The organism is Rhodopseudomonas palustris (genome assembly GCF_007005445.1).
Taxonomy (GTDB): Bacteria; Pseudomonadota; Alphaproteobacteria; order Rhizobiales; family Xanthobacteraceae; genus Rhodopseudomonas; species Rhodopseudomonas palustris_G.
The window spans coordinates 2,109,538-2,338,711 of the sequence record NZ_CP041387.1 but is presented as its reverse complement, the minus strand read 5'-3'; the positions used below and the strand labels follow the sequence as shown (position 1 = coordinate 2,338,711).

Annotated in this window: 198 protein-coding genes, 3 tRNA genes and 2 pseudogenes (2 of these 203 running past the window's edge); 134 read left to right on the top strand and 69 right to left on the bottom strand. The window is 65.9% G+C overall.

The genetic code is table 11. The features are described from left to right. From FLL57_RS10650 to FLL57_RS10640, 3 genes are all read right to left on the bottom strand, one after another. Positions 1 to 24, bottom strand: partial view of a bestrophin family protein gene (locus tag FLL57_RS10650; protein WP_142882878.1) — the 5' portion only. The gene continues 900 nt to the left of window position 1, outside the view; the window shows 24 of its 924 coding nt (coding positions 1-24); it begins with the start codon at positions 22 to 24; the stop codon falls past the left edge of the window. Next, positions 21 to 1,199 carry a ribonuclease D gene (gene rnd, locus FLL57_RS10645; protein ID WP_142882877.1) on the bottom strand — a complete coding sequence of 393 codons (1,179 nt, stop codon included), beginning with the start codon at positions 1,197 to 1,199 and terminating at the stop codon, positions 21 to 23. The genes FLL57_RS10650 and rnd overlap by 4 nt, the downstream gene beginning before the upstream one ends. A 102-nt stretch (positions 1,200 to 1,301) precedes the next feature. Beyond that, on the bottom strand, positions 1,302 to 2,780 hold the full coding sequence (locus FLL57_RS10640) for a protein adenylyltransferase SelO (RefSeq protein ID WP_142882876.1): 1,479 nt from the start codon (positions 2,778 to 2,780) through the stop codon (positions 1,302 to 1,304). Between the two features lie 258 nt (positions 2,781 to 3,038). On the opposite strand from FLL57_RS10640, the gene aspS reads away from it, so the two are divergent. The 3 genes from aspS (at position 3,039) to FLL57_RS10625 (ending at position 7,722) form a co-directional block, all read left to right on the top strand. Continuing rightward, the gene (gene aspS / locus FLL57_RS10635; protein ID WP_142882875.1) at positions 3,039 to 4,814 is read left to right on the top strand and encodes an aspartate--tRNA ligase; all 1,776 of its coding nucleotides are present in this window, start codon (positions 3,039 to 3,041) and stop codon (positions 4,812 to 4,814) included. A 45-nt stretch (positions 4,815 to 4,859) separates the two neighbouring features. Beyond that, positions 4,860 to 7,169, top strand: coding sequence for an NADP-dependent malic enzyme (locus tag FLL57_RS10630; protein WP_013502104.1), 2,310 nt, complete (start codon positions 4,860 to 4,862; stop codon positions 7,167 to 7,169). A gap of 112 nt (positions 7,170 to 7,281) precedes the next feature. Then, a complete protein-coding gene (locus FLL57_RS10625) occupies positions 7,282 to 7,722 on the top strand; it encodes a DoxX family protein (protein WP_142882874.1) in 441 nt (146 codons plus the stop codon). A gap of 7 nt (positions 7,723 to 7,729) precedes the next feature. On the opposite strand, the gene FLL57_RS10620 is transcribed toward FLL57_RS10625, so the two are convergent. From FLL57_RS10620 to FLL57_RS10610, 3 genes are all read right to left on the bottom strand, one after another. Then, positions 7,730 to 8,293 (bottom strand): dihydrofolate reductase, encoded by a 564-nt coding sequence (locus tag FLL57_RS10620; protein ID WP_142882873.1) that lies wholly within the window; start codon positions 8,291 to 8,293, stop codon positions 7,730 to 7,732. Between the two features lie 37 nt (positions 8,294 to 8,330). Beyond that, on the bottom strand, positions 8,331 to 9,290 hold the full coding sequence (locus FLL57_RS10615; protein ID WP_013502107.1) for a polysaccharide deacetylase family protein: 960 nt from the start codon (positions 9,288 to 9,290) through the stop codon (positions 8,331 to 8,333). Positions 9,291 to 9,446: 156 nt separating this feature from the next. Further along, on the bottom strand, positions 9,447 to 10,955 hold the full coding sequence (locus FLL57_RS10610) for a L,D-transpeptidase (RefSeq protein WP_142882872.1): 1,509 nt from the start codon (positions 10,953 to 10,955) through the stop codon (positions 9,447 to 9,449). A 210-nt stretch (positions 10,956 to 11,165) separates the two neighbouring features. On the opposite strand from FLL57_RS10610, the gene FLL57_RS10605 reads away from it, so the two are divergent. Continuing rightward, positions 11,166 to 11,711 carry a CreA family protein gene (locus FLL57_RS10605; protein WP_013502109.1) on the top strand — a complete coding sequence of 182 codons (546 nt, stop codon included), beginning with the start codon at positions 11,166 to 11,168 and terminating at the stop codon, positions 11,709 to 11,711. Positions 11,712 to 11,820: 109 nt separating this feature from the next. Here FLL57_RS10605 and FLL57_RS10600 read toward each other — a convergent pair whose 3' ends face one another. Then, positions 11,821 to 12,087, bottom strand: a complete 267-nt coding sequence (locus tag FLL57_RS10600) for a hypothetical protein (RefSeq protein ID WP_235677255.1) — start codon at positions 12,085 to 12,087, stop codon at positions 11,821 to 11,823. A 792-nt stretch (positions 12,088 to 12,879) separates the two neighbouring features. Here FLL57_RS10600 and FLL57_RS10595 point away from each other — a divergent pair. Then, complete coding sequence (locus FLL57_RS10595; protein ID WP_235677254.1) at positions 12,880 to 13,233, top strand: hypothetical protein; 354 nt, start codon at positions 12,880 to 12,882, stop codon at positions 13,231 to 13,233. A gap of 27 nt (positions 13,234 to 13,260) precedes the next feature. On the opposite strand, the gene FLL57_RS10590 is transcribed toward FLL57_RS10595, so the two are convergent. Continuing rightward, on the bottom strand, positions 13,261 to 13,521 hold the full coding sequence (locus FLL57_RS10590; RefSeq protein WP_013502112.1) for a DUF6719 family protein: 261 nt from the start codon (positions 13,519 to 13,521) through the stop codon (positions 13,261 to 13,263). Positions 13,522 to 13,654: 133 nt separating this feature from the next. On the opposite strand from FLL57_RS10590, the gene FLL57_RS10585 reads away from it, so the two are divergent. From FLL57_RS10585 to FLL57_RS10575, 3 genes are all read left to right on the top strand, one after another. Further along, on the top strand, positions 13,655 to 14,935 hold the full coding sequence (locus FLL57_RS10585; RefSeq protein ID WP_142882870.1) for an ArgE/DapE family deacylase: 1,281 nt from the start codon (positions 13,655 to 13,657) through the stop codon (positions 14,933 to 14,935). Between the two features lie 139 nt (positions 14,936 to 15,074). Next, positions 15,075 to 15,473 carry a PaaI family thioesterase gene (locus tag FLL57_RS10580; RefSeq protein WP_142882869.1) on the top strand — a complete coding sequence of 133 codons (399 nt, stop codon included), beginning with the start codon at positions 15,075 to 15,077 and terminating at the stop codon, positions 15,471 to 15,473. 254 nt (positions 15,474 to 15,727) lie between these two features. Then, positions 15,728 to 16,351 carry a GNAT family N-acetyltransferase gene (locus FLL57_RS10575; protein WP_013502115.1) on the top strand — a complete coding sequence of 208 codons (624 nt, stop codon included), beginning with the start codon at positions 15,728 to 15,730 and terminating at the stop codon, positions 16,349 to 16,351. Between the two features lie 80 nt (positions 16,352 to 16,431). Here FLL57_RS10575 and FLL57_RS10570 read toward each other — a convergent pair whose 3' ends face one another. Together FLL57_RS10570 and FLL57_RS10565 are read right to left on the bottom strand one after the other, a co-directional pair. Beyond that, positions 16,432 to 16,746: a hypothetical protein gene (locus tag FLL57_RS10570; RefSeq protein ID WP_013502116.1), complete on the bottom strand. Its 315-nt coding sequence runs from the start codon at positions 16,744 to 16,746 to the stop codon at positions 16,432 to 16,434. Positions 16,747 to 16,934: 188 nt separating this feature from the next. Next, positions 16,935 to 17,108: a DUF1328 domain-containing protein gene (locus FLL57_RS10565; protein ID WP_013502117.1), complete on the bottom strand. Its 174-nt coding sequence runs from the start codon at positions 17,106 to 17,108 to the stop codon at positions 16,935 to 16,937. Between the two features lie 307 nt (positions 17,109 to 17,415). Here FLL57_RS10565 and FLL57_RS10560 point away from each other — a divergent pair, with 307 nt between their 5' ends. Both FLL57_RS10560 and FLL57_RS10555 read left to right on the top strand, forming a co-directional pair. Then, entirely contained in the window at positions 17,416 to 18,252 is an 837-nt protein-coding gene (locus FLL57_RS10560; RefSeq protein WP_013502118.1) for a tetratricopeptide repeat protein, read from the top strand. A 251-nt stretch (positions 18,253 to 18,503) separates the two neighbouring features. After that, positions 18,504 to 20,366, top strand: a complete 1,863-nt coding sequence (locus FLL57_RS10555; RefSeq protein ID WP_013502119.1) for a potassium transporter Kup — start codon at positions 18,504 to 18,506, stop codon at positions 20,364 to 20,366. A gap of 9 nt (positions 20,367 to 20,375) precedes the next feature. Here FLL57_RS10555 and FLL57_RS10550 read toward each other — a convergent pair whose 3' ends face one another. After that, complete coding sequence (locus FLL57_RS10550) at positions 20,376 to 21,026, bottom strand: CPBP family intramembrane glutamic endopeptidase (RefSeq protein WP_433962615.1); 651 nt, start codon at positions 21,024 to 21,026, stop codon at positions 20,376 to 20,378. Positions 21,027 to 21,071: 45 nt separating this feature from the next. Beyond that, positions 21,072 to 21,308, bottom strand: coding sequence for a hypothetical protein (locus FLL57_RS10545; RefSeq protein WP_142882867.1), 237 nt, complete (start codon positions 21,306 to 21,308; stop codon positions 21,072 to 21,074). A 222-nt stretch (positions 21,309 to 21,530) separates the two neighbouring features. On the opposite strand from FLL57_RS10545, the gene FLL57_RS10540 reads away from it, so the two are divergent. After that, positions 21,531 to 21,947: a hypothetical protein gene (locus FLL57_RS10540; RefSeq protein ID WP_142882866.1), complete on the top strand. Its 417-nt coding sequence runs from the start codon at positions 21,531 to 21,533 to the stop codon at positions 21,945 to 21,947. Between the two features lie 183 nt (positions 21,948 to 22,130). Here FLL57_RS10540 and FLL57_RS10535 read toward each other — a convergent pair whose 3' ends face one another. Further along, on the bottom strand, positions 22,131 to 23,294 hold the full coding sequence (locus FLL57_RS10535) for a GGDEF domain-containing protein (protein ID WP_142882865.1): 1,164 nt from the start codon (positions 23,292 to 23,294) through the stop codon (positions 22,131 to 22,133). 118 nt (positions 23,295 to 23,412) lie between these two features. Beyond that, entirely contained in the window at positions 23,413 to 24,000 is a 588-nt protein-coding gene (locus tag FLL57_RS10530) for a TetR/AcrR family transcriptional regulator (protein ID WP_142882864.1), read from the bottom strand. A gap of 198 nt (positions 24,001 to 24,198) precedes the next feature. Between FLL57_RS10530 and FLL57_RS10525 the strand changes: the two genes are divergently transcribed. Continuing rightward, the gene (locus FLL57_RS10525; protein WP_142882863.1) at positions 24,199 to 25,395 is read left to right on the top strand and encodes an efflux RND transporter periplasmic adaptor subunit; all 1,197 of its coding nucleotides are present in this window, start codon (positions 24,199 to 24,201) and stop codon (positions 25,393 to 25,395) included. Between the two features lie 129 nt (positions 25,396 to 25,524). Beyond that, positions 25,525 to 28,758, top strand: coding sequence for an efflux RND transporter permease subunit (locus tag FLL57_RS10520; protein WP_142882862.1), 3,234 nt, complete (start codon positions 25,525 to 25,527; stop codon positions 28,756 to 28,758). 34 nt (positions 28,759 to 28,792) lie between these two features. Here FLL57_RS10520 and FLL57_RS10515 read toward each other — a convergent pair whose 3' ends face one another. The 3 genes from FLL57_RS10515 to FLL57_RS10505 are packed head-to-tail and all read right to left on the bottom strand — an operon-like array spanning position 28,793 to position 32,629. Continuing rightward, entirely contained in the window at positions 28,793 to 30,025 is a 1,233-nt protein-coding gene (locus FLL57_RS10515) for a carboxylate-amine ligase (protein WP_142882861.1), read from the bottom strand. Further along, entirely contained in the window at positions 30,015 to 31,781 is a 1,767-nt protein-coding gene (locus tag FLL57_RS10510; protein WP_142882860.1) for an N-acetylglutaminylglutamine amidotransferase, read from the bottom strand. Before FLL57_RS10510 ends, FLL57_RS10515 begins: the two co-directional genes overlap by 11 nt. Before the next feature lie 29 nt (positions 31,782 to 31,810). Beyond that, positions 31,811 to 32,629, bottom strand: coding sequence for a class II glutamine amidotransferase (locus tag FLL57_RS10505; RefSeq protein WP_013502129.1), 819 nt, complete (start codon positions 32,627 to 32,629; stop codon positions 31,811 to 31,813). A gap of 212 nt (positions 32,630 to 32,841) precedes the next feature. On the opposite strand from FLL57_RS10505, the gene FLL57_RS10500 reads away from it, so the two are divergent. From FLL57_RS10500 to FLL57_RS10470, 7 genes are all read left to right on the top strand, one after another. Continuing rightward, positions 32,842 to 33,681 carry a universal stress protein gene (locus tag FLL57_RS10500; protein WP_013502130.1) on the top strand — a complete coding sequence of 280 codons (840 nt, stop codon included), beginning with the start codon at positions 32,842 to 32,844 and terminating at the stop codon, positions 33,679 to 33,681. Positions 33,682 to 33,940: 259 nt separating this feature from the next. Next, entirely contained in the window at positions 33,941 to 36,817 is a 2,877-nt protein-coding gene (locus FLL57_RS10495) for a monovalent cation/H+ antiporter subunit A (RefSeq protein WP_142882859.1), read from the top strand. 1 nt (position 36,818) lies between these two features. Then, a complete protein-coding gene (locus tag FLL57_RS10490) occupies positions 36,819 to 37,187 on the top strand; it encodes a Na(+)/H(+) antiporter subunit C (RefSeq protein WP_013502132.1) in 369 nt (122 codons plus the stop codon). Beyond that, positions 37,184 to 38,725, top strand: a complete 1,542-nt coding sequence (locus tag FLL57_RS10485) for a monovalent cation/H+ antiporter subunit D (RefSeq protein WP_142882858.1) — start codon at positions 37,184 to 37,186, stop codon at positions 38,723 to 38,725. The genes FLL57_RS10490 and FLL57_RS10485 overlap by 4 nt, the downstream gene beginning before the upstream one ends. Further along, positions 38,722 to 39,210: a Na+/H+ antiporter subunit E gene (locus FLL57_RS10480; RefSeq protein ID WP_013502134.1), complete on the top strand. Its 489-nt coding sequence runs from the start codon at positions 38,722 to 38,724 to the stop codon at positions 39,208 to 39,210. The genes FLL57_RS10485 and FLL57_RS10480 overlap by 4 nt, the downstream gene beginning before the upstream one ends. Beyond that, positions 39,207 to 39,476: a K+/H+ antiporter subunit F gene (locus tag FLL57_RS10475; protein ID WP_013502135.1), complete on the top strand. Its 270-nt coding sequence runs from the start codon at positions 39,207 to 39,209 to the stop codon at positions 39,474 to 39,476. Before FLL57_RS10480 ends, FLL57_RS10475 begins: the two co-directional genes overlap by 4 nt. Before the next feature lie 6 nt (positions 39,477 to 39,482). Beyond that, on the top strand, positions 39,483 to 39,908 hold the full coding sequence (locus FLL57_RS10470) for a Na+/H+ antiporter subunit G (protein WP_142882857.1): 426 nt from the start codon (positions 39,483 to 39,485) through the stop codon (positions 39,906 to 39,908). Between the two features lie 192 nt (positions 39,909 to 40,100). On the opposite strand, the gene FLL57_RS10460 is transcribed toward FLL57_RS10470, so the two are convergent. From FLL57_RS10460 to FLL57_RS10445, 4 genes are all read right to left on the bottom strand, one after another. Beyond that, entirely contained in the window at positions 40,101 to 41,315 is a 1,215-nt protein-coding gene (locus tag FLL57_RS10460; protein ID WP_142882856.1) for a nitrogenase component 1, read from the bottom strand. Between the two features lie 9 nt (positions 41,316 to 41,324). Continuing rightward, on the bottom strand, positions 41,325 to 42,650 hold the full coding sequence (locus FLL57_RS10455) for a nitrogenase component 1 (protein WP_142882855.1): 1,326 nt from the start codon (positions 42,648 to 42,650) through the stop codon (positions 41,325 to 41,327). Beyond that, on the bottom strand, positions 42,647 to 43,438 hold the full coding sequence (locus tag FLL57_RS10450; RefSeq protein ID WP_142882854.1) for an AAA family ATPase: 792 nt from the start codon (positions 43,436 to 43,438) through the stop codon (positions 42,647 to 42,649). Before FLL57_RS10450 ends, FLL57_RS10455 begins: the two co-directional genes overlap by 4 nt. 83 nt (positions 43,439 to 43,521) lie before the next feature. Further along, entirely contained in the window at positions 43,522 to 45,531 is a 2,010-nt protein-coding gene (locus FLL57_RS10445) for a TonB-dependent receptor (RefSeq protein ID WP_235677253.1), read from the bottom strand. Between FLL57_RS10445 and FLL57_RS23540 the strand changes: the two genes are divergently transcribed. From FLL57_RS23540 to FLL57_RS10430, 4 genes are all read left to right on the top strand, one after another. Then, positions 45,521 to 45,856 (top strand): hypothetical protein, encoded by a 336-nt coding sequence (locus tag FLL57_RS23540; RefSeq protein ID WP_235677252.1) that lies wholly within the window; start codon positions 45,521 to 45,523, stop codon positions 45,854 to 45,856. The genes FLL57_RS10445 and FLL57_RS23540 overlap by 11 nt on opposite strands. A gap of 386 nt (positions 45,857 to 46,242) precedes the next feature. After that, entirely contained in the window at positions 46,243 to 47,292 is a 1,050-nt protein-coding gene (locus FLL57_RS10440; RefSeq protein ID WP_235677251.1) for an ABC transporter substrate-binding protein, read from the top strand. Then, positions 47,289 to 48,380, top strand: coding sequence for a FecCD family ABC transporter permease (locus FLL57_RS10435; RefSeq protein ID WP_142882851.1), 1,092 nt, complete (start codon positions 47,289 to 47,291; stop codon positions 48,378 to 48,380). The genes FLL57_RS10440 and FLL57_RS10435 overlap by 4 nt, the downstream gene beginning before the upstream one ends. Further along, positions 48,377 to 49,147, top strand: coding sequence for an ABC transporter ATP-binding protein (locus tag FLL57_RS10430; protein ID WP_142882850.1), 771 nt, complete (start codon positions 48,377 to 48,379; stop codon positions 49,145 to 49,147). Before FLL57_RS10435 ends, FLL57_RS10430 begins: the two co-directional genes overlap by 4 nt. On the opposite strand, the gene FLL57_RS10425 is transcribed toward FLL57_RS10430, so the two are convergent. From FLL57_RS10425 to FLL57_RS10415, 3 genes are read right to left on the bottom strand one after another with little or no spacing between them, the layout of a single operon-like run. Continuing rightward, positions 49,142 to 49,771 (bottom strand): hypothetical protein, encoded by a 630-nt coding sequence (locus tag FLL57_RS10425; RefSeq protein ID WP_142882849.1) that lies wholly within the window; start codon positions 49,769 to 49,771, stop codon positions 49,142 to 49,144. The two genes, FLL57_RS10430 and FLL57_RS10425, sit on opposite strands and share 6 nt — an antisense overlap. Then, complete coding sequence (locus FLL57_RS10420) at positions 49,768 to 50,370, bottom strand: hypothetical protein (RefSeq protein ID WP_013502145.1); 603 nt, start codon at positions 50,368 to 50,370, stop codon at positions 49,768 to 49,770. Before FLL57_RS10420 ends, FLL57_RS10425 begins: the two co-directional genes overlap by 4 nt. 16 nt (positions 50,371 to 50,386) lie before the next feature. After that, the gene (locus FLL57_RS10415) at positions 50,387 to 50,914 is read right to left on the bottom strand and encodes a hypothetical protein (RefSeq protein WP_013502146.1); all 528 of its coding nucleotides are present in this window, start codon (positions 50,912 to 50,914) and stop codon (positions 50,387 to 50,389) included. Between the two features lie 627 nt (positions 50,915 to 51,541). Here FLL57_RS10415 and FLL57_RS10410 point away from each other — a divergent pair. Together FLL57_RS10410 and FLL57_RS10405 are read left to right on the top strand one after the other, a co-directional pair. Beyond that, positions 51,542 to 51,982, top strand: coding sequence for a c-type cytochrome (locus FLL57_RS10410; RefSeq protein ID WP_013502148.1), 441 nt, complete (start codon positions 51,542 to 51,544; stop codon positions 51,980 to 51,982). A 3-nt stretch (positions 51,983 to 51,985) separates the two neighbouring features. Beyond that, on the top strand, positions 51,986 to 52,660 hold the full coding sequence (locus tag FLL57_RS10405) for a cytochrome b/b6 domain-containing protein (protein WP_013502149.1): 675 nt from the start codon (positions 51,986 to 51,988) through the stop codon (positions 52,658 to 52,660). An 83-nt stretch (positions 52,661 to 52,743) separates the two neighbouring features. Here the strand turns inward: FLL57_RS10405 and FLL57_RS10400 are convergent, their stop codons facing one another. The 3 genes from FLL57_RS10400 to FLL57_RS10390 form a co-directional block, all read right to left on the bottom strand. Further along, positions 52,744 to 53,202 (bottom strand): PaaI family thioesterase, encoded by a 459-nt coding sequence (locus FLL57_RS10400; RefSeq protein WP_142882848.1) that lies wholly within the window; start codon positions 53,200 to 53,202, stop codon positions 52,744 to 52,746. A gap of 148 nt (positions 53,203 to 53,350) precedes the next feature. Then, positions 53,351 to 53,725 (bottom strand): DUF5368 domain-containing protein, encoded by a 375-nt coding sequence (locus tag FLL57_RS10395; protein ID WP_013502151.1) that lies wholly within the window; start codon positions 53,723 to 53,725, stop codon positions 53,351 to 53,353. A gap of 11 nt (positions 53,726 to 53,736) precedes the next feature. Next, the gene (locus FLL57_RS10390; protein ID WP_142882847.1) at positions 53,737 to 55,044 is read right to left on the bottom strand and encodes an NAD(P)/FAD-dependent oxidoreductase; all 1,308 of its coding nucleotides are present in this window, start codon (positions 55,042 to 55,044) and stop codon (positions 53,737 to 53,739) included. Positions 55,045 to 55,645: 601 nt separating this feature from the next. Here FLL57_RS10390 and FLL57_RS10385 point away from each other — a divergent pair. The 16 genes from FLL57_RS10385 to FLL57_RS10310 all read left to right on the top strand — a co-directional run bounded on the left by FLL57_RS10385 (position 55,646) and on the right by FLL57_RS10310 (position 76,883). Beyond that, positions 55,646 to 57,232 carry a cytochrome ubiquinol oxidase subunit I gene (locus FLL57_RS10385; RefSeq protein ID WP_047307021.1) on the top strand — a complete coding sequence of 529 codons (1,587 nt, stop codon included), beginning with the start codon at positions 55,646 to 55,648 and terminating at the stop codon, positions 57,230 to 57,232. Positions 57,233 to 57,248: 16 nt separating this feature from the next. Then, positions 57,249 to 58,400 (top strand): cytochrome d ubiquinol oxidase subunit II, encoded by a 1,152-nt coding sequence (gene cydB, locus FLL57_RS10380; protein ID WP_080964115.1) that lies wholly within the window; start codon positions 57,249 to 57,251, stop codon positions 58,398 to 58,400. 12 nt (positions 58,401 to 58,412) lie between these two features. Further along, entirely contained in the window at positions 58,413 to 58,565 is a 153-nt protein-coding gene (gene cydX / locus FLL57_RS10375; RefSeq protein WP_013502155.1) for a cytochrome bd-I oxidase subunit CydX, read from the top strand. A 122-nt stretch (positions 58,566 to 58,687) separates the two neighbouring features. Next, entirely contained in the window at positions 58,688 to 60,412 is a 1,725-nt protein-coding gene (gene cydD / locus FLL57_RS10370; protein ID WP_142882846.1) for a thiol reductant ABC exporter subunit CydD, read from the top strand. Beyond that, positions 60,405 to 62,054 carry a thiol reductant ABC exporter subunit CydC gene (gene cydC, locus FLL57_RS10365; protein WP_047307015.1) on the top strand — a complete coding sequence of 550 codons (1,650 nt, stop codon included), beginning with the start codon at positions 60,405 to 60,407 and terminating at the stop codon, positions 62,052 to 62,054. The genes cydD and cydC overlap by 8 nt, the downstream gene beginning before the upstream one ends. Positions 62,055 to 62,511: 457 nt before the next feature. Beyond that, positions 62,512 to 63,402 carry a LysR substrate-binding domain-containing protein gene (locus FLL57_RS10360; protein ID WP_142884198.1) on the top strand — a complete coding sequence of 297 codons (891 nt, stop codon included), beginning with the start codon at positions 62,512 to 62,514 and terminating at the stop codon, positions 63,400 to 63,402. A 185-nt stretch (positions 63,403 to 63,587) separates the two neighbouring features. Further along, entirely contained in the window at positions 63,588 to 64,862 is a 1,275-nt protein-coding gene (gabT, locus tag FLL57_RS10355) for a 4-aminobutyrate--2-oxoglutarate transaminase (RefSeq protein ID WP_013502159.1), read from the top strand. Between the two features lie 39 nt (positions 64,863 to 64,901). Beyond that, positions 64,902 to 66,353 (top strand): NAD-dependent succinate-semialdehyde dehydrogenase, encoded by a 1,452-nt coding sequence (locus tag FLL57_RS10350; RefSeq protein WP_142882845.1) that lies wholly within the window; start codon positions 64,902 to 64,904, stop codon positions 66,351 to 66,353. Positions 66,354 to 66,402: 49 nt separating this feature from the next. Further along, on the top strand, positions 66,403 to 67,701 hold the full coding sequence (locus FLL57_RS10345) for an ArgE/DapE family deacylase (protein ID WP_142882844.1): 1,299 nt from the start codon (positions 66,403 to 66,405) through the stop codon (positions 67,699 to 67,701). Further along, entirely contained in the window at positions 67,701 to 69,290 is a 1,590-nt protein-coding gene (locus tag FLL57_RS10340) for an acetolactate synthase large subunit (protein ID WP_013502162.1), read from the top strand. The genes FLL57_RS10345 and FLL57_RS10340 overlap by 1 nt, the downstream gene beginning before the upstream one ends. A 78-nt stretch (positions 69,291 to 69,368) precedes the next feature. Next, positions 69,369 to 70,958, top strand: coding sequence for an ABC transporter substrate-binding protein (locus FLL57_RS10335; protein ID WP_013502163.1), 1,590 nt, complete (start codon positions 69,369 to 69,371; stop codon positions 70,956 to 70,958). Beyond that, positions 70,955 to 71,977: an ABC transporter permease gene (locus FLL57_RS10330; protein WP_013502164.1), complete on the top strand. Its 1,023-nt coding sequence runs from the start codon at positions 70,955 to 70,957 to the stop codon at positions 71,975 to 71,977. Before FLL57_RS10335 ends, FLL57_RS10330 begins: the two co-directional genes overlap by 4 nt. A gap of 12 nt (positions 71,978 to 71,989) precedes the next feature. Further along, positions 71,990 to 72,829 (top strand): ABC transporter permease, encoded by an 840-nt coding sequence (locus FLL57_RS10325; RefSeq protein WP_013502165.1) that lies wholly within the window; start codon positions 71,990 to 71,992, stop codon positions 72,827 to 72,829. After that, complete coding sequence (locus tag FLL57_RS10320) at positions 72,826 to 74,484, top strand: dipeptide ABC transporter ATP-binding protein (RefSeq protein WP_142882843.1); 1,659 nt, start codon at positions 72,826 to 72,828, stop codon at positions 74,482 to 74,484. The genes FLL57_RS10325 and FLL57_RS10320 overlap by 4 nt, the downstream gene beginning before the upstream one ends. Before the next feature lie 85 nt (positions 74,485 to 74,569). Continuing rightward, positions 74,570 to 76,147 carry a gamma-glutamyltransferase family protein gene (locus tag FLL57_RS10315; RefSeq protein WP_142882842.1) on the top strand — a complete coding sequence of 526 codons (1,578 nt, stop codon included), beginning with the start codon at positions 74,570 to 74,572 and terminating at the stop codon, positions 76,145 to 76,147. Positions 76,148 to 76,319: 172 nt separating this feature from the next. Further along, positions 76,320 to 76,883, top strand: coding sequence for a DUF4142 domain-containing protein (locus FLL57_RS10310; protein ID WP_142882841.1), 564 nt, complete (start codon positions 76,320 to 76,322; stop codon positions 76,881 to 76,883). Positions 76,884 to 76,965: 82 nt separating this feature from the next. Here the strand turns inward: FLL57_RS10310 and FLL57_RS10305 are convergent, their stop codons facing one another. Continuing rightward, positions 76,966 to 77,946 carry an NADPH:quinone oxidoreductase family protein gene (locus tag FLL57_RS10305; protein WP_142882840.1) on the bottom strand — a complete coding sequence of 327 codons (981 nt, stop codon included), beginning with the start codon at positions 77,944 to 77,946 and terminating at the stop codon, positions 76,966 to 76,968. 410 nt (positions 77,947 to 78,356) lie between these two features. Further along, positions 78,357 to 79,022 carry a DUF1847 domain-containing protein gene (locus FLL57_RS10300; RefSeq protein WP_013502170.1) on the bottom strand — a complete coding sequence of 222 codons (666 nt, stop codon included), beginning with the start codon at positions 79,020 to 79,022 and terminating at the stop codon, positions 78,357 to 78,359. A 393-nt stretch (positions 79,023 to 79,415) separates the two neighbouring features. Here FLL57_RS10300 and FLL57_RS10295 point away from each other — a divergent pair, with 393 nt between their 5' ends. The 3 genes from FLL57_RS10295 to FLL57_RS10285 are packed head-to-tail and all read left to right on the top strand — an operon-like array spanning position 79,416 to position 82,292. Further along, the gene (locus FLL57_RS10295) at positions 79,416 to 80,501 is read left to right on the top strand and encodes an ABC transporter substrate-binding protein (RefSeq protein WP_142882839.1); all 1,086 of its coding nucleotides are present in this window, start codon (positions 79,416 to 79,418) and stop codon (positions 80,499 to 80,501) included. After that, the gene (locus FLL57_RS10290) at positions 80,479 to 81,507 is read left to right on the top strand and encodes an ABC transporter permease (protein WP_142882838.1); all 1,029 of its coding nucleotides are present in this window, start codon (positions 80,479 to 80,481) and stop codon (positions 81,505 to 81,507) included. Before FLL57_RS10295 ends, FLL57_RS10290 begins: the two co-directional genes overlap by 23 nt. Continuing rightward, on the top strand, positions 81,501 to 82,292 hold the full coding sequence (locus FLL57_RS10285) for an ABC transporter ATP-binding protein (RefSeq protein WP_142882837.1): 792 nt from the start codon (positions 81,501 to 81,503) through the stop codon (positions 82,290 to 82,292). Before FLL57_RS10290 ends, FLL57_RS10285 begins: the two co-directional genes overlap by 7 nt. A gap of 18 nt (positions 82,293 to 82,310) precedes the next feature. Here the strand turns inward: FLL57_RS10285 and FLL57_RS10280 are convergent, their stop codons facing one another. Then, on the bottom strand, positions 82,311 to 83,144 hold the full coding sequence (locus FLL57_RS10280) for an alpha/beta hydrolase (protein WP_142882836.1): 834 nt from the start codon (positions 83,142 to 83,144) through the stop codon (positions 82,311 to 82,313). 191 nt (positions 83,145 to 83,335) lie between these two features. Here FLL57_RS10280 and FLL57_RS10275 point away from each other — a divergent pair, with 191 nt between their 5' ends. The 3 genes from FLL57_RS10275 to catB all read left to right on the top strand — a co-directional run bounded on the left by FLL57_RS10275 (position 83,336) and on the right by catB (position 86,220). Further along, positions 83,336 to 83,683, top strand: a complete 348-nt coding sequence (locus FLL57_RS10275; protein ID WP_142882835.1) for a 5-carboxymethyl-2-hydroxymuconate Delta-isomerase — start codon at positions 83,336 to 83,338, stop codon at positions 83,681 to 83,683. 405 nt (positions 83,684 to 84,088) lie between these two features. Next, the gene (locus tag FLL57_RS10265) at positions 84,089 to 85,240 is read left to right on the top strand and encodes a GGDEF domain-containing protein (protein ID WP_142882834.1); all 1,152 of its coding nucleotides are present in this window, start codon (positions 84,089 to 84,091) and stop codon (positions 85,238 to 85,240) included. Between the two features lie 338 nt (positions 85,241 to 85,578). Next, complete coding sequence (gene catB / locus FLL57_RS10260; RefSeq protein ID WP_142884197.1) at positions 85,579 to 86,220, top strand: type B chloramphenicol O-acetyltransferase; 642 nt, start codon at positions 85,579 to 85,581, stop codon at positions 86,218 to 86,220. Between the two features lie 310 nt (positions 86,221 to 86,530). Here catB and FLL57_RS10255 read toward each other — a convergent pair whose 3' ends face one another. Together FLL57_RS10255 and FLL57_RS10250 are read right to left on the bottom strand one after the other, a co-directional pair. After that, a complete protein-coding gene (locus FLL57_RS10255) occupies positions 86,531 to 88,975 on the bottom strand; it encodes an SIR2 family protein (RefSeq protein WP_142882833.1) in 2,445 nt (814 codons plus the stop codon). A gap of 241 nt (positions 88,976 to 89,216) precedes the next feature. Continuing rightward, on the bottom strand, positions 89,217 to 92,990 hold the full coding sequence (locus tag FLL57_RS10250) for a vitamin B12-dependent ribonucleotide reductase (RefSeq protein WP_142882832.1): 3,774 nt from the start codon (positions 92,988 to 92,990) through the stop codon (positions 89,217 to 89,219). Positions 92,991 to 93,655: 665 nt separating this feature from the next. Between FLL57_RS10250 and FLL57_RS10245 the strand changes: the two genes are divergently transcribed. The 8 genes from FLL57_RS10245 to FLL57_RS10210 all read left to right on the top strand — a co-directional run bounded on the left by FLL57_RS10245 (position 93,656) and on the right by FLL57_RS10210 (position 102,397). Next, positions 93,656 to 94,555, top strand: a complete 900-nt coding sequence (locus tag FLL57_RS10245; RefSeq protein ID WP_142882831.1) for a DMT family transporter — start codon at positions 93,656 to 93,658, stop codon at positions 94,553 to 94,555. 106 nt (positions 94,556 to 94,661) lie between these two features. Then, positions 94,662 to 95,651 (top strand): hydroxyacid dehydrogenase, encoded by a 990-nt coding sequence (locus FLL57_RS10240; protein WP_142882830.1) that lies wholly within the window; start codon positions 94,662 to 94,664, stop codon positions 95,649 to 95,651. Positions 95,652 to 95,847: 196 nt separating this feature from the next. Beyond that, on the top strand, positions 95,848 to 97,278 hold the full coding sequence (locus FLL57_RS10235; RefSeq protein WP_142882829.1) for an amidase: 1,431 nt from the start codon (positions 95,848 to 95,850) through the stop codon (positions 97,276 to 97,278). A gap of 89 nt (positions 97,279 to 97,367) precedes the next feature. Then, complete coding sequence (locus FLL57_RS10230; protein WP_142884196.1) at positions 97,368 to 97,946, top strand: hypothetical protein; 579 nt, start codon at positions 97,368 to 97,370, stop codon at positions 97,944 to 97,946. A 146-nt stretch (positions 97,947 to 98,092) separates the two neighbouring features. Continuing rightward, on the top strand, positions 98,093 to 99,223 hold the full coding sequence (locus tag FLL57_RS10225; RefSeq protein WP_142882828.1) for an 8-amino-7-oxononanoate synthase: 1,131 nt from the start codon (positions 98,093 to 98,095) through the stop codon (positions 99,221 to 99,223). Continuing rightward, a complete protein-coding gene (gene bioD / locus FLL57_RS10220; RefSeq protein WP_142882827.1) occupies positions 99,220 to 99,858 on the top strand; it encodes a dethiobiotin synthase in 639 nt (212 codons plus the stop codon). Before FLL57_RS10225 ends, bioD begins: the two co-directional genes overlap by 4 nt. Then, entirely contained in the window at positions 99,855 to 101,138 is a 1,284-nt protein-coding gene (locus FLL57_RS10215) for an adenosylmethionine--8-amino-7-oxononanoate transaminase (RefSeq protein WP_142882826.1), read from the top strand. The genes bioD and FLL57_RS10215 overlap by 4 nt, the downstream gene beginning before the upstream one ends. A 296-nt stretch (positions 101,139 to 101,434) precedes the next feature. Beyond that, complete coding sequence (locus FLL57_RS10210; RefSeq protein ID WP_235677249.1) at positions 101,435 to 102,397, top strand: IS110 family transposase; 963 nt, start codon at positions 101,435 to 101,437, stop codon at positions 102,395 to 102,397. Positions 102,398 to 102,497: 100 nt separating this feature from the next. Here the strand turns inward: FLL57_RS10210 and FLL57_RS10205 are convergent, their stop codons facing one another. The 4 genes from FLL57_RS10205 to FLL57_RS10190 form a co-directional block, all read right to left on the bottom strand. Continuing rightward, entirely contained in the window at positions 102,498 to 103,109 is a 612-nt protein-coding gene (locus FLL57_RS10205; RefSeq protein WP_142882824.1) for a hypothetical protein, read from the bottom strand. Between the two features lie 18 nt (positions 103,110 to 103,127). Continuing rightward, complete coding sequence (locus tag FLL57_RS10200; protein ID WP_142882823.1) at positions 103,128 to 103,871, bottom strand: CerR family C-terminal domain-containing protein; 744 nt, start codon at positions 103,869 to 103,871, stop codon at positions 103,128 to 103,130. A gap of 163 nt (positions 103,872 to 104,034) precedes the next feature. Continuing rightward, a complete protein-coding gene (gene glnA / locus FLL57_RS10195; protein ID WP_047308866.1) occupies positions 104,035 to 105,444 on the bottom strand; it encodes a type I glutamate--ammonia ligase in 1,410 nt (469 codons plus the stop codon). An 87-nt stretch (positions 105,445 to 105,531) separates the two neighbouring features. Further along, positions 105,532 to 105,870, bottom strand: coding sequence for a P-II family nitrogen regulator (locus FLL57_RS10190; RefSeq protein WP_011158515.1), 339 nt, complete (start codon positions 105,868 to 105,870; stop codon positions 105,532 to 105,534). Between the two features lie 403 nt (positions 105,871 to 106,273). Here FLL57_RS10190 and FLL57_RS10185 point away from each other — a divergent pair, with 403 nt between their 5' ends. Further along, a complete protein-coding gene (locus FLL57_RS10185) occupies positions 106,274 to 107,773 on the top strand; it encodes an NAD(P)H-hydrate dehydratase (RefSeq protein WP_142882822.1) in 1,500 nt (499 codons plus the stop codon). 43 nt (positions 107,774 to 107,816) lie between these two features. Here FLL57_RS10185 and FLL57_RS10180 read toward each other — a convergent pair whose 3' ends face one another. Then, positions 107,817 to 109,142, bottom strand: a complete 1,326-nt coding sequence (locus FLL57_RS10180) for a multicopper oxidase family protein (protein ID WP_142882821.1) — start codon at positions 109,140 to 109,142, stop codon at positions 107,817 to 107,819. Between the two features lie 149 nt (positions 109,143 to 109,291). Between FLL57_RS10180 and FLL57_RS10175 the strand changes: the two genes are divergently transcribed. From FLL57_RS10175 to lon, 6 genes are all read left to right on the top strand, one after another. Continuing rightward, positions 109,292 to 109,376 (top strand) — tRNA-Leu (locus tag FLL57_RS10175). Positions 109,377 to 109,523: 147 nt separating this feature from the next. After that, complete coding sequence (gene tig / locus FLL57_RS10170; protein WP_142882820.1) at positions 109,524 to 110,882, top strand: trigger factor; 1,359 nt, start codon at positions 109,524 to 109,526, stop codon at positions 110,880 to 110,882. A 155-nt stretch (positions 110,883 to 111,037) separates the two neighbouring features. After that, a complete protein-coding gene (locus FLL57_RS10165; RefSeq protein WP_142882819.1) occupies positions 111,038 to 111,421 on the top strand; it encodes a hypothetical protein in 384 nt (127 codons plus the stop codon). A 397-nt stretch (positions 111,422 to 111,818) separates the two neighbouring features. Next, on the top strand, positions 111,819 to 112,457 hold the full coding sequence (locus FLL57_RS10160) for an ATP-dependent Clp protease proteolytic subunit (RefSeq protein WP_013502195.1): 639 nt from the start codon (positions 111,819 to 111,821) through the stop codon (positions 112,455 to 112,457). A 386-nt stretch (positions 112,458 to 112,843) separates the two neighbouring features. Further along, the gene (gene clpX, locus FLL57_RS10155) at positions 112,844 to 114,118 is read left to right on the top strand and encodes an ATP-dependent Clp protease ATP-binding subunit ClpX (RefSeq protein ID WP_013502196.1); all 1,275 of its coding nucleotides are present in this window, start codon (positions 112,844 to 112,846) and stop codon (positions 114,116 to 114,118) included. 318 nt (positions 114,119 to 114,436) lie between these two features. Then, complete coding sequence (lon, locus tag FLL57_RS10150) at positions 114,437 to 116,869, top strand: endopeptidase La (RefSeq protein WP_013502197.1); 2,433 nt, start codon at positions 114,437 to 114,439, stop codon at positions 116,867 to 116,869. 367 nt (positions 116,870 to 117,236) lie between these two features. Here the strand turns inward: lon and FLL57_RS10145 are convergent, their stop codons facing one another. The 6 genes and pseudogenes from FLL57_RS10145 to FLL57_RS10120 all read right to left on the bottom strand — a co-directional run. Next, on the bottom strand, positions 117,237 to 119,885 hold the full coding sequence (locus FLL57_RS10145) for a bifunctional diguanylate cyclase/phosphodiesterase (protein WP_142882818.1): 2,649 nt from the start codon (positions 119,883 to 119,885) through the stop codon (positions 117,237 to 117,239). 341 nt (positions 119,886 to 120,226) lie between these two features. Next, positions 120,227 to 120,303, bottom strand: a tRNA-Val gene (locus tag FLL57_RS10140). A gap of 89 nt (positions 120,304 to 120,392) precedes the next feature. Next, a complete protein-coding gene (locus FLL57_RS10135; protein WP_142882817.1) occupies positions 120,393 to 123,533 on the bottom strand; it encodes an efflux RND transporter permease subunit in 3,141 nt (1,046 codons plus the stop codon). A gap of 28 nt (positions 123,534 to 123,561) precedes the next feature. Beyond that, complete coding sequence (locus tag FLL57_RS10130) at positions 123,562 to 124,806, bottom strand: efflux RND transporter periplasmic adaptor subunit (protein WP_142882816.1); 1,245 nt, start codon at positions 124,804 to 124,806, stop codon at positions 123,562 to 123,564. Between the two features lie 145 nt (positions 124,807 to 124,951). Further along, positions 124,952 to 126,205, bottom strand: a complete 1,254-nt coding sequence (pepT, locus tag FLL57_RS10125) for a peptidase T (RefSeq protein ID WP_142882815.1) — start codon at positions 126,203 to 126,205, stop codon at positions 124,952 to 124,954. Between the two features lie 296 nt (positions 126,206 to 126,501). After that, positions 126,502 to 126,816: pseudogene (locus FLL57_RS10120) on the bottom strand (HU family DNA-binding protein); the annotation flags it as partial. A 245-nt stretch (positions 126,817 to 127,061) separates the two neighbouring features. On the opposite strand from FLL57_RS10120, the gene FLL57_RS10115 reads away from it, so the two are divergent. Next, a tRNA-Asp gene (locus FLL57_RS10115) sits at positions 127,062 to 127,138 on the top strand. A 312-nt stretch (positions 127,139 to 127,450) separates the two neighbouring features. Here the strand turns inward: FLL57_RS10115 and FLL57_RS10110 are convergent. Continuing rightward, positions 127,451 to 127,645 (bottom strand): hypothetical protein, encoded by a 195-nt coding sequence (locus tag FLL57_RS10110; protein WP_013502263.1) that lies wholly within the window; start codon positions 127,643 to 127,645, stop codon positions 127,451 to 127,453. A gap of 310 nt (positions 127,646 to 127,955) precedes the next feature. On the opposite strand from FLL57_RS10110, the gene FLL57_RS10105 reads away from it, so the two are divergent. The 27 genes from FLL57_RS10105 (at position 127,956) to FLL57_RS09975 (ending at position 154,355) form a co-directional block, all read left to right on the top strand. Continuing rightward, a complete protein-coding gene (locus FLL57_RS10105; RefSeq protein WP_013502264.1) occupies positions 127,956 to 128,321 on the top strand; it encodes an NADH-quinone oxidoreductase subunit A in 366 nt (121 codons plus the stop codon). 11 nt (positions 128,322 to 128,332) lie between these two features. After that, positions 128,333 to 128,929: a NuoB/complex I 20 kDa subunit family protein gene (locus FLL57_RS10100; protein WP_013502265.1), complete on the top strand. Its 597-nt coding sequence runs from the start codon at positions 128,333 to 128,335 to the stop codon at positions 128,927 to 128,929. A gap of 12 nt (positions 128,930 to 128,941) precedes the next feature. Continuing rightward, positions 128,942 to 129,556 carry an NADH-quinone oxidoreductase subunit C gene (locus FLL57_RS10095; protein ID WP_142882814.1) on the top strand — a complete coding sequence of 205 codons (615 nt, stop codon included), beginning with the start codon at positions 128,942 to 128,944 and terminating at the stop codon, positions 129,554 to 129,556. 51 nt (positions 129,557 to 129,607) lie between these two features. Further along, positions 129,608 to 130,816: an NADH-quinone oxidoreductase subunit D gene (locus FLL57_RS10090; protein ID WP_142882813.1), complete on the top strand. Its 1,209-nt coding sequence runs from the start codon at positions 129,608 to 129,610 to the stop codon at positions 130,814 to 130,816. Beyond that, a complete protein-coding gene (locus tag FLL57_RS10085; protein WP_142882812.1) occupies positions 130,813 to 131,784 on the top strand; it encodes an FkbM family methyltransferase in 972 nt (323 codons plus the stop codon). Before FLL57_RS10090 ends, FLL57_RS10085 begins: the two co-directional genes overlap by 4 nt. Positions 131,785 to 131,786: 2 nt before the next feature. Further along, complete coding sequence (gene nuoE, locus FLL57_RS10080; protein ID WP_013502269.1) at positions 131,787 to 132,536, top strand: NADH-quinone oxidoreductase subunit NuoE; 750 nt, start codon at positions 131,787 to 131,789, stop codon at positions 132,534 to 132,536. Continuing rightward, positions 132,533 to 132,748, top strand: a complete 216-nt coding sequence (locus FLL57_RS10075; RefSeq protein ID WP_013502270.1) for a hypothetical protein — start codon at positions 132,533 to 132,535, stop codon at positions 132,746 to 132,748. The genes nuoE and FLL57_RS10075 overlap by 4 nt, the downstream gene beginning before the upstream one ends. An 18-nt stretch (positions 132,749 to 132,766) precedes the next feature. Beyond that, positions 132,767 to 134,092 (top strand): NADH-quinone oxidoreductase subunit NuoF, encoded by a 1,326-nt coding sequence (nuoF, locus tag FLL57_RS10070; RefSeq protein ID WP_013502271.1) that lies wholly within the window; start codon positions 132,767 to 132,769, stop codon positions 134,090 to 134,092. Between the two features lie 5 nt (positions 134,093 to 134,097). Next, positions 134,098 to 136,173, top strand: a complete 2,076-nt coding sequence (nuoG, locus tag FLL57_RS10065) for an NADH-quinone oxidoreductase subunit NuoG (RefSeq protein WP_013502272.1) — start codon at positions 134,098 to 134,100, stop codon at positions 136,171 to 136,173. Positions 136,174 to 136,182: 9 nt separating this feature from the next. Continuing rightward, on the top strand, positions 136,183 to 137,208 hold the full coding sequence (nuoH, locus tag FLL57_RS10060) for an NADH-quinone oxidoreductase subunit NuoH (protein ID WP_013502273.1): 1,026 nt from the start codon (positions 136,183 to 136,185) through the stop codon (positions 137,206 to 137,208). Between the two features lie 7 nt (positions 137,209 to 137,215). Next, complete coding sequence (nuoI, locus tag FLL57_RS10055) at positions 137,216 to 137,704, top strand: NADH-quinone oxidoreductase subunit NuoI (protein WP_013502274.1); 489 nt, start codon at positions 137,216 to 137,218, stop codon at positions 137,702 to 137,704. A 9-nt stretch (positions 137,705 to 137,713) separates the two neighbouring features. Continuing rightward, the gene (locus tag FLL57_RS10050; protein ID WP_013502275.1) at positions 137,714 to 138,352 is read left to right on the top strand and encodes an NADH-quinone oxidoreductase subunit J; all 639 of its coding nucleotides are present in this window, start codon (positions 137,714 to 137,716) and stop codon (positions 138,350 to 138,352) included. Further along, a complete protein-coding gene (gene nuoK / locus FLL57_RS10045) occupies positions 138,349 to 138,660 on the top strand; it encodes an NADH-quinone oxidoreductase subunit NuoK (RefSeq protein ID WP_013502276.1) in 312 nt (103 codons plus the stop codon). The genes FLL57_RS10050 and nuoK overlap by 4 nt, the downstream gene beginning before the upstream one ends. Positions 138,661 to 138,719: 59 nt before the next feature. After that, on the top strand, positions 138,720 to 140,837 hold the full coding sequence (nuoL, locus tag FLL57_RS10040; protein WP_142882811.1) for an NADH-quinone oxidoreductase subunit L: 2,118 nt from the start codon (positions 138,720 to 138,722) through the stop codon (positions 140,835 to 140,837). Further along, a complete protein-coding gene (locus tag FLL57_RS10035; RefSeq protein WP_185966206.1) occupies positions 140,838 to 142,355 on the top strand; it encodes an NADH-quinone oxidoreductase subunit M in 1,518 nt (505 codons plus the stop codon). A gap of 19 nt (positions 142,356 to 142,374) precedes the next feature. Next, positions 142,375 to 143,814, top strand: a complete 1,440-nt coding sequence (gene nuoN, locus FLL57_RS10030; protein ID WP_142882810.1) for an NADH-quinone oxidoreductase subunit NuoN — start codon at positions 142,375 to 142,377, stop codon at positions 143,812 to 143,814. Beyond that, positions 143,815 to 144,621 carry a biotin--[acetyl-CoA-carboxylase] ligase gene (locus FLL57_RS10025; protein WP_013502280.1) on the top strand — a complete coding sequence of 269 codons (807 nt, stop codon included), beginning with the start codon at positions 143,815 to 143,817 and terminating at the stop codon, positions 144,619 to 144,621. Beyond that, a complete protein-coding gene (locus tag FLL57_RS10020; RefSeq protein WP_013502281.1) occupies positions 144,621 to 146,291 on the top strand; it encodes a ribonuclease J in 1,671 nt (556 codons plus the stop codon). The genes FLL57_RS10025 and FLL57_RS10020 overlap by 1 nt, the downstream gene beginning before the upstream one ends. Positions 146,292 to 146,331: 40 nt before the next feature. After that, entirely contained in the window at positions 146,332 to 146,736 is a 405-nt protein-coding gene (mce, locus tag FLL57_RS10015; RefSeq protein WP_011158483.1) for a methylmalonyl-CoA epimerase, read from the top strand. 3 nt (positions 146,737 to 146,739) lie between these two features. Next, positions 146,740 to 147,021: a DUF1467 family protein gene (locus FLL57_RS10010; protein ID WP_013502282.1), complete on the top strand. Its 282-nt coding sequence runs from the start codon at positions 146,740 to 146,742 to the stop codon at positions 147,019 to 147,021. A 648-nt stretch (positions 147,022 to 147,669) separates the two neighbouring features. Beyond that, positions 147,670 to 148,014, top strand: coding sequence for a hypothetical protein (locus FLL57_RS10005; protein WP_235677247.1), 345 nt, complete (start codon positions 147,670 to 147,672; stop codon positions 148,012 to 148,014). A gap of 118 nt (positions 148,015 to 148,132) precedes the next feature. After that, positions 148,133 to 148,672, top strand: a complete 540-nt coding sequence (locus tag FLL57_RS10000; protein WP_013502284.1) for a copper chaperone PCu(A)C — start codon at positions 148,133 to 148,135, stop codon at positions 148,670 to 148,672. Beyond that, positions 148,672 to 149,199, top strand: coding sequence for a YcnI family protein (locus FLL57_RS09995; RefSeq protein WP_142882808.1), 528 nt, complete (start codon positions 148,672 to 148,674; stop codon positions 149,197 to 149,199). Before FLL57_RS10000 ends, FLL57_RS09995 begins: the two co-directional genes overlap by 1 nt. Then, positions 149,196 to 150,794 carry a copper resistance CopC/CopD family protein gene (locus FLL57_RS09990; RefSeq protein WP_142882807.1) on the top strand — a complete coding sequence of 533 codons (1,599 nt, stop codon included), beginning with the start codon at positions 149,196 to 149,198 and terminating at the stop codon, positions 150,792 to 150,794. Before FLL57_RS09995 ends, FLL57_RS09990 begins: the two co-directional genes overlap by 4 nt. Before the next feature lie 175 nt (positions 150,795 to 150,969). Beyond that, complete coding sequence (gene proS / locus FLL57_RS09985) at positions 150,970 to 152,289, top strand: proline--tRNA ligase (RefSeq protein ID WP_013502287.1); 1,320 nt, start codon at positions 150,970 to 150,972, stop codon at positions 152,287 to 152,289. 76 nt (positions 152,290 to 152,365) lie between these two features. Beyond that, positions 152,366 to 153,646, top strand: coding sequence for a lipoprotein-releasing ABC transporter permease subunit (locus FLL57_RS09980; RefSeq protein ID WP_041807280.1), 1,281 nt, complete (start codon positions 152,366 to 152,368; stop codon positions 153,644 to 153,646). 10 nt (positions 153,647 to 153,656) lie between these two features. After that, a complete protein-coding gene (locus tag FLL57_RS09975) occupies positions 153,657 to 154,355 on the top strand; it encodes an ABC transporter ATP-binding protein (RefSeq protein ID WP_013502289.1) in 699 nt (232 codons plus the stop codon). Positions 154,356 to 154,533: 178 nt separating this feature from the next. Here the strand turns inward: FLL57_RS09975 and FLL57_RS09970 are convergent, their stop codons facing one another. Together FLL57_RS09970 and FLL57_RS09965 are read right to left on the bottom strand one after the other, a co-directional pair. Then, positions 154,534 to 154,788 (bottom strand): DUF3551 domain-containing protein, encoded by a 255-nt coding sequence (locus tag FLL57_RS09970; RefSeq protein WP_041807282.1) that lies wholly within the window; start codon positions 154,786 to 154,788, stop codon positions 154,534 to 154,536. 112 nt (positions 154,789 to 154,900) lie between these two features. Next, positions 154,901 to 155,146: a DUF3551 domain-containing protein gene (locus FLL57_RS09965; RefSeq protein ID WP_041807284.1), complete on the bottom strand. Its 246-nt coding sequence runs from the start codon at positions 155,144 to 155,146 to the stop codon at positions 154,901 to 154,903. Between the two features lie 496 nt (positions 155,147 to 155,642). Here FLL57_RS09965 and dnaE point away from each other — a divergent pair, with 496 nt between their 5' ends. From dnaE to lpxB, 16 genes are all read left to right on the top strand, one after another. Then, positions 155,643 to 159,098 carry a DNA polymerase III subunit alpha gene (gene dnaE / locus FLL57_RS09960; protein WP_013502290.1) on the top strand — a complete coding sequence of 1,152 codons (3,456 nt, stop codon included), beginning with the start codon at positions 155,643 to 155,645 and terminating at the stop codon, positions 159,096 to 159,098. A 158-nt stretch (positions 159,099 to 159,256) separates the two neighbouring features. Further along, on the top strand, positions 159,257 to 161,692 hold the full coding sequence (locus FLL57_RS09955; RefSeq protein ID WP_142882806.1) for a caspase family protein: 2,436 nt from the start codon (positions 159,257 to 159,259) through the stop codon (positions 161,690 to 161,692). A 257-nt stretch (positions 161,693 to 161,949) separates the two neighbouring features. Beyond that, a complete protein-coding gene (locus tag FLL57_RS09950) occupies positions 161,950 to 162,945 on the top strand; it encodes a 30S ribosomal protein S2 (protein WP_142882805.1) in 996 nt (331 codons plus the stop codon). A 124-nt stretch (positions 162,946 to 163,069) separates the two neighbouring features. Next, entirely contained in the window at positions 163,070 to 163,996 is a 927-nt protein-coding gene (tsf, locus tag FLL57_RS09945) for a translation elongation factor Ts (protein WP_142882804.1), read from the top strand. 72 nt (positions 163,997 to 164,068) lie between these two features. Continuing rightward, positions 164,069 to 164,785: a UMP kinase gene (gene pyrH, locus FLL57_RS09940; RefSeq protein WP_142882803.1), complete on the top strand. Its 717-nt coding sequence runs from the start codon at positions 164,069 to 164,071 to the stop codon at positions 164,783 to 164,785. A 63-nt stretch (positions 164,786 to 164,848) separates the two neighbouring features. Beyond that, positions 164,849 to 165,409 carry a ribosome recycling factor gene (gene frr / locus FLL57_RS09935; RefSeq protein WP_013502295.1) on the top strand — a complete coding sequence of 187 codons (561 nt, stop codon included), beginning with the start codon at positions 164,849 to 164,851 and terminating at the stop codon, positions 165,407 to 165,409. Positions 165,410 to 165,617: 208 nt separating this feature from the next. Further along, on the top strand, positions 165,618 to 166,376 hold the full coding sequence (locus FLL57_RS09930) for an isoprenyl transferase (protein WP_013502296.1): 759 nt from the start codon (positions 165,618 to 165,620) through the stop codon (positions 166,374 to 166,376). A gap of 5 nt (positions 166,377 to 166,381) precedes the next feature. Further along, positions 166,382 to 167,230 (top strand): phosphatidate cytidylyltransferase, encoded by an 849-nt coding sequence (locus tag FLL57_RS09925; protein ID WP_142882802.1) that lies wholly within the window; start codon positions 166,382 to 166,384, stop codon positions 167,228 to 167,230. A gap of 4 nt (positions 167,231 to 167,234) precedes the next feature. Continuing rightward, a complete protein-coding gene (gene dxr / locus FLL57_RS09920; protein ID WP_142884194.1) occupies positions 167,235 to 168,458 on the top strand; it encodes a 1-deoxy-D-xylulose-5-phosphate reductoisomerase in 1,224 nt (407 codons plus the stop codon). Between the two features lie 44 nt (positions 168,459 to 168,502). Continuing rightward, on the top strand, positions 168,503 to 169,654 hold the full coding sequence (gene rseP, locus FLL57_RS09915; protein WP_142882801.1) for an RIP metalloprotease RseP: 1,152 nt from the start codon (positions 168,503 to 168,505) through the stop codon (positions 169,652 to 169,654). 172 nt (positions 169,655 to 169,826) lie between these two features. After that, positions 169,827 to 172,355 (top strand): outer membrane protein assembly factor BamA, encoded by a 2,529-nt coding sequence (gene bamA / locus FLL57_RS09910; RefSeq protein WP_142882800.1) that lies wholly within the window; start codon positions 169,827 to 169,829, stop codon positions 172,353 to 172,355. A 132-nt stretch (positions 172,356 to 172,487) separates the two neighbouring features. Then, positions 172,488 to 173,570 (top strand): UDP-3-O-(3-hydroxymyristoyl)glucosamine N-acyltransferase, encoded by a 1,083-nt coding sequence (lpxD, locus tag FLL57_RS09905; RefSeq protein WP_142882799.1) that lies wholly within the window; start codon positions 172,488 to 172,490, stop codon positions 173,568 to 173,570. After that, positions 173,570 to 174,025, top strand: a complete 456-nt coding sequence (gene fabZ / locus FLL57_RS09900; RefSeq protein WP_013502302.1) for a 3-hydroxyacyl-ACP dehydratase FabZ — start codon at positions 173,570 to 173,572, stop codon at positions 174,023 to 174,025. The genes lpxD and fabZ overlap by 1 nt, the downstream gene beginning before the upstream one ends. An 8-nt stretch (positions 174,026 to 174,033) precedes the next feature. Further along, complete coding sequence (gene lpxA / locus FLL57_RS09895) at positions 174,034 to 174,876, top strand: acyl-ACP--UDP-N-acetylglucosamine O-acyltransferase (protein ID WP_142882798.1); 843 nt, start codon at positions 174,034 to 174,036, stop codon at positions 174,874 to 174,876. An 18-nt stretch (positions 174,877 to 174,894) separates the two neighbouring features. After that, positions 174,895 to 175,752 (top strand): LpxI family protein, encoded by an 858-nt coding sequence (locus FLL57_RS09890; RefSeq protein ID WP_142882797.1) that lies wholly within the window; start codon positions 174,895 to 174,897, stop codon positions 175,750 to 175,752. After that, a complete protein-coding gene (lpxB, locus tag FLL57_RS09885; protein WP_142882796.1) occupies positions 175,749 to 176,942 on the top strand; it encodes a lipid-A-disaccharide synthase in 1,194 nt (397 codons plus the stop codon). Before FLL57_RS09890 ends, lpxB begins: the two co-directional genes overlap by 4 nt. A 261-nt stretch (positions 176,943 to 177,203) precedes the next feature. Here lpxB and gltA read toward each other — a convergent pair whose 3' ends face one another. Together gltA and gltX are read right to left on the bottom strand one after the other, a co-directional pair. Continuing rightward, positions 177,204 to 178,508, bottom strand: coding sequence for a citrate synthase (gene gltA / locus FLL57_RS09880; protein WP_013502306.1), 1,305 nt, complete (start codon positions 178,506 to 178,508; stop codon positions 177,204 to 177,206). Positions 178,509 to 178,658: 150 nt separating this feature from the next. Next, complete coding sequence (gltX, locus tag FLL57_RS09875; RefSeq protein WP_142882795.1) at positions 178,659 to 180,080, bottom strand: glutamate--tRNA ligase; 1,422 nt, start codon at positions 180,078 to 180,080, stop codon at positions 178,659 to 178,661. A gap of 161 nt (positions 180,081 to 180,241) precedes the next feature. Here gltX and FLL57_RS09870 point away from each other — a divergent pair, with 161 nt between their 5' ends. Both FLL57_RS09870 and FLL57_RS09865 read left to right on the top strand, forming a co-directional pair. Continuing rightward, positions 180,242 to 181,924 (top strand): glutamine--tRNA ligase/YqeY domain fusion protein, encoded by a 1,683-nt coding sequence (locus tag FLL57_RS09870; RefSeq protein WP_142882794.1) that lies wholly within the window; start codon positions 180,242 to 180,244, stop codon positions 181,922 to 181,924. 92 nt (positions 181,925 to 182,016) lie between these two features. Further along, entirely contained in the window at positions 182,017 to 184,281 is a 2,265-nt protein-coding gene (locus FLL57_RS09865; protein WP_142882793.1) for a ComEC/Rec2 family competence protein, read from the top strand. Between the two features lie 68 nt (positions 184,282 to 184,349). Here the strand turns inward: FLL57_RS09865 and lexA are convergent, their stop codons facing one another. Together lexA and FLL57_RS09855 are read right to left on the bottom strand one after the other, a co-directional pair. Beyond that, entirely contained in the window at positions 184,350 to 185,060 is a 711-nt protein-coding gene (gene lexA, locus FLL57_RS09860) for a transcriptional repressor LexA (RefSeq protein ID WP_013502310.1), read from the bottom strand. A 175-nt stretch (positions 185,061 to 185,235) separates the two neighbouring features. Then, positions 185,236 to 186,447 carry a molybdopterin molybdotransferase MoeA gene (locus tag FLL57_RS09855; protein ID WP_142882792.1) on the bottom strand — a complete coding sequence of 404 codons (1,212 nt, stop codon included), beginning with the start codon at positions 186,445 to 186,447 and terminating at the stop codon, positions 185,236 to 185,238. A gap of 197 nt (positions 186,448 to 186,644) precedes the next feature. On the opposite strand from FLL57_RS09855, the gene FLL57_RS09850 reads away from it, so the two are divergent. Beyond that, on the top strand, positions 186,645 to 186,980 hold the full coding sequence (locus FLL57_RS09850) for a hypothetical protein (protein ID WP_142882791.1): 336 nt from the start codon (positions 186,645 to 186,647) through the stop codon (positions 186,978 to 186,980). Positions 186,981 to 186,994: 14 nt separating this feature from the next. Here the strand turns inward: FLL57_RS09850 and FLL57_RS09845 are convergent, their stop codons facing one another. After that, entirely contained in the window at positions 186,995 to 187,486 is a 492-nt protein-coding gene (locus FLL57_RS09845; protein WP_047309570.1) for an acyl-CoA thioesterase, read from the bottom strand. Positions 187,487 to 187,524: 38 nt separating this feature from the next. Continuing rightward, positions 187,525 to 188,151, bottom strand: coding sequence for an HAD family hydrolase (locus FLL57_RS09840; protein WP_142882790.1), 627 nt, complete (start codon positions 188,149 to 188,151; stop codon positions 187,525 to 187,527). Between the two features lie 253 nt (positions 188,152 to 188,404). Here FLL57_RS09840 and FLL57_RS09835 point away from each other — a divergent pair, with 253 nt between their 5' ends. Then, complete coding sequence (locus FLL57_RS09835; RefSeq protein WP_013502315.1) at positions 188,405 to 189,259, top strand: OmpA/MotB family protein; 855 nt, start codon at positions 188,405 to 188,407, stop codon at positions 189,257 to 189,259. Between the two features lie 33 nt (positions 189,260 to 189,292). On the opposite strand, the gene FLL57_RS09830 is transcribed toward FLL57_RS09835, so the two are convergent. Next, positions 189,293 to 189,541: a PilZ domain-containing protein gene (locus FLL57_RS09830; RefSeq protein ID WP_142882789.1), complete on the bottom strand. Its 249-nt coding sequence runs from the start codon at positions 189,539 to 189,541 to the stop codon at positions 189,293 to 189,295. Positions 189,542 to 189,699: 158 nt separating this feature from the next. Then, positions 189,700 to 190,200, bottom strand: a complete 501-nt coding sequence (locus tag FLL57_RS09825; RefSeq protein WP_142882788.1) for an Hsp20/alpha crystallin family protein — start codon at positions 190,198 to 190,200, stop codon at positions 189,700 to 189,702. Between the two features lie 239 nt (positions 190,201 to 190,439). Here FLL57_RS09825 and FLL57_RS09820 point away from each other — a divergent pair, with 239 nt between their 5' ends. Continuing rightward, the gene (locus tag FLL57_RS09820) at positions 190,440 to 190,916 is read left to right on the top strand and encodes a hypothetical protein (RefSeq protein WP_142882787.1); all 477 of its coding nucleotides are present in this window, start codon (positions 190,440 to 190,442) and stop codon (positions 190,914 to 190,916) included. Positions 190,917 to 191,042: 126 nt separating this feature from the next. Here the strand turns inward: FLL57_RS09820 and FLL57_RS09815 are convergent, their stop codons facing one another. The 5 genes from FLL57_RS09815 to FLL57_RS09795 form a co-directional block, all read right to left on the bottom strand. Continuing rightward, positions 191,043 to 193,601: a cation-translocating P-type ATPase gene (locus FLL57_RS09815; RefSeq protein WP_142882786.1), complete on the bottom strand. Its 2,559-nt coding sequence runs from the start codon at positions 193,599 to 193,601 to the stop codon at positions 191,043 to 191,045. A 37-nt stretch (positions 193,602 to 193,638) separates the two neighbouring features. Continuing rightward, positions 193,639 to 194,172, bottom strand: a complete 534-nt coding sequence (gene moaC, locus FLL57_RS09810) for a cyclic pyranopterin monophosphate synthase MoaC (protein WP_142882785.1) — start codon at positions 194,170 to 194,172, stop codon at positions 193,639 to 193,641. Between the two features lie 8 nt (positions 194,173 to 194,180). Further along, positions 194,181 to 194,978, bottom strand: coding sequence for an indole-3-glycerol phosphate synthase TrpC (gene trpC, locus FLL57_RS09805; protein WP_142882784.1), 798 nt, complete (start codon positions 194,976 to 194,978; stop codon positions 194,181 to 194,183). A gap of 138 nt (positions 194,979 to 195,116) precedes the next feature. After that, on the bottom strand, positions 195,117 to 196,133 hold the full coding sequence (trpD, locus tag FLL57_RS09800) for an anthranilate phosphoribosyltransferase (RefSeq protein WP_142882783.1): 1,017 nt from the start codon (positions 196,131 to 196,133) through the stop codon (positions 195,117 to 195,119). A gap of 36 nt (positions 196,134 to 196,169) precedes the next feature. After that, complete coding sequence (locus FLL57_RS09795) at positions 196,170 to 198,071, bottom strand: peptidylprolyl isomerase (RefSeq protein ID WP_013502323.1); 1,902 nt, start codon at positions 198,069 to 198,071, stop codon at positions 196,170 to 196,172. A 255-nt stretch (positions 198,072 to 198,326) separates the two neighbouring features. On the opposite strand from FLL57_RS09795, the gene tpiA reads away from it, so the two are divergent. From tpiA to FLL57_RS09780, 3 genes are all read left to right on the top strand, one after another. Next, positions 198,327 to 199,103 carry a triose-phosphate isomerase gene (tpiA, locus tag FLL57_RS09790; RefSeq protein ID WP_142882782.1) on the top strand — a complete coding sequence of 259 codons (777 nt, stop codon included), beginning with the start codon at positions 198,327 to 198,329 and terminating at the stop codon, positions 199,101 to 199,103. Positions 199,104 to 199,277: 174 nt separating this feature from the next. Further along, complete coding sequence (gene secG, locus FLL57_RS09785; RefSeq protein ID WP_013502325.1) at positions 199,278 to 199,685, top strand: preprotein translocase subunit SecG; 408 nt, start codon at positions 199,278 to 199,280, stop codon at positions 199,683 to 199,685. Between the two features lie 166 nt (positions 199,686 to 199,851). Further along, positions 199,852 to 201,483, top strand: coding sequence for a CTP synthase (locus tag FLL57_RS09780; RefSeq protein ID WP_047307852.1), 1,632 nt, complete (start codon positions 199,852 to 199,854; stop codon positions 201,481 to 201,483). 14 nt (positions 201,484 to 201,497) lie between these two features. Here the strand turns inward: FLL57_RS09780 and FLL57_RS09775 are convergent, their stop codons facing one another. Beyond that, positions 201,498 to 201,884 carry a PAAR domain-containing protein gene (locus FLL57_RS09775; RefSeq protein WP_013502327.1) on the bottom strand — a complete coding sequence of 129 codons (387 nt, stop codon included), beginning with the start codon at positions 201,882 to 201,884 and terminating at the stop codon, positions 201,498 to 201,500. A gap of 131 nt (positions 201,885 to 202,015) precedes the next feature. Here FLL57_RS09775 and FLL57_RS09770 point away from each other — a divergent pair, with 131 nt between their 5' ends. After that, the gene (locus FLL57_RS09770) at positions 202,016 to 202,873 is read left to right on the top strand and encodes a hypothetical protein (RefSeq protein ID WP_047307876.1); all 858 of its coding nucleotides are present in this window, start codon (positions 202,016 to 202,018) and stop codon (positions 202,871 to 202,873) included. A gap of 33 nt (positions 202,874 to 202,906) precedes the next feature. Here FLL57_RS09770 and FLL57_RS09765 read toward each other — a convergent pair. Then, positions 202,907 to 203,107, bottom strand: a pseudogene (locus FLL57_RS09765) (BrnA antitoxin family protein); the annotation flags it as partial. 90 nt (positions 203,108 to 203,197) lie between these two features. Here FLL57_RS09765 and FLL57_RS09760 point away from each other — a divergent pair. The 3 genes from FLL57_RS09760 to kdsA all read left to right on the top strand — a co-directional run bounded on the left by FLL57_RS09760 (position 203,198) and on the right by kdsA (position 205,367). Beyond that, positions 203,198 to 203,524, top strand: a complete 327-nt coding sequence (locus FLL57_RS09760) for an NIPSNAP family protein (protein WP_013502331.1) — start codon at positions 203,198 to 203,200, stop codon at positions 203,522 to 203,524. A gap of 112 nt (positions 203,525 to 203,636) precedes the next feature. Next, positions 203,637 to 204,503, top strand: coding sequence for a VOC family protein (locus FLL57_RS09755; RefSeq protein ID WP_142882781.1), 867 nt, complete (start codon positions 203,637 to 203,639; stop codon positions 204,501 to 204,503). Continuing rightward, positions 204,504 to 205,367 carry a 3-deoxy-8-phosphooctulonate synthase gene (gene kdsA / locus FLL57_RS09750; protein ID WP_142882780.1) on the top strand — a complete coding sequence of 288 codons (864 nt, stop codon included), beginning with the start codon at positions 204,504 to 204,506 and terminating at the stop codon, positions 205,365 to 205,367. Between the two features lie 52 nt (positions 205,368 to 205,419). On the opposite strand, the gene mdoH is transcribed toward kdsA, so the two are convergent. From mdoH to queF, 3 genes are all read right to left on the bottom strand, one after another. Continuing rightward, a complete protein-coding gene (gene mdoH, locus FLL57_RS09745; protein ID WP_142882779.1) occupies positions 205,420 to 207,573 on the bottom strand; it encodes a glucans biosynthesis glucosyltransferase MdoH in 2,154 nt (717 codons plus the stop codon). Further along, on the bottom strand, positions 207,561 to 209,072 hold the full coding sequence (locus FLL57_RS09740; RefSeq protein WP_142882778.1) for a glucan biosynthesis protein G: 1,512 nt from the start codon (positions 209,070 to 209,072) through the stop codon (positions 207,561 to 207,563). The genes mdoH and FLL57_RS09740 overlap by 13 nt, the downstream gene beginning before the upstream one ends. An 86-nt stretch (positions 209,073 to 209,158) precedes the next feature. Continuing rightward, a complete protein-coding gene (queF, locus tag FLL57_RS09735; protein WP_047307847.1) occupies positions 209,159 to 209,635 on the bottom strand; it encodes a preQ(1) synthase in 477 nt (158 codons plus the stop codon). A 185-nt stretch (positions 209,636 to 209,820) separates the two neighbouring features. Between queF and eno the strand changes: the two genes are divergently transcribed. The 3 genes from eno to FLL57_RS09720 all read left to right on the top strand — a co-directional run bounded on the left by eno (position 209,821) and on the right by FLL57_RS09720 (position 213,240). Continuing rightward, positions 209,821 to 211,104 carry a phosphopyruvate hydratase gene (eno, locus tag FLL57_RS09730; RefSeq protein WP_013502337.1) on the top strand — a complete coding sequence of 428 codons (1,284 nt, stop codon included), beginning with the start codon at positions 209,821 to 209,823 and terminating at the stop codon, positions 211,102 to 211,104. A gap of 110 nt (positions 211,105 to 211,214) precedes the next feature. Further along, complete coding sequence (locus tag FLL57_RS09725; protein WP_142882777.1) at positions 211,215 to 212,351, top strand: zinc-binding dehydrogenase; 1,137 nt, start codon at positions 211,215 to 211,217, stop codon at positions 212,349 to 212,351. A gap of 85 nt (positions 212,352 to 212,436) precedes the next feature. Beyond that, positions 212,437 to 213,240 carry a hypothetical protein gene (locus FLL57_RS09720; protein WP_142882776.1) on the top strand — a complete coding sequence of 268 codons (804 nt, stop codon included), beginning with the start codon at positions 212,437 to 212,439 and terminating at the stop codon, positions 213,238 to 213,240. Between the two features lie 92 nt (positions 213,241 to 213,332). On the opposite strand, the gene FLL57_RS09715 is transcribed toward FLL57_RS09720, so the two are convergent. Continuing rightward, positions 213,333 to 213,947: a LysE family translocator gene (locus FLL57_RS09715; RefSeq protein WP_013502340.1), complete on the bottom strand. Its 615-nt coding sequence runs from the start codon at positions 213,945 to 213,947 to the stop codon at positions 213,333 to 213,335. Between the two features lie 92 nt (positions 213,948 to 214,039). Here FLL57_RS09715 and FLL57_RS09710 point away from each other — a divergent pair, with 92 nt between their 5' ends. The 8 genes from FLL57_RS09710 to lpdA all read left to right on the top strand — a co-directional run bounded on the left by FLL57_RS09710 (position 214,040) and on the right by lpdA (position 222,190). Then, positions 214,040 to 215,182: a CaiB/BaiF CoA transferase family protein gene (locus tag FLL57_RS09710; protein WP_142882775.1), complete on the top strand. Its 1,143-nt coding sequence runs from the start codon at positions 214,040 to 214,042 to the stop codon at positions 215,180 to 215,182. A 164-nt stretch (positions 215,183 to 215,346) separates the two neighbouring features. After that, positions 215,347 to 215,907, top strand: a complete 561-nt coding sequence (locus FLL57_RS09705; protein WP_142882774.1) for an NADPH-dependent FMN reductase — start codon at positions 215,347 to 215,349, stop codon at positions 215,905 to 215,907. A gap of 90 nt (positions 215,908 to 215,997) precedes the next feature. Next, positions 215,998 to 216,315 (top strand): FtsB family cell division protein, encoded by a 318-nt coding sequence (locus FLL57_RS09700; RefSeq protein ID WP_013502343.1) that lies wholly within the window; start codon positions 215,998 to 216,000, stop codon positions 216,313 to 216,315. A 152-nt stretch (positions 216,316 to 216,467) separates the two neighbouring features. Further along, positions 216,468 to 217,502 (top strand): pyruvate dehydrogenase (acetyl-transferring) E1 component subunit alpha, encoded by a 1,035-nt coding sequence (gene pdhA, locus FLL57_RS09695; protein WP_142882773.1) that lies wholly within the window; start codon positions 216,468 to 216,470, stop codon positions 217,500 to 217,502. 58 nt (positions 217,503 to 217,560) lie between these two features. Next, positions 217,561 to 218,970, top strand: coding sequence for a pyruvate dehydrogenase complex E1 component subunit beta (locus FLL57_RS09690; protein ID WP_142882772.1), 1,410 nt, complete (start codon positions 217,561 to 217,563; stop codon positions 218,968 to 218,970). A 4-nt stretch (positions 218,971 to 218,974) separates the two neighbouring features. Further along, complete coding sequence (locus tag FLL57_RS09685) at positions 218,975 to 219,271, top strand: DUF5076 domain-containing protein (protein ID WP_114356184.1); 297 nt, start codon at positions 218,975 to 218,977, stop codon at positions 219,269 to 219,271. Between the two features lie 12 nt (positions 219,272 to 219,283). Then, a complete protein-coding gene (locus tag FLL57_RS09680; protein ID WP_142882771.1) occupies positions 219,284 to 220,690 on the top strand; it encodes a pyruvate dehydrogenase complex dihydrolipoamide acetyltransferase in 1,407 nt (468 codons plus the stop codon). A gap of 78 nt (positions 220,691 to 220,768) precedes the next feature. After that, positions 220,769 to 222,190 carry a dihydrolipoyl dehydrogenase gene (lpdA, locus tag FLL57_RS09675; protein ID WP_142882770.1) on the top strand — a complete coding sequence of 474 codons (1,422 nt, stop codon included), beginning with the start codon at positions 220,769 to 220,771 and terminating at the stop codon, positions 222,188 to 222,190. Between the two features lie 141 nt (positions 222,191 to 222,331). Here lpdA and FLL57_RS23315 read toward each other — a convergent pair whose 3' ends face one another. Further along, positions 222,332 to 222,472: a hypothetical protein gene (locus FLL57_RS23315; RefSeq protein ID WP_155413282.1), complete on the bottom strand. Its 141-nt coding sequence runs from the start codon at positions 222,470 to 222,472 to the stop codon at positions 222,332 to 222,334. A 347-nt stretch (positions 222,473 to 222,819) separates the two neighbouring features. Between FLL57_RS23315 and FLL57_RS09670 the strand changes: the two genes are divergently transcribed. Then, on the top strand, positions 222,820 to 223,641 hold the full coding sequence (locus FLL57_RS09670) for a tetratricopeptide repeat protein (RefSeq protein ID WP_013502349.1): 822 nt from the start codon (positions 222,820 to 222,822) through the stop codon (positions 223,639 to 223,641). Between the two features lie 144 nt (positions 223,642 to 223,785). Here the strand turns inward: FLL57_RS09670 and xth are convergent, their stop codons facing one another. Then, complete coding sequence (gene xth / locus FLL57_RS09665; protein ID WP_013502350.1) at positions 223,786 to 224,577, bottom strand: exodeoxyribonuclease III; 792 nt, start codon at positions 224,575 to 224,577, stop codon at positions 223,786 to 223,788. Positions 224,578 to 224,740: 163 nt separating this feature from the next. Here xth and FLL57_RS09660 point away from each other — a divergent pair, with 163 nt between their 5' ends. From FLL57_RS09660 to FLL57_RS09650, 3 genes are all read left to right on the top strand, one after another. Further along, complete coding sequence (locus tag FLL57_RS09660) at positions 224,741 to 225,097, top strand: helix-turn-helix domain-containing protein (RefSeq protein WP_013502351.1); 357 nt, start codon at positions 224,741 to 224,743, stop codon at positions 225,095 to 225,097. A gap of 163 nt (positions 225,098 to 225,260) precedes the next feature. Next, positions 225,261 to 226,232, top strand: a complete 972-nt coding sequence (locus FLL57_RS09655; RefSeq protein ID WP_013502352.1) for a hypothetical protein — start codon at positions 225,261 to 225,263, stop codon at positions 226,230 to 226,232. A 27-nt stretch (positions 226,233 to 226,259) separates the two neighbouring features. Next, complete coding sequence (locus FLL57_RS09650; protein WP_235677246.1) at positions 226,260 to 227,141, top strand: hypothetical protein; 882 nt, start codon at positions 226,260 to 226,262, stop codon at positions 227,139 to 227,141. A gap of 28 nt (positions 227,142 to 227,169) precedes the next feature. On the opposite strand, the gene FLL57_RS09645 is transcribed toward FLL57_RS09650, so the two are convergent. Both FLL57_RS09645 and FLL57_RS09640 read right to left on the bottom strand, forming a co-directional pair. Then, entirely contained in the window at positions 227,170 to 228,231 is a 1,062-nt protein-coding gene (locus FLL57_RS09645; RefSeq protein WP_013502354.1) for a neurotransmitter-gated ion-channel ligand-binding protein, read from the bottom strand. Then, positions 228,228 to 229,174 carry the 3' portion of a cache domain-containing protein gene (locus FLL57_RS09640; RefSeq protein ID WP_142882769.1) on the bottom strand. 67 nt of this gene lie beyond the right edge of the window, so only the last 947 of its 1,014 coding nucleotides appear in the window; its start codon lies off the right edge, out of view — the gene reads right to left on this strand; the stop codon is at positions 228,228 to 228,230. The genes FLL57_RS09645 and FLL57_RS09640 overlap by 4 nt, the downstream gene beginning before the upstream one ends.

Here is a 229,174-nt window from a genome sequence, read left to right as displayed (position 1 = left end):
ATTGGGCTGCGGTCGAACGATCATTGATCGGCGCTTTGACTCCGAGTGCCTGCGCCGCGATCCACCTGGATCACCTTGCCCCGTTCGATCGCCAGCGACAGCCGGCCGTGCTTGAGTGCGAGCGCAGCCTCGCCAAACAACTCGCGCCGCCAGCCGCGTAGCGCGCCGACATCGGCATTGTCGTCGGCTGCGATCTGTTCGAGGTCGTCGACGGTGGCGATCACCTTGGCGGCGACCGCGTGGCGCTCGGAGGTCATCCGCAGCAGCACCTTGAGCAGTTCGACGATCGCGGTGCCGTTGGAGTTGTTGCGCGGCTTGTCGATCTTCGGCAGCGTCGACGGATCACGCGCCAGCCCACGTTGCACTGCTGCGACGATCTCGGTGCCCCATTTCGAGCGGTCGAACCCCTTCGGCAGCGAGCGCAGATTTGCCAGCTTCTCCAGCGAGGTCGGCGCATGGGTGGCGATGTCGCCGAGCGCGTCGTCCTTGAGAACGCGCGAGCGCGGCACGTCGCGGCTCTGCGCTTCCTGCTCGCGCCAGGCTGCGATCTCCATCAGCACCGCCAGCTCTTTCGGCTTGCGCACCCGGGTCTTCAGCCGCTCCCAGGCACGCTCCGGGTGCACGTCGTAGGTGCTCGGCGAGGTGAGGACTTCCATCTCCTCGCTGACCCAATCGCTGCGGCCGCGTTTCTTCAGGTCGGCATCGAGCGCGGCGAACACGTCGCGCAGATGGGTGACGTCGGAGACCGCGTAGTGAACCTGCTCCTGGGTGAGGGGCCGGCGCGACCAGTCGGTGAAGCGGTGGGTCTTGTCCGGGCGGTGGCCGGTGATGCGCTCGACGAGCTGGTCGTAGGCGATGCTGTCGCCATAGCCGAGCACCATCGCGGCGACCTGGGTGTCGAAAATCGGATGCGGCACGATGCCGGCGCGATGCCAGACGATTTCGATGTCCTGACGGGCGGCGTGGAAGACCTTCAGCACCTGCTCGTTCGCCATCAGGTCGAAGAACGGCTTCAGGTCGATGCCATCGGCCAGCGCGTCGATCACCAGCGCGTCCTCGGCGCTCGCCATCTGCACGACGCACAGCAATGGATAGAACGTCGTCTCCCGGAGAAACTCGGTGTCGACCGTGATGACGGGGTGGCGGGCGAGACGGGCGCAGGCGTCGGCAAGCTGCTCGGAAGTTGAAATCAGGTCCATCAAACTCTGTCGCGTTCGGGGACGGCAGTGGGCGACAATCGGCCGCGCCGGCTGGCCAAAGCCGTCGAATCCCGTCCACTAGACACGCTCGCCCGGCGTCGATCAAGTTCCGCAGAAGGTTTCCAGCACCCGTTCATGGGGCTGCGGCGGCTCCGCATAGCGGGCGAATTCCGCCTTTTCCTCGAAGGGGTTGGCGAGCACCGCCAGGAACTCTTCGAAAGCACCGAAATCATCCCGGTCGACGGCAGCCCGGATCACCGCTTCGACCTGATGGTTACGGGGGATGTAGGCCGGGTTGACCCGGCGCATCGCGTCCCGGCGGGTGGAACCGTCCTGCGGCTCGGCCGCGATCCGCGCCCGCCACCGCGGCGCCCATTCGTCGAAGGCCGACGTATCCGCGAACAGGGTGCGGACCTCGCTGAGATCCGACGGATCGGCAGCGGCGTTGCTCAGGCGGCGGAAGGCGAGGGTGAAGTCGGCTTCGCCCTTGGCCAGGGCCGCCAGAAATTCCTGCGAGAGCTGTTGATCGTCCGGCTGGCTGGTGAACAGGCCGAGCTTGGCGGCCAGCTTGGCAAGATAGGCGGCGTTGAACCGCTCTGCGTAGCCGCCGAGCGCGTCTTGGGCGATGCCGACGCCCTTGTCGTCGTCATCGGCCAGCAGCCTGACCAGGCACTCGGCCAGCCGGGTCAGGTTCCACAATGCGATCGGCGGCTGGTTGCCGTAGGCGTAGCGGCCGAACTGGTCGATCGAGGAGTAGACGGTCTTCGGATCGAAGCTGTCCATGAAGGCACAGGGGCCGTAATCGATGGTCTCGCCGGCGATCGAGCAGTTGTCGGTGTTCATCACCCCGTGGATGAAGCCGATCATCATCCAGCTCGCCACCAGTTCCGCCTGCCGGCCGATCACGCCTTCGAGCAGGGCCAGATAGGGCGAGGGGGCCTCCGCTGCCTCCGGGTAGTGGCGGGCGATGGCGTGGTCGGCGAGCGCCCGTACGCCGTCGAGATCGCCCCGGGCGGCGAAATACTGGAAGGTGCCGACCCGGATGTGGCTGGAGGCCACCCGCGTCAGCACGGCTCCGGGCTGGATCGGATCGCGCAGCACCGTCTCGCCAGTCAGCACAGCAGCGAGCGAGCGGGTGGTCGGGATGCCAAGCGCTGCCATCGCCTCGCTGACGATGTACTCGCGCAGCACCGGGCCGAGCGCGGCGCGGCCGTCGCCCATCCGGGAAAACGGGGTGCGGCCGGCGCCCTTGAGCTGGATATCGCGACGAACGCCGTGGCGGTCGATCACCTCACCGAGCAGGATCGCCCGGCCGTCGCCGAGCTGCGGCACGAAATTGCCGAACTGGTGTCCGGCATAGGCCATCGCGATCGAAGCAGCGGTTTCCGGCATTCGGTTACCGGAAAGGATCTCCGCGCCTTCGGGCGTCTCGAGCAGGTCCGGATCAAGCCCGAGCTGCAGCGCGAGGGAGCGGTTCAGCTTGATCAACCGGGGGGCGGCGACCGGCGTGGGCGCAACTCGCGCGAAGAAGTTCTGCGGGAGCGCCACGTAGCTGTTGTCGAACGGAAAATGCGCTGTCATCGATCACCAGTTAAGAACGGTTCGCTGCTTCGACAATCCGCCCGAAACCGGCCGGTTTCAACTGTTTCGGCGGAAAAGCTGCAATCCGGAAAGGCTGGCGGGGAAGGCTGCCGCGGTGCCGGACGGGAGAGCCGATAGTGGTGAGTGCTCGTTCCGCATCTGGTTGCCGCGGTGGGTTCGCTCGGGTAAACCCTGACGCTCTCCGCAACGGCTTGCGGACACGCGATTCTGCCTGAAGACGGCTTTCCCGGGATTTCCATGCACCGTTATCGAACCCACACCTGCGGCGCGCTCCGCGACAGCCATATCGACCAGACCGTTCGCCTGTCGGGCTGGTGCCACCGCATTCGCGACCATGGCGGCGTGCTGTTCATCGATCTGCGCGACCATTACGGCATCACCCAGTGCGTCGCCGATCCGGATTCGCCGGCATTCAAGGACGCCGAGAAGCTGCGCGCCGAATGGGTGGTGCGGATGGACGGCCGGGTCCGCCGGCGCCCCGAGGGCACCGAGAATCCCGATCTGCCGACCGGCGCGGTCGAAGTGTTCGTGACCGAGATCGAAGTGCTCGGCCCGGCGGGCGAACTGCCGCTGCCGGTGTTCGGCGAGCAGGAATATCCGGAAGACGTGCGGCTGCGCTATCGCTTCCTCGACCTGCGCCGCGAAAAGCTGCACCAGAACATCATGACCCGCGGCGCCATCGTCGACTCGATGCGCCGGCGCATGAAGGAGCAGGGCTTCTTCGAATTCCAGACCCCGATCCTGACCGCGTCGTCGCCGGAAGGCGCGCGCGACTTCCTGGTGCCGAGCCGCATCCATCCCGGCAAGTTCTACGCGCTGCCGCAGGCGCCGCAGCAGTACAAGCAACTGCTGATGATGTCGGGCTTCGATCGTTACTTCCAGATCGCGCCGTGTTTCCGCGACGAAGACCCGCGCGCCGATCGTCTGCCGGGCGAGTTCTATCAGCTCGACGTCGAGATGAGCTTCATCACTCAGGAGGACGTGTTCGCCGCGATGGAGCCGGTGATCACCGGCGTGTTCGAGGAATTCGCCAAAGGCAAGCGCGTCACCAGGGGCTGGCCGCGCATCGCATTCGCGGACTCGATGCGCAAATACGGCACCGACAAGCCTGACCTTCGTAACCCGATCGAGATGCAGGACGTCTCCGAGCATTTCCGCGGCTCCGGCTTCAAGGTGTTCGCGCGGATGCTCGAAGAGCAGCGCAACCAGGTCTGGGCGATCCCGGGTCCCGGTGGCGGCTCCAGAGCGTTCTGCGACCGCATGAACTCGTGGGCGCAGGGCGAAGGCCAGCCGGGGCTCGGCTACATCATGTGGCGCGAAGGCGGCGAGGGCGCCGGTCCTTTGGCGAACAACATCGGACCGGAGCGCACCGAAGCGATCCGCGCCGCGCTCGGCCTCAAGGCGGGCGACGCCGCGTTCTTCGTGGCCGGCGATCCGTCGAAGTTCGTCAAGTTCGCTGGCCTCGCGCGCACCAAGGTCGGCGAGGAATTGAACCTGATCGACAGGGATCAGTTCGCGCTCGCCTGGGTCGTCGACTTCCCGATGTACGAGTACAACGAGGACGACAAGAAGGTCGACTTCTCGCACAACCCGTTCTCGATGCCGCAGGGCGGCATGGAGGCGCTGACGTCGCAGGACCCGCTGACCATCAAGGCGTTCCAGTACGACATCACCTGCAATGGCTACGAGATCGCCTCGGGCGGCATCCGCAACCATCGTCCCGAGGCGATGGTGAAGGCGTTCGAGATCGCCGGCTATGGCGAGCAGGAAGTGATCGACCGGTTCGGCGGCATGTATCGCGCCTTCCAGTACGGCGCGCCGCCGCATGGCGGCATGGCGGCGGGCGTCGACCGCATCGTGATGCTGCTGTGCGGCACCACCAACCTGCGCGAAATCTCGCTGTTCCCGATGAACCAGCGTGCCGAAGATCTGCTGATGGGGGCGCCGTCGGAGGTGTCGCCCAAGCAACTTCGCGAACTGCACATCCGGCTCAATCTGCCCGACGCCAAGTAAGCGTCGGGCAACGAGTCGAAACCAACCACAATGGCGGGGGAACGTATGGCGTCGTATTCCGAAGATCTTCAGGCGGCAGCGCTCGGCTATCATCGCCGGCCGAAGCCCGGAAAGCTGGAGATTCAGGCATCGAAGCCGCTCGCCAACCAGCGCGACCTCGCGCTGGCCTATTCCCCCGGCGTCGCCGCAGCCTGTAACGCGATCGCAGCCGATCCGGCGCAGGCCGCCGAACTCACCGTGCGATCCAATCTGGTCGCTGTCGTTACCAACGGCACGGCGGTGCTCGGCCTCGGCAATATCGGGCCGCTCGCCGCCAAGCCGGTGATGGAAGGCAAGGCGGTTCTGTTCAAGAAGTTCGCCGGCATCGACGTGTTCGACATCGAGATCGCGGCAGATACCGTCGATCGCGTGGTCGACACTGTGGCGGCGCTGGAGCCGACCTTCGGCGGCATCAACCTCGAAGACATCAAGGGGCCGGAGTGCTTCGAGATCGAGGCGATGCTGAAGGACCGGATGAAGATCCCGGTGTTTCACGACGATCAGCACGGCACCGCGATCATCGTCGGCGCCGCGGTGAAGAACGCGATGGCGCTGACCGGCAAGAACATCGCCGAGGTCAAGATCGTGACCGCAGGCGCCGGCGCGGCTGCGCTGGCCTGTCTGAATCTGCTGGTGTCGCTCGGCGCGCAGCGCAAGAACATCTGGGTCTGTGACCTCGAAGGCCTGGTGTACGAAGGCCGCAATGTTCTGATGGACCGCTGGAAAGAGGTCTATGCGCAGAAAACCGACAAGCGGACGCTGGCCGAAGTCATCCCGGGCGCCGACATCTTCCTCGGCCTCTCCGGTCCTAACGTTTTGTCGCAGGACATGGTCAAGGAAATGGCCGAGCGACCGCTGGTGATGGCGCTCGCCAATCCGACGCCGGAAATCATGCCGGACGAGGTGCGCAAGGCGCGCCCCGATGCGATGATCTGCACCGGGCGTTCGGACTTCCCGAACCAGGTCAACAACGTCCTGTGCTTCCCCTACATCTTCCGCGGCGCGCTCGACGTCGGCGCCACCGCGATCAACGAAGCGATGAAGCACGCGGCGGTCGACGCCATCGCTCAGCTCGCGCGCGAGGCGCCGTCTGATCCGGTGTCGGTCGGTCTCGACAATGACGAGGCGTTCGGCTTCGGTCCGGGATCGCTGATCCCGAGCCCGTTCGACCCGCGGCTGATCTTGCGGATCGCGCCCGCGGTGGCGATGGCCGCGATGGATTCCGGTGTCGCGACCCGGCCGATCACCTCGTTCGACGATTACTACGCGCAGCTCGAGCGATTCGCGTTCCGCTCCGGTCTGGTGATGAAGCCGGTGTTCGCCAAGGCGAAGGGGCAGCCGGTCCGCGTGATCTACGCCGAGGGCGAGGACGAGAAGGTGCTGCACGCGGTGCAGACCATCCTCGAAGAGAAACTGGCGCGGCCGATCCTGGTCGGGCGACCGGCGGTGGTCGAGGCGCGGATCAAGCGCTCGGGCCTGTCGATCCGTCCCGGCGAGGACTTCGATCTGGTCAATCCGCAGGACGACCCGCGCTATCGCTCCTACGTGCAGTCCTATATCGACATCGCCGGCCGCGCCGGCGTCACGCCGGCGGCGGCGCGCACGGTGGTGCGGACCAACTCGACGGTGATCGCGGCGCTCGCGGTGGCGCGCGGCGAGGCGGACGCGATGATCTGCGGTCTCGACGGCCGCTACATGAATCATCTGCGTCACGTCCGCGACGTGATCGGCCGGCGCCCCGGGGTGTCGGACTACGCCGCGCTGGCGCTGCTGATCACCAAGAAGGGGCCGATCTTCATCGCCGACACCCAGGTGCGGCCGAATCCGACCGCCGAAGAGCTGGCGGAACTGGCGGCGCTCGCTGCGGTCCACGTTCAGCGCTTCAACATCAAGCCGAAGATCGCCTTCCTGTCGCATTCGGATTTCGGCAGCTTCCCGACCGACTCGTCGTTGAAGATGCGCCGCGCCACCGCGATCCTCGCCGAGAAACATCCGGAGATCGAAGCCGACGGCGAAATGCAGGGCGACAGCGCGCTGTCGGAAACCTCGCGGCAGATGATCCTGCCGCATTCGCGGCTGACCGGCGTCGCCAACGTGCTGATCATGCCCAATCTCGACACCGCCAACGTCGCCTATCAGATGATCAAGGTGGTGGGCGAGGCGCTGCCGGTCGGCCCGATCCTGATCGGCCCGGCACTGCCGGCGCACATCCTGACGCCGTCGGCGACGCCGCGCGGCATCCTCAACATGACCGCGGTGGCGGTGGTCGAGGCGCAGGAACGGGCGGGGCGGCACCAGGGCACGCTGTTCGCCTGACCGCGCCGCAGCCTGTCGGACTGGTGCGTTTTGTACGTTGGAAAACCCGCTGCGCCGTGCTCATACTGACGGCGCCCGGCGGCGCGCTTGCCGCCGGCAAGCGGGGATGCCAATGTCGGTCTTGATCGCACTCGGGCGCTTTCTGTTCTCCGTCCTGTTCATCTTCTCCGGCGCATCCAAGCTGCTCAACCTGCCTGCGACCACTCAGGCGGCCGGCAAGTTCGTGGTGCCGGAGATGCTGGTCAGCTACACGGCGCAGCTCGAGCAGGCGGCCGGCATGCCGTTCGCTCAGATGCTGGCGCTGGCGGCGGGCGGCATCGAGCTGTTGTGCGGTCTGCTGATCGCGCTGAACTTTGGCGCGCGGTTCTGTGCGCTGGTGTTGATCGTATTCGTCGCGGTCGGAACCTACTACTTCCACGACTTCTGGAATCAGACCGGCCCGGATGCTCAGACCAATCTGACGGTCGCGCTGAAGAACCTGTCGTTGGTCGGCGGCCTGCTGATCATCGCCGGGATCGGCAGGGGCGGCGCCGCGTCCGGTGGCCACGCCTGACCCTCGCTTAGCTGCGGCGCCAGGCGGTGACGCTGACGTCGTGGTCGGCGTCGAGGATCTGCCGGTCGGCCGGGCATAGGCCGTGTGCCGACAGGATCTGCTCGGGCGTCCGCTCGGGCACGCCCGGAAAGCACGGCTCGCCGCCCGGCAGCCGCGCGTGCGGCGCCTGCGACAGAAAGAACGTGTCGTAGCGATCGAAGAACAGCGCGAACACGTCGGGCCCGCCGATGATCGCTACCGTGCCGCTGCTCACGCCGGCGCGGATGCAGGCGTCTTCGAACGAGGCGCCGGCCGGATTCCACAGCACCGCTTTCGGGTTCGACGGGTCGGGTGCCAGGCCGGCGACCTGCCGGGTCACGATCAGGCGGCGGCGCAGCGGCGAGTTCGGCTGGTCCTCGAACGAATTGCGGCCGTGCACGATCAGGTCGGCGCGGTCGAGCGCGGCGGCGAAGAACGCCTGATCGCCGGGGAATTTCAGCGCGTCCGGCATCAGCCGATCAGCGTCGGCGAGGTTGCCCTCCGCCGACACGATCACGCAGCCTTCGATCGTCAATCCCGTCGTCGCCGTCATCGGCGCGTTGCGATCCGCATCAGGGAACTGCGGCCGGCTATTCGGAGACGGTCTGAACCACGGCGTTGACCGGCCGGGTGCTTACCGTCGGCAGCGCCGAGCTCTTGACGAGTTCCTCGTCGTATTGCGGCAGCGTCTGCACCGGCGCCTTGGCGCGCATGTGCACCACCTTGTAGCCGCCGGCTTTCAGCCGCCGCAGCAGTTCCGGCAGCGCCTCGGCGGTGCTCTTCTGGAAATCGTGCATCAGGATGATGCCCTTGCCGCGCTTGTCGAGCTTGTTCATCACGGTGTCGACCACCTGCTGTGACTTGCGCGCCTTGAAGTCGAACGAGTCGAGGTCGCAGGAGAACATCGCGACGTTGCGGGTGCCCAGATAGGTCACCAGCGCCGGCGGGTGCTGCAGCGCCGGGAAGCGGAAGAACGGCGCCGGCGCGCCGCCGATCGCCCACTTCACCGCAGCGAAACCCTTCTCGATCTCGTCCTTGGCCTGCTGCTCGGTGAGCTTCTTGTTGGCCAGATTGGCGTGCGACCAGGTGTGCGCGCCCACGGTATGGCCGGCGGCGGCGACCTGCTTCAGCAATTCCGGATAGTAGGTGGCGTGTTTGCCGATCGGGAAGAAGATCGCGCGGGTGCACTGGTCGGCCAGCGCCTTCAGCACCGCCGGCGTGGTCGCCTGCCACGGACCGTCGTCGAAGGTCAGCACCACTTCCTTGTCGCGCAGGAAGTCGAGCTGCTTGAAATGCTCGAAGCCGAAGCCGGGACCGCCGGTGGTGTCGATCTCGACGATGCGGCCGACGCCGAGCGCGTCCGGATTGGCGCAGACCGGTTTGGCCGCGGCCGCCGGTTGCGGGGCGGGCGCCGGAGCGGGCGCGGCGGCCAACGGGGCGGCGGCCGGCTGCGGGGCAGCGGCGGTGGCCGCCTTCGGAGCCTGCGCCATGGCCGCGGTGGTCCCGAGGGAAACCACACCTGCAACGATCAAAGCTGCCGTGATCCGCATGCCGAAGTCCTTCCGCCGTATGCTCGTCCGAGACTGCGGGGCCGGCCGAGTCGGGCCGGCGCACGCGCCGCACAAGGTAGAGGCTCGCCAGCAGTGGCGCCAACGGTTTTTGACGCGGTCCGGGAGTTGCCCGCAGATTCGACAGCCCGGAAACGGCTAGTTGAGCGGGACGATGAAATCGGTGCCTTTGCCGGTTTCGCCGGCCGAGATGCTGTGGTCGGACACGATCAGTGAGCCACCGTTGGTCAGCGCTTCAGCGATCCGCTTCAGGGCTTCCGGCGGAATCGTCAGCCGGTCGAGGGCTTCAGCCGGGCTGTTGGCTTCACGCGGCGCCTTGGCTTCGCGCGCCAGAGTATTGCCGGAACGGCGGGATTTGCTCCGCACTTCAGGTTCCGCATGAGTTGCCGCAGCCGGCGACATCACCGTCCAGCGGACGCTCTGGTCGTTGCCGAGTTCGGCGGTGAAAACATGGGTGCCGAGCGGCCGGTCGCCTGCCGCGATCGTCACCGGAACGTCGAACAGCGGCGTCTGGTTCTGCCGCACATACAGCCGGCTGTCTTTGCCACTGACGAACGCGGCGATCTGCTGCCTCGGATTCGGAGCCGGGAGGGCGGTCGCGGTCGAGGCTTCCGCGGCCGCTGCATTCGACTGGCCTTGGGCGGGCTGTTGGTCGGCCTGGACGGTCGCGATCTTGTCCTGCGGCTTGGCCGGGGCGCCGGCATCGCCCGTTTCCGTCGCCTTGTCGGAGCCGGCTTTGCCGGACGAGGCGTCGGTGAGGGTGACGGCTGCAGCGGCCGCGTCCGCCGTTCGCACCGGCGCCGCCGCCGTAGGTTTGTCGCTGTCGAGCGCGATGCCGCGCCGCAGCCCTTCAGGGGCGATGATCTGATCGGCCGATCTGTCGACCGCAGCTTTCTGGTCCGGCTTGGCGGTGATCGCCGCCTCGGGCGAGTCTGCGACCATCGGTTCGGGATCTGGCGCCAGCTTCTTCGTCGCCAGCAGCGGGTGCGCGAAGCTGGCCGGGGTGACGTCGCCCGCCGAGACGATCACGCGGGCGCCCATCCGGGTCCAGCCCCACATCTTGATCGCGAACGGCATCGGCATCCGGATGCAGCCGTGCGACGCCGGATAGCCGGGAAGCGCACCGGCATGGAGGGCGATGCCCGACCAGGTGATGCGCTGCATGTAGGGCATCGGGGCGCCGCTGTAGATGTTGGAGCGGTGGTATTTGTTCTTCTGAATAACGCTGAACACGCCCAGCGGCGTCGCGTGACCACGCATGCCGGTCGACACCGGGGTTTCGGCAAACAGGCCGTTGGCGTCGTAGACACGGAGCTTCTGCTGCTCGATCGAGACCGCTATCACCACCGGACCCTGCGGTTTCGATGCCTGTTTTTCGATCTGCCTTTCGAGCTGGTGGTCGAGTTGAAGCCGCTTGCGAGGGGGCTGCCGCTTCGGCGCGGGAGGTGGCGGTGCCTCGTAGATCGGCGCTTCCTCCGACCAGTACCAATAGGGCGACGCTTCTGCGGCAGGTGCGGCCGCGATGGCAATTGCCAGAACGCCGGCCCCCAGCGTTGTGCGAGACAGCGTCGAATGGCCGACACGGCAGTTGCCGGTGCAGGAGTAACGTCGATCGGTGCGATCGGCATCGCCGTGAAATACGCGCACGTGGCTCTTCCCCGAATCTTGCCGCCAGAATGTTAGATGAGTCTCTCTGGCATCAGGCACGTTCACGCTCCCTGCGAACGACCTCACGACCTGACAGACCGTAACAAAAAAGCTTCACCGGAGGTTAAACGCGGCGGCGGGCAAGAGTTGCATCTTTCAAACCGGCGATCTGCGCACCAAATGCACAGAACCGTTGCTATGGAGACTTCGATGAACCGGCGTGCCTCTCTCTTTTGCGTCTCACGCTTCAAATCGGGCGCGCTTGCGCTGCTCGCACTCGCGGCCGTGGGCGTATCCACCGCCGCAGCAGCGGACGATCCTGACCTGATCTTCCGCCGTTCGACGGTGTTCAAGCTGCTCAGCCCGAACGACAAGCTTGCGGTCTATGCGGTCGACGATCCCGAGGTGCAGGGCGTCGCCTGTCATTTCACGGTGCCGGAGCGCGGCGGCTTCAAAGGCTGGCTCGGCCTCGCCGAGGAAGTCTCGGACATCTCGCTGGCGTGCCGTCAGGTCGGTCCGATTCACTTCAAGGGCAAGCTGGATCAGGGCGACGACATGTTCAGCAAACGTCGGTCCGTGTTCTTCAAGAAGATGCAGATCGTCCGCGGCTGCGACCCGAAGCGCAATGTCCTGGTCTATATGGTGTACTCGGACCGCCTGATCGAAGGCTCGCCGAAGAACTCGACCTCGTCGGTGCCGGTGATGCCGTGGGGTGGAGACACCACCGTGGAGAAATGCGGGGACTTCTTCAAATAGCCGTCTTCAATTGACTGTCTTCAATTGAGCGCCTTCAATTGATCGTTCGCACCATTCGGCGCTTCGAGGCTATCGAAGCGCCGAAGTAGCAAAGGGAGGCCGTCTCGCCTCAGGCGGTCTCCCGGTCGTTCGCTATCGGTTCCAACGTCGTGCCGTGCGCCGGAGCACGATAGCCGACCAGCCTGACCAGCCGCTGCGGCATGCATTGGGTGGCGGGATGGCCGAACGGCCCTTGCAAGGCCATCTCACCCGACGTCGCAACACCTCTGCGCCGTTCGTGGTGAGGATCGGTGCGCGGGGAAAGACGCCGCTCTGCAGTGCGATCGCTGCTGCCGCCGTCGCCGAGGGCATTACCGGCCATCATGATTTCCTCCATCGTTTGTTAACGTCGATCGGCGTGAATCGTTGCCGCCTCGCCGAGGCGACATGATCCACACCGGAGCGGGCTTTTCGTGACGCAGTCCGGCGAGCCGGTGCGACGGGGGATCCGTTAGCGTCCCGAACGCGGGCGTCGAGGCTTTCGACGTCCAGCTCTCGATCGTCCAGATCCTCAACGTGCAGGTCTTCGCTGCGGTCGCGATTGCCGAACCGCGATGATCTGCACCCGACGTCACAGCGCGGTTCAAAGCTCGAACACGCCAAGCTCCGCAACTTCTCATTTGTAATGCCGATCCAATGAAATTACTAGCCTCGAAACAAGCCGGTTAGTGTTGGTAATCGAGGAGAGCAGAGACCATTGGCGGTATTCGCCGGTCGTCGGCTCCTCTAGGATGGGCTAACTACGCGCCGGTTGATGACGTGGTGATGTCACCGCCGGCGACCATAGGAGCCCCGGATGGGCGACTTTAGTCGTGTGCCGCGGCTCCGGAACCCAGAGTCGGTCGCTCTGAAAAGCCAATGATTTTCCCTCGAATGTTTCGTCGCCGCCGCGCCCACGAAACAATTCGGACGTGGGACGAAACCAAATGGCCTCGGCGGCGCAGCAGTCAGGAAACACAGCGTGGTTATCAACCCGTCAACGGACGCAGCAGCGATCATCGCCGCAAACGGCGGGTGATTGGTACGAAGCTGCCGTCGGTCGTCTGGCTCGCGCCCGGCTGCGCGGGTTCAGGCAGGCGAGGTGGCGACGTCGCCGCACGGAGTGGGTGAATTGGTGACCATGCTACGGATGTCGGCGCTGGTGGTCGGCCTCGGGCTGATGATCGGTAGCGCGGCGCAAGCGCAGACACGGTCGCTGTTCGTCGTTCAGGACGCGCGCACCGATTTCATCCGGCAGTGCACGATACACATGACAGGGCGGTGGGCGCATCCGGATGCGGTGTGTCGCTGTCTGCACGATCACGCCGCCGCGATGGTGCCCGACAGCGATCTTCGTCTCGCCTTGCTTCGTGGCATCCGCGAAAGCGGCGTTCCGTCCATCGATAACGATTGGGTGCCGCGCACCAAGCAGTCTCAGATCAACGCGACCTTTACGTTGATCGCCAAGCCGGCGCTCCAGTGCATGTTCGACCCGCTCGATTAGCGGCGCTGCCGCAGAGTGTCTGGCGCCTCAGCGGCGGACCCGCTGAATGCACTTCCGTGTCGCGGTGACGCCCGAAGCCGATAGCGTCGCTCCGGTGATCTCCTTGATCTGACCGTTGGGGCACGATCCGTCGTCGACCAGGATCTTCTGACCAAGCCGCAGGCTGGTGATGTCCTGCTCGCGCGAGACCTGCTGCTGTGCCGCGGCGGGGGCAGCGACCGCCAGGACGGCGGCAACGCCGAGTGCGAGCGTGGTGAGCGGCGTTCGGGGATGGTGAGAGGCGAACATCAGATCTCCTGATCGGGGCGTGCGGCATGAGGGCATGATTCGAGTGCAGGGCCAAACTGCATGGAAAATCGGGCGATCTGTGGTTTGATCCGCGCGCCGGTGTCAGAACGAACAACAAGGAGCGCACATCCGCATGAGCGACGACGATCTCAACCGCCGCATTCTCGACGCCGTCGATGCCGGTTTCGATACCCAACTCGCCACCACCCGTCATTTTGTCGCGATTCCAAGCACCCGCGGCGCAGAAGGCCCGTGTCAGGACATGATGGCTGATCTGTTGCGGCAGCGCGGCTACGAGGTCGACGACTGGCATATCGAACTCGACGATCTGAAAGACCTGCGCGGCTATGGTCCGATCGAGCACGATTTTTCGAAGGCGCGGACGGTGGTGGGCACCTATCGTCCGTCCAACAATGCCGGCCGTTCGTTGATCCTGCAGGGCCATTGCGACGTGGTGCCGGCGGGGCCGCTCGAGATGTGGGACACCCCGCCGTTTTCGCCCGTGATCAAGGACGGCCGGATGTATGGCCGCGGCGCCTGCGACATGAAGTCCGGCACCATCGGCGCGCTGTATGCGCTGGATGCGATCAAGGCCGCCGGCTTGCGCCCGACGGGCCGCATTCATTTCCAATCGGTGATCGAAGAGGAGAGCACCGGTGTCGGCGCGCTCTCCACGTTGCAGCGCGGCTATCGCGCCGATGCCTGTTTCATCCCGGAGCCGACCGGCGGCAAGATGGTGCGATCGCAGGTCGGAGTGATCTGGTTTCGATTGAAGGTGCGCGGCTATCCGGTGCACGTTGCCACTGCTGGCTCGGGCTCGAATGCGATTACGGCCGCCTATCATCTGATCGAAGCGCTTGGAAAACTCGAGGAGGAGTGGAATCGCCGTGCGGCCAGCGATCCGCACTTCAAGACGCTGGCGCATCCGATCAACTTCAATCCCGGCATCATCAAAGGCGGCGACTGGGCGTCCAGCGTTCCGGCGTGGTGCGACGTCGATTGCCGGATTGCGATCCTGCCAGGCTGGTCGGTCGCCGATCATCAGGCCGAGATTTTGGCCTGCGTCGCGGCGGCAGCGCGCGACCACCGCTTCCTGTCGAACAATCCGCCCCAGGTCGAGTGGTCGGGCTTTCTCTCCGAGGGCTACGAGTTGAAGAACGCCGCCGAGCCGGAAGCTGCGTTCGGCAAGGCGTATCAGGCTGTGTACGGCAGCGACGTACAGGATCTGGTGTTCACCGCCCTGACCGATACCCGGTTCTATGGTCTCAACTACAACATCCCGAGCCTATGCTTCGGTGCGTCGGGCGAAGCCATGCACGGCTTCAACGAGTACATCGATCTGGATTCGTTGCGCCAATCGACTAAGGCGACCGCACTGTTCATCGCCGAATGGTGCGGCGTCGAGCCCGCTTGAGGCAGGCGATCGAGAAGATGTCGATGACCTGACAGGTCATTGCTCCGAGGCGGATCGGCAGGCATCGATCCGTCCGATCAAAGCGGCGGCCGCAGCCCGCGCGGCCGTCGCCACCTCAGCGGGCAAGGAGAGGGCACCCATGACTCCGCTGGAGAAGATCAATTCGTTTCCGCTGCCGTTCGCGGTGTTGATGGGGCTGCGCTTCAAAGAAGCGGAGCCCGACCGGGTGGTCGCCACGCTACTGGTGCGCGACGATCTGTGCACCATCGGAGCCAGCATCCATGGCGGTGCCGTGATGGCGCTGGCCGACAGCGTCGGTGCAGCCGCCACGGTGATCAATCTACCCGGCGAGGCCAAGGGCACCACGACGCTGGAGAGCAAGACCAACTTCATCGGTGCGGCGAAGGCAGGCTCCACCTTAATCGCTACCGCCACGCCGGTGCATCGTGGCCGTCGCACTCAGGTGTGGCAGACCCGAATCGAGACCGAGGACGGCAAACTGGTCGCCGTCGTCACTCAGACGCAAATGGTATTATAGGACGGTTTTGGCTATCCGTAAGATTACGAGGGTGCGGCGCAAAACGGGTATCCAGACCCGCATCGGGCATCCCGGCGCTTCCATAACCGCCTTAATTTAGATAGGTTTAGCGAAAGTGCGAAGGCTCCCGGCCGCTCTTTCCTAGGCGTTGCCTGCGAATGGGTCTTGAATATTATTGTGCGATGCACAATATGACTTCTGTCTAGGGAAGACGAACGCCTCCTTGAGGGTCATCCCGAGAGGAGAGACGACTTATGCACGACGCTCTAATCGCCGATCTCACCGGCTCAAAAGGGACGATCCGATCCCTGATCAATCAAGAGCTGCCGCTGCTGCGGGATCATCTGATGCGCCTCGACGCCGAGAGCCGGCGTGATCGCTTCAACGGCTTCGCCGACGAGGGCTTCATCGATCGCTACGCCAAGAAGTGCGGCGGCGACGGCACCATCATCATCGCGTTCTTTGCGGAAGACGGCTCAGTCCATGCAGCCGCCGAACTGCACCAGCCCGATCTGCACATCGACTCGCTTCCCGAGATCGCCTTCAGCGTGGAAAGCCACCTGCGCCGCAAGGGCATCGGCAGCATTCTGTTCAAGCAGTTGATGGAAGTCGCCCGCTCGCTCGGCTACGAGCGGCTGCGGATCACCACCGGCTCGCAGAATCAGGCGATGCGTGCGCTCGCCAACAAGTTTGGCGCGCACCTGACGTTCCGCCAGGGCGAATCCACCGGCACGATCGATCTCGAACAGCAGGCGGACACCGCGATCGCGCAACGCACGATCGACGTTCCGGGTGGCGCTGCGACGGCACTGATCGCCTTCAATCAGGCGTGCTGGAATCTGTTTCTCAGGATGTCGGGCTTCAATCGCGCAGCCTGACGGTCCGACCGCCCCAAACAACAACGCCGCGTGCTCGGGCCCGCGGCGTTCTTTTTGTGGTCACTGGATGGAGACGCGGTTCAGATCCGCTTGTCGTTTCCGACGATGCGCTCGGCGCCCACGATCCGGCGTGACACCCGGCGCTCGACCACCACGGAGCGCTGGAAGCCCTGTTCGCCGGTGATCACGCGCGAAGTCCGCGCCGAGGCACGGGCCGACTTCCGAACTTCCTTCAGCACGGCGTCGATCGGCATCCCCATCAGGGACGCGGCAATTTCCGCCTGCGAGTCGACATCATCTGTGATGCCGGCCGCCGCAAAGATCGCTTCTTCGAGAGTCGGCGGGTCGCGTCGCACGCGCCGCACGCCGTATTTGGTATTCCAGTCTTCGCTCATCGGCCGCCCCGGGTTGAGTGCGTTACCTAGTGGAGCCGATGTTGCATTGCAATATTCAATGTCGGCCACTCGTACCGGACCTTGGTCGAAGGTGGCCGGCCACCGTTTGCGTCAGATCAAATCGATCGCAAGTCATGGCTGCCCTGCACAGCGGACTCGGGGGAGCGTCGCGCATTCGGGACGCTTCTTTACGCTCTGAAGATCGTCAGGCCGACAATCAGCAGCACGATGAAGATCACTGCGAAAATGTAGAACAGGATCCGCGCGATGTCGGCCGAGGCCGCCGAAATGCCGGTGAAGCCGAAGATTCCTGCGACGATCGAGATCACCAGAAAGATCAGAGCCCATTTGAGAATCGTCATCGCCATCACCCTCGCGTCCAAGCTGCGGCTTGAACGATGTCTGACCACAATGGTTCCGAGCCCGCGCAGGGGGGCGCGGAGGGGGATGCGATAGCGGCGACCTGCGCGAATGCCGATCCTGTGGCGCGCGACAAGTCGGTTTTTCGCCTCGTGGCCGGCTCCTCCACAGTCCTTTGTCGTGTCGGGTCGGTTTAAACCTGCCCGCGGATTGGCTAGATTGCCGGGCCGATCGAGGGCCGCGAACCGCGGCAGGGACGGCGATTTGACCGTCATGCAGCGAAGCTGCGGCGCGTCCGAGGATTGTATGATGATGACGAGATCGTGGGCCGCCGGCGGATCGGCAGTCCTGCTCGCGCTGTTACTTGGCAGCGCCACTACACCCGTGCATGCGCAGTCGGCCGATCTGGTGTTGTGCGATCGGATCGCCGCCGACCCTGCCGATCCGGATAAGCCCGCCGACGTCAAGGGCGTCGCGGAGATCGCGCCTGGCGACGTCGCCACCGCCATCAAGTATTGCCGTGTCGCTTCGGCCGGATCGCGCCGGGCGATGTATGCGCTCGGCCGCGCCTATGCGGCCGGTGGTCAGACGGCGGAAGCGATGGCTGCCTATCGCAAGGCCGCCGACAAGGGCAGCAGCTCGGCGATGGTCGAACTCGGCGTCGCCTATGCGACTGGCGCCGGGCTGCCGAAGGACGATGCCAGGGCTCGGCAGTTGCTGGAACGCGCGGCCGCGGCAGGCAACCCGCGCGGCATCAGCAATCTTGCCGCGCTCGGCGGCGGAACGTCGTCCGACCCGGTGAAAACCCGAGCCTTGCTTGCCAAGGGCGCAGAGAGTAACGCCGAAGCGCAATATCAGCTCGGGCTGATGCTGGCCGATGGTATCGGCGGCCCCAAGGACGAGGTCGCGGCGCGATCCCTGTTTGAGAGGGCTGCGGGGCAGGGCCATCCCGGCGCTTTGATGCAGATGGGCGCGTTTGCGCAGGCCGGCCGCGGCGGTCCGAAGGACAGCGACGCGGCCAAGGCGTACTACGAAAAGGCCGCGGCGCTCGGCAACGCCGAGGCCAAGGCGGCGCTGAAGCGGAGCGATTGCCCCTATGTGCTCAAGGACAAGCGCGGAAACATGGTGACAAACCTATGCTTCTAGGCAATCGGCGCGGCCGCGCCTGATCTGGCTTCAACCGAATCATACCAAACTCGACCACGTTCCTGGAACGTCGGCGCCGCGCGCGCTCTGATCCAGGCCAAGCACAGGGCGTAGCCGTTATGGAAGAGACGCGGGACCGAATTCGAGTGCTGGCCGGCTGTGGTCGGGCTTTGCAGCGCGCTCCGCGGCTTCTGTGGCCGCAGCCGGGCCTGATGCGCGGCGTCGCGCTCGTCCTGGCCCAGGGGTAGACAATGAGCCAGCAGAAGAAAGGGCTCGGCGTCCTCGTCAGCGCCATCGGCGTGGTGTTCGGCGACATCGGCACCAGTCCGCTGTACGCGATGAAGGAGACCTTCGCCGGACATCACCCGATTCCGGTGACGCCCGACAACATCTTCGGTGTGCTGTCGCTGGTGTTCTGGACCGTCATGATGCTGGTCACGGTGAAGTACGTGATCGTCATCATGCGCGCCGACAACCACGGCGAGGGCGGCAGTCTGGCGCTGCTGGCATTGGTCACCGAACTGACACGCGGACGGCGCGTGCACTATCCGCTGATGATGCTCGGCGTGATCGCGGCGGCGCTGTTCTACGGCGACAGCATGATCACTCCGGCGATCTCGGTGCTCAGCGCCGTGGAAGGGCTCGAGGTCGTCACGCCGGATCTGAAAGCCTATGTGGTACCGATCACCGCGGTGGTGCTGACCATTCTGTTCGCGATCCAGTCGCGCGGCACCGGCCTGGTCGGCCGGCTGTTCGGGCCGGTGATGTGCGTGTGGTTCCTGACGCTCGCCGCCCTCGGTATCGCCAACATCGTCAACGCCCCCCATGTGCTGGAGGCGATCAGCCCGACCTTCGCGATCGAGTTCGTGATCCGCCATCCGCTGATGAGCTTCTACGCGCTCGGCACGGTGGTGCTCGCCGTCACCGGCGGCGAGGCGCTGTATACCGACATGGGGCATTTCGGCCGTTTCCCGATCCGGCTCGGCTGGTTCGGCCTCGTGCTGCCGGCGCTGTTGCTCAACTATTTCGGCCAGGGCGCGCTGCTGATCCACGATCCGTCGGCGATTCAGAACCCGTTCTTCCGGCTCGGGCCGGAATGGATGGTGGTGCCGATGGTCGCGCTCGCCACCATGGCCACCGTGATTGCGTCGCAGGCGGTGATCTCGGGCGCGTATTCGGTGGCGCGGCAGGCGATCCAGCTCGGGCTGCTGCCGCGGATGACCATCGTCCACACCTCGGGCGAGGAGGCCGGCCAGATCTACGTGCCGTTCACCAACTGGACCCTGTATTTCGCCGTGATGGCGCTGGTGATCGGATTCCAGTCGTCGAGCAATCTGGCGGCGGCTTACGGGATCGCGGTGACCGGGACGATGATGATCGACACCATTCTGGTAGCGTTCGTCGCGGCTCTGCTGTGGCGCTGGCATCCGGCCGTGGTCGTGGTGGTGATCGGCACGCTGCTGCTGCTCGACTTTGCCTATTTCGCCGCCAACATCATCAAGGTCGCGCAGGGCGGCTGGTTCCCGCTGTTCATCGGCTTCATCTCCTTCACCGTGCTGACGACCTGGCGCCGCGGCCGCGCGCTGGTGCGCAAGCAACTGAAGAAGCAGTCGGTGCCGCTCGATGTGGTGCTGCGCGCGCTCGGGCCGAACGTGTCTCGGGCGCGGGGCACGGCGGTGTTTCTCACCGCCGCCACCGACGGCGTGCCGCCTGCGCTGCTGCACAATCTCAAGCACAATCAGACCGTCCATCAGCGCGTCATCCTGACCACGGTGACCACTGCGGAAACGCCCTATGTGCCGGACAGCGAGCGCGTGCACATGACCGACATCGGCGACGGCTTCCATCGCCTGATCATCCGCTACGGCTTCATGCAGACCCCCGACGTGCCTGCTGCACTCGCGCTGTGCAAACAGTTCGGCCACGAGTTCAACATGATGTCGACCTCGTTCTTCCTCAGCCGCGAAACCTATGTGCCGAGCCTCAACCCTGGAATGGCGCTGTGGCGCGAGCGGCTGTTCACCTTCATGACGCTGAATGCGACGCGGGCGACCACGTTCTTCAAGATCCCGACCGATCGGGTGGTCGAACTGGGTACACAGCTCGAGATCTGAGGCCGCCGGTCAGGCCAGCCCGAGCGAGAAGGCGAGGGTGCCGACCGCGGCGTGAGAGGCGATCAGCGGCCAGATGTTCAGGGTGCGCCAGTACACGAAGCCCCACACCACGCCGAGCAGGAAGGTGTTGAGCAGCAGCGCCGGGTCGCCGTAGCAGAGGTGGATGAGCGAGAACAGCGCCGCCGAATACAGCACATAGGCCCAGCCGCCGTGCTGCATCCGGTCGGTGATCAGCTTCGGGATCGAGCGGCACACCACCTCCTGGCACGGGCTCGAGACCAGGACGTAGAACGGCGCGAAGCTGAGCCAGGACGGCGGCTGGGCCTCGAAGCTGAACAACCGGGTCTGCAGCAGCATGATCGCGGAGATCAGGCTGGTGACCGCGACCGCGCCGAGCCAGTGCCGCCACTGGTGCGGGCGGCCGAATCCGAGCTCCTTGAACGAGAACCCGGCCCACAGGCAGAGCCCGACGCACAGCGCCGACACCACGATCAGCGCGCCCATCCGATATTCGAACGGCAACAGTCCGACCTGGATTGCGAGCCCCGGCGCGGCAAGCAGCAGCGTCAGGCCGGCAAGCGGAGCCAGTCGCAACGCGGGATGTGGCGCCGGCGGGCAGGTCGGCGTCTCGGGGTGTCGCAAAATCGTCATGAGACCCATAATCCGGCATCGGCCGTCGGGTTCCAGTACGGGCGGCTCCGAGGCTCAGCGGCGGGTGCCGGCGCCGACGCTGATGCTGCCGCCGAGTTTGACGCAGGTGGAGCTGCCTTCGAGCTGGACGAAGCCGGCGCCGAAATCGGCGCAGGGATTGCGCCTTGCGCTCAAATTGCGCGGCAGCGGCGTGTTTTGCTCGACGCGCGGGGACGGAGGCGCCGACCTGCGCGGCTCGGCACCGGCCGCCATCGGCAGCGCGACCGCGAAGGCGATCAGTAACCATCTCATGCGGTTTGCTTTAGCGCGCAGGGAGCGATCTGGCCAGCGGCCGCAATTGGGGAGCGGACGAGGCTTGCCCCAAACCCGCCGCATTCTCAACGCCGTGCTGAGCCGTGGACAGACACGGACTGCGGCAGCCCGCCGGCTTGACGGCACCTGACCGCTCCGGTTTGACGATTATCGCCGCGCCGGCCGTCGCCGCGCGGCTCGGGGCGAGGGACGGGGATTTCGATGAGAACGATCGTGGTACTTGCCGCGCTGCTGGCATCGAGCGCGGCGCTGGCGCAGAGCAACGCACCGGCCTCCGGCGGGACGCCGATGGTCGGGGACCGGCCGCTGGTGCAGATCAAGCCGAAGGGCGACAAGGCTGCGGCCAAGCCGCCGATCGCGGACCGCATGAAGGCGTGTCTGGAGATCGAGGACGCCACCAAGGAGCGGCTGGACTGCTTCGATGCGATCTATCCGCCGGCACCGAAGCCGGCCGGGGCAAAGGCCGGCGCCAAGGCGAAGCCTGCCAAGACCGCGGCGGATTGTCGCTTGGTCAAGGAAGAGGACGAGCGGCTCGCCTGCTACAACGGCTTTGCGGACAAGCCGACGGCAGCGCCCAAGCCGGCCGCAGCACCCAAAGCGGCGGCGCCCAAGACCTGATCGCAGTGACCTGATCGCGGCGGAGCGGGCGACCGTCAGCCCTTGATCCCGGCCGTCGCGCCGCTCGGGTAGCGCGCGCCGACCGCTGCGTCTGGCGGCAACGCCTCGCGAGCGAGCTCTCTGATCGATGGGTCGGAATCGCCGATGGCCTGCTGAGTCACCGGGGTGCCGCAGGTCGCGGTGTCAGGCCGCCGCCGGGCTGGGCAGCGCAGTGCCGGTGCAGCACGGCCGTTCGTCGTCGGTGTCGTCCGCCCAGGCACAGCCACCGCCGGCACGTTTGGCGGCGTAGAGCGCGCGGTCGACCCGCTCCAGGAATTGCGCGGTCGAGCCGTGGCTGAGCGCCCCGCTGCTCACGGTGATGCCGGCGCTGGCGCCGATGCACACCGGCAGGTCGGACAACCGGAACGGCATCGACAGATCGAACACCGCCCGCCGCGCCAGCGCCAGCGCTTCATTGCGGCCGGGCTCCGCGTCGGCGATCGGCTTCAGCAGCATGAACTCATCGCCGCCGAACCGGGCAGCGATGCCGTCGGCGCCGGCGCAGGCGGTCAGCCGCTCCGCGACCTGCCGCAATAGATCGTCGCCGGCGTGATGGCCGTGCCGATCGTTGATCGGCTTGAAGCCGTCGAGGTCGATGGCGATCACGGTGAAGCTGCCGCGGGAGCTCGCGAGCGCCTGCAGGAAGCCGGCGCGGTTCGGCAGACCGGTGAGGAAATCGTGGGTGGCCTGGCGCGCCAGCCGATGCTTGGCTTCGAGCCGCTCGGTGAACGCCGCGCTGAGATGCTTGGAGGCTTCGCGCAGCGTCAGCCAGAACAGCACCAGCATGCCGGCGCCGACCTTGTAGGCGAGCTCCGGGCGCATCAGCCCGGCGATGATGGTCGGCGTGAGGAGTGCGGCAGCCGCGGTGAGGATGATCCACGGCCGGATCGCTGCCCGCGACACCATGCCGACGCAGTACGACATCGACAGGCCGAATGCGATCCAGGCGCCGGGGGCGTCGCCGAGCTGCAGCGCACGGAACGACAGCGCACCGAGCGCCAGGCTGAAGGCGGTGGCGCCGGCGCCGTACAGCCGCTCCCAGCGCACCACGTCGGCGTCGGTGAACTGTGCGGCGCGCGCCTTGTAGCGCATCAGCGAAAACACCCGCGCGCTGGCGGTGATCACGATCAACACCGAGATCACCGCGTAGCCGGGATCGCCGCCGAGCAGCGTCAGGGTCGCTGCGCCGGTCACCGAAGTCACGCCGATCGCCATCACCTGCGGCAGCGAGGTGTAGAGCAGTTCGACCAGCTCGCGGCGGATCCGCGGGTCGGGATGCAGGGAGCGGGACAACAGCGGGAAGTGCATGCGCACAACATCGCGGACAGTTCCTAATAAGCGATGGCAACTGCGCGCAATGTCGGTAATCGGGTCGCCGTATCCTTAACGAAACGTTCGTGGACAGCCGCCCGGGAACATCGCGGCGTTACGTCGGCGGCCAGTTCCTCAGGGCCATGTCGGCCAGCTTGCGCAACTGATCGGGGGAAGCGCCGCCTGCCGCCTGCACCGCCATGCCTTGCAGGATCGCCGAGACGTAGCGAGCGAGGTCGCCGGCATCGGCGCCGGACGGCAGATCGCCGTCGGCGACCGCACGGGCCAGCCGGTCCTGCAGGTCCTGCTCGCCCTTGGCGCGGCGCGCAGCCAGTTCCTGCTTGATGGTCTCGGCGGCATCGCCACAGCACAGCGCGCCTTGCACTGCGAGGCAGCCCGGGTTGCTCGGATCCGTCATCGCATCGACGGCGCCGTGCAGGATGTGCTCGACGACTTCGCGAGCAGTCGGCTTCTGCAGGCCGGCCTGATAATAGCCGCCGGGGCCGTCGACATAGCGGTCGAGCGCTTTACGGAACAGATCTTCCTTGTTGCCAAAGGCCGCATACAGGCTCGGCTTGGTAATGCCCATTGCCTCGGTGAGATCGGCCATTGAGGTGCCTTCGTACCCCTTACGCCAGAACACGTGCAAAGCGAGGTCGAGCGCCGCATCGACGTCGAATTCGCGGGGGCGTCCCAGGGCCATGGCTGGATCTCCAGAGATTTCTACCAGACGGTAGATAAGTCCCTTGACAGGGGATGTCGATAGTCCATCTATACCGGGCGGTATCGATATGTGCGGTGCAGCGTGGTATTCTGATATTCGGAACATCCGCCCGTGCGCGCATGAGTTACTGAATTTATTCGGCTTTTTACAAGCCCGTCTGATCAAATGGGATACGCGATGGCTACTCCACTCGCTCGAAGGGCCGCGCTCGGCGCGGGAATGATCGCGGTTTCGGCCGTACTGGCCGGCGGAGCAGCTCTGATCGAGCGCACCGGAACCGCCCAAGCGGAAACCACAGCGGCAGCGCCGGCAGCCGTCCCGGTTTCGGTGGCGCTCGTCGAAGCCAAGGCAACAACGCCCTCCGACGAATTCTCGGGGCGGCTCGAGGCGATCCAACGAGTCGAAATCCGCTCGCGGGTCGCGGGCGCCGTCCAGGAGATCCAATTCCGGGAAGGCACCCTGGTTCACAAGGGCGACCTTCTGGTCCGGATTGATCCGTCGCTGTACGCCGCCGAGGTCGACCGCGCCCAGGCACAGTTGTCGGCGGCCCGCGCCAGGGTCGTGTTCACCAAGGCAGATGTCGAGCGCAGCCAGCAGCTCTCCAGTTCCAGCATCACCCAGCGCGAGGTCGACAACCGTCTCAACGCCTATCGTGAGGCTGAGGCGAACCTGAAATCCGCCGAGGCGGCGCTGAAGACCGCGGAGCTGAACCTCAGCTACACTGAAATTCGCGCGCCGGTGTCCGGTCGGGTCGGCAAGGTCGAGATCACCGTCGGCAATCTGATTGCCGCCGGCCCGAGTTCGCCGCTGCTGACGACCCTCGTTTCGGTGAACCCGATCTATGCCAGCTTCAATGCCGACGAGCAGGTGGTGACCCGCGCGCTGCAGACGCTCGCAGACGAGAAGACGCCAGGCGCGATCGAACGCATTCCTGTCGAAATGACGACCGTTGCGGGCGGGGCGCCGGTGAAGGGCAAGATGCAGTTCATCGACAACCAGGTCGATCCGCGCTCCGGCACGGTGCGAGTGCGCGCGGTGTTCGACAATGCCGATGGCCGGCTGATGCCGGGCCAGTTCGCGCGGCTGTCGATGGGGCAGCCGAAGCCTGAACCGGCGCTGCTGGTCAGTGAACGTGCGGTCGGCACTGACCAGAACAAGAAGTTTGTGATGGTGGTCGACGCCGAGAACCACGCGCAATATCGCGAAGTGACGCTCGGGGCCTCTGTCAATGGACTGCGAGTGGTGGCGTCCGGCCTGAAGGCCGGCGAACGCATCGTCGTCAACGGCCTGCAGCGCGTCCGTCCCGGCGTCACGATCAAGCCCGAAACGGTGGCAATGGAGGCCGCCTCCAGCAAGACGGTGGCACAGAACTAACCGTTGCGGCTCCGCCGCCACGGCGGGGCCGAACCTCATTGCTTTCGATAGACAGTCACGCGGCAGACGTCCCGTCGGCCGTGCAGGGATCATTGCGCTCGCGCGCGAGCGAACCGGCGGATCACAGCCATGAATTTCTCCAAGTTCTTCATCGATCGCCCGATCTTTGCCGGCGTGCTGTCGGCGGTGATTTTCCTCGCCGGCCTGCTGTCGATACCGGTGCTGCCGATCTCCGAATATCCCGAAGTCGCGCCGCCGACCATCGTGGTGTCGGCGCAATATCCCGGCGCCAACCCGAAGGTGATTGCCGAGACCGTGTCGACCCCGATCGAGGAGCAGATCAACGGCGTCGAGAACATGCTGTACATGAGCAGCCAGGCCACCACCGACGGCAAGATGACGCTGAACGTCACCTTCAGGCTCGGTACCGACCCGGACAAGGCGCAACAGCTGGTGCAGAACCGCGTCTCGCAGGCCGAACCGCGGCTGCCGGCGGAGGTTCGTGCGCTCGGCATCACCACCATCAAGAGCGCGCCCGACTTGACCATGGTCGTGCACTTGATGTCGCCGAACGACCGCTACGACATGACGTACTTGCGCAACTACGCGGTGCTCAACGTCAAGGACCGGCTGGCGCGGATTCCGGGCGTCGGTCAGGTGCAGTTGTTCGGCTCGGGCGATTATTCGATGCGAATCTGGCTCGATCCGCAGAAGGTCGCCGAGCGCGGCCTGTCACCGGCCGATGTGGTGCGCGAGATCCGCGCTCAGAACGTCCAGGCTGCGGCCGGGCAGGTGGGCGGCTCGCCGGGCGAGCCTGGGCTCGATCTGCAGCTCTCGGTCAATGCACAGGGACGGCTGCAGACCGAACAGGAATTCGGCGACATCATCGTCAAGAACGGCGACCACGGCGAAGTGGTGCGGCTGCGCGACGTCGCGCGGATCGAGCTCGGCGCCGCCGACTACGCGCTGCGCTCGCTGCTCAACAACAAATCCGCAGTGGCGATCCCGATCTTCCAGTCGCCTGGCTCCAACGCGATCCAGATCTCCGACAACGTCCGCGCGACGATGAAGGAGCTGAAGGAGAATATGCCGGACGGCGTGTCCTACGACATCGTCTACGACCCGACCCAGTTCGTCCGCGCCTCGATCGAAGCGGTGATCCACACGCTGCTCGAGGCGATCGCGCTGGTGGTGCTGGTGGTGATCCTGTTCCTGCAGACCTGGCGCGCCTCGATCATCCCGCTGATCGCGGTGCCGGTGTCGGTGGTCGGCACTTTCGCGGTGATGCACGTCTTTGGTTTTTCGATCAACGCGCTGACCTTGTTCGGCCTGGTGCTGGCGATCGGCATCGTGGTCGACGACGCCATCGTCGTGGTCGAGAACGTCGAGCGCAACATCGAACGCGGCCTCGGCCCGAAGGAGGCGGCCTATCAGGCGATGCGTGAGGTGACCGGGCCGATCATCGCGATCGCGCTGGTGCTGGTCGCGGTGTTCGTGCCGCTGGCGTTCATCACCGGCCTCACCGGGCAGTTCTACAAGCAGTTCGCCCTGACGGTGGCGATCTCGACGGTGATCTCCGCCTTCAACTCGCTGACATTGTCGCCGGCGCTGGCCGCGCTGCTGCTCAAGGGCCACGACGCGCCGAAGGATGCGCTGACGAAGGTGATGGACAAGACCCTCGGTTGGTTCTTCGTCCGTTTCAACCGCTTCTTCACACGCAGTTCGGAGGCCTATGGCGGCGGTGTCAAGCGTGTGGTGTCGCGCCGCGCGGTCGGCATGGGGCTGTATCTGGTGCTGGTCGGTGCCACCTTCTATCTGTTCCACGCGGTGCCGGGCGGGTTCGTGCCGGGGCAGGACAAGCAGTATCTAGTCGGCTTCGCGCAGCTCCCGGACGGTGCCACGCTGGATCGCACCGAGGAGGTGATCCGCCGGATGGGAGAGATCGCCCAGCAGGAGCCGGGGGTCGAGAACTCGATCCAGTTTCCCGGCCTGTCGATCAACGGCTTCACCAACTCGTCGAACTCCGGCATCGTCTTCATCGGGCTGAAGGACTTCGCCGAACGCAAGGACAAGTCGCTCAGCGGCAACGCCATCGCGATGTCGCTGAACAAGAAGTTCGCCGGCATCCAGGATGCGTTCATCGCCATGTTCCCGCCGCCGCCGGTCGCCGGTCTCGGCACCATCGGCGGGTTCAAGCTGCAAATCGAGGATCGCGCCGGCCTCGGCTACGAGGCACTCAACGACGCCACCAAGGCGTTCGTCGCCAAGGCGAGCGCGCAGAAGGAACTGGCCGGGCTGTTCACCAGCTACCAGATCAACGTGCCGCAGCTCTATGCCGACGTCGATCGCACCAAGGCCCGGCAGCTCAACGTGCCGGTGACGTCGATCTTCGAAACCATGCAGATCTATCTCGGCTCGCTCTACGTCAACGACTTCAACAAGTTCGGCCGCACCTATTCGGTGCGGGTGCAGGCCGACGCCAAGTTCAGGGCGCGAGCGGACGATATCGGCCAGCTCAAGGTGCGTTCGGACTCCGGCGAGATGATCCCGTTGTCGACGCTGCTGCGAGTCAAGGAGAGCGCCGGGCCGGAGCGGGCGATGCGCTACAACGGCTTCCTCACCGCCGATATCAGCGGCGGCGCGGCGCCCGGCTTTTCGACCGGGCAGGCGCAGGCCGCGATCGACCGCGTCGCCAAGGAGACGCTGCCGAAGGGCGTGTCCTACGAGTGGACCGAGCTGACCTATCAGGAGATCATCGCCGGCAATTCGTCGCTGATCGTGTTTCCGGTGGCGCTGCTGCTGGTGTTCCTGGTGCTGGCCGCGCAGTACGAGAGCCTGACGCTGCCGCTGTCGATCATCATGATCGTGCCGATGGGGTTGCTGGCGGCGATGTTCGGCGTCTGGATCAGCAAGGGCGACAACAACGTCTTCACCCAGATCGGCCTGATCGTGCTGGTCGGGCTGTCGGCGAAGAACGCCATCCTGATCGTCGAGTTCGCGCGCGAACTGGAGTTCGCCGGGCGCAAGCCGGTGCAGGCGGCGATCGAGGCCAGCCGGCTGCGGCTGCGGCCGATCCTGATGACCTCGATGGCCTTCATCATGGGCGTGGTGCCGCTGGTGACGTCCACCGGCGCCGGCTCGGAGATGCGCCATGCGATGGGCGTCGCGGTGTTCGCCGGCATGATCGGCGTCACGGCGTTTGGCATCTTCTTCACGCCGATGTTCTACGTGGCGCTGCGTGCGCTCACCGGCAACCGGCCGCTGACGCAGCACGGTGAGGGTACCGTCGATCAAGACGCGCCCTTGGCGCCGGGATTGCACGAGACGGAACAGCGCCGACAGGCGGCCGGGTCGCATTCGTGATGCGTCCGGCCGGATCGGAGATAGCGGAGCGAGGTTACTCGACCCGTTCGGCCGCGCCGCGGGAGGAGGGCGCGCGGTTTTCGCCGAGGGTCTGCCGCGCAATCCATTGCGTCACCGCGCCCAGGTTGTTTCCAGCGTCGCGATAGACGCGTAGCTGAGCGTCGGCCGAACTGCCGCGCTCCAGAATGGCGCGGCAGCGTTCGACTTCGGACGCGCAACCGAGCGCTTCCGCATCCGGCAGGACGCGTGCAATCACCTGATCGAGGAATTCGCGGATCTCGATCGGGCCGTCTTTCGAGCCGAAGATGCAGTCGGTGCCGTAGCGCTGCGCTCGCCATTTGTTCTCGACCGCGATGGCACGTTCGACGTTATCGACTGCTTCGGACGAATCGGGATGTTCACACAGATGCTTGATCAGCGCCCTATATAGGGATGCGATCAGCACCGCGTCCTCCAGTCGCGTGCACACATCGGGCGCGCGAAGCTCCAGCGTCGGATGGCGTGACGACGGCCGCAGCGCCCACCAGACGTAGCTCTCATCCGGCATCACCCCTGATCGCACCAGCGCTTCGACGTAGCGGTCGTATTCGCTCTGATCGGCGAACAGCTCCGGCAGCCCGGTGCGGGGCAATTCGTCGTAAGCGGCGAGGCGATAGCCGCGCAGGCCAGTCTCCTTGCCGTTCCAGAACGGCGACGACGTCGCCAGCGCGATGAACAGCGGCAGATACGGGATCATCGCCCGCATCACCGCGACGCGTTCCGCTGGCGGAGGGATCTGCACGTGGACGTGCATACCGCACAGCATGTTGCGGTGGCCGATGGTTCGCAGGTCCTCGATCATCTCTTTGTAGCGCGGCTTAGGGCTTGGTTTGGAAAACCGCCATGACGCTGTCGGGTGGGTCGCGCTGGCCATGATCACCAGGCCGTGCTGGGCAGCGGCAGCCGCCACCTCGTTACGCAGAAATCGCAACTCTTCCCGTGCATCGCTGGGATCGACGTGGACGTTGCTGGCGACTTCGATCTGCGCCTGCAGCATCTCACGCATCGCCTGGCCGCCGGTGGACCAGTTCGCGGCCTCGAACAGGCCGTTCGGCGTCTGCATCGCGACCTCGTGGGTCTTCGCGTCGGCGAGGAAATACTCCTCCTCGATGCCGAACGAATAGGCGGCGTTGGCGTCGATGCCGATCGCGGATCTGATCACCAGGTGCTGCTGGTTGGCGCTCAGATTCAGGCGGAGCTTGTCGAGGATTTTCGGATCAAATCGCATGGGCCTGCAGCCACCCTTCGAGGAGAGCGGCCTGCCACAGCCGCGAATGGCCCTTCGGGCTCTTTTCTGCTTCGGGATGATGGAGCATGTGTTCGATGAACTCGGAGCGATACAGACCGCGGTTACGCGCGGCCGGGGAGGTCAGGATGTCGCGAACGTAGTCGAGGAAATCGCCGCGCAGATGCCGCAGCGACGGCACCGGGAAATATCCCTTGGGGCGGTCGATCACTTCGGCCGGAAGCAACGCGCGGGCGGCTTGTTTGAGGATGTACTTGCCACCATCGCCGAGCTTGAGCGAGGCCGGGATCCGGGCGGCGAGCTCGACCAATTCGTGGTCGAGAAACGGCACCCGGGCTTCGAGACCATGCGCCATGGTCATGTTGTCGACCCGCTTGACCGGATCGTCGACCATCATGATCTCGGCGTCGATCTGCAGCGCCTTGTCGACCGGGGAACTCGCCGAGGTCAGGTCGAAAAAGCGCTCGACGAAGTCCGAACTGTGATCCGCCGAGAGCAGATCGGGCGTCAACAACCTGGAGATGTCGGTGTGCTTCCAATCAAAATACACCTCGCGATACTGATCGGCGGCATTGTTGGCGGTGAGCAGTGAGGGGTACCAGCTATAGCCGCCGAACACTTCGTCGGCACCCTGGCCGCTCTGCACCACTGTCACCCGCTTGGCGACCTCGCGCGACAGCAGATAGAACGCAACCGCATCGTGACTGACCATCGGCTCGGACATCGCCCGGATCGCGTCCGGCAGATGCTGCAATGCCTCGCGGCCGTCGATTCTGATCTGCTCGTGCGTTGACGAGAAGTGCTTCGCCACCAGATCGGAATAATAGAACTCGTCGCCGCTTTGCCCGCCGACGCTGTCGAAGCCGATCGCGAAGGTCTTGACGTCGGAATGGCCGAGTTTGGCGAGCAGCGCGACGATCAGCGATGAATCCAATCCGCCCGACAGCAGCACGCCGACAGGGACGTCGGCGACGCGGCGGCGATCGACCGCCGTCAGCATCGCATCGGTAACGGCCTCGCTCCACTCTTGCTCGGTCATCACCCGATCGACGGCCGAGCCGACTGTGAACCTCCAATAGCGCCGCGTGGTTCTGGAACCATCCGGCTCCAGGGTGAGGATGGAGGCGGGCTCCAGCTTCTTCACGCCGCGCAGAATGGTGCGCGGCGGTGGCACAGCGGCGTGGAAGCTGAAGAAGTGATGCAGCCCGACAGGATCGAGCGAGGTATCGACACCACCGCCCGCCAGCAAGGCGGGCAGATCGGAGGCGAAGCGGAAAGAGTCAGGGCCATCGACGTAGTAGAGCGGTTTGATGCCGAGACGGTCGCGGGCCAGCACGACGCGGTCGCTGTCGCGCTCCCACAACGCGAAGGCGAACATGCCCTTGAAACGTGATACGCAGTCCGCCCCCCAGGCATGATAGCTCTTGAGGATGACTTCTGTGTCGCCTTGCGAGAAGAACCGATAGCCGCGCCGCGTCAGTTCGTCCTTGAGTTCGCGGAAATTGTAGATGCAGCCGTTGAAGACGATGCCGAGTCCCAGCTCGCTGTCGATCATCGGCTGCTGAGAGGCTGCTGCCAGATCGAGAATGCTGAGTCGCCGATGGCCGAACGCCATGGTGCCTTGCGCGAACAGTCCTTCCGCATCGGGCCCGCGCTTGTGCATCGCGCCGGCGATCGTCTTCAAAGCGGCGATCGAGGGTTCGCCGCGCATGCGGATCTCTCCGCAAATTCCACACATCGCCCTTCGATGCCTCCGTTGCCGATCAATTAAGCTCGCTCGACAACATTTTGGGCAACAGCGGGTTCCTGCGGCGAATGTTCACCGGCCGGGAACGGACGGATCTCGACGGGACGAAACGGCCGCGAGACCAGCACGTGATCCGCCGGCACTTCGGACCAATGCAGCTCCGTGTCGAACGGCTCGGAGGCCACGACCAGAGGCCCATCCTCGCGATAGTACAGCGTGTTCGCCGTATCGTTGTGAGCGAACCGGAAGGCGTAGAGGTCGTGTCCATTGGCGAGCGCCGCCGTGAACCTCATCCGCTCGCGCAATCCATCTTCGTCGACCAGGGCGCTGAGTGCGCGCATCACGCTCAGGGTCGCGCCGATCGGATCCTGGTCCAGCCCCTGGCCCATCATTGCCAGGAACACCGCCTCGGAATCCGTGGTGCCGACGCGCGATGGATACAGATGATCGGGGATCATCGCCTCGACCTTCCGCCGCAGCCGGCTCCAGCTCCCAATGAAACCGTTGTGCATGAACATCCATCGCCCGCAGGCGAATGGATGGCAGTTCTGCCGCGTCACCGCGGTACCGGTCGCGGCGCGGACATGGGCGAAGAACATGTGGGATTGCAGGTGCCGGCAGAGGTAACGGAGATTCTCGTCCGACCATGCCGGGCGCGTTTCGCGAAACAATCCCGGCTCGGGATGAACTCCGTACCAACCGAGGCCGAAGCCATCGCCGTTAGTGCTGCCAGCGGATTCGCGGGCGCGCAGGCTCTGGTTGATCAGGGAGTGGACCGGTTCTGTGACGTAGCTGTCGAACGATGTTGCTTCTCCGCGGTATGCCAGCCAGCGGCACATCGATTCACCTCAACGAATGATCCCGGTTGCGCGGCTGCGCACACCTGGTTTCAACCGCTGCAGGGGGCGCCGGTTCCGGTTCCGCTCCGTCTGGAGTTGCCTTCCGCGAGGACTCGCGCGACACAATGCCGCCTGATCGCACGCTGATCGGCGTGGTGCGGTCGGGTTCCGCGGGGCACTCTCCGGTCCGTCAGCCGGCAAAGGAGATTCGCATGTCGATGCTCAAGCGCACACTAATATTGCTTGGTCAGACCGAATCCTCAGTGTCGGCCCGGGACTACGCTTTCCGGCTGGCGCAGCGGACCGGAACGGATCTGGCGGGTCTGGCCGGCCTCGATCTACGCTCGATCGAGACGCCGATGCTCGGCGGGATCGGCACTTCCGCCTACAAGGCGCAGCTCGAGCAGGAGTTGAAAAGTCAGGCTGAAGCGACCCGACAGCGGTTGCACGAGGAGTTCGAGCGCGAATGTCGCGAGCGCGCCCTCCCGTTCGAATGGCTTTCGTTCGAGGGCGATCCGATCGAAGCCTTCCAGCTTGCGACCGAGACCCGCGATCTGGTGGTTGCCGGGCACGATACCGGCTATGGCGGCGATCTGACCGAGCCGTTGTCGGAGATTCTGGCCAAGCTCCTGCTGCGCTCGCCTCGGCCGCTGATCGTTTGTCCGGACCGGTTGCCGGAGGGAGAAGCCATCCTGGTCGCCTACGACGGCAGCGTCCCGGCGATGCGCGCGCTGCAGATGTTCGTGCTGCTCGGTCTCGGCACCGGTCAGCGGATCGTGGTCGCTGCGGTCGATCGGAGCGAGGAGGCGGCCGCCCGCAATTGTGCGGCCGCGGCTTCGTATCTGCGGAGCCACGGCTACGAATCGGACGCCTGTCCGATCACTTCGAGCGTCGATCCGTCCGAGGCGATCAGGCTTACAGTCGCTGACCGGCGAGTCGGCACCTTGGTGATGGGGGCATACGGCCGACGAGGATTCCGCGAGGCGTTGTTTGGTTCGACCACAGATGCGCTGGTCGAAACGCCACCGTGTGCACTGTTTCTGTATCATTGATCGATGTGCGTGGGGGGCGAAGTCCAGTTGGCCGCTGGGCGTTGGCGCGCCGATATGCCGCGTTCCGATGTTGCGTTCGGATGACGATAATGTCGCTCGCCGCTTTCGAACGCACGCCTTCAAGCGTCCGGCTGTTTCGCCGGGATCGCATGGTTCTCCGCAGTTGACCGGGTCTCCACTCCACGCTGTATCCTGCATCGATGGGATGGTGCCGGGCGGCCTCCGGGCTCACGCCTGACATCGCGAGGATCCGGCACCGATGCAACTTGCACTGATCGCACTCATTCCGTTGTTGGGCGCTATTCTGCCGCCGCTCGCCGTGCGGTCGGGGCGCAGCCTGTGCACTGCGGTGACCCTGGCTGTCAGCCTGGCGTCGCTGGCGCTGTTGATTGCCAGCGCGCCTGTCGTGTTCGACGGAACCACGATCCGGAGCGGCGGCGACTGGGTGCCGGGGCTCGGACTGTCGTTCCGATTCTTTCTCGACGGTCTCGGCCTGTTCTTTGCCGCGCTGATCCTGATCATCGGATTGTTGATCGTGATCTATGCCGGGTTCTATCTCGGCCGTGACGACTCGCCCGGACGGTTCTTCGCCTATCTGTTGCTGTTTCAAGGCGCGATGCTCGGCATCGTGATCAGCGACAATGTGCTGCTGCTCACTGTGTTCTGGGAGCTGACCAGTCTGAGTTCGTTCCTGCTGATCGGCTACTGGTATCACACTGGGGAGGGGCGGCAGGGCGCGCGGATGGCGCTGGTGGTGACGGGCGGCGGCGGGTTGCTGCTGATGGCCGGCATGCTGTTGCTCGGCAAGGCCGCCGGCTCGTATCAATTGACCGAGATTCTTCAGCGCGGCGACGCTGTCAGGGCATCGCCGTTGTATCTCCCGATCCTGCTGCTGTTGCTGGGCGCCGCGTTCACCAAATCGGCGCAGTTTCCGTTTCACTTCTGGCTGCCGCACGCGATGGCGGCGCCGACGCCGGTATCGGCCTATCTGCATTCCGCCACCATGGTGAAGGCCGGTGTGTTTCTGCTGGCGCGGCTGTGGCCGGTGCTCGCGGGCACCGACTGGTGGTTCGCGATCGTCACCACCACGGGCCTGGTCACGATGCTGGTCGGCGCCTGGATCGCGCTGTTCAAGACCGATCTCAAGGCGATCCTGGCATATTCGACGGTGAGCCATCTCGGCCTGATGGTGATGCTGCTCGGTTTCGGCACCGAATACGCGGTGATCGCCTGCGTGTTTCACATCCTCAACCACGCCACCTTCAAGGCCGCCTTGTTCATGAGCGTCGGCATCGTCGACCACGAGACCGGCATCCGCGACATTCGCCGGCTCGGGGGGCTGTTACGCCTGATGCCGATCTCCTCGGTGCTGGCGCTGATCGCCGCCGCGGCGATGGCCGGCGTGCCGCTGCTCAACGGCTTTCTGTCGAAGGAGATGATGCTGGAGGCCGCGCTTCACACCGGGGCGATGGGACAGGACTGGATCGTGCCGGTCGCCGCGACGGTCGGTGCGCTGCTGTCGGCCGCGTATTCCGCGCGGCTGGCGTTCGCCACCTATCTCGGCCGGCGGCACGCCCATGCCTCGGGCACGCCGCATGATCCGCCGGTCGGTATGTGGTTTCCGGTCGCGGCGCTGGTGGTGCCTGTGCTGGTGATCGGACTGTGGCCGCAATTGGTGGCCGGCGGATTGGTCCAGCGGACCGCACAGGCGGTCGTCGGCTCCACGCCGCTGCAGTTCGAGCCGCTGGCGATCTGGCACGGGCCGACGCTGGCGCTGCTGATGAGCGTGGTCGCACTGGGCGGCGGCCTGGGGCTGCTGTGGGCGCTGGCGTCGCTCGAGCGGCTGCGCAACCTGCTGCCGCGGCCCGACGCCAAGACGATGTTCGACGTCACGGTCGCCGCCAGCGCTCGCGCCGCGCGCTGGGTCATTCGCCGACTGCACGGCGAATCCCTCCCGCGCTATCTCGCCGCGATCGTGCTGACCGTGCTGGTGGTCGGCGCGATCGGGTTCGCGGGCGGCAATCATGCGGCCGGCGCGCGGCCGATGCTGCCACTCAATCTGCCCGCGGCGGTCGGCTGGGTGCTGCTGGTCGTCGCCAGCCTCGGCGTCATGGCATTCCACATCCATCGGCTGGTGACCTTGATCCTGTCGAGCGTGGTCGGGCTGATCGTTTCGCTCACCTTCATGCTGTTCTCGGCGCCGGATCTGGCGCTGACCCAGATCTCGGTCGAGGTGGTCACCATCATTCTGCTGCTGCTGGCGCTCAACCTTTTGCCGAAGGTCACCCCGCCCGAGACCGCCACCGTCCGCAAATGGATCAACGGCGCCATCGCCGCTTGCGGCGGTCTGGCGGCGGCGGGGCTGGCCTTCGCGGTGATGACCCGCGACGTCGACTCGATTTCCGCCTTCCATCTCGCCGAGTCCAAGCCGGGCGGCGGCGGCACCAACGTCGTCAATGTCATTCTGGTCGACTTCCGCGGTTTCGACACGTTCGGCGAGATCATCGTGCTGTGCATCGCTGCGCTGGTGATCTTCGCGCTGCTCAGCACCGCGTTCGAAGGCGCCGCAGCGCGGCGGCTCGACAGGATGCGACAGCGGCTCGAATCCGCCGACGCTCACCCGCTGATGCTGGTGGTGGCGACGCGGCTGCTGTTGCCGCTGGCGATCACGGTCGGCATCTACATCTTCCTGCGCGGCCACAACCAGCCCGGCGGCGGCTTCATCGCCGGCCTGGTCGTCGCCACCGCGATCATCATGCAGTTCATGGCGAGCGGCTACACCTGGAGCTCCGAGCAGCGCAACATCGACGGGCATCGCCTGCTCGGCGCAGGCGTCCTGATCGCGGCCGCCACCGGGATCGGCTCGTTCCTGTTCGGCCGGCCGTTCCTGACCAGCTACTTCGTCTATGTGCCGATTCCGCTGATCGGCGAGGTCGAGCTCGCCACCGCGCTGCTGTTCGACGTCGGGGTGTTTCTGACCGTGGTCGGAACCGTGTTCCTGTCGCTGTCGCAGATCTCCCGCGTCGAGCATCGCGCCAACCGAGGGCCGGTGCCGGCCGGCCCGTCGGACATTCCGATGACGCCGCAAGCCGCACCGCGGCCGGCACCGCCCGCCGCTGCACCGGCGGAGAGCTGACATGGAACTGCTGGTCGCGAGCGCAATCGGCGTGCTGACGATGGTCGGGCTGTATCTGGTGCTGTCCCGCCACAGCTTCCCGGTGATCATCGGCACCACTTTCCTGACCTATGCGGTCAACCTGTTCCTGTTCGCGATGGGAAGGCTGGCGATCGATCGCGCACCGATCATCGGAAGCGGCTCGTCCGACTACACCGATCCGCTGCCGCAGGCGCTGGTACTCACCGCGATCGTGATTTCGTTCGGAATGACCGCGCTGGTGGTGGTGCTGGCGCTCCGGGGCTTCCTCGAGACCGGCACCGAAAGGGTCGAGAACAGTCCGGCGGGCGATGAACGCCGCGACCTTCACCACCCGGGAGCCGACCGATGATCGATCTCATCGTCGCTCCGATCGTGGTGCCGGCCGTGGTCGCCGCCTTCCTGATCCTGGTGATGCGTCACGATCTCGCCGGCCAGCGCGCCGTGTCGATCGGAGCGACCGTGCTGTCGCTCGGCATCGCAGTGTGGCTGTATGTGGCGGCGTCCGGCGGCGATCCGATGAGCTACCGGCTCGGCAATTGGCCGGCGCCGTTCGGCATCGTGCTGGTGCTGGATCGGCTGTCGGCGACGATGCTGCTGCTCACCGCGCTGCTCGCGGTGGCGGTGGTGATCTACGCGCTGGCCGGATGGGACGCGCGCGGTCGCCACTTCCATCCACTGTTCCAGTTTCAACTGATGGGCCTGAACGGCGCCTTCCTGACCGGCGACGTATTCAACCTGTTCGTGTTCTTCGAGATCATGCTGATCGCGTCCTACGGCTTGCTGCTGCACGGCGGCGGCGAGCGGAGGCTGCGCGCCGGCTTCCACTACGTTGCGATCAATCTGGTCGGATCGACGTTGTTTCTATTCGCGGTCGGGCTGATCTATGCCGTGACCGGCACGCTCAACATGGCCGATCTTGCGAACAAGGTCGGCAACGTCGCCGCAGGCGACGAAGCGCTGCTTCGGGTCGGCGCCCTGTTGCTGTTGCTGGTGTTCGCGCTGAAGGCCGCTTTGGTGCCGCTGCAATGGTGGCTGCCGTCGGCCTACGCCGCGGCGGCGGGACCGGTTGCGGCGCTGTTCATGATGATGACCAAGGTGGGAGCGTATTCGATCGTCCGGGTCTACACCGTGATTTTCGGCGCCGGTGCCGGGGCTGCGGCCGATATCGCGGCGCCGTGGGTGATGCCGGCCGCGCTGGCGACGCTGGTGCTGGGGGCGATCGGCGTGCTGGCGAGCACGACGCTGCTCGGGCTGGTGGGCTTTTCGATCGTGTGGTCGATGGGATCGCTGCTGCTGGCGATCGGGCTGTTCGACCAGGGCGGGCTGTCGGCCGGCCTGTACTATCTGCTGCACAGCACGATGAGCGGCGCGGTGCTGTTTCTGGTGGCCGATCTGGTGGCGACCGAACGAGGCCGCCATGCCGATCGGCTGGTCGCGGCGCCGGCGTCGCCGCGGCTGCCGCTGCTCGCGGCGCTGTTCTTCGTCGCGGCGATCGCGATGACCGGCATGCCGCCGCTGTCGGGCTTCGTCGGCAAGCTGCTGATCCTCGATGCGGTCTGGAACCGGCCGCTCGGCACGGCGAGCTGGGTCGTGCTGCTCGCCACCAGCCTTGTGGTGATCGTCGGCTATGCGCGCGCCGGCAGCACGCTGTTTTGGAAGACCGAACTCAGGCGCACGGCTCCGGCGCGCACCGCGGCGGCGCCTTCGATCACCGCGCCGGCAGCGGTCGTGGTCGGGCTGCTCGCCGCGACAGTGCTGCTGTCGGTGTTTGCCGGGCCGGTCGCTCGCGAGCTCGACGCGACTGCGCGGCAAACCCTCGACGTCGGGGCCTATGTCGGAGCGGTCAGTCCCGCCGCAGTCGCGGAATCGGGGAGGGGAAGGCCATGACCAGGCTGCTGCCGCATCCGGTGATGTCGCTGCTGATCACCGGGGTCTGGGTCGCGCTGATCAACTCGGTGTCGGTCGGCAGCGTGGTGTTCGGTCTTTTGCTCGGGATCGTCGTGCCGCTGCTCACCAGCCCGTACTGGCCGAACCGCCCCACGCTGCGCCGGCCGCACAAGCTGATCGGCTATGCGGCCGTGGTGCTGTGGGACATCGTGGTGTCGAACGTCCAGGTCGCGTATTGGGTGCTGCTCCGGTCCAACGACAGCCTGCGGACGCAATTCGTGGTGGTTCCCCTCGACATCACGTCGCGTGAGGCGATCGTGCTGCTGGCGGGCACCATCACGATGACGCCTGGAACGGTCAGTGCCGACCTGTCCGCCGACGGCCGCGCCATCCTGGTGCACTGCCTGCACACCACCGATCCGGACGAGGCCGTGAGCCAGATCAAAAGCCGCTACGAACGACGACTCCAGGAGATCTACGGATGATCCAGACGGCTTGCCTCGTTGCGATTGCTGCCATTGCGGTTTCGGCGCTGATGAACCTCTACCGCCTGGCGAAGGGGCCGGATGTGCTCGATCGAATTCTGGCGCTCGATACGCTGGTGATCAACACCATCGGTCTGGTGGTGGTGATCGGGATCTGGTTCGGCACCAGCATGTACTTCGAAGTGGCGCTGCTGTTCGTGGCGGTCGGATTTTTGACCACCATCGCGTTCTGCAAGTACTTGTTGCGCGGCAACGTGATCGAGTAGGCGGCGATGGTCTGGGCGAGCGAAATTCTGGTCTCCGTGCTGATCCTGATCGGCGCTTTCTTCCTGGTGGTCGGGTCATTCGGCCTCGTGAAGCTGCCCGATCTGATGCGCCGTCTGCACGCGCCGACGAAATCCACCACGCTCGGGATCGGATCGCTGCTGATCGCCTCGATGCTGTATTTCGCGCTGCTGCGCGGCGCGCCGTCGTTGCACGAACTGATGATTTCAGTGTTCCTGTTCCTGGCGGCGCCGATCGCTGCGAACATGATTGCAAAGGCCTATATGTTGCGGAGCAGGGCCCTGCACAGAAGCTTGCCGCGCCCGGCGCACGGCGGCGAATGGGCCACCTACCTGCCGCACGCCGCCGGCCCCGCCACCGCTGCGAAAGCAAAACATCGCCCCGACGACGCCGGAGCTATCCGAGAACGTTGAGGCGCCCGGCGGGTACGAAGGCACTGAGTCCTCATCCAGAGGAGCCCGGCGAAGCCGGGCGTCTCGAAGGATGGGGCAACGCATTCCCTGCGTCACATGGTTCGAGACGGCGCTACGCGCCTCCTCACCATGAGGTTGTGCGTGTGGCAGGCGGTGCGGATCAGCTCTAATTCCATAAAAAGCAGAACTGCTCTAGGGGACGGAGATTGCGGCGAGCGTCGCGGGGACGCGGCACAGAATCTCTTCCAGGAAATCGGCCGTCTCTTGCTCCGGCTGGTGCGACCGACCGACCGGCCGGCAGTCGAGCCGGGCCGAGACGGCACGGTGCGGGGCGGCAATGAAGCTGGTGCGGGCCGTCTCGGGCAGAAGCGATGCCAGCAGCGGGTCGCCGACGACCAGTGAGGGGCTTTGATCGGCGAGCCAGCCGGCGGCATCCTCCTCGTTGGCGAGGCGGCGTTCCCCGGGTTCGGCCAGACTCTCGTCCCATGCGAAGAACGACGCGACTCGAACGGTCGTCGCGGGATGACGGCGATGCAGCGCGCATCGCACTGCGTTCATTGCGACCTGTTCCCCGACCAGGACCACGATATCGCCGGACGGCGCGTGGCCGTCGCAGCATTCTGCGTCGTCGGTTGGCGTTGGATTGCCCGACGCCGTCGCCAGCGCGGCCGCGAGCGCGATTTCGTCGCGGGAATCGAGCGGAAGACCGGTCACGAACGGGATGCCCCAGCGCCGCTGCATCAACCTGGCGAGCGGCAATGCGGCAGCGGCAACCACCAGATTGACCGCGGCACCGGCGGCGCCGGCGATCGCTTGCAGCCCGGACTGCTGTCCCCACACCGAAATCAGAGGCAAGCCGGCGCGGTCGAGTACCCGGTGAAGTCGCAGGAGCTGAGCCGGCCCGATGTCGTCGAGCGGCGAGGCGCCGAGGATGTTGGCGCCCTGCGGCGGCGCCTCCGGTTCGGCGACGAAGCGCTCCGCAACCGCTCGAAACGCGGCCGCCAGCCCCTTGTCGTAAAGGTCGAAGCCGGTGGTGGCGAAGCCGAACGCCGGCAGGCCGGTCTCGTGTTCGACCAGCGTCGCGAATCCGTCGACGTCGAAGCCGACCAGCATCGGAACCGGACTCGCCACCACGGCGACGAAGCTGTAGTCGCGATCCCGCGTCGCCCGGATGATATTATCGAGCAGCTTCTGATCGTTGCCCATGATGGCGTCGAACTCGCGCAGACCGGAGCTCAATACGCTGGAGTCGCTGGAAAACCAGCGCGGCTCGTCATAACCGGTGTAGCTGCCGGTGCAGCCCGAGGCATCGTGGATCACCACCAGGCCGCCGAGATCGTGCAGCGCCGAGGCGACTCCGGAATAATCCGCCGCGAACGGCGGCAGTCTGGTCAGCAGGTAGCTCATGCGTCGTCCTCACACCACCAGGCCGTAGGCGCGCACCATGTCCTCGAGCGTGTCGGGGCGCTGAGCGCTCGCCGCCGTCGCCAGCGCGTCCAGCACTGTTGCCAGGCCGTGATAACCGTACAGCCCCTCATCGAAGCTGATCGGCACCGTCACCGGCGCGCCAGTGAGATAGCCGGCGGAAAAGCCGATCGCGATATCGGCGGTCGGCTGCTCGGGCCGCGACCAGCTCCGCACCGGATGGATCGGCGAGGTGACGACGAGCTCGGGGACATGCCGGGCCAGCCAATCGAGAGCAGGGCGCTCGTGCGCGGGAAGCTGATGCGCCACCAGTTGGGCGACGTTGAAGCCGCGCTCGACCAGCGCGCGGGCGAGGTCGAATGGGCTGCAGGTCGCCGAGCCGTCGACCGCGATGCTGCGGCCGCCGACAGCGCGCCGGGCTCGTTCGACCGCCAGCTCTATGGCTCCACGGGCAGGCTCGGGATCGAGCGACGTTCCGAGCGCCTCGGCGATCGCCTGATAGCGCGCCGCGATCGTCTCGTCGCAGAATCCGACCGGTGCGATCACGAACGGCGTGCCGAACTTGGCTGCGAGCGTCTCGGCGGCCGCGATGCCCTCGGGGCGCGTCACCAGATTGAGCCGCGCCGCTGCCAGTTTCTGAAAGTCCGCGAAGGTCGAGCAGTCGGCGATGTGGCGGACCGGCCCGTACCCGGACCGCGCCAGCATGTCGCGCAGTTCGCTGTCCTGCGCCAGCGGGCTGAACGGTCCGATCAGGCCGACGCTGTCGTCCTTGAACGGTGGCGGCGCGAGGAAGTCGTACATGTCGCGCTGGATCCGGCGTTGCGGCGGCAGCCCGGAGCCGAGTGTGATCGGGTTCATCCGCCCGACCCGGAACGGGATGCCGTGCGCGGCTTCGAACTCGGCGATCATCGTCGTGTAGTCGGTGCCGAGCAGATCGTCGATACAGGAAACGATGATCATGAACGCCTTCGGCCGCGGCGCCAGGCGTTGCAGCAGCAGCGGCACGGTGGTCCGGATCTCGTCCTCGTAGCTGCCGAGGACGATCTCGTCCTCCTCGATGCACAGATAGCCGACGCGGGGTTTCAGTCCCTGCTCGAACGCCGCGATGGCGCCGTGCCGACCGCACGCCGCCGGGCAGACGAACAGCACGTACATCTCAGGCACAAGCAGCGCGGTGCGGAGCACGCCCCAGCCACCGTGGGTCGGTGCGCAATAATGCAGGCAGGCGGCGCCTTCATCGAACAGAAGCCCCGGATCCGCGCCGAGATCGCCGACACGGATGCGACCCTGCGGCGCGACGCTGGAGTCCCGGCTCATGACAGCGCCGCCAGATGAGGGCGCCCGGACGCCGGGGCGGTGATGTCGGGCACCAGCAGGCGCGTCAATTCGTGATAGACGGCGGCCTGCTGCGAATCCGGAAAACACGCCACCACGGTGCGGCCCTGATCCTCGGCCTGCTGCACGAGGTCGCAGCGCGGGATGATGCCGAGCACACGGGTGTTGATTTCGGCGGCGGCGCGCCGCACCAGCTCGTCCTCGTCGGCGATGTTGCGCGAGTTCTGGATCACGCCGGCGAGCCGCGCATAGCCGCGGGTGGCGAAATTGGCGAGTGCGTTGGCGATGTTGTGGGCGGCGTACAGCGCCATCATCTCGCCGGAGCTGACGATCGCCACTTCGTCGGCATAGCCCTTGCGCATCGGCATCGCGAAGCCGCCGCACACCACGTCGCCGAGCACGTCGAACAGTACCACGTCTGGACGCAGTCTGCCCCAAGCGTCGAGCTCCTCCAGCCGGTCGAACGCCGAAATGATGCCGCGGCCGGCGCAGCCGATGCCCGGTGTCGGCCCGCCGGCCTCGACGCACAGCACGCCGAGATCGCCCTCGACCACCAGGTCGTCGAGCGTAGATCTGGTCTTCTTGACCTTCAGCACGTCGAGCACCGAGGTGATCGGCTGGCCGCCCGTGAGTCCCTTGGTGGAATCGGCCTTCGGATCGCAGCCGATCTGCATCACTTTAAGCCCGCGCCGCGCCAGCGCGGCCGACAGGTTGGAGACGGTGGTCGACTTGCCGATACCGCCTTTGCCGTAAATGGCAATCTTCTTCATGGACATTCTCCACGAATCCGGCGCCGCTCTTGGCTCGTCGGCGAACGCCGCCGCGGCGAGAGGAGCGGCGCCAAACCGCGTCATCAGAAGGTGTGGACGAGCCGGGCGGTGAAGTTGCGGCCGGGCTCCAGCAGCGGGTTGTACATCGACTGCGGATACGACCTGTTCACGTAGGTCGCTGCGCTGACGTAGGACGTGTCGAAGATGTTCTGCAGGCTGAGATGCACCTTGGTGTCGCCGAGGCGCGGCGAGATCAGAATGCCGAGATCGAACGACGCGTAGATGCTCGGAACCGCGTAACCGCCGGTCGGATACTCCTCGGTGGAACTGATGCGGGTCTTCGCGCCCGCCCAGTCGACCGCCGCGCCCAGCGAATAGCCGGAGCCGAGCGGCGCGTACTGCACGCCGACACGTCCCTTCCACGGCGCGATGAACGGCAGCGGTGTGTCGGTATCGGTGTTGGTGGCCTGCAGCCAGGCGGCGTTGCCGTACAGGTTGAACGACTGCGTCGCCTGCCAGCGCCACTCGGCCTCGACGCCGTTGACCGTGGCATGGCCGACGTTCTGCCGCTGCGTCATCGACGAGCCGTTGTAGTTGACGAACACCGTCTGCAGGAAGTTCGCGTAGTGGCTGTCGAATGCCGTCACCTTGACGGTGGCGGTCGGGAAGTTGAGCTGGAAGCCGCCCTCGTAGGTGAGGCCGGTCTCCGGCTTCAGCTCCGGATTCGGAATTGTGGTGGCCGAGAAGGTGAACAACTCGGAATTGGTCGGATAGCGATAGGAGGTGCCGACCGAGGCGAGCAGGTCGAGGATCGGTGTCACGTGAACGGTGGCGCCGAAGCTGCCGGTCGGCGCAGTGGTGCTGACGTCGGCGTTGCGGCGAAGCACCTCAAGCGCCTTCGTCGAACTGACCGGCGACAGTTCGGATGTCGTATTGAACCAGTCGAACCGTCCGCCGGCCGACAGCGTCAATAGCTTGAGCGGGGTCCACTCGTTCAGCACGAAAGCGCCGACATTGGCCTGGGTGTTGTCCGGAGCCGTCTTGGTTTCCGGCGAGATCGTCGATGTCGTCGCAGTCTGCCGCACCGACCACGAGGTGCTGCCGGGCCGCCATTCCTGGAAACCGTCGATGCCGAACGTCGTCTTCACCAGGCCCCACGGCGCCGGCTCCCATGGGATCACACCCTGGGCGCGGCCGCCGATCACCAGCGGGCCGCCGACGTTGCTCACCGAACGGGTGACGACCCCGGCCGTGGCGGTATTGACGGTGGAGAGCTTGGTGTCGAAGTAATTGGCGTAGAACGAGCCTTCGACGTGCTGGACCAACTGATCGGTGAAGTCGCCGGAATAGGACAGCTTGGCCATGTGAACCTGGTTCGGCTGCTGCCGCACTTGTGTGTACGGCGCGCCCGGGGCGCCGCCGACGCCGCCGGCGCGGCCGTCTTCTTCCCAATAATCACGCAGCGTCAACTCGAAGCGCTGGTTGTAGGTCGGCGACCAGCCGAGCCGCAGATTGCCGCCGATGCTCTCGTAGTCGCTGTTCAGCGCGGCGCCGCTCGGCGTTTGATAGTTGCCGCCCTTGCGATAGCTGATGCCGCCGAGCACGTCGAAGCCGAGTCCGGCCGCCTGCGCCCATTCATAGGTGCTGAATCCGTTGTCGACCGAACTGTAGCCCGCCGAGAACCCGCCATGTGCGATCCGCCACGGTCCGAACGGATCGACCTGAGGCCGCCGGGTGACGACGTTGACGAGGCCGGTCATCGCTTCAGAGCCGTACACCACGGAGCCGGGTCCGCGGATCACTTCAACGCGCTCGATTTCCTCCGGCGCGAAATAATTGAGCTGCAGCGTGTTGCGGCCGCGGAAGCGGTCGCCGTCGATATACATCGGCGAGCGCCAATTGTTCGACGAGAACCCGCGCAGATAAATCTGACCGCCGATGCCGCCGGCACGCGCGATCGACACGCCGGGGACGTTCTGCAGAATGTCGAGCAGGCTGGTCGGGCTGGTCTGCTCGATCTGCGCGCGGTCGACCACGGTGATGCTCTGCTGCGCCGGATGCGGGATACCAGCCTGCGGCAGCTTGCCGCCCATCGGCCTGAGCGAATTGTCGTTCGTCGTGCCGGAGGTGGCGACCGTCGCCTGCTGCGTCTGCGTCTGGGTTCGCGCTGGCGTCGCCGTCCGCCGCGTCGCGCGTCCCGCACCGGATCCGTCCTGGCGCCGTGGTCTCGATGAGTTCGCGGACTCCACTCGCACTTCCGGCAAGACGTGGCGCGTGCGCTGCGTGGCAGCCTCCGCGGTCTGCGCGCGCGCGTCGACGCCCGAACCTGCCGTGATCGCGCAGGCCAGCGCGATGCTGAAGCCGCACGTCGACGCGAGCAATGCGCGTCTCCTGGAGTCGAGTGTGAATGCCCTTTGAATCATAATCGATGTCCCCCAGCTCACATTAGTGAGTTGGGTCATTAGCGAGTCGCCGTCCGCTTCACCACCATCCCCACGTTAGCGCGCGGGCGGGCTACCACCATGCGGATGCAAACTTCGACACATTACAAATCGCGGGTCCGTTCTGATTGATCCGTTCCGAGCAGGTGCGATTAGCAATGCCCGCAACCTGATGCGTTCACTCGTTGAGCGATTCTATTCTGCGGCCCCGGTCTTCGGGCGCAGCGGCGGTGTTTTGGTTTTGCGTTTGCGTATCGTCGCCCTATGAAGACACATCGTGTCCGGCGCGGGATCGCCGGTGTTTCGAGGGTCTCTGAATTGATGCTGCGATCGTCGCGTCGGACGAGATCATTAGCTGCTGTCGTGATCGGCGTCGTCGCCGTGGCGATGCTCGGCTCGGCGCATGCCGGCGAGCTCACCGATCAGCGTGGCCGCACGGTTGCGGTCGCCACGCCGGCGCAGCGGGTCGTATTCCTGCCGATGCCGGCGCCTTCGACCTATATGGCGGTCGACCGCTCGGCTGCGCATGTCGCGGGCATGAACCCGGCCTCCGCGAGCGCGATGCAGTCCGGTATTCTCGGCCGCATCTTTCCGTCGTTCGACAAGATCCCGACCGGCATCACCCGCGGTGCCGGCGTGGTGCCGAATGTCGAGGCGATCATGGCGCTGCATCCTGACGCGGTGCTGCAATGGGCGACGTCGGGCGACGAGCCGATCACGATGCTCGACCGCGCCGGACTGACCGTGCTGGGGCTGCGCTACGGCGGCCAGGACGAGGTCGAAGGCGCGATCATGATGATGGGGCGGCTCGCCGGGCAGGCGCCGCGCGCGGCCGCGATCGTCGAACGGCAGCGGCAGCGGCGCGACGCGCTCGCCGCCGCGCTCGGCGCCTTGTCCGATGCCGAGCGTCCGCGCGTGCTGCATCTGTCGCGGGCGTCGGACTCGTTTGCCGCCGCCGGCCGCGACACCTATTCGGACTTCGTCATTCGCACGGCAGGCGGTCGCAACGCGGCGGGCGAGATCGGCGGCAGCCGCACCGTCACGCTCGAACAGATGCTGGTGTGGAATCCGGACGTCATCCTGCTCGGTAACTTCGATACGGCGACGCCCGACGATCTGTATCGCGATCCGCGGCTGCAGGGCGTCGCGGCGGTGAGGGATCGGCGGGTATATCGCATTCCGCTCGGCGGCTATCGCTGGGATCCCCCGAGCCACGAGTCGGCACTGGCCTGGACCTGGCTCGCGGCGCTGCTGCATCCGGCGCTGGTCGCGACCGATCTGCGCGCAGAGATGCGCGCCTGGTACTCGTTCCTGTACGATCACGCCCTGGTCGACAGCGAGATCGACGACATCCTGCATGCGCGGCAGAACGGCGGCTCCGCCGGCTACGCACGATTTGCGGCGGCGCGATGAGTACGCTCGACGCTGCCACGGTCGGTCCCGCCCGATCGATCACTGCTCCGATCGCGATCGGCGCGTTGATCCTGTTGCCGATCGCAACGGCGATGTTGTGCCTCTCGGCCGGGCGCTATCAGGTGCCGACGGCGCATGTGTTCGGCATTCTGCTGCACGATTGTCTGAGCCTCGTCGGGCTCGACCCGTCCGGCTGGCTGCCGCCCGGCTGGGCCGCCGCGAACTGGACGCCGACCGAGCGGATCGTGGTGACCACGGTGCGGCTGCCGCGGGTGCTGATGGCCGGCATCGCCGGCGCGGGGCTGGCGCTGTCCGGCGCGGTGCTGCAGGGCATGTTTCGCAATCCGCTGGTCGGGCCGCAGACCATCGGCGCCGCATCCGGGGCGTCGCTCGGCGGCGTCGTGGCGATTCTGCTGTTCGGCTTCGGACTGCCGGTGCATCTCGGCGCGTTCTGCGGTGCCGCGCTGGCGCTCGCCGCGGTGCTGCTGGTGCATCGCGGCGACGGCGTCTCGCCGGTGCTGACGCTGGTGCTCGCCGGCGTCGTGGTCGGCGCGTTCTGCGGCGCGCTGGTCGGCTTCGTCACCTTCATCGCCGATCCGGAAGTGAAGCTGCCCGGCATCGTGTTCTGGCTGCTCGGCAGTTTCGCGGCGGCGAGCTGGCCGAACCTGGCGCTGCTGGCGGCGTGTACCATCGCCGGTGGCGGCGTGATGCTGGCGATGCGCTGGCGCGTCAACGTTCTGTCGCTCGGCGACGAAGAAGCGCGTGCGCTCGGCGTCGAGCCCGGCCGCGACCGCGTCATCCTGCTCGCCGCGACCTGCCTGGCGATCTCGGCGCAGGTCGCGGTGTCCGGCACGATCGGCTGGGTCGGCCTGGTGATTCCCAATCTGGTGCGGATGGTGGTCGGCGCCGATCATCGGCGGCTGTTGCCGGTGTCGGCGGTCGCCGGCGCGGCGTTCCTGATGTCGGCCGACACGCTGGCGCGCGATCTGTCGGCGGCGGAGATTCCGGTCGGCATCGTCACCGCGATCGTCGGCACGCCGGTGTTCGCCTGGTTGCTGCGCCGGCATGCGAGAGGGCAGGCGGCATGATCCGCGTCGAGCAGGCCGGGCATTGGTTCCGGCCGGAGCAATGGCTGTTTCGCGATCTGTCGTTCGCGGTGGCGGAGGGCGAGGCGACCGCGATACTCGGGCCGAACGGCTGCGGCAAGACGACGTTGCTGCGCGCGCTCGCGAATACGCTGGCGTTGAAGCAGGGCCGGATCAGCGTCGACGGCGTCGTCGGCGTGGTGCCGCAGGCGCTGCGCGGCGACGTCGGCTACCGGGTGATCGATATGGTGCTGCTCGGCCGCAGCCGCTATCTCGGCCGGTTCGGTGCGCCGGGCCGCCGCGATCTCGCCCGCGCCGAAGCCTGTCTCGACGCGGTCGGCATCGCCGAGCTCGCCGAACGGCGTTACGACCGGCTGAGCGGCGGCCAGCGCCAGCTCGTGCTGTTCGCCCGCGCGCTGGCCTGCGACTGCCGGGTGCTGCTGCTCGACGAGCCGGCCTCGGCACTCGATCTCGCCAACCAGGGCGTGGTGCTGCGGCTGATCCGCCGGCTGGTGCGCGACGACGGCATGACCGTGGTGTTCACCACCCATCATCCCGACCACGCGCTGGCGGTGGCCGACAAGGTGCTGATGATGGCGGGCGAGCCGGTGTTCGGCCCCGCTACGACGACGCTCGACGAAGCCAATCTGGCGCGCCTCTACGGCGTGACGGTGCGCCGTGTCACGATCGTGGCGGACGGCGAGCGGATCGAAGCGACCGTGCCGGTGCATCGGCTGGTGACCGACGCACCGGGCGCTGTGCCATCATGATCGCGCGGCGGCTTGCGCCCAGCGCAGGAAGCCGTCGAGGAAGCGCGTCGTCGCCGGCATGAACCGGCTGCCGTGATGATAGAACGGATCGAGCGTCGAGACGATCAGCCGGCCCGGCGTCGAGATGCGGTCGTCGTACAGGAGCGCGCCGCCGGGATCGCGGCCGTCGCGATCCTCCGGAACGGTGACCAGCGGCTGCGCGCCCTCCGGCGGAAACAGCACGCCGTGGATGTGCCAGATCGTCGAGGCCGGGGCGACGTGGCCGAACATCTCGTGATCGGGCGCGACGAACTGGTGCGGCGGCTTCTGCGCGGGGTCGAGCCACCACCAGAAATTTGTCGGGCGCGGTGCGGCGCGCACGCCGGGGGCCCAGGTCTCGGCGTCGCTTTCGCCGAGCACCACCAGGGTCCGGCCGCGGGCGAGAAACTCGTTCAGCAGAGGCCGATGCTGTCGCATCAGTTCGGGATTGCTGCGATCGGGCACGATCAGCAGCGTCGGTTCGGCGAGATCGTCCGCGGTCAGCGCCGGGGTATAGATCACCCGATCGAAACGGTCGCGGAAGCGGTCGCCGAAGATCGTCTCGTGATGATAATAGGTGCCGCCGTCGAGAACAGCTACGGTCATGGGCGTGCCTCCACCAGCCAGGCGATCAGTTGCGGCAGCAGGCGCCGCGTCGAGTCGTCGCCGCCGAAGCTCCACAGGTCGTTGCCGCCGTGCATCAGCACCTCGCCGCGGCCGACGCGATAAATGAAATCGAGCGGACGTGCGTCCGGCCCGAGGGTGTGGATCACCGTCGCGCCCTCCGGCGGGCTGTGCCAGGCGTGTCCATAGAAACCGGCGACGCCACGGCGGAAGGTGAGGTCGTCGAGCGCGACGCCGTCCCAGATCGGATGCGGGGCGGCGCGCGACACGGTGAGGTCGGCGATGCCGCCGCCGAGCGGCTGCACCGGGGAAAGGCCGGTGAGGAACGGGTGGGCGATGTGCCCGCTGATCACTACACGGCCGCCGGCAGCGACGTAGTCGTCGAGCAGTGCGGTGTTCGCTTGCAGGAAGCGCTGGTCCATGTGCATGCCGATCAGCAGCGCGTCGGCGCTGCCGAGCAGCGCGGCATCGAGCGTATAGAGATCGACATCGCGAATGCTGCAGTCGAGACCGGTGAGCCGTTCGGCCCAGGCTGCCGACGATGTCCTGTGGCCGCAGAACGGGCGAATGATGGTCTTCATGGTCGTGCCGTTCGGATCACAGCCGGTCGAACAGCGTGTCCGGCGCCGCGGCCAGCACGTCGTCGGCAACACGTCGCTTCAGTGCCGACAGCTCGACGTTCTCTGCGTCGCTGCGGGCGCCGCCGCGGGCGATCAGTTCGAAGAACCGCTCCGGCACCACGCCGGCGCGCAGGGCGGCGCCGACGCTGCGGTCGCCCGCCGAGAGCCGCCAGCTATAGGACATGTCGACGCCCGGACACAGCCGCGCATGCGGCAGCGCGCGGTCGACGGTGTAGACTCCGCGGGTCACTGCGCGGGTGACGAATTCGAAGGCGTCGCGCACGCCGGGGCCGGGATGGCCGCTGACGACGATGAGATCGGTGCGAAGCGGCGGTCGCTCGGGCGACAGCGCCGGCAGCATCAGGCGCAGCGCCTGAAACGTCACCGCGAGCATCGCGAGGGCCGAATGGCCGTGATACGCCGCGACCGCGTCGAAGCGGATGTCAATGAGGTCTTCCTCGCCCCCGACGGTCAGTGAGGGGACTAACTCGATAGCATTGATCATGTCGGAGCCGGTTTTGCCTGACGAACCAGGGAGGACGGGATGCCGGTCCCGCCTACCAACAACGCGAGGGGGCAGCAATTTCATACCCTCGCGCAACGCGTGCAGCAGACGCCGGCGTTCGGCGTAACCGTCTCGCCCGACAGGCTTCTCCGTGAATTTTAGAATCGCTGGAAAGTCGGACTGAGTAGCAAGACGGAGAAGCGCGACCCCGTGACGGGTGACCACTCTGCGAGCCGGCGTCCGGCCGTCCGTCACCGTACCGTGTATCATTTGAGCGGCATCGGATTGTGGCCGGCGCGGGCTCGACGAAGGCAGGCGGGACAATGTGTCTCGGCTGACGCCAGCGCGCGTCCGGACTCGGGGGGCGATCCTGTGGCGGTCGTTGCGGTCGGCTGACGTCGGCGGTTTGCGGCTGTGTCGGCGCAGCGATATGGAAACGAGCCGGGGTGGCGAATCACGTGATGGCTCGTCCTCGTCTGTGACGTTGTCACTGCAGTGTCAGGTTGTGTGTGCGAGTCTTTGATCCTGGACGTTCGCGGCCATGGAAATGACGCACCCGCATGGGTGATGCTGTCGTCGTCGCGGCGATCCGCGACGATCCGAATGATCGGGAAAGGATCTGAAGAGATGAAATTGAGAATCGTTACTATTGCTGGTCTGGCTGTCCTGGTCAGCGGCGTCGCGGTTGCGCAGACCGATGTGATCGCGCAGCGCAAGGCGATGCTGAAGCAGATGGGCGACTCGACCAAGCCGATCGCCGCGATGATGAAGGGCGAGGCCAAGTTCGACCAAGCGGTGGTGCAGAAATCGCTGGCGTCGATCGCGGATGATGCGAAGAAACTGCCTGCGCTTTTCCCTGCGGATTCCAAGACAGGCGGAGACACCGCTGCGCTTCCGAAGATCTGGGACGACAAGGCGAAGTTCGACGATCTGTTCGCCAAGCTGGCGGCGGCTGCCACGGCGGCTCAGGGCAGCGTCAAGGACGAAGCCTCGCTCAAGGCGAGCATGGGCAGCGTGTTCGGCACCTGCAAGTCGTGCCACGACGATTTCCGCGCCAAGAAGAGCTGACGGATGAAGGAAGCGAGCGTCGTCGCCTGGGACGGGCCCACGCGCGTCTTCAAGTGGGCGCTCGTCCTCGTCGTCGTCGACGGCTGGATCAGCAACAGATATGGCGGGGGCTTCCCCGCCTGGCACAAGCTCAACGGCTACGCCGCACTGGTGCTGATCGTGTTCCGGATCCTGTGGGGCTTCGTCGGCGGGTCGACGGCGCGGTTCGGCAGCTTCGTGGCGATGCCCGGCAAGGTGATGGCCTACATCGCCGACAAGAAGAAGTTTCTCGGTCACAACCCGCTCGGCGGCTGGATGGTGGTGGCGCTGCTGGCGCTGGTGCTGGCGATGGCCACCAGTGGCCTGTTTTCCGGTGACGAAGATCGTCTGATCATCGACGGGCCGCTCGCCAAGACGGTCTCCGATGCCGCCGTCGAGAGCGCCACGCTCTGGCACCGGCGGATCTTCACCGCGATCGAGATCTTCGTGGTGGTGCACGTCGCCGCCAACGTGATCTACGCGCTGTTCAGTCGTGAACCGCTGATCCAGGCGATGATCACCGGCCGAAAGCCTGTCGACAGCTATGCCGACATGCAGGCGGCCGAACCGGGACCGTGGGGCAGGGCGTTCGCCTGCCTCCTCGTTGCGGCGTTCATCGTGCTGGCGCCGCTTTACATCATGGCCGGCCGGCTGCTGTAGCCGGCGCCGGCCCGGCATCGCCGACCCAAGCTTGAAGCTCCGGCTCTGATCAATTCAGGGCCGGAGCTTTTGCGTTGGGTGGACTATGACCGGAAGCTCTCCGGCATCTGCACCGCGACCACGCGGCCGCGCGCGGTTTCCTGACCGGCGGCGATCACCGAGGTCTCCACCACCACCTTGCGTCCCTTGATCTCGACGACGCGGCCGCGCAGCTCGAGTTCGACCAGCGGCGTCGGCTTGAGATAATCGACGTGCAGAGAGCCGGTGACGAAACGGAATTCCGGCAGGCTGTCCATGTCGCGGCCCTCGTGCCGGTACATCGCGGCGGCTGCGGTCCCGGTGCTGTGACAATCGACCAGCGAAGCGATCAGCCCGCCATAGACGAAGCCGGGTACGGCGGTGTGATACGGCTCGGGCATGAACCGCGTCACGCTCTCGTCGCCGTCCCAGCGGGTCTTGATCTGGTGGCCGTAGCCGTTGAGCCGTCCGCAGCCGAAGCAGTGCGAGACGTTCTCGGGGTAGTGGTCTTGAAAGGCATCCATGGACAGTTTCCGGCTACAGCATCTTCGATCAAGGTGGAAACCGGTTCGCGAGAGGGGCGTGTGAAAATAAACGACCGGAGCTCCGGTTCTGGTTTGTCGCAGAACCGGAGATGCTGTCGCGTCCCGCCCGACGCCCGCGACCGGGCGGCTACAGGCTGGATCTGCGCCGGATCACGAACGGGCTGGTCCGCAGCAGCGACTGCAGCGTGTACACCAGGATCGCCGAGCCTCCGGCGCCCAGCACCGCGACCGCCAGCATGACGATCCAGTCGACCGGCCCGCCGAGATCGCGGAAGTCGGAATGGGTGACCGCCTGCACGAACAGTACCGCCGCGATCGCGCCGAACGGCATCGACAGTTGCGCCCACAGGAAGCGCCGCATCGACATCTTGTGGTCGCGGATCAGCACGTAGAGATAGCCGGCCGTGATCACCGCGGCGACCCCGACCAGGGTCCAGAACAGCGCCGGTCCGTACAGCTCTTCGAACACCGCGATCAGAGTCTCGAACGTCAGTTGCTTCATGGCGGTTCTCCTCAGGCCTTGCCGCGCAACATCGCGTAGTAGGTGGGACGCAGCGCGACCTCCTTCATCAGCCAACTGATCCACAGCTCTTCGAGCGGCGCGATCAGGCCGGGGAACGACGGCGCCAGATTGTTGCGGTAGTCGAACTCGATCAGCATCGCGCGGCCGACCCGGGTCATCAGCGGGCAGGAGGTGTAGCCGTTGAAGCGCTCGGTGCCTTCCTTGCCCTGGATCGCCGCGACCAGATGATCCTCGACCACCGGGACCTGCCATTTGACCGAGGCCGCGGTCTTGCCCTTCGGAACGCCGGCGACGTCGCCGAGCGCGAAGATGTCCGGATAGCGGCGGTGGCGCAGCGTGTACTGATCGACCTCGACCCAACCCTGGTCGGTCCATTTGTCGGCCCACGACAGGTCGGATTGCCGGATCAGGGCCGGAGCGCGCTGCGGCGGAATCACGTGGATGTAATCGTAGCCGAGCTCCTCGGTGCCCTTGGGGGTCTGGAAGGTGGCGATCCGGCGCCCCGGATCGATCGCCTTCAAGACGCGGCTGTACACGGCATTGATACCGCGCTCCTCGAACAGCATCCGCACCTTTTCGGAGACGATCGGCACGCTGAACAGCGAGTCTGCATGTGCCGCATAGGTGATCTTGTAGCGGCCGGCGCCGACCTTGCGGCTGGCGATGTCGTCGATCAGGAAGGTGTGCTTGAGCGGCGCGCCGGCGCATTTCATTTCGGTTGCGGGCCGGGTGAACAGTCCGGTGCCGCCGGTCTCGGCGAAGCGCGATGCGGCCGCCCAGGTCCGCGCTGCATATTCGGGGCCGGCATACAGCGCGCCGACGCCGTTGCTGCCGACCAGATCGAGCGAGAAGCCTTCGATCGCCGCGTGATCCAGCACCAGCCCCGGTGCGACGATCAGATAGTCGTACGGCACGGTGTTGCGCGCGGCGGTCGCGACCGTCTTGGCCACCGGATCGATCGCTACCGCCGGCTCTTCGATCAGCTTGACGCCCGGCTGCAGCCAGTCCCGGGTGCGGGACACCACGTAGGAGGCCGGGCGCAGCCCTGCCGCCACCAGCGACAGGCCGGGTTGGTAGATGTGGTCGCGCCGGCCGTCGATGATCACGATGCTGGCCTGTTCCAGCCGCATCGCCAGCCGGTTGGCGATCGCGGTACCGGCCGCGCCGGCACCGATGATCACGATGCGCGCCTTTGTGGCGATCGTCTGCGCCGCCGCCGAACCAGCGGCGCCGGCGGCGAGCGCCCCCGAGACGATGCCCATGAAGTGCCGTCGTGAGATGAATGCGTCCGAAGCCATGCCAACCCCCCCTTGCGCCGTTTTCCGGCGATCATTTTCGAAACGACGTGCTGTCTGGCGAACAGACTCCGGGAAACGGTCGGACAGGTGCTTCGCGCGTCACCTTTGAATGTCCACCTGCGCAAGATTCGGCGCAGCTCTGCCACCAGCAACGCTGTCACTATTGGGCCGCCACGGCCGCGCGCACAGTGACGATGTCACTTTCAACACCGGGCCGTGACACGAGCGGCGGTCGCTTGCGCGCGCAGGATGTATGATTTGCAAAGCACCAACAATCGCGCGTCGGACTCCTCCGTATCAGTACGGAGTGGACGCGCTCCGAGGTCGGCGAATGCCGAGTCCTGTGACGAAGTCACCGAGCGATTCGAATGCCTCTGACATTCTGTCGCAGCAGCGCCGCTCGACCAAGCCATCGCCCGATCGGCCATCGGCGGCATCTCTGCAACAGGGGGCCCGATCGTGATCGGGACTTCGCCGTCATGTTTCTGGACACCTCCCTGTCGGCTGCATGCGAAGCCTCGCATGCTCAATCTCACCGCATCGCTACGGAGCCGCCGCCTGCGGCGGATCGGCTTCACTCCTCGGAAGGATGTCGGCCATCATGGTGGACTCAACATTCGTAGAACTGTCGCGCTGGCAGTTCGCCGCGACCGCGCTCTATCATTTCCTGTTCGTGCCGCTGACGCTCGGACTCTCCTGGCTCCTGGTCATCATGGAGACGGTCTACGTGATGACCGGCAAGGAGATCTACAAGGACATGACCAAGTTCTGGGGCAAGTTGTTCGGCATCAACTTCGCCCTCGGTGTCACCACCGGCCTGACCATGGAGTTCGAGTTCGGAACCAACTGGTCGTACTACTCGCACTATGTCGGCGACGTGTTCGGCGCGCCGCTGGCGATCGAAGGCCTGATGGCGTTCTTCCTGGAATCGACCTTCATCGGCCTGTTCTTCCTCGGCTGGGACCGGCTTTCGAAACGCAAGCATCTGGCGGTGACGTTTCTCACTGCGATCGGATCGAACCTGTCGGCGCTGTGGATCCTGATCGCCAACGGCTGGATGCAGAACCCGGTCGGCTCGGTGTTCTCGCCGGAGACGATGCGGATGGAGATGACCAGCTTCGCCGAGGTGTTCCTCAATCCGGTGGCGCAGGTGAAGTTCGTTCACACCGTGGCGGCGGGTTACGTCACCGCCTCGGTGTTCGTGATGGGCATCTCGGCCTGGTACATCCTGAAGGGGCGGGATCTCGCGTTCGCGCGCCGTTCGTTCGCGGTCGCGGTCGGATTCGGCCTGGCGTCGTCGCTGTCGGTGATCGTGCTTGGTGACGAGAGCGGCTACACCCTCGGCGACGTGCAGAAGGTCAAGCTGGCCGCAATCGAGGGCGAATGGCACACCGAGAAGGCACCGGCGGCGTTCACGCTGTTCGGCTTCCCGAGCCAGACCGGCCAGGCGATCGCCGACGCTGTCAAGATTCCCGCGGTGCTCGGTCTGATCGCGACGCGGTCGATCGACAAGCCGGTCAAGGGGCTCGCCGATCTCGAACGCGAGCATCTGGCGCGGATCGAATCCGGGCAGATCGCCTATGCGGCGATGACCAAGATCCGCGCCGGTGATACCTCGCCGGAGACCCGCAAGACCTTCGACGCCCACGTCAAGGATCTCGGCTTCGGCCTGCTGCTGAAGCAGTTCGTCGAAGACCCGGCCAACGCCACGCCGGAGCAGATCAAGGCTGCCGCGGCCTCGACCATTCCGACGGTTTGGCCGCTGTTCTGGGCGTTCCGCATCATGGTCGGCCTCGGCTTCGTGATGCTGTTCACCTTCGCGGCGGGCTTCTGGTTCAATGCCAACAAGAGCCTCGAACGCAGGCGCTGGTTCCTGTGGTTCACGGTGCTGCTGATCCCGGCGCCGTGGCTGGCATCCGAAGCCGGTTGGTTCGTGGCCGAGTTCGGCCGGCAGCCATGGGCGATCGGCGAAGTGCTGCCGACCTTCCTGGCAACATCGAGCCTGACCTCGGGCGACCTGATCTTCTCGCTGACCGGCTTCCTCGCCTTCTACACGCTGCTGCTGGTGATCGAGTTGTTCCTGATGTTCAAATTCGCCCGGCTCGGTCCGAGTTCGCTCGGTACCGGACGCTATCACTTCGAGGCCGACGCCAAGACCGCTGCCAAGTCCGCCGCGGCTGTGGTGTGAGCCGGAGGAGATCATCATGCTCGACTACGAGACTCTCAAATTCGTCTGGTGGATCTTCGTCGGCCTGCTGCTGATGGGCTTCGCCATCACCGACGGCATGGACATGGGGGTGGGCACCTTGCTGCCGTTCGTCGCCCGCAAGGACGTCGAACGCCGCATCGCCATCAACTCGGTCGGCCCGCATTGGGACGGCAACCAGGTCTGGTTCATCACCGCCGGCGGCGCGATCTTCGCCGCCTGGCCCGCGGTCTACGCCGCCGCGTTCTCCGGCTTCTACATGGCAATGCTGCTGGTGCTGTTCGCGCTGTTCTTCCGGCCGGTCGGCTTCGACTATCGCTCCAAGATCGAGAACCCGACCTGGCGCAACGCCTGGGACTGGGGACTGTTCGCCGGCGGCACCATCCCGGCGCTGATCTTCGGCGTCGCCTTCGGCAATCTCTTGCAGGGCGTGCCGTTCCGGCTCGACGACCTGCTGCGCGCCCATTATCAGGGCTCGCTGCTGACGGCGCTGCTGCCGCTGCTCAACCCGTTCGCGCTGCTCGCCGGCGTGATCAGCCTGGCGATGCTCGCCGCGCACGGCGGGGTCTGGCTGCAGCTTCGCGCCTCCGATGCGGTCGCCGATCGCGCCCGCAAGGCCGTGCTGCTGCTGTCACCGATCGTGGCGGTGGCGTTCGCGCTGGCCGGGGTCTGGCTGTGGCTCGGCATCGACGGCTATCGCATCGTCAAGGAGGCGGCGCACAGCGCGGCATCGAACCCGCTCACCAAGGAAGTGGTGCGCGCGCCCGGCGCCTGGCTCGATATCTACGCCAAGCAGCCGCTGGCGATGATCGTTCCGGCGATCGGCCTGATCGCGCCGCTGCTCACCATGCTGCTGTCGGCCGTGCATCGGCCGGGCCTCGCCTTCGTCACCAGCGCGTTCGGGATGGTCGGCATCATCGGCACCGCCGGGCTGTCGATGTTCCCGTTCATCATGCCGTCGAGCATCGATCCGCGATCGAGCCTGACGATCTGGGATGCGGCATCGAGCGAACTGACCCTGACGGTGATGTTCTGGGCGGTGGTGATCTTCCTGCCGATCGTGCTCGCCTACACCGTGTGGTGCTACGCCAACATGTGGGGCAGGGTCACCGCCGGCGAGATCGAAGCCCGCGCCCATTCGGCCTACTGAAGGAGATCGACCATGTGGTACTTCGCCTGGATTCTCGGCGTCACCGCCGCTGCGGCGATCGCCGTCATCAACGTGATGTGGTACGAGTTTCAGGACGGTCTGATGGTCGCGGTGCCGACCCACGACCAACCCGACGGCTCGCAGATCCCCGACCGCGTCGTTTAGCAGCCGAAAGGCGTGACATCCGGACGAGGCCGGTGCGATCGACGCGCCGGCCTCGCGCCTTATGATCAGGTTTCGCTGACCAGGTTTCACTGACTGGGTTTTCGCACCGAGGCGCCGTCACCGTGACTGCACGTTCCGCCCCGTCCGCCGCGCTACTGCGTTCGCTCCGCGTGGTCGCCGGATGCCACGCCCGCATTGCGACGTTCGCTGCCGCGGTCGGCGGCGTGCTGGCGGTGGCGACGGCGCAACTGATCGCGATCGCGGTCGACCGTTTGGTGTTCGGCCATGCGGCGCTGCCGGCGATCATGCCGCTGCTGGCTCTGCTCGCCGGCGTCGCATTGCTCCGTGCCGCGGCGGCGTGGCTCACCGAGCGGGCGGCGTTCGAGGCTTCCGCCAAGGTGAGGCGGCATCTGTTTCGGCGGGCGCTGGAGCGAGTGTCGGCGCTCGGCCCGGTGCGGCTCGGAGAGCATCCGCCGGGAGAACTGGTGGCGTTGCTGACGGACTCGCTCGACGCGGTGGCGCCGCTGTGGCGCGCGTGGCAGCCGGCGATCGTGCGCGCCGCGGTGGTCCCGGTCGCGGTGCTGGCGATCGTGGCGTGGCGCGATCTTTTGGCGGCGGGCATCCTGCTCGTCGCGCTGCCGCTGCTGGTGTGGTTCTCGATCCTGGCCGGGCAGGGTGCCGAGCGGGCGAGCGGCGAGCGCTGGGCCGGGCTCGCGCGGCTCGGCAGTCATCTGCTCGATCAAATCCGCGGCCTGCCCGAACGCAAGCTCGCAGGAACCGCGGACCGCGCCGTCGCCGCGGTGAAAGCCGCCGCCGAGCGCTACGGCCGCGAGACCATGGCGGTGCTGCGGATCGCCTTCCTGTCGGCGCTGGTTGTGGAATTCGTCGCGACCGCGGCAATCGCCGGCGTGGCGATCGCGGTCGGCTTCCGGCTGCTGTGGGGCGAGATGGATTTCGCCACCGGGCTGTTCGTGCTGCTGCTGGCGCCGGAGTTCTTCGCGCCGCTGCGCGACATCGGCGCGCGCCGCCACGCCAGGCTGGAAGCGCTGGCCGCGCTCGACAAGCTGGCGCCGCTGCTCGACACGCCGCCCGCGGCCGGCCGGCGTTACGTTGCGGCGGCGCCGCCGGCGATCCGGTTCGACGACGTGCGCGTCGTCCATGCCGACGGCCGCGTTGCGCTCGACGGCTTCAGCCTCGACATCGCCGCCGGCGAACACGTCGCGCTGGTCGGCCCGTCCGGCGCCGGCAAGAGCAAGGTGCTGGCGCTGCTGCTGCGGTTCGTCGAGCCGAGCGGCGGCCGGGTGCTGATCGACGGCGTGCCGCTGTCCGAAATCGATCCGGCGGAGTGGCGACGGGCGCTGGTGGCGATGGCGCAGACGCCGCAGTTTTTCGAGGGCTCGATCGCCGACAATGTGGTGATGGGCCGCGCGGCCACGACCGATGATACAGCGCTGCGCGAGGCGCTGCGCGCCGCGGACGCCGCGGCGTGGGTCGACCGGCTGCCGGACGGCGCCGCGACCCCGTTGGCCGAGCGCGGCGCCAATCTGTCCGGCGGCGAGGCGCAGCGGCTGGCGCTGGCGCGCGCGATCTACGCCGCCGGGCCGCTGCTGCTGTTCGACGAGCCGACCGCGCATCTCGACGCCGAAGCGCAGCGCGTGGTGATGCAGGGGCTGGCGCGGCTGCGCGAAGGACGCACCGTGCTGACGATCGCGCACCGGCGCGAGACCATCGCGGCCGCCGACCGTGTGGTGGTGATCGAGCGCGGCCGCGTCGCCGCGCAGGGCAGGCCCGCGCAGATCCTCGAAGGCGCGCGCGACCGATCCGATGCGGAGCGCTCCGATGCGTGACCTGATCCGTCTGGTCCGGTTGTGGCGCGGCTCGCTGCCGCTGCTGTTCGGTGCGCTCGCGATCTCGCTGCTCACCACCTTCGCCAATCTGGCGCTGATGGCGACGGCCGGCTGGTTCGTCACCGCGATGGCGGTCGCCGGCGCTGCCGGTGTGACCATGAACTACTTCACGCCGTCGGCGATCATCCGCTTCGCCGCGATCGTCCGCACCGGCGGCCGCTGGCTCGACCGCGTCGTCAGCCACGAGGCGACCTTCGCGCTGCTGGCATCGACCCGCGTCGCGCTGTTCGCGCGGCTGGCTGAGATCGCGCCCGGCGGTCTCGCCGATCTGCGCTCGGGTGAGGTGGCGGCGCGGCTGAAGCTCGACATCGACCGGCTGGAGATCGTGTTCCTGCGGCTGGCCGCGCCGGCGGTGGTCGCGATCGTGGTGGCTGGCGTCGTGGTCGGCGCCGTCGTCTGGCTCGGCCAGAGCGCGCTGGCGTGGGGGCTCGCGGCGATCCTGGCGGCCGGCGGGCTGATCGGCCCGGCGCTGGTGGTGCGCGCCACACGCAAGGCCGCCGATCGCGACGCGGTGCTGGCCGCGACGCTGCGCCGCCGCACCACCGAACATCTCGACGGGCTGGCGACGCTGCTGGTCACCGGCGACGATCGCCGCCGTATCGACGCGCTGGACGGATTGCTGGCGCGGCGGATCGCCGCCGAGCGGACGATCGCGGCGCGTAGCGCGCTCGGCGCGATCGGCCTCGGCGCCGCGTCCGATGCCGCGGTGATCGCCGTGCTCGGCGTGGGTAGCTCGGCGCTCGGCAGCGCGGCGCTCAGCGGCCCCGACCTCACCTTGGTCCTGCTACTGGTACTGGCGTCGTTCGAAGCGTTCGCGCCGCTCCCCGTCGCGGCGGCTGGGCTGGGCGCGACCCTGGTGTCATTGCGGCGGTTGTTCGCGCTGTGGGACCGCGCGCCGCTGGTCGACGAACCGGCGCAGCCGGCGCCGCTGCCGCAAGCGTACGATCTGGTCGCCGACAAGGTGTCGCTGACCTTTCCGGGACGCACCACGCCTGCGCTGCGCGCCGCCGATGTCGTCCTGCCGCAGGGCGGCGAGCGGCGGCTCGACGGTCCGAGCGGTAGCGGCAAGTCGACGCTGATCGATCTGTTGGTGCGTGTCCGCGATCCCGATGCCGGCGAGATCCGGCTCGGCGGCGTGCCGATCCGCCGGCTGGCGCTGGCCGATCTGCGGTCGGTGATCGCGCTGGTGCCGCAGCAGCCGCACATCTTCGCCGCGACCATCGCCGACAATCTGCGCAGCTTCGCGCCGGATGCGAGCGACGCCGAGCTGTGGGCGGCACTCGACGGCGCCGGGCTGAAGCAGGCGGTGGCGCGGATGCCCGATCAGCTTCAGACCTACGTCGGCGAGGGGGGCGCCAGATTGTCGGGCGGCGAGGTGCGGCGACTGTCAATCGCGCGCGGCCTGCTGCGCACCGATGCCCGCATCCTGATCCTGGACGAGCCGACCGAAGGCCTCGACAACGCGACCGCAGCGGACGTGATGCGAGGCGTGCAACGGCTGCGCGGCGGGCGCAGCCTGCTGATCGTCTCGCATCGAAATGTCTCGCCACATCCCGGAGCGGTGCCCGACCTCGTTAGGTGAAGCCAGCGGCAGTACGAGGGGCCGACAGTCGCGCAGGATCGATTGCAGCGTGATCGGGAGACGCTGCACGCAATTTTAACGTGTCGTGATTGCAGACAGCGCGCGGCGTCGGCTGATGTCCACAAACCGGAAGCGGCTCGGTCGTGCCGCACCGTTTCGCTAAAATTGTCGAGGATCGCGGGTTTGCCGTATCCAGTTCGGATTCTCCGCCCGTCCGCCTCATGCACCGTCCGCACTGTTCAAATTTGAGCGAATCGTGTGGCGAGACACTGCTCCTCCGCGGCGACGGGTAGGTCCGGCGTTTGTGACGGTTGCGTCGGCGTGCGACAAGAGGGATGAGTTTTTTCGTCGGCAGTTCGAAATTTCGATCGGGGATGACCCGGTCGCGACGAGAGCGTGGAGGCAACAAGTCAAAAATGCGTATGCGTCGTTACGTGGCCCGGGCGATGCGAGGCTCATGATGCGCCGTCGTTTGCCGTCGCTGATCGCCTTGCGCGCCTTCGAAGCGGTCGGCCGCACCGGTAGCGTTCGCGCCGCGGGCGATGAGCTGGCGGTCAGCCATACCGTCGTGTCGCGGCACTTGCAGAACCTGCAGAAATCCCTCGGCGTGGCCCTGGTGCGCGGGGAGGGCCGCGGGGTGATGCTGACCGAAGCCGGGCTGAGCTTTCATACCCAGATCGCGCAGGCATTCGACATCATCGCCCGCGCCACCACGAGCGCGCGTCCGTCGTCACTGCCGACATTGAACATCTGGTGCATTCCCGGCATCGCCAATCGGCTGCTGCTGTCCAGGCTTCCCGAACTGACCGGTCCGCCGCGCAACTGGGAAGTGAATCTGCAGCCGACCTTGACGCATCCGGATCTGGCGCGCGGCGAGGCCGATGCCGAGATCGTCTATGCCGACATAATCGACGCCCGCGGGCCGCTGATGGCCGAGATCCTCGTGCGTCCGCGGGTGTTTCCGGTTGCGAGCCCGGCCTATCTGGCCCGCTATCCGGCGATCGGGAGTCTCGACGACCTGTCGAAGATCGCGCTGATTCACGAAGAATCCACCGATCAGTGGACGCGCTGGTTCGAACTCGCGGGCCTCGACGATCTGCCGCCGCTGCGCGGTCAGCGGCTGTGGCATGCCCATCTGGCGATTGAAGCGGCACGGCTCGGACAGGGCGTCGCGCTTGGAAACGATGTGCTGGTCGAGGAAGATCTGCGCTCGGGCGCGCTCGTCGAGGTGATTACTTCGTCGGTTTATATGGAGACTTATCAGCTCGTTGCTCTGAAAGAACGGTGGGACGATCCGGAGATCGTCGCGTTGCGCAATTGGCTGAAGCGCGTGCTGACGGAGATCTAGCCGCCGCGGCCGACCGAGAGCTGTCTGGCCATCGGTTGGGCGGTTCGCTCAACAAAGCGCCACTCCCTGCTCGCATTGGTGCAGCATTTTTCGATTGGTGCATGGAAGTCACCAGATCGAACTTACAAGCTGATTGATTGTCCTCCTCGTCGCTTTAGCGTCGTCGTCAGTTCGGGAGAGAGCTGATGACGAATAGTGAATTGCTGACGCGCAGGCAGGCGGCTGTGGTGCGCGGTGTCAGCCAGGCCACGCCGGTGTTTGCAGAGCGAGCGCTGAATAGCGAGATCTGGGACGTCGAGGGTAAGCGCTACGTGGATTTTGCCGGCGGCATCGCCGTGCTCAACACCGGCCATTGCCATCCACATGTCGTCGCGGCGATCCGCGCTCAGCTCGACCGCTTCACGCATACTTGCTTTCAGGTGTCGCCTTACGAAGGCTACATCCGGCTCGCCGAGCGGCTGAACGAACTGGCGCCGATCAACGGGCCGCTGAAATCGATCCTGCTCAGCACCGGTGCGGAGGCGACCGAGAACGCCGTGAAGATCGCGCGCGCAGCGACCGGGCGCGCCGGCGTGATCGCCTTCACCGGCGGCTTCCACGGCCGCACCGCGTTCGCGTCGGCGATGACCGGCAAGGTCATTCCCTACAAGAAGGCGCTCGGTCCGCCGCTTCCTGGCGTCTGGCACGTGCCGTTTCCTGCCGCGGGCGGCGACGTCTCGGTCGAGGATGCGCTGCGTTGCGTGTCGTTCGTGTTCAAGGCCGATATCGACGCCTCGCAGGTTGCCGCGATCATCATCGAGCCGGTGCAGGGCGAAGGCGGTTTCCATCAGGCGCCGCCGGAGTTGATGCGGGGCTTGCGGAGGCTGTGCGACGAGAACGGCATCGTGCTGATCGCCGACGAAGTGCAGACCGGCTTCGGCCGCACCGGCAAGATGTTCGCGATGGAGCACTACGACGTCCAGGCCGATATCGTCTGCGTCGCCAAGAGCCTCGCCGGCGGTCTGCCGCTGTCGGGCGTGATCGGCCGCGCCGCGATCATGGATGCCGCCGAACCCGGTGGCCTCGGTGGCACCTATGCGGGTAATCCGCTGGCCTGCGCTGCCGCGCTGGCGGTGCTGGACGTGTTCGAGCAGGAAAATCTGATCGCACGTGCGAACCAGATCGGTGATCGGCTGCGGGCGGCGATCGATCGCTTTGCACTGTCCAACACGCTGGTGCCGACCTCGCCGGCACGCGGGCCGGGCGCGATGGTCGCATTCGACATTCTCAAGCAGCGCGGCGGCAACGAGCCTGATGCCGAGACCACCAAGCGGGTGACACAGCTCGCGCACGAGAACGGCCTGATCCTGCTGTCGTGCGGCACGGCTGCCAACACGATCCGAATCCTGGTGCCGCTGACAGCCTCCGACGCGATCGTCGACGAGGGCCTGGCGATCCTGGAACGCTGTCTGGCTGCCTAGAAGGAGGCGCGCGCCTGCGCCGAACGGGAATGATCGAACATGCTGATGCCGAGTGATCCGGGCCTGTTGGCCGAACGCTGCCTGATCGGCGGCAAGTGGTGTGGCGAGCCCGTCGACGCGGTGTACAACCCCGCGACCGGGGATCGTATCGGTGCGGTGCCGCGGTTCGGCACCGACGAGGCCGAGGAAGCGGTTCGCGCGGCCGGCCTCGCGTTCCGGCAATGGTCGAAACTGCTGGCGAAGGAGCGCGCAGCGATGCTGCGCGGCTGGTTCGATCAGATCGTCGCCCACCGTGACGATCTGGCCCGGTTGCTGACTCAGGAACAGGGCAAGCCGCTGGCGGAAGCCCTGGGCGAGATCGACTACGCGGCGTCGTTCGTGGAATTCTATGCCGAGGAGGCGCGCCGCATCTACGGCGAGACCATCCCGTCCCATCGCGCCGATTCCAGAACGATGGTGATCCGGCAGCCGGTCGGCGTCGTCGCGGCGATCACGCCGTGGAATTTTCCCGCCGCGATGATCACCCGCAAGGTCGCACCGGCGCTGGCAGCCGGCTGCACCGTGGTGATCAAGCCGGCGCCGGAGACGCCGTTCACGGCGCTCGCGCTCGGCGTGCTGGCGCAGCGCGCCGGCTTTCCGGCCGGCGTCCTCAACATCGTCACCGGCGATGCGCCGGCGATCGGCAAGGCGTGGACCGAACATCCGACGGTGCGGGCGATCAGCTTCACCGGCTCGACCGAGGTCGGCAAGATCCTGATGCGCCAGGCCGCCTCGACCGTGAAGAAGGTCGGTCTCGAACTCGGCGGCAATGCGCCGTTCATCGTGTTCGACGACGCCGATCTCGATGCCGCGGTCGACGGCGTGATCGCCTCGAAGTTTCGCAACATGGGGCAGACCTGCGTCTGCGCCAACCGGATCTACGCGCAGGACAAGATCTACGACGCCTTCGTCGAGAAGCTCGCCGCGAAGGTCGCCAAATTGCGGGTCGGCAACGGCCTGGACGACGGCGTCACCCAGGGGCCGCTGATCACCAAGGAGGCGGTGGCCAAGGTCGAGCATCATCTCGCGGATGCAGTCGCCAAGGGCGCCAACATCGTGCTCGGCGGCAAGCGCCACGCGCTCGGGCGCACGTTCTTCGAACCGACCGTGGTCACCGGCGTCACCGCCGACATGGTCGTCACGCGCGAGGAGACCTTCGGTCCGGTCGCGCCGGTGTATCGCTTCAGCGACGAAGCCGACGTGATCGCGCAGGCCAACGACTCGCCGTTCGGGTTGGCAGCGTACTTCTACGCGCGCGACCTCGGACGCGTGTTCCGCGTCGCCGAGGCGCTCGAGTCCGGCATGGTCGGCGTCAACTCGGCGCTGCTCGGCGCCGACGTGGTGCCGTTCGGCGGCGTCAAGCAGTCCGGCCTCGGCCGCGAGGGCTCGCGCCACGGCATCGAGGAATACGTCGAGACCAAATACATCCTGCTCGGCGGTCTCGATCGCTGACGCTGCCATCTGCATAACGAGAACTATCAGATCCAGGGGAGACAGAGACGTGGCGACTGAGACATTGACCAAATCGGATGCGATTGCTGAAAGCCTGCGGGCGGCGGTCGATCGCAATTTCAACGACCAGGTCGCGTTTCTCCAGCGTATGGTGCAGTTCCGCAGCTTGCGCGGCCAGGAGGCTCCGCAGCAGGAATGGCTGGCGCAGCAGTTCGCCGAACGCGGCTACAAGATCGACACTTTCAGTCTCGCAGACGTCGACATCGCCAGCCATCCCAAGGCCGCGCCGATGGACGACATCGATCCGGCCGGGTCGATGCAGGTCGTCGCCACCGCCGACTGCGACGGCAACGGCCGCAGCCTGATCCTGCAGGGGCATATCGACGTGGTGCCGGAAGGTCCGGTCGACCTGTGGAGCGATCCGCCGTTTGCCGCGACGGTGCGCGACGGCTGGATGATCGGCCGCGGCGCGCAGGACATGAAGGGTGGCGTGTCGGCGATGATCTTCGCGCTCGATGCGATCCGCACTGCCGGCTATGCGCCCGATGCGCGCGTCCATGTCCAGACCGTGACCGAGGAAGAAAGCACCGGCAACGGCGCGCTGTCGACGCTGATGCGCGGCTATCGCGCCGACGCCTGTCTGATTCCGGAGCCGACCGGCCACACCCTGACTCGCGCGCAGGTCGGTGCAGTCTGGTTCCGGCTGCGGGTACGCGGCACGCCGGTGCACGTCGCCTATTCGGAGACCGGTACCAGCGCCATCCTGTCGGCGATGCATCTGATCCGCGCCTTCGAGGAGTACACCAAGAAGCTCAACGCCCAGGCGGTGCGCGATCCGTGGTTCGGTCAGGTCAAGAACCCGATCAAGTTCAACGTCGGCATCATCAAGGGCGGCGATTGGGCGAGCTCCACCTCCGCTTGGTGCGAGCTGGATTGCCGGCTCGGCTTGCTGACCGGCGACACGCCGCAGGAAGCGATGCGCGGCATCGAGCAATGCCTCGCCGAAGCGCAAGCGAGCGACACGTTTCTGTTGGAGAATCCGGCCGAACTGATCTGGAGCGGCTTCAAGGCCGATCCGGCGGTCTGCGAACCGGGCAGTGACGCCGAAGCGGCGCTCACCGTCGCGCATCAGGCGGCCTTCAAGGCGCCGCTGGATGCGCGGCTGTCGACCGCCGTCAACGACACCCGCTACTACTCGGTCGACTACGGCATCCCGGCGCTGTGCTACGGACCCTACGGCGAGGGGCCGCACGCGTTCAACGAACGCATCGACCTCGAAAGCCTGCGCAAGACGACGCTGAGCATCGCGCTGTTCGTCGCGGGATGGTGCGGGCTGAGGAAGCTGTGATGGCGATCGCAGCCGCGTCGATCTCCGCCACACAATCGATGACCGGGGCCGACCGGCTGTGCGACGCATTGCTCGCCCACGACGTCGACGTTTGCTTCGCCAACCCCGGCACGTCGGAGATGCATTTCGTGGCGGCGCTCGATCGCCAGCCGCGGATGCGGTGCATTCTCGGCCTGTTCGAGGGCGTCGTCACCGGCGCCGCCGACGGCTACGCACGGATGCGCGACCGGCCGGCGGTGACGCTGCTGCATCTCGGCCCAGGCCTCGCCAACGGCCTGGCCAATATGCACAACGCACGGCGCGCGCATTCGCCGATGATCAACATCGTCGGCGACCATGCGGTCGAGCATCTGCCGCTCGATGCGCCGCTGACCAGCGACATCGACTCGCTGGCGCGACCAATGTCGCGCTGGGTGAAGCGCATCGCCGATCCGGTGCGGATCGACCAGGACGTCGCGGATGCGTGGTCGCAGAGCATGGCGCCGGGGATTTCGACACTGATCCTGCCTGCCGACATGGCGTGGAATGAGCACAGCTACCGTTCGGCGCCGGTGCGCGGCAAACGTCTGCCGCAGACGCCGGTGGTGCAGGAGACGGTCGTGCGCATCGGCGCTGCGATCCGGACCAAACGCAAGGTGGTGCTGATGCTCTCCGGCGGCGCCCTGCGCGAGCACCCGCTCCGGATCGCCGACAACATTCGGCGCAGCGCCGGGGTGGAAATCTACGCGCAGGGCGCCAATGGCCGGATCGAGCGCGGCCGCGGCCGGGCGCCGATTGCCAAGCTGCCGATGACCCACGAGATCGGTCTTGAGATGCTGCGCGGCACCGACATGGTGGTGCTGATCGGCGCCAAGGAGCCGGTGTCGTTCTTCGCCTATCCGAACCGGCCCGGCCGGTTGGCTCCGCCGAATTGCGAGATCGTCCAACTCGCCGGGCCCGATCAGGATCTGGTGCAGGCGCTGGAATGGCTTGCCGACGAAGTGAATGCACCGAGCGAGCCGGTCGCGATTGCACCGTTTGCCGTTCCTGCGCCGACGGCGGGGCCCAATGCCGCTTTGACCGTGGATATGGTGAACCGGCTGGTCGCCGCGCGGCTGCCGGATCAGGCGATCGTCTGCGACGAGGCACTGACCTCGTCGGGTTTCTTCGACTATTCCTACGACGCGGCACCGCACGACTATCTGCAGATAACCGGCGGCGCGATCGGGATCGGCATTCCGATGGCGGCCGGCGCCGCGGTGGCGTGCCCGGACCGCAAGGTGATCAACCTGCAGGCCGACGGCAGCGGCATGTACACGGTGCAGGGTCTCTGGACCCACGCCCGGGAAAACCTCGACGTCGTCACCATCGTGTTTTCGAACCGATCCTACGCCACGCTGTGGGGCGAGATGAGCAAGGTCGGGGCGCAGACACCGGGCCGAAATGCGCAGCGGATGCTGCAGCTCGACCAGCCCGAACTCGACTGGACCAAGATGTCGCAAGGCCTCGGCGTCGATGCCGGCCGCGCCACCACGCTGTCGGAATTCTCAAGTGCGCTCGATGCGGCGCTCGCGCGCCGTGGTCCGTATCTCATCGAGGCGATGGTCTGATGCACGGACCACCTTCGCCTCATTCACCAACGTCCTGAACGATCGACCAGTTCAACTTCTCGTAACGCGGGGGATCCCATGAACAGACGCGAATTCACCAAGCTCGGCCTGCTCGCTGGCGCGGCCGGCATCGGCGGCATTCCGCTCGGCATCACCCGGGCGGCGGGGCAGACTCGGGGCGGCACGCTCAACACCATCATTCAGCCGGAGCCGCCGATCCTGGTCACCGCGCTCAATCAGCAGCAGCCGACGCTGACGCTGGGCGGCAAGATCTACGAGAGCCTGCTGCGCTACGACTTCGATCTCAAGCCGCTGCCGGGCCTGGCGCAGTCATGGGAAGTGTCGCCCGACAAGCTGACCTATACGTTCAAGCTGTTCCCCAACATCACCTTCCACGACGGCACGCCGCTGACGTCGGAAGACGTGGTGTTCTCGGTGATGAAGATCCTGATGGAAAACCACGCGCGGGCGCGCAACACCTTCTCGCGGGTCGAGAAGGCCGAGGCGCCGGATCCGCTCACGGTGGTGTTCAAACTGAAGACTCCCTTCGCGCCGTTCCTCACCGCGTTCGATTGCACGACGGCGCCGATCGTGCCGAAGCACATTTACGAGGGAACCGACTATCGCAAGAACCCGGCGAACGCGAAGGCGATCGGTTCCGGTCCGTTCAAGCTGAAGGAATGGGTGCGCGGCTCGCACGTCCATCTGGTCAAGCATGAAGGCTACTATCGTCCGGGCGAGCCGGTCCTCGACGAAATCATCTATCGGGTGATCCCGGATTCGGCGTCGCGCTCGGTTGCGCTGGAGCAGGGCACCGTTCAGCTCACGCAGTGGACCGACGTCGAATTGTTCGAGGTGCCGCGGCTGTCGAAGTTGCCGAACCTGACGATGACCACGAAGGGCTACGAATTCTTCGCACCCCACACCTGGCTCGAGTTCAACAACCGGGTCGCGCCGCTGAACGACAAGCGGTTCCGGCAGGCGGTGATGTACGCGATCGACCGCAAGGCGCTGCTCGCCCGCGTCTATTTCGGTCTCGGCAAGGTCGCGACCGGACCGGTGTCGTCGAAGACGAAATTCTACGAAAAGAACGTCAAGAGCTACGACTATTCGCCCGAAAAGGCGAAGGCGTTGCTCGACGAGATGGGGCTGAAGCCGGGCCCCGACGGCAAGCGCGTGTCGATTCCCTATCTGGTGCCGCCGTATGGCGAAACCCATCAGCGGGCGTCCGAGTTCCTGCGGCAATCGCTCGCCCGCGTCGGCATCGATCTGCAACTGAAAGGCATCGACGTTGCCGGCTGGGCCGAGAAGTTCAGTAACTGGGATTTCTCGATGACCTCGACCACCGTCTATCAGTTCGGCGATCCGGCGCTCGGCGTGTCGCGCAGCTACGTCTCGTCCAACATCCGCAAGGGCATCCTGTTCTCCAACACCTGCGGATATTCCAATCCGGAAGTCGACCGGTTGTTCGAGGAGGCTGCCGTCGCGACCTCCGACGAAAAGCGCCAGGAGCACTACAGCGCGCTGCAGAAGATCATGGTCGAGGAGGTGCCGGTCGCCTGGCTGCTCGAGATCGACTACCCGAACTTCATGGACAAGCGGCTGAAGAATGTCGTTACCACCGCGATCGGCGTACACGACACCTTCGGGACGGTCTCGTTCGGATGATGGCGCTTGCGCAGTCGATCGGCGGCAGCCGCGGTGTGGCGATCGCTCTGGCGATCGTCCGCTGGGCCGTCCGCCTCGTCGCGGTGGTGCTGGTGATCGCCACCTTCAACTTCGTGCTGGTGCATGCCGCGCCCGGTGATCCCGCGCAGGTGATGGCCGGGCAGAGCGGAGCGGCCGATGAGGAGATGCTCACCCGGCTGCGTGCAGAGTACGGGCTCGACAAGCCGTATCCGGTCCAGCTCGCGATCTATCTGAAGCGGATCGTGACGCTGGATCTGGGCTACTCCTATCGACAGCAGCGTTCGGTACTGTCGCTGATCGCCGAGCGTCTGCCGGCGACTCTATTGCTGACTTGCAGCGCGTTCCTGCTGTCGCTCTCGGTCGGTGTTTCGCTCGGCACGCTGGCCGGCGTCCGCGCGGGCAAATGGTCCGACACCGCGCTGACCATCGTGTCGCTGTTTCTGTACGCCATGCCGGTGTTCTGGCTCGGACTGATGCTGGTGCTGCTGTTCTCGGTCCAGCTCGATTGGCTGCCGGCGTTCGGCTACGTCACGATCGGCGTCGAGATGACGCCGCTGGAGCGGGCTCGCGACATCGCGGCTCATCTGATCCTGCCTGTGATCTCGCTCGGCGCGGTGCATCTGGCGATTTACGCCCGGCTGATGCGCTCGGCGGTGATCGATGTCGCGCATCAGGACTTCATCAAGACGGCGCGGGCCAAGGGCTTGAAGCGCGGCCAGATCATCATCCGGCACATGTTGCGGAACGCCGTGCTGCCGGTGGTCACAGTGGCCGGCATGCAGGCCGGCACGCTGGTCGGCGGAGCGGTGGTGATCGAGACGGTATTCGCATGGCCCGGTCTCGGCCGCCTGACCTTCGATGCGGTGCTGCAGCGCGACTATCCGCTGATGCTCGGCATCTTCCTGGTGATGTCTGTGATCGTCATCGGGCTCAATCTTCTCACCGACGCGATCTACCGGGTCGTCGATCCGCGCGTCTCCCTGCGTGCTGCGTCCTGAGCGGAGGTCGAGATGGATCGGCTGAAGACCTTCCTGAGTCACCCGACCGGCCTGATCGGCCTGGTGATCCTGATCGGCGTGATCGTGCTCGCGGCGATGGCGCCGGTGATCTTCCCTGAAGACCCTTGGGAAATGGTCGCGGCGCCGTTCCAGCCGCCCGCGAGCGAAGGGCTCCCGCTCGGCTCCGACATGCTCGGCCGCAACGTCGCCGCCGGGATCGCTTACGGCGCCCGGGTGTCGCTGACGATCGGGGTCGCCTCGACGCTGGCGGCGCTGTGTATCGGCGTGGTGATCGGGGCGATCGCCGGGTATTTCGGCGGCCGGGTCGACGATGCGATGATGCGCGTCACCGAGCTGTTCCAGACTATCCCCGGCTTCATCCTCGCCATCCTGCTGGTGGCGACGATCGGACCGACGCTGACCAATGTCATCATCTCGATCGGCGCTGTGAGCTGGCCACCGCTGGCGCGGCTGACGCGGGCGGAGTTCATGCGGCTGCGCGGCCGTGAATTCGTCCAGGCCGCGGTGTGTCAAGGCCAGGCGCCGATGGTGGTGGCGCTGCGCCACATCCTGCCCAATGCGATCTCGCCGATCATCGTCACAGGCTCGCTGACGATCGCGACCGCGATCCTGATCGAAAGTGCGCTGAGCTTCATGGGGCTCGGCGATCCCAATCTGATGTCGTGGGGACTGATGATCGGCGCGTCGCGCACCGTGATCCGTCAGGCGTGGTGGATGAGCATGTTTCCCGGCATCGCCATCCTGCTCACCGTGCTGGCGATCAATCTGGTCGGCGAGGGGCTGAACGACACCCTGAACCCGCGCATCTCGCGAAAGGCGCGTAACGCATGAGCGACGATATCCTGTTGTCCGTCGAGAATTTGTCGGTCGCGCTGCCGAGGGGCGGCGATCGCAGCCACGCGGTCGCCGAGGTGTCGCTCGGCGTGCGGCGCAACGAGATCGTCTGCCTGGTCGGGGAATCCGGCTCGGGCAAGTCGATCACCGCGCATGCGGTGCTCGGATTGCTACCGCCGAATCTGTCGATCGGCGGCGGCGCGGTGCGGTTTCGCGGCCAGGACCTCGCGCACGCGGATGAAGACACGATGCGCGGCCTTCGTGGCGGCGCGATCTCGATGATCTTCCAGGAGCCGCTCAGCGCCCTCAATCCGCTGGCGCGGGTCGGAGATCAGATTGCCGAGGCGATCCTGGTCCATGCCGCGCCGCGGCCGAGCCGGGCCGAACTCGATGCGCGGGTGCTCGAACTCGTCGCCGCTGTCGGACTGCCGGAACCGGCCACCCTGGTCCGCAGCTATCCGTTCCAGCTCTCCGGCGGTCAGCGCCAGCGGGTGATGATCGCGATGGCGATGTCCAACAATCCGGCGCTGCTGCTCGCCGACGAGCCGACCACAGCGCTCGACGTCACCACCCAGAAGCAGATCCTGGCGCTGATCCGGCGGCTGCAGGCGGAACGCGGCATGGGCGTGCTGTTCATCACCCATGATTTCGGCGTGGTCGCCGATATCGCCGATCGGGTGGTGGTGATGCGCGGCGGCCGCGTCGTCGAGCAGGGCTGCGTCGACGAGGTGCTGCGGCGGCCGAAGGACGACTACACCAAGGCGCTGATCGCCGCGGTGCCGGGCTCGCGCCCGGCCACCGAGCTCGACCGTCACCTGGACGGCGAGCCGTTGCTCGACGCCCGCGGGCTGAACAAGACCTTCGTCACCTCGCAGGGCCTGTTCCGGCCGCATCGCACGGTGCCGGCGGTGCGTGACGTGGCGCTCAGCCTGCGACCGCGGGAGACCGTCGCGGTGGTCGGAGAATCCGGGTCCGGCAAATCGACGCTCGGCCGCATCATCATGCGGCTGATCGAGCCGGACTCCGGCGCGATCGAGTTCGGCGGCATGGATTTCCTCGAATTGCGCGGCGGCGGGCTGCGAGCGATGCGTCGCAAGGTGCAGATCGTGTTCCAGGATCCGTATGCGGCGCTCGATCCGCGGCAGAAGGTCGGCGATGCGATCGCGCGCGGGCCGATGGCCTATGGCGCGCCGCCCGCCGAGGCGATGGCCGACGCCAAGCGGCTGCTGGCGCGGGTCGGCCTCGAGGCGAGTGCGGCCGGGCGCTACCCGCACGAGTTCTCCGGCGGCCAGCGTCAACGCATCTGCATCGCGCGCGCGCTGGCGCTGAAGCCGATGGTGCTGGTCGCCGACGAGGCGGTGTCGGCTCTCGATGTTTCGGTGCAGGCGCAGATTCTCGAACTGCTGGCGGAGCTGCGCGAGGAGATGAATCTGGCGATGCTGTTCATCACTCACGATCTGCGCGTCGCCGCCGAGATCGCCGATCGCATCGTGGTGATGCGCCGCGGCGAGATCGTCGAGCAGGGCGATACCAAGTCGGTGTTCACGTCGCCCCGGCACGCCTACACTCGTGCCTTGCTCGACGCTATCCCGGGTCGCAGCCTGTTCGCCGGCCCGCAGGCCGCATCGTCGCAAGACGCGATGACCGCCTAGCGGCGTGCTCCGGCTGGGTCCGGCGCGGTGCGAAGCCTGGGCTGTCGGCGGATAGCCTCGAACGACATCCAACAGGGAACCAACGATGCGCGATTTTCACAAGACCGGCCGCTCGCTCGCGGTCGCGCAGAACGGCATGGCGGCGACGTCGCATCCGCGGGCGACTCTGGCGGCGGTCGACATCCTGCGGCGCGGCGGCAACGCGATCGACGCCGCGGTGGCTGCGGTCGCGATCCAGGGCGTGGTCGAGCCGCAGATGACCGGTATCGGCGGTGATTGCTTCGCGCTGATCGCGCTGGGCGGCGGTCGCCCGATCGGGCTGAACGGTTCCGGCCGCACCCCGGCCGGCACCGACGCGGAGAAATATGCCGGCGGCGAGGCCCGCGATATCCCGCCGACGTCGCCCGAGGCCGTGACCATTCCGGGCGCGATCGACGCCTGGTGCACTTTGATCGAGCGCCACGGCAGCCTGCCGCTGGCGGACGTGCTGGCGCCGGCGATCGAGGCCGCCGAGCAGGGCTTCTGCGTCACCCCGCGCGTGGCGTCCGACTGGCGCCGCTGTCGCGCGCGCGTCGAAATCGATCCGAACGCCGCCGCGCAGTTTCTCCCCGGAGGAAGTGTTCCCGAGATCGGCGACGTCCGCGCCCAGCCGCGGCTCGGCGCGACGCTGCGCAAGATCGCACGCGAGGGCCGCGCCGGATTCTACGAGGGCGAGGTCGCCGAGGAGATGGTCGCGGTGCTGCGCAAGCTCGGCGGCGCCCACAGCGTCGATGACTTCGCCGCGCATCGCGGCGAGGACGTGACGCCGATCTCGGCCGATTATCGCGGCTTCACCGTGATGGAATGTCCGCCGAACGGGCAGGGGCTGGCGGCGCTGATGATCCTGCGCGTGCTCGAGGGCTTCGACGTCGGCAGGCTCGGTGAAGCCGACCGGATTCATCTGCTTGCGGAGGCCACCAAGGCGGCTTACGCGACGCGCGATGCGTATTTCTGCGATCCGGCTGTCCATCCGCTCGAACCTGCGCGCTTTCTGTCGGACGCTGTGATCGGCAAGATCCGGCAGAGCATCGCGATGGACCGCGCCGGCGAGGCGCAGCCGTGGCTCGACACCGAACATCGCGACACGGTGTACGTCACCGTGGTCGATCGCGATCTCAATGCGGTGTCGCTGATCAACTCGATCTTCTCGCCGTTCGGCAGCGGCATCTACGCGCCGAACTCGGGCGTGCTGCTGCACAATCGCGGCTGGAGCTTCCGCGCCAGGCCCGGCCATCCCAATTCGCTCGCGCCCGGCAAGCGGCCGATGCACACCATCATTCCCGGCATGCTGATGCAGGGCGATCAGGCGGTGATGCCGTTCGGCGTGATGGGCGGTCATTATCAGGCGGCGGGCCACGCCAACTTCCTCTCCAACGTGCTCGACCTCGGCCTCGATATTCAGGCCGCGGCGGAACGTCCGCGCAGCTTCTGCTTCGACGGCGCGCTGGCGCTGGAGACCACGATCGGCCAGGGCATCCACGACGAGATGCAGCGCCGCGGTCACTCCGTGCGCTGGACCGAGGAAGCGATCGGCGGCTGTCAGGCGATCAGGATCGATCGGGCCCGTGGCGTGCTGCTCGGCGCCTCCGATCATCGCAAGGACGGCGTCGCGCTCGGCTACTGAGACCGGCGGCGATCGTGTCATCGGCGACGCCGGACGCGCCTTGCGTCGCCCGGTCACCCGATGTCGCAGCGAGGAACGGACGGTTCGCCCGCGAGTTGCGTGGACAGACAGCCGCGACCGAGATCGTCACTGATCGCGCGGCGACACCGACGCGACATCAGGAGAGACCGACATGAAGGGCGCCGCCATTCTGCTGAGCTGCATACTGCTCGCCACCCCCGCCGCCGCGCAGACGGCTGCGCAGGCGCCCGGCGCGCCGCCGGTGGCGATCAGTTCGACCACCGCGGGGTTCATTCAGCAGGTCGCGGTGTCCGATCTGTACGAGACCGCCGCGGCGCGGCTGGCGCTCGCCCGCGGCACCGACGCTCAGAAGCAGTTCGCCGACAAGATGCTGCAGGATCACGGCAAGACCTCGGCCGACGTTCGCCGCATGATCGCCAATCACGGCCTCAAGGTCGACGTGCCGAGCCAGCCCGACGCCCGGCATCAGGCGATGCTGGACGAACTGAACGACAAGCGGGGCGACGCGTTCGTCGCCGCCTACGCCGCGCAGCAGGTGCAGGCGCATCAGGAGGCGGTCGAACTGTTCCAGAGCTACGCCAGCAACGGCGACTTCCCCGAGTTGAAGCAATGGGCCGCGCAGACGCTGCCGGTGCTCGAACATCATCTGAAGATGGCGCAGCAGCTCGGTGGCGACAACGCCGCGACGGTCGGCGCGTCGCCGGCGACGAAGTAAGCCGATGCGTCCATGCGCGCTGTGGATGCGCGGGCCGAGCCCCACGCATCCACGGAGCTTCGGGGCAGGACATCAGGCGAAGCTACGGCCCGATCCGCACCACGACCTTGCCGAGCGCGTCGCGGCCGGCGAGGGCGTTGAACGCGGCGTGAAAGTCCTCCAGTGCGAATGACGAGACGATCGCCGGCTTCAGCGCGCCGCTGGCGAGCAGCCGCGACAGCTCCGCGGTGCAGCGTGCCAGCACAGCCGGTTCGCGTCGCGGCAGTTGCGCGAGGTCGACGCCGAGCAGGCTGCCGCCCTTCAGCAGCGGCAGGTTGAACGGCAGCGCCGGGATGCTGCCGGCCGCGAACCCGACGACGATGTGCCGGCCGTTCCAGGCGATTGAGCGAAACGCTTCGACCGCGACCGGCCCGCCGACCGGATCGAACACGACGTCGGCGCCGTGGTCCTGGGTCAGCGCCTTCAACGTGTCGCGCCAGTCCGGCCGCGTGTAGTCGATCACGGCATCGGCGCCGAGCCCCAGCGCGAAGTCGCGCTTCTCCGCGCTCGATGCCGCTGCGATGACGCGGGCGCCGAGCAGCTTGCCGATCTGGATCGCGGCGGTGCCGACGCCGCCGGCGGCGCCGAGCACCAGCAGGATTTCGCCCTCCTTCAGCGCGGCGCGTTCGGCCAGCGCGTAGTAAGCGGTCAGGTAGTTGGCTCGGAACGAGGCGCCTTCTTCCGCCGAGGCGCCGTCCGGCAGCGGCGCGACCGCCTCGATCGGCACCACGATGTATTCGGCGAGCGCACCGGAGCGCGCCATGCCCATCACCATCTGGCCGGGCGCGAGGTTCGCGACACCATCGCCGACCGCGTCGATCACGCCGGCGAATTCCGTGCCGGGGATGAACGGCAGCGGATCCTTGGTCTGATAGCGGCCCTGCACTTTAAGGCCGTCGACGAAGCCGATGCCGACCGCCCGAACCCGGACCCGCACTGCACCCGGCGTCACCGCCGGCCGCGCGATCTCCTTCAATTCGATCTGGTCGATCGCGGCGTAGTCGTCGACGACGACGGCTTTCATCGAGGTCTCACGATCTGGCAAGGGCGGTGCTCCTTCGGCACGATGGAGTAAGAGCGAACTGCGGCCGTCGGACGAGATTGGTTCGGTGACGTGTGGTGAGCCGGACCGGCACGTCGAGCGGACGGCAGCGCGTCTGCATTCTGATGAGCCAGCGGTGACGCTGCGTGCGACGTGACGTTCGGGTGGGGACTGTGGTCGATCCCTTCTTTGCGCGATGCTGTCGCTGGGGATTTGTGCCGGACCGCAAGCGGCGTTGCGTGCCGTCGTCTGCTACCAGTTTAACAGGATGCGGACGGCGCGTCCACAAGGACGACGTTGCGTCACGTCATTTGCCACCTTGCGGAATCACGGCGTTTATGGCGGACCGCAGGGATGCCGTCCGAGACGAGCATGAGGCGGTGATCCGTGGCTCACAGCTCCTGCATGCGCCGCGCGTCGCGCATCCGGCTGGAGTAGGTCTTGATGGTGTGAAACGCCGCCACCGGGTTGTGGCCGAGCACACGGTCCTTCACCACCAGCGTCGTCACTGGCGCCTCGGCGTGGCGGATGAACAGCGAGTCGTGTCCCACACACAACCCCATGATGACGTTGAGATGGGTTTCTTCCCGATTGAGCATGCGGGCTTGCAGGACCGGATTGCAGCAGGCTTCGTGACCGCCCTTGATCTTCAGTTCCTCCGGCACTCCGATCTCGGTCTTGTCGATCGAGCCGACCTTGCACAGCGCGGTTCGGGTTTCGAATCCGGCGAGCCGGAGAATCTCGACCAGCAGCTTGGTCTCCTCGATCAGGCCGACGCAGGTGGCGATGCCGATCCGGGTCGCACCAATCCGGCGCGCGAAGGCAACCGTCTCTTCGACACGATTGAGCTTGCAATAGTGTTGCCCCTCGATCTCCGCCGCGGCGCGCGCGAGCGTCGCGTCGATCGTATCGCCGGTATATAGGCTCACCAGTTCCTGTCGCTCCTCGGGCGCCAGATCGGTCGTGGCGCAGATTGCCGGATAGCGCTTGTCGAGACGATAACAGTTGAACTGCCCGCATTCGGAGCAGGTGATGGCGTCGGGCTTCGGCTTGGCCATGATGTAAGATCCTGATGCAGCGATTGTCGGCCCGCACTAATCGACTGTGACCGCCCGCGCAATGCGACGCTCGGATAAGAGCTGAAGGCGCTCGGGGCCGTGATGTGAGCCGTACCGGCTGCAATTGGCGTCGCTGCTATCAGCAGCATCATTCTGCCGGAGCGCCGCCGGTGAGAACGTGGTTCTCTGCGATCGGTCCACCTGCTGCCTGAGGCGCGTGCGACGCGCATCGCGTTCTCTGTTCCGTGCGACATTTGAAATGACGTTTCATTGACCTGCTAGCAGCCGAACTCGATCATGACGGCACTGAATTTCGTCGGCGGAATCGGTCGTAACGGATCGGACACCTTCCTGAACGTCGCCGCCGGGCTCTTGAACTGAAAGGTGACATTGATGAGCAACCAAAAGAAAGGTCGGCCTATCAGCCGGCGCTCCGTACTGCTCGGCGCGGCGGCGGGCGTGGTCGCAGCGCCGGTCGGAGCGTTCGGCATTCAGGCGTTCCCGACGGTGCCCGTCGGTTATGATCTCTCCGACTTCCCGATCTGCCGCACATCCGGCGATGCTGTGCTGACCGGCGCGCCGCGCAAGCTGAAACTGTCTTGGAACGCCAATTCGGTGTGCTCGGTGCAGGTGCCGGTCGCGGTCGACTACGAATTCTTCAGGAAGCAGAATCTCGATGTCGAGCTGGTGAATTTCTCGGGTTCGACAGATCAGTTGTTGGAAGCGATCGCCACCGGGAAGAGCGATGTCGGTGTCGGGATGGCATTGCGCTGGCTGAAACCACTGGAGCAGGGCTTCGACGTCAAGATCGTCGCCGGAACGCACGGTGGCTGCCTGCGGGCGATCGCGCCGACCAACTCGGAGATCAGCAAGGTCACCGATCTCAAAGGCAAGGTGGTGGCGATCGACGATCAGGCGGGGCCGGGCAAGAACTTCTTCTCGATCCAGCTCGCCAAGGCCGGTATCGATCCGGCCACGGAGGTCGACTGGAAGCAGTATCCGGGAAATCTGGTCCGGCTCGCGGTGGAGAAGGGCGAGGCGCAGGCGGCGCTGGCGTCCGATCCGCTGGCGCACGCTTTCCTCAAGGACGGCGAATTCAAGGAGATCGGCTCCAACCTCGACGGCATCTATCGCAACGTGAGCTGCTGCATCGTCGGTGTGCGCGGCAGCCTGATCCGCGACGAGCCGCTGGTGGCGCGGGCTGTGACCCAAGCGCTGCTCGATGCGGCGGAATTTTCGTCCAACAACCCGGAAAAGGCGGCGATGTCGTTCCTGCCTTACGCGCCGAAGATCGTCACCGAGGAGGATATCCGGGCGCTGATCAAGTACCACACTCACGATCACCATCCGGTCGGCCCGCAGCTCAAGAGCGAACTGAAGCTGTATGCCGACGACCTCAAAGCGGTCTCGGTGATCAAACGTTCGACCGACACCACCAAATTTGCGGACAAGATCTATGCCGACGTATTCCGCGTCTGAGGCGCTCGAACTCGATGTCGGGACGCAGGTGGCGTCCCGCATGTCGCCGCTGCTGCGCGCTGTGCGCGGGCATGCTGCCGGCTTCGCCGCGGGCGTCGGCTGGACCGTGTTCGGTCTGTCGTGCCTGTGGCGTGACGACCTCGGCGATTGGTCGCGCACCAAGGAGGTGGCGATCGCCGCCTTCGTGATCGGCGGCGCGATCGCGCTGGCGGCCGTGATCGGTTTGTGGTCGCGACGGGTCGGCGAGGCGGTGCGGCGACGGTCGCCGTGGCTGTTGCTGCTCGGCGTGCTGCTCGCAGTCTGGGAAGCGGCGACGGCCAAGCTTGGGCTGCTGCCGCAACCGTTCTTCCCGCCGCCGCAGGCGATCGTCGAAGTCTACACCGACGATCTGCCGAAACTGATCGACAGCGTATTGGCCTCGGTACAGTTGCAGCTCGGCGGCTATCTGATCGGCGCGGCGGCCGGCTTCGTCACCGGCGTGTCGATCGGCTGGTCGCGTGCGGTCGGTTATTGGGTGCATCCGGTGCTGCGGTTCATCGGCCCGCTGCCGGCGACCGCGTGGCTGCCGATCGCGTTCTTCGCGTTTCCGTCGAGCTGGAGCGCATCGACCTTCCTGATCGCGCTGGCGACCGGATTTCCGGTGACGGTGCTGACCTGGTCGGGAGTCGCCAGCGTGTCTAATGCTTACTACGACGTCGCGCGCACGCTCGGCGCCAGGCCGTCGTTCCTGGTGTTCAAGGTCGCGATCCCGGCGGCGCTGCCCCACGTCTTCGTCGGCCTGTTCATGGGCCTCGGCGCATCGTTCGCGGTGCTGGTGGTCGCGGAGATGATGGGCGTCAAATCCGGTCTGGGCTGGTACCTGCAATGGGCGCAGGGCTGGGCGGCCTACGCCAACATGTATGCGGCTCTGCTGGTGATGTCGCTATTGTGCTCCGGCGCCATTACGGCGTTGTTCAAGGTCCGTGACCGCTTGCTGGTCTGGCAGAAGGGTGTCGTGAAATGGTGAGCGCCGTCGCATTGCAGCAGCCGCAGGCGGCCGGCGCTGCGCTCGATGTCGTCGACGTCAGCCACCATTTCGACATCGACGGTGCCGAGCTGCCGGTGCTCGATCACGTCACACTCAGTGCCGCGCCGGGCGAGTTCGTGGCGCTGCTCGGCCCGTCGGGTTGCGGCAAGTCCACGCTGCTGCGGCTGGTTGCCGGGCTCGAGCCGCCGCGCGCCGGCCGGCTGCTCGAAGACGGCCGCGTCATTGCCGGGCCACTTCCGTCGCGCGTCGTTGTGTTCCAAGATCCGACGCTGTTTCCATGGCGGACGGTGTGGAAGAACGTCGCGCTCGGGCTCGAGGCGCAGGGCATCATCAAGAGCGAGCGTCACCGGGTCGATGCGGCGCTGGCGATGGTCGGGCTCAGCGGCTTTGCCAACGCCTATCCGCACCAGCTCTCCGGCGGCATGGCGCAGCGCGTGTCATTGGCCCGTGCGCTGGTCAACGATCCCGATATCCTGGTGCTCGACGAGCCGCTCGGAAAACTCGACTCGCTGACCCGGCTCAGCATGCAGACCGAGATCGTGTCGCTGTGGCAGCGCCAGGGCTTCACGACGCTGCTGGTGACTCACGATGTCGAGGAAGCGCTGTTCCTGGCGCAGCGGGTGCTGGTGTTCAGCGAGCGTCCCGCGAAGCTCAAGGCCGATCTCGCCGTGGAGGCGGCGTATCCGCGTCACCGCGGCGATCCATATCTGGCCGACCTGCGCCGCCAGATCCTCGGCCTGCTCGGTCTCGACGCCACCTGGTGAGCTGGGACGGGCGGCACCTCAGCCGATCAGCGCGCGCGCGGCCTGCACCAGCGCGCCATCCGGGCGGCGCAGTTCGGCCAGGATCGAGAAGTGATCGTGGCCGGGAAGCGGCAGCAGCCGGCCGGGCGCGCCGGCGGCGTCGCGGCGCGCGTGCAGATCGCGGGAGTCCAGCACCAGCGCCGGCAGCTCCCGGGTGCCGTAGGCGAGGTCGAGCCGCTTCTTGACCGGCGGCAGCCGCAGCGGCGACAGCGTTTCGATCTCGGCGTCGGTGAGGCGCAGCGCCGCGTTCAAAAAGGTGTCGCGCAGCGGGCCGAGTTCGAACACGCCGGCGATCGACAGCCCGGCGGTGACCAGCGGATGGTCCAGCGTCATCGCCACCAGATGGCCGCCGGCCGACCAGCCCGAGGTCACCACCGGCCCGGCGACGCCGTGCGCAGCGAGCCAGTCGAGCGCGGCGCGGCTCTCGGCGACGATGTCGGTGAGCGTCACCTCCGGCGCCAGCGAATAGCCGGCAATCGCCACCGACCAGCCGTGCGCGGCGATGCCCTCGACCAGCGCGGCGAACAGCTCGCGCGAATTCTTCTGCCAATAGCCGCCATGCCAGAACACCAGGCAGGGCGCGTCGGGCCGCGCGGCCGGATACAGGTCGATCCTGGCGTTTTGGCGCGGGCCGTAAGCCAGATCGAGCACCGATCTCAGCCTGGCGCGCGCCTGCGCCGATGCGGCGTTGCGCTCGGCGCTCAGCTCGGCACTGTTCTTCACCGCGGTGACTACATCGTAGGCGGCGTCGCGCTCGCTCTGCGACAGATACGCCCAGCGGGCGCGGGGATCGGCAGGGCGGTCGGTGGTCATTGCGGCTCCATCGAACGTGCAGCGTCTCGTTGGCGGCGAGCTTTGCCGCAACGCGAACAGCCTGTCGATCGCATTTACGCATACGGCCATGAGCGCCGTGGCGCTTGCGTCGATCCGCCGCCCGGGCTTGATCACGCTCGCGAGCGCCAAATAACACCCGCGGAGACCGTAGGGAGCGAACCGGAGCGACGATGCCGCACCTCGTGATGGACTATTCGGCCGATCATCTCGGCCGCGACCGCGTCGGGCGCATCATCGCGCAGCTCGCCGTCACCGCCGGGGCGACCGGGGTGATGCACGCCGCCGACATCAAGGTGCGGGCCCGCGGCTACGACGATTATCTGGTCGCCGGCAAGCGCGACAGCTTCGTGCATCTTGCCGTATTCATGCTGGCCGGCCGCACGCCGGAGCAGAAGGTCGCGCTCAGCACCGCGCTGCGCCAGACCCTGACCGAGCACTGCCCCGACATTCACAGCCTCAGCGTCGACATCCGCGACATGGACCCGGAGGCGTACAAGAAACGGCTGAAGCAGGCGTGAGCTCAGTTCTGTTTTTGATAGAATCAGAGCTGATCCGCACCGCCTGCCACACGCACAACCTCATGGTGAGGAGGCGCGTAGCGCCGCCTCGAACCATGTGCCGCAGGGAATGCGTTGCCCCATCCTTCGAGACGCCCGGCTTGGCCGGGCTCCTCAGGATGAGGACTCAGTGCCTCCGGAAAGGTCGGATAGTTTCAATCAAACGATGATCCGCTCTAGCGGCGACAGAGAATTCCGCCGCGCGGATCAGCGAAGCGCTGTCCGGGGACGCTGCTCGGCGTCGCCAGCGCGCTCGCAATCGCGCAGCTTTCGCTTTGCTAAAATTGAATCGAGTGTGTGGGGGATTTAGACAGCGGATGGCGGCAAAAGACGCGAGATTCAACCTGTGAGGTCGCGACGTTCGAAATGCCGGGTTCCGTAGTCAGAATAACGCTGTCCCTGATCGGGCCAGGCATCATCGGCGTGTTCGGCGTCGCGTTTCTCGCGGCCTGGAGCTACGACCGGCGACGTCCTTATCTCGCGCTTCTGGCGGCAGCGTGTGCGCTGTTCGCGCTCGGGGCGTCGAGCCAGATTCTGTACTGGCCGCGTGACACCGGCCTCAACGCGATGGTGTCGGGCGCGCTCTACACCTGTGCCGTGATCGCGGCTGTCGAAGGCGTGCTGATCCGCTCGGGCAGGGCGTTCGGCATCTGGATCGATGTCGCGATCTTCGCCGCGTTTTGCCTGGCGCTGTACTACTTCTTCTACGTCGATCGCAGTCTGCTCGCGCGCATCTATGTGCAGAACTTCGGCTACGGACTGCTGCTCTGCGTCGCCGCGCTGCGGCTTGCGCAGCTCAGACACGGCCGCGTGGTCGACCGCATCCTGTTCTGGACGCTGCTCCTGTTCGGGCTGCACTTCTTTCCCCGCACCGTGTTCACGGTCGGCGCCTCGCCGCCGTCGGGTGGACCACTCGCGTTCGCCGACTCGGTGTTCTGGCAGACGCTGCAATTGTCGCTCGCGGTGCTGGGCGCCGCCTTGGCGATGGCCATCCTGGCTGCGGCGGTGTCGGACCTGATCGACGATCTGCGCCGCGAACGCGACCTCGACCATCTCACCGGGCTGCTCAACCGCCGCGGCTTCGAGGCGGAGATCGCGGCGCCGATGCGCCGCGCGCCCGCAGGCGCGGCGCTGATCCTGTGCGACGTCGACCATTTCAAATCGATCAACGACAGTTTCGGTCACGACGTCGGTGACGTCGTGCTGCAGGAGATCGGCGCGATCCTGCGCAGAACCGCCCGCAAGGGCGATCTCGTCGGCCGCTGGGGCGGCGAGGAGTTCGCCGTGTTCCTGCCGGACGCCTCGCCCTCCGATGCCGCCGAATGCGCCGAACGGCTCCGCCAGACCATCGCGAACAGTCGCATTCCTGGCCTGGATACGCGGCCCGTGACGGCGAGCTTCGGGGTGGCGACGATCCGCGAGGCCGGCGACTGGGCGGCACTGTACAAGCTGGCGGACAGCCGGCTGTACCAGGCCAAGGCAGCGGGCCGGGACCGCACCGTCGATCGCGGGATGTAGTCCCGTCGCCCGGATCAGCGAAGCGAGATCCGGGAGCAGCGCTTCGGCGGCACCAAGAAACCCGGGTGTCGCTGCGCTCGCCCGGGCTACGCTTGCTACGATTGGATTTCAAATCCACAGGACGCCGACGGCCAAGTGAGCCGACCTTGGCTCGGGCTGCAGAATGCGCCATCATGCGAGAATGAAGGCCACACACAGTACCACCGGCATCGCGCTTCCGCGGATCTGACGCTGGAAGCTGCAGCAGGCGATCGGCCGGATCGCTCGCTGTCGGTCACCCGAGAAAGCTCGGGTGAGCCATCGCCGCATGCGCGGCTTGCGAACCATTGGTCCTCACGATGCATAACGTCTTCGAAAGCCCCTTCAAGGGCATCACGCTCGATCGCCTGGTCACCAACCCCAACATCCGGGTCGGCCGTTACAGCTACTATTCGGGCTATTATCACGGTCATGGCTTCGACGACTGCGCCCGCTTCCTGCTGTCGGACGACGGTGTCGACCAGCTCGTGATCGGTTCGTTCTGCTCGATCGGCTCGGGCGCGGCTTTCATCATGGCCGGAAATCAGGGGCATCGCAGCGACTGGATCAGCACGTTCCCGTACTTCTGGATGCCTGAAGTTCCAGCCTTTGCCGGCGCGGAAAATGGATTCCAACCGGCCGGCGACACGGTGATCGGCAACGATGTCTGGATCGGCACCGAAGCCATCGTCATGCCCGGCGTCAGAATTGGCGACGGCGCGGTGATCGGCGCGCGGGCTGTGGTGACGAACGACGTCGCGCCTTACGCCATCGTCGGCGGCAACCCCGCGAAGGTGATCCGAAAGCGGTTTGGCGACCCCGACATCGCGCGGCTGCTCGAGCTTCGCTGGTGGGATTGGAGCGACGACGACCTGAGAGCTGCGATGCCAATCCTGACCAGCGGCGACGTTGCGGCCCTTCACCGTCACTGGCAGACGGCCGTCCAGTCGCCGCGCAGCTAGTCCCGTAGCCCGGATGAGAAGCGACATCCGGGAGCGGCATCTCGGCGGTACGAAGAGTCCCGGGTATCGCTGCGCTCACCCGGCTACGCCGATCCACTCTGCGGGCTCCGGGCTTTGCTTGCTCGTCCAACCCCACCGCCGTCATTCCGGGCACGCCGACTTGCGGCGTGAACCCGGATCTCACGGCACTTGTGGCGAGGCCAGAAGGCCACCGCATTGCCGTCTCGCGAGCCCGTAGGGCGCAATAGCGCAGCGTATTGCGCCTCGCGTATTGAGTGGCGGATTACGCTTCGCTAATCCGCCCTACGGGCTACGTATAATTGTCAGAGAGAGACATTACTCTTCGTATCGCATCCCGACCTCGCTCACCGATTCTCTTACGCGCTAAAACGGCGTCGCTGTACGTATTCATGCGCGCTTCAATTTCAACCAAACGCTGCCTGACGGAATTCACCTCATGGTCGGGTATTTCCTCTTTGAATCGCGCATAGTAATCCGGATATGTGGTGACAATCTCGATTGGTAGAACGAGATCTTCCTCTCGTCGTGAAATTACTCCAATTACCAAGTTGGCTGACTTTAGTAGGGCTAGTCCGTAGTCGCGCTGGTAGCCACCCAGGCGGCTTTCGATAAGAAATTTCGCTTCGTGAGTATCGATTTGGTATGGATCAAAATTTCTAAGTAGCCTCGAAAAGCTTCTTGCGGTTGCAATATAGTTCTCGGACGCTAGATAATTTGGAATTGCCAGTTTCGCAATCGAGGCTTGAATCCAGAAAAGTGGATCGCTTTTTGCTATCTTGAGATTGTGTAACTGTTCAAAGAATCTGTCGACTAGCTCGTTCGCCAGAGATGACTTCATTGTTGCTTTGATGAAGCGGTATCTTAGGGCTTGACGTAAGATTGGTTTGTAATTCGCTTCTCGATTCGAAAACCGGTCCAATGCATGAACAAATTCAGAGATGAGTTCAAGAGTTCGTTCATCCTCTATGTGCTCTCTTAAGTAGTATTCGCCAAACACTGGAGATCGGAATTGCGCCTCCCCTCCTGGCGAGAACAATTCGGTATCAAGGGTTCGTCGATAAGAGACGATTTCTCTATAGTAATCGTAACCCATGATTGACCCCATTGTGAAGGCGTCAATCTCGGCGCCGCCTATCATTCTCGCGTATGCAGACAGTGCGATGAATTCCGAGAGTCTTGGTGGAAGAGCGTTTATCGCTTCGAAGTAATTGTCCAGTTTAGACCGGATTGCTGGACTCTCAAGTAGCGAAAGGAGGGTGCTTCTCATTTCGCGATGACAGTTGTACGAAAGGAAACGAATTTTCTCTTTGACGCTTGATGCTGCACGTTCGCGCCAATAGCCGAACTGCCCCAAATACTCTGCGGTCTGTTGAAGTTCGCCCTCATTCAAGACGTTTAGGTCGATTTCAAAATATCGACCAGAGAGTTCACGTTGAACTGAACCGAAACGCAGCTCGAATGCGGATGTGCGGGTTCCGAACAGAAGCAACACATTTGTTCTACCTATGGCGCAGGCTCGATCGAGTAAGGATTCGTACTGGAAGACGTCTTCGATGATAATTGCATCGTTCTGCAATCTTTGCGAAATGAAGTCGAAGGCGTCTTGTGAGTCGCCGCGTTCTGGATGGAGTTTAAAAATTGTCCATCCGTCTTGAGAGAGGCGGGCTGCTAGTTCGGTGAGGAATATCGTCTTGCCATTCGCGATGCTGGAATGGACGAACACAATTCGTTTTCGCCTGTCGATAATTTCTTTCTTGTAGCGCGATGCTCGTTCGACAAAATACACAACGCGATGCTCTCCTCGAATTTGCTTGGTCATAAATCCGCGATCAACTCTCCCCTTCAAGAGTAGGGATTCTATGTTGGACTGGCTGGCTTCCTGCATTGGGGATTCAAACGAAAGTTCTTCGAGGTGCGGGGGCCTTGTTAGAAGTGGGGCTGCCTTGTTGATGCCGACACACAACGAGGCCATGCCGTCTACGCCAATGGTGTGAACATCGCCGAAGCTTTTCGTAGCGAATAGTAGCGCCGGCTTGGGGGCTGACTCGATTATTAGATGGGTCTTCTCGGCGAACTGAGGCTTCTTGCGAAGAATGCGCGCAAGGTGAATGTCGCGGAGCGACTGCCCGACCACAAATATCGCTGGGGCATTATCGACGTCTCTTTCGAGTTGTCGTAACCAATCGGATTCGTAGAGATCTGGCTCTGCATAAGAGCGGACACCTGCGATAAATCGGTTCGGTTCATCGCGGGGGTTTGTCGATGAGATGTATCCGTGAAGGTGAATAACTTGAGTTGTATCGTGCTTGCGACTGATTGCTCGGCCACTCTGGTCAAACACTTCGTATTGGACGTTCTCGCGATCTAATGAGACTTCGATGACGTTATCGTAGTTGGTGGTGTATATGCGGAACCATGGTAATTTGGAAATTGTCCTATGGTGATCCTGGACTTCAACGCATTGAAGGTGTCGATGCAAAAATTGTGAGAGTTGTCCCGGGTTGTCAGCGTTTTCCAAGTATGCGTCGATGGCAGTTACAAGGCTGAATCCCTCGCGATCATCTGCTGGAATGCGTGCCTCGTCGAGAAGGAGCTTAACAAGAGTGTCGGCTCCGGGAACTTGGACGGAGTAGCGGTTCTTTGCGCCGTAAGTGAACCCTGTTCCGAGAATTAGAATGGCGCGCCCGGTCGGAACATAGGTTCGCAGGCTATCTGCGATCGAGTTGTTGCCCATGATTTTCAGTTTCAGAGATTAGTTAACAATATTCCGATTGTCGGCTGAATATTGAGGTTCCGACTGACCGATCGGCGTTTGCGAGAGAAGATATTCGGAACTTTGTTTATGTGGGTCAATGGGTGATTCATAGTAAAAGGGCTCCCCGTGTTGCGGGGAGCCCTTTGGGGGAAGAGTTAAGTTGGTCGGCTATGACGTTGTGGGTCCGCGGCGGCGGCAAGTGTTGTACTAAGAGTGCCGTTCACGAGCACCCCGTCGTGCTGCCGCAAGTATCACACTTCATGCACGTCCCGTTGCGCACCAGCGTGAAGTTGCCGCATTCCGAGCACATCTCGCCTTCGTAGCCCTTGGCTTTGGCTTCGGCGCGGCGTTCGGCTTTGGTCGGGGCGGCCTGGGTCGCGGCGGTGGTGGCTTTGCTCCACTGCAGCGCTTCCAGCTTTTCGGTCGGCGACAGATCGGTCTGGGTTTCCTGCTTCAGCGCGGTGGCACCTTCGAGGGCGTCGCCGACGCGGGAGGAGGCCAGCGCGGTGACGGTCGGCGCGGCGCCCGCCGGGGCGTTGCGCGGCGTCGTCTCCGCCGGGTGGGCGGGGGTGCTGCGCATCACCACCAGATTGTCGGTGCGCGACCGGGTCAGGCCCTTGGACAGATACTTGGTCGCCGCCGCGGGGCCGGCGACGCCGCTGCCGTCCGGCGCCTTGCCTTCGTCGACGCCCTTGCCGATGGCGTCGAAGCCGGTTTCGGTCGGGTCGACATGGGCGAGGTCGAACCGGCCCATGTAGCTCACCGCCAGCTCGCGGAACACGTAGTCGAGGATCGAGGTGGCGTATTTGATCGAGTCGTTGCCCTGGACGGGGCCGGCTGGCTCGAACCGGGTGAAGGTGAAGGCGTCGACATATTCTTCGAGCGGCACGCCGTATTGCAGGCCGAGCGACACGGCGATGGCGAAGTTGTTGATGAACGACCGGAGGGCGGCACCCTCCTTGTGCATGTCGATGAAGATCTCGCCGAGGCGGCCGTCATCATATTCGCCGGTGCGCAAATAGACCTTGTGGCCGCCGACCACCGCCTTCTGGGTGTATCCCTTGCGGCGATCCGGCATCTTCTCGCGCTCGCGCATCACCACGATGCGCTCGACCAGGCGCTCCACCACCTTCTCGGAGACGTGCGCGGCGCGGGCGGCCATCGGCTTCTCCAGGAAGGTGTCGATGTCCTCGTCCTCGTCGTCGTCGGCGATGAGCTGCGAGTTCAGCGGCTGCGACAGCTTGGAGCCGTCGCGGTACAGCGCATTGGCCTTGAGCGCCAGCTTCCACGACAGCATGTAGGCGGACTTGCAGTCCTCCACCGTGGCGTCGTTGGGCATGTTGATGGTCTTGGAGATCGCGCCGGAGATGAATGGCTGCGCCGCGGCCATCATCCGGATGTGGCTCTCGACCGACAGATAGCGCTTGCCGATCTTGCCGCACGGATTGGCGCAATCGAACACCGCGTAGTGCTCGGGCTTCAGATGCGGCGCACCCTCGACCGTCATCGCGCCGCAGATGTGGATGTTGGCGGCCTCGATCTCGCGCTTGGTGAAGCCGAGCGCGGTGAGCAGGTCGAAATTCGGCTGCGCGATCTGCTCGGCTTCGATCTTGAGGACGTCTTTGAGGAAGTCCTCGCCGAAGGTCCATTTGTTGAAGGCGAACTTGATGTCGAAGGCGGTCGGCAGCGCCTTTTCGACCTTGGCGAGCGCTTCATCGGTGAAGCCCTTGGCCTTCAGGGTCGAGGCATTGATGGCCGGCGCATTCGACAGCGAGCCGTGGCCGACGGCATAGGCTTCGATCTCCTGGATCTGGTGCTCCGGATAGCCGAGCACGCGCAAGGCGGCCGGCACCGCGCGGTTGATGATCTTGAAGTAGCCGCCGCCGGCCAGCTTCTTGAACTTCACCAGCGCGAAGTCGGGCTCGATGCCGGTGGTGTCGCAGTCCATCACCAAGCCGATGGTGCCGGTCGGCGCGATCACCGTGGTTTGCGCGTTGCGGTAGCCGTGCCGCTCACCGAGTTCGAGCGCCTTATCCCAGGCCGCCTTGGCGTGGGCGACGGCATCCGGGATCGGGCAGCCGGCGTGGTCGAGCGGCACCGGGTTGACCGACAGCGCCTCGTAGACCCGGGTCTCGCCATGCGCGGCGCGGCGGTGATTGCGGATCACGCGCAGCATATGGTCGGCGTTCTTCTTGTAGCCGGGGAAGGCGCCGAGCTTGGCGGCCATCTCGGCCGAGGTCGCATACGCAGTGCCGGTCATGATGGCGGAGAGGGCGCCGCACAGCGCGCGGCCTTCCTTGGAGTCGTACGACAGACCCATGGTCATCAAGAGACCGCCGATATTGGCGAAGCCGAGGCCGAGGGTGCGGAATTCGTAGGACAGCTCGGCGATCTGCTTGGACGGGAACTGCGCCATCAGCACCGAGATTTCGAGCACCACGGTCCACAGCCGGCACAGATGCTCGTAGGCGTCGAGGTCGAAGCGGTTGGCGCCGACATCGTAGAACGCCAAGAGGTTCGCCGAGGCGAGGTTGCAGGCGGTGTCGTCCAGGAACATGTATTCCGAGCACGGATTGGACGCGCGGATGTCGCCGGACGCCTTGCAGGTGTGCCAGTCGTTCATCGTGGTGTTGAAGTGCAGGCCGGGATCGGCGCTGGCCCAGGCCGCGGTGCCGATCTTCTCCCACAGGTCACGGGCCTTCAGCGTCTTCACCACCTTCTTGTTGGTGCGGGCGGTGAGGTGCCAGTCGCCGTCGGTCTCGACCGCGCGCAGGAAGTCGTCCCGGAGCGACACCGAGTTGTTGGAGTTCTGGCCGGCGACGGTGAGGTAGGCCTCGCTATCCCAATCGGTGTCGTAGATCGGGAAGTCGATCTCCTTGTAGCCCTGCTTGGCGAATTGGATGACGCGCTTGATCATCGCGTCGGTCACCAGCGCGCGGCGCGCCAGCTTGACCTCGCGGCGCAGCGCCGGGTTCTTCTCCGGATCGAAGCAGTCGTCGCCCGAGCCCTGGCAGTTGACGCAGGCCTTCAGGATTGCCTTGAGGTGCTTCTGGTTGACCTTGGAGCCGGTGACGAGAGCGGCGACCTTCTGCTCCTCCTTCACCTTCCAGTCGATATAGGCCTCGATGTCCGGGTGATCGACGTCGACCACCACCATCTTGGCGGCGCGGCGGGTGGTGCCGCCGCTCTTGATGGCGCCGGCGGCGCGGTCGCCGATCTTCAGGAAGCTCATCAGGCCGGAGGACTTGCCGCCGCCCGACAGCCGTTCGCCTTCACCGCGCAGCCGCGAGAAGTTGGAGCCGGTGCCGGAGCCATACTTGAACAGCCGCGCCTCGCGGACCCACAGGTCCATGATGCCGCCGTCGTTGACGAGGTCGTCCTCGATGCCCTGGATGAAGCAGGCGTGCGGCTGCGGGTGCTCGTAGGCCGACTTCGACTTGGTCAGCTTGCCGGTCTTGTAGTCGACGTAATAGTGGCCCTGGCCGGGGCCGTCGACGCCGTAGGCCCAATGCAGGCCGGTGTTGAACCACTGCGGCGAGTTCGGCGCCACCATCTGCATCGCCAGCATGTAGCGCAACTCGTCGAAGAACGCGCGGGCGTCGTCCTCGCTGGAGAAGTAGCTGCCCTTCCAGCCCCAATAGGTCCAGCAGCCGGCGAGGCGGTCGAACACCTGCTTGGCGGAATGCTCGGAGGTGTAACGCTCGCTCTCGGGCAGGGCAGTGAGGGCGTCGGTGTCGGCGACCGAGCGCCACAGCCACGACGGCACGCTCTCTTCCTCGACCTTCTTCAGGCGTGCGGCGACGCCCGCTTTACGGAAATACTTCTGCGCCAGCACGTCGGAGGCGACCTGCGACCAGAATTCCGGCACCTCGACATTTTCGAGGCGGAACACCACCGACCCGTCCGGATTGCGGATCTCGCTGGTCGTCAGCCTGAACGCGATCGCCGCGTAGGGAGACTGGCCGTCCTTGGTGTAGCGCCGTTCGATCTTCATCTCGTGCCCCGTTCAAGTCGCCCGAACCCCCGCCTTGGGTAGCCCGGGAAGTTGCTAGATGGACGAACCTTGTTCGCCCGGCGAGCCGTGGCCCGGCTCCATCTGTTTTCGCGGGCAGAGGCGACGGCCGCATTTTTGCGAGCCGGACCCTCCACCCATCATAACGCCCCATGTCGCTTTGCGAGCCGTTTTGCCGGCCCGTCGGAATGCGCCCCAACGGTCGATTTAGGAGCAGACGGTGCCTCGCCCCGCTGCCGCTGTGGCTGTCGGAGGTGGTCGGTCTGGACCCTTCTGGGAAACGTCCGGCGGGACAAAAGCACTCCCTCGCTGGACGGCCTGAAGCTAGGCCGACTCCGTCCGACCCGTCAAGCAATAGTGCGGGTTCCTGAATCAAATACTAAATGTGGTGGATTAGGGTGGAAAACAGGGGCCGCGGCTCGCCCTGACCCGGTCAAGTATCGGTGAGTCCTCAGAGATTCCAAAGTCGAAAAAGTCGGCGACATGCTGCCGATTGCACCTGCACCCGCTGTTCACAGGGCAGGTATTTTTTCGCTGCGGGGGCTTGCCAATGCCGACTCACGAAAGACCCCTGAAAGGTGCCGGGTTACGGGTGGCGTCCGGAGCCCAACACCGGCATTGTGCGCGCTCCTCCTGCCGGGTTTCCCATGTCCGAACCATCTCCGAGTCCTGCGCGCGGGCGCCTCGCGTCCGGCGGCCTGGTGTTCCTGACCGTCACCACCGTGGCTTGGGGCCTGAGCTGGCCGGTCACCAAATATCTGATCTCGCAATGGCCGCCGCTGCCGCTGCGCGGCCTGACCGGCATCGCCGGGTCGCTGGCGCTGTTCGGTTACGCCGCGCTGCGGGGCGATAGCCTGGCGGTACCGCGCAGTCAGCGGCTGCGACTGGTGGTCTCGGCGTTCTTCAACGTCACGCTGTGGATGGCGGTGATGGGGCTGGCGCTGCTGTGGCTGCCGGCCGGCGAGACCGCGGTGATCGCCTACACCATGCCGGTGTGGACCGCGCTCCTGGCCTGGCCACTGCTCGGCGAGCGGCTGACGCTGCGGCGGGTGGCGGCGCTGGCGCTGGCGTTCGGCGGCATCGCCGCTCTGATGGGCGCGGCGGGCTTTGCCGCCAGCATGACGAAGCTGCCCGGTATCATGCTGGCGCTGACCGGCGCGCTCGGCTTTGCGCTCGGCACCATCTTCCTGAAGCGGTTTCCGATCGCGCTGCCCGGCGCCACCTCGGCGGCGTGGCAGATCGGGCTCGGCTGCATTCCGGTGGCGGTGATCGGGCTGGCGTTCGAGATCCCGCACGTCTCGGTGCTGACGCCGCTCGGCTGGGCCGGGTTGGTGTATCTGGTCGTGATCCAGTTCTGCATCGCTTACGTCTGCTGGTTCGCCGCGCTGCAGCGGCTGCCGGCGTCGGTCGCGGCGATCGGCACCATGGCGACGCCGGTGATCGGTGTCGTCGCCTCGGCGGTTGCGTTGGGCGAGCCGCTCGGGCTCGGCCAGATCGCCGCGCTGGTGATGACGCTGGCCGGCGTGGCGCTGGCGACGCGGTCCTGATCCGCGGCAATTGCCGGTGGACCGCGCGACGCGCCGCCTGATACAGAAACAGGTCGCCGCCGCATCATCAGCGGCGCGACCAACGAACAAGAGTCCGGGGCAGGAAATGACGTCCAACATCAAGAAGCTGCTGGTGACGGAATCGTTGTCGCAGCGGGGCAGGGCGCTGATCGCCGAACGCGGCGACATCGAGATGATCGAATTTCCCAACATGATCTCCGCCGACGATTTCGACGCGCTGCTGCGCAGCCAAGCGCCGGTGCACGGCGTCGCGCTCGGCGCCACAAGGTTCGGCGAGCGCGAACTCGACGCGGCGCAGCAGATGCGCGTGGTGGCGCGGATCGGCGTCGGCTTTGATGCGATCGACGTGCCGGCGCTGAGCAGGCGCAAGGTGCCGCTGATGACCGCGGGCACGGCGAACTCGCCCTCGGTCGCCGAGCAGGCGCTGTTCATGATGCTGACGCTGGCCAAGCGCGGCGCCGAGCTGCACGCGCTGGTGAAGACCGGCGCCTGGGCGACGCGGCTCGGGCTGCTGCCGTTCGACCTGTTCGGCAAGACCGTGCTGATCGTCGGCTTCGGCCGGATCGGCACCCGCACCGCCAAGCGCTGCCTGGCGATGGAAATGAACGTCGAGGTGTACGATCCCTACGTGCCCGCGGCGGCGATCGAAGCGGCCGGCTGCAAGCAGGTTTCCGATCTCGACGCGGCGCTGCCGGAGGCCGATTTCGTCAGCCTGCATTGCCCGAAGACCGCGGAGACCACCGGGCTGTTCGACGCGAACCGGCTGTCGAAGATGAAGCCGACCGCGTATCTGATCAACACCGCGCGCGGCGGCATCGTGGTCGAACAGGCGCTGTACGACGCTCTGCTCGCCGGCAAGCTCGCCGGCGCCGGGTTAGACGTGTTCGAGCAGGAGCCGCCGCCACACGGCCACAGACTGTTCGATCTGCCCAACGTGATCATCGCGCCGCACGTTGCCGGCGTCACCCGCGAGGCGCTCGACCGCATGGGCGAGCAGACCGCCCGCAACATGCTGAGCGTCCTCGACGGCGACCCGATCCGCGCCAACGTGGTCAATCAGGATGTGCTCGGTTAGTTGGGCGCTCGGCGCGCCTCACAACGCGCGTCATTGCGAGCACCCGGGTCGGCGCTTCGCGCCGTCCGAGCACAGGCTCCGCGACGAAGCGATCCAGCTCCGTGCACTGAGGCTTTGGATTGCTTAGCTTCGCTCGTAATGACGCCTCAAACATCATTGCATCATCACCAAAACAAGATTCGGGGAGAGGCCCATCATGGCGTTCAAGGAGTACGGCGATTACGACGGTGTCGGCCTCGCCGAGCTGGTGCGGAGCAAGCAGGTCACGGCGGCCGAATTGCTCGACGAGGCGATTGCGCGCACCGAGGCGGTCGATCCCAGGCTGAATGCGGTCGTCGTCCGCCACGACGACTACGCGCGCAAGCAGGTCGAAGCCGGTCTGCCGGACGGCCCGTTCAAGGGCGTGCCGTTTTTATTGAAGGATCTCGATCTGATCGCCGGCACCCGCACCACCTTCGGCGCCAGTCTCTACAAGGACTTCGTCGCGCCGCACACCGGCACGCTGGCGCAGCGCTTTCTGAATGCCGGCGTCACCGTGTTCGGCAAGAGTGCCAGCCCGGAACTCGGTCTGATGCCGACCACCGAGTCGCGGCTGCACGGGCCGACCCGCAATCCGTGGAATATTGATCACTCCTCCGGCGGCTCGTCGGGCGGCGCTGCGGCGGCAGTCGCCGCGCGGATCCTGCCGGTGGCGCATGCCAGCGACGGCGGCGGCTCGATCCGGATTCCGGCCTCGGCTTGCGGCGTGTTCGGTCTGAAGCCGACCCGGGCGCGCAATCCGATCGGGCCGGACCGCGGCGCCGGCTGGGGCGGCTTCGCCTGCGGCCATGTGGTGAGTATCAGCGTGCGCGACAGCGCCGCGATGCTGGACGCATTGCACGGCCCCGAGCCGTCGAGCCCTTACGTCGCGCCGCCGCCGGAGCGGCCGTTCGCGGACGAAGTCGGCCGCGAGCCGGGACGGTTGCGGATCGCGTTCAGCGATCGCTCGACCTATGGTGATCCGATCGATCCCGAAATCGCCGCAGCGGTGCGTGATACGGCCAAGCTGCTCGAAGGCCTCGGCCATCATGTCGAGGAGCGCGCGCCGGTGCTGCCGGCTGATCCGGCGGAGGTGATCGCCACCATCGTCGCCTGCAACACCGGTCTTGCGGTGCGGCTCGCCGAGCAGACCTTCGGCCGGCCGATGACCGAACGCGACTTCGAAGTGCTGACGCTGGCGTCCGCCGCCAATGCGCGCAAGGCGAATGGCGTCGATTACTGCGCCGCCGAGCTGATCGCGTTTCAGATCTCGCGGGCGCTGGCGGAGTTCTTCGCGAGCGTCGACGTGTTTCTGTCGCCGACGCTGTGCGCGTTGCCGCTCCGGATCGGCGAGATCGACACCATGGCGCGGGATCTGTCAGGGATCAGCCCGACGCTTCGCCGGTATATTCCGGGGACCAGCCTTGCCAACATGTCCGGGCAGCCGGCAATGTCGGTGCCGCTGGCCTGGAGTGCGGGCGGGTTGCCGATCGGCATGATGTTCGCCGGCCGGTTCGGCGATGAAGCGACGCTCTTGCGTCTCGCTGCGCAGCTCGAACGCGAACGCCCGTGGAAAAATCGGCGTCCGCCGGTTTGCGCCTCGACATAGCCACACAAAATAGAAACCAGCGACCATTGTCGGCGTTGACGTGCTCGGCCCGGAGAGGTTCTTCGGGTCGGAGCTGGGGGAGCCTTGTATTGACTGCCAACGACCCAACCGATGAAGCGCTCGCGGCGATCGCGAGCATCTTCGAAAAGCCCGACGCCAAGGCGGAGGCGCGAGACGAAGCGGTGCCGGAGGAGGGATCGTCCTCCGTCCAGCCGCCGTCCGATGCCGACACGCGTCACGACGAGCCTGTTGAGTCCGAAGCGACCCCCGATGCGGATTGGGCCGAGCAGGAGTCCGATGCCGAGCCGGCGGACGAACCGGCAGTCAATCCGGCAAACGAGCCCGAGCAGGTCGTCTCCGCGGGCGACGACGACGGTGACGACGATCTCGAGCGCTACACCCGCGAAGGGCCGGGTCCGCTGGATGCCCTCCGGTTCAAGTGGCGGATGCGGCGGGACGAGCGCGGCTATTTCGTCGACGAGACCATCGGCGCCAGCGTCCATCCGATCACCACCGGCCCGCTGTCGCGCCGCGAGGCGATCGGCTTGATCGAGGCTCGCGACGCCGAGACGCGTCGCCGGTTCGAAGCGTTGCGCAACGAGATCGTGATGGGGCCATCCGAGCGCGGCTATGAAGAAGACGGTGACGAGACCGACGCCGAGCGCTAAGCAAGGCTTGCGCTGACCGACCGCAGCGGCGCGAACCGTCGTCGCGTCGCGGTCGTGCGCCTTCGAACTTCAACACCTGCGACGGCAGGAGGTCTGATCGTCGATATTCCGTCTGGCGATCGGCTGCACCTCCGGGACGATCATCAATGTATCAGAGCCTTGAAGCCGATCTGCGTTCACTCGGGGACGCCGGGCGGCGACGCAAGCTCCAGCCGCGCGCCGGCGTCGACTTTACGTCCAATGACTATCTCGGTCTCGCCGAGTCGGACGAACTGCGCCAGGCCGCCGCCGACGCCATCGCGCGCGGCGTGCCGATCGGAGCCGGCGGCTCGCGGCTGCTGCGAGGTAATCACGACGAGCACGAAGCGCTCGAAGCGGAAGCGGCCGATTACTTCGGCGCGGAAAGCGCGCTGTATCTCGGCGGCGGCTTTAGTGCCAATCACGCGATCTTCGCGACGCTGCCGCAGCGCGGCGACCTCGTGCTGTACGACGAACTGATCCACGCCAGCGTGCACGAAGGCATGCGCCGCGGTCGCGCGACATGTGAGAGCGTGCCGCACAGCGATGTCGAGGCGTTCGATACGCGGCTGCGGCAGTGGCGTGCCGGCGGTGGCCGCGGGCGCGCCTGGATCGCGATCGAAAGCGTGTACAGCATGGACGGCGACAGCCCCCGACTCGACGAACTGGTCGCGGTCGCGGATCGACACGACGCCGTGCTGGTGATCGACGAGGCGCACGCCACCGGCGTGGTCGGACCGGAGGGGCGGGGACTGGCCGCCGCATTCGAGGGGCGACCCAACGTCATCACGCTGCACACCTGCGGCAAGGCGCTCGGCACCATGGGCGGCTTCGTGCTCGGCCCCAAGATTGTCCGCGACTTCCTGGTCAACCGGGCACGGCCGTTCATCTTCGCCACCGCGCCGTCGCCGCTGATCGCTGCGGTAACGCGGGCGGCGCTCGACATCAGCCGCACCCGGCCGGAGCGGCGGGAGCGGCTCGCATCGCTGGTCGCGTTCGCGGATCGCGAACTGAAGCAGCGCTGCGGCATCACCTCGTCCGGCTCGCACATCCTGCCGATCATCGTCGGCGCCAACCGCACCGCGGTGGCGCTCGCCGCTTCGCTGCAGCGGCGCGGCTTCGACGTCCGCGCGATCCGGCCGCCGACCGTGCCCGAAGGCACCGCGCGGCTGCGCATCGCGCTCAGCGCCAATCTGTCGGAGGAGGTGATTGCCTCACTGTTCGCGGCGCTCGCCGAGGACATGAGGGCCGCGGCATGAGCGCACGGATCATCGTCACCGGAACCGACACCGGCGTCGGCAAGACGGTGTTCGCCGCCGCGCTCGCCGGGGCGCTCGACGCGACCTATTGGAAGCCGGTGCAGTCCGGCCTGGAAGACGAGACCGACTCCCGCGCGGTGCAGCGCCTGTCGGGACTTCCCGCCGATCGCATCCTGCCGGAGCGCTATCGGCTGAAGACGCCGGCGTCGCCGCATCTCGCCGCGGCGATCGACGGGGTCGGGATCGACGTCGCCGCACTCGACCTGCCGGACGTGCCGCGTCCGCTGGTGGTCGAAGGCGCCGGCGGATTGATGGTGCCGCTGACGCGCGAGGTGACTTACATCGACGTGTTCGCACGCTGGGGAGCGCCGCTGGTGCTGTGTGCCCGCACCTCGCTCGGCACGATCAATCACACGCTGCTGTCGATCGAGGCGATCCGGGCGCGCGACATTCCGCTGCTCGGCGTCGCTTTCCTCGGCGATGAAAACGCCGACTCCGAGCAGATCATCATCGAGCTCGGCCATACCCGCCGGCTCGGCCGATTGCCGTGGCTGGCCTCGCTCGAGGCGGCCTCGCTGCGCGATGCGTTCGCGGCGGCGTTCGATCCACGCGATTTTCTTGGAGACGCACCATGAGCCACGCCTCGCCGGTCTGGCATCCGTTCACCCAGCATGCGGTGCAGGGCGACACTCCAAACATCGTGCACAGCGAAGGCGCCTGGCTTCAAGCCGACGACGGCCGGCGGATCTTCGATGCGATCAGCTCGTGGTGGGTCGTGACACACGGCCACCGCCATCCGGCGATCATCGCCGCGATCAAGCAGCAGGCGGATCAGCTCGATCAGATCATCTTCGCCGGCTTCACCCATCCGCCGGCCGAACAACTGGCGCAGCGCCTGGTCGAGATCACGCCGGCCGAACTGGCGCACGTGTTCTTCTCCGACAGCGGCTCGACCTCGGTCGAGGTCGGGCTGAAGATGGCGCTCGGCTATTGGCTGCATTCCGGCGAGAGCCGGCGGCGCATCCTGGCGCTCGAAGGCGCGTATCACGGCGACACCATCGGCGGCATGTCGGTGGGCGAGCGCGGCGTGTTCAACGCGCCCTACGATCCGCTGCTGTTCGACGTCAGCCGGCTGCCGTTCCCGCGCGCCGGCGCCGAGCAGGCGACGCTGGACGCGCTGGAGCGGGCGTGCCGCACCGAGGCGGTGGCGGCGCTGATCGTCGAGCCGCTGGTGCTGGGCGCGGGCGGCATGCTGATCTATCCGCCCTGGGTGCTGGCCGAGATGGCGCGGATCTGCAAGGCGCACGGCGTGCTGCTGATCGCCGACGAGGTGATGACCGGCTGGGGTCGCACCGGCACGCTGTTCGCGTGCGAACAGGCGAACGTCGTCCCCGACATCGCCTGCTACTCCAAGGGACTGACCGGCGGCTCGGTGCCGCTCGCAGTGACGATGTGCCGGCGCGAGATCTTCGATGCGCACTTTTCGACCGACCGGCGCAAGACGTTCTTTCACTCCAGCTCCTACACCGCCAATCCGATCGCCTGCGCCGCAGCGCTGGCTAATCTTCAGGTGTGGGGGAGCGAGCCGGTGCGGCAGCGGATCGATGATCTCGCCGCTGGTCACGCCCGCGCGCTCGATCGTTTCCGCGACGATCCGCGCTTCACCAACGTCCGCCAGATCGGCACCATCGCGGCAGTCGATCTGCAGGTCGGCGACAGCGGCTATCTCGCGGACGTCGGCCCGCGGCTATACGCCTACTTCATCGCCCGCGGCCTGTTGGTCCGTCCGCTCGGCAACACGATCTATCTGATGCCGCCCTATTGCAGCACGGCGGCGGAGATCGAGACGGTGTATCAGGCGATTGCTGCGGCGCCCGAGGTACTGGCGCGTAGCTGCGACGTAAGCTCGCTCTAAGACCTCATGGTGAGGAGGCGCGAAGCGCCGTCTCGAACCATGTGCCGCGAGCCCGTGCGGTGCCTTCATCCTTCGAGACGCCCGGCTCCGCCGGGCTCCTTGTATTAGCGCGACCTGCTATCCTTCATCGTTCCTTTCGGGGAATGCCCCGTCCCGGACGGCCATCCGGGACGGGGCGCCGGTCGTCGGATCGTTGGGCTTCCAGCCTTGTGGGCTGTTCCTGAGCAAGATCGCGATCGGCTCTTCATCAGGCCCGGATGGTTGAAGGAACCGAGGGTTCGCATCACAAGGAGGGGATGACGAAGATGGCCAAGCTTAGCATGGTCTGCGCCGGCATCGACATCGGCAAATTCAAGCTCGACGCGGCGATCGAAGGCCGCAACGAGAGCCTGGAAGTCGGCAACTCGCCCGACGGCTACATCGCCTTGGCCGCCTGGCTGCGCCGGCACCGCGTCAAGCGGGTCGGGATGGAGGCGAGCGGAGGCTACGAACTGCCGGTGATGGCGGCGCTGCGCCGCGCCGGCTTCGTTGTCGTTTGTCTGCAGCCGATCCAGGTCCGCGCCTACGCGACCTTCAAGCTGCAACGCGCCAAAAACGACAGGATCGACGCCGCCCTGATCGCGACCTGTACGGCCGCGGTTGCCGAAGTTCGACCGCCGCCGGATCCGCGGTTTGCAGTCCTGGCCAGCCGATTGACGATGATCGAACAACTCACCGAAGACGTCGCCCGGCTCAAAACCCGATGCGAGGCCTGCCGCGACCCGCATGGTCTGGAGTTCTGGCGGGACGAGATTGCTCGCCTCAAAGCTTGCATCCGCACCGAGCTCAAACAGCTGGTCGCTGACATCCGCAAGCACTCCGACCTCGCAGCACGGCTCGAATTGCTCACAAGCGTCGATGGCGTCGGCCTGCGTACCGCAGTGGCCGTACTGATCCGGATGCCCGAGATCGGCAACGTCAGCCGTGAACAGGCCGCGGCACTGGCTGGCCTCGCTCCCTATGACGACGACAGCGGGAGTCGAACCGGCCAACGCCACATCGCTTTCGGCCGCGAACGGCTCAGGACCAGCCTCTATGCAGCCTCCCTGCCGGCCGCCTTCAAGTGGAATCAGCAACTCATGGCGCACTACCGGCGGCTGACCGGCCAGGGAAAACCCCACAAAGTTGCCCTGGTCGCCTGCGCCCGAAAGCTGATCATCTTCCTCAACACCGTCGTCGCCCGCGGCACCCCTTGGATCGCTAAACCAGCCGCGATCTAATGGTTGCTCAGGATGAGGAGCCCGTGCTTCGTTGGCGCTATCGCTTCAGCTGATCGATGAAGCATTCGAGGCGAGGGGGGGGAGAGCAGACTGTTTGCTGTTACTTTTTCGTGGTGAACGCCTGCGAGATCCGGGCCCAGGTCTTCTCGTAGACCGCGGCGGTCTCGTCGAGACCGGCCTTCACCGCGGTCCAGGTCTCGTCGCCGGCGGCCGACAATTGCGTCAGCTTGGGGCCGAGCGTCTTTTCGGTCTCTTCGGTCCAGCGCCGCAGCGAGGATTCCATTTCCTTGCGGCCCTGCTCGAGCGCCGCGGCGGCACCGCTCTGGATCGTCTCCAATGACGACAGGAACGACTGCCGCTGTGCTTCGGCGCGGGCGGCGAGCGCATCCTTGACCAGCCCGGCCTGATCGCCGGCGGTGCCGAGGAATTTCTGGAACGCCAGCTCGACCTCGTTCCATTGTGCTGAGACGGACGCCAGCGCGGCGTCGGTCACCTGCTTGGAGGCGCCGAGATCGGCTTGCAGCGCGGTCACCTGCGCCTGGAAGGCGTCACGCGCGGTGCGGAACTGGGCGAGCGCTTCCTGCGCCTTGGCGCTCGAGGCGTCGCCGAGCTTGGTGGCGGCTTCCTCGATCTTGGCGATGGTCGCTGCGGACTCGTCGAGCTTCTGCTTGGTCCATTCGAGATAGGCTTGCGTGAGATCAGGCTTGGTCATGGCAGCCTCCTTTTGCAGTCAGGCCGTGGGTGAGGGGTGAACTCCGGATGCGGAGCCGAGCGGGGGATGGGCGATGGACGGATCATCGGCGCCGATACCGAGCAGTTCGGCCAGCGCCAGCCGCCGCACCGCCATCTCCACGGTCCGCTTGCGCGCGGCGTCGAATGTGTCCCAGCCGAGTGAACTCAGCATGACGTTGCGCAGGGTGCGGAAGTTGGAGATCGCGCCGAGCACGATCGCGACCCGGACTTTCAGGTCCTCGTCGTCCGGCGAACGCCCGGTGGCGGCGGCCACTTCGGCGATCAGCGCGGCCTGAAACCGTGCGACCGATTGATAATAGATGATCCTGAAAGCATCGTCGGCGTCGCGCTCGCACCGGACGAAAAACACCGTCCAGGCTTCCGGCTCCTCGTCGCCAGCGATGAACTGAAAAAAGCGCATCACCACCGCATCGATATGGCGGACCGGGTCGGCGGCGGCGGTGCGGAGCTGATCGATCAGCGGCTCGATCCGGGATCGCATGTAGTCGGCGATCGCCTGCGCGGCGGCGAGATACAATTCGCGCTTGCCGCCGAAATGATAGGGGATCGCCGCCTGATTGACTTTTGCCCGCTCGGCGAGCTGGCGGGTGGTGGCGCCGTCGTAGCCGACCGAGCCGAACACCTCGATCGCCGCCTCGATCATTCGGGCGCGGGTGTCGCGGCTGTGGCCGCCGTACAGCGGCGTGATGCGGAGCGGTGCTGCGTATCCGTTGGACTTCATTGCGGTCGCCTCATGCTCATCCGATTAATTCATTCGAATGAATGAGGCTTTGAGCTGGATCAACCGGGGCGGCGACCTGCGGACCGGGGCGCGGGTGTCGACGGGCAAAGAAAAAGGCGCCCCGCGAGGGAGCGCCTTTCCTTAGGTCGTATCGCCGAAGCGCTTAGTACGAGTAGTACATCTCGAATTCGACCGGGTGCGGGGTCATTTCGAACCGCGCGACTTCGGTCATCTTCAGCTCGATGAAGGCGTCGATGAAGTCGTCGTCGAACACGCCGCCGGCCTTGAGGAAGGCGCGATCCTTGTCGAGGTTCTCGAGCGCTTCACGCAGGCTGCCGCAAACGGTCGGGATCTGCTTCAGCTCTTCCTTCGGCAGGTCGTACAGATCCTTGTCCATCGCCGGACCCGGATCGATCTTGTTCTTGATGCCGTCGAGGCCGGCCATCAGCATCGCCGCGAAGGCGAGATACGGGTTGGCCATCGGGTCCGGGAAGCGGACTTCGACGCGCTTGGCCTTCGGCGAGGTGGTGTAGGGGATGCGGCACGAGGCCGAGCGGTTGCGGGCCGAATAGGCCAGCAGCACCGGCGCTTCATAGCCCGGGACCAGACGCTTGTAGGAGTTGGTCGACGGGTTGGTGAAGGCGTTGATCGCCTTGGCGTGCTTGATGATGCCGCCGATGTAGTGGAGGCAGGTTTCCGACAGGTCGGCGTACTTGTTGCCGGCGAAGGTCGGCTTGCCGTCCTTCCAGATCGACTGGTGCACGTGCATGCCCGAGCCGTTGTCGCCGTACACCGGCTTCGGCATGAAGGTCGCGGTCTTGCCGTAGATGTGGGCGACCTGATGGATGCAGTACTTGTAGATCTGCATCTGGTCGGCCATGTGGGTCAGGGTGTCGAACTTCATGCCGAGCTCGTGCTGGGCCGAAGCGACTTCATGGTGATGCTTCTCGACCTTGACGCCCATCTTGGCCATCGCGCCGAGCATTTCCGAGCGCATGTCCTGCACGGAATCCTGCGGCGGCACCGGGAAGTAACCGGCCTTGGTGCGGATGCGGTGGCCGAGGTTGCCGCCCTCGTACTCGGTGTCCGAGTTGGTCGGCAGTTCCGAGGAGTCCAGCTTGAAGCCGGTGTTGTACGGGTTCGCCGAATAGCGCACGTCGTCGAACACGAAGAATTCGGCTTCCGGACCGACGAACACGGTGTCGCCGATGCCGAGCGCCTTGACCTGGGCTTCCGCCTTCTTGGCGATGCCGCGCGGGTCGCGGTTGTAGGGCTCGCCGGTCGACGGCTCGAGAATGTCGCAGGTGATCACCATGGTGGTCTCTGCGAAGAACGGATCGATCGTCGCGGTCGACGGATCGGGCATCAGCGTCATGTCGGACTCGTTGATCGCCTTCCAGCCGGCGATCGAGGAGCCGTCGAACATGGTGCCTTCGGAGAAGATGTCCTCGTCGATCATCGACACGTCGAAGGTGACGTGCTGCCACTTGCCGCGCGGATCGGTGAAACGCAGATCGACGTATTTCACGTCGTTGTCCTTGATGGATTTCAGGACTTCTTTAGCGGTCGTCATGAGTGCCCCTTTGCTTCGGGTCGTCGTGAAATGGCGGCCGGAGAGGCCGCCAGGTGATGCGATCAGGCGAGGTGATAGGCCGGGCGCTTAGATGGCGTCCAGTCCGGATTCGCCCGTCCTGATGCGGATGGCTTCTTCGATGTTGGAGACGAAAATCTTGCCGTCGCCGATGCGGCCGGTCTGGGCGGCGCGCCGGATGGCGTCGATCGCTTTCTCGACCAGGTCGTCGGCGATCACGATCTCGATTTTCACCTTGGGCAGGAAGTCGACGATGTATTCCGCGCCGCGATACAACTCGGCGTGGCCCTTCTGCCGCCCGAAGCCCTTGGCCTCGGTGACGGTGATCCCCTGCAATCCGACTTCCTGCAGCGCTTCCTTGACCTCGTCGAGCTTGAACGGCTTGATGATGGCTTCGATCTTCTTCACTTACACTCTCCCCGGACTTCCCACGTCGTGAGTCGGCATCTGTATGCCAGATTGCGCGACGCTGCGCAGTTGATCGATAACACCGCGGCCGACTGGGTGAGCAACACCGCCCCCAAGCTCCGCCAGGCTCGGAACTCAGAGACGGTCGCGCAGACCCCGCCTCCCGAGAGGCGAGCGCGAGGGATCGAAACTGGCTTCCGTAAAAGCAGGGTCCGTGCCAACTTGTCGGGGCGGCTGATTGTAGTGCTTTATCAGGATATTAATCGGGCGTATGGCTGTTTGCTGGAAGGCGCGATGCACGTTGTGTGATTAAGTTTTGAGCAATTGGCTTGCCTCTTGTGCAGATGGCGAGCGGCGCGAGAAGCGCTGCCTTCGCCACAGGCGTGTGTACTGGGAAATGGGCATGGAACTGCTGACGCCCACTGAAATGGACCGTGCCGACCTGCTGACGATCGCCGGCGGATCGTCGGGCTTTGCGCTGATGCTGCATGCCGGCCGCCACGTCGCCCAGGCGGCGATCGAACTCGCCGACGAGGGTCCGATCCTGGTGATTGCCGGTCCCGGCAACAATGGCGGCGACGGACTGATCGCCGCGACCGAGCTGGTTGCATTGGGGCGCACGGTACACGTGATGCTGCTTGGCGAGCGCGACGCGCTGAAAGGCGACGCGGCGCTGGCGGCAAGAGAGTGGAAGGGGCCGCTGCTGCCGTTCCTGACCCAGTCGATCGGTGCACCGGCGCTGATCATCGACGCGCTGTTCGGCTCCGGTCTCAACCGGCCGGTGAAGGATCAGGCGCTGGAGATCATCGAGGCGGTCAACCACAGCGGCGTGCCGGTGCTGGCGGTCGACCTGCCGAGCGGCATCAACGGCGCCACCGGCGCCGTGATGGGCGCGGCGATCCGGGCGCGCGAGACCGTCACCTTCTTCCGCCGCAAGATCGGTCACCTGCTGCTGCCGGGCCGGCTGCACTGCGGTCAGGTCCGGCTGGTCGATATCGGCATCGAGCCCGGGGTGCTGGGCGAGATCCGGCCGCAGGCGTTCGAAAACGATCCCGATCTGTGGCTGCCGGACTTTCCGGTGCCGCGCGCCGACGGTCATAAATACGGTCGCGGTCACGCGGTGGTGGTGTCGGGCGAGCTGTCGCAGACCGGGGCGGCGCGGCTGGCCGCGCGTGGCGCGCTCCGCGCCGGCGCCGGTCTTGTGACGGTGGCATCGCCCCGCGACGCGCTGGCCGTGAATGCGGCGGCTCTGACTGCGGTGATGGTGCGGCCGGTCGATACGCCGGACGAACTCGCCACGATGCTGGCGGATCGCCGCTTCAATGCCATCGGCATCGGGCCGGGTGCAGGAATCGGCGACGAGACCCGCGGCAAGGTGCTGGCGGCGCTGGCGGCCGGCGCGGCGGCAGTGCTCGACGCCGACGCGCTGACCAGCTTTGCCGGGCGTCCGGAGGAGTTGTTCGAAGCCATCAAATCCACAACTCATCCACAGGTTGTCCTGACCCCGCACGAGGGCGAATTTCCTCGTCTGTTCAGTGATATGAGCAATAAAAATCCACTTCGTTCGAAACTTGAGCGGGTGCGCGTCGCGGCGCAGCGTTCGGGCGCCGTGGTGTTGCTCAAGGGCGCCGACACGGTGGTGGCCGCGCCGGACGGCCGCGCCGCGATCGCCTGCAATGCGCCGCCCTGGCTGGCGACTGCGGGCTCGGGCGACGTCCTGACCGGTATCATTTCCGGCCTATTGGCGCAGCGCGTCGCGGCGTTCGAGGCGGCCTGCATCGGAGTGTGGATGCACGGCGAGGCCGCCTGCGAGGCCGGCCCCGGGCTGATCGCCGAGGATCTGACCGAGACGCTGCCGGCGGTGCACCGGCGGCTCTACGACGCGCTCGGCATCGAGTACTGAGGCGGCAAGAGTCCAGGTTCTGCAGAGGGCTGGAGCCGTTGGTTCAACTCACGAGATAACTCCGGACCAGCCGCGGCTCCGACCATTTCGCCGCATAGGCCTCGATCAGCCACAGTCCAGGGTGTTCGGCCGCAAACGCGATGCGCTGGGTCTGGCCGGCGTCGATCGCCAGGGTATCGAGCCAGAACGGCTTCCAGCCGTCGTCGAGCCGGTCGAGCAGTCTGAAATGATGGCCGTGCAGGTGAAACACCATCGGCATGGTGGCCTGGTTGGTCAACGCCAGCACCACGGTGCGGCCGCGCTTGACCTGAAACGCCGGGCCGGCGGCGGGATTGAACTTGTCCGGTGCGAACCAGTCGAGCTGCGCATTGACCAGCGCGCCGAGCAGCAGCGCGGTGCGCAGCGCGCCGCCGAGCGGCAGTTGCGCGGGCAGGCCATTGGCTGGGAACGGCGCAGGCTGCGGCAGCGGTGCGGGGCGCAGCGGCGGCTCGTCGACATAGACCAGTCGGGCGAGCGGGACCGGCTTGCCGCCGTCATGCAGCGTGATCGCAGTGCGCGACCCGGGCGGCCTTGCGGCGTCGATCAGGACGTCGACCCGCCCGCCCGGCGCGATCACCAGCGCGCCACCGCGCGCCAGGAACGGCTCCGCCGGTTGGCTGTCCAGGGCCATCACCCAGACGTTGTGATCCTCGATTCTGAGTGCAATCACATTGCGTTGGCAGGCATTAATGAAGCGGAATCTAAAACGGCCATTGGCGCGCAGCGCGAACTCTGCGGAGGGCTTGCCGTTGACCGTGTACAGCCACGGCGTGGCGCCGACATCGATGCCGGACGGTCGTAGCCTGCCGTCCTCGCCGAGCCGAAAATCCTCGATCAGCACCACCTGATCGCCATCGGCTTGTGGCGGTTCGGATTCCCGCACGATCAGCGGCAGCGCCGGCATCGGCGCGGGGGCGGCGTCGGCGGTCAGGCGTAGGTCGGCCAGCAGGGTGCCGGCGGAACGCAGCGGCAGCAGAAAGCGGTCACTGCCACCGGGGGCCACCGGCCGGGTTTTGACCAGCGGCTCGGCGGCCGAGGCGCCGTCGAGGCCGCGCAGCGTCAACAGCGCAGGCTGGTCGAGCTGGTTCTCGAACTGCACCGCGACCTCGTCACCGCGGGTCAACGCCGGCGCGTCGAGGCTCAAAGTCGGCCGGTTCACTGCGGCCGCGCCGGGCTTCAGCTCGGCTGTATCCATGGCGGCGCGGAGCAGCAACGCTTTGCGCGACGGCGCGGCCACTGCGCCGCGAATCGGAAGCGCAGGAGCGATCGTTGCGGCGCCGAAGCCGGCGAGCAGGGTGCGGCGGGACAGGGCAGGCGGCTGATCGATCATGCGCGATGCGGACCATGTTCGCCGGACGCTGTCTAGCCTGCGACGGCCAGCCGCGGTTGGTAAAAGCTGCGGGTTTCTCTTGATGCGGGCCCTATATGTCATGCTATAAGCCGCCGCCCGCGGCATCGCGGCCGGACATGATGCTCTTCGCGGGCGTGGCGGAATTGGTAGACGCGCTGGATTTAGGTTCCAGTGACGAAAGTTGTGGGGGTTCGAGTCCCTCCGCCCGCACCACGCAAGTGCTTTTGCTCATGACGATTTTCCGGAGGGCCGTCCGCCAGGACGGATGTCCGCCAACCCGATGATGCAGGCTGTGAGGCCGCATCGCAGTTCGACCATTTCCGGTCCTTCGGCCGGAGCCAAGAGAAGAAGATCGACACCATGCAGGTCAAGGAAACCGTTGCCGACGGATTGAAGCGCGAATTCCAGGTCAGTGTCCCGGCTGCGGACATCGACGCCAAGGTCGGCGAACGGCTCGCCGATCTGAAGGACAAGGTGCGCCTCAACGGATTTCGTCCGGGCAAGGTGCCGACCGCTCATCTGAAGCGCGTGTACGGCCGTTCGGTCGCCGCCGAGACCATCGACAAGCTGGTCCGCGACACCAACGATGGCATCTTTTCGGAGCGCGGCTTCCGGCTCGCCACCGAGCCGAAGATCACCATGCCGCAGGACCAGAAGGAGATCGAGGACATCCTCGAGGGCAAGTCCGATCTCACCTACACGGTGGCGATCGAGGTGGTCCCGGCGATCGAACTGGCCGACTTCAAGAGCTTCTCGGTCGAGAAGCCGGTGGTCGAGGTGGCCGAATCCGACGTCGATGACGCGATCAAGCGGATCGCCGAGGCCAATCGCTCCTACGCCGACAAGGCCGAGGGCGCCAAGGCCGAGACCGGCGACCGCGTCACCGTGTCGTTCAAGGGCACCATCGACGGCGTCGCGTTCGACGGCGGCACCGGCGAGGACATTCCGGTGGTGATCGGCTCGGCCAGCTTCATTCCGGGCTTTGAGGATCAGCTTGTCGGCATCGCGGTGGGCGAGACCCGCACCATCAAGGTGACGTTCCCGACCAACTACGCCAGCGACACCCTGGCCGGAAAGCCGGCCGAGTTCGAGACCACCGCGACCAAGCTCGAGGCTCCGCAGGAGACCACGATCGACGACGAGTTCGCCAAGACGCTCGGCATGGAATCGCTCGACAAGCTGAAGGAAGCCGCCAAGGCCCGGCTCGCCGCCGAATACGCCGGCGCGTCGCGGCTCAAGGTCAAGCGCCAGTTGCTCGACCGGCTCGACGAAGCCCACAAGTTCGATGCTCCGCCGTCGCTGATCGAGCAGGAGTTCGAGGTGATGTGGCGCTCGATCAACGCCGAGATGCAGTCGACCGGCAAGACCTTCGCCGACGAGAACACCACCGAAGACGCCGCCAAGGAAGAGTATCGCAAGATCGCCGACCGCCGCGTCCGTCTCGGCCTGGTGCTGTCGGAGATCGGCGAGAAGAACAAGATCCAGGTCACCGACGACGAAGTCAGCCGTGCGGTGATCGAGCGCGCCCGGCAGATGCCGGGCCGCGAGAAGGAGGTCTGGGACTACTACCGCTCCAATCCGGAAGCCGTCGCCCAGCTCCGCGCCCCGATCTACGAAGACAAGGTGGTCGATTTCATCCTGGAGCTCGCCAACGTGACCGAGAAGCCGGTCACCCGCGAGGAGCTGTACAAGGACGAGGACGACAAGACCGCGGCCTGATCCGCATCGTCTGAAAATCATCGCTGCGGCCGCCGTGACACCGTCACGGCGGCCGTTTTGCATTGAGCGGCCTCTCAATACGCTTGCCCACTGAACAGCGGACAAATATCTTGCAACCTAAGATGGAAGTCTGATCCTGCCGATGAAGGTATGCATTGAATATATTAGATTTTATTTTTCAATTTGTTGCGCCTGCAGCTATTGGTGGCGCTGCATCGATTCTCGCGCCATGGGCAAATTGGGGGATCGAAAGACAGCGCCAACGACTAGCTCGGCGCCAACGCCTGATCGACGATTGGCGTCGCGAGTTAATCGACAATTGGAATCCAGGTTTCGATGTAGTTAGTGAGTCCGGCCGAGGCTTCACGACCACAAGCTCCTACCTTTCCCTGCGGCCATATTTGCAGCCTGATATCCGTAAGAAGTTCGATCCGAGACCAGGCGTGATCGCAATTGAAATTGGGGGCGATCCGGGAAAAGCGAAGCGCCTCATCGCCGATGAAATCAATCGCATCGAGCGGGCCTGGAAACTCGTCTAGCTATCCTTGGGCGGAGCGCCCCGATGGTTGAGAATGGCAGAAGAAAGACCGTTTGTCCGGCGTCGCGTGTCGATCGGGCTTTTGAACCTGCCACCCGAGCGCGCCCCTTTGCATCCCAGCTTACACCGTCACGGCGGCCGTTTTGCATCCTCAGGCACCGTTAACGATGCGGCGTGAAAGCCGTGGCATCGGCGGAGAAAAGCCGTTCGTCGGTTTTGCCGGGATTGGCCGAATCGGTATCAACTCACGGGTGGAAACGGGGCCCACCCTTGTCGCCGCGCAATCGGCTCATATCTGTGACCTCGCTTCACGTCCTGCATCACGGGGCGAACGCCTGCGGCGGAGCCGTTTTTGTCGCTCCCGCGAGCTGTCGCCCTCGACAACCCTCAGGTGATTTATGCGCGATCCGGTGGAAACCTACATGAACCTCGTGCCGATGGTGGTCGAGCAGACCAACCGCGGCGAACGAGCCTACGACATCTTCTCGCGCCTCCTGAAAGAGCGGATCATCTTCGTCACCGGCCCGGTCGAAGACGGCATGTCGACGCTGATCGTCGCGCAGCTTCTTTTCCTCGAAGCGGAAAATCCGAAGAAGGAAATCTCGATGTACATCAACTCGCCGGGCGGGGTGGTGACGTCGGGTCTGGCGATCTACGACACCATGCAGTTCATCCGCCCGCCGGTGTCGACGCTGTGCACCGGTCAGGCCGCCTCGATGGGTTCGCTGCTGCTCGCCGCCGGCCACAAGGACATGCGGTTCTCGCTGCCGAACGCGCGGATCATGGTGCACCAGCCGTCCGGCGGCTTCCAGGGGCAGGCGACCGACATCATGCTGCACGCCCAGGAAATCCTGAACCTGAAGAAGCGGCTGAACGAGATCTACGTGCATCACACCGGTCAGACCTACAAGGCGATCGAGGATGCGCTGGAACGCGACAAGTTCCTCACCGCCGAGATGGCGCGGGAATTCGGGATTGTCGACAAGGTGATCGACAAGCGTCCCGAAGACCCGTCGCCGGCTCCGAAGGCTGCCTGAGCCGAGAATCGGGGCCGGCAGGCCGGCCTCGTGTTTCTCACAGGAAAGCCCCAATGTTCCGCTTTCGTGCCTGAATCCCGCGTGACAATGGCGCAACGCTGCGTTGATTTCAGCGACCAAGGGTCGCGCAGACGCAGCAAATCACGCTATTGTCACGTCGGCCGGCGCCCGGCCGATTAGCGAATTCTTGATAGACGGGTGACAGTCTGATTGGCTGATCCTGATCGACGAAAGTGCTTGGGGGATTCGAACTCGGTCGCGGTTTGTGCGGCCGGACTGATGCGGGGGTCTTTTCTGGTACGGATTTTGCTCCCATTTACTCGGCTGCCGGGCCTGCCCGGATCAGACGATGACCGGAAGAGACCGAACGGCGGACGGAGATAGAAATGAGTAAGGTCGGTACGAGCGACTCCAAGAACACCCTGTACTGCTCGTTCTGCGGAAAGAGCCAGCACGAGGTCCGCAAGCTGATCGCCGGCCCCACGGTATTCATCTGCGATGAGTGTGTGGAACTGTGCATGGACATCATTCGCGAGGAGAACAAGTCCTCGCTGGTGAAGTCGCGTGACGGCATCCCGACGCCGAAGGAAATCTGCAAGGTTCTCGACGACTATGTGATCGGTCAGGGCCATGCGAAGAAGGTTCTGTCGGTCGCGGTGCACAACCACTACAAGCGGCTGAACCACCAGACCAAGCACAACGACGTCGAGCTGGCGAAGTCGAACATCCTGCTGATCGGTCCGACCGGCTCGGGCAAGACCCTGCTGGCGCAGACGCTGGCGCGGATCCTCGACGTGCCGTTCACGATGGCGGATGCGACGACGCTGACCGAAGCCGGCTATGTCGGCGAGGACGTCGAGAACATCATCCTGAAGCTGCTGCAGGCGGCGGACTACAACGTCGAGCGCGCCCAGCGCGGCATCGTCTATATCGACGAAATCGACAAGATCAGCCGCAAGTCGGACAATCCCTCGATCACCCGCGACGTGTCGGGCGAGGGCGTCCAGCAGGCGCTGCTGAAGATCATGGAAGGCACCGTGGCCTCCGTGCCGCCGCAGGGCGGCCGCAAGCACCCGCAGCAGGAGTTCCTGCAGGTCGACACCACCAACATCCTGTTCATCTGCGGTGGCGCCTTCGCGGGCCTCGAAAAGATCATCTCGGGCCGCGGCCGTTCGACCTCGATCGGCTTTGCCGCCCAGGTGCTGGCGCCGGAGGATCGCCGCACTGGCGAGATCTTCCGTCACGTCGAGCCCGAGGATCTGCTCAAGTACGGCCTGATCCCGGAATTCGTCGGCCGTCTGCCGGTGGTGGCGACGCTGGAGGATCTGGACGAGACCTCGCTCAAGAAGATCCTGACCGACCCGAAGAACGCGCTGGTCAAGCAGTATCAGCGGCTGTTCGAGATGGAGAACATCGAGCTCACCTTCGCCGACGAGGCGCTGGGCGCGGTGGCCCGCAAGGCGATCGAGCGCAAGACCGGCGCCCGCGGCCTCCGATCGATCCTGGAGAGCATTCTGCTCGAAACCATGTTCGATCTGCCGGGGCTCGAAGGCGTCGAGGAAGTGGTGATCTCGCGCGAAGTGGTCGAGGGCACCGCCCGGCCGCTGTACATCTATGCCGACCGCACCGACCGTGCGGCCGAGACCAGCGCCAGCGCCTGACGCGCCGCGCCGATGCGGCGGCCTGTGGCCGCCGCGGCAACGATAAGAACGGGCCGCCGCCGCTGGCCGCGGCTCGCTTCTGCGCATCTTGATGCTGCGCAAAAGCCGCACAAACCGTTGTCTTTTCCACGACTTGACACCCCACCGCCGGATAGCCACCTAATTGGTCGGCGATGACAAGCGTTTTCAGGATTCGTCTCAATCATTCCGGATGCCGAGGCCTTCCCCGGCAGCAGCAGGCCGGAGACCTCCGCACCTCGTGACGGCAGCGCCGATGGCGGGCCGAGGGCGAGGGGGCAAAACGAAAGGAACGGGGCCATGACCGCCACCAAACCCAGGCCATCGATCACCTACGGCGAAAGCCACTCCTATCCGGTGCTGCCGCTGCGCGACATCGTCGTGTTCCCGCATATGATCGTGCCGCTGTTCGTCGGCCGCGAGAAGTCGATCCGCGCCCTCGAAGAGGTGATGAAGAACGACGCGCTGATCATGCTGGCGACGCAGAAGAACGCGTCCGACGACGATCCGGCACCCGACTCCATCTACGAAATCGGCACCCTGGCCAGCGTGCTGCAATTGCTCAAGCTGCCCGACGGCACCGTCAAGGTGCTGGTCGAGGGCCTCGCGCGCGCCAAGGTCGACAAGTACACCGATCGGGCGGACTACTACGAAGCGGGCGCCGTCGCGCTCGAAGACAGCGATGCCGACTCGGTCGAGGCCGAGGCGCTGTCGCGCTCGGTGGTGTCCGACTTCGAGAGCTACGTGAAGCTCAACAAGAAGATCTCGGCCGAAGTGGTCGGCGTGGTGCAGTCGATCACCGACTTCGCCAAGCTCGCCGACACCGTCGCCTCGCATCTCGCCGTCAAGATCGCCGATCGCCAGGGCATCCTGGAGACGCTGTCGGTGACGCAGCGGCTGGAGAAGGTGCTCGGCCTGATGGAAAGCGAGATCTCGGTCCTGCAGGTCGAGAAGCGCATCCGCAGCCGCGTCAAGCGGCAGATGGAGAAGACCCAGCGCGAGTACTACCTCAACGAGCAGATGAAGGCGATCCAGAAGGAGCTCGGCGACGAAGACGGCCGGGACGAACTCGCCGAACTCGAAGAGAAGATCGCCAAGACCAAGCTGACCAAGGAAGCCCGTGAGAAGGCGCAGCACGAGCTGAAGAAGCTGCGTCAGATGTCGCCGATGTCCGCGGAAGCGACGGTGGTGCGCAACTATCTCGACTGGCTGCTGTCGATCCCGTGGAACAAGAAGTCCAAGGTGAAGAAGGATCTCGGGGCGGCTCAGGCCGTGCTCGATTCCGATCACTACGGGCTCGAGAAGGTCAAGGAGCGGATCGTCGAGTATCTTGCGGTGCAGTCGCGCGCCAACAAGCTGTCTGGCCCGATCCTGTGCCTGGTCGGCCCGCCCGGCGTCGGCAAGACCTCGCTCGGCAAGTCGATCGCGAAGGCGACGGGGCGCGAATTCGTTCGCGTGTCGCTCGGCGGCGTGCGTGACGAAGCCGAGATCCGCGGTCACCGCCGTACCTATATCGGCTCGATGCCCGGCAAGATCATCCAGTCGATGCGCAAGGCGAAGACGTCGAATCCGCTGTTCCTGCTCGACGAGATCGACAAGATGGGCGCCGACTTCCGCGGCGATCCGTCCTCGGCGCTGCTCGAGGTGCTCGATCCCGAACAGAACGGCACCTTCAACGACCACTATCTCGAGGTGGACTACGATCTGTCCAACGTGATGTTCATCACCACGGCGAACACCCTGAACATCCCGGGGCCGCTGATGGATCGTATGGAGATCATCCGGATCGCCGGCTACACCGAGACCGAGAAGGTCGAGATCGCGCGCAAGCACCTGATCCCGCAGGCGCTGACCAAGCACGGCCTCGACTCCAAGGAATGGTCGATCGACGACGACGCGTTGCTGCTGGTGATCCGGCGGTACACCCGTGAAGCGGGCGTGCGCAATCTCGAGCGCGAAATCTCCACACTGGCCCGCAAGGTCGTGAAGGAGCTGATGCTGTCGAAGAAGAAGTCGGTGCACATCAACGAGAAGCTGATCGAAGAGTATCTCGGCGTGCCGAAGTTCCGGTTCGGCGAGATCGAGAAGGACGATCAGGTCGGCGTGGTGACGGGGCTGGCGTGGACCGATGTCGGCGGCGAGCTGCTGACGATCGAAAGCGTGATGATGCCGGGCAAGGGCCGGATGACGGTCACCGGCAACCTGCGCGACGTCATGAAGGAGTCGATCCAGGCGGCGGCGTCCTACGTCCGCAGCCGCGCGATCACCTTCGGGATCGAGCCGCCGTTCTTCGAGAAGCGTGACATCCACGTCCACGTGCCGGAGGGGGCGACCCCGAAGGACGGCCCGTCGGCCGGCGTGGCGATGGCCACCACGATCGTGTCGGTGCTGACCGGGATTCCGATCCGCCGCGACATCGCCATGACCGGCGAAATCACGCTGCGCGGCCGGGTACTGCCGATCGGCGGCCTCAAGGAGAAGCTGCTCGCCGCGGCTAGAGGCGGCATCAAGACGGTGCTGATCCCTGAAGACAATGCCAAGGACCTCACCGAGATTCCGGACGCCATCAAGGGTGGTCTGAACATCATCCCGGTCGCCCGGATGGACGAGGTGATCGCCAACGCGCTGACCCGCGCGCCGGTGCCGATCGTCTGGGAAGAGGACACCAAGCTGCCCGGCACCCCGGACAGCGCGGAAGCCGACGAAGCCGGCGGCGGTCTGACCGCGCACTAAGGCGGCGACAGCCTCACACCGAAATCAACGGCGCCCGAAAGGGCGCCGTTTTGGTTCTGGGAGTGCCTCGGCGGGTAAGGGACGGGCCAACGAGCGGGTGCCTGGGCGGCCATCAAGGGGGGCGGTTGCAACTCGATCGCCTCTGCAGGGGCGGCGAGGCGCTTTAGGTGTCAAGGAATCCCTGACACTTGGTGACCATTGCCGGACTTCCGGCTTGATGGTTGCTCGGATCAAGAGACTTTCGCGCGCAGATCCGCCAACTTGTTAGGATTACTTACAGGTTCGATTCTCGGCGGAGTGAGATCGCCCGCCGTGGGCAACGCCAACGCGGATCAGAGGATCGCGAAGGGGCGGTCGCTCACCTGTGTCACACCGTCAGCGGCGCCCTGCGCTGCGCCGTTTGCCCTTCGGCGCTGGGGAGGCCGATCAGGCGGGCCAGTGCGTCGGCGGGCAGGGCGGGGCTGAACAGGTAGCCCTGCATCTGCTGGCAGCCGAGCTGGCGGAGCAGATCGCGCTGGGCGGCGGTTTCGACGCCTTCGGCCAGGGTGGTCTTGTTGCCGGCAGCGGCGATCTGCACGATCGCGCGGACAATCGCGGCCGAGCCCGCTTCTGCGGTGAGGGTGTCGACGAAGCTCTTGTCGATCTTGATCTTGTCGAACGGGAAGCGATGCAGATAGCTCAGCGACGAGTAGCCGGTGCCGAAATCGTCGAGCGCGATCTTCACCCCGAGGGCGCGGAGCTGATTGAGAATCGCCAGCGTCGACTCGGTATCCTGCAGCAGCAGCGCTTCGGTGATCTCCAGCTCCAGCCGATGCGGGGGCAACCCGGTGCGCGCCAGCGTCGCGGCGACCTTGAGCGGGAAGGTTGAACGGCGGAACTGGATCGGCGAGACGTTGACCGCCACCGTCATCGACGCCGGCCAGCCGACCGCGACGCCGCAGGCGTGATCCAGCACCCACTCGCCGAGTTCCTCGATCAGTCCGATGTCTTCGGCGAGCGGAATGAACTCGGCCGGCGAGACGAAGCCGCGCACCGGATGCTGCCAGCGCAGCAGCGCCTCGCAGCCGGCGATCGCGCCGGAGTTGAGGTCGACCAGCGGCTGGAAATGCAGATGGAAGTCGTGCTCGGCCACGGCGCGCTTCAGCTCGGTCGCCAGTTCGTGCCGGGCCTTGGCCTTGATGTCCATCTCCGGCATGAAGAATCGATAGGTGCGGCGGCCTTCGGATTTCGCTGCGTACAGAGCAAGGTCGGCCTTGGCGATCAGGTCGTCGACCTCGCGGCCGTGCTCCGGCGCCAGCGCGATGCCGATGCTGGCATCGGGTGAGATCACATGGCCGGCGCAGTCGAAGGTCTCGCGCAAAGCGAGCTGCAGCGTCGCCACCAGGTCGCGCACCGTGGTGGCGTCGGCCATCACCACCGCGAACTCGTCGCCGCCCAGCCGTGCGACGTAATCGGCCGGAGCCAGGCAGCGTTGCAGACGCTCCGCGATGCATTTGAGCAGTTGGTCTCCGACCGGATGGCCGAGCGTATCGTTGACGATCTTGAACTCGTCGATGTCGATGTAGAGCAGGGCGAGCTGGTCGCCCGGCTCGATCAGGTCGAGCGCATCGCCGAGGTGCTTGCGGAACGACGAACGATTCGGCAGTCCGGTGAGGTCGTCGTAGTGGGCGAGGTGGTGGATGCGTGAGTCCGCGCGCTTGCGCTCGGTGATCTCCTCATGGGTCATCACCCAGCCGCCGCCCTGGATCGGCTCGCGCGTGATCAGGATCGTCCGCCCGTCGGAGAATTCGGTCTCGAACGAGCTTCGGGCTCCGGCGTTCTTCATCGCGAAGGCATGGTATTGCTGGATCAGATGCGGATCGTGACCGGCTTTCTCGAGCAATCCGACGATGTCGGAGCCGCGCAAGCCGGGCTTCACCGCATCGGGGGGCAGCCGGTAGATCTCGAGGTAGCGACGGTTGTACAGCAGCAGCCGTCCTGCGGCGTCGAACAGCGATAGCCCCTGCGCCATGTTGTCGACCGCGATGCTGTAGCGCTGCCGGAGATCGGTTTCATGCCGGATGATGTTTCGGCCGAGCTGGAACAGCACCACCGCGACCGCGAGCGCCGATGCGAGCGCGACCGCCACCATCACCCACAGCTCGCGCCACCACGCGGACAGAACGCCGTCGACCGAACGCGACACCACCACGACCACCGGCTGCTTGCTCAGCATTCTGGACGACGCCAGCCGTTGAATGCCATCGAACGGGCTGTGGACGCGATGGGTCGCGTTGGGGCGCAGAAACAGCGGCTTCAGATCGGAATCGAGGAAATTCTGGCCGACCGCCTGGGTGAACCGCGGCCAGCGCGTCACTAGTGTGCCGCCACTGGTGAACACCGCGATCGAGGCGTCCGCGCCGAGCACGATCGATGAGGCGAGACTCTCGTACCAGGAGTTTGGGATGGTCCGCGTCAGCACGCCGGTGGTTTCCCGGGTCGGGCCGCGCAGCCGCTTGACGAGCGCCAGGGTCTGGCCGCCGCGCACCGGGTCGCGGACGATTTCGGCCTCGCTCTCCTCGCGCTCGTCGTCCGAGGTCCAGCGCTTGAACGCCGGATGATGGCCGATCCGGACATCGGGCAGCGGCCACGGACGCGACGAGTTGATCAGGGCGCCGGCGCTGTCGTACAGGTCGAACTCGCCGAGCTCGCCGGCCTTCAGCGCCAGCAAGGTGTGGGTCGACAGCGTCTTGGCGAGCGGAAAGGTGTGCACGAGCGAGGATGCGGTCTCGCTCTGCTCGACGTTCAATGCGTCGAAGGTGCGGTCGAACTGGCGGCCGAGCAGCATCGCCGTGTTGCCGAGCTCGCGCTCGGCGTTGCGTAGAGCGCGCTCGCGGCTGTCCGCGATCATCCAGGCGGTGGCCATCGAGATCGCGGCGATCAGCAGAATGCCGATCCCGACGATCCAGCGCACCGATACGTTTCCGGGGCCCCGCAGCAGGCTCCGAACCCGTGCGTCCCACCTCGTCCTCGTCATTGACCACCCCAGCGGCGTCGTGAACTCCCCCTCACTACCGTGGGTAGATGGATATCTGGTTAGTACATTTACCGGCACATTCGCCGCTTTCAGGCACAGTGCCGGCGGGTTTCGCGAGTGCCGGTATCATGCTGCACGAAAAAGCGTGCGCCGCCGCACCCCTGAGAAAAATCCGCACCTGTCCGCGACCGACCACCCCTGGCGCGTTCGGAGATCGTTCACCAGCGCAGCAGAATTTCCTCGTTCTCGGGGAGGCGAGCCCAATCGCAGCCACGACCGGTCGATTTCCGGCCGCTGAGCGGTCGCGATGAGGACACGACAGGAAGGGGAGCAGAAACGCTTGGTGGGCGGCGAGAGATTCGAACTCCCGACCCTCTCGGTGTAAACGAGATGCTCTAACCAGCTGAGCTAGCCGCCCGCCGCGCCTATCTACCGCGGGCGCCATGGTCTGTGCAAGGCGAGCGGGACCGGCGCAGGGCTGATCCAGCTTTGTGACGGTTTCGGGCGTCAGCCCTCGGCCGGAGAGGCCGCAGGCTCGCGCCGCGTCCCCATCCGTTGCAGCACCGCGAAGAACGCCGGCACGAACAGAACGGCGAGGCCGGTCGAGGCCAGCATGCCGGCGACCACTGCGATACCGAGCGATACCCGGGCGCCGGCACCGGCGCCGGTCGCCAGCGCCAGCGGCAGCATGCCGAAGATGAAGGCGAACGAGGTCATCAGGATCGGCCGGAACCTGAGCCGCGCCGCCTCGATGGCGGCTTCGGCCACCGGCATGCCTTCGATACATTTCTCGCGGGCGTATTCGACGATCAGGATCGCGTTCTTGGCCGCCAGCGCGATCAGCAGCACGATGCCGATCTGGGTATAGAGATCGTTCGGCAGGCCGGACCATTCCAGCGCCGCCACGGTACCGAGCAGGGTCAGCGGCACCGCCAGGATCACGGCGAGCGGCTGCAGCCAGCTCTCGTATTGGCCCGCGAGCACGAAATACACCAGCAGCAGCGCCACCGTGAACACGTAGTAGATCTGATTGCCGACCACCTGTTCCTGATACGACATCCCGGTCCAGGCCGTGCCCATCGACGACGGCAGCGATTTGGCCGCGACTTCGCTCATCAGCGACATCGCTTCGCCGGAGCTGAAGCCGGTCGCCGGGCTGCCGACCAGGGTTGCGGCGGGGTAGAGATTGTACAGCGTGATCAGCGGCGGCCCGACCTCGTCGGTCAGATAGGCGACGGCGCCGACCGGCACCATCTGGCCGTTCGAGCCCTTGACCTTCAGCTTCAGCACGTCGCCGGGCCGCAGCCGGAACGGCGCGTCGGCCTGGACGTAGACCTGGAACACGTTGTTGAACTTGGTGAACTGGTTGACATAGGTCGAGCCGAGATAGCTTTCGACCGCCGAGAACACCTGGCCGACGGTGACGCCGAGCGTCTCTGCCTTCATCCGGTCGACCACCAGGCGGAGCTGCTTGACGTCGGCGTTGAAGGTCGAGGCCGCGTGGGTGATGGCGCTCTGGGTCGAGGCGTTGGCGGCGAGCTGCTGGGCGGCGTTCTGCAGCGCCAGGAAATCCGAACTGCCGTTCTTCATCTCCACCATCATGGTGAAGCCCGAGGTGTTGCCGATGCCCTGGATCGGCGGCGGCATCAGCACCAAGGCGGTCGCGGTGTCGAGCGTGGCCAGCGCGGCCCGCACCCTGGCGGCGATCGCGTCGATGCTCAGATCCTTGGTCTTGCGCTGGTCCCAGTCGCGCAGCACGACGTACAGCATGCCGGCGTTGTACATCGTGGCGTTGTTGTCGAGCGGCGAGATGCCCGACACGCCGATCACGCTCTCGACGCCCGCGGTCTTGCGCACCAGCTCGACCGCCTTGGCCACCGCCGCTTCGCTGCGGCCGGCGGAGGCCGAATCCGGCAGCTTCAGGCTGACGATGAAATAGCCCTGGTCTTCCGAGGGCAGGAAGGCGGTCGGCACCCGCGACAGGCCGTAGAACGCGACCCCGATCAGCGCCAGCCCGACGATCGTGGTCGGAATGCTGAACGCCACCAGCCGGCGGATCAGCGCCGCATACACCGTCTCGCAGCGCGCATACACCGCGTTGAAAATTCGGTAGACGACATTGCGCTGCTCCGGCGGCACCGGCGCGCGCAGCCACAGCGCGCATTGCGTCGGCTTCAGCGTCACCGCGTTGATTGCCGAGATCAGCGCAGTGGCGGCGATCACCAGCGCGAACTGCTGATACATCTTGCCGGTGAGCCCGGAGATCGCGGCCGCCGGCAGGAACACCGCCATCAGCACCAAAGTGATGCCGATGATCGGGCCGAACAGCTCCGACATCGCCTTCACCGCGGCCTCGCGGCTCGACATCCCGCCGGCGATGTGCCGGGACACGCCTTCGACGATGACGATGGCGTCGTCGACCACGATGCCGATCGCCAGCACCAGCGCGAACAGGCTGGTGGTGTTGACGGTGAAGCCCATCGCCGCCATCGCCGCGAATGCGCCGATGATCGTCACCGGCACGGTGGTGGCGGGCACCAGCATCGCCCGCCAGTCCTGCAGGAACATCAGGATCACCAACAGCACCAGCACGGCGGCGATGATCAGCGTCTCATAGACCTCGTCGACCGAGGCGGTGATGAACTTGGTGCTGTCGAACGACACCTTGTAGTCGAGACCGGTCGGGAACGCGCCGGCCATCTCCTTCATCTTGGCGTTGACCGCTTGCGCCACCGACAGCGCGTTGGCGCCGGTCAGCAGCGAGATCGCGATCGCAGCCGAGGGCTTGCCGTCGAGCGTTGCGGTCTGGCCGTAGGACGAGGCGCCGAGTTCGACCCGGCCGATATCGCCGATCCGCACCAACTGGCCGCCGCCCTGGTCGATCGCCTTGACCACGATCTTCTCGAACTCGGTGGCCTCGTTGAACCGGCCGACGACGTCGAGCGCGTATTGGAAATTGACGATCGAGGGCGCCGGTGGGCCGCCGACCAAGCCGGCGGTGACCTGGTTGCTCTGCTGCTGCACGGCGCTGACCACGTCGCTCGGCGTCAGGCCGTAGCTTTGCAGCTTGTCCGGATCGAGCCAGATCCGCATCGCATACGAACCGGAGCCGAGCACCGAGACGTCGCCGACGCCGGGCAGCCGCGCCAGCTCGTTCTGAATGTTGATCTTGGCGTAGTTGGAGAGAAACAGATTGTCGTAGCGGCTGTCGGACGAAACCAGGCTGACGAACTGCAGAATCGAGGTCGACTTCTTCTTGACGTTCAGGCCCTGGGTCGAGACCGAGGCCGGCAGTTGCGCGGTCGCCAGCGACACCCGGTTCTGCACCAGCACCTGCGCCATGTTCGGATCGGTGCCGATGTCGAAGGTGACGACCAGATTGTAGCTGCCGTCGCTGGCGCTGGTCGACTGCATGTAGATCATGCCCTCGACGCCATTGACCTGCTGCTCGATCGGCAGCGCCACCGAATCCATCACGGTGCGGGCGCTGGCGCCGGGATAGCTCGCCGAGACGGACACCGTCGGCGGCACCACATCGGGATATTGCGACACCGGCAGCCGCATCAGCGCCAGGGCGCCGAGCAGGATGATCAGAAAGGCGAGGGTGTTGGACAGCACCGGCCGTTCGATGAAGAAGCGCGAGAACATGGGCAACGCCTCGTGAGGGCCGATCGGATCAGGGTTTCGCGGTGCCGGATTGGGCTCCAGGGCTCAGTGCGGCAGGTGCCGGGGTCGGCGCCGTCGGGGCGGCCGCCATGGTCCCCGCCACCGGCGCCACGGTGTTGCCGGCGATGGCGCGCTGGATCGCGCCGATCACCACCCGGTCGTCGGCCTTCAATCCCTTGGTGATGACGCGGAGCTGCCCCTCCTGCGGCCCGAGCGTGACCTGGCGCTGCTCGACCACGTCTCCGGCGCCGACAACCATGACGTAGCTGCCGGTCTGGTTCGACATCACCGCGGTGTCGTTGATCAGCAGCGCGTCGTCGAGCTTGCCGACCGCGACCCGGACCCGGACGAACAGGCCGGGCACCAGTGCCACGTCCTTGTTCGGCAGCGAGCCGCGGAGCTGCAGGGTGCCGGTGGCCGGATCGACCTGCGGCGCGATGTAGTCGACCTTGCCGGCGTATGGGAACGTGGTGTCGGACGACAGCGCGACCTCGATCGGCAGCTCCAGCCGCTCTTCGCGCATATCTTTCAGCGTCTTGCCGCGCTTGGCGAGTGCGTCACGCAGATTGATCTGCTGCTGCTCGGTGATGTTGAAATAGACGTAGAGCGGATCGACCTGAAGGATGGTGGCGAGCTTGGTGGCGCCGGCCGAGCCGACCAGGGTGCCGACGTTGACCAGGCGGCGGGTCACGACGCCGTCGAACGGCGCCGCCACCGTGGTGTAGCCGAGCGAGGTCTTGGCCAGCGCCAGCGACGCCTGGGCGGCGGCGACCTGGGCGTTGGCCGCCGCCAGATTGGTCTGGGCGTCGTCAACGTTGCGCTGCGAGGCGACGTCTTTCTGGCCGAGGATCGACTGCCTGTCGGCTTCGCGCTGGGCGTTGGCCTGCTTGGCCTTGGTGCCGTCGAGCTGCGCCTGCTGCAGGTCGACCTGGGCCTGGTATTGCGCGCGCTCGATCTTGAACAGCACGCGATCCTTCCTGACCGCTTCACCGTCGAGATAGTCGATGCTCTCGATAAAGCCCTGCACCCGCGCTTCGAGATCGACCGAGGCGACCGGCGCGGTGTTGCCGGTGAATTCCGCATACAGCGTCACCGGCGCCTGGGTCGGCTTGGCCACCGTGACCTTCGCCGGTGGCGGCGCGGCGTATGTATTCTGCTCCTTGCAGGCACCGAGGAGCATGGGCGCGCCCGCGATCAGCGTGACAATCCCGATCCTTCGAGCAGACGCCAAAGATACGAAGCGGGCGCAAATCATCCGAGCTCTCCGTGTCGCGCGCAGGCATGACCGTGCGGCACGGGAACTCAGAACTGATTCCAGGGTGGCGGTCCAACGATTGAGACAAAATCGCGGCCGCTATGCGCGTCGTCGCGCGATGCAGCCGCTCGCTGCGATGCGTCTGCTACGCCTGCTGTTCGAAGATCGTCGCCAGTTGCACGATGGTCTCGACGGCCTTTTCCATGTCCTGGCGGCTGACCCATTCGAGTCGTGAGTGGAAGGCGTGCTCACCGGCGAACACGTTGGGGCAGGGCAGGCCCATGAACGACAGCCGGGCGCCATCGGTGCCGCCGCGGATCGCGCTGGTGACCGGGATGAGGCCGGCGCGGCGGATCGCTTCGCGGGCGTTCTCGACCAGCTCGGGATGACGGTCCAGCACCTGTTTCATGTTGCGATATTGCGGCTGGATCTCGATCTTGGCGCGCGAGCGCGGATAATCCAGCATCACCTGCTCGACGATGCTCTGCAGCAGCAGCTCCTTGTCCTTCAGCCCGGCCTCGGTGAAGTCGCGGACGATGAAGCCGATGCTGGCCTTCTCCAGCGTGCCGCTGATTCCGATCGGATGCAGGAAACCGTCGCGGCCTTCGGTGGTCTCCGGCGAGCAGCCGGTCTTGGGCAGCCGCTCGACGATCGCAGCGGCGATCTTGATGGCGTGCTCGATCTTGCCCTTGGCGAATCCCGGATGGGCGCTGACGCCTTCGATGGTGATCACCGCGCTGTCCGCCGAGAAGGTCTCGTCCTCGATATGGCCGGCGCTCTCGCCGTCCATGGTGTAGGCGAAATCGGCGCCGAGCTTTTTCAGATCGACCTTGTCGACGCCACGACCGATTTCCTCGTCCGGGGTGAACAGGATCTTGAGCGTGCCGTGCTTGATCTCGGGATGCGCCAGCAGAAACCGCGCCGCATCCATGATCTCGGCGATTCCGGCCTTGTTGTCGGCGCCGAGCAGGGTGGTGCCGTCGCTGGTGACGATGTCGTGGCCGATCTGTTCCGACAGCGCCGGATGCTCGGCGCGCCGAATCACCTGGGTCGCATCGCCCGGCAGAACGATGTCGCCGCCCTGATAATTCTTCCACACCTGCGGTTTGACGCCGGCTCCTGAACAATCGGGCGAGGTGTCCATGTGGGCGCAGAAACAGATCACCGGAACGTTTGGCTTGGCCGAGGTCGCCGGAATCGTCGCGTAGACGTAGCCGTGCTGGTCGAGATGCGCGTCGGCGAGGCCCAGTTCGCGTAGCTCCTCCGCCAGCAGCGCGCCGAGATTCTTCTGCTTCTCGGTGGAGGGGCAGGTATCGGAATCCGGATCCGACTGGGTGTCGATGGTGACGTAGCGGAGGAAACGCTCCAACACGGTGAAGTCGAAGTTAATCGCGGTCACATCCGAACTCCCTGCAGGCTCGCAAACACCGCGGCGTGGCGATCAAGCGCGTTCGGTCGCGAGCTTTCCTGTTGATATCTCGTCCTGGTGTGACGCGCGACCCGCACCCGAAACGTCTGCCGGGCGTCTGACAAAGAAACGGCAGGCGGGGCGGGTGCCCAAGCCTGCCGTTCTTCAATCTGAACTGGAGCCCGCTCCGATCGAATCGGGAACCGGACCCCAGCGCCGCGCGGGACGAGCTTGATTCCAGCGATCCGGAAGGCCGGACGCCCGAACCGATGACCCGGGAAGCAGGATCAGATCGCTTCCTTCAGCTCCTTGGCGGCGCGGAACGCCACCTTCTTGCTGGCCTTGATCTGGATCTGCTCGCCGGTGGCCGGGTTGCGGCCCATGCGGGCGGCGCGCTTGCGGACCTGGAGAATGCCGAGGCCGACGATGCGGATGCGCTCGCCCTTCTTCAGGTGCTTGGTGATGCGGGTCACCATGTCGCCGAGAATGGCTTCGGTCTGCTTCTTCGACAGCTCGTGCTCTTCGGCGAGCGCTGCTGCGAGATGCTTCAGGGTCACCGTCGCCGGCGTTGCGGATTTGGCAACTGCTTTCTTCGCCATATAGCCCTCCTGCTGTTGTGTGGCGGCTTAGAAACTAAGACGTAGCAGGGCTTAGACGATTCGGGTGGGCGCTGCCTACGTCGTTTGCCCCGTAAACAGCGCATTATTTGCATCTGGGTGTCGAAAAATGCCTCCATTAAAGGAGAAATCGAGCTATCCGCACGAGAATGGGATTCTCTGGGCGCAACCCGCTTGACTTGGGTCTGCGCTCCCTTTAATCGACCGCCTGCGCGGTTGATGCAAACCACGCGGGAGTAGCTCAGTTGGTTAGAGCGCCGGCCTGTCACGCCGGAGGTCGCGGGTTCGAGCCCCGTCTCTCGCGCCATTTCGCCGATATCGGCATTTGGCGACACCGCGATTTCCCCAGAGCAAAACCTCACAACAGAACAAGTGACCCGGAACGCCTGCCGCGTGTGTTCGTTGCCGGATAGGCTGGCCGGCGGTCAGCTTCGATCGCCTTGATTGTTGCGGAACTGCGATCGGCCTGAGCCGTCTCGCGTGGGCATGGGACTTGTCCGCCAGAGCTGCCCTGGTTTTGGGAAGTGAAGGCTTCGGCCGGCGCGAAATGCAGAAGGCCGCGCAATGGCGGCCTCTCTCAACACTGTGTTACCGCCGATGCGCGGCGATGAGCTCAGTGCTATCTCACCGTCGACTGGCCGGAATCGGTCACAGCGATCTGCTTGGTTGCCTTGATGACGTGGGCGGTTTGGCTGTCGCTCGCAGTGGTGCGGGCCGTGATCCCGAGTGCGGCTACGCTGATACCTGCGATGAGGGCCACCACCACGATCTTCAGGTGGGTCGCACGATCTGCTGAATGCAAGGAGTGATTCATCGCTGCCTCCGCGCGGCGCTTGTTGTTGCCGCGTCGACAAACCGACGATAGCCTTGCGTGTGTTTCAGGAAAGTTTCGCCGGTTCCGAAAATGGTTTCGTGCCCGGGCCGTATGGTTTCCAAGGGGTTGAGACGATCGAATGTGAATGATGAGTCACGAATTCGTACCGATAGGCGCCGGATGCATGGGGAATCCCTCGGTCTTGCCCCAGCTTGGCTTGCGCCCCCTGTTGCACTGCGCTAAGCGGTAGAACAATTCAAATGCGAACGAGTCTGCGGCAGCGCAACAAGCCGCGGGGTTAGGGAACGGGATGAGCGGCATTCTGTCTAACTATCTGCCAATCGTCGTTTTTATCATCGTTGCGGCGGGTCTGAGCCTCGCCTTGCTGGTCGCCCCATTCGCCGTGGCGTATCAGCAGCCGGATCCTGAAAAGCTCTCGGCTTATGAATGCGGATTCAATGCTTTCAGCGATGCCCGCATGAAATTCGACGTCAGATTCTACCTCGTCGCCATTCTGTTCATCATCTTCGACCTCGAAGTCGCATTTCTGTTTCCGTGGGCGGTGGCCTTCGGCAAGCTGGGTGCGACTGGCTTCTGGTCAATGATGGTGTTCCTCGGCGTCCTGACCGTCGGCTTTGCCTACGAATGGAAGAAGGGCGCGCTGGAATGGGATTGAGGCCTGAGACGATGCAGCCGACGCCATCGCAACATCCGGTTGGCGCGCAGCCGCTGATCGCGCGGCCCGCAACCGGCATCATCGACCCCAGCACCGGCAAACCGGTCGGGGCGAACGATCCGTTCTTTCTCAATGTCAACCGCGAGCTCTCCGACAAGGGATTCTTCGTCGCCGCGACCGATGATCTGATCACCTGGGCGCGCACCGGCTCGCTGATGTGGATGACGTTCGGTCTGGCGTGCTGCGCGGTCGAGATGATGCAGCTCTCGATGCCGCGCTACGACGCCGAGCGCTTCGGCTTCGCGCCGCGCGCATCGCCGCGGCAGTCCGACGTGATGATCGTCGCCGGCACGCTGACCAACAAGATGGCCCCGGCGCTACGCAAGGTCTACGATCAGATGCCGGAGCCGCGCTACGTGATCTCGATGGGATCGTGCGCCAACGGCGGCGGCTACTATCATTATTCGTATTCCGTGGTGCGTGGCTGCGACCGCATCGTTCCGATCGACATCTATGTGCCCGGCTGTCCGCCCACAGCCGAAGCGCTGCTGTACGGCGTGATGCTGCTGCAGAAGAAGATTCGTCGAACCGGCACTATCGAACGCTGAAAAGGCTGTTTCATGGACGACAACGGGCTCGACACCCTGGGTCAGACGATCGTCGGCGCCTTGCCGGGCATCGCGACCGGTCACTTTGTCGCGTTCGGTCAGCTCACGCTGACCGTCGATGCCGGCAAGATCGTGGAGGTGATGCGGCTGCTGCGCGACGATCCGCGCTTCCGCTTCATCAGCTTCATCGACATGACGGCGGTCGACTATCCCGGCCGCGCCGAGCGATTCGAGATCGTCTACCACCTGCTGTCGCCGAAGCTGAACGAGCGGGTGCGGGTCAAAGCGGAGGTCGGCGAGACCACCCTGGTGCCCTCGATCATCAATGTATTCCCCGGCGCCGATTGGTTCGAGCGCGAAGCCTACGATCTTTACGGCATCATCATTACCGGCCATCCCGACATGCGCCGGCTGCTGACCGACTACGGCTTCGACGGTCACCCGCTGCGCAAGGATTTTCCGCTCTCCGGCTTCGTCGAGGTTCGCTACGACGACGACCAGAAGCGAGTCGTCTACGAGCCGGTGCGGCTCAATCAGGAATTCCGTAAGTTCGATTTCCTATCGCCCTGGGAAGGTGCTGACTATCCGGTTCTTCCCGGAGACGAGAAGGCGGGAGTGAAGTCGTGACGTCATTCGCCATTTGCTATTCGCAACTCGCCAGCAAGCGGAGCTTGCCCAATGGCTGACGCTGCTATTCCGGACGCGCCCAGCGTCCGCAACTTCACCATCAATTTCGGTCCGCAGCATCCGGCGGCGCACGGCGTGCTGCGGCTGGTGCTCGAGCTCGACGGCGAAGTGGTGGAACGGGTCGATCCGCATATCGGCCTGTTGCATCGTGGCACCGAGAAGCTGATCGAAGCCAAGACCTATCTGCAGGCGATTCCGTATTTCGATCGGCTCGATTACGTCGCTCCGATGAACCAGGAGCACGCCTTCTGCCTCGCGGTGGAGAAGCTGCGCGGGATCGCGGTGCCGCGCCGCGCTCAGTTGATCCGCGTGCTGTACGCCGAGATCGGCCGCATCCTGTCGCATCTGCTCAATGTCACCACGCAGGCGATGGACGTCGGTGCGTTGACCCCGCCGCTGTGGGGCTTCGAAGAGCGCGAAAAGCTGATGATGTTCTACGAGCGCGCCTCCGGCAGCCGGATGCACGCGGCGTATTTCCGCGTCGGCGGCGTGCATCAGGATCTGCCGCCGAAGCTGATCGACGATATCGACGCCTGGTGCGACGCGTTTCCGGCGGTGGTCGACGATCTCGACCGGCTGCTCAGCGACAACCGCATCTTCAAGCAGCGCAACGTCGACATCGGCGTGGTCACGCTCGATCAGGCCTGGGCCTGGGGATTCTCCGGCGTGATGGTGCGCGGCTCCGGCGCTGCCTGGGATTTGCGCAAGTCGCAGCCCTACGAGTGCTACGCCGAGCTCGATTTCGAAGTGCCGATCGGCAAGAACGGCGACTGCTACGATCGCTATCATATCCGCATGGAAGAGATGCGGCAGTCGGTGCGGATCATGAAGCAGTGCATCGCCAGGCTGCGTGCGCCGGACGGGCAGGGACCGGTCGTGGTCGACGACCACAAGATCTTCCCGCCGCGGCGCGGCGAGATGAAGCGCTCGATGGAAGCGCTGATCCATCACTTCAAGCTGTACACCGAGGGCTTCCACGTCCCGGCCGGCGAAGTCTATGTCGCGGTCGAGGCGCCGAAGGGTGAGTTCGGCGTGTTTCTGGTGTCCGACGGCACCAACAAGCCGTACAAGTGCAAGGTCCGGGCGCCGGGCTTTGCGCATCTTCAAGCGATGGACTTCCTCAGCCGCGGTCACCTGCTGGCGGACGTCTCGGCGATCCTCGGCTCGCTCGACATCGTGTTCGGAGAGGTCGATCGGTGAACGCGCCCGGGCCCATTCAGTTCGACCGCGCCACCGGCGCTCTCGAGGGCGCCGGTGCTCTCGAGCGCATGGCGGCGTGTGCGCTGGTGATGGGCGCGAGGGTGTCGTCGACGTTTTCGTATCGCGGCTACAACGCCGCGGCCAATTTGATGCGCAAGGCGCTGCCGGAACGCGACATCGCGATCAGACTCAATCCCGACGCCACCTTCGTGTTCCCCTACGGCGACGGCTATTGGAGCAAGCTGCTGCAGCGCGATTACTCTTATGAGATCGAGCTGGACCTGCTGTTCCGCGATGCGGCCGATGTCGATTTCACGTTCGTCGATTGCGGCGCCAATTACGGCTACTGGTCGGTGCTGGTGTCGAGTGCGCCGTTCGGCGCGCACCGCACGCTGGCGATCGAGCCGTCGAGCCAGAATTTCGCCCGGCTGGTGCAAAACGCCAAGGTCAACGGCGATCGGTTCGCGGTGATGAAATGCGCGGTCGGCGCCGCCCGCGGCACCGCCAGACTGTCCGGTACCAAGCACGAGGCGTTCAGCATCGTCGGCAAGCCCGGGGCCGGCGGCGAGGACGTGCCGGTGATCCGGCTGGACGACCTGATCGACGACGGCCATCTGCCGCGCGGCGGCAAGTACATCGTCAAGCTCGACGTCGAGGGGGTCGAGATCGACGCGATTCGCGGCGGCGAACGGCTGCTGGCGGAAGACACTGCGATCCTGTGCGAGGAGCATGGCAGCGACCGCGATCACACCGTTTCGCGCTACATCCTCGAACATACCCCGCTGAAGCTGGTCGTGTACGACCCGCAAAGCAATCGCTACGAGGCCGTGGTCGATCTCGGCATTCTCGACCGGATCAAGGTCGCGTCGAATGTCGGCTACAACGTCGTCGGAACCGCGAGCGCGTTCTGGCAGGCCCGAATCCAACACCTGAATGCGAGCGTGGCGCAGCGCTCGGCGAGAAACTGAGCATGTCCGTTCGTCGTCTGGCACCGAAAGAGCTGCAACCCGAGAGCTTCGCGTTCACCGCGGAGAATCTCGCCTGGGCGCAGAAGGAGATCACCAAATATCCGCCCGGACGGCAGTTCTCGGCGGTGATCGCGATCATGTGGCGGGCGCAGGAGCAGTGCGGCGGCTGGCTGCCGGAAGCGGCGATCCGCGCTGTGGCCGACATGCTCCAGATGCCTCATATCCGCGCCCTGGAAGTCGCGACGTTCTACACCATGTTCCAGCTCAACCCGGTCGGCAAGAAAGCCCACGTCCAGGTCTGCGGCACCACGCCGTGCCGGCTGCGGGGCGCCGGCGAGCTGATCGAGGTCTGCAAGAACCGGATTCATCACGACCCGTTCCATCTGTCCGCCGACGGCGACTTCTCCTGGGAGGAGGTCGAGTGCGCCGGCGCCTGCGTGAACGCGCCGATGGTGCAGATTTTCAAGGACGTCTACGAGGATCTGACGCCGGAGACCTTGAACAAGGTGCTCGACGGTTTTGCCAGTGGTCACCCGCCGCAGCCGGGTCCGCAGAACGGCCGACAGCATGCGGCGCCGATCACCGGACCGACGACCCTGAAGACGGGTGGTATCAACGTAGCGCCTATTGACGCCAACGGGCCGGCTTTGACCGACGACGAAGCGAAGCGGCCCGGGGCGGCGGCCAATGTTCAGGAACGCCCGGCGCCGAAGCCGCCGGCCGCCGACGCCACCGAGAAGAACCCGCCATGACGACGAACGCCCCTGCGGGGCGCGCCGTCGCGGAAAGCGTGAGAGCCATGCCGACCCCGATCTACATCCTGCTGCACGGTGTCGCCGCCGCAGCTTTCATATTTCTGCTGCAGCACTACGCGCTCGGTGCGACACTCCAATCGAGCCTGCTCTGGGCGCTGACCTTCGGGGGCTGCGCCATCGGGCTCGCTTACATGCAATCGAAACGCTGACAGGGAACGCCGCAAGCCATGCTGGACGACAAGGACCGCATCTTCCGGAACCTGTACGGTCTCGACGACTGGACGCTGAAGGGCGCGCGCCGTCGCGGCGCGTGGGAAGGCACCAAGGCGATCATCGACAAGGGCCGCGACTGGATCATCAACGAGATGAAGGCGTCAGGCCTGCGCGGCCGTGGCGGCGCCGGCTTCCCGACCGGCCTGAAATGGTCGTTCATGCCGAAGGACAATGCCGACGGCCGGCCGAGCTATCTGGTCGTCAATGCCGACGAGTCCGAGCCCGGCACCTGCAAAGACCGCGAGATCATGCGACACGACCCGCACACGCTGGTCGAGGGCTGCCTGCTGGCGGGCTGCGCGATGGGCGCCCACACCGGCTACATCTATGTCCGCGGCGAATTCATCCGCGAGCGCGAGCGGCTGCAGGCGGCGATCGATCAGGCCTACGAGGCCAAGCTGATCGGCAAGGACAACGTCCACGGCTATCCGTTCGACCTCTACGTCGCGCACGGCGCCGGCGCTTACATCTGCGGTGAAGAAACCGCTCTGCTCGAGAGCCTCGAAGGCAAGAAGGGGCAGCCGCGGCTGAAGCCGCCATTCCCGGCGAACGTCGGTCTGTTCGGCTGCCCGACCACCGTCAACAACGTCGAGTCGATCGCGGTCGCGCCGGACATTCTTCGCCGCGGCGCGGCGTGGTTCTCGTCGATCGGCCGGCCCAACAACGTCGGCACCAAGCTCTACGGCATCTCCGGCCACGTCAACACGCCTTGCGTCGTCGAAGAAGCGATGGGCATTCCGTTCCGCGAACTGATCGAGAAGCACGGCGGCGGCATTCGCGGCGGCTGGGACAATCTGCTCGCGATCATTCCCGGCGGCGCGTCGTGTCCGCTGATCCCGGCGGCCGACTGTGAAGAGCTGATCATGGATTTCGACGGCACCCGTGCGGTGAAGTCGAGCTTCGGCACCGCCGGCGTCATCGTCATGGACAAGTCCACCGACGTGATCGCGGCGATCGCGCGCATCAGCTACTTCTTCAAGCACGAGAGCTGCGGCCAGTGCACGCCGTGCCGCGAAGGCACCGGCTGGATGTGGCGCGTGCTCGACCGCATGGTCGAAGGCCGCGCCCACAAGCGCGAGATCGACATGCTGCTGGAAGTGACCAAGCAGGTCGAAGGCCACACCATCTGCGCGCTCGGCGACGCCGCGGCCTGGCCGATCCAGGGCCTGATCCGCGCCTTCCGCCCGGAGATCGAGCGCCGCATCGACGATTTCTCGCGCAAGGCTACGCTCGACGATCAGGGCGTGCTCGATCCGGCGCACATGCAAGCGGCGGAGTGACTGCCATGATCAAGATCATCGTCGACGGCAAGGAAGTCGAAGTTCCGCCGGAATACACCCTGCTGCAGGCCTGCGAGTCGGCCGGCGCGGAAATTCCGCGGTTCTGTTACCACGAGCGGCTGTCGATCGCCGGCAACTGCCGGATGTGTCTGGTCGAGCTGAAGGGCACGCCGAAGCCGGTCGCGAGCTGCGCCTGGGGCGTGCGCGACTGCCGTCCGGGCCCGAACGGCGAACCGCCGGAAGTCTCGACCAAGTCGCCGATGGTCAAGAAGGCCCGCGAGGGCGTGATGGAGTTCCTGCTGATCAACCATCCGCTCGACTGCCCGATCTGCGATCAGGGCGGCGAGTGCGACCTGCAAGACCAGGCGATGGGCTACGGCGTCGACCAGAGCCGGTTCGCCGAGAACAAGCGCGCCGTCGAGGACAAGTATCTCGGCGTGCTGGTCAAGACCTCGATGAACCGCTGCATCCAGTGCACCCGCTGCGTGCGCTTCGCGGCGGAAATCTGCGGCGTGCCGGAGATGGGCGCGATCGGCCGCGGCGAGGACATGGAGATCACCACCTATCTGGAGAAGGCGCTCACGTCCGAGCTGCAGGGCAATCTGGTGGACATCTGCCCGGTCGGCGCGCTGACCTCGAAGCCCTATGCGTTCGCGGCGCGGCCCTGGGAGCTCGGCAAGACCCAGTCGGTCGACGTGATGGACGGCGTCGGTTCGGCGATCCGGGTCGACACCCGCGGCCGCGAGGTGATGCGGATTCTGCCGCGCGTCAACGAGGCGATCAACGAGGAGTGGATCTCCGACAAGACCCGCCACGTGGTCGACGGCCTGCGCACCCAGCGGCTTGACCGGCCCTACGTCCGCGAGGGCGGCAAGCTGAAGCCGGCGAGCTGGCCGCAGGCGTTCGCCGCGATCAAGGCCAGGCTCGACGGCACCTCGGCCAAGAAGATCGGCGCGATCGCCGGCGACCTCGCCGCGGTCGAGGAGATGTTCGCGCTGAAGCAGTTGCTCGCCAAGCTCGGCTCGGCGAACGTCGCGGCGCAGAACGTCGCTGCGTTCGATCCGAAGGCCGGCCGGGCCGGCTACATCTTCAATCCGGGGATCGCCGGGATCGAGCAGGCCGACGCGGTGCTGATCATCGGCTCTGATCCGCGCAAGGAGGCGGCGATCGTCAATGCCCGCATCCGCAAGCGCTGGCGCGCCAGCGGCATGCCGATCGGGCTGATCGGCGAGCAGGCGGAGCTGACCTATCACTACGATTATCTCGGCGCCGGCACCGACACGCTGAACGATCTGATCGCCGGCAAGCACGGCTTCGCCGAAACCCTGAAGAACGCCAAGCACCCGATCATCCTGGTCGGCGCGGCCGCGACGGCGCGGCGCGACGGCGCGGCTATCCTGTCGCTGGCGGCCAAGCTCGCCGCCGACGTCGGCGCGCTCGACGACGGCTGGAACGGCTTCGCGGTGCTGCATCCGGCGGCTTCCAGTGTCGGTGCGCTCGACATCGGCTTCGTACCGGGTGCGGGCGGGCTGGGCGCGGCGGAGATGGCCACGGCTGGCGGCGTCGACGTGCTGTTTTCGCTCGGCGCCGACGAGGTCAAGGTGCCGGACGGCGCGTTCGTGGTCTATATCGGCACTCACGGCGATCGCGGCGCGCACCGCGCCGACGTGATCCTGCCGGGCGCCGCCTACACCGAGAAGTCCGGCATCTACGTCAACACCGAAGGCCGCGTGCAGATCGCCAACCGGGCATCCTTCCCGCCGGGCGATGCGCGCGAGGACTGGGCGATCCTGCGGGCGCTGTCGGAGGCGCTCGGCGCCAAGCTGCCCTACGACTCGCTGGCGGCGCTGCGCAAGGCGCTGTTCGCCGAGGTGCCGCATCTGATGCGGATCGACCAGATCGAGGCCGGCGATCCGGCCGATCTGCGCAAGCTGGCGAGCGCCGGCGGCAGCGTCGAGAAGACGCCGTTCAAGCCGGTGATCGCCGATTTCTACATGACCAACCCGATCGCGCGGGCGTCCGCGGTGATGGCGGAGTGCTCCCGCCTGGCGTCGGGGCAATTGCTGACGGCGGCGGAGTAGGCGGGACCCATGGCTGAATTCTTCGCGACCAACCTGTGGCCGCTGCTCATCGTGATCGGGCAGAGCGTGCTGCTGTTGGTCATCCTCCTGATCGCGATCGCCTACATCCTGCTCGCCGACCGCAAGATCTGGGCGGCGGTGCAGATCCGGCGCGGCCCGAACGTGGTCGGACCGTGGGGCCTGCTGCAATCGTTCGCCGACCTGCTGAAATTCGTCGTCAAGGAGCCGACCATTCCGGACGGCGCCAACAAGGGCCTGTTCCTGCTGGCGCCGCTGGTGACCTGCGTACTGGCGCTCGCCGCCTGGGCGGTGATCCCGGTGAATGCCGGATGGGTGATCGCCGACATCAATGTCGGCGTGCTGTACATCCTCGCGGTGTCGTCACTGTCGGTGTACGGCATCATCATGGCCGGCTGGTCGTCGAACTCGAAGTATCCGTTCCTCGCCGCGCTGCGCTCGGCGGCGCAGATGGTATCCTACGAAGTCTCGATCGGTTTCGTGGTGATCTGCGTGCTGCTGTGCGTCGGTTCGCTGAACCTGACCGCGATCGTCGAGGCGCAGGACGGCAAATGGGGCATGCTCGGCTGGTACTGGCTGCCGCTGTTCCCGATGTTCGTGGTGTTCTACGTCTCGGCGCTGGCCGAAACCAACCGCCCGCCGTTCGACCTCGTCGAAGCGGAATCGGAACTGGTCGCCGGCTTCATGGTCGAATACTCGTCGACCCCGTACCTGCTGTTCATGCTCGGCGAATACGTGGCGATCGTCACGATGTGCGCGATGGGCACGATCCTGTTCCTGGGCGGCTGGCTGCCGCCGGTGCCTTACGCTCCCTTCACCTGGGTGCCGGGCATCGTCTGGTTCTCGCTGAAGCTGCTGTTCATGTTCTTCCTGTTCGCGATGGCGAAGGCGATCGTGCCGCGCTACCGCTACGACCAGTTGATGCGGCTGGGCTGGAAGGTGTTCCTGCCGCTGTCGCTGGCGATGGTGGTGATCGTGGCGGCCGTGCTGCAGTTCGCCGGCCTGGCACCGAAATGAGGCTTTGATGAACGTCACCGCTGCCGCCCGTTCGTTGCTTCTGACCGAGTTCGTATCGGCGTTCTTTCTCGCCATGCGTTACTTCTTCAAACCGAAGCCGACGATCAATTATCCTTTCGAGAAGAATCCGATTTCGCCGCGGTTCCGCGGCGAGCACGCGCTGCGCCGTTATCCCAACGGCGAGGAGCGCTGCATCGCCTGCAAGCTGTGCGAGGCGATCTGCCCGGCGCAGGCGATCACCATCGAGGCCGGTCCGCGCCGCAACGACGGCACCCGCCGCACGGTGCGCTACGACATCGACATGGTGAAGTGCATCTATTGCGGGTTCTGCCAGGAGGCGTGCCCGGTCGACGCGATCGTCGAAGGGCCTAATTTCGAATTCGCCACCGAGACGCGCGAGGAATTGTACTACGACAAGGCCCGTCTGCTGGCCAACGGCGATCGCTGGGAACGCGAGATCGCCAAGGCCATCTCCCTCGACGCGCCGTACCGGTGAGCTGACGCCATGTCGATGCCCGTCCTGTTCTTCTATCTCTACGCCGGGGTGGCGATCGCCGCAGCGGTGATGGTGGTGTTCGCCCGCAACCCGGTGCACTCCGCGCTGTTCCTGATCCTGGTGTTCGTCAACGCCGCCGGCATGTTCGTGCTGATGGGCGCCGAATTCCTGGCGATGATCCTGATCGTGGTCTATGTCGGCGCCGTCGCGGTGCTGTTCCTGTTCGTGATCATGATGCTCGACGTCGACTACAGCGAGCTTCGCGAGGGTTTCCTGGAATATCTGCCGTTCGGCCTGTTGATCGGCGTGATCTTCCTCGCCGAATTGCTGCTGCTGGCCGGCGGCTGGGTGATCAGCCCGACCGTCACCAAGACGGTCACGGCGCCGATCCCGGCCGATGTCTCCAATACCGAGGCACTCGGTCTGGTGCTCTACACCCGCTACATCCATTACTTCCAGGTATCGGGCATGATCCTGCTGGTGGCGATGGTCGGCGCGATCGTGCTGACGCTGCGCCACAAGAAGAAGGTCAAGCGGCAGGACATCGCCGCGCAGAACGCCCGCTCCAAGGAGACCGCGATGGCGATCCGCCACGTCAAGACGGGGCAGGGCCTGTCCGACAACGATGCTTCGGAGTGGGTGCGATGAACGAGATCGGGCTGGGCCATTTTCTCTCGGTCGCCGCGGTGCTGTTCACGCTCGGCACCGTCGGGATCTTCCTGAACCGCAAGAACGTCATCATCATCCTGATGTCGATCGAATTGATGCTGCTCGCCGTCAACATCAACCTGGTGGCGTTCTCGATCTTTCTCAACGACATCGTCGGGCAGGTGTTCGCACTGCTGGTGCTGACCGTGGCCGCGGCAGAGGCCGCGATCGGCCTCGCGGTTCTGGTGGTGTTCTTCCGCAACCGCGGCACCATCGCGGTGCAAGATATCAACTTGATGAAGGGCTAGGGCATGATCGGCAATCGATTGCGGATTGACGGCATCGTCCGGGGGCTGAAGGCGCGCGCATGATCCAGGCTATCGTATTCCTGCCGCTGATCGGCGCGCTGATCGCCGCCGTCATAGCGCTGGTGGGCGCCCACGCCCGCAACCCGAGCGGCGACACCGTCGAGCATCACGGCGATCATGGCCATGACGCCCACGGCCATGGTGCGCATGCCCACGCCGCCCATGGTCATGACGATCATGCTCACGCACATGACGATCACGGGCATGACGACCACGCGCACGACGATCACGCCCACGGCCCGGTCGAACCGGCCGCAGCCGGTTCGCGGCTCGCCGAGATCGTCACCACGACGCTGCTGCTGATTTCCTGCGCGCTGTCCTGGGTGACGCTGGTCGACGTCGGCTTCATGCAGCACGATTCACGCGTGGCGCTTTTGCCGTGGATCAATTCCGGCGAACTCCAGGTCTCCTGGACGCTGCGAGTCGACACCCTGACCGCAGTGATGCTGGTGGTGGTGACGACGGTATCGTCGCTGGTCCACCTGTATTCGATCGGCTACATGCACGAGGATCCGCATCGGCCGCGGTTCTTCGGCTATCTGTCGCTGTTCACCTTCGCGATGCTGATGCTGGTGACGGCCGACAATCTGCTGCAACTGTTCTTCGGCTGGGAAGGCGTCGGCCTCGCCAGCTATCTGCTGATCGGATTCTGGTATCAGAAGCCCTCGGCCAACGCCGCCGCCATCAAGGCCTTCGTGGTCAACCGCGTCGGCGATTTCGGGTTCCTGCTCGGCATTTTCGCGTTGTTCGTGCTGGTCGGCTCGACCGATTTCGACACCATCTTCGCCGCCGCGCCGGGCCTGACCGGAAAGACGATCAACTTCTTCGGCTGGCACGCCGACGCGCTGACGCTGATCTGCCTGTTCCTGTTCATGGGCGCGATGGGCAAGTCCGCGCAGTTCCTGCTGCACACCTGGCTGCCGGACGCGATGGAAGGCCCGACTCCTGTGTCGGCGCTGATCCACGCCGCCACCATGGTCACCGCCGGCGTGTTCATGGTCGCGCGGATGTCGCCGGTGTTCGAACTGGCCCCGGACGCCCAGGCCGTAGTGATGTTCTTCGGCGCCACCACCGCGTTCTTCGCCGCGACCATCGGTCTGGTGCAGAACGACATCAAGCGGATCGTGGCGTATTCGACCTGCTCGCAGCTCGGCTACATGTTCGTGGCGATGGGGGCGGGGGCTTACTCGGTCGGCATGTTCCACCTGTTCACCCATGCGTTCTTCAAGGCGCTGCTGTTCTTGGGCGCCGGCTCGGTGATCCACGCGATGCACCACGAGCAGGACATCCGCAACATGGGCGGCCTGAAGGACCGGATCCCGTTCACCTATGCGGTGATGCTGATCGGCACCCTGGCGCTGACCGGTTTCCCGCTGACCGCCGGTTATTTCTCCAAGGACGCGATCATCGAAGCGGCGTTCGTCTCGAAGAATCCGCTGGCGTTCTACGGCTTCCTGATGACCGTGGTGGCGGCGCTGCTCACCTCGTTCTATTCGTGGCGTCTGGTGTTCAAGACGTTCCACGGCGAGCCGCACGATCGCAAGCACTACCAGGCGGCACACGAGAGCCCGCTGGTGATGACGATCCCGCTGTTCGTACTGGCGTTCGGTGCGCTGGCGGCCGGCTATCCGTTCAAGGAGCTGTTCGCTGGCCACGGGGTCGAGGAATTCTTCCGGTCTTCTCTGAAGATGCATCCGCACATCATCGAGGAAATGCACCACATTCCCGCCTGGATCGCGCTGCTGCCGACGGTGATGATGGTGGTGGGCTTCCTGGTGTCGTGGCTGTTCTACATCCGCCGCCCGGACATTCCGGTGGAGCTCGCCGGCCAGCACCGGCTGCTCTACAAGTTCCTGCTCAACAAGTGGTACTTCGACGAGCTGTACGAGGTGATCTTCGTCCGTCCGGCGAAGTGGATCGGTCGGCAGCTCTGGAAGAAGGGCGACGGTCTGTTGATCGACGGGCTCGGGCCCGACGGCATCTCGGCCCGGGTGCTCGACGTCACCCGCGGCGTGGTTCGGATGCAGACCGGCTATCTCTATCACTACGCATTTGCGATGCTGATCGGCGTTGCCGGTCTGATCACCTGGTTCATCCTCGGCTTGGGGGGCCGGTAAATGTCGGCTTCGATCATGACCTGGCCGGTGCTGTCGGTCGTTACGTTTCTGCCGGTGCTCGGTGCGGCGCTGGTCTATCTGGCCCGCGGCGAGGACGAGGCGGCGCGGCGCAACGCCCGCTGGATCGCGCTGTGGACCACGCTGATCACCTTCGCGGTGTCGCTGCTGCTGGTATGGCACTTCGATCCGGCCAATCCGGGCTTCCAGTTCGTCGAGAAGGCGCCCTGGCTCGGCGCCACCATCACCTACCACATGGGTCTCGACGGCATTTCCCTGCCGCTGGTGATCCTGACCACCGCGATCATGCCGTTCTGCATCATCGCGAGCTGGCGCTCGGTGACGGTGCGGGTGCGCGAATACATGATCGCGTTCCTGATCCTCGAAACGCTGATGATCGGCACCTTCTCGGCGCTGGATCTGGTGCTGTTCTATCTGTTCTTCGAAGGCGGCCTGATCCCGATGTTCCTGATCATCGGCATCTGGGGCGGCCCGCGCCGGGTGTACGCGTCGTTCAAGTTCTTCCTGTACACGCTGCTCGGCTCGGTGCTGATGCTGCTGGCGATCATGGCGGTGTATTGGAACGCCGGGACGACCGACATCCCGACGCTGATGCGCACCCCGGTGCCGGGCGGGCTGCAGACCTGGGCTTGGCTGGCGTTCTTCGCCTCGTTCGCGGTGAAGATGCCGATGTGGCCGGTGCACACCTGGCTGCCGGACGCCCACGTCGAGGCGCCCACCGCCGGCTCGGTCGTGCTCGCCGCGATCCTCTTGAAGATGGGCGGCTACGGCTTCCTGCGGTTCTCGCTGCCGATGTTCCCCGACGCCTCGGCGTATTTCGCGCCGCTGATCTACACTCTCTCGGTGATCGCGATCATCTACACCTCGCTGGTCGCGCTGATGCAGGAGGATATCAAGAAGCTGATCGCCTACTCGTCGGTGGCGCATATGGGCTTCGTCACCATGGGCATCTTCGCCGGCACCACTCAGGGCGTCGCCGGCGCGGTGTTCCAGATGATCAGCCACGGCATCGTGTCCGGCGCGCTGTTCCTCTGCGTCGGCGTGGTCTACGACCGGATGCATACCCGCGAGATCGCCGCCTATGGCGGGCTGGTCAACCGGATGCCGCTGTACGCGCTGGTTTTCATGGTGTTCACCATGGCCAATGTCGGGCTTCCGGGCACGTCCGGTTTTGTCGGTGAATTCCTGACCCTGCTCGGCACCTTCCGCGTCAACGTTCCGACCGCGACGCTGGCCACCACCGGCGTGATCCTGTCGGCCGGTTATGCGCTGTGGCTGTATCGCAAGGTGGTGTTCGGAGCGATGACCAAGCCGGCACTCGCGTCCATCAAGGACTTGACCTGGCGCGAAGGGCTGATGCTGGCACCGCTGGTGGTGCTGACCATCCTGTTCGGCTTCTATCCGAAGCCGGTGCTCGATATGTCCGCTGCGTCCGTCCAGCAACTCGTCAACAACTACGCCGCCGCCGTAACTGCCGTGAAGGCAGCGGCGCTGCCGTGACCGGCAAGGACCGATCCCGATGAACTTTGAAACAGCCGGTTACCCGCTGCTGCCGATCCTGCCGGAACTCGTGCTGGTCGTAGGGGCGATGCTGCTCCTGATGCTCGGTGCGTTCCGCGGGCCGAAGTCCACCGGCACCATCACGGTGCTGGCGATTCTGCTGCTGCTCGCCACCGGCGCGCTGGAGCTGTTCGCGCTGCCGCCCGGCAGGCTGGTCACCTTCGGCGGCAGCTTCATCGTCGACGACTTCGCTCGCTTCCTCAAAGTGCTGGCGCTGATCGGTTCGGCGGTGACGCTGATCCTGTCGCTCGAAGTCCTGACCGACCCGTCGCGGCGGATGTTCGAATACGCCATCCTGGTGCTGCTGTCGTCGGCCGGCATGCTGCTGCTGATCTCGGCCGGCGACCTGATCATGCTGTATCTCGGCCTCGAGCTGATGAGTCTCGCGCTCTACGTCGTGGCAGCCAGCAACCGGAAGGACGCCAAGTCGAACGAAGCCGGCATGAAGTATTTCGTGCTCGGCGCGCTGTCGTCCGGCATGCTGCTGTACGGTGCTTCGCTGATCTACGGTTTCACCGGCACGGTCGAGTTCGCCGGCATCGCCGCGGCGGCCAAGGACGGCAACATCGGTCTGGTGTTCGGCCTCGTTTTCCTGCTCGCCGGCCTGTGCTTCAAGGTGTCGGCGGTGCCGTTCCACATGTGGACGCCGGACGTCTATGAAGGCGCGCCCACTCCGGTCACCGCATTCTTCGCCTCGGCGCCGAAGGTGGCGGGTTTGGCGATCTTCACCCGCGTCACGTTGACCGCGTTCCCCGGCATCGTGCCGCAGTGGCAGCAGATCGTGATCTTCGTGGCGATCGCCTCGATGGCGCTCGGCTCCTTCGCCGCGATCGGGCAGAAGAACATCAAGCGCCTGATGGCCTATTCGGCGATCGGCCATATCGGCTTCGCGCTGGTCGGCCTGTCGGCAGGCACCGTCGAAGGCGCGCAGGGCGTGATCGTTTACATCTCGATCTATGTCGCGATGACGCTCGGCGCCTTCGCGGTGATCCTGGCGATGCGTCGCAACGGCATGCACGTCGAGACTATCGCCGATTTTGCCGGCCTGTCGCGCACCAATCCGCCGCTGGCGTTCTTCTTTGCGATGCTGCTGTTCTCGCTCGCCGGCATTCCGCCGCTGGCCGGCTTCTTCGCCAAGTTCTACGTGTTCATGGCGGCGATCAAGGCCGGGCTGTTCGTGCTGGCGGTGATCGGCGTGGTCTGCAGCGTGGTGGGCGCCTACTATTATCTGGCGATCATCAAGACGATGTATTTCGACGAGCCTGCGCCCGGCATCGATCCGGTTCGGCCGGAGCTGCGCAGCGTGCTGATGGTCGCAGGCCTGTTCAACATGCTGTTCTTCATTTATCCGGCGCCGCTTGTGAACGCGGCGACGGCAGCCGCCAAGTCGCTGTTCTGAATGACGGCGATGCAGCTTGGATCCAAGGCGACGGCGGCGGGCTATCGGCTCGCCGCTTTCGATTCAGTAGGCTCGACCAACGCCGAAGCGCTGGCCCGGGCGCGGGCCGGGGAGGCGGGACCCGCCTGGTTCGTCACCACCGAGCAGACCGCCGGGCGTGGTCGCCGCCAGCGCGCCTGGGTGGCGCCGCGCGGTAATCTCGCCAGCAGCGTCCTCGAAGTGATGCGGGTGCCGCCCGGCACGGCTGCGACGCTCGGTTTCGCCGCGGGTCTCGCGCTCGAAGCTGCGCTGCAACAGGTCAGTCTCGAAGCCCGGGCACGATCGGGGACGGATTTCGGTTTCCGGCTGAAATGGCCGAACGACGTGCTGGCTTCGGGAAAGAAGCTCGCCGGCATCCTGCTCGAGGCCGAAAACGTCGGTGACCGGCTCGCCGTGGTGGTCGGGATCGGCACCAACGTCGTCGCGGCGCCGACCGATACGCCGTATCCGGCGGTATCTTTGCACGATCTCGGCATTGCGGTCAGCGCCGAGGATCTGTTCGCTGCATTGTCCGACGCATGGACCGAGCTGCGCGGCATCTGGGACGGTGGCCGCGGCTTTGCCGAGATTCGCCGGCGCTGGCTCGAGCGTGCCGCCGGCCTAGGCGAGCCGGTGTCGATCACGTCGGGCGACAGTGTCCTCGAAGGCGTGTTCGACAGCATCGACGACACCGGCTGTCTGATCGTGCGCACCACCGACGGAAGAAGGGTGCCGGTTTCGGCCGGCGACGTGTATTTCAGAAGCGTCGCATCGAAGGGAGCGGCGTGATGGCGCGTCCGGACGAGTTTACATTTGCACCGCTCGGCGGCGTCGGCGAGATCGGCATGAACCTGTCGATCTACGGCCTCGGCAATCGCCATCAGCGGAGCTGGCTGGCGGTCGATCTCGGCGTGTCGTTCGGCGACGAGGAGCATCTGCCCGGCATCGACCTGATCATGCCGGACATCCGTTTTCTCGAGAAAGAGAAGAAGAACCTGGTCGGGCTGGTGCTGACCCATGCCCACGAGGATCATTTCGGTGCGATCATCGATCTGTGGCCGAAGCTCGGCTGCCCGATCTACGCAACTAAATTCAGCGCCTCGCTGTTCGCCGCCAAGCTGGCGGCCGAACGCACCACGCTGAAGATCCCGATCACCGAGGTGCCGTCGGGCGGCACCATCGACCTCGGTCCGTTCAGCGTGGAATTCATCCCGGTGGCGCATTCGATCCCAGAAAGCCATGCGCTCGCGATCCGCACCTCGGTCGGCACCGTGCTGCACACCGGCGACTGGAAGATCGATCCGACACCCGTGGTCGGCGCGCCGACCGATGAAGCGCGGCTGCGTCAGCTCGGTGACGAAGGCGTGCTGGCGCTGATCGGCGACTCCACCAACGCGGTGCGCGACGGCCGCTCGCCGTCGGAGACCGAGGTCGCCGCGTCGCTCGCCGGCCTGATCAAGTCCGCCAAGGGCCGCGTCGCGGTCACGACCTTCGCGTCGAATGTCGGCCGCCTCCGCGCCGTCGCCGAGGCCGCGAAAGCGGCAGGCCGGGAAGTGGTACTGGTCGGCCGCGCGATGGATCGCGTCGCCCAGGTTGCGCGCGAGACTGGCCATCTCGACGGCGTGCAGAGCTTCCGCGGGCCCGAATATTACGGGCATTTTCCGCCCGACAAGGTGCTGGCGCTGTGCACCGGCAGCCAGGGTGAGCCGCGCGCCGCGCTGGCGCGGATCGCGCGGGACGATCATCCGGAGATCACGCTCAACAAAGGCGACTGCGTGATCTTTTCGTCGCGCACCATCCCGGGCAACGAGAAGGCGGTCGGCGGTATTATCAACGGGCTGGTGACGCAGGGCATCGAGGTGATCACCGATCGCGATCATCTCGTTCACGTCTCCGGCCATCCGCGCCGTGACGAGCTTCGCGAGATGATTTCCTGGGTGCGGCCGCAACTGCTGATCCCGGTGCACGGCGAGGCGTTGCATCTCAACGAGCACGCCAAGCTGGCGCGGCAGATGGGCGTGCCGAAGGTGATGATCTGCCGCAACGGCGATCTGGTGCGGCTCGGACCCGGCGATCCGGCTGTGATCGATCAGTTGCCATCGGGACGGCTTTACAAGGACGGCACCATCCTCGAGGAGGACAAGTCCCGAGCGGTGGTCGAGCGCCGCAAGATGGCGTTCGCCGGCTGCGCCTTCGTGGCACTGGCGCTGACCGAGACCGGTGAACTCGCCGACGATCCCGAAGTCGAACTGGTCGGCATCCCGGAGAACAACACCGCCGGCGAGCCGCTCGAAGACATCGTGTTCGATGCCGTGGTGGCTACAATCGAGGGCCTGCCGCGGGCCCGGCGGCGCGATCCGGACGCGGTCGCCGAGTCGGTGCGGCGCACGGTCCGCTCGATCGTTCAGATGGAATGGGGCAAGAAACCTCTGTGCACGGTGCACGTGCTCACGGTTTGAGTTAAACACCACAAGAACACGACAACGAAAGAGGGTGACGATGCTCGGGCGGCTCAACCACGTGGCGATCGCGGTGAAGGATGCGGTGCAGGCCGCCAAGGTTTACGGTGCAGGTTTCGATGCGGCGATCTCGGAAGCGGTGCCGTTGCCCGAGCACGGCGTCATCACCGTGTTCGTGACCCTGCCGAACACCAAGATCGAGTTCATCCAGCCGCTCGGCGAAGCCTCGCCGATCGCCAAGTTTCTTGAGCGCAACGCCGACGGCGGCATTCACCACGTCTGCTACGAAGTGCCGGACATCATCGAAGCGCGCGACCGCCTGACCAAGGAAGGTGCCCGCGTGCTCGGCGACGGCAATCCGAAGATCGGCGCCCACGGCAAGCCGGTGCTGTTCTTCCATCCGAAGGATTTCTCCGGCGCGCTGGTCGAAATCGAACAAGCCTGAGCGATGGTCTCCACCGTCGCCGGCCTGCTCGCGATCTACTTCGTGCTGTGGTGGATCGTGTTGTTCGTGACGCTGCCGTTCGGTGTGCGCAATCACGCCGAGAGCGGAGGCGAGGGCGCACCGCCCGGCACCGACCCCGGTGCGCCGGTGGCGACGCTGCTGGCGCGCAAGGCGCTGTGGACCACATTGATCTCGGCGGTGATCTTCTCCGTCGCGCTGTATGCCTATCGTTCCGGCTGGCTCGGTATCGATCGTCTCGCCAAGCTGATGAATCTGCCTCTGTAGCGGAAGCGCGCCGACTCGGCGGCGCCGGCGCGCCCTGCTGCGCTGATCGCATGGGTCGAGCGCAGCGAATCCACGGGCGCACGCACGATTCGTGGCGACAGGTTTCGCATACGCTCAACCCGTCCTGCGAGTCAGGCACGGGCAGCGAGTCAATCTGCCAAATGTCGTTGGGTTGGGGATTCGCTGGTGAGCCACGTCGGCTGCTTGGCGATCCGTCGAATGAAAAATAGTGCCGAAATGATGCCGAAAAAGAAAAAGCAGGGCACGGTGCCCTGCTGAAAAACTTGTCGACCCTATGATTTTCCCGAGTGCTTGTTGATGTTGTTGGCCGGGCGACGTCCATTGTTGAACGTCAGGGTTCCTCCCGAGACTTGGACCACTCAGACTTTCGCCGCGAGGCTGAGCCTGTGCCGATATTGGTAGCCTATTCGAACAGCCTTGTCATCATTCACGGCAACGAATGTTCAAATTTAAGGCAAGGCGTGAAATGAACGAAAACCTGTCACGTGCATTCGCTTGGCAGTTTCGTTTGGCGCGCTTGACTTGTCGTGCGATGGTAGGGGGCTCCAGCGGACGAAACGGACCTGCATGATAATTCATCGCCCCCACGCGCGGACGGCACAACGGCGAGCCTTCGGGGCGGCGCTTGTGGTCGCTGTGGTGGTGCTGGTGCAGTTGCTGGCGCCGATCGGGGCGGTACGGTTCATCGCGGCCGCGATTGCCGACCCTGTGACGGTCGCGCCGCTGTGCGCGGCGATGGCTGACCGGTCGCCGGACTCGGCCCCCGCTGCTGATGAGGCCGGCTGCTGCGTGATCTGCTCGATCGCCTCGAGCGGTGCGTCGGTGCCGGCGCTGCCGCCGCAGCACCACGTCCTGACCCGGTTTGCCCAGACGGTAGTCTGGCATCCCGGCGATCCGGCGATGCGGTACGCCCCGGGCGTCGCTCACGCTCAGGCCCGCGGGCCGCCCGCCGCGCTCCCGGCCTCTGCCTGACCGCGGCCTCCGCCGCTCTCCGAATACCAATCGCAGACCATCGCCGGACGGCGGGCTCGCATCGCGAGGCCCGCGCCGTCCGGAATCCTCCATTCCTCAACCGACAGAGAGAACCATCATGAACTTCTTCATCCGCAGCGTCGCCTCCGTCGCAATCGCCACTTTGCTGTCCACCGCCGCGGTGCAGGCCGCCGAGGTCAAGGCCGGCGATTTGGTGATCAGCAAGTCGTGGAGCCGCGCCACCCCCGGCGGCGCCAAGGTCGCCGGCGGCTTCCTGACCATCGAGAACAAGGGCAGCAGCGCCGACCGTCTGGTGGCCGGCAGCGCCGACATCGCCGGCAAGGTCGAGATCCACGAAATGTCGATGGACAACGGCGTGATGAAGATGCGGCCGCTCGACAACGGGCTGGCGATCGAACCCGGCAAGACCGTGACGCTGATGCCGGGCAGCTACCACATCATGCTGATGGACCTGAAAGGGCCGCTGAAGCAGGGCGACAAGGTGCCGGTGACGCTGCAGTTCGAAAAGGCCGGCAAGGTGCAGCTCACGCTCGACGTCGAAGGCGTCGGCGCCAAGGCGCCGGGCGATGCCGGCGGCAGCATGATGAAGATGGACCATGGCACAATGGATCACAGCGGCCACGGGATGAAGAAGTGATGCGATCCCGATCCGTATCGGCAGCGGCGGCCTTCGTGGCCGCCGCGTTCGGCGCCACACCGGCGCTGGCCCACGTCACGCTGCAACCGAACGAGGCCACGGCGGGCAATTACTTCCAGGCCGCATTCAGCGTGCCGCACGGCTGCGACGGCAGCGCGACGCTCGCTGTGCGGGTCAAGATTCCGGACGGCGTGCTGTCGGTGAAGCCGCAGATGAAGCCGGGCTGGTCGGTCGAGATCAAGACCCGCAAGATCGAGGGTGAACAGCCGAAGCTGCACGGCAAGACCATCACCGAGACCGTCGACGAGGTGACCTGGCGCGGCGGGCCGCTCCCGGACAATCTCTACGACACTTTCGGTCTGGTGATGAAATTGCCCGATGCCGCCGGCAAGACGCTGTACTTCCCGGTGGTGCAGGAATGCGACAAGGGCGTGTCGCGCTGGATCGAGATCCCGGCCGCGGGGCAGAAGTCCGACGCGCTGCACGAGCCGGCCCCGGTGCTGCGGTTGAAGCCGAAAGCGCCGTGACCGCGGCTCGCCGACACACGCTCAGCCGCGGGCGCTGGCTGGCCTGGATCACGGCGATCGCCGTGCTGCTGTGGCCGGCGGTCGCGGCGGCGCATGCAAGCCTGGTCGCCAGCGATCCCGCCGCAGATTCGGTGCTGGCGGCGGCGCCGCAGAGCTTCAGGCTGACCTTCAACGAGCCGGTCACCGCGCTGCGGCTGCAACTGATCGACGCCCGCGGCCGCAGCCAGCCGATCACCGCGATCGATCAGGACGGCGCGACGCTGCGGTTCGCGCCGCCGGCGGCGCTGGGCGAGGGCGCGCATCTGCTGAGTTGGCGGGTGGCGTCCGCCGATGGCCATCCGATCGGCGGGGCGCTGACGTTCTGGATCGGCACGCCCGGCCAGAGGCTGCCGGCCATCGAGGTGCCCGACGATCCGATGCGTCGGACCGCGATCTGGCTGACTAGGATTGCGTTCGAGCTGACGCTGCTGATGGCGGTAGGCGGCGCGGCATTTCTCGGCTGGATCGCCGCAGCCCCGTCGCGCGGTGCACGCGCCGGCTGCGCCGCCGTCGCGCTGCTTGGTCTCGCTGCGCTCACTCTCTCGGTTGGCCTGCAAGGGCTGGACGTGCTCGACCTGCCGCTTTCCCGGATCGGCGAGGCTGCGGTATGGCGGGCCGGCGGGTCCGGCTCGTTCGGCGACGCCGCGGCTCTGTCCGGCATCGCATTGATGGTGGCGCTGCTGTCGCTGCGCTGGCGCGGCTGGAACGCGCGGCTGTTGTCGCTCGGTGCGGTGGTGAGCCTGGGCACGGCGTTCGCCGTCAGCGGCCACGCCGCCACGGCCGAACCGCGCGAAGTCGCATCCGCCGCGGTGTGGGTGCATGGCGTCAGCCTGGCGCTGTGGATCGGCGCGCTGCTGCCGCTGGCAATCGCGATCGGCAAGCGCGATGCGGCGCCGGCGACGCTGCGGCGATTTTCGCGTGCGATCCCGCTGGCGATCCTGGCGCTGCTGGTCAGCGGCGTGGCGCTGGCCGCGATCGAACTCGGAACGGTCGATGCGCTGTGGCAGAGCGATTACGGCCGGGTGCTGCTCGGCAAGCTGGCGCTGGTGCTCGGACTGCTCGGCCTAGCGCTGTGGAACCGGGTGCGCTTGACGCCGCGTCTGATGGCGGGCGACGCCGCCGCGGTGCGGACGATGCGGGCCAGCATTTTCGCCGAGCTGATGCTGGTGGTCGCGATTCTCGGCGTTGTCGGGCTGTGGCGGTTCACGCCGCCGCCGCGCAGCGTCGCTGCAGTGGCCGCCGACGTCGTGCACGTCCATGGCGAGCGGGCGATGGCCACGGTCACGCTGACGTCGGCGCGGGCCGGCCCGGTCGAGATCGAGGTGCTGCTGCAGACCGCCGACGAGGCGCCGCTCGCCGCGCAGGCGCTATCGGTGACACTCGCCAATCCGGAAGCTGGGATCGAGCCTCTCGGCGCTGCGGCACAGCGGGCGGCGAACGGATCGTGGCGGGCGCGGCTGACGGCGCCGGTGCCGGGAAAGTGGACGCTGACGCTCGGCGTGCTGATCTCGGATTTCGAGAAGGTGAACCTCGAAGGCCCGATCGTGATTCGATAGTCGGGTGCCGGGGGCGGGCCCGCCGTGCTAGGCCATCGTGGTCGCGCGCTGCGCGGAAACGACGCCAATCCGGCTCGATTTGCCGAGTTGCGCGGCTGCCGCCCTTGTGTTTTGGCGCCCGATCCGGTTTCACTGGCGGAAATTCAACTTCCACCCGATTCTCCGAGCAAATCCCATGCGTTTGTCGCGATTCTTCCTGCCGATCCTGAAGGAAAACCCGAAGGAGGCCGAGATCGTCTCGCACCGGCTGATGCTGCGCGCCGGCATGCTGCGGCAGGAGGCCGCCGGTATCTATGCCTGGTTGCCGCTCGGCCATCGGGTGCTGAAGAAGATCGAGCAGATCGTGCGCGAGGAGCAGAACCGCGCCGGCGCGATCGAACTGCTGATGCCGACCTTGCAGCTCGCAGATCTGTGGCGCGAGAGCGGCCGCTACGACGCCTATGGGCCGGAGATGCTGCGGATCGCCGACCGGCACAAGCGCGAGCTGCTGTACGGCCCGACCAACGAGGAAATGATCACCGAGATCTTCCGGGCCTACATCAAGTCGTACAAGAGCCTGCCGCTGAATCTCTATCATATTCAATGGAAATTCCGCGACGAGCAGCGTCCGCGTTTCGGCGTGATGCGCGGCCGCGAATTCCTGATGAAGGACGCGTACTCGTTCGACGTCGACGAAGCCGGCGCGCGCAAATCCTACAACAAGATGTTCGTCGCTTACCTGCGCACCTTCGCGCGGATGGGCCTGAAGGCAATCCCGATGCGCGCCGAGACCGGCCCGATCGGCGGCGACCTCAGCCACGAATTCATCGTGCTGGCCGACACCGGCGAGTCCGGGGTGTTCATCGACCGTGACGTGCTGAACCTGCCGGTGCCGGACGAGAACGTCGATTACGACGCCGACCTGACCCCGATCATCAAGCAGTGGACCTCGGTCTATGCGGCGACCGAGGACGTCCACGAGCCGGCGCGCTACGAGAGCGAGGTGCCCGAGGCCAACCGGCTCAACACCCGCGGCATCGAGGTCGGCCAGATCTTCTACTTCGGCACCAAATATTCCGACTCGATGAAGGCCAATGTCGCCGGCCCCGACGGCACCGATGCGCCGATCCACGGCGGCTCCTACGGCGTCGGCGTCTCGCGGCTGGTCGGTGCGATCATCGAGGCCTGCCACGACGACAACGGCATCATCTGGCCGGAGGCGGTGGCGCCGTTCCGGGTAACGATCCTCAATCTGAAGCAGGGCGATGCCGCGACCGATGCGGCCTGCGACCAGCTCTATCGCGAGCTTTCCGCCAAGGGCGTCGATGTGCTCTACGACGACACCGACCAGCGCGCGGGCGCGAAGTTTGCGACCGCGGACCTGATCGGCATTCCGTGGCAGGTGCATGTCGGTCCGCGCGGTCTTGCCGAAGGCAAGGTCGAACTGAAGCGCCGCAGCGACGGGTCGCGCGAGAACCTCGCGCTCGCCGATCTGGTCGCACGTCTGACGCAATAGACACTTATCCACCGCGGGCCTGAGCGGCGAGGGCGGCGTCGGCCAGATAAAGCCCGAATCGTGTGAAATTCGGACTATGGATCACGCCATGAACGAGCCAGTTCGAACCCCTCCTTTCGCGCCATTCGAATGGCTGCTCTCCGGGCGCTATCTGCGGGCGCGTCGGCGTGAGGGGTTCATCTCGGTGATCGCCGGCTTCTCGTTCCTCGGCATCATGCTCGGGGTGGCGACGCTGATCATCGTGATGGCAGTGATGAACGGCTTCCGCAAGGAACTGCTCGACAAGATTCTCGGCCTCAACGGCCATCTGCTGGTGCAGCCGCTGGAAAGTCCGCTGACCGACTGGAAGGACGTCGCCGACCGGCTCAGCGGCCTTCAGGGCATCAAGCTCGCCGCTCCGGTGGTCGACGGCCAGGCGCTGGCGTCGTCGCCGTTCAACGCATCGGGCGTGTTCGTGCGCGGCATTCGTGCCGAAGATCTGAACCGTCTGTCGTCGATCGCCAATCACCTCAAGCAAGGCACGCTCGACGGCTTCGACGAAGGCCAGGGCGTCGCGATCGGCCGCAGGCTCGCCGATCAGCTCTCGCTGCACGCCGGCGACAGCGTCACGCTGGTGGCGCCGCGCGGTGCGGTGACGCCGATGGGCACCACGCCGCGGATCAAGCCGTACAAGGTCGCGGCGGTGTTCGAGATCGGCATGTCGGAATACGATTCGACCTTCGTGTTCATGCCGCTGAAGGAAGCACAGGCGTATTTCAACCGCGCCAACGACGTCACCGCGATCGAGGTCTACACCGACAATCCCGACCGGATCGACGTCTACCGCAAGGCGGTGACCGAGGCGGCGGGGCGGCCGGTGTTCCTGGTCGACTGGCGGCAGCGCAACTCGACGTTCTTCAACGCGCTACAGGTCGAGCGCAATGTCATGTTCCTGATCCTGACGCTGATCGTGCTGGTGGCGGCACTGAACATCGTCTCCGGTCTGATCATGCTGGTGAAGGACAAGGGGGCGGACATCGCGATCCTGCGCACCATGGGCGCGAGCCAGGGCTCGATCATGCGGGTGTTCCTGATCACCGGGGCGGCGATCGGTGTGGTCGGCACCCTGACCGGGTTCTTCGTCGGCCTTCTGGTGTGCATGAACATCGAAACGATCCGGCAGTTCCTGTCCTGGGTCACCAACACCGAGCTGTTCTCGCCGGAGCTGTATTTCCTGTCGAAGCTGCCGGCCGAGGTCGACTTCGCCGAGACCAGCGCGGTGGTGATCATGGCGCTGACGCTGTCGTTCCTCGCCACGCTGTACCCGTCGTGGCGCGCCGCGCGCCTCGATCCGGTCGACGCGCTGCGCTACGAGTAAGGCGGAAACGATGGAGCAGGGCGCCGAAGACATCCCGGTCGTGTATCTTCACGACATCAAGCGGCATTATTCGCAGGGCGAGGCGACGCTGACGATCCTCGATGGCGCCAAGCTGGCGCTGTGGGCGGGGCAGTCGGTGGCGCTGGTGGCGCCATCGGGTTCGGGCAAGTCGACGCTGCTGCACATCGCCGGGCTGCTCGAGCATCCCGACGACGGCGAGGTCTATGTCGGCGGTGCGGCGACCTCGGCGCTGACCGACGCCGAGCGCACCCAGATCCGCCGCACCGATATCGGCTTCGTCTACCAGTCGCACCGGCTGCTGCCGGAGTTCACCGCGCTGGAAAACGTGATGCTGCCGCAGATGATCCGCGGCCTGAAGCGTAAAGAGACGATCAGCCGCTCCAAGGAGATCCTGGCCTATCTCGGGCTCGGCGACCGCGTCACCCATCGGCCGTCGGAATTGTCCGGCGGCGAGCAGCAGCGCGTTGCCATCGCCCGCGCGGTGGCCAACGCGCCGCGGGTGCTGTTCGCCGACGAGCCGACCGGCAATCTCGATCCGCACACCGCAGATCACGTGTTCAACGCGCTGATGCAGCTCGTCAAGGCGACCCGGGTGGCGATGCTGATCGCCACCCACAATATGGAACTGGCCGGCCGGATGGACCGCCGGGTGTCGCTGCAGGACGGCGTAGTGGTCGAACTGGAATAGAGCGGCTCGGCTTTCGCCGGTCATTGGCACGTCATTCCGGGGCGCGAACGAAGTTCGCGAACCCGGAATCCCGCGGTGCAGGGTGCAGCGCATCAACGCAGAACATCTCGGGATTCCGGGTTCGCGCTTGCGCGCGCCCCGGAATGACGGAGTAGCAGAAGCGCCTCCGCGCTCGTCCTCAGTGCTGGCGGCGATGCTTGCGCTTCTTCTTGGTCGGTTGCTGTTGCGGCGCGGTGTACCACGGATTGGTCATGCAGTCGGCATGGCGACCCGAGGCCGACATCCGGCACTGTGCCATGGTGTCGTAGCTGCACTCGTCGTACCAGTCGTGATAGCTCTGATACACCCGCAGGCAGACCGGATAGTCCCGCGCCTCGGCGGTGGTGGTCAGGCCGAGGCCGGCGAGCATCGCGATCAGGAACAGCTTGCGCATCGTCGTGGGTATCCTTGCTGAGCGGCCGAGCGCCTCAGCGGCGACTCAAGGCCTACGTACCAGTATTGCAGAAATTTATGACGTCCGAGGGGCCAGGCGCACATGCGCCGGCTCAATGCCGCTTGGCACGGCTGGTCCGCGGCGCCGCCGACGGCTGATACCACGGATTGACTACGCATTGTCCGGCGATGCCCGAGGCCGACGGCCGGCACTGCTCGATCGAAACGTAGCGGCACTCGTCGTAGCGCACCGGGCCGTACACCCGCAGGCAGACCGGATAGTTGTCGTAGGGCGCCTGCGCCGCGGCCGCCGCGGGCAGCATCAGCCCTGCCAGCAGTCCCATCGCTGCAATCCGCATCGTCGTCTCCGCTGCTATGGCGCGTTCGCTGTCGCGAAGCGAGACGCGTCGTCGTCGATCCGTGCGCGAATCCCGAATGACCGTCAATCCGTGTTGCGCCGGTGAACTTCGGGGATAGTAACGTCTCGTTAACGGTCAGGGTTGCTGCGCAGCGCGCTTGCTTGACTCTAGAACGAAATGAGAACAATGTTCTTGTTATGTTCACAAGGTCAGGGAGGCGGACGATGTTGAAGATCTTCATCCAGGAAGCTGCGGCGCTGACGTCGATTGCGCTCTTCATCGGCATGGTGGCGGTGTGGGCCCAGGTGCTGGCGCAGGCCTGAACTCGGACTGCGTTGCGACCGCTTCGGCATAGCGGGGATAAGCAGGCCGCGAATGCTTGCGGTGAAGGGTAAGGGAGCCCACGATTGGGCTTCCGAGTCGGGGGCCGTGACGGCTCCGGTTCCGCAAACCACCCGTTCAACCCGCACGTTTTATCCGAAGAGCCGCCGCGCCGATGAGCAACGCCGGATTCGTCCATCTGCACGTCCACTCGGCCTATTCGCTTCTGAAAGGCTCGATGAAGATCGCCAAGCTCGCGGAGCTGGCGAAGGCCGACCGCCAGCCGGCGCTGGCGCTCACCGACACCGACAACATGTTCGGCGGCCTGGAATTCTCCGACAAGCTGTCGGGCTCGGGGATCCAGCCGATCGTCGGGCTCGAACTCGGAATTGATTTCGGCGACCAGGATCCGAACTCCCGCCACGGCGCACTTGCGACGCCGGCGCGGATCGTGCTCTTGGCGGCGCGCGAGCAGGGTTATCGCAGCCTGATGCGGCTGAACTCGCGTGCGTTCCTCGAAACGCCGGTCAACCAGGTCCCCCATATCAAGCTCGACTGGCTCGACGGCGAGACTGATGGTGTGATCGCGCTGACCGGCGGGCCCGACGGTCCGATCTCGCTGGCGATGCTGACTGACCCGGCGCTCGCCGCGCAGCGCTGCGAGCGGCTGCAGCAGGCGTTCGGCGACCGCCTCTATGTCGAGCTGCAGCGCCACGGCACCGAGGCCGAGCGCCGCGCCGAGGGCGGGTTGATCGATCTCGCCTACGACAAGGGCCTGCCGCTGGTCGCGACCAACGAGCCGCATTTCGCCAGCACCGAGGACTACGAAGCGCACGACGCATTGCTGTGCATCGCCTCCGGCAAGCTGATCGCCGAGACCGATCGTGTCCAGTTCACGCCCGATCACCGCTTCAAGACCCGCGCCGAGATGGCGGTGCTGTTCGCCGACCTGCCCGAGGCGCTGGCCTCGACGGTGGAGATCGCGCAGCGCTGTGCCTATCGGCCGCTGACCCGCAAGCCGATCCTGCCGCTGTTCACGGTCGGCGCCGGCGTCAGCGACGCGGTGGAAGCCGCCGCCGCCGAAGCCGCCGAGCTGCGCCGCCAGGCCGAGCTGGGCCTCGCCAAGCGGCTCAGCGTTCACGGCCTGTCGCCGGGCACGACCGAGGAGGACTACAACAAGCGGCTCGCTTTCGAGCTCGACGTCATCACCCGCATGAAATACGCGGGCTACTTCCTGATCGTGTCGGACTTCATCAAATGGGCCAAGGCGCACGGCATTCCGGTCGGTCCGGGCCGTGGTTCGGGCGCCGGCTCGCTGGTGGCGTATTCGCTGACCATCACCGATCTCGATCCGATCCGTTTCGGCCTGCTGTTCGAGCGCTTTCTCAATCCCGAACGTGTGTCGATGCCGGACTTCGATATCGACTTCTGTCAGGACCGCCGCGGCGAAGTGATCGAATACGTGCAGCAGCGCTACGGCCGCGATCAGGTGGCGCAGATCATCACTTTCGGTACGCTTCAGGCGCGCGGCGTGCTGCGCGACGTCGGCCGCGTGCTGCAGATGCCGTACGGTCAGGTCGACAAGCTGACCAAGCTGGTGCCGCAGAATCCCGCCGCGCCGATCACCCTGAAGCAGGCGATCGAAGGCGAGCCGAAGCTGCAGGCGGCGCGCGACGAAGACCCGATCGTGGCGCGCGCGTTCGACATCGCCCAGAAGCTCGAAGGCCTGACCCGTCACGCCTCGACCCACGCCGCCGGCATCGTGATCGGCGATCGCCCACTCAGCGATCTGGTGCCGCTGTATCGCGATCCAAAATCCGACATGCCGGTGACCCAGTTCAACATGAAATGGGTCGAGCCCGCGGGCCTCGTCAAATTCGACTTCCTCGGCCTGAAGACGCTGACGACGCTCGACGTCGCGGTGAAGCTCCTGAAGCAGCGCGACATCCATGTCGATCTGCACACGCTGCCGATCGACGATGCGCCGAGCTACCAGATGCTGGCTCGCGGCGACGTGGTCGGCGTGTTCCAGGTTGAAAGCGCCGGCATGCGGCGGGCGCTGATCGACATGCGTCCCGACCGGTTCGAGGACATCATCGCGCTGGTGGCGCTGTATCGCCCGGGCCCGATGGCCAACATCCCGACCTACTGCGCCCGCAAGCACGGCGACGAGGAGCCCGAGTATCTGCATCCGATGCTGGAGCCGATTCTGAAGGAGACGTTCGGCGTCATCATCTACCAGGAACAGGTGATGCAGATCGCGCAGGTGATGGCCGGCTACTCGCTCGGCGACGCCGACCTGCTGCGCCGCGCGATGGGCAAGAAGATCCGCGCCGAGATGGACAAGCAGCGCGCGATCTTCGTCGAGGGCGCGGTCAAGAACGGCGTCGCCAAGGACGCCGCCGACACCATCTTCGACCTGCTCGCCAAATTCGCCGACTACGGCTTCAACAAGAGCCACGCGGCCGCCTATGCGCTGGTGTCGTACCACACCGCCTACATGAAGGCGCACTATCCGGTGGAATTCCTCGCCGCGTCGATGACGCTGGAAATCCACAACACCGACAAGCTCAGCGAATTCCGCGCCGAGGCGCAGCGGCTCGGCATCAAGGTCGAGGCGCCGTCGGTCAACCGCTCCGGCGCCACTTTCGAGGTCGGTCCCAACACGATCTACTACGCGCTCGGCGGCCTGAAGGGCGTCGGCCTGCAGGCGGTGCAACAGATCGTCGAGGCGCGCGGCGACAAGCCGTTCGCCTCGCTCGCCGACTTTGCCGCGCGCGTCAATCCGCGCGCCATCAACCGGCGCGTCGTCGAATGTCTCGCCGCCGCCGGCGCGTTCGACTGCCTCAACTCGAACCGCGCGGCGGTGTTCGCGGGCGCCGACGCCATTGTGGCCGCATGCCAGCGCAATCATGAAGCTGCGACCAGCGGCCAGAACGACATGTTCGGCGGCCTGTCGGACGTCCCCTCGATCATCCTGCCGCAGCTCGACGCCTGGCTGCCGTCGGAGCGGCTGCGCCGCGAATACGACGCGATCGGCTTCTTCCTGTCGGGCCATCCGCTCGACGATTACGCCACTGCCCTGAAGCGGCTGCGGGTGCAGTCCTGGAACGAGTTCTGCAAGGCGGTGAAATCCGGCGCCACCGCCGGAAAGGTTGCCGCCACGGTGGTGTCGCGGATGGAGCGGCGCACCAAGACCGGCAACAAGATGGGCATCATCGGATTGTCGGATCCGACCGGGCATTTCGAGGCGGTACTGTTCTCCGAGGGGCTGGCGCAATATCGCGAGGTGCTGGAGCCGGGGGCCGCGGTGCTGATGCAGCTCGGCGCCGAATTGCAGGGTGAGGACGTCCGCGCCCGTGTGCTGCATGCCGAACCGCTCGACGCCGCCGCGGCGAAGACCCAGAAGGGCCTGCGGATCTTCCTGCGCGACACCAAGCCGCTGGAGTCGCTGACCAAACGTCTTCAGCCCCCGGAGTCCCGGGCCGCCGGCGGGAACGTCGCGCTGGTGTTGCGGCTCGATCCGCAGACCGAGGTCGAATTCGAGATTCCCGGCCGCTTCCAGGTTTCGCCGCAGATCGCCGGCGCGATCAAGGCGGTCAGCGGCGTCGAGCACGTCGAGACGCTGTGAGCGGCGAGGGCGCTGACGTCCCATCGCCGAGCCCGGCCGTCGCACCACGCCTTACTCGAGGCGGGATCCATTCAATCGCCGTTCAGGCTGCGGCGCGCTGAAATGCGCGCGACGGCGATCCGTCGGTTCGGCGGCGCCCATGAATCGGGTCTCTGGCCATGCGTTTCCATCCCGTGCTGTCTTTGGTCTCCGCCGTTCTCGCCGTCCTGCTCGTCGTCCCGATCGATCATGCCCGGGCGCAGCAGCAGGAAAAGCGCATCGCGCTGGTGATCGGCAACGGAGCCTATGCGAAAGCGCCGCTGTCCACCGCCGCCAACGACGGCGGTCTGATCGCACAGACTTTGCAGGCGGCGGGCTTCGACGTCAGCGGCGCGCGCGATCTCGACGGCGACACGCTGCGCGGCGCCTTCCGCGACTTCGTGAAGAAGGCGGAGGAGGCCGGTCCCGACACGGTCGCGGCGGTTTATCTCGCCGGCTATGGCGTGCAGTACGCCGGCGAGAACTACTTCATCCCGGTCGACTCGCGGATTTCGCGCGATACCGACATTCCGACTGAAGGGCTGCGGCTCGGCGACTACATGCGCCAGCTCGCCGCGCTGCCGCTGAAGACCAGCGTCGTGGTGCTGGATCTCGCACGCGAACAGCCGTTCGTGCCGGCCGGCTCGGTCGCTTCGGGGCTGGCGATGGTGGAGCCGACCCCGAAGATGCTGATCGCCTTCAACGCCGCGCCCGGCACGGTGGCGCCGGAGGAGCGCGGCGCTTACGGCGTCTATGCGCAGGCACTGGCCGAGATGATCCGCACCGGCGGCCTGACGCTGCCGCAACTGTTCGATCGCGTCCGGCTGCGCGTCAACGAGACCACCAAGGGCGCTCAGGTGCCGTGGGATACGCAGAGCATCGAGTCGAATTTCATGTTCTTCGATCGCGCGCCCGATGCGCCGCCGCTGCCGGCGCCGGATCAGGCACTGCGCAGCAAGCCGATCCGCGACATGGGCGCCGCCGAGGCGTATGCGGCCGCGCTCGATCGCGACACGCTGCAGGCCTATGAGGATTTCCTCGCGGCGTATCCGAGCGATCCGCTGGCCAAGCGGGTGAGGGCGATCGTCGCCGCACGGCGCGAGGCGATCACCTGGCGGCGGACCTACCGCGTCGATACGCCGGATGCGTACTGGTCGTATCTGCGCCGTTATCCGCGCGGTCCACATGCGGCCGATGCGCGGCGCCGGCTGGAGATACTTGCGGCGGCGCTGGAGCCGCCGCCGAGCTTCACGGTGATCGACTACGACGTGCCCGCGCCGCCGCCCGACGAAATCGTCTATGTCGACCGCCCGGTCCTGATGTTCAGCGATCCGGTGTTCGATTTTGCGCCGCCACCGCCGCCGCCGGTGTTCTTCCTGCCGCCACCGCCGCCGGATTTCGTGATGCTGCCGCCACCGCCGCCGCCGATAGGCCTGTTCTATCTGCCGCGGCCGTTGTTCGTGCCGATCCCTGCTTATGTGCGACCGCCGGTGTATGTGCAGCCGCCGCCGAACAACATCATCTTCGCCAACATCCACAACACCACGGTGATCAATCAGGTGATCAATCAGCCGCCGGCGGCAGCGGCGAATCCGTCTGCGCCGCTGCCGGTTGCCCAGCCGCCGGCGGCGGTGCCCGGAGCCGTCCCGGCTGTCGAGCCGAGCCGGGCCGGGGTGGCATCGGCCGCGATCGCCGGTGGCGTGATCGGCGCCGCGCTTCCGGCCGCGGTGATGCAGCGGGCCGCACTGATCCAGCAGGGCAAGGCAGCGGTGCCGCCGAGCGCGTCGATCGCGACGACGCCGCCGGGCGGATTCGCGCCGCGCCCCGGCGTCCAGCTTCAGGGCCCGCGGGGGAGGCTGCCTGCGACAATGTCATCACCGGTTCCGAACGGGACGGGTCCGGGGCGCGCGCCTGCGCCGCCACCGCCGAGTTCGCCGCCCGGTCAGGCTTCCGGACCCGCTGTCGCGCCGTTGCCGGGGCAGCGGCGGCCTAGCCCGGTGGTACCCGCTGCTGCGCCCGCTGTGCAGGCGCTGCCGGTGCCGGGCAGCAAACGACTGCCGCCCCCATCGATGGGCGCTGTTCGTCCCGGGGCGCCTGTGCGGGCTCAGCCGCTGCCCACGGGCGCGCGGCCCGCGGTCCAGACTGGCGCACCGCCGTCCGGCGCAGGCGCCGCAGCCGGAGCTGGCCCGGCGGTCCGCAGCGAAGCCTCTCGTCAGCCGGCCCCGGCTGCCCGGTTGCGACCGGCGTCTATCCCTGCTCCCGCCAGACCGACGGGGCCGCCGACCCGTTCGCTGGGCGAACGCCACCTGCCGCCCGTGGCGCCGCGGATACAGCGGCCCCCGCCGCCGATGGTTGCACGCCCGGTTCCGCCGCCGATGCACACAGCCCCGCGCCCGGCCTTGCCGCCGCCGCCGTCGCAGGCCGCCCCGCGGATGGCGCCGCCGCCTGCTGCAGCCCGCATGGCCCCGCCGCCCCACATCGCACCGCCGCGGCCACCGGCGCCGCCAAGGACCGCCCCGCCGCCGCGGCCGCAGGGCCCGGCCAAACGCTGCCCGCCGGGAGTGAGCCAATGCTGAACCGGACGCATGTCGTCTGAATCGCCTGCCCGCCGGCCGCGGCGGGCGGGCGAGACGGGGCGGGGAGGCCTCGTCCGGTCGGCCGATCCGCACCGTTCCGCCTTGCGTTATCGGGGAATCCCGCTATAACGCGCGCCATCTCACACGGAAACATGGCTCGCAAGGCCGTCCGGTGGCACCGGGCCGCGAGGGGATTCGTCCCCACGTCAGGCACGGTTGCCCACACGTTTCCGGAGGAACCAACCGGAGAACTACCTATGTCGCTTCCTGAATTCTCGATGCGTCAGCTCCTCGAAGCTGGCGTGCATTTCGGTCACCAGTCGCATCGCTGGAATCCGAAGATGGCGGACTACATTTTCGGCGTCCGCAACAACATCCACATCGTCGACCTGACCCAGACCGTGCCGATGCTGCATCGTGCGCTGCAGGCGATCAGCGACACCGTCGCCAAGGGCGGCCGCGTGCTGTTCGTCGGCACCAAGCGCCAGGCGCAGGACGCCGTCGCCGATGCCGCCAAGCGCTCGGCGCAGTACTTCGTCAATTCGCGCTGGCTCGGCGGCACGCTGACCAACTGGAAGACGATCTCCGGCTCGATCCGCCGTCTGCGTCACCTCGAAGACGTGCTGAGCTCGGCCGACGCCAACGCCTATACCAAGAAGGAGCGCCTCGAGCTGCAGCGCGAGCGCGACAAGCTCAACCGCTCGCTCGGCGGCATCAAGGACATGGGCGGTCTTCCGGATCTGATCTTCGTGATCGACACCAATAAGGAAGACATCGCGATCCAGGAAGCCCAGCGTCTCGGCATTCCGGTCGCCGCGATCGTCGACACCAATTGCGATCCGAAGGGCATCACCTATCTGGTGCCGGGCAACGACGACGCCGGTCGCGCCATTGCGCTGTACTGCGATCTGGTCGCCCGTGCGGTGATCGACGGCATTTCGCGCGCGCAGGGCGATGTCGGTATCGACATCGGTGCGGCGTCGCAGCCGCTGCGTGAGGATCTGCCGGCGGCGCAGGCGACGACCTTCCAGGGCCTGCCGGGTCCGCGCGGCACCCCGGACGACCTCAAGAAGCTGGCGGGCGTGTCCGGCGCGATCGAGAAGAAGTTCAACGACCTCGGCATCTTCCACTTCTGGCAGCTTGCCGAGCTCGACCAGGCCACCGCGCATCAGATCGGCGAAGAAGTCGGTCTGCCGAGCCGGGCCGATGCCTGGGTGGCGCAGGCCAAGTCGCTGACCGCCGAGGCGGAGTAATACGAGGCGATGCGGCCGGCATCCGGCCGCATCGTTCCGTCGTCAAAATCTGAGATGTGTTCCTGATTGCGAACCGCGGGCTTCGGCTGCGCGGTCGCACTCACAGGCAGAGGGCTTATTAGCGATGGCAACGATTACTGCAGCAATGGTCAAGGAGCTGCGCGAGACCACCGGCGTCGGCATGATGGATTGCAAGCAGGCGCTCGCCGAGACCGACGGCAACATGGAGGCTGCGATCGACTGGCTGCGCAAGAAGGGCCTGTCGAAGGCCGCCAAGAAGGCCGGCCGCGTCGCCGCGGAAGGTCTGATCGGCGCGCTCACCGACGGCACCAAGGGCGTTGTCATCGAGGTCAACTCCGAGACCGACTTCGTTGCGCGCAACGAGCAGTTCCAGGGGCTGGTCAAGATGATCGCCCATGTGGCTCTGAAGGTCGGCGCCGACATCGACGCGATCAACGCCGCCCCGGTCGGTTCGACCACGGTCGCGGGTGCGATCGCCGACGCCATCGCCACCATCGGCGAGAACATGACGCTGCGCCGCGCCGCCGCGCTGGAAGTGTCGCAGGGCGTGGTTTCGAGCTACGTCCACAACGCGGTGATCGACGGCGCCGGTAAGATGGGCGTGATCGTCGCGCTGGAATCCGCCGGCAAGGCCGACGAACTCGCGACGCTCGGCCGCCAGCTCGCGATGCACGTCGCTGCCGCCAATCCGCAGGCGCTCGACCCGGCCGGGCTCGATCAGGCCGTGGTTCAGCGCGAACGCGAGGTGATGGCGGACAAGTACCGTCAGCAGGGCAAGCCGGAAAACATGATCGAGAAGATCGTCGAGAACGGCCTGAAGACCTACTACAAGGAAGTCTGCCTGCTCGAGCAGGCCTACATCCACGACGACAAGGGCAAGTCGGTCGCCCAGGCCGTCAAGGAAGCCGAAGGCAAGGTCGGTGCGCCGATCAAGGTCGCCGGCTTCGTCCGCTACGCGCTCGGCGAAGGCATCGAGAAGCAGACCTCCGACTTCGCTGCCGAAGTCGCGGCTGCTTCGGGCCAGAAGTAAGCGTTTCGTGCTTCGCGACTTCCGGCCTTCGGGCCGGGAGTCGTTCGGCCAACAGGGGGCAACGACCGCGTCATGGCTGAGCCGATCTATCGACGTGTGCTGGTCAAGCTGTCGGGCGAATCTTTCGCCGGTCCCCAGGATTACGGTATCGATCAGGCCACCATCGATCGGGTGGCGAGCGAACTGATCGCCGCCCGCGCGCTCGGCGTCGAAATCGCCGTGGTGATCGGCGGCGGCAATATTTTCCGCGGCGTCGAAGTCTCCGCCCGCGGCGTGTCGCGGACCACCGGCGACACGATGGGCATGCTGGCCACCGTGATGAACTGCCTGGCGCTCGCCGAAGCGCTGCAACGTCATGGCCAGAAGGCGCGCACCCTGGCTGCGCTGATGATGCCGGAAGTCTGCGAACTCTACACCCGTGCCGCCGCCGAACAGACGCTGCGCGAAGGCGGAATTGCGCTATTCGCCGCCGGCACCGGCAATCCTTACTTCACAACCGACACGGCCGCAGTGCTGCGAGCCGCCGAGATCGGCGCCGGCGCGGTGCTCAAGGCGACCAACGTCGATGGTGTCTACACCGCCGATCCGAAGCGCGATCCAAATGCGAGGCGGTTCGAGAAGCTGACCCATTCCGAAGCCCTTGCCGGCGGCTACAAGGTGATGGATGCGACGGCTTTCGCGCTTGCCCGCGAAACCTCGCTGCCTATCATCGTGTTCGCGATCGCCGAGCCCGGTTCGATCGGTGCGGTGCTACGTGGTGCGGGACGCGCCACGGTGGTGGCGGGCTGACAGGCGACCGCCGCGCTTCGCACGGCGATGGTGATTTCAGATTTCAGGAAGAGAGAGGCGGTTATGTCCGACAAGTTCGACATCAACGAATTGAAGCGGCGGATGCAGGGCGCTGCGCAGTCCCTGAAGCACGAACTCGGTGGTCTGCGTACGGGGCGCGCCTCGGCCTCGATGCTCGAGCCGGTGCAGGTCGACGCCTATGGCAGCCACATGCCGCTCAATCAGGTTGCCACCGTGTCGGTGCCGGAGCCGCGGCTGATCTCGGTGCAGGTCTGGGACAAGTCGATGGTCAAGGCGGTCGAGAAGGGCATCGTCGATTCGAACCTCGGCCTGTCGCCGGCGACTGAAGGACAGGTGATCCGGCTGCGGATCCCGGAGCTGAACGAAGAGCGCCGCAAGGAGCTGGTCAAGGTCGCGCACAAGTATGCCGAAGCCGCCCGCGTCGCGGTCAGGCACGTCCGCCGCGATGGCCTCGACACCATCAAGAAGCTGGAGAAGGCCCACGAAATCTCCGAGGACGACCAGAAGCGGCTCGACACGGAAGTTCAGAAGGCCACCGATGCGACCATCGGCGAGATCGATCAGTTGCTCGCGAACAAGGAAAAGGAAATCCTGACCGTCTAGCCTGTTCGCTGTGATGATCGCCGGGTCGCGGCCCGGCGAGTTTCTGTGCGCGGGCGATCGTTGCCTGCGATCTTGGCCGCAGCGATCGCGGCGGGTCGTGGCGGCACTTCGGCTCTTGTCGTCGTCTCGACTATAACTTACTGATCTCGAATAATTTCTGGCAGCGAGCCGGTGATCTTCTCGCGGGATGATGCTTCGGGAATGAGCGATGTCGAAAGCTGCCGCGCCTCTGCCTGACCCGTCCGAGCCGTCGAGCGCTCCGGCGCATGTCGCGATCATCATGGACGGCAATGGGCGTTGGGCGGCGGCGCGGGGGTTGCCGCGCGCCGAAGGACATCGCCGCGGCGTCGAGGCGCTGCGCCGGGTGGTTCGCGCTTCCAGCGAACTGGGTATCCAGTATCTGACGATCTTCTCGTTCAGCTCGGAAAACTGGTCGCGGCCTGCCACCGAGATCGGCGACCTGTTCGGCCTGCTGCGCCGCTTCATCCGCAACGATCTGGCCTCGCTCCACCGGGATGGGGTGCGGATTCGGGTGATCGGCGAGCGCAACCGGCTCGCGCCCGATCTTTGCCAGTTGCTGGACGAGGCGCAGGAGCTCACCCGCAATAATACCAAGCTCAATCTGGTGGTGGCGTTCAACTACGGCTCGCGCCAGGAGATCGCCAACGCCGCCCAGCGGCTGGCGCGCGAAGTGGCCGAGGGCAAGCGCGACCCGGAGAGCATCGATATCGCAACGCTTGGACGCTATCTCGACGCGCCGGATATTCCCGATCCCGACCTGATCATCCGCACCAGCGGAGAACAACGATTGTCGAATTTCCTGATGTGGCAGGCTGCGTACAGTGAGCTGGTGTTCGTGCCCATTCACTGGCCGGACTTCGACAAGGCGGCGCTGGAAGGCGCGATCGCCGAATATTCCCGGCGCGAACGCCGGTTCGGCGGATTGGCCGCCAAGACAGGATCGTGACACGCGTGAGCGAGGACAAGGCGGCGCCGGCGCCGGCGGCCGAGCAGGGGTCCCGGAATTTGGTCATGCGAATCGCCGCTGCGCTGGTGCTGGCGCCGGGCGCGATCGCGATCGCTTATCTCGGAGGCTGGCCTTGGGCGGTGCTGGCGACCGCGGTGGCGGTCGGCCTGTTCATCGAATGGCTGTCGATCGTCGGAGCGGCGCGTGATTTCCGCGTGCTGGTGCTCGGCTGTCTGTGCCTGATCGTCTGTGGACTGGGATTGGCCTTCGACAAGCCGGTGCCGGCGCTGGTCGCGGCGGCGCTCGGCGTCGGCGGATTGGCGCTGCTCGGCGATCAGCCGCGGCGCTGGACCGCCTCCGGGCTTGCTTACGCGGCGGCGGCGCTGATCGCATCGATTCTGGTGCGGCTCGACCCTGACCACGGCTTTCCAGCCCTGGTGCTGATCCTGATGGTGGTGTGGGGCGCCGATATCGGCGGCTATTTCGTCGGTCGAACGTTGGGCGGTCCGAAGCTGTGGCCGCGGGTCAGTCCCAAGAAAACCTGGTCCGGCGCGATCGGCGGGCTTTCCCTCAGCCTCCTGGTCGGGCTTGTTTTCGGTCTTGCAGGGTTTGGGAAAGTGCTGCCGTTGCTTGGGCTTGCGGCGATTCTCTCGATCGTGTCGCAACTCGGCGATCTGTTCGAATCCGCCGTGAAGCGGACGTTCGGCGTCAAGGATTCGAGCCAGATCATTCCCGGTCATGGCGGGCTGCTGGACCGGCTCGACGGCTACGTCGCCGCGGTGGTGACAGCCGTGCTGATCGGCCTGACTCGCGCGCCGCTGGATGGTATTGGCAGCGGACTTATGGTGTGGTGATCCGATGAGTGCAGTCCCCCTGAAAAATGCCCCGTCCGCCCATAACGGCGTGCGGACGGTGAGCGTGCTCGGTGCGACCGGTTCGATCGGCGACAGCACGATGGATCTGATCCGGGCTGCGCCCGAGCGCTACCGGGTCGAAGCCCTGACCGGCAATGCCAATGTCGCGGGCCTCGCCAAACTGGCGAAAGAATTCAACGCTCGCTTCGTCGCGGTCGCCGACCCGGCGCGGCTCGGCGAGTTGCGTGCGGCGCTGGCCGGCACCGACATCGCCTGCGGCGCGGGCGAAAGTGCGGTGATCGAAGCCGCCGCACGGCCTGCCGACTGGGTGATGGCGGCGATTTCCGGCGCCGCCGGGCTGAAGCCGGCGCTGGCCGCGGTCGACCGCGGCACCACCGTCGCGCTCGCCAATAAAGAGTGTCTGGTGTGTGCCGGCGATTTCTTCATGAGCCGGGCCGCCGCTGCCGGCGCGCAGATCCTGCCGGCCGATTCGGAGCACAATGCGCTGTTCCAGGCGCTGGCCTCCGGCAACCGTCATGAATTGACCCGGGTCATCATTACCGCTTCGGGCGGGCCGTTCCGCACCTGGGCTGCCGCCGATATCGAGCAGGCGACGCTGGCGCAGGCGCTGAAGCACCCGAACTGGAGCATGGGCCAGAAGATCACCATCGATTCGGCGTCGATGATGAACAAGGGCCTCGAGGTGATAGAAGCGTCGTATCTGTTCGCATTGTCGCCGGACGAAATCGACGTGCTGGTGCACCCGCAGTCGATCGTCCATGGTCTGGTCGAATTCGCCGATCATTCCGTGGTGGCACAGCTCGGCGCGCCCGACATGCGGATTCCGATCGCGCATTGCCTCGGCTTTCCGGATCGGATTACCGGACGTGCCGCCAGACTGGACCTCGCCAAGATTGGTCAATTGACCTTCGAAGCTCCTGATTCTGCACGGTTTCCGGGGCTTCGCCTAGCCTATGACGCGCTTCGTACCGGGCATGGTGCGACGACGGTGTACAACGCCGCCAACGAGGTCGCGGTCGCCGCCTTCATCGCCCAGAAGATCCGGTTCGGGGCGATTGCTCGGCTGGTCGAGGACACGCTCGATCGCTGGGTGCGCGCCGGCAATCTGGCGCCGCTCGGCTCCGCCGACGATGCCATCGCACTCGACCGCCAGGCACGAGACCTGGCTGCCACCCTGTTGCCTCAAATTGCCGCAAAGGCATCTTAGAGGACCAGGGAACAGGGCCGTCGGTTCTGCTCGAAAGGAATGGGATGGCCGATCTTTTTCTGAATAGTTACAATACGTTAAGCCACGGCCTGATCGGCTACGTGGTGCCTTTCCTGTTCGTCCTGACGATCGTGGTGTTTTTCCACGAGCTCGGCCATTTTTTGGTCGCCCGCTGGAACGGCGTGAAGGTTCTGACCTTCTCGATCGGATTCGGCCCGGAGATCGTCGGCTTCAACGACCGCCACGGTACCCGCTGGAAGTTGTCCGCTGTGCCGCTCGGCGGCTACGTCAAGTTCTTCGGCGACGACAGCGAGGCGAGCACGCCCTCCGGCGAGGCGCTGTCACAGATGTCGGCCGCGGATCGTGCCGTCAGCTTCCACCACAAGCCAGTCGGGCCGCGCGCGGCGATCGTGGTCGCCGGTCCGCTGGCCAATTTCATCCTGGCGATTGTCCTGTTCACCTTCCTGTTCAGCGTGTTCGGGGTGCCCAGCACGTCGGCGCGGGTCGACGGGGTGCAGCCGGGCAGCGCCGCCGAATCGGCCGGGTTCCGGCCGGGCGACGTGGTGACCTCGATCGATGGCAGCGCGATCGGCAGCTTCCTCGAGATGCAGCGCATCGTCAGCGCCGAGGCCGGCCGCCAGCTCAAATTTACCGTCAAGCGCGGCGATTCGACGGTCGACCTGACGGCGACGCCGGAGCTGAAGGAGATCAAGGACCGCTTCGGCAACGTCCAGCGCCTCGGCATTCTCGGAATCAGCCGGTCCACCGCCGCGGGGGAGGTGACCACCGAGCAGGTCAATCCGGCGGTCGCGCTGTGGATGGGGGTCAAGGAGACCTGGTTCGTCGTCGATCGGACGTTCTCTTATATCGGCGGTATTTTCACCGGGCGTGAGGCGGCCGACCAGCTCGGCGGGCCGCTGCGGATCGCCCAGGTGTCGGGGCAGGTGGCCACGATCGGCTTCACGCCGCTGCTGCATTTGGCTGCGGTGCTGTCGATCTCGATCGGGCTGCTCAACCTGTTCCCGGTTCCGCTGCTCGATGGCGGGCACCTGCTGTTCTATGGGATCGAAGCCGTTCGCGGCCGTCCGCTGTCGGAGCGGGCCCAGGAGCTCGGGTTCCGAATCGGGTTGGCCCTGGTGCTGATGTTGATGATGTTCGCGACCTACAACGACATCCTCCATCTGGCGTCGTCTTGATGTATTCCATCCGTCAAACGTGGCGGATGGGCAACGTGTTGGAATGAAATTGAAATCGCATCGCGAAAGGACGTTTGCCACCCGGGCAAAATTGTCTACAAGCGAGGCAACCTGGGGATTCTGTCGGTGCGGGACACTGTGCCGGCATCGGAATGACAAGGGCGCGTAGCGCATGAAAGTTGGAATGCGAGTGTTGCGGGGGGTAGTCGGTGCCGCCCTGGTGTTTTTCGCCGTACCTGTCGCCACGACGGCGGTCGGGGTGGTGATGGCGTCTCCTGCCGCTGCCCAGTCCGCTTCGTCGATCGCGGTCGAGGGCAACCGGCGGGTCGAGGCCGAGACCATTCGCTCCTATTTCAAGCCCGGTCCGGGCGGTCGCCTCGATCAGGGGTCGATCGACGACGGCCTCAAGGCGCTGATCGAGACCGGTCTGTTCCAGGACGTGCGCATCAACCAGGCCGGTGGCCGGCTGGTGGTCAGCGTCGTCGAAAATCCGGTGATCGGGCGCCTGGCGTTCGAGGGCAACAAGAAGATCAAGGACGAGCAGCTTTCGGCTGAAATCCAGTCGAAGCCGCGCGGCACGCTGTCCCGCCCGATGGTGCAGGGCGACGCGCTGCGGATTGCCGAAATCTACCGCCGCTCCGGCCGTTACGACGTTCGCGTCGATCCGCAGATCATCGAGCAGCCCAACAATCGCGTCGATCTGGTGTTCGTGATCACCGAAGGTCCGAAGACCGGCGTGAAGTCGATCGAATTCGTCGGCAACAAGACCTATTCGTCCTATCGCCTGAAGGACGTCATCAAGACCCGCGAATCCAACCTGCTGAGCTTCCTCGGCAGCGGCGACGTCTACGATCCGGACCGGGTCGAGGCCGACCGCGACCTGATCCGCCGCTTCTATCTGAAGCACGGCTTTGCCGACGTGCAGGTGGTGGCCGCGCTGACCGAGTACGACCCGGAGCGCAAGGGCTTCATGGTGACCTTCCAGATCGAGGAAGGTCAGCAGTACCGCGTCGGTTCGGTGACCTTCGACTCCACGATCCCGACGCTCGATGCCAATTCGATGCGCAGCTACTCGCGCGTCAATGTCGGCTCGCTGTATAATGCCGAGGCGCTGGAGAAGTCGGTCGAGGAGATGCAGATCGAGCTGTCGCGGCGCGGTTATGCGTTCGCGACCGTGCGTCCGCGCGGCGATCGTAATTTCGACGAGCACACCGTTTCGATCGTGTTTTCGATCGAGGAAGGTCCGCGCGTCTACATCGAGCGCATCAACGTCGTCGGCAATACCCGGACCCGCGATTACGTGATCCGGCGCGAGTTCGACATCTCTGAAGGCGACGCCTACAACCGTGCGCTGGTCGATCGTGCCGAGCGCCGGCTGAAGAACCTCGACTTCTTCAAGTCCGTGAAAATCACCACCGAGCCGGGCTCGTCGAGCGACCGCGTCATCCTGGTGGTCAATCTCGAAGAGAAATCGACCGGCGACTTCTCGGTGTCGGGCGGCTATTCGACCAGCGACGGTGCGCTGGGTGAAGTCTCGGTCTCGGAACGCAACTTCCTCGGCCGCGGCATCTTCGCCAAGGCGTCGGTGCAGTACGGCCAGTACGCCCGTGGCTACTCGCTGTCGTTCGTCGAGCCGTATCTGCTCGACTACCGCGTCGCGCTTGGTCTGGACCTGTATCAGCGCGAACAGCTTGCCAACCGCTACATCTCGTACTCGACCAAGACGCTCGGCTTCAGCCCGCGCCTCGGCTTCGCGCTGCGGGAAGATCTGTCGCTGCAGATCCGCTACTCGCTGTACCGGCAGGAGATCACGCTGCCGTCGTACCTGAACAATTGTAACAACATCGCTGGGCCGAACTATAATCCTACGCCGCAATATATGAACTTCCTGGCGAACAACCCTAATGGCTATCCGGGCTTGGGGTGCTTTGCCGACGGCGAAGCGTCTCTGCCGGTCCGCATCGGTCTGGCCGGCGGTGCCTACTGGACCTCGTCGCTGGGCTATACGCTGACCTACAACACCCTGGACAACATCAAGAACCCGACCGACGGTCTGCTCGTCGACCTGCGCCAGGACTTCGCCGGCGTCGGCGGCGACGTGAAGTTCATCAAGACCGCGTTCGACGCCAAGTACTACACCCCGCTGGTGGCGGACCTGATCGGCTTGATCCATCTGCAGGCCGGCAATCTGAGCACCTATGGCGACAACCAGCTCCGGATGCTCGATCACTTCCAGATGGGTTCGAACCTGGTTCGCGGCTTCGCTCCGAACGGTATCGGTCCGCGCGACATCGGCCAGTATGCCATTTACGGCTACGGCGGCGACGCGCTGGGCGGCACCAACTACTGGGGTGCGTCGGTCGAGTTGCAGATGCCGTTCTGGTTCCTGCCGAAGGAAGTCGGGCTCAAGGGTGCCGTCTACGCCGACGCCGGTTCGCTGTTCGACTACAAGGGCCCGACGTCTTGGTCGGTCACCGGCGAAGTCAACGGCTCGGGCTGCTCGCCGGCAACTCAGACTTCGCTTGGCTCCTGCGCAGGCCTGAACTACGACGACACCAACTTGGTCCGCACCTCGGTCGGTGTCGGCCTGATCTGGGCGTCGCCGTTCGGACCGCTGCGCTTCGACTACGCGATCCCGATCACCAAGGGTAAGTACGACCGCGTTCAGGAATTCAAGTTCGGCGGCGGCACTTCGTTTTAAGGCGGTTTCGAGCGACGCCGGAACCGGCTCGCGTAAGAGAATCGCCCCAACCCCAACAACAGGAGATCCGGCTCTGACTCTGTCAGAGCCGGATCAGCTCTAAGTCCTGCAGGCCGGACCGCGACCGAAGGAATGGCATCAACCTCGTTTTTCCCACCGCGTCCTTCGTCCACGCTGGCCGAGATCGCCAGCCTGACGAAGGCGACGCTGGTCGATGCTTCGCAGGCGGAGCATCGCATCACCGGACTTGCCTCGCTCGACGAGGCCGGGCCGATGCATTTGACCTTCTTTGAAAATCTCCGCTACGCTGACGACCTCGTCGCGACCCGCGCGGGGGCCTGTCTGGTCAGCGAGCGGTTCGAGGGCAGGGTGCCGCCGCACGTTGCAGTGCTGCGAGCGCGACGGCCTTTCCATGCCTTTGTCGAAGTCGCCCGCCAGCTCTATGTCGACGCGCTGCGGCCAAGCACCGGCCTCTCCGGACAGGGCATCGCGCCCACCGCGGTGATCGACGATACCGCCAAGCTCGAGGACGAGGTCACGGTCGAGCCGCTGGCGGTGATCGGTCCCGACGTCGAGATCGGCGCCGGCACGGTGATCGGGGCGGGGGCGGTGATTGCCGCCGGGGTGAAGATCGGCCGGGATTGCGACATCGGCGCCGGCAGTCATCTGCAGCACGCGCTGATCGGCAACAACGTTCTGATGCATCCCGGCTGCCACATCGGCCAGGACGGCTTCGGGTTCATTTTCGCGGGCCGCCACACCAAGGTGCCGCAGACCGGCCGGGTGATCATCCAGAACGACGTCGAGCTCGGGGCCGGAACCACGATCGACCGCGGATCGCTGCGCGACACTGTGATCGGCGAGGGCACCAAGATCGACAATCAGGTTCAGATCGGCCACAACGTAACAATTGGTCGACATTGCGTGATCGCCGCGAAATGCGGCCTTGCCGGCAGCCTGACGCTGGGCGACAACGTCGCGCTGGGAGCGATGGTCGGCATCAACAATCACGTGATGATCGGCGACGGCGCCCAGGTGGCGGCGATGTCCGGAGTAAAGGACAGCATTCCCGCAGGTGAGCGCTGGGGCGGCATGTTCGCCAGGCCGACCAGGACATGGTTCCGGGAGATGCTGGCAGTACGGCGGCTCGCTGAGGCCAGCGGGCCCGAGACGGCGGCGAAACCCGACGACGACAGGGATGAAGGACGGGGGTGATGGAATCACCGATTCGATTTGAGCACGTTGATATCAACACCATCCTCAAAACCCTGCCGCACCGTTTTCCGTTTCTGCTGATCGATCGCGTGATCAACATCCGCGAGGATTACAGCGGCATCGGCATCAAGAACGTCACCGTGAACGAGCCGGCGTTTCAGGGGCACTTCCCGGAGCGTCCGGTGTATCCCGGCGTGCTGATGATCGAGGGCATGGCGCAGACCGCCGGGGTGATCGGCATCCTGTCGGTGACCGGCACCGAGAAGCCGCGCGCGGTGTATTTCCTGACGATCGACAAGTGCAAGTTCCGCAAGCCGGTGATGCCGGGCGATACCGTTGAGTATCACCTGACGCGCACCGGCAGACGGAAAACGATGTGGTGGTTTCACGGCGAGGCCAAGGTCGACGGCCAGATCGTCGCCGAAGCCGATGTCGGCGCGATGCTGGCAGATTGACGGGCTGAATGAGCACAATCGACTCGACTGCGCGGATCGAAGACGGAGCGGTACTCGGCGACGGTGTGGAGATCGGCCCGTATTGCACGATCGGCCCCCATGTCAGCATCGGCGCCGGGACCCGTCTGATCGGCCACGTCAACGTCACCGGCCACACCACGATCGGTGAAGGCTGCACCATCCATCCGTTTGCTTCACTCGGCGGCGCGCCGCAGTCGACCGGCTACAAGGGCGAGCCGACCACGCTGGTCGTCGGCAACGCCTGCACCATCCGTGAAAACGTGACGATGAACACCGGCACGGTCGGGGGCGGCGGCGTCACCCGGGTCGGCGACCGCGGGTTCTTCATGGCGGCCAGCCATGTCGGCCACGACTGCATCGTCGGCAACGACGTGATCTTCGCCAACGCCGCCACCCTCGGCGGTCATTGCGAGATCGGCGACTTCACCTTCATCGGCGGCATGACGGTGCTGCAGCAGTTCACCCGGGTCGGGCACCAGGTGATGATCGGCGGCATGACCGGGCTGCGCACCCATGTCATTCCCTACGCGCTCGCCAACGGCATCTATGCGAAGCTGTCCGGGTTGAATATCGTCGGCATGCGCCGGCGCAAATTCACCAAGGAGCGGCTGAGAATTGTGCGCGCGTTCTACGACGACCTGTTCCACAGCGCCGGCCCGCTCGCCGAGCGACTGGAGCGGGTGCGATCGCGCACCGGGGAGGATCCGGCAATCGCCGAGATCATCGGCTTCATCGACGACATCAAGGCCCGAGGCGGACGCGGCCAGCGCGTCGCGCTGTGCATGGCGCGCGAAGGCGGCGCGGGCGTCAACGACGACGACGACGCCTGACCGGCCGGTGCTCCGGCCATGACCGATTCTCTCCCACCGCTCGGCGCCAAGGTCGGCATCATCGCCGGCGGCGGCGCGCTGCCGTTTGCGGTCGCCGATACGCTCGCCGCGCGCGGTCTGACGCCGGTCCTGTTCGCGCTGAAGGGAAGCTGCGACTCCGAGCGTGTGGCTGCGTATCGACACCATTGGCTGCCGATGGGCGCGCTGGGCAGGCTGTTGCGGCTGTTGCGCGCCGAGGGATGCCGCGACCTGGTGTTCATCGGCTCCTTGGTGCGGCCGGCGCTGTCGGAGATGCGGCTCGACTGGGGCGCGATCAAAGCTCTGCCGGCAGTGCTGGCGGCCTATCGCGGCGGTGACGACCATCTCCTGACCGGGGTCGGCCGATTGTTCGAGCGCCACGGCTTCCGGCTGCTCGGCCTGAAGGACGTCGCCAGCGATCTGTTGATCCCGCAGGGCTGCCTGACCCGCGCTGCACCGGATGCGCGCGTGGAGGCCGACATTGCCAAGGGGCGCGCAGTGCTGGCGGCGCTGAGCCCGTTCGATATCGGCCAGGGCTGCGTGGTGATCGACGGTCACGTCGTCGCGGTCGAGGATACCGGCGGCACCGACGAGCTGCTGCGACGCGTGGCGCAGCTCCGTGACAGCCGGCGGATTCGCGCCAAGCCCGGTCATGGCGTGCTGGTGAAGGCGCCGAAGGCCGGCCAGGATCTGCGCTTCGATCTGCCTGCGGTCGGACCGACGACCATCGAAGGGCTGGTCGCGGCGCGCCTCGGCGGCGTCGCCGTGGTCGCCGGGCATACCGTCGTCGCCGAGCCGCAAACGATGATCGCGGCCGCCGACAGGGCCGGGCTGTTCGTGATCGGAACGCGCGAATGACGACCGCCGGATCGCAGGAGGATCGCGTTCGGACCGTGTATCTGATCGCGACCGAGGAGTCCGGCGATCGGCTCGGCGGCGCGCTGATGCGCGAGCTCCGCGCCCGGTTCGGGGCGCGGGTCCGGTTCGCCGGGATCGGTGGACACACCATGGCCGGCGAGGGGCTGGTGTCGCTGTTTCCGATCGAGGAATTGTCGATCATCGGCTTCGCGGCCGTGGTGCAGCGGCTGCCGCTGATCCTGAAGCTGATCCGCCGCGCCGCGGACGCAGTGCTCGCCGCCAAACCCGACATCCTGGTGATCATCGACAGCCCCGACTTCACCCACCGCGTGGCGCGGCGGGTCCGGCTCCGCGATCCGGCGATTCCGATCGTCGACTACGTGTCGCCGACGGTGTGGGCGTGGCGGCCGGGGCGGGCGCGGGCGATGCTCGGCTATGTCGATCACGTGATGGCGCTGCTGCCGTTCGAGCCGGCCGAGTATCGCCGGCTGCAGGGCCCGCCATGCAGCTATGTCGGTCATCCGCTCACCGAGCAGTTCGACTCGCTGCGGCCGAGCCAGACGGAGCAGGCGCGCCGCGATGCCCAGCCGCCCGTGCTGCTGGTGCTGCCGGGCAGTCGGCGCAGCGAAGTCCGCCATCACGCCGCCGCGTTCGGCGACACGCTGGCCAAGCTGAGGCGCGATGGCGTCGCGTTCGAGGCGGTGCTGCCGACCACGCCGCATCTCGAGGCCCTTGTCCGCGCCGCGGTCGCCTCATGGGAGGTGCAGCCGCGCATCGTGGTCGGCGAACAGGAGAAGCGCGCCGCGTTCCGGATCGCGCATGCTGCGCTGGCGAAGTCCGGCACCGTCACGCTGGAGCTGGCGATCGCCGGCGTGCCGATGGTGACCGCCTATCGGGCCGGCAGTCTGGAGATTTGGATCGCACGGCGGGTGGTGCGTCCGGGCACGGTGATCCTCGCCAATCTGGTGATCGGCGACGACGTGGTGCCGGAGTTCATTCAGGAGGATTGCGTCGCGGACAGGCTCGCGCCGGCGGTGCGCGATCTGCTCGGCGACACCCCGGCGCGGCGCCGCCAGCTCGCCGGCTTCGCCAGGATCGACGCCATCCTGTCGACCGGCGACCAGACCCCGAGCGGACGTGCGGCTGACATCGTAGCGGACGTGATGCAGAGGCGCCGCTCGATCGGCTGACCAACTGGTCAGCACGCCTGATCGATGGATTGAAGCGGGATTTAGCCAGTCCCAGGGAGGCGGAGTTCTCGTCCTGCGTCCCGAGGAGCGTGGCTCGAGACGGTGCTTCGCGCTTCCTCACCATGACGCCGTATCTGTCGTGATCGCTCCGAAACGCGGCCCTGTGTCTGTCAAGAGCAGCACTGCTCCGGTGATCAAGTCCTCAAAACAAAAGGACCGGCACAAGGCCGGTCCTTCGAACTGTTAGCAGGTGAAGAAGCGTCAGCCGCGCTTGCTGATCTCGACGTAGTTGCGGGTGGTCGCACCGGTGAAGAGCTGGCGCGGACGGCCGATCTTCTGCTGCGGGTCTTCGATCATCTCGCTCCACTGGCTGATCCAGCCGACGGTGCGGGCGACCGCGAACAGCACGGTGAACATGTCGGTCGGGAAGCCCATCGCCTTCAGCGTGATGCCCGAATAGAAGTCGACGTTCGGGTACAGCTTGCGATCGATGAAGTACTGATCGTTGAGCGCGATCTTCTCCAGCTCCATCGCCACCTTGAGCAGCGGGTCGCCGTGGTGGCCGGTCTCGGCCAGCACTTCGTGGCAGACCTGCTGCATGATCTTGGCGCGCGGATCGTAGTTCTTGTAGACGCGGTGGCCGAATCCCATCAGCCGCACCGACGAGTTCTTGTCCTTCACCTTGGCGATGAAGTCCGGAATGTTCTCGACCGTGCCGATTTCCTTCAGCATCGCCAGCGCCGCCTCGTTGGCGCCGCCATGGGCCGGGCCCCACAGGCAGGCGATGCCGGCCGCGATACAGGCGAACGGGTTGGCGCCCGACGAGCCGGCGATGCGGACCGTCGAGGTCGAGGCGTTCTGCTCGTGGTCGGCGTGCAGCGTGAAGATCTTGTCGAGTGCGTTCGCCAGCACCGGATTGACGACGTATTCCTCGCACGGCGTGGCGAAGCACATCCGCAGGAAGTTCGCCGCGTAGCTCAGCGAGTTCTTCGGATAGATGAAGGGCTGGCCGCTCGAGTATTTGTAGGCCATTGCCGCCAGCGTCGGGATCTTGGCGATCATCCGGATCGAGGCGACCATCCGCTGGGTCGGATCGTTGATGTCGGTGGAGTCATGATAGAACGCGGCGAGCGCGCCGACCGAAGCCACCATCACCGCCATCGGATGCGCGTCACGACGGAAGCCCTGGAAGAACCGGGCCATCTGCTCGTGTACCATGTTGTGGCGGGTGACGCGGTAGTCGAAATCTTCCTTCTGCGCCTTGGTCGGCAGTTCGCCGTACAGCAGCAGATAGCAGGTCTCGAGGAAGTCGCCCTTTTCGGCGAGCTGTTCGATCGGATAACCGCGGTACTCGAGAACGCCGGCGTCGCCGTCGATGTAGGTGATCTTGGACTGGCAGCTCGCCGTCGAGGTGAACCCGGGATCGTAAGTGAACATCCCGGTCTGGGCATAGAGCTTGCCGATGTCGATGACGTCGGGGCCGACTGTTCCGGTCAGGACCGGAAGATCGTAGTTCTTGTTTCCAACCGTCAGCGTTGCCGTTTTGTTGTTGGTCGTTGCGTCCATCGTGTGGTCCCCGATGTTCGTTGGCGAAACCAGCCGTATGCGCAGCGCTCTTGCGAGCGAGACTGGTTGTCTTGAAGCGCTGGCGGGAATGCGTAGCTCATTGCAGTGTGCACCGCAAGGCGGCCGGACGCGAGCCGTTTCCCCGGGCTTTTACCCGGCCTGATCGGCCAGCCGCGACAGGCATTCGTCGCGTCCCAACACCGCCAGAACGTCGAAGATTCCCGGCGATGTGGTCCGTCCCGTGAGCGCCACCCGGAGCGGTTGCGCCACCGCCCCGAGCTTCAGCCCGGCCTGCTCGGCGAAGCTGCGCATCGCCGCCTCGGTGGTGGCCGCGGTCCACGGCGTGACCTCGTCGAGCGCAGCGCGCATCCGGCCGATCAACTGCCGGGTTTCCGGCGTCAGCACTGCCTGGGCCTTCGGATCGAGCGACAGCGGCCGGTCGGCGAAAATGAAGCCGGCATTGTCGAGCAGCTCGAGCAGCGTCTTGGCACGCTCCTTCAGCCCCGGCATCGCCTGGGTCAGCTTGGCGCGGATGCTGTCGTCGAACTTGGCGGCGATCGCCGGCCCCTGCGGGATGTATTTCAGCAGGTCTTCGAGCTGGGTCACGAGACAGTGATCGTCGCTCTGGCGGATGTAGTGACCGTTGAGGCTTTCGAGCTTGGCGAAATCGAACCGCGCCGCCGAGCGGCCGATCGCCGGCAGGTCGAATGCCTCGATCATTTCCTGCGTGGTGAAGATTTCCTGATCGCCGTGGCTCCAGCCGAGACGCACCAGATAGTTGCGCAGCGCGGCGGGCAGGTATCCCATCGCCCGATAGGCGTCGACGCCGAGCGCGCCATGGCGCTTCGACAGCTTCGAGCCGTCGGGACCGTGGATCAGCGGGATGTGCGCCATCACCGGCAGCTCCCACGCCATCGCATCGTAGATCTGCTTCTGCCGCGCCGCGTTGATCAGATGGTCGTCGCCGCGGATGACGTGGGTGACCCCCATGTCGTGATCGTCGACCACGACCGCCAGCATGTAGGTCGGGGTGCCGTCCCCACGCAGCAGCACCAGATCGTCGAGATTCTCGTTCTGCCAGGCGACACGGCCCTGGACCTGATCCTCGATCACGGTCTCGCCGGTGAGCGGCGCCTTCAGCCGGATGGTCGGCTTGACACCCTCCGGCGCTTCGGACGGATCTCGGTCGCGCCAGGTGCCGTCATACAGCTTGGCGCGGCCCTCGGCGCGGGCCTTGTCGCGCATCGCCGCCAGCTCCTCGGCGGTGGCGTAGCAGCGGTAAGCCTTGCCGGCCGCCAGAAGCTGCTCGGCGACCTCGCGGTGCCGGGCCGCGCGGGCGAACTGGTAGACGGTGTCGCCGTCCCAATCGATCCCGAGCCATTTCAGGCCGTCGAGGATGGCGTCGATCGCCTCCTGGGTCGAGCGCTGGCGGTCGGTGTCCTCGATTCGCAGCAGCATGGTGCCGCCGTGCTTGCGTGCGTACAGCCAATTGAACAGCGCGGTGCGGCCTCCGCCGATGTGCAGGAAACCAGTGGGCGAGGGCGCGAAGCGGGTGACGACGGGACGGGTCATTCGAACCAAATGCAGGGAAGGGAACGCGCCGGAGCGGCACGCAGGGTGTATAGCAGGATCGGCGCATAACTAAAGTGGTCCGCGCAGGCCGAAGGGGTTGGCGCGGGGCGGCGGATTTGGCAAATACCCCTTTCGGTTCCGACCAGCAGGACGTTTGACGAATGACCACGGCAGATACAGCGGCGGGCGAGGCAGGGCGCGACTTCATTCGCGACATCGTCCAGGCCGATCTCGACAGCGGCAAGCACCGGACCATCGTGACCCGGTTCCCGCCGGAGCCCAATGGCTATCTGCACATCGGCCACGCCAAATCGATCGCGCTGAATTTCGGCATCGCGCAGGAATTCGGCGGCCGCTGCCATCTGCGGTTCGACGACACCAATCCGACCAAGGAAGAGCAGGAATACATCGACTCGATCCAGGCCGACGTCCGCTGGCTCGGCTTCGACTGGGGCGAGCACATGTTCTACGCCTCGGACTATTTCGAGCAGCTCTACGCCTGGGCGGAGCTGATGATCCAGAACGGCGACGCCTATGTCGACGACCAGTCGCAGGATGAGATCCGCGCCAGCCGCGGCACGCTGACCGAGCCGGGCAAGAACAGCCCGTTCCGCGACCGCTCGGTGGAGGAAAACCTCGACCTGTTCCGGCGGATGAAGGCCGGCGAATTCCCGAACGGCACGCGGGTGCTGCGCGCCAAGATCGACATGGCGTCGGGCAACATCAACCTGCGCGATCCGGTGCTCTATCGCATCCTGCACGCGCACCATCCGCGCACCGGCGACACATGGTCGATCTATCCGAGCTACGACTACGCGCACGGCCAGTCGGATGCGATCGAAGGCATCACCCACTCGATCTGTACGCTGGAGTTCGAAGACCACCGCCCGTTGTACGAATGGCTGCTGTCGAAGCTGCCGGTGCCGTCGCAGCCGCGTCAGTACGAATTCGCGCGGCTCAACATCACCTACACTCTGCTGTCCAAGCGGGTGCTGACCGAGCTGGTGCGCGGTGGCCATGTCGCCGGCTGGGACGATCCGCGGATGCCGACGATGGCCGGCATGCGGCGCCGCGGCGTGCCGCCGGCGGCGCTGCGAGACTTCGTCAAGCGGATCGGCGTGGCCAAGGCCAACAGCGTGGTCGATCTAGGCATGCTGGAGTTCTGCATCCGAGAGGAGTTGAACCGCACCGCGCAGCGGCGGATGGCGGTGCTGAAGCCGCTGAAGGTGGTGATCGAGAACTACCCGGAAGGCCAGACCGAAGAACTCGAGGCGATCAACCATCCTGATGATCCGAGCCTCGGCACCCGCAAGATCGCTTTCGGCCGCGAGATCTACATCGAGCAGGACGACTTCATGGAGAACCCGCCGAAGAAGTTCTTCCGGCTGTCTCCCGGCAACGAGGTGCGGCTGCGCTACGCCTATTTCATCAAGTGCCGTGAAGTGATCAAGAACGACGCCGGCGAGATCGTCGAGCTGCGCTGCACCTACGATCCGGAAACCCGCGGCGGCAACGCGCCCGACGGCCGCAAGGTCAAGGCGACGATGCACTGGTTGCCGGCGGCGCAGTCGGTGAAGGCTGAGATCCGGATCTACAATCAGCTGTTCGCCAATCCGGCGCCGAGCGCGGCGACCTTCGCCGACGATCTCAATCCGCAATCGCTCGAAGTCCTGACCGACGCGCGGATCGAACCGGAGACGGCGGCGAGCGCTTCGACCGAGCCGCTGCAGTTCGAGCGTCAGGGCTACTTCGTTCGCGATCGCGACTCGACCGCAGACAAGCCGGTGTTCAATCGCACCATCGGGTTGCGCGATACCTTCGCCAAGGAAGTCGCGAAGGGCTGAGCTAGCTCCAATCCTGATTGCGCTCCGCCGGCAATTGCCGGCGAAGGCATTCTGCTCCACTGTTCCCCTCGCGGCGGACGGGGGCGAGTGCCGTGGAGCGGCGCGATCGGACCACAGCACGGACATGGCCGACCGGGGCGCCAGCCGGCGCCGGTGCGTTGCTGCCGTCCCGCCTGTCGTGGTGGCCGGCGTTCCTCGACCGTCTCCGGGATTGGGCGCGGGCCGAAGCGGGGCCGGGCCGGCTGCTGCCATGGACGCCGGTGGCGTTCGGCACCGGCATCGCGCTGTACTTTGCCGCCGATCATGAGCCGGTCGCCTGGGTGGCCGCCGCGACCGCGGTCGTGCTCGGCGTCGCCGCCGTGCTGCTGCGGCGAAGCCGGGCGTTCGCGCCGGTGCTGCTGATCGCGGCGCTGACGGCGGGCTTCGCCACCGCGGCGCTGAAGGGCGAACGAATTGCGCATCCGGTGCTGGTGGCGCCGGTGGTCGCCGCCGAGCTAAGGGGCTTCGTCGAGGTCCGTGAGGAACGCGAACGCTCCGACCGCTTCGTCCTGCGCGTCACGCAGATGCAGGCGGCGCGGGCGCCGGCGCTCGAACGGGTGCGGCTGTCGGTACGGAAGGGCACGGCGCCGGCGGTCGGCAGTTTCGTGACGCTGAAGGCGCGGCTGCAGCCGCCGCTCCAGCCGCTTCGGCCGGGCAGCTACGACTTCGCGCGCGATCTGTATTTCCAGGGCATCGCCGCCTCCGGCTTCGTGCTCGGCGCGATCGCCACCGCCGAGCCGCCGCAGGACGCCGGCTGGCGGCTTCGCTACGCCGCGGTGATGCAGGGGCTGCGCGACGCGATCGACGCACGGATCCGCGCCTCGCTGGGAGGAGACGTCCGCGCGATCGCCACGGCGCTGCTCACCGGCAAGCGCGACGCGATCTCGACCCCGGTGAACGATGCGATGTTCGTCTCCGGACTCGGCCATGTGCTGTCGATCTCCGGTTATCACATGGCGGTGGTGGCCGGCGTGGTGTTCTTCGCGTTGCGCGCGCTGCTGGCGATGGTGCCGCGGCTGACGGTGACGTTTCCGATCAAGAAGGCGGCTGCGGCTGCAGCGCTTGCCGCCGCAGCGTTCTATCTGGCGCTGTCGGGCGCGGAGGTCGCGACCCAGCGGTCGTTTCTGATGACCGCGGTGGTCCTGATCGCCGTGATGGTCGACCGCCGTGCCATCACCTTTCGGACCCTGGCGCTGGCCGCGTTGATCGTGCTGCTGATCGCGCCGGAAGCCCTGCTACATCCCAGCTTCCAGATGTCGTTCGCCGCCACGCTCGGCCTGGTCGCACTGGTGCAGGTCGGCATGCCGGCGTTGTTCGCGAAGGCGGACAGTTCGGCGACGGCGCGTGCGGCGCTGTGGGGCGGCCGGGAAATCGCGCTGCTGCTGCTCGCCTCGCTGGTCGCCGGACTGGCGACGATGCCCTACGGCGCCTATCACTTCCACCGCATCACGCCCTATGGCGTGCTCAGCAATCTGGTGGCGATGCCGGTGGTCTCCGCGATCGTGATGCCGGCCGGAATGCTCGGCCTCGCCGCGATGCCGTTCGGCCTCGATGCGCCGTTCTGGCGGATCATGGAGATCGGCATCGACTGGATGATCGTGGTGGCCCAGTGGGTCGCGGCGTTGCCCGGTGCGGTCGGCCGGGTCACCGCATTCGGCGCCGGGCCTCTGCTCGTGGCGTCGCTCGGCCTGGTGCTGATCGGATTGCTGCGCACGCCGCTGCGCTGGGGCGGGTTGCTCGGGCTGATTGCAGCGATCGGCTGGGCGGCGCTGACGCCGCAGCCGGAGGTGCTGATCGCGGGCGATGGCAAGCAGGTGGCGGTGCGTGGTGCCGACGGTCGGCTGCATCTGATGCAGAGCGGAGCGGACGCGTTCCGGCTGAAGGAATGGCTCGCCGCCGATGCCGACGCCCGGCCCCCGGACGCGGCGTCGCTGCGCGCCGGCGTGTCGTGCGATTCCGACGGCTGCGTCACAGCGCTGGCCGATGGCCGGCTGGTGGCGCTGTCGCTGCGCCCCGACGGGCTCGCGGACGACTGCGCCCGTGCGGTGTTGATCGTGACCGCAGGACAGCCGCCGCCGGGCTGCGCGGCGCGCACGATCGGTCGCGACGAACTGCAATCCAATGGGGCGATGGCGCTGCGGCGCAGCGCCGCCGATCCGATGCAGTTCGTCACCGCACCGGCGCGGCCGAGCGGTAGCAGTCGTCCCTGGGCTGCTGCGGCACAGACGCCGGATGCCGCGGTCTCGACCGGATCTCCCGCGCGTCGGCCAGCGGTCGATGCGACCCCGGCGCCGCAGGATCAGGCGGGCGACGACTGAAGCTGCCGCCCGAGACGGGCATCTCCTTCAAGGCGGGGCAGGCGCGCTCGGAGTTCGAAGCGGTCGCCTCAGTACTTGCGGTACAGTCCGATCAGCTTGCCCTGGATGCGGACGCGATTGGGCGGCAAAATCCGGACCTCATAGGCGGCGTTGGCCGGTTCCAGCGCGATCGACGCGCCGCGGCGGCGGAAGCGCTTCAGCGTGGCTTCCTCCTCGTCGATCAGCGCCACCACGATGTCGCCGGTGTTGGCGACGTCGTTCTTCTGGATCAGCGCCATGTCGCCGTCGAGGATACCGGCCTCGACCATCGAGTCACCGCGCACTTCCAGCGCGTAATGCTCGCCGCTGCCGAGCATGTCGGCCGGCACGCTGACGGTGTGGCTGCGGGTCTGCAGCGCCTCGATCGGGGTACCGGCCGCGATCCGGCCCATCACCGGGACCGCGACGCTGCCGCGATCGCCGTCATCCTCGCTCGGCACCGGACTCGGGGGGCGGACCTTGCCGAGATTGCCTTCGATCACGCTCGGGGTGAATCCGCGGCGGGCGTTGCCGGGCATGCCGCTGGTATCGGGCAGCTTGATTACTTCGATGGCGCGGGCACGGTTTGGAAGCCGCCGGATGAAGCCGCGTTCCTCCAGCGCCGTGATCAGCCGGTGGATGCCCGACTTCGAGCGCAGATCGAGCGCGTCCTTCATCTCGTCGAAAGATGGCGGAACCCCGGCTTCCTTCAGCCGCTCGTTGATGAATTTCAACAGCTCAAACTGCTTGCGCGTCAGCATCGGCTAAATCCCCATTCGGCGACGATGGGCCGGTTCGAGTCCATCTGGGCTCGTGTCAGAAGCCCGGACCGAGCATCATCGTCCTCGAATCTCGAAAACAAATCATGAACGGACACTATCTGTTCGGGGTGTGTTCCGCAACCTCTTAATCGAACCCCGGGGATTTCACGGGTCGCTACAGCGATAACTTAACGATGAGGCAGGGCGACCCGGCGCGTGCAGCCGGCGCGAAGGCCGGCCGGACGATCAGCGCTTGCGCCGCTGCCAGCCGCGCCAGCAGCGAGGAGTCCTGGCTGTCGACCGGGGTCGCGACCGGCCGGCCGTCGTCGCCGATCGACAGGGTGGCGCGCAAATAGTCCTCGCGCTGGTCGTTGGCGGAGAGGTCGGCGCCGAGCAACGCCGGCTGGCGGACGTGCCCGGGCTGGCTGATGCCGCACAGCGCGCGGATCAACGGCACCATGAACAGCACCGCGCAGACATAGGACGACACCGGATTGCCGGGCAGGCCGATCACCCGCATCGCTCCGAGACGGCCGTGCATCATCGGCTTGCCGGGACGCATCGCGATCTTCCAGAACGAGATTTCGGTGCCCTCTGCCTCCAGCGCGCCTTTGACCAGGTCGTGGTCGCCGGCCGAGGCGCCGCCGGTGGTGACCAGAAGGTCGGCGTCCAGCTCGTGCGCTCGTCGGATCGCCGCTCGCGTCGCCTCCAGCGTGTCGGCGGCGATGCCGAGATCGATCACCTCGGCGCCTTCGGCGTGCGCCAGGGCGCGCAGCGCGTAACCGTTGGAATAGACGATCTGACCCGGGCCGGGCGTCGTTCCCGGCATCACCAGTTCGTCGCCCGTCGCCAGCATCGCCAGCCGCGGCCGGCGATGCACCGGCAGCGACGGGTGATTCATGCCGGCGGCGAGCGCGAGGTCACGGTCGCTGAGGCGGTGGCCGCGATGCAGCAGGATCTCGCCTTCGCGAAAATCGATCCCTGCGGGGCGGATGTGGCGGCCGGGCCTGACGGCTTCGTTGACGGTTACGCGGTCGCCGTTGCGCTCGGTGTCCTCCTGGATCACCACCGCGTCTGCGCCGTCCGGCACCACGCCGCCGGTGAAGATCCGCAGCGCCTCGCCGGCACCGATCCCTACCGTCTCGGGGCGGCCGGCTGCGATCTCGCCGATCACCCGCAGGATCGCGGGCGGGGCTGCGACGTCGGCGGCGCGCACCGCATAGCCGTCCATCGCCGACATCGGCTGCGGTGGCTGGGTCCGCAGTGCGGCGAGGTCTTCGGCCAGCACCCGGCCGTGGCCGTCCTCGAGTGCAACCAGTTCGGTGTCGAGGCCCTGCGCGCCGGCGAGCACGGCGGCGAGCGCATCGTCGACCGGCATCAAGGCCATCGGGTCACTCCCTGTCAGGCAAGGCCAAATCAAAGTGTCACGATCCGGCTTTAGGTCGCACGCGGCGGCGGCGCAAGGCCGGCCACATCAGCGTCGCGGCCGCGGCGTCGCGCCGCGTCGTTCGAAATCATTATTGTCGAACCGTCGAATCCACCTGTACCAACGTGCCCTGCATCGAGCGGACGTGGAGCATGCGGATGGAAGACTTCCCGAAATGGTTCCTGCGGATCATGGTCGTGGTCGGCACGATCGGGTTCGTTACGGTGTATTCGATGCGCCACGACTTCAGCAAAGGCTGGATGCCATCCTTCAACGCTGGCGACTACAGCCCGCCGGGGGCCGCACCCCAGCCGCCTGTGGCGCAGGCTCCGGCCTCCGAACCGGCCGCCGGCGAAACGGCTAGACCGGCCGCCGCTCCGGTCGCACCTGCGGTGGCCCCGGCCGCCCGCAGCTACGTGCCGTGCCAGCCGATCGGCCGCACCGCCAAGGGCGAACTGGTGTACTCGATGGACTGCCGCAACCTGCCGCAGTAACGGGGGTCGGCAGTTCAGGCCGGCGGTGACGCTGCTGCGCCGGTCTCAGCGTCCCCGGCCTTGATCATCACCGGCAGATACACGTCGGCGAATTCCGGTGGCAGCCGCCGCGGCTTGCCGCTGCTCAGCTCGATGCAGACGAGCTGCCAGCGTCCGCGCATGATGACGGCGCCGTCGCGCGGGCGGATGAGCTGGAAGCGGCGCTCCATCACCAGCTTGCCGTCGCTGCCGTAGATCCAGGTGCCGAGCAGCAATTCGTCGCCGAGATGACTTGGCAGCAGGTAATCATATTCGCCGCGGCGGATCGCCATCGCCCGATCGATCCGCTGCCAATCGGCGAGCGACAGGCCGAGCGCTTCGGAATGCGCCCATCCGACGCTGTCGCACCATCGCACATAGACCGAGTTGTTGGTGTGATTCAGCCCGTCGATATCGGCGGGTGCGGGCGTCATCGGCAGCGTGAACGGAAGAGGATGATCCCAGGCGAGATCGGCGGCATCGGTCATCGTGAGGTCTCGTCCGATCGGCGATGTGGTGCGTGTGCTTATAATCCGAGCTGATCCAGCGTGCGCGCGATGTCGTCGCTCGAACGCACCTGAACCGCGTGCAGCCCACGCTCGCGCGCGGCTTCGACGTTTTCCGCCAGATCGTCGAAGAACACAATCCGTCCTGGCGCGATGCCGATCGCCTCGACCACGTAATCGTAGGTCTCGCCGTGCGGCTTGCGCATGCCGATCCGCGAGGACAGGAACATCTGGCGGAAGTGGATCAGCAATTCGGCGTAGTGCTCCGAGAAATGCGCGATGTGGGCGGCGTTGGTGTTGGACAGCGCGTACAGCGGAAGCTGCCGGGCGGCGCGATCGAGCAGCGGTGCGATGCCCGGCATCTCGCCGATGAAGATCGCGTTCCAGCCTTCGCGCAACTGGTCGTCGTCGAGCTGCAGCCCGAGCGCGGTCCGCACCGCGGCGAAGAATTCCGCATCGGTGACGTGCCCGGTCTCGTAGCGGTGGAAAGTATCGTTCTGCGCGAGGCTGCCCATCAACGCATGCGGATCGCTGCCGAGTTCGACCGCCCAGGCCTTCAGCGTGCGTCGCAGATCGTAGTCGATCACCACACGGCCGAGATCGAACAGCAGCGCATCGGCGGCGCCAGGGACAAGAGCGGTGGTCATAGCGAGAACCCATTCGCGAGTCGTGAGCAGTGCGTGCAGCGGATGCGTATTCTGGTTAAAGAATGTTATAGACTGACGAAACCGTTTGGTAATCCGCAGCCGATAGAACGATCGTCGCTGCGAAGCGCATCTTTCTGCAATCACCTTGCACCACATGCGGGGTCGCGGCGCCGGATTTGATCAGCGGCGATCCGCACATGCGCTTCGAAGGTTCCGTCTTGTCACAGCTCCCGACCATTTCGGAGCCGTCCCGATGAAGGGCGGTGGTGGACGCCTGTCGTCCGGCAAGAAGAAGGTGGAGGATGGGCATGCCGTCGGGCACGGCTGGTTCGTCACCTTCGCGGACCTGATGGCGCTCCTGGTCAGTTTCTTCGTCATGCTGGTGTCGTTCTCGACACAGGATCTGCGCAAGATGCAGATCGTCGCCGGATCGATGCGCGAAGCCTTCGGCGTGCAGCAGAATTCGCGGTTCGCCGGCGTTCTGGAGACCGACGGGGTGCCGGTGCAGGGGCAGGTCAAGAGCAAGCGCAACGTCGCGCCCGATCAGGCCAGCAACACGCCGCATCTGGAAGAAGCCGGCGGCTCCGGCAGCGCTGCGTCGCACGCCAAGGCCGAGCGTGAATTTGCGCTGGCCTCGGCATCGCTGCGCCAGGCGCTGCAGGATGTGCCCGAGCTGACCGAAATGTCGCGGAACGTGATCTTCGAGGAAACGCCGGTCGGGCTCAACCTGGAACTCACCGATCAGGACGGCCGGCCGATGTTCGCGGACGGTTCGGCGATCCCTTACGAGCGCACACGCAAGCTGGTCGCTCGGCTCGCCGCACCGCTGCGCGCCACTTCGCTGCGGATCAGCATCGTCGGCCACACTGCCGCAACCCTGATGCAGGTCGATGACGACGATCCGCTGAGCCTGTCGATCAATCGCGCCAACGCGGTGCGCGAAATCCTCAAGCAGCAGGGGCTGCCGACCAGCCAGGTGTTGTCGCTGGTCGGGAAGGGTGACGGCGATCCGCTGTTTCCTGACGCACCGATGCTGGCGGCGAACCGACGCGTCACCATCACGCTGATGCGGGAGAACCCGCCGTTGCCGCCGGACCTTCAGCGCTGACGAGGTCTCAGGCTGGGCTGTTCGACCGCCGGCTCAGAAGCAGAGCCCGACCCGACGACCGCGCTTCCATACCATCCGGCATTTCTTCTTGGTGGCGCCGTGCAGCATCTCGAACCGCTGCGGCAGATCGGCGTCGGCGTTGAGCTCGACGCAGGCGCCGCCGGCCGAGTAGTCGACGACGCGGCAGGGGATCACCGGCAATTTGGGGCCGACGATCAGATTGGCATTGCCGGACACGAGCCCGCTCGGACGGACACGCGCAAATCGCCGCGGCTGAGTCATGCGATGGTTCTCCGCGTGGTTGGAGCAACGTCGGAAACGATTGCAGCTCAGACTTGTTAAATTCGAGTTGTTGTCGACGGATAACGGTTGCCAGCCGTTTGCGACACGCCGTGCCCCGCGCGGGGACACGGCGACCCATGCTTAACGGCGGGTTAGTATCAGCTCGCCTTCCGGATCTCGATCCGTTTCGCCGTCGAGGGCGGCGTTTCCACCTTCGGCAGCGTGATGGTCAGGACGCCGTTCTTGAAGCTGGCGTTGACCTGATCGTCCGCGACCATCGCGTCCAGCGGAATCCGGCGCTCGAACTTGCCGTAGAAGTGCTCGCTGAACTGCTTGTCCTTGGCTTCGGTCGACGACGTCTTCTCGCCGCGGATCGTCAGGACGCCGTCGTCGAGCAGCACCTCGATATCGTTCTCGTCCAGCCCCGGTACCTCGGCGGCGATCGTCAGTTGCTTGTCGCCATCGGTGATTTCGAGTTTCGGCCAACCGGTACTGAACGGCGTTAGGGCGCCGGCACGGGCCGGCAAATCGAAGCCGCGGAATACGTCGTCGAACAGCCGATTCATCTCGCGGTGTAGCGACAGGAAGGGGTCGCCTTCGAACGAGCGGGTCGCGGGTTGGTTGCTCCGGCCCCAGGGGATGATGTCGCGCATGTTCATGGATGCCTCCTCGTACTCAGTCTTGAATGTCCTCGATACTGTTAGTTGTGATCTGGAAGTCACCCCCGTCTTGCGGGTGCGTCTTCGATTTGGGCGCGGTTGCGCCGTCGTCAAGGGGCAGGGAGGTAGTCCCGTGGGAGGGGTTCGAAGATTTTTTCGCGCGAGGTCTTGAAAGCGGCAACGCCGCTTCCAAATCATCGGCCGTCCCGGTGTGGAAGGAGGAATTCGGGAGGACCAAAATGCCATTCACCAGCTTCGAACCGATTTGTCTGCCCGGCGCGGGCAGCGTTCCGTCCGGTCGACTGACCGCGGCGGCTTATGACCACCCCGACCAGGTGCTGCGCGACGACACGCTGAGCACCGCGGACAAGCGGGCCATTCTCTCCTCGTGGGCGTCCGACGCCAATGCGATCGAGCAGCAGCCGTGGCTGCGACTCGCCCCCGGCCACCGCAATCCGGTGCCGCTGCGCGCGATCCTCGACGCCCTGCAACGGCTCGACGACGACGATCCGCCGCCGAGGGGCGGCGCCGCGATCCGGCTGAGCGGCGAACGCGCCGCTCGGCACGATCTGTCCGACGATGACCGGCCATCATGGAGGAGACATCATGGTCTGGCGCAACGCTTCAACCAGTTTCGATCCGTCCCGTTGCCCGGAGTGCGGCGCGACCATGCGGCTCGCGCGTGTCGAGCCACGGCCGGTCGGGCGCAGGGTTGAATTCGAGCGCCACATCTATCGTTGCGATGATTGCGCCAACACCAGCCGTTTTGTGATCGACCGGCAGGCGGCGGACTACGCATTTGCGTAGCACGCCGAGGCGCATGCTCGATGCGGCGGCCGCCGCTATCCCGGTTGCCGCATCATCCGCCGCCACAGCGGCTTGATCAGTTCCAGCACGATCAGCACCGCCAGCGCCGCGGCTGCCGTGAGGCCGAGATCGTCCGGATGCAGCGGGCCGAACCGGAACAGATCGCGCAGCCATGGCCATGCCAGGCTCGCAACCAGCACCACCGCGACGATGCCGAGCATTCCCGCCAGCATCGCATTCGGACGGCGCAGCGCCGTCAGCAGCGAGGCGCTGAACGAGCGGTTGACGAAGATCAGTCCGACGAAACTCAAAACCAGTGCGAAGAAGGTCAGCGCGCGCAGCTCGGTGTCGGGCATCGCCCGCGATTGACCGATGACGAATACGCCGGCGACCAGCACAAACACCAACAAGCCCTGCAGCATGCCCCACACGATCAGCGCCCGGCTGAACAGCGGCTGTTCCGGATCGCGCGGCGGGCGGCGCATCGCGTCGTCCTCGGCGGTTTCGGCCTCGAACACGATCGAGCACACCGGATCGATGATCATCTCCAGGAACGCGATGTGGATCGGTCCGAGCAGGATCGGCAACCCGAACAGCAGCGGCAGCAACGCCAGCCCGGCGATCGGCACGTGGACCGCGAAGATGAAGCCCATCGCCTTGACCAGATTATCGTAGATCCGCCGGCCGAGCCGGATCGCCTTGACGATCGAGGCGAAGTCGTCGTCGAGCAGTACGATGGCGGAGGCCTCGCGGGCGACGTCGGTGCCGCGGCCACCCATTGCGATGCCGATATGCGCTGCTTTCAGCGACGGCGCATCGTTGACGCCGTCGCCGGTCATCGCCACCACCTCGCCATCGGCCTTCAGCGCCTCGACGATCCGCAGCTTCTGCTCCGGCATGATCCGCGCGAACACGGTGACGCTGCGCAGGCGCTCGGCGAGCGCGTCGTCGTCGAGCTTGGCGATCTCCTCGCCGGTGACGCAGGCTTGCGCATCGATCCCGGCCTGACGGGCGATCGCCTGCGCGGTTGCTGGATAGTCGCCGGTGATCATCACGACGCGAATGCCGGCCGCGCGACAGTCGGCGACGGCGACCGGCACCGAATCTCGCAGCGGGTCGGCGAGGCCGACGAGGCCGAGGAAGTCGAAGCGGAAGCCGAGCTGGGTCTCCGGCCAATCCTCGCCCGGATGCGAGGCGCGGGCGACGCCGAGCACGCGTAGCCCCTCGGTCGCCATCGCATCGACGGTGCGTGCCAGCGCCGCCACCGCGGCCTCGTCGAGGCCGCTCATTCGCGCGATCGCCTCTGGCGCGCCTTTCGCCGCCACCACGTAGTTACTGGCGTCGTCGGGGTCACGCCAGACCTGCGTGATCGCCAGCAGGTCGCGGCGCAACCCGTAGGCGTGGACGAGGCTGCGCGTGCCATTGCCGCTGCGCAGATGATCGCCGGCGAGGCGGTGCAGCGCGAGGTCCATCGGATCGAACGGATCGGGCGCGGCGGCGAGCAGGCCGGTCTCCAGCAGCGATCGGAATTCTTCCGGCAACGCGCCGCCGTCGCGCGGCCGAAACACCTCGCCCGAGACGAGCCGCAGCTCCGCGACCGACATCCGGTTCTCGGTCAGGGTTCCGGTCTTGTCAGTACACAGCACGGTGGCGGAGCCGAGCGCTTCGATCGCGGCGGCGCGCCGGGTCAGTACGCGGGCCTGCGAAATCCGCCACGCGCCCATCGCCATGAACACCGTCAGCACCACGGGGAATTCTTCCGGCAGCATCGACATGCCGACGGTGATCCCGGCCAGCACCGCATCGAGCCAGCCGTCGCGCAACGTGCCGTAGAGGATCACGACCAGCAGCGTGAAGGCGCCGGCGATCAGACCGAAGGTACGAACCAGCCTGCGGGTCTGCCGCTGTAGCCGCGGCGCTTCGGGCTGCATCGAGCCGAGCGCCTGGCCGATCTTGCCGATTTCGCTGCGCGGGCCGGTCGCGATCACTTCGGCAAGGCCGCTGCCGCGCACCACCAGCGCGCCGGAATACACGTTGGGCTGATCGTCGCCGCCGGGGCGACGCGGCGCGGTGCCGCCGGTCTCGTCTCGCGCCAGCTTACGAACCGGCACCGATTCGCCGGTCAGCAGCGATTCGTCGACGAGCAGATCCTCGGCTTGGAGCAGAATCGCGTCGGCGGCGATGCGGTCGCCTTCGGACAACACGATGATGTCGCCGCGCGCCACCTCGCGCCCGGCGATCCGCTTGCGTGCCCCGTCGCGGATCACCAGCGCCCGCGGGCTGGTGAGATCGCGCAGCGTCTCCAGCACGCGTTCGGTGCGGGCTTCCTGCACCACCGTGATCACCACCGACAGCGTGGCGAAGATCAGCAGGATGATCGCTTCCTTGAGATCGCCGAGCGCCATGTAGACCACGCCGCCGCCGAGCAGCAGCGCCAGCATCGGCTCGCGCACCACCTCCAGCACGATGCCGAGCAGCGTGCGGCGGTCGGGGCTAGGCAACTCGTTGTAGCCTTCGCTCGCCAGTCGCGTCGCGGCTTCGCGCTCGCTGAGGCCGGAGATGGCGTCGGACGGGGAGGCGAGGTCGGCGGGCATCGGAGAACCTGACGTTCGAGGGCCCGCCGATGTTAGCTCATTTCCTGCTCGCGCTCGCGACGTAGTCGCCGGATTTGCCGCCGGTCTTGGCGAGCAGATGAATGCCTTCGATCCGGACGTCGCGTTCGGCGGCCTTGATCATGTCGTAGATCGTCAGGCACGCCACCGAGACCGCGGTCAGCGCTTCCATCTCGACGCCGGTCGGTCCGGTGACCTTGACGGTGGCGCGGACGATGCAGCCGGGGAGTTTGGCGTCCGGCGTAATGTCGAGCGTGACCTTCGACAGCGCCAGCGGATGGCACAGCGGGATCAGCTCGGCAGTGCGCTTGGCCGCCATGATCCCGGCGACGCGCGCGGTGCCGAGCACGTCGCCCTTCTTGGCGTCGCCGCTGAGGATCAGCTCCAGCGTCGCCTTCTTCATCACCACGCGGCCTTCCGCGACCGCGACGCGTTCGGTGGCGGGTTTTTCCGACACATCCACCATTCGCGCCTCGCCGCTGGCGCCGATATGGGTGAGGGCGGCAGGCGCCGCCGCTTCTGGCCTGGATTTCGACTTCGCCGTCTTTGCCATGCTCCGCCTCAGGCCGCGCGCGTCAGCAGCGCGCGGGTGGCGGCGGTGACGTCCTGCTGCCGCATAAGGCTTTCGCCGACCAGGAAGGTCGACATCCCGACGCGGGCGAGGCGGGCGAGATCGTCGGGCGTGAAGATGCCGCTTTCGCCGACCATCAGGCGGTCGCTTGGGATCAAGGGCGCCAGCGCCTCGCTGGTCGCCAGCGTCACTTCGAAGGTGCGCAGGTTGCGATTGTTGACGCCGACCATCGGCGACCGCAGCTTCAGCGCGCGCTCGAGTTCGGGCGCATTGTGGACTTCGAGCAGCACATCCATGCCGAGATCGAATGCGGCGTCCTCGATGTCCTTGGCTGCGGCGTCGTCGAGCGCCGCCATGATGATCAGGATGCAATCGGCGCCGTGGGCACGGGCCTCGACCACCTGATAGGTGTCGTACATAAAATCCTTGCGCAGTGCCGGCAGCGACACAGCGGCGCGCGCGGCGACGAGATAATCGAGGCTGCCCTGGAATGACGGCGTGTCGGTCAGCACCGACAGGCAGGCCGCGCCGCCGGCCTCATAGGCTTTGGCCAGCGCCGGCGGATCGAAGTCGGCGCGGATCAGCCCTTTCGAGGGTGACGCCTTCTTGATCTCGGCGATCAGCCCATAGTCGCCGGCCGCGTGCTTGGCGCGCAGCGCCTTGACGAAGCCGCGCGGCGGCGACGCCTCGCGGGCGATCGCCTCGATCGCGGCGAGCGGACGCTCGCGCTTGGCGGCCGCGATCTCCTCGCGCTTGTAGGCTTCGATCTTGGTCAGGATGTCGGACACGGCTCTGCTACCTACTGCTTGATCGGATCATTTTCTCGTCATGGCCGGGCTTGTCCCGGCCATCCACGCCTTCACCGTTGCGCCGGCCCCAAGGCGTGGATGCCCGGGACAAGCCCGGGCATGACGGCAACTTGTACTTCAGGCCGCCGCGGAGACCGCGATCAGCTTCGTCAGCCGCGCTTCCGCCGCGCCGCTGTCGATCGCCTGGGCTCCGAGCGCGACGCCTTCCTTCAGATCCCTGGCCCGGCCCGCGACGATCAAGGTGGCCGCAGCGTTGAGCAGGGCGACGTCGCGATACGGCCCCGGCATGCCTTCCAGCACCGCGCGCAGCGCCACCGCATTGGCTTCGGCGTCGCCGCCCTTCAGCGCATCCGCCCCGGCGCGGGGCAGCCCGGCATCCTCCGGGGTGATCTCGAACGTGGTGATCTCGCCGTTCTTCAGTTCCGCGACCGCCGTCGGGCCGGACAGCGTGATCTCGTCGAGGCCGTCGGAGCCGTGCACCACCCAGACCGCTTCGGAGCCGAGGTTCTTCAGAACCTGGGCCAGAGGCTGCACCCATTGCCGCGAGAAGACGCCGATCATCTGGCGCTTGACGCCGGCCGGGTTGGACAGCGGTCCGAGCAGGTTGAAGATGGTGCGGGTGGCGAGTTCGACCCGGGTCGGGCCGACGTTCTTCATCGCCGGATGATGGGTCGGCGCGAACATGAAGCCGATGCCGGCTTCACCGACGCAGCGGCCGACCTGTTCGGGTGTGATGTCGATCTTGACGCCGAGTGCCGCGAGCACGTCGGCGGCGCCGGACTTCGACGACAATGCGCGATTGCCATGTTTGGCGACCGGCACGCCGCAGCCGGCAACGACGAATGAAGCGCAGGTCGAGACGTTGACCGACCCGGAGCCGTCGCCGCCGGTGCCGACGATGTCGACCGCCTCTGCCGGCGCTGTGACCGGCAGCATCTTGGCCCGCATCGTCGTCACCGCGCCGGTGATCTCGTCGATGGTTTCGCCGCGGACCCTGAGGCCCATCAGCAGCGCGCCCATCTGCGACGGCGTGGCGTCGCCGGACATCATCGCGTCGAAAGCGTCAGTGGCTTCCTCGCGGGTCAGCGTCGCGCCGGTGGCGACCTTTGCGATAATCGATTTGAAATCAACCATTGTCCCCTTCGGCGACCGGACCGCGGCGTCACGCCGTCAGTTGGCCGCCGCCCCCGTTGCCTGCGCCACCGCTTCCTGATTGACCTTGGTGCCGATGTCCTTCTCCAGCCAGGCGATGTACTGGCCGACCTCTTCGTCGCGCAGCCGCTGCACCAGGTTGTCCTTCAACTGCTGCATCTGCGGCGCGTTGACGTCGGCCGTCGTCACCGTGTCGCCGGTGACGCGGAACACGTACCATTCGGTGCCGCTGCTGCCCTGAACCTGGCCGGCAGCGTCCTTGGCTGTGCGGAAGACCGCGTCGACCACCGTGCCCGGCAACCCGGCGTCGGCGCCTTCGCGCTTGATCCCGGTGGCGCTCTGCACGGCGACACCGGCCGGCGCGACATCGGCGAGCTTGCCGCCGCCGTCCAGCTTCTGCACTAGCTCGACCGCGAGCTTGCGCAGGCGCTCGGTGATCTGCTCGGCGCGCCAGCCGGCCTCGACCTTGTCCTTGACCTCGTCGAGCGCTCGCTCGCGCGACGGCGTCACGCCGACGATGTCATACCAGACATAGCCGTTCTGGTAGCTGATGGCGTCGTTGTCGACGCCGGGCTCGCTGTTGAAGGCGGCGGTGGCGAGCTCGAGCCCTTGCGGGATTGTCGTCACTGGCGCGCCGTCCGGTCCGCGGCCGGAGCGGTCGATCGCCTCGACCGTCACCGCGGCAAGGCCGAGCTGGCTGGCCGCCTCGCTCACGCTGGAGCCGCCGCCGCGCGCGTCTTCGATCTTGTCGTGCAGCTCCTGCACCTGCTTGCGGGCGCGTTCCTGGGCGAGTTCGCGCTTCAGGTTGGCCGCCACGCTGGCGTAATCCGGCTGCTTGCCGGGCTCGATCTTGGTGACTTCGAGCAGCACGGTGCCAAACTGGCCCTGCACCGGCTGGCTGACCTCGTTCAGCGGCAGAGCGAACGCTGCAGCAGCGACCTTCGGATCGAGCATTTCCGACTGGCTGACCAGGCCGAGGTCGAGATCTGCCGATTTGACGCCGCGCTCCTGGGCGAGATCGGCGAAGCTGGTGCCGCTGGCGATCTTGGCGCGGGCGGCCTGCGCCTCTTCGGCGTTCGGGAAAACGATTTGCAGGATCTGCCGCTTCTCCGGCGTCGACAGTCTGTCCTTGCGCTGGTCGAACAGCTTCCGAGCGTCGGCGTCGGACACCTCGGTCCATTTTCCGATCGACTCCGGCGTCACCACCAGGAACGAGATCTTGCGATATTCGGGGGCGCGGAACTGCGCCTTGTGGGAGTCATAGAACGCGGCGAGGTCGGCGGGCGAGGGGGCCTCGATCGTGCCGGCCTGCGCGTCGGTCAGCTTCAGGTAATCGATCGCCCGCTCTTCGTTCTGAAACTGGCTCAGCGCCTGCAACAGCGTCTTCGGCGGCTCGAGGCCGGCCGTGATGGTGCCGGCGATCTGGCGGCGCAGCGCGACGCGGCGCTGTTCGGCGAGGTAGCGCTGTTCGGTGAAGCCGAACTGGCGGATCAATTGCTGGAACCGGCCGGCGTCGAACTGGCCGTTGGCGCCCTTGAAATTCGGATCTTCAAGGATCGACTTCATCGTATCGGCATCGGACTGGCCGAGGCCGAGCCGGCGCGCATCTTCGTCGAGCGCGGCTTCGGCGATGGTCTGCTGCAGCACCTGGCGGTCGATGCCGATCGCCCGCGCCTGATCCGGCGTCAGTGGCCGGCCGAGCTGACGGCCGATCTGCTGCAGGCGGTCATTGTAGGTCTGCCGGAACTGCTCGGTGGAAATCTCGGTGCCACCGATCTTGGCGAGCGTGGCGCGGCCGAATCCGCGGAACACGTCGGCAATGCCCCAGATCCCGAAGCTGACGATCAGCAGGCCCATCACGGCGATCATGATGGTCTTGCCAAACCAGTTGGATGAGGCGTTGCGTATTCCTCGGAGCATGGAGTCACTTTTTATCAGGAGGGAACCGGCTGCGCGGATCGGCGCGGGTGGGCAAATTAGCGTCGCCGGCTTGAAAATCCATCATAAAGTGCGGCCTATGAGGTCGCAACCGCGGCCTGGGCGCGAAGCTCCCAGATGCCATCGTGTTGCAAAGCTCCTGCTGCGGATCGCCGCAGCGAAGGCGTTCACGTCTCCTTGAGTCTCGCAATAGGCTCTGCTAGCGGAACGGTTCAACCCTTTATCGCGAGTGTGCTCATGCCGGTCCCCGCCGTTCGTCCGCTGATTGCTGGAAACTGGAAGATGAACGGCCTGAAGGATTCAGTCGCCGAGCTTGACGCGATGCTGAAGGGCGCGGGTGAGCTGCCGCAAGGCATCGATCTTTTGGTCTGTCCGCCGGCGACGCTGGTGGCGAGCTTCGCGGCGCGAGTCGCGGAAGCGCACGGCGGCAAGGCGCTGCCGTTCGCGATCGGCGGCCAGGACTGCCATGCCAACGTGTCCGGCGCGCATACCGGCGACATCGCCGCCGAGATGCTGGCCGATGCCGGCGCCGCTGCGATCATCGTCGGTCATTCGGAGCGCCGCGCCGACCATGCCGAGACCGACGCGATCGTTCGTGCCAAGGCGCAGGCGGTGTGGCGTGCGGGGCTGGTGGCGATCGTTTGCGTCGGCGAGACTCAGGGCGAGCGTGACGCCGGCCACACCCTCGATGTGGTGGCCGGGATGCTGGCCGGGTCGCTGCCGGACGGCGCCACCGCGGCGAATCTGGTGGTGGCCTACGAGCCGGTCTGGGCGATCGGCACCGGCCGCACCCCGACGACGGCCGATGTCGAGCAGGTTCATGGCTTTATCCGCCAGACCCTGAGCGAACGGTTCGGCGCCGCCGGGGAGACGATGCGGATTCTGTACGGCGGCTCGGTGAAGCCCTCGAATGCCCGCGAATTGCTGGCGGTGCCGCACGTCAACGGCGCCCTGATCGGCGGCGCGAGCCTGAAGGCGTCGGATTTCCTTGCGATTGCTGCCGGCTGTCCCTAACTAAGCCGCGCCAAGCGGTCCTGCTGCGGCGTTTCTGGAACCATGCGGGGGTGACAAATCCCCGCGCGATCGTGTAGACACCGCGCGACTTCATTTATCCCGCAAGCCTGTCGAGCAGCGCCTGCCGGCGCCTGTCGGCCATTCGGCGGCGTTGGCTTGCGATGGAAGGGTACGATGCAGACTGTCATTATCGTCATTCACCTGATGTTGGTGCTGGGCCTGATCGGCGTGGTGCTTCTGCAGAAGTCCGAGGGCGGTGGCCTGGGCGTCGGCGGCGGTGGCGGTGGCGGTTTCATGTCGAGCCGCGGCACCGCCAATCTTCTGACCCGTACCACGGCGATTCTGGCGGTCGGCTTCTTCATCACCAGCCTGCTGCTCACCTGGCTGGCGAGCTACAATCGAAAGCCGACGACGATTCTGCCGACGGCGCCGATTCAGCAGCAGGTTCCGGGTCAGCCCGCACCGCCGGTATCTCAAGGCGGCGGCCTGCTCGACACGCTCCGGCAGACCGATCAGCAGCAGAACCAGCAGCCGGCGGCACCGGCAGCGCCCGCGGCGCCGACCCCGCCGCAGTCGCAATAAGCATTGCCGGCATGCGCTGAAGGGATCTCGCCTCTGATCTGAGATCCCTTCAGCAATCGTCTGAAATAGCTGATCTTTCAGAGTCACCCACAGGCATCTGTCAAACTGCCCGAGGGGTACGAATCGTTTTGGCGAATCGGACCGAGGGCCTTAAAGGTAAAGTCCCATGGCGCGGTATATCTTCATCACCGGCGGCGTGGTTTCCTCGCTCGGCAAGGGTCTGGCATCGGCGGCGCTCGGCGCCCTGCTGCAGGCGCGAGGCTACAAGGTCCGCCTTCGCAAGCTCGATCCCTATCTCAACCTCGATCCCGGAACGATGTCGCCGTATCAGCACGGCGAAGTGTTTGTGACCGACGACGGCGCCGAGACCGACCTCGACCTCGGCCACTATGAACGCTTCACCGGCCGGCCTGCGACCAAGCAGGACAACATCACGACCGGCCGGATCTATCAGGACATTCTGACCAAGGAACGCCGCGGCGACTATCTCGGCGCCACCATCCAGGTGGTTCCGCACGTCACCAACGCGATCAAGGATTTCATCGTCAGCGACAACGACGGCTACGACTTCGTGCTGGTCGAGATCGGCGGCACCGTCGGGGACATCGAGGGCCTGCCGTTCTTCGAGGCGATCCGCCAGATCAAGAACGATCTGCCGCGCGGCGACGTGATCTACATTCACCTGACGCTGCTGCCGTACATTCCGAGCGCCGGCGAACTGAAGACCAAGCCGACCCAGCATTCGGTCAAGGAGCTGCGCTCGATCGGCATCCAGCCCGACATCCTGCTGTGCCGCACCGACCGGCCGATCCCGAAGGAGGAGCGGCGCAAGCTCGGGCTGTTCTGCAACGTCCGCGAAAGCGCGGTGATCGAAGCGCGCGACGCCGACAGCATCTACGCGGTGCCGGAGGCGTATCATGCCGCCGGGCTCGACGACGAAGTGCTGGCGGCGTTCGCGATTGCCGCCAAGGAGCCGCCGCAGCTTGCGCGCTGGCACGAGATCAACGAGCGCATCCGTAATCCCGAAGGCGCAGTGACGATTGCCATCGTCGGCAAGTACACCGGGATGAAAGACGCCTACAAGTCGCTGATCGAGGCGCTCAGCCACGGCGGCATCGCCAACAAGGTCAAGGTCAATCTCGACTGGATCGAGAGCGAGGTGTTCGAGAACGAGGATCCGGCGCCGTTCCTCGAGCATGTCAACGGCATCCTGGTGCCGGGCGGCTTCGGCCAGCGCGGAGCCGAGGGCAAGATCAGGGCGGCGCAGTTCGCGCGCGAGCGCCATGTGCCGTATTTCGGCATCTGCTTCGGCATGCAGATGGCGGTGATCGAGGCCGCGCGAAACCTTGCCGGCATCGAGCAGGCCAACTCCACCGAATTCGGCCCGACCCCGGAGCCGCTGGTCGGTCTGATGACCGAATGGGTCCGCGGCAACGAGCTGGAGAAGCGTAGCCAGGCCGGCGATCTTGGCGGCACGATGCGGCTCGGCGCCTATCCGGCGGCGCTGAAGCGCGGCAGCCGGGTCTCGCAGGTTTATGGCGGCGCCACCGAAATCTCCGAGCGCCACCGCCATCGCTACGAAGTCAACACCGCCTACAAGGACCGACTCGAACAGCACGGCCTGAAGTTCTCAGGCATGTCGCCGGACGGGGTGCTGCCGGAGATCGTCGAATACGAGGATCACCCGTGGTTCATCGGCGTCCAGTTCCATCCTGAACTGAAGTCGCGCCCGTTCGACCCGCACCCGCTGTTCGCCTCGTTCGTCGAAGCGGCGCTGGTGCAGAGCCGGCTGGTGTAAGAGCGAAGTCGTCGTCAGCGGCAACCGGTCGACGGATCGCCGCTGCGCGCCACCGGCTTGCCGTTGATGAACACCCCTGAGCCGCTGCCGGTCAGCACGCCGCCGCAGCCGGTGCGGCTGCCGCCGATCGCGGCCGGCTTGCCGTTGATGAAGACGTTACTCGATCCTTCGATGATCGCGCCCTCGGTGGTGACATCGCCGGCGCGGGCCGCCGGCTTGCCGCCGACCATGACGTCGCCGCTTCCGCCGGTAATGACGCCGGGTTTGCCGCCGCCGGCACCCTGGGCGAGCGCGGGGGATGCGCCGAGCATCACGGTCGCCCCCAGCAGGCACACCACGCGGTGCAGGTTCCGGACGGCACCCGGCCAGTCGGGGAAGGTCGGCGGTGAGGGCGTGATCATACCCAGCTCCTTTCGGGGATCAGCGGATTTCCGTGAATGCCGTAACTTGCGCGTGGACATTCCTTGGCTGGTAGATGATGCTTCGCGCACAACCGTAACGTGTCGTGCGACTCTCTTCGGGAGGAATGGAAATGACACCGTCGGTCAGCCTTTATGCTTGGGCCGTCCCGGCCTGGTCATCGGAATCTCCGGTCGATCACACCTGGGTCACCAGCTACGACAATCAAGTTCATCCCTACAACACCATCGCCGACGTGGTCGTGGCCGGCCAGTCGTTCTGGTACTGCTGGGGATCGTTCCACCCGCAGGGCGGCACCCCGATCAATCCGACCGGCGCGCTCGGTCAGCAGGGCGGCAATCTGAAACTGGCGCAATGTCTGGTGCAGCCGAACGCCGACTCCAACACCACGCCGGCGGCGCGCGGCACGATCTACAGCTACGGCGTCGACGGCGTGTGCCACCAATTGGCCAATCAGGTGTTGTATGCGACGGCGAACGGCAGCGTACCGCCGCTGACGGTGAGCAAGGCGCGTGGCTATCCGTTGTCGAGTTTCATCTACGGCACGTACGGGCTGCAGCAGACTGCCTGGGCCGCCAAGGTCGCCTCGTGCAGCGGCACGCAACTGGTAGCGCGGCTCGGACGGCCGGGAGGTTTGACGGTGGCGGCGAGCGGTGAGGGCATCGCGGTGGACGAATTCGAGAAGCGCGCGACCGAACTGCTGGCGACCGAGCCGGCCAAGCTCGCCAGCCTGCTGCGGCTGCGCGGGGAGGTGCAGCGCTTTGCGGCGCAGCCCTGGCCCGGCACCGGTCAGCCCAGCGCCGAGGCGCTGAACGCGCGCAATCAGCATCTGATCGACGAGGCGGCCAAGCTGCTCGGGCCGGAGCATTTCAGGAAACTGTTCGCCGCCGAGCCGGGCGCCAAGGTCACGCTGGTCGATCCGCAGATCGCCGCCACCGCCGGCGAACTGCCGCCGCCGAAGCCGCGCTGACGCAGCGCTCATTGCGGGCAAGCGCCTGCCCGGCTAGCCGGTCTTCAGCTTCGCGGCCTTGCGCAGCGTGTCGTCGATCCGCGATTGCCAGCCGGGCCCGGTCGCCTTGTAGTGCGCCACCACGTCGGCACTGAGCCGGATCGACACCGGCACCTTGGTCGGGGCCCTTTGCGGGCCACGATGGTGCTTGAACTGCGCCAGGCTCTCCTGCGGCAGCACTTCTTCCGGTGGCCTTAGGCAATCCGCAACTCTGCTCCCTGCGCGGCGAGCAAGACAACCCCCGTTGCTTACCGCTATAAGCGCCACAACGATGTGGAGGGCGTCATGATCTACGAGTCGCGGGTGTATCGCTGCGTGCCGGGCCGACTGCCGGCGATCCTGAAGCGGTTCGAGACCATCACCCTGAAGCTGTTCGAGAAGCACGGCATCCGGCAGGCCGGGTTCTTCACCACGCTGGTCGGTGCCTCCAATCAGGAATTGACCTATCTGCTCGCCTGGGAAAGCCTCGCCGAACGCGAGCAGAAATGGACCGCGTTCGCCAGCGATCCGGAATGGCTCGCCGCCAAGGCCGAGACCGAGAAGGACGGCCAGATCGTCGACAGCATCACCAATCAGTTGCTGGTGCCGACCTCGTTTTCGGCGGTGAAGTAATTCGGATGAGTATCAGTTTCGATCGTCATTGCGAGCGAAGCGAAGCAATCCAGCGCCGAGCACCGGGCTGGATTGCTTCGTCGCTGCGCTCCTCGCAATGACGGCGTCATTCATGTCCAACGGCCTCGACCATATTGTCCATGCGGTGCGCGATCTCGACGCGGCCGCGGATCTGTACCAGCGGCTCGGCTTCATCGTCGGTGCACGCAACGTTCACCCCTGGGGGACGCACAACCGGATCGTCCAGTTCGATCGCTTCTTCATCGAATTGCTGACGATCGGAGAACCCGACAAGATCCCGCCGCACCGTGATGGCGCCTTCTCGTTCGGAGCGTTTCAGCGCGATTACCTGGCGGCCCGCGAGGGTGTGTCGATGCTGCTGCTGGCGAGCGACGACGCGGCTGCCGATCTGCGCCGGTTCGCTGCCGCCGGCATCGCGGCCGGCGAGGTCTTCACCTTCGGGCGTGAGGGGCGGCGCCCCGACGGCAGCGTGGTGAAGCTGCAATTCTCGCTGGCATTCGCGCGCGACCCGTTGTCGCCGCAGGCCGGGTTCGCCGCCTGTCAGCATCACTATCCGGACAATTTCTGGAACCCGGCATTCCAGGCGCATGCCAACGGCGCCAATGCGGCGACAGCGGTGGTGATGGTCGCCGACAATCCGACCGATCATCACATCTTCCTCGAAGCCTTCACCGGCAGCCGCGATCTGCGCTCGTCGTCGATCGGCGTCACCGCGCCGACCAAGCGCGGCGACATCGAGATCGTCGAGCCGGTATCGCTGCGCGACCAATACGGCATCACGGTTCCGTCCGAAGGCGAGGGCGCCAGCTTCGTCGGATTACGGATTGCGGCGGATGATCTCGGTGTGGTTGAACGGCTGCTGCAAGACCACACGATCCCGGCGGCACGTCATGTCGGCCGCCTGGTGGTGCCCGATGTCTGCGGGGCCACCCTGATTTTCGAGCAAGGAACAGTGTAAGTGAACAAGAGCATCGCGCCCTCGACCAGCGTCGTGGCGGGCAACGTCAAGTTAGGCAACGCGTTGCCGCTCTCTGTGATCGCCGGCCCGTGCCAGCTCGAAAGCCGCGCTCACGCGTTGGAAGTCGCCTCGGCGCTGAAAGAGATCGCGACCCGGCTCGGCATCGGCCTCGTCTACAAGACCTCGTTCGACAAGGCCAACCGCACCAGCGCCGCCAGCGCCCGTGGCCTCGGCCTCGACGCCGCACTCCCGATCTTCGCCGAGATCCGCGATCAGCTCGGCCTGCCGGTGCTCACCGACGTGCACGAGAGCGAGCAATGCGCGCGCGCGGCGGAAGCGGTCGATATCCTGCAGATCCCGGCGTTCCTGTGTCGGCAGACAGATCTGTTGCTCGCGGCCGCGGCCACCGGAAAGATCGTCAACGTCAAGAAGGGCCAGTTCCTGGCGCCGTGGGACATGGGCAATGTCGTCGCCAAGATTACGCACGCCGGCAATCCCAAAGTGCTGGTGACCGAACGCGGCGTGTCGTTCGGCTACAACACGCTGGTATCCGACATGCGCGCGCTGCCGATCATGGCCAAAACCACGGGCGCGCCGGTGATCTTCGACGCCACCCATTCGGTGCAGCAGCCCGGCGGCAAGGGCACCTCGTCGGGCGGCGAGCGTGAATACGTGCCGGTGCTGGCGCGCGCCGCGGTCGCGGTCGGCGTCGCAGGCGTGTTCATCGAGACCCATCCCGATCCGGACCATGCGCCGTCCGACGGTCCGAATATGGTGCCGCTGCGCGAGTTCGAAGGTCTGATGAAGACGCTGATGGAATTCGACGCGCTTGCCAAGAAACGACCCGCAGCCGGCGCCGTGTGACGGAGCCGCAGGTTCGGCCCGGTCATGATCTGGTGGTGATTGCCCGCGTCTCTCAATCCGGAGTCGCGCGTCCGCGTGCGCACGGCATCTGCAGCACCCGTTGCAGCGTGTCCCGATCGCCGAGGACGGCGCGGGTCTCGCGGGGGCCCAGCCATCCGAGCGCTTCGTCGAAATCGCGGGCGTCTTCGATCAGCGACCGCGCCACCGCCAGATGGACGTCGACGCGTCCGCGCTGTCGCGGCGGGTGGCGGGCGATGCCGGCGATGTGTAACTCGCGCAGCCTGTCGTCGTCGCGCAGGGTGCGCAGCGGGTGCTCTCCGCCTGCGGCCGCTTGCAGATCGGCAGCGAGGCGGTGGACGTCCGCCAGGATCGCCGGTGGCTGGCGTTGTTCGGGCGTCGTCATCAGGAGCGGGCGAGAACGCGCATTGCGCGTCGTCAAGAGCGCCACCGGGATCGCGAATACCAGGCCGACGACCACCGGCGTCATCCACAGCAGCAGCGGCCACGACACCAGCCATGCCCCGATCGCCATGACGGTGCCGAGCACGGTCGGCAGGGCGTAGCGGCGGGTCACCTCGCGTAGCGGGACGACGCCGTCGCCGCGGTGCTGCACCTGCCAGCCGGCGTCGCGGCCGAGCAGGATCTCGGCGACGGCGGTGGATTGAAACACCATCATCACCGGCGCGGTGAGGGCGGAGACCAGCGTTTCCAGCACCACGCCGCCGAACGTCCGCAGGCCGCCGCCGAACCGCCGGCGCGTCTCGGTACGGATCAGCACCAGCAGCAGAGCCAGCAGCTTCGGCAGGATCAGCAGGCCCATCGTTGCGGCGAACACCCAGGCGGCGCGAATCGGATCCTGCGCCGGCCAAATCGGAAACAGCGAAAAGTCGTTCGGGAAGTATTCCGGCCGCACGAACTGCGCCTGCAGCGAAATCAGGATGCCGGCCACCAGAAACGTCAGCCACATCGGCGCGGTGATGTAGGCGCCGATCCCGGTGAGGAAGTGCAGCCGGGAAACCCAATGCAGGCCGCGCGCGGCGAGCAGTTTGCCGTGCTGCAGATTGCCCTGGCACCAGCGCCGGTCGCGCGCGGCGAAATCCAGCAGCGACGGCGGGCATTCCTCGTAGCTGCCGCGCAGTGCCGGCGCCAGATGGATGCGCCAGCCGGCGCGGCGCATCAGCGCAGCCTCGACAAAATCATGGCTGAGGATTTCGCCGCCGAACGGTTTACGGCCGGAAAGCACCGGCAGCCCAGCGCTGCCCGCGAAGGCCGCGACGCGGATGATGGCGTTGTGTCCCCAGTAGTTGCTCTCGGAGCCGTGCCACCACGCGACGCCGGCGGCGATCATCGGCCCGTAGATGCTGGCGGCGAATTGCTGGACCCGCGCGAACAAGGTGCGCGCATGGACGACAACGGGCAGGGTCTGGATCAAACCGACGTCGTCGTGACGCTGCATCGCGTCGGCGATCCGCACCAGCACGTCGCCGGTCATCACGCTGTCGGCGTCGAGGATGACCATGAACGCGTAGTCGCCGCCGAACCGCTCCACCCAATCGGCGATATTGCCGGACTTGCGCGCCGTGTTGCTCGGCCGATGACGGTAGTACAGCCGGTCGTTGCTGGCGGCGAGTTTGACGAAGCATCGCTCCTCGTCGATCCAGGTCGCCGGGTCGGTGGAATCGCTGAGCACGAACCAGTCGAACTGCGCGCCGCGTCCGGTTTGGTCGACCGAGTTCCGGGTCGCCTGCAGCCGCGCGAACACCGTGGGTGCGTCTTCATTGTAGGTAGGCAGCAGCATCGCGACCCTGGCCGAGATCTCCGGCAGCGGTCCGTCCGGATCGATGTCGAGGTCGCCGCGCCAGCCGCCGCACAGCACCGCGAAGCCGGCCAGCGCCGAAACGAACGAGAGCGCTACCCAGGCGAACAGCGCCGAGAACAGCGCCAGCACCACGCCTTCGAGGACGGTGACGCCGCCGACCTGCAGCACTTGGTACATCTCGTAGACGCCAGCGCCCGACAGGGTCGCGGTGGCGAGCATGATCAGCAGCCGGCGCCATCGGCCCGTCGTGGATCCTGCGGCCGCCGATTGCGGCTTCTGCCTCAACGACTGCACCGGCATCGCCAGCGGCGCGTCCGCAGGCATCGGATCCAACCGGCGCTCGGCGTCGCTGCAGTCGTTCGGGCGCGGCCCGATCAGAGAGTCCATCGGTACAGCCAGACTTCCGACACTGCGGCATCGCCCTCGTAGACGGTCGCGCGCAGTTCGACCGGGGCCTGCGCTTTGGCGAGATCGAAGCTGAGCCGCCAGCCGCCGCTGGCCGGATTGGGCTGAGTCACGATGTTGCGAATCTCGCCCTTGTCGGTGCTGACGACGCCGCGGATGGCGGCGGCGTCGACGCTGTCGAGCCGGTCGCCGTTGAGGTCGAGCACGAACAAGCGCTCGTTGTCGCCGCGCGTGCTGATCCCGGTCCGCACGAAGCGGGCGAGCGCCTTCGGCTTCGGCGTGTCGGGCCCCCAATGCAGGCGATAGGTGTAGATGTGCTCGCCCTTCGCCCGCAGCGGCTGCTTGGGCTCCCAGAACGCGGCGATATTGTCGTGGACTTCTTCACGGGTCGGAATCTCGACCAGCTTGACGGCGCCCTCGGTCCAGTCGCCGATCGGCTCTGCCCACAGGCTCGGTCGCAGCTCGAACCGCGATTCCAGATCCAGATAGGCGCCGAAGCTGCGCTCGCGCTGCATCAGCCCGAAGCCGCGCGGGTTGCGATCGCCGAACGCACTGATCTGCAGATCGCGGGGATTGCACAGCGGCCGCCACAGTTCTTCGCCGCTGCCGTTGAAGACCGCCAGCCCGTCGGAATCGTGCACCGACGGGCGGAAGTCGGCCGCATCGGCCGGATCGTTCGGGCCGAACAGAAACATGCTGGTCATCGGCGCGAGGCCGACGTGCTGCAGATCGACCCGGGGATACAGCGCCATCTCGACGTCGAACACGGTGGTGACGCCCGGACGGATGGTGAAACGGTACGCGCCCGCGATGCTCTTGCTGTCCAGCAGCGCGTGTACCACCATCGACGATGCGCCGGGGGCGGGGCGTTCGAGCCAGAACGTCTTGAACAGCGGAAATTCCTCGCCGCCGGACTGGCCGGTGTCGATCGACAGTCCGCGCGCCGACAGGCCGTAGCGCTGGCCTTTGGCGACGGCGCGGAAATACGCCGCACCGAGGAACGCGCTGACCTCGTCGAAATAGTCCGCGCGCTCCAGCGGCGCGTGAATGCGAAAGCCCGCAAAGCCGAGATCGGCATCCGGTGGCGGCGGGGCGGCGTCGCCGAACGAAAAATCTTCGGCACGGTAGCGGACCGGCCGAGCCTCGCCTTCCGCGACCTCGAAGATCGTCACCCGGTTCTTGTACAGGAAGCCACGGTGAAAGAACTGCACCTGAAACGGCAAGCCTTCGGCGCGCCACAGCGCGCGCTCCGGATTGAAGCGAAGCGCGCGATACGCATCATAACTTAGATCGCCCAGCGACGAATGCAGCGCGCTGTCCGGCGCCTGATAGGGCTTGCTCGCCAGTTCGCGCGCCAGATTTCGTACGACCCAAGGATCGAACGGGCTGGAGGGTGGGGATTTGTTCGCTGCGGCCGGCTCGGCCTTAGCTTGCAACAGCGGCAGCGCCGCAAGGCCGGTCAGAACTTGCCGCCGGTTCAATCTCGCTTCTCCGCTTGGAACGATTCAGTTCCGCACAAACGTCCGGGAGCGCGAAGAGTTCCTCGAGCGAGGGCGATCAGTCCGATCTAGCCACGTCCGCGATATGGCTGCACGCCCTGATCGGGGACCCAGACATCTTTCGGCAGTTTGCCGGTCTGCCAGAACACGTCGATCGGGATGCCGCCGCGCGGATACCAGTAGCCGCCGATGCGCAGCCATTTCGGCTTGATCTCAGCCGCGATCCGCTTGCCGATCGCCACTGTGCAGTCCTCGTGGAAGGCGCCGTGATTGCGAAACGAGGCGAGGTACAGTTTCAACGATTTCGACTCGAGCAGCCAAGGGCCCGGAACGTAGTCGATCACCAGATGCGCGAAATCCGGCTGCCCGGTCACCGGGCACAGCGAGGTGAATTCCGGTGCAGTGAAGCGCGCCAGGAAATTGGTGTCCTTCTGCGGGTTCGGCACCCGGTCGAGCTTGGCGGCTTCCGGCCGGTCCGGCCATTCGACGGCCTGACCGAGCTGCAGGGGCGGGGAGGAGGCGGATTTGCGGGGCGTTTTCGACATGGCTTGAACTCGGGTCTCCGTTACCGCCGTCCTAGATCATTTTCCGAAGCAGGGGAATCCGTCGCAAAACCGGTGCGTTCGCCGTTTGTCGGACCTCATGGAGCGGTCCGGCGGCCTTTTCGTGCCCCGAGCCATGCTGTAGAAGCGGCGCAACTCCATTCCCTCCATCCGATCAAGAGGCATTCATGACCGCCATCGTCGACATCATCGGCCGCGAAATTCTCGACAGCCGCGGCAATCCGACCGTCGAAGTCGACGTGGTGCTCGAGGACGGCTCGGTCGGCCGCGCCGCGGTGCCGTCGGGCGCGTCGACCGGCGCCCACGAGGCGGTCGAGCTGCGCGACGGCGACAAGGCTCGCTATCTCGGCAAGGGCGTGCTGAAGGCGGTCGAGGCCGTCAATGGCGAGCTGTTTGATGCGCTGGGCGGCATGGACGCCGAGCAGCAGGTGCAGATCGACCAGACCATGATCGAGCTCGACGGCACCCCGAACAAGGGCCGGATCGGCGCCAATGCGATCCTGGGTGTGTCGCTGGCGGTCGCCAAGGCCGCGGCGTCGTCTTACGATCTGCCGCTGTATCGCTATGTCGGCGGCACCTCGGCCCGCACCCTGCCGGTGCCGATGATGAACATCATCAATGGCGGCGCGCACGCCGACAATCCGATCGACTTCCAGGAATTCATGATCATGCCGGTCGGCGCGCCGAGCTTCGCGGAAGCGCTGCGCTATGGATCGGAAATCTTCCACACACTGAAGGGCGAACTGAAGAAGGCCGGCCACAACACCAATGTCGGCGACGAGGGGGGCTTCGCGCCGAACCTGCCGTCGGCCGACGCCGCGCTCGATTTCGTGCTGTCGGCGATCGGCAAGGCCGGCTTCAAGGCCGGGGAAGACGTCATGATCGCGCTCGATCCGGCGTCGACCGAGTTCTTCAAGGACGGCAAGTATGTCTATGAAGCAGAAGGCCGCAGCCTGGGTCCGCAGGAGCAGGCCAAGTATCTCGCCGATCTGGTGTCGCGTTATCCGATCGTGTCGATCGAAGACGGCATGGCCGAAGACGATATGGAAGGCTGGAAGGCGATCACCGATCTGATCGGCGACAAGTGCCAGCTCGTCGGCGACGATTTGTTCGTCACCAACGTCTCGCGCCTCGCCGACGGCATCAAGGCCGGCCGCGCCAACTCGATCCTGATCAAGGTCAATCAGATCGGCACGCTGACCGAGACGCTCGCCGCCGTCGAGATGGCGCACAAGGCCGGCTACACCGCGGTGATGTCGCATCGCTCCGGCGAGACCGAGGACTCGACCATCGCCGACCTCGCGGTCGCCACCAATTGCGGGCAGATCAAGACCGGCTCGCTGGCGCGCGCGGACCGCACCTCGAAGTACAACCAGCTGCTGCGCATCGAACAGGAGCTCGGCACCAGCGCGTACTTCCCAGGCAAGGCGGCGCTGAAGGCGTTCCGCTGAACGACAAGCAAATGGCCGCGATGATGTGATCGTCGCGGCCATCGGCTCGTCTTGAACCCCGCGCGCGGCTGCATCATGGTGCGGCCGCAACAGACAGCAGGGAGAAAGACGTGACCGAGGCCATCACCGGACTGCAACTGCGCTCGCTGATCAAGACGAGCGGCGACCTCGAAGTTTCGCTGGTGCCGGTAAGCATTCCCGAGCCCGGCCCCCACGAGGTGGTGGTCCGGGTCGAAGCCACCCCGATCAATCCCTCCGATCTCGGCCTGTTGTTCGGCGCCGCCGACATGTCGACCGCGAAAGCGTCCGGCAGCGCGGACGCGCCGGTGATCACCGCCAAGGTGCCGGAAGCCGCGATGAAGGCGATGGCGGGCCGGCTCGACGAGTCGATGCCGGTCGGCAACGAGGGCGCCGGCACGGTGATCAAGGCCGGCAGCTCGGACGCGGCGCAGGCGCTGCTCGGCAAGACCGTAGCGATGATCGGCGGCGCAATGTACGCGCAATACCGCCTGATCAAGGCGGCCGACTGCCTGAAGCTCCAGGATGGCACCACCGCGGCCGAAGGCGCCTCGTGCTTCGTCAATCCGCTGACCGCGCTGGGCATGACCGAGACGATGAAGCGCGAAGGCCACAAGGCGCTGGTGCACACCGCCGCGGCGTCGAACCTCGGCCAGATGCTCAACCGGATCTGCCTCAAGGACGGCATCGATCTGGTCAACATCGTGCGCAGCGAGGCCCAGGCCAAGCTATTGCGCGACATCGGCGCCAAATACGTGGTGGATTCCACCGCGCCGACGTTCCTCGACGATCTCACCGAGGCGCTGGTCCAGACCGGGGCGACCATCGCGTTCGATGCGATCGGCGGCGGCCGGCTCGCGGGGCAGATCCTGAGCTGCATGGAAGCCGCGATCGGCAAGACCGCGACCGGCCCCTACAGCCGCTACGGCTCCAACGTGCCGAAGCAGGTCTATATCTACGGCAGCCTCGACACCAAGCCGACCGAGATCTTACGCAATTTCGGCTTCGCCTGGGCGGTCGGCGGCTGGCTGCTGTTCCCGTTCCTGCAGAAGATCGGTGCTGCCGACGCCGCCAAACTCCGCGCCCGCGTTGCGGCCGAGATCAAGACTACCTTCGCCAGCCACTACACGCGGACGGTGTCGCTCAGGGAGGCGCTGAGCCTCGATGCCATCGCGGTCTATAACAAGCGCGCGACCGGGGAGAAATTCCTCATCGCCCCCAACGCATAGCTGCCATCGGGGGTATGAAATCCGCTGGTGCTGATCGTAGTTGCTAGCTAGTCTCAACAAGACGAAGCAGCCCAGCGGAGATTTCATGGATCAGATGGCTGAACGGCGACCGTCGGAATTGGCGGAAGCGACCGCCGCATTGATCAATCACATCGTCGGGGCGATCGAGTCCGCCGCGGTGGTGATGGAGCCGTTCTATCACCTCGAATTCGTCGGAATCTTTCCGGCGCTGGTCTACGCGGCGATGCTCAAGGCGATGCCGCGCAACACCGACTATCGGCCGATGCATGGCCGCAGCAAGGGCAATGATCTCGCTGACGGCACTCACACCCGGGTGAAGATCGACCTGTTTCCGGAATACATCCGGCACCTGCCGCCGGAGCAGCGCTCGGTGTGGCGCATGGTCGGCGACGCGCTGTGCTCGGAGCCGGTGAAGGACGCGTTTCGGCGCAAGCTGGCGCCGGCCCTGGAGAAACGATTTGGGCCGGACGCGCGGGAGGTCGGGATGTTTCCGATTCCGATCCTGACCCGCGACGTTCCCGGTTACAAGATCACGCCGCACACCGACACGCATTGGAAGGGCATCACCGTGCAGCTCTATCTGCCGCGGGACGAAGCCCACACCGACATCGGCACGATCTTTCACGATGTGCTGCCGGACGGGTCGATGCCGAAGGCGCGGCAGATGAAGTTCGCGCCGAATTCGGGCTATGCGTTTGCGGTCGACAAGCAGAGCTGGCATTCGGCCGACACCGTCCCCGCGGGCGTCGAGACGCGTGACAGCATTCTGCTGACGTATTTCGTCGACCAGGGTCCGCTCAAGGTGCTGCGCAATCGCGGCAAGCGGCTCGGCAACTTCCTGCTCAACGAAATCCGCACGCGGACCTGACTGACGCCTTTGATGGCGACGGTGCTATCCTTCGTCAGGTTCGGCACAAGCCCGGCATGACGGCGGTGGGACGATCAGCTTAATAACAGGCGTCACCGCTCCGCAGTGGCCAGCTTGGCGCCTAGCGCGACGAAGGCGGCGGCGAAACTGCGGCGGAGCCAGGTCATCACTTGCGGGCGGGTGATGACGTGGTCGCGTAGCCAGGCGGCGAACAGGCCGTAGATCACGAACACCACGAAGGTCATCAGCATGAAGATGCCGCTCAGCTCGACCATCCGGCCGAGCGGATGGGCGTCGTCGGCTGAGACGAATTGCGGCAGGAAGGCGAGGAAGAAGATCGACAGCTTCGGATTGAGGATGTTGATCAGGACGCCCGTCACCGTCATCTGCACTGCCGACGGAGCGCCGACATCGGTCTCGACGCTGAGCGGGCCGCGCTCGCCGAGCGTCTTCCACGCCATGTAGAGCAGATAGGCGACGCCGAGATACTTGAAGAGCTGGAACGCCACCGCGCTGGTGTGGAGCAGGGCGGCGAGGCCGAGGATCGCCGCCGCCATGTGGGGCACGATGCCGATGGTCGAGCCGAACGCCGCAATCGCGCTGGCGCGTGAGCCGCGCGACAGGCCGGTGGCCACCGTATAGAGCACGCCGGTTCCGGGCGAGGCGACCACGATCAGCGAGGTGATGAGAAATTCGGCGGTCACCATTGCGCGCATCGCTCCTGCCAGACACTTGCAATTTGCCTCGCGCCACTGAAACAGTGCGCGCCAACAGACATAACACGAAATCGGAGACCGCAATGGGTGGACCGCTCGCCGGCATCAAAGTGATCGAGATCGCGCAGGCGATCGCCGGGCCGATGGCCGGGATGATCCTCGGCGACATGGGCGCCGACGTGATCAAGATCGAGAAGCACGACGGCGGCGACGATGCCCGGCACTGGGGCCCGCCCTTCGTCGACGGCGATTCCTTGCTGTTTCACACCTACAACCGCAACAAGCGGTCGGTGACGCTCGACATCAAGAACCCGGACGACGTCGCGCGGCTCAAACAACTTGTCCAGGATGCGGACATCCTGATCCAGAACCTGCGCTCCGGCGTGGTCGCGTCGTGCGGCATCGGGCCGGACGTGATGTGCGCGGTCAATCCGCGGCTGATCTATTGCTCGGTGTGGGCGTTCGGCAAAGCTGGTCCGTTGAGCAAGGAGCCGGGCTTCGATCCGCTGCTGCAGGCCTATGGCGCGGTGATGTCGCTCACCGGCGGGCCGGAGCATCCGCCGACCTTCTGCGCGCCGCCGATCAACGATCGCGCCACTGCGCAATGGTGCGTGATCGGCGCGCTGGCGGCGCTTCAGCAGCGCCACGTCACCGGCAAGGGCTGCGTGATCGACACCTCGCTGTTCGACACGGCGGTCGGCTGGGTCGACATGTCGCTCAGCGGCTATCTGCTCGACGGCGAGCCCCCTGTGCGCCACGGCACCGCAAGCGGTACGCTGGCGCCGTACCAGGTGTTCGAGACCGCCGACCGACCGATCGTGATCGCGGCCGGCAACGACCGCCTGTTCGCGCGCTGTGCCGATGTGCTCGGCCATCCGGAGTGGAGCGCGGACCCACGTTTTGCGCGGGTGCGCGACCGGCAGGCGCATCGGCCCGTGCTGATCCCGCTGATGCAGGAGGTGCTGAAGACCCGCAGCGCAGCCGATTGGCTCGCGGCCTTCAAGAGCGCCGGTGTGCCGGTGAGCCCGGTCAACGACATTCCCGAGCTTGCCGCCACCGAACAGCTCGCCGCGGTCGATCTGCTGCGCACGATGCCGGACACTGGTCTCACCGTCGCCGGTCTGCCGATCGTGTTCGACGGCGCGCGCCCGCATCCCGAGCTCGCCACACCGAAGCTCGGCGCACACAACCATGAGGTGCTGGGTAACCGCGCCGCGGCCGAATAGGGCGGCGAGTGCCAGGTGCGGAGGTTCGCCTCCGCACGAAACCGGGCAGGTGCGCCATCAAAACCGCGTCATCGCAGCGTGCTTGACGCATGTTGCGCATTCTCCGTCATCACGGCGGGATAGGCTCGCCGCGATTGTCTGATTGCATGACCGGAGGATTGCCAATGGCCCCACCATATCGTGTCGCGACCGTCGTCGGCAGCTTGCGCAAGCAGGCGTATTCGCTGCGGACCGCGCAGGCGCTCGCCGCGCTGGCGCCGGACACGCTGAAGCTCGACATCGTCACGCTGCACGGCCTGTCGATGTACAACCAGGATCTCGAGACCGAAGCGCCGCCGGCCGACTGGACCGCGTTCCGCGACAGCATCAAGGCCTCTGATGCGGTGCTGTTCGTAACTCCCGAATACAACCGCTCGATTCCTGGCGTGCTGAAAAACGCCATAGACGTCGGGTCGCGGCCCTACGGCAAGAGCTGCTTCGACAAGAAGCCGGCCGGCGTGCTGTCGAATTCGCCGGGCGCGATCGGCGGTTTCGGCGCCAACCACCATCTGCGGCAATGCCTGGTGTTTCTGAACATGCCGACGCTGCAGCAGCCGGAGGCTTATGTCGGCGGCATCGGGGATGCGTTCGGCGAGGACGGTGCGCTGGTCAAGGACGCGCTGCGCGAGTTCCTGCAGAAGTACATCGACGCCTTCGCCGGCTTCGTCGCCCAGCAGTACAAATAACGTCGGCCGCATCCGCCCCGCCGGCTGTCAAGCTGGCGGGACAGATGCGGCGTTAGCCGCGCGTTAACCGCGCTGTCCCATGGTCCGGCCATGGTCACCCGCAGTCGTCTCAAATCGATCCTCGCCGGCATCGCGCTGTACGCGATCGCTGCCGCCGTGATCGGCTATTTCGGCGTCAACGCCTACACCGGCCGCTACGGCCTGACGGCGCAGCAGGAGCTCGACCAGGAAATCACCGCGCTGACTGCGGAGCTGGTGCAGCTCCGCCAGCAACGCGCCGAGGCCGAGCAGCGAGTCTCGCTGCTGCGCTCCGACCGGATCGATCCCGACATGCTCGACGAGCGCGTGCGCTATCAGCTCGACTTCGCCAATCCGGCGGACCTGGTGCGGATGATGCCGGCGCGCTGAGTGCGCAAATTCCAAAAATCTGGACGAACGATTTCGAAAGTTTCGTGTCGCTGCACTGCGGCATATTGATTTGCGCGCAGCGACATAGCGATCCTTTCAAGCCGCTATAAGTTACGATAGAGAGGCTCATCTCATCTCTAATCGGAATCGCCATGGCCGCACCCAAGAAGAGCGCCGCGAAGGAAACAGCACAGGACAAGGCCGGAGGAGCGTCACCGTCGAACGTGCCGCCTTTCAGCAAGGAACAGGAGCTCGGCGCCTTTCGTGAGATGCTGCTGATCCGTCGCTTCGAAGAGAAAGCGGGCCAGCTCTACGGCATGGGTGCAATCGGCGGATTCTGCCACCTCTACATCGGTCAGGAAGCCGTCGTCGTCGGCATGCAGATGGCGCTACGCGAAGGTGATCAGGTGATCACCGGCTATCGCGATCACGGTCACATGCTCGCCTGCGGCATGGATGCCAACGGTGTGATGGCCGAACTCACCGGGCGCCGCGGCGGCTACTCCAAGGGCAAGGGCGGCTCGATGCACATGTTCAGCCGGGAGAAGAGTTTCTTCGGCGGACACGGCATCGTCGGCGCGCAGGTCTCGCTCGGCACCGGCATCGCCTTCGCCAACCGCTATCGCGGCGATGGTCGCGTCTGCCTCGCTTATTTCGGCGACGGCGCCGCCAATCAGGGCCAGGTGTACGAGAGCTTCAACATGGCGGAGCTGTGGAAGCTCCCCGTGGTGTACGTGATCGAGAACAACCGCTACGCGATGGGCACGTCGGTGACGCGCTCCTCGGCGCAGACCGATTTCTCCAAGCGCGGCGTGTCGTTCAACATTCCGGGCGAGCAGGTCGACGGCATGGACGTGCGTGCGGTGAAGGCCGCCGGCGACAAGGCGGTTGCACATTGCCGTGCCGGCAACGGCCCGTTCATCCTCGAAATGCAGACCTATCGTTATCGCGGTCACTCGATGTCGGACCCGGCGAAGTATCGGTCGCGCGAAGAGGTCGACAAGATCCGTAACGATCAGGATCCGATCGAACAGGTCCGCAAGCGTCTGCTCGGGCTCGACATGACCGAAGACGATCTGAAGGCGATCGATGCCGAGGTGCGCAAGGTCGTCAATGAGTCGGCGGACTTCGCGCAGCACGATCCCGAGCCTGATCCGTCCGAACTGTACACCGATGTGTATCGCTGATCCCCGCCTTGCCGTGTCGCGGCTGCTTCCCGCCTGACTGAATGACTGCGGAGCCCCAATGCCAATCCAAGTTCTGATGCCCGCGCTGTCGCCGACCATGGAGAAGGGCAACCTGTCGAAATGGCTCAAGAAGGAAGGCGACAAAGTCAAAAGCGGTGACGTCATCGCCGAGATCGAGACCGACAAGGCGACGATGGAAGTCGAAGCCGCCGACGAAGGCACGCTCGGCAAGATCCTGATCCCCGAAGGTACCAACGACGTCGCGGTCAACACGCCGATCGCCACCATTCTCGGCGACGGCGAAAGTGCAGCCGATGCCGACAAGGCGTCGGATCCGGCCGCGCAGAACAAGGCCTCGCAATCGGCCCCGCCGGCAGCGGAGCCTGAAGCCGCGCAGGCCAAGTCCGCACCCGCGCCGGCGCAGCACGCGCCAGAAGCCCCGACGGTGTCGGCCGCCGCTGATCCGGACATTCCGGCCGGCACCGAGATGGTGACGGTGACGATCCGCGAGGCGTTGCGCGACGCGATGGCCGAGGAAATGCGCCGCGATCCCGACGTGTTCGTGATGGGCGAAGAGGTTGCCGAGTATCAGGGCGCCTACAAGGTCACGCAGGGACTGCTGCAGGAATTCGGCGACCGCCGTGTGATCGATACCCCGATCACCGAGCACGGCTTCGCCGGCGTCGGCGTCGGTGCCGGCTTTGCCGGGCTGAAGCCGATCGTCGAGTTCATGACCTTCAACTTCGCCATGCAGGCGATCGACCAGATCATCAACTCGGCGGCGAAGACGCTGTACATGTCCGGCGGCCAGCTCGGCTGCTCGATCGTGTTCCGCGGTCCGAACGGTGCTGCTTCGCGCGTTGCCGCGCAGCACAGCCAGGACTACTCGGCTTGGTATTCGCAGATCCCCGGCCTCAAGGTGGTGGCGCCGTATTCGGCCGCCGACGCCAAGGGGCTGCTCAAGGCGGCGATCCGCGATCCCAATCCGGTGATCTTCCTCGAGCACGAGATGCTGTACGGCCAGCACGGCGAAGTGCCGAAGCTCGACGACTACGTGATCCCGATCGGCAAGGCGCGCATCGTCCGCGAGGGCAAGGATGTCACGCTGATCTCGTGGTCGCACGGTATGACCTACACGCTGAAGGCCGCCGACGAGCTGGCGAAGGACGGTATCTCGGCCGAGGTGATCGACCTGCGCACGCTGCGTCCGCTCGACACCGAAACGATCATCGCCTCGGTGAAGAAGACCGGCCGCGCGGTGACGATCGAAGAGGGCTGGCAGCAGAACGGTATCGGCGCCGAACTCTCCGCCCGGATCATGGAGCACGCGTTCGATTATCTGGACGCTCCGGTGACGCGGGTATCCGGCAAGGACGTGCCGATGCCGTATGCCGCCAATCTCGAAAAGCTGGCGCTGCCCAGCGTCGCCGAGGTGGTCGAGGCCGCCAAAGCCGTCTGCTATCGGTGACCCTATGACCGGACCCAAGCAACAGCCGCTGCCGCCCGACGTCGAAGGCCGCGAAGATGCGATCGAAGTGTTGCGCGCCTTTGTGCTCGACGGCGGTTTGTCGATCGCCTTCATGCGCGCGTTCGAAGATCCGGAGATGTGGGGGCTGCTGCTGGTCGACATCGCCCGCCACGCCGCGCGCGCCTATGCGCGCGAGAGCGAATACACCGAGGACGAGGCGCTGGAGCGCATCGTCGAGATGTTCGAGGCCGAGCTGTCGCGCCCGACCGACACCGGCGCCACCACCGAACGGCCGCAGTAAGGTTCTGTCCTCATGCCGATCAACATTCTGATGCCCGCGCTGTCGCCGACCATGGAGAAGGGCAACCTTGCGAAGTGGCTGAAGAAGGAGGGCGACAAGGTCAAAAGCGGCGACGTCATCGCCGAGATCGAGACCGACAAGGCGACGATGGAAGTCGAGGCCGCCGACGAGGGCACGCTGGCCAAGATCCTCGTGCCCGAAGGCACCCAGGACGTGCCGGTCAACGACGTGATCGCGGTGCTTGCCGAGGACGGCGAGGACGTGAAAGCGGCTGGGGCAGGCGGTCAGGCCAGTGCCGGCGGTGCCCCCTCACCCCAGCCCTCTCCCCAGAGGGGAGAGGGAGCCGGCTCTGCGGGTGGCAAAGCCGAGGCCAATTCGGACGCACAGGACAAGGCTGATCAGAGGCCGGCGCCACAGCCGCCTTCACCTCTCCCCAACGGGGAGAGGTCGCCGCCGCGGGCGGCGGGTGAGGGGGATACAGCGCCAGCGAATGGCCGTGTGTTCGCTTCGCCTTTGGCGCGGCGGCTGGCGAAGGATGCCGGCATCGACATCGCCCGCGTCAGCGGCACCGGGCCGCACGGCCGCGTCATCGCCCGCGACGTCGAGCAGGCCAAGAGCGGCGGCGGCCTGAAGGCGCCGGCTGCGGCGCCAGCGGCTGGTCCCGCGATCGTGCCGGCGATGTCGGATCAGCAGATCCGCGCGCTGTATCCGGAAGGCTCTTACGAAGTGGTGCCGCACGACGGCATGCGCCGGACCATTGCGCAGCGATTGACGCAGTCGACCCAGACCATCCCGCATTTCTATCTGACGATCGACTGCAACCTCGACCGGCTGCTGGCCGCGCGCGAGGACATCAACGCCGCCGCGCCGAAGGACAAGGACGGCAAGCCCGCCTACAAGCTGTCGGTCAACGACTTCATCATCAAGGCGATGGCGATCGCCCTGCAGCGCATCCCCGACGCCAACGTGTCGTGGACCGAGGCAGGGATGCTCAAGCACAAGCATTCCGACATCGGCGTCGCGGTGGCGATGCCGGGCGGGCTGATCACCCCGATCATCCGCAGCGCGGAGACGGCGTCGCTGTCGTCGATCTCGGCGCAGATGAAGGATTTTGCCGCCCGCGCGCGGGCCCGCAAGCTGAAGCCTGAAGAGTACCAGGGCGGCACCACAGCGGTGTCCAATCTCGGCATGTTCGGGATCAAGGACTTCACCGCCGTGATCAATCCGCCGCACGCCACCATCCTGGCGGTCGGCACCGGCGAGCAGCGCCCGATCGTGCGTGACGGCAAGATCGAGATCGCCACCATGATGAGCGTGACGCTGAGTTGCGATCACCGCGCCGTCGACGGTGCGCTCGGCGCCGAACTGATCGGCGCCTTCAAGACGCTGATCGAAAATCCCGTGATGATGATGGTGTGACTTTCTTACCCTCTCCCCTTGTGGGAGAGGGTGCCCGAGCGAAGCGAGGGCGGGTGAGGGAAAGAAGAGCGAGTAGTTATGTCCGACACCTCCTTCGACGTCATCATCATCGGCTCCGGACCCGGCGGCTATGTCGCGGCGATCCGGGCGGCGCAGCTCGGGTTCAAGACTGCGATCGTCGAGAAGTCGTATCTCGGCGGCATCTGTCTGAACTGGGGCTGCATTCCGACCAAGGCGCTGCTGCGCTCGGCGGAAATCTATCACTACATGCAGCACGCCAAGGATTACGGGCTGTCGGCCGATAACATTTCGTTCGATCCGAAGGCGATCGTACAGCGCTCGCGCGGGGTGTCGAAGCGGCTGAACGACGGCGTCGGCTTCCTGATGAAGAAGAACAAGATCTCGATCATCTGGGGTCAGGCGACGATCGACGCGCCGGGCAAGCTCACGGTCGCTGCCTCCAAGACCGAGGCGCCGAAGGGCGCGTTGCCGCCGGGCAGCTATCAGGCCAAGCACATCATCGTCGCCACCGGGGCGCGGCCGCGGGTGCTGCCGGGTCTCGAGCCGGACAAGAAGCTGGTCTGGACCTATTTCGAGGCGATGGTGCCGGAAGTGATGCCGAAGTCGCTGCTGGTGGTCGGCTCCGGTGCGATCGGCATCGAGTTCGCCTCGTTCTTCCACACCATGGGCGCCAAGGTCACCGTGGTCGAGGTGCTGCCGCAGATCCTGCCCGTCGAGGATTCCGAGATTGCCGCGCTCGCCCGCAAGCGGTTCGAGAAGCAGGGCATCAAGATTCTGACCGGCGCCAAGGTCACCAAGCTCGACAAGAAGGCTGATAGCGTCGTCGCCACCATCGATCCCGGCAATGGCAAGCCGGAGACCGCCGAATTTGACCGTGTGATCTCGGCGGTCGGCGTGGTCGGCAATGTCGAGAATCTCGGGCTGGAGAAGCTCGGGGTGAAGCTCGACCGCGGCACCATCGTCACCGACGGCCTCGGCAAGACCAGCGTGCCCGGCATCTACGCGATCGGCGATGTCGCCGGTCCGCCGATGCTGGCGCACAAGGCCGAGCACGAGGGGGTGATCTGTGTCGAGGCCATCAAGGGCCTGCATCCGCACCCGCTCGACAAGAGCCTGATTCCCGGCTGCACCTACTGCCAGCCGCAGATCGCCTCCGTTGGCCTCACCGAGGCCAAGGCGAAGGAGCAGGGACGGGAGATCCGGGTCGGCCGCTTCCCGTTCACCGCCAACGGCAAGGCGATTGCGCTCGGCGAGGACCAGGGCCTGGTCAAGGTGATCTTCGACAAGAAGACGGGGCAGCTCTTGGGCGCCCACATGATCGGCGCCGAAGTCACCGAGCTGATCCAGGGTTACGTGGTGGCGATGAACCTCGAAACCACCGAGGAAGAGCTGATGCACACCGTCTTCCCGCACCCGACGCTGTCGGAGATGATGAAGGAAGCCGTGCTCGACGCCTACGGCAAGGTGCTCAACGCCTGACCCCAGCGGCTACTAAGTGCACCCGAAAAGGGTGTCCGCCGGGACACTCTTGTTGCTATGCCGCAACAGTTCTGCATCATTTAACCGTCTTTGATGGTCGCTCTTGCACGCGCCGCTTTTTGGCCACACCGGTCAATGAGATCATCTGACCTGAGCCGAGCGCAGGTCGATGGTCTTACCGGGAAAGTCCGGAAAGCCCGACAGCGAGGCGGCCGGAAAGACGAGTTCGCGAATGTTCGCCACGACGCCTACCAGGTCGATGCCGACGAGCCGCCAGATCACTGGCTGCGCCGCGAACCTGTCGGCCCCCCTCGGCGTCTTCAAAAAGTCACCGTCTGCCGCGGATTTGCGGCGGCTCGGCCGTCATCTCGCCAAACAGCAGGGTGATGCTGATAGTGCCCAGCTCCCGGCGACGATCTTGCGCAATCATGGCCAACCAAGGTGCGATCACCTGACCGTCGAACAGCCGACGGCCGGTCGCGGCCGTGACAGAAATTTGACCGCCGCAGCGTCGGCCACCGACCCGTCCGAAACGGGTGCGGCCGCGACAGAGGAGAGGGCGGGAGTGTGTTGGATGGAAAGCCGGCGGGTCGATTCGACCGTACCGGGGGTGACCCGCGAGATGTGCGATGCGGAATTTTAGGCGTAGCGTTTTTGCCGCGTTGCTGATCGGCGCCGGAGCAGGCGCCGTGCCGGCGGCGGCGTTCGAAGGCACCCCGGTTCGACCGGAGGACACCGCGATCCCGGTCGCCACCAGCCAGCCGGGTACCGCGCCTGCGCTGAAGAAGGCGCTGCCGGCGGCGCCGTCGACCACCTCGCTCACCGCGCTGCAATATGCCGCCGAGGGCGGCCACCCGATCGCGCAGTGGCGCCTCGGGAAGATGTATGCCGACGGCAATGGCGTCGATCAGGACGACCTGCGCGCCTTCGACTATTTCAGCAAGATCGCCAACGCCCACGCCGAGGACAGCCCGTCGGCGCCGCAGGCCGCGATCGTCGCCAACGCCTTCGTGGCACTCGGCCGCTACTATCTCGACGGCATCCCGAATTCGAAGGTCAAGCGCGATCCCGAGCGGGCGCGCGAGATGTTCTCTTACGCCGCCTCGTATTTCGGCAACGCCGACGCGCAGTACGATCTGGCGCGGCTGTATATCGAAGGCGTCGGCGTGCCGCGCGACTTCCGCTACGGCGCCCGCTGGCTCGGCCTCGCCGCCCAGAAGGGGCAGCACCAGGCCCAGGCGATGCTCGGACACCTGCTGTTCAACGGCGACAAGCTGCCCCGCCAGGCCGCCCGCGGTCTGATGTGGCTGACCCTGGCGCGCGACGCTGCGACGCCGGAAGAGGCCTGGATCAAGGACAGCTACAATAAGGCTTTCGCCAAGGCTTCCGACGACGACCGGGTGATGGCACTGCAGATGCTTGAGCACTGGGTGCAGGGCCGGCGGGACTGAGGCATCACGCCACATTCGCCGTCATTCCTGAGGTGGCGAGCGAAGCGAGCCCTCGAAGGGCGAGGGCAGGGCCTTTGGCCAATCCTTCGAGTCCGCCGCTGCGCGGCGCAGCCCCAGGATGACGCCGGATTCGCTCGGACTTCGTTACGCCGCTTCCAGATCGAGATCCGCCCACACCGGGACGTGGTCCGAGGGCTTTTCCCAATTGCGCACGTAGCTGTCGATGCCGACATGGCGCAGCCGGTCGGCGGCCTGCGGCGACAGCAGCAGGTGATCGATCCGCAGCCCCCAGTTCTTCTGCCAGGCGCCGGCCTGATAGTCCCAGAAAGTGTATTGGCCGGGCGCATCGGTGGTGGCGCGCAGCGCGTCGGTGAAGCCGAGGCCGAGCAGGGCCTGGAAGCTCTCGCGGGTCTCGGGGCGGAACAGCGCGTCCTCGGTCCAGGCCGCCGGATTGTGCACGTCGCCCGGCTGCGGGATGACGTTGAAGTCGCCGGCCAGGATCAGCGGCTCCTCGGTCCTCAGTCGCTGCTGGGCGTAGTCGCGCAGCCGCGCCATCCAGCTCAGTTTGTAGGGATACTTCTCGCTGCCGACCGGATTGCCGTTCGGCAGATACAGGCAGGCGACGCGCACGACGCCGTGCTTCAGCGACACCACGCCTTCGAGAAACCGGGCATGAACGTCGCCATCGTCACCGGCGAGGCCCGGATTGGCTTCCTCGAGCGGATATTTCGACAGCAGCGCCACGCCGTTGAAAGTCTTCTGGCCGTGGGTGACGACGTTGTAGCCGAGCGCCTCGATCGGCTCGCGCGGAAAAGCCTCGTCGACGCATTTGATCTCCTGCAGGCAGACCACGTCGGACTGGCTATCCTTCAGCCAGGTCAGGAGGTGATCCAGCCGCTGTCGGACCGAATTGACGTTCCAGGTGGCAATCCGCATCGCGCCGTCCGCTGTCCGGGATGATTTGCGCCGCGGCAGATCGCGGCCGTGCAGCGCTGTGATAAAGCAATCGAGGTCGGACGCAAATCGGCGCGCGGTGAGCATCCTGCTGTCGGCGTCCCGGTCGTGTCGAGCACGATGGTCTGAAAGCGGAGCGTCGGCGATGTCGAACCGCGGAGCACGGATGGTCGAGGCCATGCAGCTCAGGGGCGTCACCAAACAGCACGCCTTGGCGTTCGCCATGGGGGTCAACGAGAGCACGGTCACACGCTGGAAGAACAACGGCCCGATCTCGGTCGATCATGCCGTGCTGCTCTGCCACACGCTCGACGTGTCGCTCGACTGGTTCCTGACCGGTCGCGGCCGGATCGACGGCCACAAGGCCGCAGCGGCGGGCGATTCGGACGAGTCGCGGCTGTTGACCTGCATCCGGCGCGCCGAGGCCAGGATGTCCGAACGCTCCAAGGCGCATCTGATCGCCTTCATCACCTCGTTATGTCCCGAGGTTTCCGACCTTTGAGAACGGCGAGTTGCTGCGTGCGCAAGTGGCACAGCGAGAAATTTGCACGCTATGCAACCATAAGTTGCTGTCTGGCCCGGGTGCAGGATTAGTGTTGCACAACCCTCGGTTGCAGATCGACCAAGGGTTCAACCTGAGCCCCGCAATCCCGCAGGAGACCATCATGGCCACCACGATCACCATCAACGTCACGAACAACAGCAACGTGATGCAGAACTTCTTCATCTTTCAGCAGCCGGCAATCTATACCGGCGGCCCGCAGGTCTACACCAACAGCCTCTACAGCCTGCCGGTGATGCCTTACGAGAGTTCCGGCGCGGTTCTCAGCTTCACCATGATGCTGCAGTACTACGCGGGTGCGCAGCAGCAGGTCTCGCCGCCGCAGATCGGGAAACCCTCCGGCCAGTTGGGCGCGATCCAGGCGATCGACCTGACGCCGGCGGCCGGCGGCACGCCGACCAACAATACCACCGTGATGAGCGTGTCGCCGTCCCTCGGGCTGTCGAAGCCGACCAACACCGATGGACCGCAGAAGGGCTCGTTCCGGATCAAGACGCCGACGTTCAATCCGGTGGTCACGCCCTACAACGCAGGATCGGCGGTGCAGTCGACGGCCGGCGGCATCACGCTGTCGAATTTCGTCCCGGTGTCGCCGAATACCAATCTCGACTGCCAGCCGATCATCAAGTTCTACGTCCAGACCGGCACCTATACCGCCGGGACGGTGATGAACTTCACTGCTTCGTCGCAGAATGCGGCGATCTGCGACGCGACCCAGGGCTTCACCACCTTCAACGTGTCGTACAATCTCGACGGCACCTGGACGGTGCAGAACATGGCATCGATGATGCTGGCGAACGGGCGTCGCGGTCTGATCGAAAAGTCCACGATCACCAGCACCCGGGCCAACGTGAACGGCGCCGCCAACGCCGAAGTCCTCAACGAGGCCGGCACCGCCTCGATCGCGCGTGGCTATGCGGCCGACATGCTGGCGCCCACCACGATCACCCATCTCGACGTGCCGGGCGCCCTGCAACAGTTCAACGAGTACCAGATCGGCTGGATCGGCGGACCGTATCGCGGGACGATGTGTACGCAGCTCGACGTGCCGAACGCGACGGCGGTGTTCGAGTAATCGTCGCGGCGGTCGCGCGATGATCGGTTGAGCATCCCGGCCGCCGATGGCGCCGCGCCGGAAGACTTTCAAAAGAGAGGTCGTCCGGCGCGGAGGCGCACCATCTGGTTGGAGGGTCGCTCCGGGCGCCCAGGCTGCCGTCGGGGAAGCGACATGGTCAGCGCGATCACCATCAATCTCAGGAACGACAGCAATACGCTGCAAAACTTCTGTTTCTTCCAGCAGCCGGCCGGGTATTCCAGCGCCGGTCGGGTGTATGTCAGCAGCCTGTGCGGCCAGCCGCTACTGCCCTATGCCACATCCGGCGCCGTGCTGAGCTTCATGATCACGCCGCAAACCTACGCCGGCGTGCAGCAGCAGATCGCGCCGCCGCAGCCGGGACAGCCGGTCGGGCAGGCTGGCGCCATTCGGGCGATCGAGCTGACGCCCGCGCAAGGGCCACCGACCGCCAACACCACCACCATGTCGGTGTCGCCTGCGCTCGGCTTGTCGGCGCCGATGGCCACGGAGGACGTGCCGGCCGGCGCATTTCGGATCAGGACCGCGGTGTTCAACCCGACGCTGGTGAACTACAACGCCGGCGTCGCGATGCAGACGCTGGCCGGCGGAATTCTGTTGTCGAATTTCGTGACGGCGCCGCCGAACGTTGCCCTGGACTGCACGCCTTCGCTAAAGTTTTACGTGCAGATCGGGAGCTATGCTGCAGGAACGGTGCTGGATTTCGCTTCGATGATGGCGACCGCTGCGCTGTGCGATGCGGCGCAGGGCTTCACGGCATTCAATGTCAGCTACAATCTCGACGGCACCTGGACAGTGAAGAACATGGTGGCCGGGCGCCTCAGAAACGGCAGGCCCGGGCTGATCACGAAGTCCGAATTCGTCACCTCCGCCGCCAGTTTACCGCGGTGACGGGGCAGCACGCCGCCACGGGTCGCCGCTACCCCGGCAGTCCCCGCAGCACCAGCGCGAGGCAGACGATCACCATGATCGACGGCAGTGCCCAGCGGCAGTGCGAACGCAGGCCGGTGGCGAGGACGTGATAGCGCGAGGCGGGATCGCTGCGCGGTTTCCACAGCAGCGCGTCGATCAGCACCACCACCACAAGATAGAAATAGCCGAGCGAGATGATCTTCGCGATCGGGGTGTTCAGCGAGATCGAGCCGGGGAAGCTCGCCTCGTAGGTGAAACTGATCGCCGCCAGCGCCAGAAGGGCGGAGAACACCAGGCTGCCGTGATCCTTCGGCGCGGTACCGGGGATCCACAGCACGAACAGCGACACCGCCAGCGTCGAGACGATCGGGATGAACAGCCGCAGCAGATAGCGCTCCGACAGCCGCTCGATGCCGATGGTGGCGTTCAGCCGCGAATACGCCCGCGCGTTCCAGCCGGCGGCCTCGTCGTAGAAGAAGGTCAGGTCGAGCGGGCGCCAATCGATCACTGACAATTTCGGTTCGATCCGCGAGAACAGCCGGTCGGTCTCGGTGGTGACCAGCATCGCGTCCTGCTTGGCATACCGCGGCAGCGAGAACGACAGCGACAGCCGCTGCCGGTCGAACGGAAACGCTGCCATGTCGACGCCGACGCGGAAATCGGCCTCGTAGCGTTCGACCAGCACCACACTGCCGTCGGCATAGACCGAGACGGCATCCGCCTTGGCGCGCGGCTCGCCGAGCTGATTGTCGATCGCCAGACCGGGCGTCCAGATCCCGGCGATGTACTGCCGTGCTTCGGCGCCAACGCGGTCGACCCGCGAGGTGCCGGCGTCGAGCGGATCGAAACGCCGGCGCGGATCGGTCCAGCGCTGGGTGACTTCGATGTGCAGTCGGGCGCGGCCGATCACCTCGCGGATTTCGGTGATATCGAGCACGCGCAGACCAATACGGACCTTGACCGGCAGCTCGATGCCGTCGGGCAGCCCTTCCGACGGCGAGCCAGCGGATGCGGGGGCGCCGCACAGTGCCACGAAAACGATCAGCAGCGCTGCCCGCAGTGACTTCATGCCTGCGCCTCGTCGCGCGGCTTCAGCATCCGTGCCAATACCGAGAAGGCGACAAAGGCGAGCACGGTGCCGATCAGCGCCGCCGCGATCAGTTCGATCCGGGGCCGCTGCAACGCGGCGCCGTGCGACGGGAAGCTCTTCACCGCCGCGATGTTGCCGATCATCCGGCCGGAGAAGTCGATCAGCGGCTGCACCAGGATCGCGCCGGTCTCGCCGCCGATCCGATACGGGCTGATCTCGCGGGTGCGGGCGAGGCGGATCGCACCGTCGCGCAACAGGCCGGTGAACAGCGGGGTGTCGGTCGAGGCGAGCGCGATCAGGTCGCCGAATTGTTCTCCCTTGTCGCCGGGCCCGCGCGGCGGCAGCTCGGCGAGTGATTGGCTCAGCACCACCGCGATGTCGGCGTTGGTCAGCGTCTTCACCTGTTCGAGGATCGGCTCGAGGTTGAGGCCGGCCTCCACGGTGCCGACGAAGCGGTCGCCGTCGTTGATCACCGCGATGCCGCGCACGAAGGTGCCGGCGACGCCGATCTCGAGGCCGACCTGCGAGCGCCGCGTCTTGTTGGCGGCAAGCACCATCTGCCGAAACTTCGTCAGGTCGTCGCCGAACTTGTCCGGCAGATGCAGCCGCAACAGATAGGTCATGTCGGCGGCGTGAAAGCCGAACACCGGCACGCCCTGGCTTTTCAGATACGCATAGGGCGCGGCCGTGAGCTCCGTCAGCGCGGCGCGGTCACCGGCGGCAAGTGCGCGCGCGACGGCGCGCTGCCGCGCCGTGGTCTCCGCCTGGGTCAGCGCGAACCGTCCCGCTTCGTCGAGCGCGGCGGTGATCGCCTGGCTGACCGCCGCCATCTGGTGATCGCGGTCGCGCGCGATCACGTCGTTCTGCATCGAGAAAGTGAGGGCGAGAATCGCGCTGAAGCTCAGCGCCAGCACCAGCGCGG

Excerpts from the sequence above, each read along its gene's own strand:
- rnd (WP_142882877.1), bottom strand. The coding sequence starts at position 1,199 with ATGGACCTGATTTCAACTTCCGAGCAGCTTGCCGACGCCTGCGCCCGT.
- FLL57_RS10640 (WP_142882876.1), bottom strand. The coding sequence starts at position 2,780 with ATGACAGCGCATTTTCCGTTCGACAACAGCTACGTGGCGCTCCCGCAG.
- aspS (WP_142882875.1), top strand. The coding sequence starts at position 3,039 with ATGCACCGTTATCGAACCCACACCTGCGGCGCGCTCCGCGACAGCCAT.
- FLL57_RS10630 (WP_013502104.1), top strand. The coding sequence starts at position 4,860 with ATGGCGTCGTATTCCGAAGATCTTCAGGCGGCAGCGCTCGGCTATCAT.
- FLL57_RS10625 (WP_142882874.1), top strand. The coding sequence starts at position 7,282 with ATGTCGGTCTTGATCGCACTCGGGCGCTTTCTGTTCTCCGTCCTGTTC.
- FLL57_RS10620 (WP_142882873.1), bottom strand. The coding sequence starts at position 8,293 with ATGACGGCGACGACGGGATTGACGATCGAAGGCTGCGTGATCGTGTCG.
- FLL57_RS10615 (WP_013502107.1), bottom strand. The coding sequence starts at position 9,290 with ATGCGGATCACGGCAGCTTTGATCGTTGCAGGTGTGGTTTCCCTCGGG.
- FLL57_RS10605 (WP_013502109.1), top strand. The coding sequence starts at position 11,166 with ATGAACCGGCGTGCCTCTCTCTTTTGCGTCTCACGCTTCAAATCGGGC.
- FLL57_RS10600 (WP_235677255.1), bottom strand. The coding sequence starts at position 12,087 with ATGGAGGAAATCATGATGGCCGGTAATGCCCTCGGCGACGGCGGCAGC.
- FLL57_RS10595 (WP_235677254.1), top strand. The coding sequence starts at position 12,880 with ATGTCGGCGCTGGTGGTCGGCCTCGGGCTGATGATCGGTAGCGCGGCG.
- FLL57_RS10590 (WP_013502112.1), bottom strand. The coding sequence starts at position 13,521 with ATGTTCGCCTCTCACCATCCCCGAACGCCGCTCACCACGCTCGCACTC.
- FLL57_RS10585 (WP_142882870.1), top strand. The coding sequence starts at position 13,655 with ATGAGCGACGACGATCTCAACCGCCGCATTCTCGACGCCGTCGATGCC.
- FLL57_RS10580 (WP_142882869.1), top strand. The coding sequence starts at position 15,075 with ATGACTCCGCTGGAGAAGATCAATTCGTTTCCGCTGCCGTTCGCGGTG.
- FLL57_RS10575 (WP_013502115.1), top strand. The coding sequence starts at position 15,728 with ATGCACGACGCTCTAATCGCCGATCTCACCGGCTCAAAAGGGACGATC.
- FLL57_RS10570 (WP_013502116.1), bottom strand. The coding sequence starts at position 16,746 with ATGAGCGAAGACTGGAATACCAAATACGGCGTGCGGCGCGTGCGACGC.
- FLL57_RS10565 (WP_013502117.1), bottom strand. The coding sequence starts at position 17,108 with ATGACGATTCTCAAATGGGCTCTGATCTTTCTGGTGATCTCGATCGTC.
- FLL57_RS10560 (WP_013502118.1), top strand. The coding sequence starts at position 17,416 with ATGATGACGAGATCGTGGGCCGCCGGCGGATCGGCAGTCCTGCTCGCG.
- FLL57_RS10555 (WP_013502119.1), top strand. The coding sequence starts at position 18,504 with ATGAGCCAGCAGAAGAAAGGGCTCGGCGTCCTCGTCAGCGCCATCGGC.
- FLL57_RS10550 (WP_433962615.1), bottom strand. The coding sequence starts at position 21,026 with ATGGGTCTCATGACGATTTTGCGACACCCCGAGACGCCGACCTGCCCG.
- FLL57_RS10545 (WP_142882867.1), bottom strand. The coding sequence starts at position 21,308 with ATGAGATGGTTACTGATCGCCTTCGCGGTCGCGCTGCCGATGGCGGCC.
- FLL57_RS10540 (WP_142882866.1), top strand. The coding sequence starts at position 21,531 with ATGAGAACGATCGTGGTACTTGCCGCGCTGCTGGCATCGAGCGCGGCG.
- FLL57_RS10535 (WP_142882865.1), bottom strand. The coding sequence starts at position 23,294 with ATGCACTTCCCGCTGTTGTCCCGCTCCCTGCATCCCGACCCGCGGATC.
- FLL57_RS10530 (WP_142882864.1), bottom strand. The coding sequence starts at position 24,000 with ATGGCCCTGGGACGCCCCCGCGAATTCGACGTCGATGCGGCGCTCGAC.
- FLL57_RS10525 (WP_142882863.1), top strand. The coding sequence starts at position 24,199 with ATGGCTACTCCACTCGCTCGAAGGGCCGCGCTCGGCGCGGGAATGATC.
- FLL57_RS10520 (WP_142882862.1), top strand. The coding sequence starts at position 25,525 with ATGAATTTCTCCAAGTTCTTCATCGATCGCCCGATCTTTGCCGGCGTG.
- FLL57_RS10515 (WP_142882861.1), bottom strand. The coding sequence starts at position 30,025 with ATGCGATTTGATCCGAAAATCCTCGACAAGCTCCGCCTGAATCTGAGC.
- FLL57_RS10510 (WP_142882860.1), bottom strand. The coding sequence starts at position 31,781 with ATGTGTGGAATTTGCGGAGAGATCCGCATGCGCGGCGAACCCTCGATC.
- FLL57_RS10505 (WP_013502129.1), bottom strand. The coding sequence starts at position 32,629 with ATGTGCCGCTGGCTGGCATACCGCGGAGAAGCAACATCGTTCGACAGC.
- FLL57_RS10500 (WP_013502130.1), top strand. The coding sequence starts at position 32,842 with ATGTCGATGCTCAAGCGCACACTAATATTGCTTGGTCAGACCGAATCC.
- FLL57_RS10495 (WP_142882859.1), top strand. The coding sequence starts at position 33,941 with ATGCAACTTGCACTGATCGCACTCATTCCGTTGTTGGGCGCTATTCTG.
- FLL57_RS10490 (WP_013502132.1), top strand. The coding sequence starts at position 36,819 with ATGGAACTGCTGGTCGCGAGCGCAATCGGCGTGCTGACGATGGTCGGG.
- FLL57_RS10485 (WP_142882858.1), top strand. The coding sequence starts at position 37,184 with ATGATCGATCTCATCGTCGCTCCGATCGTGGTGCCGGCCGTGGTCGCC.
- FLL57_RS10480 (WP_013502134.1), top strand. The coding sequence starts at position 38,722 with ATGACCAGGCTGCTGCCGCATCCGGTGATGTCGCTGCTGATCACCGGG.
- FLL57_RS10475 (WP_013502135.1), top strand. The coding sequence starts at position 39,207 with ATGATCCAGACGGCTTGCCTCGTTGCGATTGCTGCCATTGCGGTTTCG.
- FLL57_RS10470 (WP_142882857.1), top strand. The coding sequence starts at position 39,483 with ATGGTCTGGGCGAGCGAAATTCTGGTCTCCGTGCTGATCCTGATCGGC.
- FLL57_RS10460 (WP_142882856.1), bottom strand. The coding sequence starts at position 41,315 with ATGAGCTACCTGCTGACCAGACTGCCGCCGTTCGCGGCGGATTATTCC.
- FLL57_RS10455 (WP_142882855.1), bottom strand. The coding sequence starts at position 42,650 with ATGAGCCGGGACTCCAGCGTCGCGCCGCAGGGTCGCATCCGTGTCGGC.
- FLL57_RS10450 (WP_142882854.1), bottom strand. The coding sequence starts at position 43,438 with ATGAAGAAGATTGCCATTTACGGCAAAGGCGGTATCGGCAAGTCGACC.
- FLL57_RS10445 (WP_235677253.1), bottom strand. The coding sequence starts at position 45,531 with ATGGGCGGCAAGCTGCCGCAGGCTGGTATCCCGCATCCGGCGCAGCAG.
- FLL57_RS10435 (WP_142882851.1), top strand. The coding sequence starts at position 47,289 with ATGAGTACGCTCGACGCTGCCACGGTCGGTCCCGCCCGATCGATCACT.
- FLL57_RS10430 (WP_142882850.1), top strand. The coding sequence starts at position 48,377 with ATGATCCGCGTCGAGCAGGCCGGGCATTGGTTCCGGCCGGAGCAATGG.
- FLL57_RS10425 (WP_142882849.1), bottom strand. The coding sequence starts at position 49,771 with ATGACCGTAGCTGTTCTCGACGGCGGCACCTATTATCATCACGAGACG.
- FLL57_RS10420 (WP_013502145.1), bottom strand. The coding sequence starts at position 50,370 with ATGAAGACCATCATTCGCCCGTTCTGCGGCCACAGGACATCGTCGGCA.
- FLL57_RS10415 (WP_013502146.1), bottom strand. The coding sequence starts at position 50,914 with ATGATCAATGCTATCGAGTTAGTCCCCTCACTGACCGTCGGGGGCGAG.
- FLL57_RS10410 (WP_013502148.1), top strand. The coding sequence starts at position 51,542 with ATGAAATTGAGAATCGTTACTATTGCTGGTCTGGCTGTCCTGGTCAGC.
- FLL57_RS10405 (WP_013502149.1), top strand. The coding sequence starts at position 51,986 with ATGAAGGAAGCGAGCGTCGTCGCCTGGGACGGGCCCACGCGCGTCTTC.
- FLL57_RS10400 (WP_142882848.1), bottom strand. The coding sequence starts at position 53,202 with ATGGATGCCTTTCAAGACCACTACCCCGAGAACGTCTCGCACTGCTTC.
- FLL57_RS10395 (WP_013502151.1), bottom strand. The coding sequence starts at position 53,725 with ATGAAGCAACTGACGTTCGAGACTCTGATCGCGGTGTTCGAAGAGCTG.
- FLL57_RS10390 (WP_142882847.1), bottom strand. The coding sequence starts at position 55,044 with ATGGCTTCGGACGCATTCATCTCACGACGGCACTTCATGGGCATCGTC.
- FLL57_RS10385 (WP_047307021.1), top strand. The coding sequence starts at position 55,646 with ATGGTGGACTCAACATTCGTAGAACTGTCGCGCTGGCAGTTCGCCGCG.
- cydB (WP_080964115.1), top strand. The coding sequence starts at position 57,249 with ATGCTCGACTACGAGACTCTCAAATTCGTCTGGTGGATCTTCGTCGGC.
- cydX (WP_013502155.1), top strand. The coding sequence starts at position 58,413 with ATGTGGTACTTCGCCTGGATTCTCGGCGTCACCGCCGCTGCGGCGATC.
- cydC (WP_047307015.1), top strand. The coding sequence starts at position 60,405 with ATGCGTGACCTGATCCGTCTGGTCCGGTTGTGGCGCGGCTCGCTGCCG.
- FLL57_RS10360 (WP_142884198.1), top strand. The coding sequence starts at position 62,512 with ATGATGCGCCGTCGTTTGCCGTCGCTGATCGCCTTGCGCGCCTTCGAA.
- gabT (WP_013502159.1), top strand. The coding sequence starts at position 63,588 with ATGACGAATAGTGAATTGCTGACGCGCAGGCAGGCGGCTGTGGTGCGC.
- FLL57_RS10350 (WP_142882845.1), top strand. The coding sequence starts at position 64,902 with ATGCTGATGCCGAGTGATCCGGGCCTGTTGGCCGAACGCTGCCTGATC.
- FLL57_RS10340 (WP_013502162.1), top strand. The coding sequence starts at position 67,701 with ATGGCGATCGCAGCCGCGTCGATCTCCGCCACACAATCGATGACCGGG.
- FLL57_RS10335 (WP_013502163.1), top strand. The coding sequence starts at position 69,369 with ATGAACAGACGCGAATTCACCAAGCTCGGCCTGCTCGCTGGCGCGGCC.
- FLL57_RS10330 (WP_013502164.1), top strand. The coding sequence starts at position 70,955 with ATGATGGCGCTTGCGCAGTCGATCGGCGGCAGCCGCGGTGTGGCGATC.
- FLL57_RS10325 (WP_013502165.1), top strand. The coding sequence starts at position 71,990 with ATGGATCGGCTGAAGACCTTCCTGAGTCACCCGACCGGCCTGATCGGC.
- FLL57_RS10320 (WP_142882843.1), top strand. The coding sequence starts at position 72,826 with ATGAGCGACGATATCCTGTTGTCCGTCGAGAATTTGTCGGTCGCGCTG.
- FLL57_RS10315 (WP_142882842.1), top strand. The coding sequence starts at position 74,570 with ATGCGCGATTTTCACAAGACCGGCCGCTCGCTCGCGGTCGCGCAGAAC.
- FLL57_RS10310 (WP_142882841.1), top strand. The coding sequence starts at position 76,320 with ATGAAGGGCGCCGCCATTCTGCTGAGCTGCATACTGCTCGCCACCCCC.
- FLL57_RS10305 (WP_142882840.1), bottom strand. The coding sequence starts at position 77,946 with ATGAAAGCCGTCGTCGTCGACGACTACGCCGCGATCGACCAGATCGAA.
- FLL57_RS10300 (WP_013502170.1), bottom strand. The coding sequence starts at position 79,022 with ATGGCCAAGCCGAAGCCCGACGCCATCACCTGCTCCGAATGCGGGCAG.
- FLL57_RS10295 (WP_142882839.1), top strand. The coding sequence starts at position 79,416 with ATGAGCAACCAAAAGAAAGGTCGGCCTATCAGCCGGCGCTCCGTACTG.
- FLL57_RS10290 (WP_142882838.1), top strand. The coding sequence starts at position 80,479 with ATGCCGACGTATTCCGCGTCTGAGGCGCTCGAACTCGATGTCGGGACG.
- FLL57_RS10285 (WP_142882837.1), top strand. The coding sequence starts at position 81,501 with ATGGTGAGCGCCGTCGCATTGCAGCAGCCGCAGGCGGCCGGCGCTGCG.
- FLL57_RS10280 (WP_142882836.1), bottom strand. The coding sequence starts at position 83,144 with ATGACCACCGACCGCCCTGCCGATCCCCGCGCCCGCTGGGCGTATCTG.
- FLL57_RS10275 (WP_142882835.1), top strand. The coding sequence starts at position 83,336 with ATGCCGCACCTCGTGATGGACTATTCGGCCGATCATCTCGGCCGCGAC.
- FLL57_RS10265 (WP_142882834.1), top strand. The coding sequence starts at position 84,089 with ATGCCGGGTTCCGTAGTCAGAATAACGCTGTCCCTGATCGGGCCAGGC.
- catB (WP_142884197.1), top strand. The coding sequence starts at position 85,579 with ATGCATAACGTCTTCGAAAGCCCCTTCAAGGGCATCACGCTCGATCGC.
- FLL57_RS10255 (WP_142882833.1), bottom strand. The coding sequence starts at position 88,975 with ATGGGCAACAACTCGATCGCAGATAGCCTGCGAACCTATGTTCCGACC.
- FLL57_RS10250 (WP_142882832.1), bottom strand. The coding sequence starts at position 92,990 with ATGAAGATCGAACGGCGCTACACCAAGGACGGCCAGTCTCCCTACGCG.
- FLL57_RS10245 (WP_142882831.1), top strand. The coding sequence starts at position 93,656 with ATGTCCGAACCATCTCCGAGTCCTGCGCGCGGGCGCCTCGCGTCCGGC.
- FLL57_RS10240 (WP_142882830.1), top strand. The coding sequence starts at position 94,662 with ATGACGTCCAACATCAAGAAGCTGCTGGTGACGGAATCGTTGTCGCAG.
- FLL57_RS10235 (WP_142882829.1), top strand. The coding sequence starts at position 95,848 with ATGGCGTTCAAGGAGTACGGCGATTACGACGGTGTCGGCCTCGCCGAG.
- FLL57_RS10225 (WP_142882828.1), top strand. The coding sequence starts at position 98,093 with ATGTATCAGAGCCTTGAAGCCGATCTGCGTTCACTCGGGGACGCCGGG.
- bioD (WP_142882827.1), top strand. The coding sequence starts at position 99,220 with ATGAGCGCACGGATCATCGTCACCGGAACCGACACCGGCGTCGGCAAG.
- FLL57_RS10215 (WP_142882826.1), top strand. The coding sequence starts at position 99,855 with ATGAGCCACGCCTCGCCGGTCTGGCATCCGTTCACCCAGCATGCGGTG.
- FLL57_RS10210 (WP_235677249.1), top strand. The coding sequence starts at position 101,435 with ATGACGAAGATGGCCAAGCTTAGCATGGTCTGCGCCGGCATCGACATC.
- FLL57_RS10205 (WP_142882824.1), bottom strand. The coding sequence starts at position 103,109 with ATGACCAAGCCTGATCTCACGCAAGCCTATCTCGAATGGACCAAGCAG.
- FLL57_RS10200 (WP_142882823.1), bottom strand. The coding sequence starts at position 103,871 with ATGAAGTCCAACGGATACGCAGCACCGCTCCGCATCACGCCGCTGTAC.
- glnA (WP_047308866.1), bottom strand. The coding sequence starts at position 105,444 with ATGACGACCGCTAAAGAAGTCCTGAAATCCATCAAGGACAACGACGTG.
- FLL57_RS10185 (WP_142882822.1), top strand. The coding sequence starts at position 106,274 with ATGGAACTGCTGACGCCCACTGAAATGGACCGTGCCGACCTGCTGACG.
- FLL57_RS10180 (WP_142882821.1), bottom strand. The coding sequence starts at position 109,142 with ATGATCGATCAGCCGCCTGCCCTGTCCCGCCGCACCCTGCTCGCCGGC.
- tig (WP_142882820.1), top strand. The coding sequence starts at position 109,524 with ATGCAGGTCAAGGAAACCGTTGCCGACGGATTGAAGCGCGAATTCCAG.
- FLL57_RS10160 (WP_013502195.1), top strand. The coding sequence starts at position 111,819 with ATGCGCGATCCGGTGGAAACCTACATGAACCTCGTGCCGATGGTGGTC.
- clpX (WP_013502196.1), top strand. The coding sequence starts at position 112,844 with ATGAGTAAGGTCGGTACGAGCGACTCCAAGAACACCCTGTACTGCTCG.
- lon (WP_013502197.1), top strand. The coding sequence starts at position 114,437 with ATGACCGCCACCAAACCCAGGCCATCGATCACCTACGGCGAAAGCCAC.
- FLL57_RS10145 (WP_142882818.1), bottom strand. The coding sequence starts at position 119,885 with ATGACGAGGACGAGGTGGGACGCACGGGTTCGGAGCCTGCTGCGGGGC.
- FLL57_RS10135 (WP_142882817.1), bottom strand. The coding sequence starts at position 123,533 with ATGTTCTCGCGCTTCTTCATCGAACGGCCGGTGCTGTCCAACACCCTC.
- FLL57_RS10130 (WP_142882816.1), bottom strand. The coding sequence starts at position 124,806 with ATGATTTGCGCCCGCTTCGTATCTTTGGCGTCTGCTCGAAGGATCGGG.
- FLL57_RS10110 (WP_013502263.1), bottom strand. The coding sequence starts at position 127,645 with ATGAATCACTCCTTGCATTCAGCAGATCGTGCGACCCACCTGAAGATC.
- FLL57_RS10105 (WP_013502264.1), top strand. The coding sequence starts at position 127,956 with ATGAGCGGCATTCTGTCTAACTATCTGCCAATCGTCGTTTTTATCATC.
- FLL57_RS10100 (WP_013502265.1), top strand. The coding sequence starts at position 128,333 with ATGCAGCCGACGCCATCGCAACATCCGGTTGGCGCGCAGCCGCTGATC.
- FLL57_RS10095 (WP_142882814.1), top strand. The coding sequence starts at position 128,942 with ATGGACGACAACGGGCTCGACACCCTGGGTCAGACGATCGTCGGCGCC.
- FLL57_RS10090 (WP_142882813.1), top strand. The coding sequence starts at position 129,608 with ATGGCTGACGCTGCTATTCCGGACGCGCCCAGCGTCCGCAACTTCACC.
- nuoE (WP_013502269.1), top strand. The coding sequence starts at position 131,787 with ATGTCCGTTCGTCGTCTGGCACCGAAAGAGCTGCAACCCGAGAGCTTC.
- FLL57_RS10075 (WP_013502270.1), top strand. The coding sequence starts at position 132,533 with ATGACGACGAACGCCCCTGCGGGGCGCGCCGTCGCGGAAAGCGTGAGA.
- nuoF (WP_013502271.1), top strand. The coding sequence starts at position 132,767 with ATGCTGGACGACAAGGACCGCATCTTCCGGAACCTGTACGGTCTCGAC.
- nuoG (WP_013502272.1), top strand. The coding sequence starts at position 134,098 with ATGATCAAGATCATCGTCGACGGCAAGGAAGTCGAAGTTCCGCCGGAA.
- nuoH (WP_013502273.1), top strand. The coding sequence starts at position 136,183 with ATGGCTGAATTCTTCGCGACCAACCTGTGGCCGCTGCTCATCGTGATC.
- nuoI (WP_013502274.1), top strand. The coding sequence starts at position 137,216 with ATGAACGTCACCGCTGCCGCCCGTTCGTTGCTTCTGACCGAGTTCGTA.
- FLL57_RS10050 (WP_013502275.1), top strand. The coding sequence starts at position 137,714 with ATGTCGATGCCCGTCCTGTTCTTCTATCTCTACGCCGGGGTGGCGATC.
- nuoK (WP_013502276.1), top strand. The coding sequence starts at position 138,349 with ATGAACGAGATCGGGCTGGGCCATTTTCTCTCGGTCGCCGCGGTGCTG.
- nuoL (WP_142882811.1), top strand. The coding sequence starts at position 138,720 with ATGATCCAGGCTATCGTATTCCTGCCGCTGATCGGCGCGCTGATCGCC.
- FLL57_RS10035 (WP_185966206.1), top strand. The coding sequence starts at position 140,838 with ATGTCGGCTTCGATCATGACCTGGCCGGTGCTGTCGGTCGTTACGTTT.
- nuoN (WP_142882810.1), top strand. The coding sequence starts at position 142,375 with ATGAACTTTGAAACAGCCGGTTACCCGCTGCTGCCGATCCTGCCGGAA.
- FLL57_RS10025 (WP_013502280.1), top strand. The coding sequence starts at position 143,815 with ATGACGGCGATGCAGCTTGGATCCAAGGCGACGGCGGCGGGCTATCGG.
- FLL57_RS10020 (WP_013502281.1), top strand. The coding sequence starts at position 144,621 with ATGGCGCGTCCGGACGAGTTTACATTTGCACCGCTCGGCGGCGTCGGC.
- mce (WP_011158483.1), top strand. The coding sequence starts at position 146,332 with ATGCTCGGGCGGCTCAACCACGTGGCGATCGCGGTGAAGGATGCGGTG.
- FLL57_RS10010 (WP_013502282.1), top strand. The coding sequence starts at position 146,740 with ATGGTCTCCACCGTCGCCGGCCTGCTCGCGATCTACTTCGTGCTGTGG.
- FLL57_RS10000 (WP_013502284.1), top strand. The coding sequence starts at position 148,133 with ATGAACTTCTTCATCCGCAGCGTCGCCTCCGTCGCAATCGCCACTTTG.
- FLL57_RS09995 (WP_142882808.1), top strand. The coding sequence starts at position 148,672 with ATGCGATCCCGATCCGTATCGGCAGCGGCGGCCTTCGTGGCCGCCGCG.
- proS (WP_013502287.1), top strand. The coding sequence starts at position 150,970 with ATGCGTTTGTCGCGATTCTTCCTGCCGATCCTGAAGGAAAACCCGAAG.
- FLL57_RS09980 (WP_041807280.1), top strand. The coding sequence starts at position 152,366 with ATGGATCACGCCATGAACGAGCCAGTTCGAACCCCTCCTTTCGCGCCA.
- FLL57_RS09975 (WP_013502289.1), top strand. The coding sequence starts at position 153,657 with ATGGAGCAGGGCGCCGAAGACATCCCGGTCGTGTATCTTCACGACATC.
- FLL57_RS09970 (WP_041807282.1), bottom strand. The coding sequence starts at position 154,788 with ATGCGCAAGCTGTTCCTGATCGCGATGCTCGCCGGCCTCGGCCTGACC.
- FLL57_RS09965 (WP_041807284.1), bottom strand. The coding sequence starts at position 155,146 with ATGCGGATTGCAGCGATGGGACTGCTGGCAGGGCTGATGCTGCCCGCG.
- dnaE (WP_013502290.1), top strand. The coding sequence starts at position 155,643 with ATGAGCAACGCCGGATTCGTCCATCTGCACGTCCACTCGGCCTATTCG.
- FLL57_RS09955 (WP_142882806.1), top strand. The coding sequence starts at position 159,257 with ATGCGTTTCCATCCCGTGCTGTCTTTGGTCTCCGCCGTTCTCGCCGTC.
- FLL57_RS09950 (WP_142882805.1), top strand. The coding sequence starts at position 161,950 with ATGTCGCTTCCTGAATTCTCGATGCGTCAGCTCCTCGAAGCTGGCGTG.
- tsf (WP_142882804.1), top strand. The coding sequence starts at position 163,070 with ATGGCAACGATTACTGCAGCAATGGTCAAGGAGCTGCGCGAGACCACC.
- pyrH (WP_142882803.1), top strand. The coding sequence starts at position 164,069 with ATGGCTGAGCCGATCTATCGACGTGTGCTGGTCAAGCTGTCGGGCGAA.
- frr (WP_013502295.1), top strand. The coding sequence starts at position 164,849 with ATGTCCGACAAGTTCGACATCAACGAATTGAAGCGGCGGATGCAGGGC.
- FLL57_RS09930 (WP_013502296.1), top strand. The coding sequence starts at position 165,618 with ATGTCGAAAGCTGCCGCGCCTCTGCCTGACCCGTCCGAGCCGTCGAGC.
- dxr (WP_142884194.1), top strand. The coding sequence starts at position 167,235 with ATGAGTGCAGTCCCCCTGAAAAATGCCCCGTCCGCCCATAACGGCGTG.
- rseP (WP_142882801.1), top strand. The coding sequence starts at position 168,503 with ATGGCCGATCTTTTTCTGAATAGTTACAATACGTTAAGCCACGGCCTG.
- bamA (WP_142882800.1), top strand. The coding sequence starts at position 169,827 with ATGAAAGTTGGAATGCGAGTGTTGCGGGGGGTAGTCGGTGCCGCCCTG.
- lpxD (WP_142882799.1), top strand. The coding sequence starts at position 172,488 with ATGGCATCAACCTCGTTTTTCCCACCGCGTCCTTCGTCCACGCTGGCC.
- fabZ (WP_013502302.1), top strand. The coding sequence starts at position 173,570 with ATGGAATCACCGATTCGATTTGAGCACGTTGATATCAACACCATCCTC.
- lpxA (WP_142882798.1), top strand. The coding sequence starts at position 174,034 with ATGAGCACAATCGACTCGACTGCGCGGATCGAAGACGGAGCGGTACTC.
- FLL57_RS09890 (WP_142882797.1), top strand. The coding sequence starts at position 174,895 with ATGACCGATTCTCTCCCACCGCTCGGCGCCAAGGTCGGCATCATCGCC.
- lpxB (WP_142882796.1), top strand. The coding sequence starts at position 175,749 with ATGACGACCGCCGGATCGCAGGAGGATCGCGTTCGGACCGTGTATCTG.
- gltA (WP_013502306.1), bottom strand. The coding sequence starts at position 178,508 with ATGGACGCAACGACCAACAACAAAACGGCAACGCTGACGGTTGGAAAC.
- gltX (WP_142882795.1), bottom strand. The coding sequence starts at position 180,080 with ATGACCCGTCCCGTCGTCACCCGCTTCGCGCCCTCGCCCACTGGTTTC.
- FLL57_RS09870 (WP_142882794.1), top strand. The coding sequence starts at position 180,242 with ATGACCACGGCAGATACAGCGGCGGGCGAGGCAGGGCGCGACTTCATT.
- lexA (WP_013502310.1), bottom strand. The coding sequence starts at position 185,060 with ATGCTGACGCGCAAGCAGTTTGAGCTGTTGAAATTCATCAACGAGCGG.
- FLL57_RS09855 (WP_142882792.1), bottom strand. The coding sequence starts at position 186,447 with ATGGCCTTGATGCCGGTCGACGATGCGCTCGCCGCCGTGCTCGCCGGC.
- FLL57_RS09850 (WP_142882791.1), top strand. The coding sequence starts at position 186,645 with ATGGAAGACTTCCCGAAATGGTTCCTGCGGATCATGGTCGTGGTCGGC.
- FLL57_RS09845 (WP_047309570.1), bottom strand. The coding sequence starts at position 187,486 with ATGACCGATGCCGCCGATCTCGCCTGGGATCATCCTCTTCCGTTCACG.
- FLL57_RS09840 (WP_142882790.1), bottom strand. The coding sequence starts at position 188,151 with ATGACCACCGCTCTTGTCCCTGGCGCCGCCGATGCGCTGCTGTTCGAT.
- FLL57_RS09835 (WP_013502315.1), top strand. The coding sequence starts at position 188,405 with ATGAAGGGCGGTGGTGGACGCCTGTCGTCCGGCAAGAAGAAGGTGGAG.
- FLL57_RS09830 (WP_142882789.1), bottom strand. The coding sequence starts at position 189,541 with ATGACTCAGCCGCGGCGATTTGCGCGTGTCCGTCCGAGCGGGCTCGTG.
- FLL57_RS09825 (WP_142882788.1), bottom strand. The coding sequence starts at position 190,200 with ATGAACATGCGCGACATCATCCCCTGGGGCCGGAGCAACCAACCCGCG.
- FLL57_RS09820 (WP_142882787.1), top strand. The coding sequence starts at position 190,440 with ATGCCATTCACCAGCTTCGAACCGATTTGTCTGCCCGGCGCGGGCAGC.
- FLL57_RS09815 (WP_142882786.1), bottom strand. The coding sequence starts at position 193,601 with ATGCCCGCCGACCTCGCCTCCCCGTCCGACGCCATCTCCGGCCTCAGC.
- moaC (WP_142882785.1), bottom strand. The coding sequence starts at position 194,172 with ATGGCAAAGACGGCGAAGTCGAAATCCAGGCCAGAAGCGGCGGCGCCT.
- trpD (WP_142882783.1), bottom strand. The coding sequence starts at position 196,133 with ATGGTTGATTTCAAATCGATTATCGCAAAGGTCGCCACCGGCGCGACG.
- FLL57_RS09795 (WP_013502323.1), bottom strand. The coding sequence starts at position 198,071 with ATGCTCCGAGGAATACGCAACGCCTCATCCAACTGGTTTGGCAAGACC.
- tpiA (WP_142882782.1), top strand. The coding sequence starts at position 198,327 with ATGCCGGTCCCCGCCGTTCGTCCGCTGATTGCTGGAAACTGGAAGATG.
- secG (WP_013502325.1), top strand. The coding sequence starts at position 199,278 with ATGCAGACTGTCATTATCGTCATTCACCTGATGTTGGTGCTGGGCCTG.
- FLL57_RS09780 (WP_047307852.1), top strand. The coding sequence starts at position 199,852 with ATGGCGCGGTATATCTTCATCACCGGCGGCGTGGTTTCCTCGCTCGGC.
- FLL57_RS09775 (WP_013502327.1), bottom strand. The coding sequence starts at position 201,884 with ATGATCACGCCCTCACCGCCGACCTTCCCCGACTGGCCGGGTGCCGTC.
- FLL57_RS09770 (WP_047307876.1), top strand. The coding sequence starts at position 202,016 with ATGACACCGTCGGTCAGCCTTTATGCTTGGGCCGTCCCGGCCTGGTCA.
- FLL57_RS09760 (WP_013502331.1), top strand. The coding sequence starts at position 203,198 with ATGATCTACGAGTCGCGGGTGTATCGCTGCGTGCCGGGCCGACTGCCG.
- FLL57_RS09755 (WP_142882781.1), top strand. The coding sequence starts at position 203,637 with ATGTCCAACGGCCTCGACCATATTGTCCATGCGGTGCGCGATCTCGAC.
- mdoH (WP_142882779.1), bottom strand. The coding sequence starts at position 207,573 with ATGGACTCTCTGATCGGGCCGCGCCCGAACGACTGCAGCGACGCCGAG.
- queF (WP_047307847.1), bottom strand. The coding sequence starts at position 209,635 with ATGTCGAAAACGCCCCGCAAATCCGCCTCCTCCCCGCCCCTGCAGCTC.
- eno (WP_013502337.1), top strand. The coding sequence starts at position 209,821 with ATGACCGCCATCGTCGACATCATCGGCCGCGAAATTCTCGACAGCCGC.
- FLL57_RS09720 (WP_142882776.1), top strand. The coding sequence starts at position 212,437 with ATGGATCAGATGGCTGAACGGCGACCGTCGGAATTGGCGGAAGCGACC.
- FLL57_RS09715 (WP_013502340.1), bottom strand. The coding sequence starts at position 213,947 with ATGGTGACCGCCGAATTTCTCATCACCTCGCTGATCGTGGTCGCCTCG.
- FLL57_RS09710 (WP_142882775.1), top strand. The coding sequence starts at position 214,040 with ATGGGTGGACCGCTCGCCGGCATCAAAGTGATCGAGATCGCGCAGGCG.
- FLL57_RS09705 (WP_142882774.1), top strand. The coding sequence starts at position 215,347 with ATGGCCCCACCATATCGTGTCGCGACCGTCGTCGGCAGCTTGCGCAAG.
- FLL57_RS09700 (WP_013502343.1), top strand. The coding sequence starts at position 215,998 with ATGGTCACCCGCAGTCGTCTCAAATCGATCCTCGCCGGCATCGCGCTG.
- pdhA (WP_142882773.1), top strand. The coding sequence starts at position 216,468 with ATGGCCGCACCCAAGAAGAGCGCCGCGAAGGAAACAGCACAGGACAAG.
- FLL57_RS09690 (WP_142882772.1), top strand. The coding sequence starts at position 217,561 with ATGCCAATCCAAGTTCTGATGCCCGCGCTGTCGCCGACCATGGAGAAG.
- FLL57_RS09685 (WP_114356184.1), top strand. The coding sequence starts at position 218,975 with ATGACCGGACCCAAGCAACAGCCGCTGCCGCCCGACGTCGAAGGCCGC.
- FLL57_RS09680 (WP_142882771.1), top strand. The coding sequence starts at position 219,284 with ATGCCGATCAACATTCTGATGCCCGCGCTGTCGCCGACCATGGAGAAG.
- lpdA (WP_142882770.1), top strand. The coding sequence starts at position 220,769 with ATGTCCGACACCTCCTTCGACGTCATCATCATCGGCTCCGGACCCGGC.
- FLL57_RS09670 (WP_013502349.1), top strand. The coding sequence starts at position 222,820 with ATGCGGAATTTTAGGCGTAGCGTTTTTGCCGCGTTGCTGATCGGCGCC.
- xth (WP_013502350.1), bottom strand. The coding sequence starts at position 224,577 with ATGCGGATTGCCACCTGGAACGTCAATTCGGTCCGACAGCGGCTGGAT.
- FLL57_RS09660 (WP_013502351.1), top strand. The coding sequence starts at position 224,741 with ATGTCGAACCGCGGAGCACGGATGGTCGAGGCCATGCAGCTCAGGGGC.
- FLL57_RS09655 (WP_013502352.1), top strand. The coding sequence starts at position 225,261 with ATGGCCACCACGATCACCATCAACGTCACGAACAACAGCAACGTGATG.
- FLL57_RS09645 (WP_013502354.1), bottom strand. The coding sequence starts at position 228,231 with ATGAAGTCACTGCGGGCAGCGCTGCTGATCGTTTTCGTGGCACTGTGC.